Origin of the sequence: Polaromonas vacuolata (assembly GCF_012584515.1) — a bacterium.
GTDB lineage: Bacteria > Pseudomonadota > Gammaproteobacteria > Burkholderiales > Burkholderiaceae_C > Polaromonas > Polaromonas vacuolata.
In genome coordinates, this window is the sequence record NZ_CP051461.1 from 224168 (window position 1) to 450769 (window position 226602).

The following is a 226602-nucleotide window of genomic DNA, read 5'->3' on the forward strand; positions in this document are numbered from 1 at the left end:
AGGCCGCCTGAGTAAAGCTTCGAGTGCTGGCCAACACGGTAAGCAGGTGCAAGTCGCTAAGCAGTGGAGAAATGTGGTCAGTTGACATTTAATTTCGATTAAATCGTTCAGGAATATGAACAATGTAATCAGTAATGATGGGGTTATCAAACTCTTACGCCGCACCTAGACTGGTTCAATAGCAAAACAATCACTCTTTAGGGATACTCATGACACAAGCAGCGATCAGCATCGGCCACTATTTGAACGGCCAAGTCTCCGTTCCTCAGACTGGCCGTAGCCAGCCGGTCTACAACCCCGCCACCGGCGCAGTCACCGGTCATGTCGCGCTGGCTAATGCAGCAGATGTTGGTGTCGCCGTGGCCTCAGCCAAAGCTGCTTTCCCTGCTTGGAGCAATCTGCCACCGCTGCGCCGCGCTCGTGTGATGTTTAAATATCTTGAGCTGCTCAACGCGAATAAAGACAAGTTAGCGCACATGATTACCGCTGAGCACGGCAAGGTATTTACCGACGCGCAAGGCGAGGTCTCCCGCGGTATAGATATCGTTGAGTTCGCCTGTGGTATCCCACAACTGCTTAAAGGTGACTTCACCGATCAAGTCTCCACCGGCATAGACAACTGGACACTGCGCCAGCCCTTGGGTGTGGTCACCGGCATTACGCCGTTCAATTTCCCTGTGATGGTGCCAATGTGGATGTTTCCGGTGGCAATTGCCGCTGGTAATTGCTTTGTACTCAAGCCCAGCCCGATAGATCCAAGTGCCAGTATTTTTATGGCTGAGTTGCTCAAGCAAGCTGGCTTGCCAGATGGTGTTTTCAGCGTAGTGCAGGGCGATAAAGAAGCCGTTGATGCACTTTTGGTCCACCCGGATGTGATGGCGATTTCTTTTGTCGGCTCCACGCCAATTGCCAACTACATCTACGAAACCGGTGCCCATCACGGCAAGCGCGTACAAGCTTTGGGTGGTGCTAAAAATCACATGGTGGTTATGCCCGATGCTGACTTAGAGCAAGCTGTGGATGCGTTAATTGGCGCTGGCTACGGCTCGGCTGGCGAGCGTTGCATGGCGATTTCGGTCGCAGTATTGGTAGGCGATGTGGCGGAAAAGTTAATCCCCATGCTGGCCGCGCGCGCCAAGACTTTGGTCATTAAAGACGGCGAAAACCTCGACGCTGAGATGGGTCCTATCGTTACTTCTATCGCTCACAAGCGCATCACTGGCTATATCGATTTAGGTGTTGAAGAAGGTGCTGAACTGCTGGTGGACGGCCGTACCTTCACCGGTGCTAACGCTGGCAGCGGCTGTGAAAACGGTTACTGGATGGGTGGCACGCTGTTTGACCATGTCACTCCTGATATGCGCATTTACAAAGAAGAAATTTTTGGCCCAGTGCTAGGCTGCGTGCGCGTGAAAGACTTCGCCGAAGCGGTAGACCTGATCAATGCCCATGAGTTTGGTAACGGCGTGAGCTGCTACACCCGCGATGGCCATGTTGCTCGTGAATTTAGCCGCCGCATACAAGTTGGCATGGTTGGCATCAACGTGCCTATACCTGTACCTATGGCTTGGCACGGTTTTGGCGGTTGGAAGAAAAGTCTGTTTGGCGACATGCATGCCTATGGCGAAGAGGGCGTGCGTTTCTACACCAAGCAAAAGTCCATCATGCAGCGTTGGCCTGAAAGCATTGGTAAGGGTGCTGAATTTGTCATGCCGACTGCTAAGTAAACGGTTCGACTTAGCCTTTTATGAGGCAGTAACAAGCCAATAGACTGTGGGGAAACTTCAGTCAGTTGGTTTGGTCACATCAAATCTCAGTTAAGCTGCTCGAACCTATAAGTTCGCGCGGCTGCTTTGCAGTTGGTGCGGACACCTTTTTAAAAACAACCGCACAGAGGAGAGACCCATGCTGATTGGGGTACCTGCCGAAATTAATGATGGTGAAACACGTGTTGCCATCACGCCTGAAACCGCCAAAAAACTCATCGCTTTGGGGCATACCATACGGGTCCAAGTCGGTGCCGGTGTGGCTGCCAGCGTTACCGATGCAGCTTATGTGGCGATTGGTGCAGAAGTGACTGATGCGGCTGGCGCCTATGCTGCCGACATCGTGCTTAAAGTGCGCTGCCCGCTCGAGAGCGAAATTGGCTTAGCCCGCGCTGGTAGCGTAATTGTTGGCATGCTCAATCCCTTTGACGCCGATGGCCTTAAGCGTCTTGCAGCTGCACAATTGACTTCCTTTTCTTTAGAAGCCGCGCCGCGTACCAGCCGCGCGCAAAGCATGGACGTGCTGTCCTCGCAAGCCAATATCGCCGGCTACAAGGCCGTGATCATGGCTTCTGAGAGCTATAAGCGCTTTTTCCCCATGTTGATGACGGCAGCCGGCACAGTTAAAGCCGCCCGGGTTGTGGTTCTGGGCGTTGGCGTTGCTGGTTTGCAAGCCATTGCTACCGCCAAGCGTTTAGGCGCTGTGATTGAAGCCAGTGATGTGCGCCCTAGCGTGAAAGAACAAGTGGAGTCGCTAGGCGGGAAATTTATAGAAGTGGCCTACGAGACCGACGAAGAGCGCGAAGCCGCCGTCGGCGTGGGCGGCTACGCCAAGCCCATGCCAGCGAGCTGGCTGGCACGCCAGAAAATCGAAGTCGCCAAGCGCGTGGCGCAGGCTGATGTGGTGATCACCACCGCTTTGATCCCCGGTCGCCCAGCGCCTGAGTTGGTAAGCGAAGAGATGGTCAAGTCCATGAAACCGGGCAGCGTGATTGTTGACCTAGCCGCACCTCAAGGCGGCAACTGCCCGCTGACCGAACCTGGCAAAGTCGTGGTCAAGCATGGCGTGACGTTGATTGGCCACACCAATGTGGCAGCCCTAGTGGCGGCGGATGCCAGCGCGCTGTATGCCCGCAATCTGTTTGACTTCCTCAAGCTCATCATCACCAAGGAAGGTGAGCTCAAGATCGACATGGAAGACGACATCGTTGCGGCTTGTCTGATGACGCAAGCCGGTAAAGTCACTCGCGCTTAAAGCGCCTGTCCTGCCTGCTAAGCACTCCCCAATAAAAGAAAGAAAGTCATGGAAGTCACACACACCATTACCAACCTCATCATCTTCGTGTTGGCCATATACGTTGGCTACCACGTGGTGTGGACGGTCACGCCGGCCTTGCACACGCCTTTGATGGCTGTTACCAATGCCATTTCCGCCATCGTGATCGTGGGCGCCATGCTGGCCGCTGCGCTGACCGAAACCACCTTGGGCCGCACTATGGGCATATTGGCTGTGGTGTTGGCTGCGGTCAACGTCTTCGGCGGCTTTTTGGTCACGCGCCGAATGCTGGAGATGTTCCGTAAAAAGGAAAAGAAAGCGCCTGCAGCTGATGCTGGCAAGGGAGCGTCCAAATGAGCATGAATATCGTCACGCTGCTGTACTTGGTAGCTTCGGTCTTTTTCATCCAAGCCCTCAAAGGTTTGTCGCACCCCACCACCTCGCTGCGGGGTAATTTATTCGGCATGACCGGCATGTTAATTGCCATCCTCACCACCGCGGCCCTCATCGTCGAGACCGCAGGCGGCAAGGCTTTTGGTATGGTGTACGTGCTCGGTGCGTTGGTTGTGGGCGGCGGCGCTGGCACCATCATGGCCAAACGCGTCGAGATGACCAAGATGCCCGAGTTGGTGGCTTTCATGCACAGCATGATTGGTCTGGCAGCGGTCTTTATCGCAGTAGCTGCGGTAGCTGAGCCCTATGCGTTCGGAATTGTTGCAAAGGGTCTAGAGATTCCCGCTGGTAACCGGCTGGAACTGTTTCTGGGCGCAGCTATTGGTGCTGTCACCTTTAGCGGTTCTGTGATTGCCTTTGGCAAGCTCAGCGGCAAGTACAAATTCAGATTGTTCCAAGGTGCGCCGGTGACTTTCCCTGGCCAGCACAAGATCAATTTGGTTCTTGGCTTATTGCTGTTGGGTCTGGGTTTGACTTTCATGTTGACCGGTAGCTGGACTGCATTTTTTGCGATGTTGGCGCTGGCCTTTGTGATGGGCGTGCTCATCATTATCCCGATTGGCGGCGCTGATATGCCCGTCGTTGTGTCCATGCTGAATAGCTATTCTGGTTGGGCTGCAGCTGGCATTGGTTTCTCGCTTAACAACGCCATGCTCATCATTGCGGGCTCGTTGGTAGGCTCTTCCGGCGCTATCTTGTCCTACATCATGTGCAAGGCCATGAACCGGTCTTTCTTTAACGTGATTCTGGGTGGCTTTGGCGGCGAAGCGGGGCAAGCACCAGCGGCTGGTGATGTGGCCAAGCGCAACGTCAAGTCGGGTTCTGCAGACGACGCCGCCTTCATTTTGAGCAATGCGGAAACCGTCATTATTGTGCCGGGCTATGGTCTGGCTGTGGCGCGGGCTCAGCATTCGGTTAAAGAGTTGGCACAAAAACTCACAGACCGCGGCATTACCGTTAAGTACGCCATCCACCCGGTGGCTGGTCGTATGCCTGGCCATATGAACGTGCTCTTGGCCGAGGCTGAAGTGCCTTATGACCAAGTCTTTGAGATGGAAGACATCAACCCAGAATTCGGTCAGGCCGACGTGGCAATTATTCTGGGCGCTAACGACGTGGTTAACCCAGCCGCGCATGTCAAAGGCAGTGCCATTTACGGTATGCCGATTCTTGAGGCCTTCAAGGCCAAGACTGTGATTGTTAACAAGCGTTCCATGGCAGCTGGTTACGCCGGTCTAGACAATGAATTGTTCTACATGGACAAGACCATGATGGTCTTTGGTGATGCGAAAAAAGTCATCGAGGACATGGGTAAAGCAATCGAGTAGAAGGTTTGAGGCTGCCTGTGCAGCAGCCTCAAGGCTATTTTGGCGTACGGTGATAAGAATTGATTAGACTCTGTCTCACTTACGGAGGAGACAATAATGATTCAAACTACCGCAGAGCGCTCTTGGCTTAATGCATACCCTGAAGGCGTACCTGCTGACATAGACGTCACGCAGTACTCTTCGCTAGTCGGATTGATGGAGGAGAGCTTTTCCCAACACCGGGACAGTGTTGCCTACAGCTTTCTGGGCAAAGACATACATTTCGGTCAAGTCGACCAACTCTCGACAGCCTTTGGCGCTTACCTACAGGGTCTAGGGCTGGCCAAGGGCGAGCGTGTCGCCATCATGCTGCCCAATGTGCCGCAATACCCCATTGCCGTGGCAGCCATCTTGCGTGCTGGCTATGTAGTCGTCAATGTCAACCCGCTGTATACGCCGCGTGAGCTGGAACATCAACTCAAAGACTCAGGCGCTAAAGTCATAGTCATCATTGAAAATTTTGCCCGTACGCTAGAGCAGTGCATTGGCAACACCCCAGTCAAACACATTGTTTTGTGTTCCATGGGTGACCAGCTTGGCCTGCTGAAAGGCGCCCTAGTTAACTACATGGTGCGTAAAGTCAAAAAGCTGGTGCCGGCTTTTCGTTTGCCTGGGGCGGTGCGCTTTAAGGATGCAGTAGCGCGTGGCTCGCGTTCGGCCTTGCGGCGTCCGGCCATCCGCGCCGACGATGTCGCTGTGCTGCAGTACACCGGCGGCACGACCGGCGTGTCCAAGGGTGCGGTGCTGCTGCACAGCAATGTGATTGCCAATGTGCTTCAGTCAGAAGCGTGGAATCAGCCCGCTATGAGTAGCTTGGCGGGCGGTGTGCAGCCGGTCTATGTCTGCGCCTTGCCGCTTTATCATATTTTTGCGTTCACGGTAAACATGATGTTAGGCATGCGCTCTGGCGGTAAGAACATACTCATTCCTAATCCGCGTGACTTAAGCGCAGTACTCAAGGAGCTGTCTAAGCACCAAGTGCACACCTTTCCGGCGGTCAATACCTTGTTTAATGGCTTGGCCAATCATGCGGATTTCAACAGCGTTGATTGGTCACATTTGAAGGTTTCTCTGGGCGGCGGCATGGCGGTGCAAAGCGCTGTGGCCAAGCTTTGGTTGGATAAGACGGGCTGCGCCATTTGCGAGGGTTATGGTCTGTCTGAGACTTCGCCATCGGCCAGTTGCAACCCGACCAATAGCAAAACTTTTACCGGCACGATAGGTGTGCCTTTACCCAGCACTTGGATGAAACTGGTTGATGACGAAGGCCGCGAGGTGGCCCAAGGCGAGGCTGGCGAGATTGCCATCAAGGGCCCGCAAGTCATGGCGGGTTATTGGCAGCGTCCAGATGAGACTGCAAAGGTCATGACGGCCGACGGTTACTTCAAGTCTGGCGATATCGGTGTGCAGGATGTGAATGGTTTCTTCAGAATCGTTGACCGCAAAAAAGACATGATTTTGGTCAGCGGCTTTAATGTCTATCCCAATGAAATCGAAGATGTAGTGGGTAAACTCGCCGGCGTAATGGAGTGCGCCTGCGTCGGTGTGGCCGATGAAAAGACTGGTGAGGCCGTCAAATTAGTGATCGTTAAAAAGAATCCTGAGCTGACCGAGGCAATAGTGCGTGAGTATTGCAAGGCCAATTTGACCGGCTACAAACAACCCCGAGTGATTGAGTTCCGCAACGATTTACCCAAGACACCAGTAGGGAAAATTCTCCGGCGTGAACTGCGAGATAAGAAATAAGAACGTGGTGAGTACCACTGCCATTCTCAGTGCACTGCCCGAAGAGCAGCAAGGCCTGATCGCGCTGTTGCACCAGCCAATCAAAACCTTGTATGCGGGCCGCGAATTCTGGCAAGGCCATCTGCATGGTCAGCCAGTGTTGTTGGCGCTCTCAGGCATAGGCAAGGTTGCTGCGGCTACTACTGCAACTGTGTTGATTGCGCATTTTGGCGTCTCGCGGATTGTTTTTACCGGCGTAGCTGGCGGATTGGGTGAGGGCGTGCAAGTCGGTGATGTGGTGGTCGCCCATGACTTTATGCAGCACGACATGGACGTCTCCCCACTCTTTCCCCGTTACCTAGTGCCCTTGCATGGCAAGACTTGCTTTGCAGCTGACGGGGCGCTAACTGCTGAGCTATTCGCGGCAGCGCAGTCAGCATTGGTCCAGCTCAATGCTAGCTTGTCTACTTGGGCTTTTCCGAGTGCGCGCGTACACCGAGGGCTAGTCGCCAGCGGTGACCGTTTTGTCTCGGGTCGGCAAGAGGCGCAGGATTTGCGTGACCGATTGCAGGCCGCAGGTCACGCCGTGCTGGCCGTCGAAATGGAGGGCGCTGCGATTGCCCAGGTTTGCCACGATTACCAGTTGCCGTTTGCATCGGTGCGGACTATTTCAGACCGTGCTGATGATGCCGCACATCTGGATTTTTCGTATTTTGTGAGTCAGGTGGCCAGTGTTTATGCGCGCACTGTGATTGAAAAACTATTGCTCAATTCCAAGGCAATGCCGCAATCATGAGGCTTTATGTTGCCGCTATTTAAGCCATCCCCTGCGACGGAAATAATACATAGGCACCAATGCGCTGGCCAGCATCAAGCTGATGGCGTAGGGGTAGCCGAAAGTCCATTCCAACTCTGGGAAAAACTTAAAGTTCATGCCGTAAACGCTGGCGATCAAGGTTGGCGGTAATAACGCGACGCTGGCAACCGAGAAAATTTTGATGATCTTGTTTTGGTTGATATTAATAAAACCAACCGTGGCATCCATCAAGAAATTTATCTTGTCGAATAAAAATGCGGTGTGTGAGTCTAGTGAATCAATGTCGCGCAGAATTTGCCTAGCTTCTTCGAATTGTTCGGCGTTAAGCATTTTGCTGCGCATCATAAAACTCACCGCTCGCCGCGTATCCATCATGTTGCGACGTATGCGGCCATTCAAATCTTCGTGGCGTGCAATCGAGCCCAGCACCTCGCTGGCCAGCGCATCACTCAGGTCGCCCGAGAGCACTTGGGCGCTGACTTTTTCGAGCTTGACGTAAACCCCTTCTAGCGTGTCCGCAGAGTATTCCGCGTCTGCGTCGAATAACTTGAGCAGCACCTCCTTGGCATCCTCGATCAGGCCGGGTGCGCGGCGGGCACGCATCCTCAGCAGCCGAAATACCGGTACGTCTTCGTCGTGTATGGAAAACAGCACACCTTTGCTTTTGAGGTCGTCGTTGACTAAGTTGAGGATAAAAGCCACGCGTACCGTACGCGGCTCGTCCGCGTCGGCGATTAAAAAGTCAGAACGAATATGTAGCTCGCCGTTATCTTCTTCATAAAAACGCGCGGATTCCTCGATGTCCTCGTCCATGGCGTCTTCCGGAATCGACAGTCCGTAGTACTGTTTTATCCAACGTTTTTCTTCCGGTGTGGGCGATTCGAGATCAACCCAAATAGGTTGGAATTTGGAGAGTTCCTCTAGAGATTCGATTTCTTCTTGGAAAAGCCTGCCGTTGGCGAGCGTGAAAATATTGAGCATGCTTTTAGTCGCTTGGGTTCAGGTTACCGAGCAGTCAAGGCTGCACGGCAAAAGGGGAATGTCTGCCAATGATTATGGCATTGCGTTATGTCGCAATTAGACTTGGTGAGTCTTGCCGCCCGGACTCAGAAGTGCATAGCGCCGTTGGCTGCCGCGTCGCTGCCAAAGCCAAAAAACGTTAGTAATTCGCTTTTGCGCGCATAGGCGTCACGCTCGCCCAATGCTATTAAGTCCTTGACAAAGCCGGGTTCAAAAAGCAAGTAGCTGGCCAATGCAGCGCCACCCGGGCTGGCTTTGCTGCCTAGTGCACCAAGGCCGGACAGCGCGTTATAAGTAGCCGGGTGTAACTCGCCAACATGCTGCTGCGCCATCGCGTCCAGCGATCGGGAGGGTGAAATCGACATCACCTCAACCGGTTTGTAGGGCAACATGGCGGCTATCTCGCGCGGTAATTGATTGAGCGTTTTACTCATTCGTTGAGCTTGCTCTACATCGGCTTGTAGGGTGTCCTGAAATACGCTGGCCATGGCGTGGCCGGCGATCGCGCCTAGCGTTGGTCGGTTGCCGCTGTTGTCAGCTGCACCAGCCAGACCGGCGCGTTCGGGCTGACCTACACCTATCACCAGTACTCGGGATGCACCCAGATGAATGGCCGGCGAGAGCGGCGAGCTTTGGCGCATGGAGCCATCGCCGAAATACTCGCGGTGTTCATCGACCCAAAGTGGTGTTGACGGAAAGATAAACGGCAGCGCGCTGGATGCCATTAAGTGCTCAATCGTGATGTGCTGAAACTCTGTGCGCCGACCCGGTCTGCTCCAATTGGTGAGCGGCTTACCTAATGCGGTTTGGCAAAAAGTCCAGTGCACGCCGCTGGTGTAGCTCGATGCGGCCACGGCCAATGCATGCAAGGTTTTGTCATGCAAAGCTTGCTCGATATCGGGCAAGGAAATAGCGCGGTGCAGGGTATCGACTAAAGGCGTATTGTTCAGAAAAGCTTGCTGCCTGCGTACATGTTGGGATAAAAATAACGCGGCGGCGATGCGGCTAGAGCGTATCCATCGCGGCACGTCAAGGTGGTAGACCTGATCTGAGCGCAGTTCAGCCCAGAAATTGGCCAGCAGGCCAAAAGCGTTGAGACCCTTGATGGCATGGCTGGCCAGATAGGCCGCATTAAGTGCGCCGGCTGAAGTGCCGACCAGAATTTTGAAAGGAAAGGTTTGCTGGTCTGGCCAGAGGCCGCCAGCCAGAGACAGCATGCTACCTAGTGCGCGCAGCACGCCTGCCTGATAAGCGGTACGTGCACCGCCGCCCATCAGTACCAGCGCATAGGTGTGGTCTTTGTTGTCCGTTACGGATGTGGAGATAGGTATTGCACGTGGCATGTTGTCCTGCTCCAGCCATATATTTTGTGTAAACAAACGAGTTTTAATGTCAGTATGCGCGTGAATTCATGCGTTTTTCAAGGCTTCAAATGTGGCTATTGCGTGACAGAGCACCTATCGGAAACCCTAGTGTGTTCATTCGCGCAACGGTTTTGAGGCAATTAAGTAATCAAAGTGAATTATTCGAGTCGGGGCCTTGCTTTTTTTTTCAAATGTCTGATTGCGCCGAGTAGATTTAGAGCGCATAGTTAATCCAAGCCTGTTGTCCCTACCGCCTCTTTCCGATTTTCGGTAAGTGGTTTTTTCAACCTGGTTCCATAAGTGGATGAGGAGTTTCTCTATGAATTTGACGATTAGTGGTCATCATCTTGAAGTCACGCCAGCGCTGCGTAGCTACGTGACAAGCAAGCTCGATCGAATTACCCGACATTTTGATCAAGTAGTGGATGTCAAAGTGCTTTTGACGGTGGACAACATGAAGGAAAAGGAAAAACGTCAGCGGGCTGAGTGCAACGTGCATGTCAAGGGCGCTGATTTGTTTGCAGAGAGTTCACACGCAGATTTGTACGCAGCAGTCGACGAGTTGACCGATAAGCTCGACCGACAGGTTGTTCGTCACAAGACTAAGACTCAAGACCACCACCACACCACAGCCAAACGTCAGGACGCGTTGAACGATTGATGCATTTAAAAGTGTTGCAGACTATGCATAGCTTGCTATCTTTTTTGAAATTAATAAGTATTCTTATTAGCTGCCGATAAATCCGGCAGTTTTTTTTATGTCATTTTTTTGTTAAGGGTCTCGGTCAAGTGCATAATTCGGCGATTACTAAGCTATGAATCGTCTTTCCCAAATTTTGCCCCCCACTCAGGTTCTGGTCAGCGTAGAAGCGACCAGCAAAAAGCGCGCTTTTGAAGAAGCTGGCTTGCTGTTTGAAAATCAACACGGCCTCAATCGTGCCTTGATTACCGACAGTCTCTTTGCGCGCGAGCGTTTAGGCTCTACTGGTTTAGGCCATGGCGTTGCAATTCCGCATGGTCGTATCAAGGGCCTCAAAGCGCCCATGGCGGCCGTGTTTCAATTGCATGCGCCGATTGGTTTCGATGCGCCAGATGAGCAGGCTGTGGCCTTGCTTATCTTTTTGTTGGTCCCTGAAGCTGCGACCCAAAAACACCTTGAAATCCTTTCTGAAATTGCTGAGTTGCTCAGCGACAGTGCCTTGCGTGAGCAGCTCAAGTCATGCAATGACGCGGTCCAGCTGCATCAGATGATTGCCTCTTGGCGCTCAGCTCAACTGGCTGGCGGTTAGGCGTTCAGTCGTGAAACCAACCGCAATCAGCGCCGACGTCCTGTTTGAAGATCACCGGGCGGCTTTGAAGTGGGAATGGGTCGCCGGACTTGGTGCTTCAGAGCGCCGGTTTGACGAAGTTGCGGTACGCGCCGCCCGCTCTGGTGCGGATTTGGTGGGATACCTCAATTACATTCATCCCTACCGGGTACAAATCTTGGGCGAGCGCGAAGTTGCTTATCTCACCAACGGTGCTAGTGAAGAAGACTGTAAGCGCCGTATTTCCCGCATTATCACGCTAGAACCTCCGGTGCTGGTGGTCGGCGACGGTCAGGTCGCGCCAGACACCTTGCTGTCCATGTGTGAGCGCGCTCAGTTACCGATGTTTGCAACGCCAGAGTCAGCCGCTTTTGTGATCGACGTTTTGCGTGCCTATCTGTCCAAGCATTTTGCTGACCGCACCTCTATGCATGGCGTGTTCATGGATATTTTGGGCATGGGCGTGATGATTACTGGTGAGTCAGGTCTCGGCAAAAGCGAGCTCGGACTTGAATTGATCTCACGCGGCCATGGCATGGTCGCCGACGATGCTGTCGATCTCTACCGCATCAACCAAACCACTATAGAAGGCCGCTGCCCTGACTTGTTGCAAAATTTGCTAGAAGTGCGCGGCATAGGCTTGTTAGATATCAAAGCTATCTTTGGCGAGACCGCGGTGCGCCGCAAGATGCGCCTGAAGATGATTGTCCACTTGGTGCGCAGTGAGACTATGGAGCGCGACTATGAGCGCATTCCCTACGAGCCGCTGACCCAAGACGTGTTGGGTATTCCGGTGCGCAAGGTCGTCATACAAGTTGAGGCCGGACGCAACATTGCGGTGCTGGTCGAGGCCGCCGTGCGCAGTGCTATTTTGCAGCTGCGCGGCATCAATATTTATCAAGAATTTGTCGAGCGGCACCGCAAAGCGATGGAGCAAGGCTAAGCAAAGCCTATCCGTGCGCTTGGCGTGTGGTGTTTCGGCTGGGGCACTCGACTTTGGTGCAGTTGGCGTAAATCGACAGAGAGTGGTCGGCGATGCTAAAGCCTTTGTCTTTGGCGACTGCTGATTGGCGTTTTTCGATTTCCGCATCAAAAAACTCTTCCACCTTGCCGCAGTCTAGGCAGACTAAGTGGTCGTGATGCTGGCCTTCATTGAGCTCATAAATCGCTTTGCCGGATTCGAAGTTGCTGCGATTGAGTAAACCGGCTTGTTCAAACTGCGTCAGCACCCGGTAGACAGTGGCCAAGCCGATGTCTGAGCTGTTTAGCAACAGCACCTTAAACACATCTTCGGCCGTCATATGGCGTTGTTTGCCAGCCTGAAAAATCTCAAGAATTTTCAGGCGCGGTAGCGTTGCTTTTAAGCCGGTATTTTTTAGCTCGTTAATATTGCTCATAGTATTATTTCTCCAGAAAAAGGCAGCGCTAATGCACAGGGGTGAGCGTGGAATTAAATGTCCGCGGCGCTGACGCGGGTTAGCCTCGCCGCTTTACCCTTGGGGCTGTTCCCCCTGCCGCTACAATGATCAATCATATCGCTACACCCCACCCAATGCCCGCAAAAAACAGTTTCAGCATACGTTCAGCGCAAAGCTCAGCGCTCGCCCTCTTTGCCGGTCTGCTGCTCTCGGCTTGCGCCGGCACCAGCACTGGTAGTAGTGCTATCAACCCAGTTAACTGGATCACGCCTTATAAAATCGATGTTATCCAAGGCAATTTCGTCTCAAGTGAGCAAGTTGCACTATTAAAAGCTGGCATGACCCGGCCGCAGGTCAAGGAAGTGCTGGGCACGCCGCTGATCACTAGCATTTTTCACGCCGACCGCTGGGACTATGTGTTTACCTTTAAGCGCCAAGGTGTGCAGTCCCAGTCATACCGCTATAGCGTGTTTTTTAAAGGCGATCGCCTTGAATCATTCAGCGGTGATGACATGCCTAGCGAGAGTGAATTCATCACCCGTCTAGACAACCAGCGCAAGCTAGGTAAGGTGCCGGCCTTGCAAGCCACGCCAGAGCAACTCAAAGCGGCAGAGGCGCAGCGTGGCGCTAAGCCCGCGGTGCAAGCCGCTCCCTTAGCGGCTCCAGCCGGCGCGCAAGCCGCGACTTATCCGCCACTTGAGCGTCCCGCACAATGAGCGATGCGTCACGTATTGCTGTAACCGGCGCCAGCGGCCGCATGGGCCAGATGTTGATAGAGGCCATTCGCCAGAGCGGAGACTGCACGCTCAGTGGCGCGCTCGACCAAGCCTCTAGCCCAGCTATTGGCAGCGATGCAGCCGCTTTTGCGGGTCACGTCAGCGGTGTCCCGATTCACTCGGAGATAGCACGCGGTTTAGCCAATGCACAGGTGTTAATTGATTTCACCCGGCCTGAAGGCACACTCGCGCACTTAGCGGTTTGCCGTCAATTAGGTGTCAACTTGGTGATTGGTACGACTGGTTTTTCCCCCGCTCAAAAAGCCGAAATTGCTGCCGCGGCACAAGACATCGCCATAGTCATGGCGCCGAATATGAGCGTTGGCGTGAATGTCACGCTTAAATTGTTAGAGATGGCCGCCAAAGCGCTGTCTACCGGCTACGACATAGAAATCATTGAAGCTCACCATCGTCACAAGGTCGATGCGCCGTCCGGCACGGCGCTGAAGATGGGTGAAGTTATCGCTGATGCTTTGGGCCGCGACCTCAAGGACTGTGCAGTCTATGCCCGTGAAGGCGTGACCGGCGAGCGCGATCCGTCCAGCATTGGCTTTGCCACCATACGCGGCGGCGACATAGTCGGTGACCATACCGTGCTGTTTGCCGGCATTGGCGAGCGTATAGAAATTAGCCACAAGTCTTCCAGCCGCGCTACTTACGCTCAAGGCAGTTTGCGCGCGGCGCGCTTTCTGCACGGCCGCAAGAGTGGTTTGTTTGACATGTTTGACGTGCTCGGACTCAATCAGGCTTGAGCATGGATATGCTGGCCCTCATGACGCAAGGTGGAACAATCAGTCAGCTGGTTGCGCTGTTGCTGCTGATGATGTCGGTTGCGAGTTGGGTGCTCATACTCTGGAAGTCTTGGTTGCTGTCCCGCGCTGGCAAAGATGTGGCGCGCTGCACGGCGGCTTTCTGGCAGTCCAGCTCTATTGCAGAGGCAAGCCAGACCATCACTGCTTTTGACCGCGAATCTTTAGTGCTTCCTCTGCTCGAAGCGAGCGCGATGACCGGCGGCAGCACATTGGCCGGTGCTGGCGAGAAGTCGGCCCAACTCACCCGCGTTTTACGCAATGCCTTGCATGCTGTTTTACACAAGTTGCAGTTTGGCCAAGTGGTGCTAGCGACGGTGGGTTCCACCGCCCCGTTTGTTGGGCTACTAGGAACTGTTTGGGGTATTTACCATGCGCTGATCGGCATTGCTTCGGCTGGCCAAGTCAGTCTGGACCAAATTTCAGGCCCTGTCGGCGAAGCCTTAATCATGACTGCCGCAGGTCTTGCTGTAGCCATTCCTGCAGTTCTTGCTTACAACATATTTGGTCGTATCGTCGCGCGAATAGAGGCGGAACTGGAAGGCTTTGCGCATGATTTGCGCGAACTACTGACACCCGCCAACCCTCCGCCAGACTTGTCATGAGCTTTGGTCGACTCGGACGCAGCCAAGGTGCGCAGCCCATGAGCGAGATCAATGTCACGCCCTTGGTTGACGTGCTGCTGGTGCTGGTGGTAATTCTCATCATCACGGCACCCTTGCTGGCGAGCTCTATCAAACTCAATCTGCCCAAGACCGATGCGGCTGAGCCAATCGGTCCCGCCGCATCGCTCTCGCTAGTGGTGGACCGCAACGGCCAAGCTTTTCTTAACGACAAGCCGCTAACGCTAACCCAGCTCGGCATCAGCTTAAGCCAAACTGCGGCCCAAGATCCGGATACCGAAGTGCAGCTGCGCGCCGACGCGGCAGTGCCTTATGGCCAGATTGTTACGGTCATGGGTGTGGCGCAAAAAGCCGGTCTTAACCGAATCGGCTTTGTGGCTGACGAGCCCTTGCCGGCTCCAAACGCTGCGCCCGGTAAACCCTAAAACGCGGCCATAGAGACGCTGGTCAGATTTTGTTCTGGCTGCGCCTAAAATCATCTTTAGTTAAATGGCGCCTGCGGCCGCCGGTTGGCTTTCTCTTTTTCCTTTTCCATTGGCTCCTATCCTCATGCAAGACAAATACCAGCACCTAGACATCGAGCGCGATGCCCAAACCGAATGGACAGCCGCCGACGTCTACCGCGTGTCAGAAGACCAGAGCCGCCAAAAATACTACGCCTGCTCCATGCTGCCTTACCCTAGCGGCAAGCTGCACATGGGCCATGTGCGCAACTACACGATTAACGACATGCTGGCGCGGCAACTGCGGATGAAAGGCTTTAACGTCCTCATGCCCATGGGCTGGGACGCTTTTGGTTTGCCAGCAGAAAATGCCGCCATGAAAAACGGTGTACCGCCAGCGCAGTGGACTTTTGACAACATCGCATACATGAAAAAGCAGATGCAAGCCTTGGGCCTTGCTATCGACTGGAGCCGTGAAGTCACCACCTGCTCGCCCGACTACTACAAGTGGAATCAGTGGCTATTTTTAAAAATGCTGGAAAAAGGCATTGCTTATCGCAAGACCCAAGTCGTGAATTGGGACCCAGTGGACATGACCGTGCTGGCTAATGAACAAGTGATAGACGGCAAAGGCTGGCGCACTGGTGCGGTGGTTGAAAAGCGTGAGATTCCGGGCTACTACCTAAAGATCACCGATTACGCTGAAGAATTACTGGGTCAGGTACAAAACGGTTTGCCGGGCTGGCCTGAACGCGTCAAGCTAATGCAAGAAAACTGGATTGGCAAAAGCGAAGGCGTGCGCTTTGCGTTCAACCACAGCATCGCCAACGCCAAAGGCGAATTGATTGATGACGGCCGCTTGTATGTTTTTACCACCCGGGCTGACACCATCATGGGCGTGAGCTTTTGTGCCGTCGCACCCGAGCATGCGTTAGCCGTTCACGCCGCAGCCAGTAATCCTGAGCTTGCCGCTTTTATTGAAGAGTGCAAAGGTGGCGGCACGACCGAGGCCGAGCTAGCCACGCAGGAAAAAAAGGGCCAAGCCACGGGCCTATTTGTGAGTCATCCGCTGACCGGCGCGTTGATTGAAGTTTGGGTTGGTAACTACGTGCTCATGAGCTACGGTGACGGTGCTGTGATGGGCGTGCCCGCACATGATGAGCGTGATTTTGAATTCGCCAAAAAATACAATCTCAGCATCAAACAAGTTTGCACCGTCAAGGATAAAACCTTTGATCTTGACGTTTGGTCCGACTGGTATGGCGACAAACAGCAGGCTGTGTCGATCAATTCTGGCAAGTACAACGGAATGGCTTGCTTGACCGCCATAGACGCGGTGGCACAAGACCTCGCCGGCATAGGCATGGGCGAGAAAAAAACCACCTGGCGACTGCGCGACTGGGGCGTTAGCCGTCAGCGCTACTGGGGCACACCGATTCCCATCATTCACTGCACCGAGCATGGTGCGGTACCCGTGCCCGAAAAAGATTTGCCAGTCATACTGCCGTTAGATTGTGTGCCCGATGGTTCTGGCAATCCGCTCAATAAGCACGAAGGTTTTCACGCCGGTGCCCTGTGCCCAATCTGTGGCAAGCCGGGTCGGCGCGAGACCGACACCATGGATACCTTTGTCGACTCGTCCTGGTATTTCATGCGTTATTGCGACCCAAAAAATACCCAGGCTATGGTCGCCGGCGGCGCTGACTACTGGATGCCAATGGACCAGTACATAGGCGGCATTGAACACGCTATCTTGCACCTGCTGTATGCGCGTTTTTGGACCAAGGTAATGCGCGATATGGGACTGGTCAAAATCGACGAGCCCTTTACCAAGCTGCTGACCCAAGGCATGGTGCTCAATCACATTTACACCCGCAAAGGTGAGAAGGGCGGCGTCGAGTACTTCTGGCCGCACGAGGTAGAAGACAGCCATGACGCTGCGGGTAAAGTCATAGGCGCAAAACTCAAAGAAGCCAAAGGCGACTTGCCCGCTGGCACTGCCATCACCTACGAAGGTGTTGGCACTATGAGTAAATCCAAAAACAACGGCGTTGATCCGCAGGACTTGATTGAGAAATATGGCGCCGACACCGCCCGCCTTTACACCATGTTCACCGCGCCGCCCGAAGCTACGCTGGAGTGGAATGATGCGGGTGTTGAGGGCAGCTACCGCTTTTTGCGTCGGGTCTGGAATTTTGGTCACAAGCTCAGCACGTTGACGACCCTTGATGCGCCGCAAATAGCCCCTGAATTAAATAAAAAAATTCAAGCCTTTCGCTTCGACATTCACACCTTGCTCAAGCAGGTGGACTATGACTACCAGCGCATGCAGTACAACACCGTCGTGTCTGGCTGCATGAAGTTACTCAATGCGCTGGAAGACTTCGAGTCTCAGGCTGGCAACGCGGCCTTGCCCGCATTGCGGGAAGCCTTTGGCATTTTGCTGCGCTGCCTGTATCCGGCTACCCCGCACATCGCTCACTCTCTTTGGTCTGAGCTTGGTTATGTTGCTGAGCATGGCGCTTTGCTCGATGCCGCTTGGCCAGCGGTCGATGCCAGTGCACTGGTCAAAGACGAACTAGAGTTGGTACTGCAAATTAACGGCAAGATGCGCGGCTCGATTACCGTTAGCGCTAGCGCTGACAAGGCCGCGATTGAAGCCGCAGCGCTGGCCAGCGAAGCTTTCATAAAGCAGGCCGTTCCGGCTAAAAAAGTCATCGTAGTACCCGGCCGTTTGGTCAATATCGTCGTCTGATCCATGCTTGATAAATCAACCACAGGACATGTCATGCAGCGTCGTTTTTTTCTACTCACTAGCGCTGCGGCCAGCGCATTAAGCTTGTCCGCTTGCGGTTTTGCGCTGCGCAAAGCACCAGAGTTTTCTTTCTCCACGCTTTACAGCGCCCTTGGTGAAGGCTCTGCGCTCGGGGTTGAGCTCAAGCGTAATTTGGAGTCCAGCGGCAAGGTCAAGGTGATTAGCGATCCGACGCAGATCGCTAAAGCCGATGTGGTGCTCGATGTCATCAAAGAGCAGCGCGAGCGTGTGGTAGTGGGTCTAAACGCGGCCGGTCAGGTGCGAGAGTTTCAATTGCGTATTCGTTTTAAGTTTCGCCTGCGTACGCCGGGCGGGCGGGAGATCATTCCAGAGACCGAGATTTTGCAGCAACGCGACATCAGCTTTAACGAGTCTGCCGTGTTGTCTAAAGAGCCCGAGGAAGCCTTGCTCTACCGCGATATGCAGAGGGATATAGTCCAGCAGTTAATGCGCCGTTTGGCGGTGATCTCGCTCAGGCCTTAGTCGTACGTCTTAGTACTGGGTGTGCGCGTTGGTCGGCAGCATGCGGGTTTTAGACGCTGCTGCGCGTGCGGAAGTGACTTTCCGTTAAATCGCGGTATTCGTATTCAAATTGGGCACCCACACGGCCATAGGTGGCGGATAACTGAATCGCACCCAAGTGTTGGGCCAGCTGGCCAGTGAACTGCGCCATGTCGACGCCGCTGTTTTCCAGCATGCGCTGGACATAGGGCGTGAATGGACGTCGCAGTGCGCCCAGTGTGAGCTGATTTTTCTGACCGTTTTCAACCAGCAGGCTGCGCAACTCACGCAAACCACGTTCACTGCTGGGGATGAGTTTTAAGCTATCGCGCAAGTATTCCCATTGCCGGTGCGCCTGGCTTTCCACGGGTATTGAGATTGTTGCTGGTACGGATGCGGCGGGATGCGGTGGCAGACTGCGTACCGCATCCCGCGTTGGCTCTGCTGGCAAGGCGTAATCGGTCGCTACATTCATGGCCAAAGCAATGCTGCTAAAAGCATTACGCATGCCGGTGTTGTCGCTAATGAGTTTGTATGTATCGCTGAGATTGCTTAACTTGTCCTGCAAAGCACAAACCGATATTTGCTTAAGCTGGCCATTCTCTAGGACTTGTTTTTCAACCCACCATTGACCAGGCTGGTAAGCAATCGCATGACCTTTTTCTGTGGCGGCATAAACCAATGACAAGTTGGAGACCAGCTCGCCGGCTGCGGTGATTAGGGCTGCAGTAAGCGCCACCATGTTGCTGCCTAGGCTTTGGTCGTCGCTGACGGTTGACTGCGCTTGGTTGTTGCTACGCCCACCTAGGCGCTCTAGCGACTCTGCTAGCCAGTAATACTGCAGCGCACCGAGCAACATATAGCCGGCGACATTTAAACCATATTTGCGCGTGTTGAGCTCACTGGCTTGCTGGGCACTGAGTTTGAGCGGCTGGCCGGTGTCGCGGCAGGCTGGCACCGGTCTGGCGATAGCGCCGCTGCTCAGTTGCAAAAGCGTGTCGCGCATCAAATTGCCAACCGGACTGGCGGCTGCTGCTGCCAGTATTTTCAGCGCTGGTGAGGCGCTTGGCACTGCGGTCGGATTGCGCAGCGCCACGGCCAGCAGCGTCAAGCCGGTCAGTGTCATGGGTGCATAACTCAGTGCAAAGCGTTTGCTTCGCTCCAAGGCGTTGGCAGCATGCGGATAAACCAAATCACCCACCGCCGGTCCGAATGCCAAACCTGCGACTACCACCAGACCGGTCGCCGCTGCGCCTGTGAGCAGTGCAGCACTACCGCCCAATGCGAAACCGGCCATGAGTTTGTTGCTAAGCCCAAGTGCGCTAAGCGCGCTGAGATAACGAAAAGAGCCAAACGCCAAGCTGCGCGGCAAACTCACTCGCAGCGCGTTGCCCAGACTTTGGCAGCGGGAGATCGGTTCGGGTTCGGGTTTGGGTTTGGGTTTGGACTCGGGTTGGTGGTTGACTTGGCGAGTCTGCCAGAGCTGCTCATGCTGCTCAGCGTGCGCCTTCAGTTCGGGGCTGGGCATGTGTAGTTGCACGCTGTGCTCGGCTTGGGGTCTGAGCAGTTGGGTCAAGGTTTCTTGCTCTTGCCAGTCCAACGGCTCGCCGTCAAAGTAGCGCCGAATTAGCATTAGTGCTTCTAGTGCTTGTGCTGCCTCAGGTGTGCTGCCGGCGGCCACGGGGCTGGCCGGCTTGCTAGCGTGTGGTGTGTGGATTGCCGCTCGGCTGTAGAACGGCGCAGCCGGTGCAGTTTGACTCAGGTATATAGGATTCATAGTTAGCTCCTGGCGGGCGAGCCATTCATAGCTTAGGGTGCAAGCTGGCTCGTTCAGGTAGCGATTAAAGCGTCTGAATATGAAACGTTTATGACGCTGACTTTCTCCTTAACTGCGGGCTAAAGTGCTTTTGCCAAACAAGCTCTCGACTAAGTCAACGGCCAACTCTGCCGTGCCGTTGCGCAGGTCTAAGGCGGGGTTGAGTTCCATGATGTCAAGCGATCGCATGCAACCAGTGTCGGCAATCATTTCCATGCACAACTGGGCTTCGCGGTAAGTCGGCCCGCCTCTGACGGCCGTGGCCACGCCGGGAGCGATGGCAGCATCGAGAAAATCTACATCAAAACTCACGTGTAAGTGGGTGTCTTGGTCCATTCCCGCTAGCGCCCGCACCATGGTTTTTTGCATGCCCATCTCGTCGATGTAGCGCATATCAAACACTTCCAGTGCGGTTTGGCGCACGAATAGCTTCTCACCTTCATCAACGCTGCGTATGCCTACTAAGCGCATGACGTCTGGTGCTATGGCTGGTGTTGTGCCGCCTATGCGGGTGAGCTCGGTTGGGCCATGGCCGCAAAGCACCGCTACTGGCATGCCGTGCAGGTTGCCACTCGGGGTGAGCTGGTTGGTGTTGAAGTCTGTGTGTGCGTCCAGCCACAGCACGCGCAGTTTTTTGCCGTTTTCCCGGCAGTAGCGCGCCGCTGCACTGACCGAGCCAATACCCAAACAGTGGTCACCACCCAGCAGGATTGGCAGATGACCGGCGCTAAGACTGGTGTGCATAGCTGTGTGTACGCTTTGATTCCAAGCGCTGACCTCAGCCAGATGTCGATAGCCGTTGACTGCCGCTAGCCAGGGGTTGGTTGGGCCAGCCAAATTACCTTGGTCGTTAACCTGTAGACCACGCTTTTGTAACGCTTCACGCAGACCGGCAACGCGCAGCGCTTCCGGCCCCATAGACGCGCCGCGGCTGCCGGCGCCGACATCAGTGGGCGCACCGATTAAATCGATTAACAGTGTGGCTTTTTGCGCAGTCGCTGCCATGTTCGGTATAGCCATTATTTCGCACTTTCAGTTGCTATTGCTGGGCTGATTTGCCTCTGCGTGAATGACTGTGGACTGGTCTTGCTTGGCGCGCTAATGAGGCTAAACAAGTCCTTGGGATCGTCCAGTTCTGGAATCAAATCCAGCTTTATTTTTTCAGCGCTGGCCTGCTGCAAGCGGTACAAATAGCAAAGCGCTGAGTAGTCGTTAAGCGCAAAGCCGACGGAGTCAAAGATGGTGACTTGCCCCTTGTCAGTACGTCCTGGCGCGGCGCCGCTGATTAAATTGGCAAACTCGGTGACCGCAAAGTCTGCCGGCATTTGCTGAATCTCGCCTTCTATGCGCGACTGGGGTTCATATTCAACAAACACGCGCGCGTCGGGTCGGCGCAATATGTCGGGGTGTAGCTCGGTTTTACCGGGACAGTCGCCGCCTACGGCGTTGATGTGCATGCCGGGCTCAATCATCTCAGGCGTGAGCACGACGGACTGGCTTTTATCGGCCGTCAGTGTGGTGACAATGTCGGCGCCTGCTACTGCCTCTAAGGCCGTGCTACAAATACGAACTTGCAAATTTGGCAGCGCTAGCTGTGCCAGGTTGCGCGCTAGTTTGGCGCTGGCCGCAGCGTCAATATCGTAGAGGCGTAGCTCGTCAATACCTAGCATGTGGACAAAACCCAAGGCTTGAAATTCGCTTTGCGCACCGTTGCCTATCAGCGCCATGATGTGGCTCTGGGGCCGGGCCAGCCGTTGAGCGGCTAGGGCCGACATGGCGGCAGTGCGCAAGGCGGTGGTCAAAGTTAGTTCTGAAAGTAGCAGCGGATAGCCGGTTTCCACATCGGCTAATACCCCAAAAGCGGTGACCGTGAGCAGGCCGCGTGCCGTGTTGCCGGGGTGACCATTGACGTATTTGAAAGAATAAAGTCTGCCATCGCTGGCGGGCATGAGTTCAATTACGCCACCGGGCGAGTAAATGGCGTGCCTAGCGCTTTTGTCAAACGCCGGCCAACGCAGGTAGTCGGCGGCGATTTGTGCCGCTAAACCTTTGATAAATGCTGCCGGCCCGCTGCGTCTTAGCATGGCTTGAATTTGTTGCACGCCAATGTAGTCGACCATGATTTTCCCTTTTTGCTTGGTTTGAATCTTTATTTTCTGCCTCAGGCTTGCCAATTAATAGCCAATGAGATGCGCAATTTGTTGCATAAGTTGCGCAATTAGTCAGCACTAGCTGGCGTTTTGCGGCCTAAGATATGCGCATGGATGACACTGACCGCCAACTGCTCTCCCACTTGCGTGAGAATTCCCGTACCTCGGTGGCATCGCTGGCATTGCGGCTCAAAGTCTCGCGCGGCACAGTGCAAAACCGCCTCGCCAAGTTAGAAGCCGATGGCACTATCACTGGTTACACCGTGCGCCTTAAACCGCAGGCCGAAGCGCATAAAATCCGGGCTTTTATGTCGGTGGCTGTGGTGGGTAACCGCACTGATGCCGTACTCTCGGCGCTTCGCGGCGACCCAGCGGTGAGCGGTTTGCACAGCACCAATGGACGCTGGGATATAGTCGCCGAACTGCAGGCTGATAGCCTCGAAGCCTTTGACCGCGTGCTCAGCCGCATCCGCCTGTTAGAGGGCATTGCCAACACCGAGACCAGCTTGCTGCTGTCAACCAGCAAACTCTAGTCCTGCCTTTTTTAGTCTGAAATAAACCATGAATCCAGTCCCGGCCCAACTGCAGGAGCACCTGTCTCGCGGCCTTAAAAGTCTCTACACGCTTTACGGCGACGAGCCGCTCTTGATACAAGAATATGCTGATGCCCTCCGGCTTGCAGCACGCGCCCAAGGCTTTACCGAGCGCACCGTACACGTCGTAGCCGGTGCGCATTTTGATTGGAGCGAAGTGCTCGCCAGCGGCGGTTCTTTGAGCTTGTTTGCGGATAAACAAATCATTGAAATCCGTGTTCCTAGCGGCAAGCCCGGTAAAGACGGTAGTGCTGCGCTGCAGACCATCGCCCAGCGCGCTCAAGGCGACGACACTACGCTCACGCTAATACTTTTGCCTAAACTCGACGCGGCAACCACCAAAGGGGCTTGGTTTGGTGCGCTAGAAAGTGCTGGCGCTTGTGTCCGCTTTGATCCCGTTGACAGGCGTAATCTGCCGCAGTGGTTGAGCCAGCGTTTGCAGCAACAGGGTCAGCGTGTCGAGGCTGGTGAGGCCGGTCAGCGTACGCTGCAATTTTTTGCCGATAGGGTGGAGGGCAATTTGCTCGCCGCGCACCAAGAAATCCAAAAGCTAGTACTGCTTTATCCGCCAGACGCAGGCGGCGATGTACTCACTTTTGACCAGATCGAAAACGCGGTGCTTAACGTGGCGCGCTATGACGTCTTTAAACTCGCCGAAGCAGTCCTAGGCGGCCAAACTATGCGTGTGGCTCGCATGCTAGACGGCCTTCAGGCCGAAGGCGAGTCAGAGGTGCTGGTGCACTGGGCCTTAGCTGAAGACATTCGCAGCATGAAACGCGTGAAAGACGCCATCGCTCAAGGCCGGCCCATGCCCATGGCATTGCGAGAAAACCGTGTTTGGGGTGTAAAAGAAAAACTTTTTGAGCGTGCCCTGCCGTTAATCAGTGACCTGAGTCTGGCTAATTTGCTGCATGCGGCGCACAAGGTCGACGGCATAGTTAAAGGCCTTAAACAGCCCGATTGGCCGGCCGATGGCTGGCAGTCGCTGCACCGGCTAGCTGGGATGGTTTGCGAGCAATGTGCGGCACCTGCACTGTCATCGCGCAGGCGTTAAATCGGGTATTGGGTAAAGCCTGCTGCGATTGCGGCAAAATGGTGAAATGAATTCGCCCATCGCTACTGCGTCAAGCTCGCTTACCCCCACTAGTGGCTTGTTAGAGTCTGCCGCTGTTATCGACGACCTAGCAATCCAGGATTTGTCACAGTTTATGAGCGCCATGGGTGGTCGTTCCAGAGCTGCTGCTACTGTGGCCGCGCGTGCACCCAGCGCCGTCAAAACGCAGGCCTTGCTAAAACTCGCCGAACTGCTGCGCGCCAATCGCCAGCCACTGGCCGAAGCCAATCAGCGCGATTTAGCGCGGGCAGAAACGGCGGGTCTTTCCGGCCCTATGTTGGATCGACTCAAACTCACCGAAAAAATCATTGACACCGTAGCGCTGGGCTGTGAGCAACTCGCTACCATGCACGACGTGATTGGCGAGATCAGTGGCATGAAACAGCAGCTTAGTGGCATACGCGTAGGCCAAATGCGCGTGCCGCTAGGTGTATTTGGCATGATTTACGAAAGTCGGCCAAATGTGACGATTGAGGCGGCGTCGTTAGCGATTAAAAGCGGCAACGCTTGCATTTTGCGCGGTGGCTCAGAAGCCATAGAGTCCAACAAGGCCTTGGCTTTGTTGGTGCGCCAGGCCTTAGTCGCCGTCAACTTGCCCGCCGATGTGGTGCAACTCGTGCCCACCACCGACCGCGCTGCCGTCAGCCTGTTAATCACCATGCCCGAGTTTGTGGATGTGATTATTCCGCGCGGCGGGAAAGGGTTGATAGAGCGCGTCAGCCGCGAGGCCAGAGTGCCGGTGATCAAGCATCTTGATGGCAATTGCCACGTATACGTTGACGCGCCTTGCGACATCGCCATGGCGGTCAAAATTGCCGACAACGCCAAGACACAAAAATACAGTCCTTGCAACGCCGCTGAGAGTTTGCTGGTAGCCGAAGGCGTGGCGGAAGAATTTTTACCGCTTATCGCTGCCGTCTACGCCGCCAAAGGTGTTGAGATGCGCTGCGATGCGGCGGCCGCCAAAATCTTGCGCGCGCAACCGGGGCTGGCCGCTTCTGCCCACATCACACTAGCCAGCGAGCAGGACTGGTTTGAGGAATACCTCGCGCCCATCATCAGCATCAAAATCGTGGCGGATGTGGCGGCGGCAATTGCCCACATCAACCATTACTCCAGCCACCATACCGATGCCATACTCACCCGAGACCATATGCATGCACAGCAATTTTTGCGCGAAGTCGACTCAGCCAGTGTGATGGTCAATGCCAGCACGCGCTTTGCCGATGGCTTTGAGTTTGGTTTGGGCGCAGAAATCGGTATCAGCACAGATAAATTCCACGCCCGTGGCCCAGTCGGCATTGAAGGCCTGACTTCGCTTAAGTACGTGGTGTTAGGCCAAGGTGAGGTGCGCGGCTAATCAACAGAGATATAACCCAGCGACAGTCTCTGGTACGCCTTGCAAGCCAACCGAATTGCCCCAACATCTTAAAAAAAATAGTCGTCCAGCTGCTGGCTTGATAACAAAATTTACAATAACCTCAATCCCCGCATCTGAAAGTGACAGCATGGTTCCGCACCTTATTACCGCATTGAATGTCCCCATTAACGAGCTTGAGCAACGCATTCTTGACTCCATGCCGGCTATCGAGCGCTGGTTTCGGCTCGAATGGATGGAACACACACCACCGTTTTACAGCTCTGTTGATGTTCGCAACGCGGGCTTTAAGCTCGCGCCAGTCGCCACCAATTTATTTCCCGGTGGCTGGAACAACCTGACCCCAGAAATGCTGCCGTTGGCCGTTCAGGCGGCGATGGCAGCGATTGAAAAAATCTGTCCCGAGGCGCGCAACTTGCTGGTGGTGCCAGAGAATCATCCGCGCAACAGCTTTTACCTTTCAAGCTTGCTGCAACTCAAACGAATTTTTCATCAGGCCGGCCTGAATGTGCGGTTTGGCTCGCTCAACCCCGAGATCAAGGAGCCAACTACCTTGAGCTTGCCCACGGGTGAGACCATCACCATAGAGCCACTGATACGCTCAGACCGGCGCTTAGGGCTAAAAGATTTCGATCCCTGCACGATTTTGCTCAACAACGATTTGTCCACCGGTATTCCCGGTATGCTCGAAGACTTGGAAGAGCAGTACTTGCTGCCACCCCGGCATGCGAGTTGGTCGGTACGCCGCAAGTCACGCCACTTCAAAGCTTATGAAGAAGTCTCCAAGCGCTTTGGCAAGCTGTTGGGCATAGACCCATGGCTGATCAATCCCATGTATGCGCAGTGCGATGAAGTCAACTTTGCTGACGGCAGCGGTATGGAGTGCCTCACTAGCAACGTGGAAGCTATGCTGGCCAAGGTCAAGCGCAAGTACAAGGAATACGGCATCAACGAAAAGCCCTTTGTGATCGTCAAGGCTGACAACGGCAGTCACGGCATGGGCATCATGACTGTTCGGGATGTGCGGGATTTGCCCGAACTGATAGAAAAAACGCGTGCCCGCATGGCTGCAAGCGATGACCTTAACAATGTCACCGACGTCATCATCCAAGAAGGCGTGCTCACTAATGAGCGGGTTAACGAGGCAGTGGCTGAGCCAGTTGTCTACATGATGGATCGCTATGTAGTGGGTGGTTTTTACCGTGTCAATGCCGAACGCGGCGTAGACGAAAACCTCAACGCGCCAGGTTCGAGTTTTGTACCGCTAGCTTTTGCCGACAACGGACGTTTGCCGCAAGCCGGCGAAAAGCCGGGCTCTAGCAGTCCGAACCGCTTTTACATGTATGGTGTGATTGGCCGGCTAGCCATGCTGGCGGCGAGTTACGAGCTTGAAGCGACGGATCCGGACGCAGAGGTCTACGACTGAACGGTTGACCTCTTAGCGACGAATAAAGTCAGTTATTCACAAATTAAGTTGTTGAACCACCACAGATAATAGATTTGATGCCCCTCTGCCTTTAAGTTCTGCGGCAAGGGGCAAAATAGCCAGCTCAAAGGTAATCATTTCCGTTTTAGGCGCAAGTGTTAGGTCTTGGCTCATGGTGTGACTTATGCTCTTCTTGACTCGAGCAAAGACGGAAAGTTTTCGTGTCCCTATCAAAATCATCTCTCTCTGCGCTCACTGTTGGCGCCATTGGCATCGTTTACGGCGATATTGGCACCAGCGTTCTTTACGCTGTCAAAGAGGTTTTTCGTCATGGCAACGTCGCCCTGACGCCAGACAACATCAATGGCGTCTTGTCCATTTTCTTTTGGACGCTTACCGTTATCGTCTCTTTGAAATACGTGATGCTGGTGCTGCGCGCTGACAACAACGGCGAAGGCGGTACTGCAGCGTTGCTGGCGCTGGCCTCAAACGCAGTCCGCCACAAACCCGCTTTGCGCCGCCGGCTGCTACTAGTGGGCATGTTTGGTGCGGCTTTGTTTTACGGTGACGGCGTGATTACGCCGGCCATTTCGGTGCTCTCCGCTGTCGAAGGTTTGGAAGTAGTCTCGCCCGGGTTGACGCGGTTTGTTATTCCGCTAACGCTGGGTATCTTGTTCTTATTATTTTGGGTGCAAAAACGTGGCACCAGCGGCATAGGTAAATTTTTCGGCCCTATTACGGTTGTTTGGTTTTTCGCTATCGCCCTGCTGGGCGTGGTGCAAATCGTCAAGAACCCCAGTATCTTGTTGGCGCTCAATCCCTACTACGCGATCAAATTTATGGTTGCCAGTCCCGGCACCACTTTTATTATTCTCGGTGCGATTGTGCTGTGCGTGACCGGTGCTGAGGCTTTATATGCGGACATGGGTCACTTTGGCAAAAAACCAATACGCATTGCTTGGTTTTCCGTCGTCATGCCTGCGCTGACACTGAACTATTTGGGGCAAGGCGCTTTGCTGCTGAGTAATCCTGCGGCCGTCCAGAATCCCTTCTATCTCATGATGCCTGCTTGGGCGCTGCTACCCATGGTGATACTGGCAACCATGGCAACGGTGATTGCTTCACAAGCCTTGATTTCCGGTGCCTTCAGCGCGACCAAGCAAATTATTCAGTTGGGCTATTTACCGCGCTTGCATATGTTGCACACCAGCATCAAAGAAACTGGGCAAATCTATATTCCCTTTATCAATTGGGCTTTGTTTGTCGCCATTGCGTTGGCAGTGGTGTTTTTCAAAACTTCTGATGCTCTTGCTACGGCTTACGGTATTGCGGTCACCGCCAATATGCTGATCACTACCCTCTTGACTTTTTATGTGGTGCGCTACGGCTGGAAATATCCCCTGGTGTTGTGCCTCGCTGCAACGGGTGTTTTCTTTGCCATAGATTTTGCTTTCTTGGCTTCAAACGCGCTCAAGTTTGTCGATGGAGGTTGGTTTCCCATCATGATTGCAGGCTCGGTTTTCACGCTGATGGTGACTTGGAAAGATGGCCGTCAAATCCTTAAAAACAAACTTCGCAATGACTCGATAGATCTCAAGAGCTTTCTGGACTCAGTCTTCGTGACCCCGCCGGTGCGTGTCGATGGCACGGCCGTGTTTATGACGGCAGAGCCCGGCACCGTGCCGAACGCTTTGCTGCATAACCTAAAGCACAACAAGGTGCTGCATGAAAATAATCTGTTTGTGACTGTCGTTAACCACGAAGTGCCCTGGATCGGTCTAGAAAAACGCCTGGCCATCGAGTCGCTGGGTCGGCATTGCTGGCAGGTGACTATTCACTATGGTTTCAAGAACGATCCGGATGTGCCGCGCGCGCTTGAGCAAATGAAGGGTCGAGGCTGTGAGGCTGAGCCCATGAGCACGAGCTACTTTTTGTCGCGTGATACGGTTGTGCCGTCGATAGGCGGCGGCATGTCGCCATGGCGTGAAAAACTCTTTGCGCAAATGCACCGCAATGCTGGATCAGCCGCTGACTTTCTTAACCTGCCGAATAATTCGGTGGTGGAGTTGGGCTCCAAGATCGAAATCTAACTGACCCAGGCCTAGCCTGCAATTAACCCAACTGATTTGGGCTAGAAAGCCAGGCCTTTGTCAGGCCAAAGGGGTTTGGCGACTACCAAAAATAGCAGTGCCCACACGTACCGTGGTGCTGCCTGAATGGATGGCCGCTTCCATATCTCCCGACATACCTAGCGATAAGGTATCCATCGTTTGGGCCAACTGACCGCTGGCGTTGATGCTGTCGAACAACACTTTCACAGCGCCATGCACCGCGCAGGCGGCTGCAAAATCCGCTGCGGGCTCAGGGATAGCCATCAGGCCGCGCAGCCTTAGTCGCGGCAGTTTGGCAATTTCCAGTGCCAATGTCAGGGCGTCAGCTGGTAGCACGCCTGACTTATTGGCACCACCGTCGATATTGACTTGTAGGCACACTTGTAGCGGCGCTAGATCGGCCGGGCGTTGCTCGTTTAAGCGCTGGGCGATTTTGAGCCTGTCTAGCGACTCCATCCAATCAAAATGCTCAGCGACTAGCCGGGTTTTATTGCTTTGTACCGGGCCAATGCAGTGCCACTCAAGCGGTTCGGTCTGGGGTTTGTGGGCTAAATATTGGCGTAAGGCGAGGATTTTCTCCACACCTTCGGCGATATAGTTCTCGCCAAACGCGCGCTGGCCGCTGGCCATGGCGGCAATCACCGCATCTGCGCCAAAAGTTTTGGACACTGCCAGCAGCTTAACGCTGCCAGCCGGTCTACCGGCGGCCAGACAGGCGGTGTCAATCCGCTCTAGGAGTTGTTCAATATTGCGTACTAACATGGTCATAATCAGACTGTAATCTCAAAAGACGTCTGGACAGCGGTCTTGCCGCTATAGCCTTGGCGCCGATTGTGCAACTTTTGCTTTTAAGGACCCCCGGGATGGACATTACCCAACTGCTGGCCTTTAGTGTCAAAAATAAGGCCTCTGACTTGCATTTGTCTGCAGGACTGCCGCCCATGATTCGCGTTAATGGCGATGTGCGGCGCATCAACATAGACCCGCTAGATCACAAAGAGGTCCAAGCCATGGTGTATGACATCATGAACGATAGCCAACGTAAAAATTTCGAAGAGTTTTTAGAGATTGATTTCTCTTTCGAAATCGACGGTTTGGCACGTTTTCGTGTCAATGCGTTCAATCACCAACGCGGTGCTGGCGCCGTTTTTCGCACCATCCCCTCAAAAATTTTGACGCTGGAGCAGCTAGGTGCTCCCAAGATTTTCAGTGAACTCGCACTTAAACCTCGCGGCATGGTGCTGGTGACTGGGCCGACGGGCTCGGGTAAGTCCACCACGCTGGCGGCCATGATCAATTTTCTCAATGAGACCGAGTACGGCCATATTTTGACCGTCGAAGATCCCATAGAGTTTGTGCACGAGTCGAAAAAATGTTTGATTAACCAGCGCGAAGTAGGCTCTCACACCTTGAGCTTTAGCGGGGCTCTCAAATCCGCTTTGCGTGAAGACCCAGACGCTATTTTGGTTGGCGAGATGCGTGATCTTGAGACTATTCGGCTGGCTATGTCGGCCGCTGAAACAGGTCACCTTGTATTTGCTACGTTACACACCTCAAGTGCAGCCAAAACCATAGACCGCATCATTGACGTGTTTCCCGGCGATGAAAAGGAAATGATTCGCTCCATGCTCTCTGAATCCCTGCAAGCGGTGATCTCACAAACCTTGTGCAAGACTAAAGACGGCAGCGGTCGGGTGGCGGCGCATGAAATCATGCTCGGCACTGGCGCCATTCGAAATCTGATTCGCGAGTCCAAAGTGGCGCAGATGTATTCGACGATACAGACTGGCAACAGCGTTGGCATGCAAACCTTAGATCAGAGTTTGAGTGACTTAGTCAAGCGCAACATCATTTCCTCGGCTGAAGCGCGCAGCAAAGCTAAGATGCCTGAGAATTTTCCGGCTTGATCGCGCGGATGCCGACATTCGGTGCAAACCTTGTTCTTATGCGCTGATCTGTATCCGTTACTCCCCCCACAGTCCCAATTTTTCCAGCCAAGTGTGGCTAGGTCATTTTTTGAAGGAGAGCGTTCATGGAACGTGACCAAGCCAGTAAATTTATTCATGACCTCTTAAGGTTAATGATTAGCCGTAACGGTAGTGACTTGTTCATCACCAGTGATTACCCGCCGGCAATTAAGGTCGACGGCCAAATCGTCAAGGTATCGACGCAGCCACTCAATGCCCGCCACACCATGGCTTTAACGAGCGCTGTCATGACTGACAAGCAAGCCAACGAGTTCGAGCGCACCAAGGAATGCAATTTCGCCATCTCGCCAGACGGCGTCGGGCGTTTTCGTGTGAATGCCTTTGTGCAACAGGGGAAGGTCGGCATGGTGCTGCGAGTCATCCCCGCTACCTTACCGACAATTGACGGCCTAGGTGTACCCCAAGTGCTCAAAGACGTTGTGATGGCCAAGCGCGGCCTGACGATTTTGGTCGGTGCGACTGGCTCAGGTAAGTCGACGACGTTGGCGGCTATGGTGGATTGGCGAAACTCGCAGTCCTACGGTCATATCATCACGATTGAAGACCCGATTGAGTTTGTCCATCCGCACAAGAATTGCGTAGTTACACAACGTGAAGTCGGTTTGGACACCGATAGCTGGGAAGCGGCGCTGAAAAATACCTTGCGCCAAGCGCCTGATGTGATTTTGATGGGCGAGATTCGCGACCGCGAAACGATGGAGCATGCGATTGCCTTTGCAGAAACCGGCCACCTGTGTTTGGCCACGCTGCATGCCAATAGCGCTAATCAAGCGCTAGACCGCGTGATTAATTTCTTCCCCGAAGAGCGTCGCAATCAGTTGTTGATGGACATGTCCCTCAATCTCAAGGCAATCGTATCGCAGCGTTTGGTTGCGAAACAGGACACCACTGGTCGCATCGCTGTCGTCGAGGTCTTGCTCAACACGCCTCTGATCTCAAGTCTGATTTTTAAAGGTGAGGTTGGTGAGATCAAGGAGGTCATGAAAAAAAGCCGCAACTTGGGCATGCAGACTTTCGACCAAGCTTTATTCGACATCTTCGAGGCGAATCAAATTAGCTATGAAGACGCGCTGCGCAATGCCGACTCCGTTAACGATTTACGATTGCAGATCAAACTGAACTCACAGCGTGCTAAATCGCTAGACTTATCCGCTGGCACAGAAGATTTCTCCATCGTCTAAACTTTTTTTTTCATTTTTTAAACCGGGGGCATCAAGCCACTTGCGCCCCACAACCCGAGTCAGTACAAAACCATGTCCAGCACCAACGCAAAACCTTATCTCTCATCGACCTCGCGCAAAGTTGCTTTTTTAGGCTTAGGCGTCATGGGTTTCCCAATGGCTGGTCACCTCGCGTTAGCCGGGCATCAGGTCAGCGTTTACAACCGCAACGCCGCCAAAGCGGTGGCTTTTTGCGCTGAGTTTCCAGGCGCTAGCCACGGTTTGACCCCTCGCGCAGCGGCTGCTGGTGCAGATATCGTGTTTTGCTGCGTCGGCAATGACGACGACTTACGCGCCGTCACGCTGGGCGCTGATGGCGCTTTTGCTGGCATGCAAACCGGTGCGATTTTTGTTGACCACACAACTGCTTCAGCCGACGTCGCGCGTGAGCTTTATGCGGCGGCTAAAAACATAGGCCTGCAGTTTGTTGATGCGCCGGTATCCGGCGGCCAAGCAGGCGCGCAGAACGGCGCACTCACGGTAATGTGCGGTGGTGACGCTCTAGCGTTCGATGTAGTCAAGCCTGTCGGTATGGCGTTCTCCAAGGCCTTTGCCTTGATGGGTCAGAGCGGCGCTGGTCAGTTGACCAAGATGGTCAACCAAATCTGTATCGGTGGGCTGGTGCAAGCCTTAAGCGAGGCGATAGCTTTTGGTCAAAAAGCCGGTCTGGATGTGGAGCAGGTGCTTGACGTGATTGGCAAGGGCGCAGCGCAAAGCTGGCAGTTAGACAACCGCGGCAAGACTATGGTGGCCGATAAATTTGATTTCGGCTTTGCGGTTGACTGGATGCGCAAGGACTTAGGCCTAGTGCTGGACGAGGCCAAGCGCAATGGCGCACGCTTACCTGTGACGGCGTTGGTAGATCAGTTTTATGCCGATGTACAAGCCATAGGCGGTCAACGCTGGGATACCTCTAGCTTGATCAAGCGCCTGCGCTAAGCCTTATCGCTTGACGCTTTGGCCGAGGTCAGACTTTATGTCTGACCTAATCGTTAGGGCTTTTTAGGCCCTGCAAGAGGCGCTGGAGGGGTTGGCAATTCACGGGCCAATTCCTTTTCGCTGATGACTTCGAAGATGCGAACCACTTTGAGCACGCCTGGCACGCTACGCACGACATCGGTTGCGCGCTCTGCTTCACGTTGACTCACGCGGCCCATCAAATAGGTCACACCGCGCTCGGTTATGACGCTAATGGTGTTGGCTTGCAAATCCTGTGCATCAATCAGCATGGCCTTGGCGCGTCCCGTGACCAATACGTCAGCGGAGCGTTGCGTGAGTGAAGAATTGCCCATAATCGCCAACTCGTTGATGACTGAGCTGACGTTCACCACGCCTCTGGCGAGTTGCTCAGCCGACAGTTTGTCTGCTGCTGAGCTGACCTCACCCGTCAACAATACTTGGCGGTTATAACTATTGACATTGATGTGATTACGGCTACCGAAGGCTGTGCGCATTTCGTTGCCAGCGCGCAGTTCTATGCCTTGGTCTTCAAGCTGAGTGCCCGAGGTCCGGCGATCTGTGGCAATCAATGCGCTGCTGCCAGCCGCACCTGTTAGTAGCAGCGGTACGCAAGCTGATAGCGCGCCGCCAACCAAACTCACCGCTATAGCGGTCAAGCCTAACCGTTTGATATTCAAAAGAGTTTTCATGTTCCTGTTTCCTGATCGCCAAGTAATTGGGTGTCAACGCCGTCACATATGCAGTGCAGCACCAACAGGTGAACTTCCTGAATGCGCGCGGTGCGGTCATGCGGCACGCAGATATGCACATCGGTCTCGCGCAGCGCTTGGGTGATTTTTCCGCCGCCTTTGCCGGTCAGAGCCACCACGGTCATGTCGCGCTCATGTGCGGCTTCAATCGCGGCAAGCACGTTGGCGGAATTGCCGCTGGTGCTCAGTGCCAGCAACACGTCGCCAGTACTGCCTAAGCCGCGTACTTGCTTAGAAAAAATGACGTTGAAGTCATAGTCATTGGCAATCGCGGTAATGATGGAGCTGTCGGTGGTCAAGGCAATCGCGGCCAACTCGGGTCGTTCGCGCTCGTAGCGGCCTATGAATTCCGCCGCAAAATGCTGCGCATCAGCAGCCGAGCCGCCGTTGCCACAGGCCAGCACTTTGCCGCCGCTGGTCACACTCGCCAGTATGGCTTGCACTGCCGCCGCAATGGGTTTGGATAAGACGTGCGCGGCCTGGTATTTGAGGTCGGCGCTGTCGATGAAGTGCTGTTCGATTCGTTGTTCTAGCATGTACCAATGATAGCGGGACAAATAGACTTAAAAAATGACCTTGTGGTTAACCCTAGGAAGCTTCAAAAGCGCCCTTTATCCACTCAGTGTTGGCCTGTGAAAGTTTGCCGTCCATGAGTAAGACGTCAAACCGACAAGGCGGTGGGCTGGAAAATTGCATCAAAAAATAACGCGCCGCCAAAATAATCCGGCGCTGCTTGTGTGTGCTGATGCTAGCGCCCGCGCCGCCATGCGATTGAGTTGAGCGCTGGCGTACTTCGATAAACACCAGTGTGCTGTCCCGCTCTTGCATCACCAAATCAATCTCGCCGCCGCCGCGTCCCGGGGTTTTGTAATTGCTTTGTATGAGCTTGAGACCCGCTCGATTTAAAAACGCCAGCGCCAAAGCTTCTGCCTGGTCGCCACGCCGCTTGGTGGTAAGCTGACTTGGGTTAATTTTGGTCGGTTCTGCAGCAGATGCTTTGGTGCTTGCTAATGCCGGCAACCCATCCGCGCGGACTCGCTGCGGCCTTGACAACAGTTTCTTGGAATTCCACATTGAACGCCTCCTTCGACCTGGCACTGAGCGCGGCAACCGCCGCTGCCGGCATGCAGCATTATCCGGAAAGTACCCTCTATGTGGTAGCCACACCCATAGGCAATCTAGCGGACATCAGCCTTCGGGCCCTGCATTTGCTGCAACTCGCCAGCGTCATTGCCTGCGAAGATACCCGTCACACCCAGGGTTTACTACGCCAGTACGGGATTGAAAAAACGCTGCTGCCGGTGCATCAACACAACGAGGCCGAAGCGGCAGTCGGCATTGTTGAACGGCTCCAGCGCGGTGAGCGCGTGGCTTACGTCAGCGATGCTGGCACACCGGCTGTGAGTGACCCCGGTGCGCGTTTAGTCGCCGCTGTGCGCGCCGCTGGCTTACGCGTGTTACCCCTGCCGGGTGCGAGCAGTGTGACGACTGCACTCAGCGCGGCTGGCATTGCTCAACACGGTGATTCGGGTTTTATTTTTGCGGGTTTTTTGCCCAGCAAAGCCGGTGAGCGCGATCAAGCCGTGACCGGTTTGCTGGCTGAAGCCAGAGCTGTGGTGATTCTTGAAGCGCCCCACCGCATAGAAGCGCTGGCGCTGGCCATGGCACCTTTAGGTCAGCGCTTAATCACCATAGGCCGTGAGCTAACCAAACAATTTGAAGAAATCGCCACCGTCACAGCCGATGGCTTTGCAGCTTGGCTGGCGGCCGGCGCGCAGCGAACACGTGGCGAATTTGTGCTGGTGCTTCACCCTGCTGCTCAAGCTTTACCGGCAGATGATGGCAGCCGGGTATTGATTCTTTTGTTGGCTCAGCTGCCTTTAAAGACTGCGGTTAAGCTGGCGGCCGACATCACAGGCGCGCCACGCAATGAGCTGTATGAAACCGCCTTGAAACTTAAAAACGAAGGGCTCGTCAGCCCGAGCAACAAAGATTAATTGTCCAATATGGAATCGTTGCGGTGTTCAATGCCTTGGCCTATACGCTGAACCAGGCCTTTGTCGTCAAGATAAACCCAAAAGAGCATGTCGTTGGTCGCATCGCGCCAGCGGTAGTTCATGATGTCGCCGGGCCAGCTATACACGCGGTCTACCCAGGCTGGCGGGCCGAACGCGCGCTCTGCGTCGGCGCGTGTCCATTTACCGATTTCTACCTGCGCAAATCCGGCTGGATTTAATGCTTCGCCTGCGGCGACAACCTTGCCGGCCGCGTCAAGGTCAACCATCACCGCACTCTGGCCGGCGGGCTGCAAGGAATACTGCAACCGGGTTGTGCCCGAGGGCATGACGACGGTAGCGCTAGGTTTTCCGTAGCGCGAGATGACTTCTTCGCGCGACGAACCAAGCTGCACTTGCTGAACCGCGCAGGCCGATAGTAGCAAGGCGGTGCCGGCTAATAAAAAAAGTTTGATGCGCATGACTATTTCCTATGACTGCTTTGTTCAGAGTTTCTTGCTTGCAAACTATTGATACTGAACGTATCAATCATTCGCGATGTTAATCATCATCACTCTTTAGCTTATGCCAAAATTACACTTCCATGAATGACCACAATTTCTCCTCGCCAGTCAAACCAACTGACGTTGATTTCGCCTTTGTCGCCACCGCTGGCGCTAAGCCCAAACCTTTCAAGCCCAACGCTAGCTTTATGTTGCGCCACCCGGCTCATATTTTGGCGCTGGGTTTTGGCTCTGGTCTGAGTCCTATTGCGCCCGGTACAGCCGGCACCTTGTGGGCTTGGCTGGCTTATTTGGCGCTGCAAAACTGGTTTTCATCAGCGCAAATTGGCTGGTTGATTGCCGTTAGCCTGCCGCTCGGTTGGTGGGCTTGCACCGTGACCGCCAAACATATGCAGGTAGCTGATCCAGGCAGCATTGTGTGGGACGAAATCGTCGCCTTCTGGCTGATCTTGTGGCTGGTCATGCCGGTTGGTTTTATCGGCCAACTGGTGGCTTTCGCGCTGTTTCGTTTTTTCGATGCTGCCAAGCCCGGACCAGTCGGCTGGGCCGATCAGAACTTTAAAGGGCTGAATGCTCGCGGCGGCTTTGGCATTATGTTTGACGATTTGGTCGCGGCGTTTTGCGCTTTGCTAGTGATCGCTTTATGGACGTTTTACCGATGACAGACTTATCCCATCAGAGCAGTGCCGCCGATGTTGAAACGCTGGCGCAATGGCTTTTAAAAAATAACTATCGCCTCGCCACTGCCGAGAGCTGCACTGGCGGCCTGATAGCTGCGAGCTGTACTGATTTAGTCGGCTCTAGCGCTTGGTTTGAGCGCGGCTTTGTGACTTACTCCAACGCTGCTAAAACCGCGATGCTAGGCGTAGACGCCGAGCTGATTGCGCATGAAGGCGCGGTCAGTCAGCCAGTCGCTAAAGCCATGGTGCTGGGCGCGCTTGAGCATTCACTGGCCCAAGTTGCCGTCGCCGTGACTGGTGTTGCCGGCCCAGGCGGCGGTAGTGCGCAAAAACCGGTGGGTACGGTCTGGTTTGGTTTTGCAACGCCAGTTCAGCAAATCACAGAAGTCATGCATTTTTCTGGCGATCGCGCTGCTGTGCGACTAGCAACTGTGGCACACGCACTGCGCCGATTAATCCAGTTGCTCAAAGACCAATAGCACTAAACTGTTTTGTAAAAGCTAACCGGTACAACATCTACGAAAGCCCTTATGCCAAATGATATCCAAGTCACCGAAAAAAATGCTGGCAATAGCGATTGGTTCACGGATTTCGAGGAGGCTGATTTTGAGGTCAATGGCACGACAATTCACGCACGTTTTGAGTCCAGAGCCGGTTTAGATGACAAGCGAGAGCCGCTGCTCTTGCTGCATGGTTTTCCGCAGTCGCACGTCATGTGGCACCGGGTTGCCCAGCAGCTAAGGCAGCACTACTGTCTGGTTATGCCGGACCTACGCGGCTATGGTGAATCGGCCAAGCCAGCAGGTCTGTCGGACCACAGCAATTACAGCAAGCGCAACATGGCCGAAGACATGGCTGAGCTGATGGAAGTCTTAGGTTTCGATACGTTCTTTCTCGCCGGCCATGACCGCGGTGCTCGTGTGGCGCACCGACTCGCGCTAGATCATCCGACTCACGTGAAAAAACTCTGCGTCATAGATATCGCGCCCACGCTAGACATGTATGAAGGCGCCAGCATGACCGCGCCGTATATGGAGTTTGCCCGCAGCTACTACCACTGGTTTCACATGCTGCAGCCCTCACCACTGCCCGAGACCATGATGGGCGCAGCCGATCCGGTTACCGCCACGATCTACCTGCATGCCAAGTTGGGCGGCTGGGGCAGCACCGGTCTTAGCTACATAGAGCCGCGCGCGCTGGCTGAATACGAACTGCGTTTTTGCAACCCCCAAGCCTTGCATGCGGCTTGCGAAGACTACCGCGCCAGCGCTGGCATTGACTTAGAACACGACCGGCAGAGCCGTTTGAAAGGCGAGAAAATCACCTGCGACACGCTGCTGCTGTGGGGCGAGCGCGGCGTGGTGAACCGCCTGTTTGATCCCATGGCTTTGTGGCGCGCCCAATGCGCCGGTCAGTTGTCGGGGCAAATGCTGGCTGCTGGACATTTTCTGCCGGAGGAGTTGCCGGGTCAGACGACGGATTTGTTGAGGACGTTTTTCACGCAGGATTAATAAAGGCGCAGCGGATGTTTTGTATTAGGCGTTAGGTGTCTTGCCAGACGCCTAACGCTAACGGCCATCTAACTTAGAAAGCCTGCCTTCAAAGATCAGCGAGCGTTTCTCCACTAGCTTTTGTTGTGCCTGAGGCAGTGCATCTGCATACTTGAAGTATGTAGCTACCCAAGGTTTAGCGCTCATGTCTGTGCGTGAGGCTACCCAAGCTGATGGGGTTTGCTATCGTGTTGACGTGTTTTGCATCGCCGGCTGGGGTCAGTCCGCGTTGGCTTTAACTGATCTTCCGACGGCTCCAATCGTGCGAGACAGACCGCTTACTTGCCGCAGCACTTTTTATATTTTTTCCCGCTACCGCAAGGACAAATATCATTGCGTCCCGGTGTTGCTTCAACGCGTACGGTTTCTACCCGTGCACCCAGTGTTTTCCACAACTCGCGCAGGTCGTATACCGCCCAGATAGCTTCACCAAAGGCGTTGAGCCTGGCAATGCTGACGCTGGGTGGACCGTCTTCGGACATGGGTGAGACTTCGGGTTCTGCTTCGTCGTCTTCGGTCATGGCGACTATCGCTTGTAGTGCGCCATCTAACCATTTGGCGGCGTCTTTGTCGCGGGGTGCGACCCAGTCTTCGGGCCAGTATTCGACCGCAAACATAAAGCCCAGCGCCCAAACTTGGGCAAAAGCTGGTAAGGCTTCGTCTTTGAAGGCGGCGCTTTCTTCTTCCGGCATCTCGGCGATAGCGCCGCGAATATCGGTGACTTCGGGGTGGTAGCAGCGCTCGTCTTCTAGTGTGTCGACTTCTTCATCGAGCGAGCTGCGCACCTCTTCCCAGCGCCGTAACCAGAGTTCCATAAAGCGCGCCTTTTGGGCGGCATCGGCAAAGCTGCTGGCTTCTTCGTCGGGGCTTTGATCGCTAGGCGTGCTGGCCAAGATTTCAGTATCTTCAGCATCTTCAACACCTAACAAGGCCTGTAGGTATTCGCTCGCGGGTATGGTGCGGCGTGAACAAATCACGGCGGCCATAAAGCCTTCACAAAATTCCCACTGTGGTGTCTCGTCATAGCGGCTGCGCATTTCGTCGAGTATGGCGTCTATTGCGTCAAAATCTTCGGCTTCAAGAAATGCGCTGGTTGTCAGTGCGTCGGGTTTGGATGGGTTGGTTGTCATTGCAAATCACGTATGGGGTAGCAAGCCTCGAATGAGGCTCATATGATGGATTAGTGTATCTGCCCATGTGCAATGCGAGCTTGTTAGGCTTGGCATGCCGTTATAGATGAACTTTCTTTTTCTCAGCCCGACACAGAAAGCACTCTTGATGCTCAAGCGACTCACTCACTTACTCCCCGCGCGATACTTCTTTTTTGCCCTTTGCAGCGTCGGCACGCTGCTGGCTTTAGCGGCGGCGTTGGTACAGCATTCCGCCGGGCTATTACTGGTCGGTTTACTTTGTTTGTGCTTGGTAGCGCTTGGTATTTTTGATCTGAGGCAGTCTAGGCATGCGATTTTGCGCAACTACCCGGTGCTTGGCCATCTGCGGTTTTTATTCGAGTTTATACGCCCGGAAATGCGCCAGTACTTCATTGAAAGCGATAGCGAGGCAACGCCTTTTTCACGCGCCCAGCGTTCGTTGGTGTATCAACGCGCCAAAGGTGCGCCCGACAGTCGGCCGTTTGGTACTCACTTAGATGTGGGCTCACAAGGCTATGAATGGGTTAACCATTCCATGCTGCCCACCAAGTTGGCGTCACATGACTTTCGAATCTGGATAGGCGGCACGCCGGGTCAGGCCGCGGAATCTGTTCAGCCTTGCACACAGCCTTATAGCGCCAGCGTGTTTAATATTTCGGCCATGAGTTTCGGTGCTTTATCGGCCAACGCCATCATGGCTTTGAACAAGGGCGCTAAGTTGGGCGGCTTTGCGCACGACACGGGCGAGGGTTCTATCTCGCAGCACCACCGTGTTCACGGCGGCGACTTGATCTGGGAGATAGGCTCAGGCTACTTTGGCTGCCGTCATGATGACGGCAGCTTTAGCGAGGAGCGCTTTACCGTCAACGCGCTAGACCCACAGGTCAAAATGATTGAACTCAAGATGAGTCAGGGCGCTAAGCCCGGTCACGGCGGCGTGTTGCCAGGCTCCAAAGTCACGCCAGAAATTGCGGCTGCGCGCGGCGTACCGGTTGGCGAGGACTGCATTTCGCCGGCCAGCCACAGCGCGTTTTCAACACCTTTAGAGATGATGCATTTCATCGCCCGCTTGCGCCGGTTGTCCGGCGGCAAGCCAACCGGCTTTAAGCTTTGTATTGGCCATCCTTGGGAATGGTTTGCGATTGTCAAAGCCATGCTGGAGACTGGCATCACGCCTGACTTCATCGTCGTTGACGGCGCTGAGGGCGGCACGGGCGCAGCACCGGTTGAGTTCAGTGACCACGTCGGCGCGCCACTACAAGAAGGCTTGCTGCTGGTTCACAACACCTTGCTGGGCGTGAACTTGCGTCACCGCATCTCGATAGGCGCTGCCGGCAAGGTCATCAGCGCTTTTGACATGCTGCGCTTGATGGCACTGGGCGCAGATTGGTGTAATGCCGGGCGCGGCTTCATGATGGCGCTCGGTTGCATACAGGCGCAAACCTGCCACACCGGTAAATGCCCCACCGGTGTGACGACCCAAGATAAGTGGCGCCAGCAGGCGCTGGTTGTGCCGGATAAGGCCGAGCGGGTAGAAAATTTTCATCGCAGCACCTTGCACGCACTGCAAGAGCTGGTGCAAGCCGCAGGGCTGTCGCATCCGCAAGAGATCAACGCTCACCACATCGTGCGCCGGCTGACCGATACCGAGGTGCGGCTACTCAGTCACCTGATCATGCAGGTAGAGCCTGGCGCGCTGCTCGGCTCACTAGAGCGCCAGCTACATGTCTTTCGCCAGTACTGGCCTATGGCTAGCGCCCAGAGTTTTAGAGCCAACAATGTGCAGCTAGCGGCGACCGATTAAGGCCTGCCTAGCCATGCTGGAATAGGCGATCGCACATACTGGCGGGTTAATTTACTCCAGAAGATCTCCCGTATGAAAGCTGTCGCCTACCAAAAGTCCTTGCCAATTAGTCAAGCCGATTCCCTCCAAGACATAACTCTTGCTGATCCGGTTCCCGGTGCGCGCGATTTGTTAGTAGAAGTGCGTGCCGTCTCTGTCAATCCAGTTGACACCAAGATTCGCCAAAGCGCCGCAGCCGAAGCCGGTGAGTGGAAAGTGCTGGGCTGGGATGTCGCCGGTGTGGTGCGCGCAGTCGGCGCTGGCGTGTCGGGCTTTAAGGCCGGTGACCGGGTTTGGTATGCCGGCTCGATTGCTCGCCAAGGCAGCAACAGCGAGTTGCATGTGGTGGACGAGCGCATTGTCGGCAAAATGCCGACGTCGCTAGACTTCGCCCAAGCCGCCGCCTTGCCGCTTACTGCCATCACCGCTTGGGAAATGCTTTTTGATCGTTTAGGAATCGTGCCTGGCAAACAGCCGAGCAACGCGAGCTTGTTAATCGTCGGCGCGGCCGGCGGTGTGGGCTCCATCATGCTGCAACTGGCCCGCCGCCTGACGGCTTTGACGGTGATTGGCACGGCTTCCCGGCCAGAGACCAAAGCTTGGGTAAAGCAACTCGGCGCTCACCATGTGATTGACCACAGCTTGTCCTTCGCAGATGAGCTTAAACGCATAGGCATACCGCAGGTCGAGTATGTGGTCAGCCTGACCCAGACCGAAGCCCACTTCGCCGAACTCGCCGCCGTTATCGCGCCCCAAGGCAAGTTCGGTTTAATTGATGACCCAAAGGCTTTAGACATCACGCTACTTAAAGCCAAGTCGATCTCGCTGCATTGGGAGCTGATGTTTACCCGTTCATTGTTCAGCACCGATGACATGGCCGGCCAAGGCCGTTTACTCAGCGAGTTAGCCGAACTGGTTGACTCCGGACTGATTCAAACCACGCTGGGTGAGAATTTTGGCCGTATCAATGCCAGCAATCTCAAACGTGCGCACGCGCTGCTAGAAAGCGGAAAGTCGCGGGGGAAGATTGTGTTGGAGGGGTTTTGAGTTACTGACAAAAATACGATCTAAAAATTGGCGGGATTGATCGAATTGCGTTGGTAATCGCATTGCCCCGCACTAGGTCAGTCAACCCGAGAAAGCGGCTCCGCCCACGAGAATGTTTGGCCGCTTACTCCTAGACCCTTCTTGGGCTTTGTCCAGCTTAGAAGGTATTAGCTATAGCCGTTTGGATACTCAAAACCTGACTGATTCTGGACAAGCGGATCAAGGCAAAAATGCGTGTGAAATGCTGATGATTTTGAACCACAAGACCAGCATTGAGATGCTGATTGTTAATATTTATAAGACGGGTATTTATCTGCTTATTTTTAGAATCTGCACGCCGTTTTATCCCAGAACTTGATGCGCGAGGACGCTGGTAGCGGACGTTTCTGCCGGTGAGCCGTAGACATTTTGGGCAGCGTGTTTCACCCCTTGGTCATGCCTTGGCTGCTAGAGGACAACTTTCGCCTGCTCCGGACTAAAGCCCGCGCCATCCCAGACCCGTTCGAGCAAGTTTTTTTTCTGATGCTGCAACTGCCTTATCGACAACTCTTTGATAGTGTGAATAAACGCCTCTCTCGCTTAGCGAGCAATATTGCACTGGCCAAACATAATCTTTGTCAGCTGCTCTTGATCGATGTGTTTGTGTGGGCATATGAGCGGTCGTATTAGTGCTACTTAGAGACAAGTCCAGCAAGGACAGAGCCTGATCTCTTGAAAATTCAATACTGATAGGCTTTGATTTAAGCGCTACCAACGGTTGTCAAAGGGAAATGGATTCCTACTGCAACCACCATCGAAAAATTAGCCATTGCATTAGCGTCAGAAAAAGATGCCGACGATTTCTCACGCATATTGACTCAAGTCCTTGATCCGCTTCACGAGGGCCGTGTGGCGCGCTACAGGCTTAAAAGCACTGAGTTCTTGGCGCGGGTACAAACCATCACTCCAAAGCGAAACACAAAACTTAAAACGCGAGAAGTTCAAAGCTTCAAAAAGTGCTGGGACAAAGGTAAAACCACCGCCTAGCGTGATGTACGTCGTTCCTTCGCGAAAGTTCAGTAAGTGGCGAGTAAAAGCGTTAGCTCTGTCATATGTCATGCAAAACGACGGCTTTGCCTAGCTGACTGTATGAAGTGTGGTAACGTCATTTTAAATTTGAATAGATCTTTTTAAGAGCAGAAAGTATGCATTTCTTGTTTTCTTTTACCCAATAATGGTAAGTTATTCGCGCGAAGAAACCGACTTCAAGGCCTGGTGTCTGCTGGCGCAGAACCCGCGTTTAAGCCAGCGCGAGAAGAGTCCGGTGCTCAGTATCAGTTTGGATAAAATCAACTTTTACCTCAAAGTCTTGATCGGTGAAAGTTTGGACAAAGTGCAGCACTTTCGCAAGAACCAAAATAAGCTGACTCACACCTATCTGCTAACTCCGTGGGCATGACTGAGAACGTTAGCCTGACAGTTCGCTTTCTGACATGCAATGAGGCTGATTACAAAAGCCTGAGGCTGGAAGTCCAAGCTTCGACGGCTGCAGTCAGCCTATCCCAAAACAAACAATATTCACTTCATGACTAACGCAAAAATCATCCCGGTTATTCTCTGCGGCGGCTCAGGCACTCGACTGTGGCCACTCTCGCGTAAGAGTTTCCCCAAACAGTTTGTTCCGTTGATTGATAACAAAAGCCTGCTGCAACTCACGCTAGAGCGTGTGGCACAAATCAATGGTGTTGGCTGCAGTTCCGAGGCGATTTGCGTCGCGTCAGAAGAGCACCGTTTTTTGGTTGCTGAAGTCATGCAGGTGGCCAAAGTCAAAGGTCCGATTATTTTGGAACCGATAGCGCGTAATACCGCGCCCGCTATGGCGCTTGCTGCGTTGCAGGCTGCACCCCAAGACTTGTTGCTGTTTTGTCCTGCTGATCACCACATTCCCGACGCGCAAGCTTTTGCCTCGATGGTGCAACAAGGCTGCGCGGCCGCTCGCGCCGGCGCTATCGTTACCTTTGGTGTGGTGCCCAGCTTTCCCAGCACGGCATATGGCTATATTGAGCAAGGCGCGACCAGTAGTGATGGTAGTTTTGGCGTAGCACGTTTTATCGAAAAGCCCAACGCAGATAAAGCCCAAGCGCTGATTTTGCAAGGTAATGTTCTTTGGAATGCGGGTATTTTTCTGGCGCAAGCCAGTACTTTGCTTGAGGCCTTGCAGGCGCACGCAGCTGACATTTTGCAGAGCTGCCAGCAAGCCATGGCACAAGCTAGCAAAGACCATCAGTTTATTCGCCCAGCGGTGACTTCTTTCGCCGCCTGCCGATCAGACAGCATAGATTACGCGGTGCTTGAGCGTCACAAAAACGTAGCTGTCGTGCCTTTCTCGGGTGCCTGGAGTGATGTGGGTAGCTGGAATGCCGTCGCGGACTTGATCCCCGCTGACGAGCACGGCAACCGCGTCGACGGACATGGTCTGACAATTCAAAGCCAGCGGACGTTTATTCACTCTCCGCACCGCGTCGTCGTGACTTTAGGTACACAGGATTTGCTGGTGATAGACACACCAGATGCGCTGCTTGTGGCTAACACTAATTATGCTGAACAGGTTAAAACGGTGGTGGCGCAACTGCACATGAAGGAAAAACCAGAGGCTAGCCTACACCGCAAAGTGGCGCGGCCTTGGGGTTGGTACGACAGCATAGATCGAGGCGATCGCTTTCAGGTCAAGCGCATCACCGTACGCCCAGGCGCCAAGCTCAGCTTGCAAATGCATCACCACCGAGCAGAGCACTGGATTGTGGTCAAAGGCACGGCCTTGGTGACTCGGGGGGAAGAAGAAATTCTATTGGCTGAAAATCAAAGTACTTACATTCCTTTGGGCGTCAAGCATCGCCTAGAAAATCCCGGCAAAACTGATTTAGAGATGATAGAAGTCCAGTCCGGTAGCTACCTAGGCGAAGACGATATCGTGCGTTTTGAAGACACTTACGGCCGCGTTGCCTTGGAGCCAACTAATATTTGATGCCTCACAAATGCAAAGCTTATTATCTGCTTCGTACATCGCGGTTACATAGAGATTGCCAAGTTAGCGCAGACCGTTCAATCGGTGTTGAGAGCCACGATCAGATCGAGCTTGCAACAAACAAGGTCATCGGCACATCGCGTGAGCGCAGCAATTGAGCCAATACGCTAAGTAACAGGCCGAATTTAGTTTGCAAAATGAATCTACGCTTTGTCAACATTCGCAATCAGTCAAGGGCCTAATTTGTTTAGGCAAGCTAGATGTTTCGCAGGGGAGGTGGTGTCAAAGGATTGCTACACGCCTTCATCGCAAAGTGAGCCTTGCTATCTTCTTGTAAGCCTATGCGACTGATCCCATCATGTTAAAGTGCGTTTCGAGCTTGAACAGACTACTTTTACTGAATTCAAGTGACTTTATCCAGCACTTCAACACAATGACGCCAAACGAATTGCACGAAGAAACCCACCTCAAGGTCATGCGCTTGTTAGAGGTCAATCCGCGTTTGAGCCAGCGCGAGGTGAGCCAATCACTGGGCGTTAGTTTGGGTAAAACTAATTTCTGCATTAAAGCCTTGATTGATAAGGGTTTGCTTAAAGTAACTAGCTTTCGCAAAAGTCAAAACAAACTGGCTTATGCCTATTTACTCACGCCAAACGGTATTGCTGAAAAAAGTGAAATTACGCAACGTTTTTTGAAACGCAAAATAGCACAATACGAGTGTCTGCAGGCAGAAATTTTTGCACTGCAGCTAGAAGTTAGAAGCGATAAAGATAGTGAAAAATAATCATGGCTAACGATTCGAAATTAGCGTGTATCGTTTTATTTGAATCAAATCTGCTGTTAGATTCAATTGCGTCTGCATGACGTGCGGTCAATAATAAATATTCAATTAGTGTCTGGTATGACTTCACGCAAAAACTCTCCTCTTTGGACTAAATACGAAATCTTTTTCTATCGCGTCTTTGACGCAGCTTCTGTATTTATTAAAAAGACAAGACCTTATACCTTTGGGCGTTTTTTGAAAAACTGTATTTCAAAGTTATGGACATGTGAGTTAACTAATATCTTGAGTAAATTAATTACTCATTTAGTATGGCTTTGTGCACGCAGCAATATGCAGCATTATCTAGTTCGCAGCATTTATTGGTTGGTCAAACACTGCTTTTTCTCAAATGAAGAATATAAGGCAAAAAAGCTGCTGGTTAATGTGGAAAAATTTGCATGAAACTTCTGCGACATACTATTTTTAACCTGATTGGTCTGGGCGCACCTTTGTTGGTTGCAGTGGTAACCATACCAATGTTGATTCATCAGCTGGGTCCAAGTCGTTTTGGTTTGTTAACCCTTATTTGGGCAGTAGTGAGCTACTTTGGTTTATTTGATTTAGGCCTTGGTCGGGCACTGACCCAGCAATTGGCTGTCGTTTTTTCTAATAAGGAGTACAACAAGATTGGCCCGTTAGTCGGAACGGCGACCGTCTTAATGGCCATCCTAGGCGTAGCAGCTGGCGTCTTGATGGCCGCAACAGCATCATGGGGTGTAGGCCTTATTCAAGATGTGCCGGATCGACATGAGTCCATTAATGCTGTGTATGCAATGGCATTAGCCATGCCTTTTATTGTTCTGACTTCGGGCTTTCGCGGTGTATTGGAGGCACAACATGCTTTTGGCATCATCAACTTGATTCGACTTCCCATGGGTTTGTTTACATTCTTGGGGCCACTGGCTGTCGTGCTTTATGGCGGTGGCCCTAGGCTTGATTACATCGCTTGGGTATTGGTCCTCGGAAGGGTGATTGCCTGTGCTGTACATGCCTATTACGCGTGGCGTGTTTTGCCGCAAGATCGTAGTGCACTTGCTTGGCGAGTAGATTTATTAAAGCCACTTTGCATTTCGGGCGGCTGGTTGACGGTCAGTAACATCATCAGTCCCTTTATGGGTTATGTGGACCGTTTTGTAATTGGTGCAATCATTTCAGCCAGTGCAGTCGCTTACTACACAACGCCACAAGAGCTAGTGACTAAGTTATGGATAGTGCCAGGCGCATTGACGGCAGTACTTTTCCCCGCTTTTGCTGCACAGATGGCGCGGCGTGATTTGGAAACCTGGGTCTTGTTCAAGAAAGCCGTGAACTGGTTATTTTTGTTACTTCTACCAGTGACCGTAGCCCTGACCTTATTTGCCCATGAGATTTTGTCTATATGGATTAATCCTGTATTTGCCGATAGCAGCGCGGTACTGCTTCAAGTTTTTTCAATTGGAATTCTTATTAATTGCTTAGCGCATGTTCCATTTACTTTGATTCAAAGCGCTGGCGCAGCTCGGCTCACTGCATACGCTCATCTTGCTGAATTGCCATTTTTTCTTTTGGCCTTATGGTGGCTGACGTCGATGCACGGCACATTGGGTGCGGCCATTGCATGGTTGCTTCGTATGGTGTTCGATACCATCCTAATGTTCATACTAGCTAGTCCGCTGTTAGGTCGTTCTGCTAAAAGTATATTGAACGTAAAAGTTTTAATTTATTTTTTCTTAGCTATTTTAAGTTTTGCTGGATTCTTTATTGAACCAACATTTGATCGTCTGCTATGGATTTTCTTTGTGATGGGCCTGTCGATACTCGCATTAATAATTTCACTTAGAATAATTCGTAAGTCTAGTATTTTTTAATACGGTTATAAAAAATAAAAAAGCAATGACGAAAAAATTTCCACTGGTTAGTATTGTCACGCCAACTTATAACCAAGCCGAATATCTGGCTGAAACGATAGAAAGTGTCTTGGCGCAAGATTATCCCAACATTGAGTACATCGTACTTGATGACGGATCAACAGATGAAACGTCTGAAATATTAAAAAAATACAGTGGAAATATTCGTTATGAGCGACACGCTAATATGGGCCAAGCACGTACTTTAAATAAAGGATGGGCGATGTCGTCGGGTACTGTTCTTGGTTATTTAAGTTCCGACGATATTTTGTATCCAGGCGCAATTCGAAAACTAGTTGAAATACTTGAACGTGATGAATCGATTGTTTGCAGCTTTCCGGATGCTGATCTCATTGATAGTCAGTCTAGGGTAGTGAAAAAAAATATATGCCAGCCATTTAATTTAGGTGATTTAATCATTCGACAGGAATGCTACATAGGTCCCGGCGCCTTGTTCCGGCGAACCTCTTTCGAAGCCGTAGGTGGTTGGAAAACAGAGTTGAAGTTAGCGCCTGATCGTGAATTTTGGATGAGACTAGCTGCACATGGTCGTTTTGAGATGTGCCGTGACGTCTTAGCTGGATACAGAATGCATAGTAATTCAATTTCTTATAAAGACGTATCCGAGCTTGCTGCGAGCGAGTACTTATGGGTGCTCGATCAATATTTTGCCAATGCTTTAGTTCCAGTTGATATCGCCTCACGTAAGTCTGAGTCCTACGGCTATGCCAAATTAATATTAGCGCGTAATTGTTTTCGTTCAGGCTTCCTAAAACGTGGTTGGGCACTTTATCAAGAAGCATGTAGCCTACATCCCCCTCTACGCAACTTCAATATAAAAATAAAAATTATTCGAAATGTAATCAGTAAGCCAGTACGTATTGCTTTATCAACTTTTCGCTCTTTAATTAAAAGTTGACGATAAATTTATGAAATTAAATACCTTTAAGCTAAAATGGTTAGCACCATTAATTTTTTTTTAGTTTTATCTTTCATTAACTTTAATATTGTATTTCTTCGGCCCTTGGCCTTGGAATGAAGAATCGCCAAGTCTCTTGGCTGGCTATCTTATCGCTGCGCAACTATTTATTGTTATAGGTTATCTCTTGGCATGGCGTCAGGTTAAAAAAATTCAGATAGTTAATAGCAACTTAATTAAGTCTCAAAATATCGCTACAGGCATTATCTTTTTAAAGCGATCCTTGCTGTTGACGATACTTTTTCTTGTCCCCACTTCTTTATCTCGTACGGGTAATTTTTTACCAGATGTTATGGCTGGGCTTAATGAACCAGGTACGGTTTATAACTTTAACTTCGCACGTTTAGAGGAGGGTAATAGCTTTACTATGTTTGAGTATCTGCGTATGTTGGTATCTCCTTTTTTAATTGGTTTTTATCCGCTTGCTGTTGTTTATTGGTCCAAACTATCTGTGAGCGTTAAGTTTTTTTGTTTATTAGCAATACTCTTTAACTTAAGTCTTTATTTGGCTACCGGTACCAATAAGGGCATTGCTGATTTTGTGATTACATTACCGTGGTTGATGTTTCTTGGAGTTTCAGCCGGATCACTCCAACGCAGGATTCCTCTCGGCGCCTTGGTTGCTGGGATGGTGCTCATGTTTTTTGCGCTAATGGTTTTTTTTGGAACGGGTCAAGTTCAGCGAGAAGGCGGTGTCGCTGAAAAGGGAGTCTTTAATACCGGATTTGGTTTGATTACCGCAGATACTTCAAATTTAATCTCGAATCTTCTTTCAAGTGATTTTCAAATTATTTATGAATCTATTACTAGATATATTGGGCAAGGTTACTATGCGCTTTCAATGAGTTTTGGTATTGAGCACAGCAGTACATTAGGTTTTGGACACTCGATCTTTTTAGCAAGAAATGCAGATATGATTTTTGGTACAAACAAATTTACGACCACGTCGATTCCTAGTCTGTTAGAGGATCAAACTGGGTGGGGAATGTTTTCTTTGTGGCATTCTATTTACCCATGGTTTGCATCTGATTTTGGATTCATTGGCACATTATTTGTTTTAGCGATTTTTGCTTATTTATTTGCATTGAGTTGGGGTAAGTCTTTGGTGACGCTGTCTCCACAGTGGGTTATATTAGTCTATCTAATGTTTATATTATTTTACTATATTCCCGCTAATAATCAAATATTTCAATCGGGTGAAACATGTTTTGCAGTTATTCTTTTATTTGCAAGCTTAATTTTTAGTAAGTTATTCCCTTCTATTGTTTTGCAGAGTAATAAATAATAATTATATTAAATTACTTTTTTATGTATATAAAAAGGGTTGTAAATCATAATTAACTAAATATGTATAAATATAAAAATACCGATAATAATATTATATTAAGTGCTTTTGGTATTCACTCAGGCGGAGGACTTATTTTGCTTGAGGCACTTATTAAAGGCCTGAAGGGCTCTTTAAAGGCAGCTTCATTTGATATTCGATTTATTGCTGATGCGTTTTCAATATCAAGCGATGTAGATGTTGATTATGTGCGCAGAAGTTTTGTTGCTCGAATATTGTCGCTGTTTCGTCTGTCTAGTAAGGTGGCTCTTGGCGATACCTTGTTATGTTTTAACAGCTTGCCACCCTTAATAAAGTCAAAGGGGCGCGTTATTGTTTTTGTCCATGCGCCTCATTTTGTTGGCGCTCATCGTGGTATTACATACACCAAGCTCACGGCACTTCGTTTGGAGATCGAACGTGTGTGGTTTAAACTTGGTATTGCTAATTGTGACGAAATTTGGGTACAAACTGAAGTGATGCAAGACGCTATGCGTTCGCAATATCCATATGCCGTCATAAAGGTTGTTCCTCTTGTTGACGAGTCAATTATTCAACGTCTTGCGGTACTTCCTGTGGTCGGTGGGCGGCCTAAGGCAGATGCTTCACAGTTCACATTTTTTTATCCAGCAGATGCAGTTGGTCACAAAAATCATGAAAATCTTTTAAAGGCTTGGTCACTACTCGCACAACAAAATCGTAGGCCGATACTTTGCTTAACTTTGCGTCCTGCAGAACTAAAGCTTTTAGAAGAGCGCACGCAGCTCGATCCAATCCTGAAAATATCGCTGGTGAATCTAGGTTGGGTGTCCAGAAGTGATGTGTTGAAAAAATTGAGTCAATCATCTGCATTGATATTCCCATCTAGAGCTGAAACATTTGGCTTACCAATGCTTGAGGCTCGCTCATTAGGCATCCCTGTCGTAGCATCAGAGCGTGATTTTGTTCGCGATGTTTGCATACCAATTCAAACCTTTGATCCCGATTCGCCGCGTTCCATTGCAATGGCTGTTTTGCGCTTTATGGATGGTGAAGCATCGATTCCAACTCAGTATTACTCGGCTGATCGTTTTGTCAAAAGCATTCTGTCGTGAGGGCTTTGATATTAGAGTCGGTTTTTAATGTGTGGCCTGTAGGGGATGACGGCCGCGTACTGATTTCATACGCCAGAACTATTTATCCCGCTAAAAGACACATCAACAACGGCTCAACTTGTACTACGGTTCAGAGCCTAAATACATGCTAAGTTCCAATCAGTAGATAAGTTATTACAAGCCGCATTTGGGTCCTGTTTTGCACGCTATAAAGCGCTTGCAGCTCTGAATAAAAACTCAGGCATAAGGCAAGATTAAAGTGAGCGTATAGACTATAAAAATATGATCAAAAGTAAAAAATTCAAAGTGTTGGTGCTGGGTGTGTCGGGTATGTTGGGTAACGCGGTATTACGTGTTTTTGCTGAAAATGGTGAGTACTCAGTAGTCGGTTCTGCCCGCTCTGCTGGCGTTTTGCGATTACTGCCTCCAGAGCTGCGCGAGCAGGTTATCTGTGGGATAGATGTTGAGAATGCAGACAGTTTGACGAGACTTTTCACGCTGGCGCGTCCCGATGTGGTGATTAACTGCATTGGTCTGGTCAAGCAGCTTGCTGAGGCCGACGATCCTTTGGCGGCTATTCCCATTAATGCTTTGCTGCCGCATCGCTTGGCTAGGCTTTGCGATGTGGCGGGCGCTCGTCTGATTCACATGAGCACTGACTGCGTGTTTTCTGGCACTCGCGGCATGTATGCGGAGCAGGACTTGCCCGATGCACAAGACCTTTATGGACGGAGCAAATATTTGGGCGAGGTCGATTATCCACACGCGCTTACGCTGCGGACCTCCATCATTGGTCATGAGCTCAATAGTGCGCACGGCTTGATTAGTTGGTTTTTGGCTCAGCAAGGGCCGATTAAAGGATTTACGCGCGCCGTATTCTCAGGTCTGCCGACTATGGAGCTGGCTCGTGTGATGCGCGATTTCGTCATCCCCAATACTGAGTTGCGTGGTTTGCATCACGTATCTGCTGATCCCATCAACAAGTTTGATCTATTGACGTTGGTGGCTCAGGTCTACGGAAAAGCTATCACCATCACTCCGGATGACAAGTTGGTCATTGACCGATCTTTAGACTCTAGCCACTTTCGCAAGATCACGGGCTACCAGCCACCATCGTGGCCGGAACTGGTTCGCCGCATGCACGAATTTGCTTGAATTAACACCCACATAGAAAAAATCAAAAATGTTTAAAGACAAGGTATTGCTCATTACTGGCGGAACGGGTTCATTTGGCAATGCTGTGCTGAATCGATTTTTGCATTCGGATTTTGCCGAAATTCGTATTTTCAGCCGCGATGAAAAAAAACAAGAGGACATGCGTATTGCGCTAAACAGCAGCAAGGTCAAGTTTTACATTGGTGATGTTCGCGATTACGACAGCATTTTGGACGCCACGCGTGGTGTGGACTTTGTGTTTCACGCTGCGGCGCTAAAACAAGTGCCTTCATGTGAGTTTTATCCTATGGAGGCGGTTCGCACGAATGTGCTGGGCGCTGAAAATGTGATGCGTGCCGCGATTGCCAATGAGGTCAAGCGCTGCGTTGTGCTGAGCACCGATAAGGCGGTATACCCCATCAATGCTATGGGCATATCCAAGGCAATGATGGAAAAGTTGATGGTGGCCAAATCGCGTTTGTGTGACCCTGGAAAAACCGTGTTGTCAGCAACCCGTTACGGCAATGTGATGGCGTCGCGCGGATCGGTCATTCCACTGTTTCTTCAGCAATTACAGCAAGGCAAGCCCTTGACCATCACAGACCCGAACATGACACGTTTTTTGATGTCGCTCGAGGATTCGGTGGACTTAGTTTTGTATGCGTTTGAACACGCCCAACCAGGTGACATTTTTGTGCAGAAAGCGCCGGCATCCACAGTGGGTGATTTGGCGCAGGCCATGAAAGAGCTTTTGGCGAGTGCTAGCGTAATGAAAATTATCGGTACGCGACATAGCGAAAAGTTGTATGAGTCACTGCTGTCCCGCGAGGAAATGGCTCGCGCCGATGATCTAGGTGATTACTACCGGATCCCAGCGGATTCGCGCGACTTAAACTATGACAAGTATTTTGTTGAGGGTGAAACACAAATCTCTAAATTCGACGACTACACCTCCCACAATACTCACCGTTTGAGTGTCGAGCAGGTAAAAGTAGTGCTGATGAAGTTGGACATTATTCGCGAGGCTGTCAATGCGTAAACTCAAGGTAATGACAATTGTGGGGACTAGGCCCGAAATTATTCGCCTGTCTCGCGTGATCGAAAAACTCGACCAACATTGCGATCATGTGTTGGTGCATACGGGACAAAACTACAACTACGAACTCAACGAAGTTTTTTTCAGTGACCTAGGAATTCGTAAGCCTGACGTATTTTTAGAAGCTGCCGGTGCCAGTGCTGCTGAAACGATAGGCCAAGTCATTATTGCCGCAGACCGTGCTATGCAAGAGCACGCCCCTGAAGCTTTACTGGTATTGGGTGATACCAATAGTTGCTTAGCCGTCATTCCGGCGAAGCGTCGAAAAATACCTATCTTTCATATGGAAGCTGGTAATCGTGGCTACGATTTTCGGGTACCTGAAGAAATCAATCGCCGCATCGTTGACCATACTGCCGATGTGAATATGCCTTACAGCACGATCGCACGCGATTACTTATTGCGCGAAGGTTTGCCACCAGACTTGGTTATCAAGACCGGCAGTCCGATGTTTGAGGTTCTGACCCACTACCGTCCGAATATTGATGCGTCTGATGTGTTGAGTCGGTTAGCGTTAGACGAGGGTGCTTATTTTGTGGTCAGCGCCCACCGTGAAGAAAACATCGAGTCACCACAGTCTTTTACTAAATTGGTGGCGGTGTTAAATGCTGTGGCGCAAGACTATGGTGTGCCGGTGATTGTCTCGACACATCCGCGCACGCAAAAACGCATTGATGCAACGGGCGCTACATTTCACCCCTTGGTGCGCTTGTTAAAACCACTCGGTTTTCATGATTACGTGAAACTGCAAATGTCCGCACGTGCGGTGCTGTCAGATAGCGGCACTATCAGCGAAGAGTCTTCCATTTTGAACTTTCCAGCGCTCAACCTGCGCGAAGCACATGAGCGGCCAGAGGGCATGGAAGAAGCGGCTGTGATGATGGTGGGTTTAGAGGTAGACCGCATACGCCAAGGTTTGGCAATCTTAGCTACGCAGCCACGCGGGGACCAGCGCAGCTTGCGGCTAGTGGACGACTACAGCATGCCCAACGTGTCGGATAAAGTATTGCGCATCATCCATAGCTATACCGATTATGTGAATCGGGTGGTGTGGAAGAAATACTAAGGAAGAAGGCGCGTGAAAATCCTGATCGTGAGTCAATACTTTTGGCCCGAAAATTTCAAGGTAAACGACTTGACGCAGGAGTTGGTGCAGCGCGGTCACAGCGTGACGGTATTGACCGGTATTCCCAACTACCCTTCCGGAAATGTGTTTGCCGAGTATCAGCTAAATCCCAAGTCCTTTAGTGACTACTGCGGCGCTAAAGTGTTGCGGGCTCCCATGCTGGCAAGAGGCAAGGGGGCGGTGCGATTAAGTTTGAATTATTTCAGCTTTGTATTGGGCGCCTGTCTGGTCGGGACGTGGCGACTGCGGGGTCAGCCATTTGATGTCATCTTTGTGTTTGAACCCTCGCCCATTACCGTTGGCTTGCCTGCGGTCTTGCTTGGGCGACTCAAATCTACGCCGGTTGTTTTTTGGGCGCTAGACCTGTGGCCGGAAACTTTGGTGGCGATTGACGCTGTCCGCTCACCTGTGGTGTTGGGTTGGGTCGCACGTTTGGTGGCGTTTATCTATCAGCGCTGTACCTTGGTGTTGGGTCAATCGCGCGGCTTTCTTGCGAGTATTGCCAAGTATTGTTCAGACACCCAAAAGATCCGGTATTTCCCCAGCTGGGCAGAAGAAATTTTCAATCAAACTGACGCTATGCCGGCTATAGAAGTGCCTGTAAAAGAGGGCGTATTTAACGTGCTTTTCGCTGGAAATATTGGTGATGCTCAGGACTTGCCCGCTGTGCTCGATGCCGCCGAATTGTTAAAAGATAAGGCTTCAGTTCGTTGGCTGATTGTTGGTGATGGGCGAAAGTCTGATTGGGTTCATGCCCAAGTGCAGCGCAGAGGTCTACAAAATAATGTGCTGTTGTTAGGCCGTTTTCCACTTGAGCGTATGCCGTCTTTTTATGCGCATGCTGACGCGCTGCTGGTATCACTGAAAAAAGATCCTGTGTTTAGTTTGACGATACCGAACAAGGTGCAGTCGTATCTGATGGCTGGCGTGCCGCTGATTGGCATGCTTGACGGGGAAGGCTCGAAAGTCATTCAAGAATCCAACGCAGGCCTTGTTTGCGCAGCCGGCGACTCTGTTGGTCTTGCTGCCGCGGTACTTCAAATGCAAGCTATGAATGCAGATCAAAGGCGTCAGCTCGGTGCGAACGGAAGCGCTTTTGCGGAACAAGAATTCGGTCGCAGTTTGCTGATGGACAAGCTAGAAGCTCTTTTGCATGAAGCCACGCTTATGCATAAGAACGCAAAGGTGAATCAATGATTTTGGTGACTGGTGCGACAGGCTTTGTTGGCGGCGCAGTCGTGCAGCGCTTACTGCTTAACGATGACACGCAGTGCATTGCAGTCGCTGTGCGTAGAGCCGACCAGACGTGGCCGGCTAAAGTGCAGACTCATGTGACGGGCGACTTGGAGCCCGCTTACGATTGGTCGACCGCGTTAAGTGCTATTTCGGCAGTCGTTCACTGTGCAGCCCGCGTCCACGTGATGACCGATACAACTGCCGAACCTTTACAAGAATTCCGCCGCGTCAACGTACAAGCCACCCTCAATTTAGCTAGGCAAGCCGCAGCCGCAGGTGTTCGGCGTTTTGTATTCGTCAGTTCCATCAAGGTCAATGGCGAGTCAACGCAGCCAGGGTCAGCATTCACCGCAGACGATGCGCCTGCGCCACTCGACGCTTATGGAATTTCCAAAATGGAAGCTGAGCAAGGTTTGCGCGAGATTGCTTTGCAAACCGGTATGGATGTCGTCATCATCCGCCCGCCTTTGGTTTATGGCCCTGGCGTTAAAGCCAATTTCGCAGCCATGATGCGCTGGCTTAGGCGTGGCGTACCTTTGCCCTTAGGTGATATCCAAAACCAGCGCAGCTTAGTCGCTTTAGATAATCTGGTCGATTTGATCGTGACTTGTATCACTCAGCCTGCGGCTGCTAATCAAACCTTTTTGGTGTCCGACGGCGAAGATGTTTCTACTACCGAGTTGCTACGCCGTATGGGTCAGGCTCTGGGCTGCCCTGCGCGTTTACTTCCTGTGCCTGCGAGTTGGCTGAAAACGGCGGCGGCCGTTGTGGGTAAAGCGGATATGGCCCAGCGTTTATGCGGATCTTTGCAGGTGGATATTTCTAAAACTCGGCAGTTGTTGGGCTGGCAGCCACCGCTGTCTTTAGACGAGGGTTTGAAAAAAGCGGCTATGCGTGTGAATAAATAGGGTTGTCTGAAAATCGATAAGCCCATCATCAGATTTACGGGAAACACTTTATGAGCACTATCTCCTTGACAGTGACTGAATTTTCACGCGGCTCACTGGATTTTTTAAACCAAGTGCAATACCAAGGGCAAACACTAGATATTCGGCGTGGCAAGCGGGTTGTAGCGCGAGTCTTGCCCGCCGCCGCACCAAGCGGCTATCCGTTAGAACGACTGGATGACTTTTTGCTAAAGGGGCCGCAGATTAGCGAAGATGTAGGTGCGTTGCGATCAAACCTGTTGAAGCGAGACTGTTCATAACGCTTGAGCAAGTACTAAATCAAAGCAAGCTTGACTTAAAGCTCAGCCACATTAAGCATAACCCAAGGAATACTGAACATGTCTAATGCTCACACGCTGCGTGCCTCCTGCACCATCGATGCCAGCACATTGATAAATTTCAACGCCCTTTTTCAACCCGGTCTGCGTAGTCGGGTGATGGAACGACTGATGCAACAAGCCATAGCTGAGCGCGAGGCAGGACTAGAGAAAATTGCAGCGGCGTTCATGACTGATCCGACGAATGCTGAGTGCATTGAGCAAGAGATTGCGCTGGCCAGTGAGTGGGAGCACCTCAGCAAGTCAGAGTTTGTGCGTCGCGCTTTGGTGGCTTATGTGAGCCAGCGCAAGACTGGCACACTCAATATGTCGGCACTGGAACAAGCCGGCGATTTGGTGGATTGCTTTAGTGGTGGACCGTCGGATTTATCGTCCAAGCCCCGGCACTTGGAAGATTTTGGCCGTGTATGAGCAGCCGTTTGATTCACGATATAGGCAGGCCGGCCCTTCATTGTCGGGATTGTGCACACCATGAGAGGGCAAAAAACTTAGTTTGCGCAGCATGCTGGTCGGCACGCCTGCGCTCACCACGCATTTGCTGGCCGGCCCTAAACCGCATCTCATGCCGATTGCTAATTTTTTGACTAAGTGCAGCATTGATGCGTGGCCGATCACCGATAAGGTCAAGCTAGACGCCGACTGTCCGCAGCGAATTCACAGGCCGCATAAGCAACGCTCAAAAAGGTTTGCTCTTATTTACGGTGGTAGTTATCATTGGTAATCATCAATTTTTAGGAGAAGGTATATGGACACTGCACGTCTTTTTCAGTCGGGGCGAAGCCAAGCGGTTCGTCTGCCCAAAGAGTACCGCTTTGAAGGCGATAAGGTTGTTGTGCGGCATTTCGGTAACGGTGTCTTGTTGCTTCCAGTCAACGAGCCTTGGGCAATACTCGACGCGGCGTTAAATTCTTTTGAGCCGGGTTTTCAGATCAGTCGCGATCAGCCCGAAGTGCAGGTTCGTCAGGAGATTGCATCTTGATCCGCTATATGCTGGACACCAATATTTGTATTTATGTGATCAATGTCCGGCCGCCAGCAGTCCTCGCTCGCTTCCGGCTGGAAAGTCTGGGCAGTATCGGTGTATCTAGCGTGACGGCGGCAGAGCTGACCTTTGGTGTGGCTAAAAATGGTTCTGCACGTAATCGCACGGCGCTGGAGATGTTTTTGACCGCAGTCGAGGTGCTCCCTTTCGATGCCTCTGCCATTTGGCATTACGGTGACTTGCGAGCCGCGCTGGAGCGACGCGGCCAGCCGATAGGCGCACTTGACACCATGATTGCCGCCCATGCGTTGGCATGCAACGCGATCTTAGTGAGTAATAACACCCGCGAATTTGAGCGGGTGCCAGGATTGCGCTTAGAGAACTGGGCGAGTGGGACGTTAGATTCCGATTGAGTACATAAAATAGTCCTCTAGTTCTCGTTTCTCTCAAGCCCTCAGCTAACCAATAAATAGCGATTGAAGATGGACGGTGATGCTCAAAAACAAAAAAGGAAATATGCGTGAAGCGTTTATTCGATCTTTTACTAGCCTTGGCGGCTGCTGTAGCTTTGGGAGTGCCAGTTTTGCTGGTAGCTCTTGCTGTGCGACTAACTTCTGCTGGGCCGGCGTTGTACTGGTCTGATCGCGTTGGGCGGCAGAATCAGATTTTTAAAATGCCCAAGTTCCGCAGCATGCGCGTGGGCACGCCGGCGGTCGCTACGCATTTGCTGGCTGACCCTAAATCGCATCTCACGCCGATTGGTAGTTTTTTGCGTAAGAGCAGCTTGGATGAGTTGCCGCAACTCTGGAGCATTTTGGCCGGCGACATGAGCTTTGTGGGGCCACGCCCAGCGCTGTTTAATCAGCATGATTTGATCGCGCTACGTACGCAAGTTGGTGTGCATGAGCTGGTCCCAGGTTTGACCGGTTGGGCGCAGATTAATGGCCGGGATGAGCTGCCTATTTCCGATAAGGTCAAGCTAGACGCAGAGTATCTTCAGCGTCAGTCGCTGCTGTTTGATATACGAATTTTGTGGATGACTTTTATAAAGGTACTCAGACGCGATGGTGTGTCGCACTGATTAATTGGGTCCTTGACGGTCATCCGGACCGGACTGGCAAAGCCGAAGTTGAGCAGTTGACTTTTAATGAAAGGTAATCAAAGTCCTTGCGTCTTGCCAAGTTGGCGGTCGCTAGAGAAACGTATTTCTTGGTCAAACGCAAACATGCCAACTGCCAGAATTTGATGCATCCGTCGTTTAGAATACTTTTAACTTAATATGGACTCAATCCATGGAAAAAAATCATAATTCGACTTTGCCTTTTGCGCATGTTGAGCAAAACGAAGTCAGCCTGCTTGACATACTGTTGACCTTGGCAGAAAACGCCAAACTGCTCATCATCGGCTCTTTGCTTGCGGGATTGATCACACTCGGAATTAGTTATACGCTACCGCAAACTTTTGAAAGCGTAGCGGTGATTCAAGCAGACCAGACCACTGCCAGCTTGATGACGACCGCCGCAGTGCTAGACCCGGTGATCGCCCAACTAGGGTTGAGCAAAGACGAGTCAGTTGAATTCGTTCGCAACCTACTTAGGCAAAAAATCAAAACGGCTGTTGGCCGTAACGACAAACTTCTCACACTCACCGTTTCTGCCCTTTCGCCGGAGCAAGCTCAGGCAATCGCACTGGCCCTACTCCAGCAAATCTATCTGCTAAACCGTCCCCAAGGCAGCGTGCGTGCACGACTTGAATCGCAACTAATAGATGCACAAGCGCGCTTCACAGATGCTGGAAACGTCGCTGCTAATCTACGTAAAAAATTAGAGTCATCCTCAGTCACCGCTGTTAGCAGCAACGATCAAGCGCGCGGTTATGCTGAATTACTAAACGTCGCCGCTCTTGCCAAAAACCAAATCAGTGTTTTGCAAGTTCAGCTTGAAGGCGTCAACGAAGCCCAGCTTGTCCAGTCTCCCACGCTGGCAAGTAATGCGACCCAATCTAAAAAAGCTTTAATGGCTGTAAGCGCTGTGTTGGTGGCGAGTTTGTTTTTGTTATTGTTTATATTTATGCGACAAACGCTGCGCCGCATGGTTAAAGATACCGACGCTATCGGGAAATTGGCGCGTATTCGATCGGCGTTGGGTTTGAAATAGTATTTTTCACATCAGCGTATTTGCGACCGTCTTACTTTGCGCTAAGTGGTGTACGGGGGGTAAGTCCGGCATTTGCGACCAAACCTCAATCATCTACCTAAGCGGTTATGCCGGATTTAGGCCATGCCATATTGCCGCTGTTAGCCTTGGATGTGAGAGCTTTAACAAGCAATTGTGTGAGGCGATGAACGCTAAAACATTCTGATTCAATCGCGGGTATCGATTATTTTTGGTTCGATTTGAATTTCATTGGGGTGACTATCCAATCCCTTTTTCTCGGCCGAACTAAGCGATTGCGGTATAAACATTTATGATGAAATACACCCCATTAGCTCCGCCAACCTCTCAGGCCGCAACCCTTGAGTGACGTTTTCTTAACCGCCTCTTATGCCGACCGCGAAAAAGTCAAAACCTTGGGTGCGCGTTGGAATCCGGCTGAAAAACGCTGGTATGTGCCTAGTGGGCGTGACCTTTCACCTTTTGCGGCTTGGCTGCCCTCGGCGCCGTATGCAGTAGCAGCCAGCGCAACTTCAGCGCTAGATTTGGTCACAACCAGCGCACTGACGCTGGATTCAACCCTTGATACAAACACCCTTGCCAACGTCAAAAGCGGCATCTCACTTTCTGCTTTGCTGGGCGGCGTAGCCCAAGCGGTTGCACGCTCTTTTAGTGCCGGTGTTTGGACTTTGGTTGAAGTTGTCGACACGCGATTGCGCAATGGCCATGTGTATGTCGAGATTTCTGAGCGCTCTTCGGCCGGCGCCGTGTTGGCCAAATCTAACGCCGTGATCTGGGCCAACAACGCCACCCGCATACTGCCAGAGTTCGAGCGCGCCACCGGCGCCACACTAGGCCCTGGCATCAAACTCTTGGTGCGCGCTAAGCCGTCGTTCAGTTCGCAATACGGTTTCAGTATCGAAATTGACGCGATTGACCCCGAATACACGCTGGGCGACTTAGAAGCCAAAAAACGCGATATCCGTGCGCAGCTTCAGGCGGATGGTATTTTTGACGCGAATCGGCAATTGCCAGCGCCTTGGGATTACAACGCCGTGTTGGTCATCGCACCGGATGGCGCAGCTGGCTTGGGTGACTTTCAGGCTGAGGCGGAGCGGCTAGAGCAGGCCGGCGTTTGCGCATTTAGCTACGCCACCAGCCGGTTTCAAGGCGAGGGTGCAGCCGCACAAATTACCCGTGTGATGTTGGATGCGCTGACGCAGTTCAAACTGGACCATGGCGCAGCGCCGGACGCGGTCGTCATCATTCGCGGCGGCGGCGCGGTCAACGATTTGGCTTGGTTGAACGACTATCCACTGGCCCGCGCCGTTTGCGAGCTAGGCGTGCCGGTGCTGACCGGCATTGGCCATGAGCGCGACAATACGATTCTTGATGAAGTTGCCCATCAGCGCTTTGACACACCCTCAAAGGTGATCGCCGGCATAGAACAATTTATCACCAAGCGCAGCAGCGAATCGGCTGATTTTTTTGCCCAAATCTCACTCGCCGCGAATCGCTGTGTGATGACCGCACGGCGCGCGGCTGAGCAAGCTGATGCTGCTCTTAGAAGCGGTGCTAGTGAGCAGTTGGCAATTGCTAAGCACGGCTCTGCGGCGTTGATGGCTGAGCTTAAGTTAGCCAGCGTGCGCTCACTACAAGACGGAACTGAAGCGGCTCAATCTTTGGTGGTGGAGATTAAACATGCAGCTAGTCAGCAGTTGCTGCTGGCTAGACATGTTGTGCCCGCCCGCATGGCAGAGGTGACGGCCGAAGGGCGGCAGGCGCTGCGTACTGCCAAAGCCCAGTCGCAGGCGGCTTTGGTCTCACTGACCGATAGGGCGGCGGCGGATGTGAGGGCCACCAGCGAGGACGGCAGGCGCGCCATGGCGGATGTGGGCACACATGCACGCCAAGCGCTAACCCAGTCTGCACAGCGCTCAGAAGCCTTGATGCGCGAAATTACCGGTCAAGGCCCGGATAAAACCTTGTCACGCGGCTTTGCCATCGTCAGAAACCAGGCCGGGGCTAGCGTCACCAGCGCGGCGGCTTTGCCGGCCGGCGCTTTAATTGAAATACAGTTCCGGGATGGGCGGCTCAACGCAGCGACTACCTGGACCAATGGGACCAATGGGACCAAGGAATAAAGATGAAAACAACACCCACCAAAGCCAAGAGCAATGCTGACGCTGACACCAGTGTCGGCACGCAAGCCACGACCGAAACCGGCAGCCAAACCCTCGCTAAGGGCGAAACATTTCGCCAAGCCTACGGCGTGCTGCAAGCGCATGCCGAAACGCTGCGTAATCAAGACGAGCCCAATATCGACAACTTGCTAACCATAGTCACCGAGTCAGTCGCCGCCTTTAAAGTCTGCCAAGCGCGGATTGAAGCGGTGGAGCAGGCACTCGAAAAAGCCCTGGGCGAAGCTGCCGGTTTAGTCAAAGAACCTCGCTCTGCACCCAAGGCCGCGCAGTCCGCGGCGAGCCGGGCTAAGCCGGCAGAGCCGCCGTCGCCATTTGATGACGATGGGCAAGATATTCCGTTCTAGCACCCAAAAGTTTTTCAACATTCCCGCATCGCTTGGCCCAAACGAGCGAGGCAACTCCAACGACTCAAGGGCTAACACAGTCTCTTGGGCAACAGGTATCCGCATTCATGACTGACAACATTTCAACTATTTCCAAGTCGCCGAATCAAGACGAACACACAGACCCTTTTCTCTGGCTAGAAGACGTGCTCGGCGAAAAACCACTGGCTTGGGTGGAAGTCAACAACGCCCAATCCACCACGCTACTCAAAGCCAGACCAGAATTTGAACCCACGCGCGCCGTGGTGTTAGACATACTCAACAGCAAAGACAAAATCCCCTACTTCAGCCGCCATGGCGACTTTGTCTACAACTTATGGACTGACGATGTGCACCCACGCGGACTGTGGCGCCGCACGACTTTGGCCGGTTATCGCCAAGCCAGCCCGGATTGGGAGTTGGTGTTAGACATCGATGCGCTAGGTCAGGCCGAGGGCGAAAGCTGGGTTTGGGGCGACGCGGATTGCCTAGGCCCTGCGTACCAGCGCTGCTTGATTAGCCTCTCGCCGGGCGGCTCAGATGCTGCGGTGGTGCGTGAGTTTGATCTGCAGACCAAACAGTTTGTCGCTGACGGTTTCACGCTGCCACAAGCCAAATCAGATGCCAGCTGGTTAGACCACGACACGCTGCTGGTGGGGACTGATTTTGGGGATGGTAGCCTAACCCGCTCGGGTTACCCGCGCGTCATCAAAGAGTGGAAGCGCGGCACACTGTTGGCCAGTGCTGTGACGGTGTTTGAGGGGCAACTAGACGACGTATCGGCATTCGCCGCCGTCAGCCATGACCGTGGTTATCCCTTGGTGATGTTTGGTCGCTCAATTGATTTTTACAACACCGAGGTTTTCCTTCGCCAAAACGGTCAATTGGTGCGTCTGGATAAACCTGATGACGCCAGCGTTTCGCCGCATCTGCAATGGGCGCTGGTGACGCTGCGCAGCGATTGGACTGTCAACGGGATCAACTATCTCGCCGGCTCTTTGCTGCTGACCGACTTTGCCGCTTATCTGGCCGGGCAGCGCGTTTTTAAAGTGTTGTTTGAGCCGACGGCCACCGCATCACTGGCCGGCTGTGCGTTTACCCGCAGCCATGTGATCGTGAATATTTTGGACCAAGTCACCAGCCGCTTAGTGGTCTGGAGCCAGAGCGGCGACGACTGGCATAGCCGCGCTGTCGATGCGCCTAAAAACGGCGCGCTCAGCATAGGCGGTTTGTTTGACGGCTCTTTAGAGAACGATCCGCTGGGCGACGACTACCTCATCGCCTACAGCGACTTTCTCACCCCCGATTCCTTGATGTTGGGCAGTGCCTTGAACGATGAGCGCGAGCTGCTCAAGCAATTGCCAAGACGCTTTGATCCATCGGTGATGAAGGTCGAGCAATTGTTTGCCATCAGCGCTGACGCTACGCGCGTGCCGTACTTTGTGGTCTCGCCGCGTGACATGGTTTTAGACGGCTGCAACCCGACTTTGCTCAACGGCTACGGCGGTTTTGAAATCAGCCGCACGCCCGGCTACAGCGCCTCTTGGGGGATTAATTGGGTCAGCAAAGGCGGGGTCTACGTGGTGGCGAATATTCGCGGCGGTGGCGAGTTCGGCCCGGCTTGGCACCAAGCAGCCGTCAAGGCCAACAAGCAGCGCAGCTATGACGACTTTATCGCCATCGCCGAAGACCTGATTGCGCGCAAAATTACCAGTCCAGCGCACCTCGGCATCATGGGCGGCAGCAACGGCGGCTTGCTGGTGGGCGCGACTTTCGTGCAGCGCCCAGAGCTGTTCAATGCGGTCGTCTGCCAAGTGCCTTTGCTAGACATGCAGCGCTACCACTTGCTGCTAGCGGGCAACAGTTGGATGGCCGAATATGGCGATCCAGACAAGGCCGATGAATGGGCTTTTATCAGTCGCTACAGCCCGTATCAAAACCTAAAAGCTGAGGTGAAATACCCGCGCGTATTTTTCAACACCAGCACCAAAGACGACAGAGTCCATCCCGCCCACGCCCGCAAAATGGTCGCCCGCATGCAGGCGCTAGGCCATGACGTGCTGTACTTTGAAAATATAGAAGGCGGTCATGGCGGTGCGGCGGATAACGCCCAGCGGGCTAATTTATTGGGGCTGGAGTTTGCTTACCTGTGGATGCAGTTGGCGCGGCGATCAGACAGTTAAGAGATTGTTTCTTAACTCTACGAGCGCATCAGCTGCGCACTAATTTCAGCCACATCCAAAGTCTCAAACACCTGATTGTGCTGATGCGTCAGCGGCCCGCCGCCGGGCTCAACTCGGCCTTGGTCATCGTAGCCTACGGCCTTGAATTTCCAGCATCCGCCAATGAGTTTGAGATTGCCTAGGTGTTCGCCTTGTGCGCTGTCGACGCGGTAAACCTGATCGTTGACGCGGCTTAAACGCAGTGTGGGAGTGGTGGGGTTCATGTTTGGATTGTCTGCGCAAGCGCAGATGCCGCCTTCATCATCTTCACCCGGCCCCGCTCGGATTTGATCCGGGCTTTGCTGCGGTTAGCGCAGTTATAGCCGCGATTGCCGGCAACTTGCACTCGTTGGTCGACCCGCTGAAGTCCAAGCTAGCCTTGATACCCAAGCGTTCCTCTAAAAAAGAATCTAAATACTGGCTATTCATGCAAATATATTTCATTTGAAAAAAGCTAAGTTTGAGGAGTTGCAAAATGAATGCTCAAAAAGTCCTTCAGCCTGACCCCGGCTATGTGCTGGCCAAGGCAACGGTGCGTGCGACTGAACTGCTAGGGCTGTCCGGCGCGGCGCTGGCCCGGATTATTGGGGTCAGCGAGCCCACGGTGTCGCGTCTTTTTAAAGGGGAGAAAGCGCTAGACCCGAGCTCTAAAGAAGGCGAGCTGTCATTGCTATTGGTGCGTGTTTATCGCTCGCTCGATGCCTTGGTGGGCACGGATGATCAAAAGCGCATGGCTTGGATGCGGGCTCACAACATCGCTTTAGGCGGTGTGCCTGTCAAGCTGATTGAGCGGGTTGAGGGTTTGGTGGCGACGTTCGGCTACCTAGATGGAATGCGCGCGCCTTCATGACCGCTAGGCCATGGTCAGGGGCTTGGCTTGACTCGGCAACAAGTCACCAGTCCATGCTGGCTTGGCGCGGCGTTGAGTCCCAGCATGTCGTCTCTACGCTGCGGCTGGTCGACAGCGCGCAGGAACAGATTTTGTTGGAGTTGCTGCTGGAGCAAAGCAAACCGAAGTTGCCGCCCAAACCTCAGATGCCGCCGATCAGAGTGCAAAAGCATTACTTGCTCTACACGCCATTTCGGTATCGGCCGCAACATCCGAGTCGGTTCCGGCCAGCCGGCTCGCTGGGTATTTGGTACGGTGCAGAAAATCTTTATACGGCTTGTGCCGAAGTTGCCTATTGGCGTTCGCGCTTTACGTTGGACAGCACGGCACTCGCAGGCACTGTGCTGCTTACGGAGCACAGTTTTTTTTCAGGCAAGGGTAGACGGCGCAGCGATTGATTTGATGCGTCCACCTTGGCTGAGCGCCCGGGCCGTTTGGACAAATCCCAACGATTACACCGAGACCCAAGCCTTGGCCGCGCTCGTCAAAGCGAAAGGTTTGCAGTGGATTGGCTATGAATCTGTGCGTGCACCGGGTGAGCGCTGCGCGGCGGTGCTTGATCTTGACGCGTTGAATATTCTGACACCAGAAACTCTCCTGCAGACATGGCATTGCAAAGCTTCGCACGAGTCAGTCATGTTGGTAAATGGTTCGGATTGTTTTGTTTGGCGCTTCTTGCGCGCAGGAATCGTTGGTCACGATGCCAGAATAGGCGGTCACAATGAAATGGAGTATGCAGTTGAGGATGACTCAGCGGCAGGGCGCTTTCGGCTTGGCTAGTGAGATAAAGGCGACTTCGCCGCAAACACCCCGTAACGCTATGCCGCTGTCTATATGTACCAATAATTGGTACGATTGGCGTTTTAACAGGAGAACACTCGTGGCTAGAAACACATCCGTATCCCTAGGGACGCATTTCGCCAGCTTCATCGATGCGCAGGTGCAAGGCGGGCGTTATGGCACGGCTAGCGATGTGGTCAGGGCAGGTCTTAGGCTGCTGGAAGAGCACGAATCCAAGGTAAAAACGCTGCAAGATGCGCTGAACGCTGGCCTTCAGTCGGGCGAGCCACGCGCGTTCGATAGCGATGCGTTCTTGAACCGTATGAACGCTAAGCATGGCTAAGCCCTACCGACTGTCTCCGTTAGCCGAGGCTGACCTTGAGGGAATCTGGCTCTACACAGTCAAGCGCTGGTCGATGGAGCAGGCGGACAGCTAGCACCACAACCTTGTAGCGGCCTTCGAGGGACTGGCCGCAGGCATAAAGCAGGGGCGCGTCGTCGATGTTTTACCGGGATTCTTGAAGTACCTGTGCGGCTCACACGTGATCTATTTTTTAGACTACGCTGACCATCTGGACGTGATTCGCGTCCTACATCAACAGCAGGACGCTGAGCGGCACCTTTAGCCTAAGCTCGTGCCGCTATACCGCTAGTGGATCGTTAGTGGACCGCCAGCGTGCATATTTCGATTCATCGTGAGCGCAGATTCCAATCGGATGCCCCTCCACTCTGTGGCGTTTGGCATTACCTGCTGACTGCCTTTTCGGTTGTATTGATGAAGCACATCACCTCGAACCCTGCCTAGAAGCGTTTGCGTAGGCTTTTTTAATCGCTCTGTTTGGCGCTTCTAGCGCGCATTTGAAAACAGGGTCGCGGGCGTCCCTGTTTTCAGGCATATGCATCGGGCTTTAGTCAAAAATCTCACTCAACCATGATTTTTTCTTGCGTTGACCGTATTGACCATAGCCTTGCTGGTTTTGCCGCTGGTGGCTGTAGTCTGAGTCCTCAAAGTCCGGCCGGCGTCCTTGCTGGTAAGGTTGTTGGTGGACCGGTTGCTGCGGCACCGCTTGTACCGGTGCTGCTTGTGGCGCAGGTGCCATTTGTGCGGCGCTGCGTTCTATGAGTTTGTCTAGCTCACCTCGGTCAAGCCAGACGCCGCGGCAACTCGGGCAGTAATCGATTTCTACGCCTTGGCGATCGGCCATGACCAGAGAGACTTCTTTGCATTGTGGGCAGTGCATGATGGATTTCCTTAAAGTTATTCTTTACTGCTGCTAAAGCCAAACAGGCTGAGCAAGCTGGTAAAAAGGTTAAATAGCGAGACAAACAAGCTGACCGTAGCCATCACGTAATTGGTCTCGCCGCCGTTAACGATGCGGCTGGTTTCAAACAAGATCAAGCCGGCAGAAAGCAGGGCTACCATTGCCGAAACGGCCAAGCTAAGCGCTGGGATTTTGAAAAACATACCCGCCAAACTGGCCAAAAGCGCGATCACCATGCCGGCGAACAAAAATCCGCCCATAAAGCTAAAGTCTTTTTTGGTGGCCAGCACATAGCTTGACAAGGCTAAGAAGGTGGCACCAGTCGCACCCAACGCCATGGCGATGGTTTGTGCGCCGCCGGGAAGCGTCAAGTGTGCCGTCAGCATTGGGCCTAGGGTGTAACCCATGAAGCCGGTCAGCGCAAACACCGCCGGTATCGCCGCAGAACTGTCGCGTACTTTGTTGACCAGAAACAGCAGACCGAAATAACCAATTAAGGTGATGATGATGCCGGGGGCTGGCAGTCGTAGTGCGACGGCGGCAGCAGCGATGGCGGCGCTGAACATCAGCGTCATGGACAGCAGCGCGTAGGTGTTGCGCAGCACTTTATGGCCAGCGATGACGGAGCCTATGCCGGGTCTGTCGGCAGTGCGTAATGAGGGATGGTTCATTTTGTTGATCTTTCGATTGCGGGGTGTGGGTCGTTAAAAAATAAATTGAGCCTGCGTGACAGGCTGGTATCTAGTAACCATAGGTCATTTTTCATTTCGAAAAAAGAAGACAATCTATGAATTACCTTATCGTAAATACGAACAATGAGCCAAACCTTCAATTACCGTCACCTTTACTACTTCTGGATAGTCGCTAAAGAAGGCAGCATGTCGCGCGCTGCGGATCGCTTGGACATGGCGGTTCAGACGGTTAGCGCGCAGGTCAGATTACTGGAAAAAGATTTGGGTTGCCAATTGCTAAAACCGGCTGGTCGGGGTCTGGCTTTGACCGATGCAGGGTTGGCTGCGCTGCAGCAGGCCGAGCATATTTTTCAGCTTGGCGAGGCGTTGCCCGAGCAGGTAAGAGCCGCTTCGCAAACCGCTTCAGTGCGACTTGCGGTGGGTATTGCTGACGGTTTGCCCAAGCTAGAAGTGCAACGCCTTTTGCAGCCTGTGCTTGCGGTTAATGGCCTGCGCTTAGTCTGCCACGAGGGCGAAATGGCTGACCTGTTGGCAGACCTTGCCGTGCATAAACTCGACGTGGTGTTAACCGACCATCCCGCGCCATTTAACCGGCGACTTAAGGTGCACAGCCACTCCTTGGGCACATCTGCGATGGGCTGGTATGGCACGCCGCATTGGGCATCGCTGGCAAAAAAAGGTTTTCCCCAATCGCTGCAGGCGTTACCTATTTTGCTGCCCACCATGCACTCAATAGTACGCGGACATATCGACAAATGGCTTGGTCAACATGACTTGCGTCCGCGCGTCGTTGGTGAGTTTGAAGACAGCGCATTGCTAGAGACTTTTGGTGCGACTGGATTGGGTATTTTCCCTGCCGCCGTCGCAGCCCAGCACGACTTAAAAAAACGCAGCCAAGTCCATTTAATAGGTGCTTGCGAAGGTGTCGTAGAGCACTATTACGCCATCAGTACCGAGCGCAAAGTCGAGCATCCGTTGGTGCAGCAATTACTGCGAAAAAAGTAATTGAGCAGAAAAGAAATTTGTGCAGATATAAGCCGTTTCCATTCACTAAAAAATTGTTAAGAAATGTGTTTTGTCTGTGAATGCTGTAGCAGCCGTTTTTCATTTGCCTATTTTTAAACAGTCTCAGATATACTAAAAATTCAATGTCGCGCTAGCCAGAAAAGTTTTTTCTTAAATGTTTTAAGCGCGATTTCCTCTTATTACTTTGCAACATTCACAGGCCCCAAGCGGGCTTGTTTGTTTGCCAGAAACGAAAGTTATGGAATTCCTCACCGACCCGAATATATGGATCGCATTCGCGATGCTGACTGCACTTGAGATCGTGCTGGGCATAGACAATATTATTTTTATTTCTATCTTGGTTGGCCGACTGCCGCAGCACATGCGTGACAAGGCGCGGCGCATAGGCATTGGTTTTGCAATGGTGTCGCGCTTGCTGTTGTTGTTCACATTAAGCTGGGTGATGGGTTTGACGGCTGACCTTTTTACAGTCGCCGGGCAGGGCATTAGTGGGCGCGATTTGGTGCTGCTGTTTGGTGGTTTGTTTTTGCTCTACAAGGCCTCGCACGAAATTTTCTTGGCGGTCGAAGCCCGCGAAGAAGCGCCACCTTTGGTGGGCGATGACGCCACTATCGCCGCAGTCGGCAAGAAAATGTATTGGGGCATCATCGGCCAGATCGCAGTTATCGATATCGTGTTCTCTTTGGATTCGGTGATCACTGCTGTCGGCATGGTCGATCAGATCGCGGTGATGGTCGCTGCCGTGGTGGTCTCTGTTGGTGTGATGCTAATTGCTGCGAAGCCGATTGGCGACTTTGTTGACCGCCATGCATCCGTCAAAATTTTGGCGCTGGCATTCTTGGTCATGATTGGTATGGCACTGATTGCTGAGTCGTTTGACCAAGCGATTCCAAAAGGCTACATCTACGCTGCCATGGCTTTCTCGCTAGTGGTTGAAGCGCTAAACATTCGCTCCCGTGCTAAGCGCTTGGCTTCTACAACGCCAGTAGCTGATAAAGCTTGAGGTTAAAAAAAAGCGTGCAGCGCAATTGCTGCACGCTTTAACAAGCTGAATTTTTCGGTCAGCTTGAATGCGTAAAAGCCACGCTGAGCGCGGCGACTAGGCTTTCGAATTTGCGTTTTAGTCTAATCGCAATGAATGACTCGACAGAGTCATTATTAAAAATTCACAGCGCATAAAAAATAATATGTATAAATATTATTTCTCAACATAAGATTTTTTCTTGACTGCTTAAGCCTCACCAGCCTCTAAGTCTGGAGCATCTTGTAAGGGTTGAATTCTCTGCGCCTCTCTATCCATTTTCGAATCGATGATGCAACCGATTCCCGCGCCTACGAAACCGCCTACTATCGCCCCCACACTAGTCTGAACAATCAAAGTAGGGAGGTGTTCGGGCGAGCTCACAGCGGCAATGACCGTGCCTACAACTGCCGCACCAAGCAAGGTAGACGGGAGGACTGCACTGTGTGGTTCTGCGATTGGATTTTGTATTTGATTTGGCGGCGCGTTTGGCGGATCGATAACCTGACCGGGAACCGGTACATCGCCGACTAAATTAATATCAATTCTTACTTCATGCGGATGAATTTGTTCTTTGCTTTCACTATTGCTGGAAATAGAACTAGAGTAAGAATCGTCAAGCGCATTTAAGCCATGACCGAGAAACGTTCTGCGATGGTCTAAATTAACATCAATGCTCACTGCAGGCGGATGAGTTTGTTCTTTGTTTTCACTATTGTTGAAAAAAGAACTGGGTTGAAAATCTTCAAGCGGAATTGAGCTGTGTTCGTCACCGCTGAGATCGGAATCGGAATCGGATCCGGAAAAAAAGTTGAGTTCTCTAGGCCTGACCAGCGAATTTTCTCGGCTTGAAAGTGACTGTGTTGATGTGACTAATGATGGTGACGGTTGGCTTGCAAATGCTGGCGTCGATGCAGTCGCTGTTGGATTACTAGGACTGTACGCACTCGCAGTAATTTTTGAGTCAGGCTTTAATTGCCCACTTTGTGGTGTGTGAATTCGAGTTGCGTTGGGTATTGGGGAGCCAGTGTTCGGAGTAGTTTGGCGTATCATTTTTTTTCCTTAAAAAAATAAAATTTAATTTTAGTAACGATTAAATAATTTAGCCATTGCTAAGTTGTGACGCGTGCTAATAGCCAACTGGCGGATTCAAGCTTGAAGTGCAACCGTATGCTGATAGGACTCTAACTGTTCCATAAAAACCTGATGCGGCGTTCGATACCCTAAACATTTTCTAGGACGATGATTGAGCCTGTGCATCGCTAAAGCAATGTCATCGTCGGTGATGCAATTAAAGCGCATCCCCTTTGGGAAAAACTGGCGAATCAAACCGTTCATATTCTCGTTTGCCCCACGCTCCCACGAGGCGTATGGATGGGCGAAAAAGAAATCTGCACTCAGCGCAGAAGCTATTCGTTCATGCTGAGAAAATTCCTTGCCGTTATCTGTCGTGAGTGTGTGCACGCAATGAGCGAATGGTTTAAGTAAAGTGATTAACGCGTCCCCTACGGCTTGCGCTGTTTTGAATGGCACGTGGAAAATTATTGAATACCGAGAGACACGCTCGTTAATCGTCACTAGGGCTTGCTTCTGCCCGGCACCAATCACCAGATCAGCCTCCCAGTCGCCAAAGCGCGCACGCTCAAGCACGATGGCGGGTCGCAGTTCTATTGAGACCTGGCGAGAGATGGTGCCGCGCCGTTCACGGCCGCTGCTGCGTTTTTTTCGCGTCTTCTGGCAACGCAGTGTTTTATGCAAGCTGCCGCCCGCGCGTTTGTCAGCGTAGATGTACTGGTAAATGCTCTCATAGCTAACACCGGGTTGGCATCGAGCTTCGAGGTGGCCGCTGATTTGTTCGGGGCTCCAAGCCTCAGCCAACTTTTCCTCCACTACAGCCCATGTCGAGTCAGCAACTCTAGGACTGTTGGCGCAGGCAAGTCTACGTTCTTGGGCTTTGTCATTTGCCTGCTTAGGGCGATAGCCTCGTAGACCGCGGTTACGACGCAACTCACGGCTGATGCTCGATTTATCACGGTCCATCATTTTTGCAATTTCACTTTGATTGAAGTTTGCTTTGACGAGGATTGCAATCTGGTAACGTTCGTCACGGGTGAGGTGTGTGTAAATCATTCTGGGCAACTTTGACTTGGTAGTCGGGAAGCTTGGATGCTCTCACATCTCACCCACCCGTACGGTTAATTTCAAAGTTGCACTTCAGACTTGAATCCGCGGTGCTTGAAACCCTGTCTGCCTATAAGTTAGCACCAAGGTATCGCGGTAGCCGCCTGGCGCTTCGCCATCTGCGGGTTGTATCGGTGTGGTCTCGTGAATCACGCGTGCGTCGTCTAGTAGTAACGCGGTCAGGGGTTGTTGCATCAAAAAGCGCATGCCGTGTGGACCGTTAGCATCAAACACCCGGGTCTCACCGCCTTTGACGCCGCGCCGGTTCACCAGCATGACCACCACGAAATCCACACCATCACGGTGCGCGCCTTCTGGAGTAGGTCTGCCGACACCGTCGGTGGTGTCTATGCGGAACTGGTGCGCCTCAATAAACCACTTCGCGGCGGGCTTGACCCGCGCAAACAGCTGACCCAAATTGCTCAGCAAGGTGGTCCAAGCGTCTGACTGGGCAAGGGTTGACTCCATCGGCTCGAACAAACGCTCATATCCACCGTGCAAAGCGTTGTAGTCGGTGGGCTGCCAATGCGCGCGGTGCGCAACTTGACTCAGTTGCTGGGTTGTCAAGTCTTGGATAAAGCATGAGTGCCGGCGCTGACGGTAGTGGCCACCGTCTCGCAGGTGGGCGTCAGGCGTCAGTCTATCCCAAGCGCTACTGAGTCGGCCCCAGTCTGACGACCATGGCGCATCTAAGGCCAGCGTAGTGATCAGCTCATTGGCTTGCAGCAGGCATAGCCCGTCTTGCAATAAGGCTTGGGCGGCGGGTTTGGGGGCGGTGGCTAAATTGAACATCTGGTTATTTTCCGCCATGCCATGGTTCTGCGGAAATAGGGACTAAAAAGCCTGCTTAGTAGCAGTGGAAAGTGACGATCGATTGGTAATATGGCCTACAGACTGTGGCCATTAAGCTGACCATAATGGACACTTCTGAATCATCATTCACAAGGTTTTAAATGCTCTACAAATTCAAATCAAAAAACGCTGGTGATGTGATCATGTTTGAGGCTAATGGCCGGCACATATTGCAAACTATTGGCAAGGACCCTGCTGCCAAGGGCATTATTGAAGTGTCACAAATGGCTGCTGCCATCGATGCGCTAAAGGCTGCGATCCTAATGGAGGAGTCTGCCGACCCCGAGCATGCCGACACCATCAAACCCGAAGGTCTGGGCCTGCGTCAGCGCGCCGTGCCTTTCATTGACATGCTGCAGCGCAATCTTGCCGCTGGCAGTGACGTTGTCTGGGGTGTCTGAGGTTTAGTTCTATTTAATAGGTGCGGAGATACGGATTAAAACGTATTCCGCCCTGAATTATTAGTCTATCTTGGCGCCCGAAGTCTTCACAACTCCAGCCCATTTTTTTGTCTCTGAATCAATCATCTTGGTGAACTGCGCCGGTGTAGTGCCGCCGGGATTTGCGCCCTGAGCCAGTAGTCTTTCCTTGATCGCCGGCGTAGATAGCGATTTCGCCACTTCTTGCTGAATGCGGTTGACTATTTCCGGCGAGGTTCCGGCAGGCGCGAGTAGGCCAAACCAGCTGCTGGCTTCAAAGCCAGCCAGCGCCGGGCCACCGGCTTCCTCAATCGTTGGCACATCCGGCAGTGCGGGCGAGCGAGTGGAGCTGGTCACAGCCAGTGCCTTGAGCTTGCCCGAACGTATCAGTTGCAGGGAGGACGGCAGGTTGTCAAACATCACATCCATATCACCACCCACTAAGCTGAGCAGCGCTGGGCCTGAGCCTGTGAAGGGGAAGTGAACCATGTGGGTGCCGCTCATGGTTTTAAATAGCTCACCGGCCATGTGTATCGATGTGCCATTGCCACTGGACGCCATATTCAGTTTGCCCGGATTGGCCTTGGCGTATTTGATGAAGTCCGCTACGTTGTGTATGCCGCGCGCAGCGGCTTTCTCGCTGTTAACAATCATGACGTTGGGTACGCCAGCAACCAGCGTGATAGGCGCAAAGTCTTTTTGTGGGTCAAAGCCCATCTTTTTATAAACCCATTTGTTAATTCCATGCGTGCCGACTGTGCCCATCAGCAAGGTGTAGCCGTCGGGCTGAGAGCGTGAAACCATTTCTGCACCAATATTGCCGCCAGCGCCAGCACGGTTTTCAACCACGAATTGCTGGCCAAAAGCTTTGGAGAGTTCTGGTGCAATCGCACGCGCCAGTATGTCAGTGGTGCCGCCGGGAGCGAAGGGCACAACAATTTTGACGGGTTTATTCGGCCAAGCGGCCTGTGCAAAAGCGCTGGGTGCGGCCAAACTGAGAGCCAGAAGGGTCGAGGTGATCAGCGCAGCACGCCGGTTTTTTTTGAAGCCTAGTCCCATTGGTATTACCTTTGATTGAATATTTATACAACTCTATTAGAGCAGTACGCGTACACCATTCATTCAAGGGTAAACCGCATAGGTTAGGTGTTAACCAGTGGCAACAAGTTGCCGAAAGTGCTTAAAAACCTTGGTCGGTCGTCAATGCTTACGAATAGCCGGTATTTAATAGAACAGAATCCCGCCAAAAAAAGCGGGATGTTTGGTAACTATTAAGCCCGTGATTCCAGCACTTTGTTCACCCGCAGCGCCACCAAAGTGCAGACCGCGCCCGAGAATAAGTAAACACCCAAAAAGCCCAGGCCGAAATGCGCCGACATGCCAAGTGCGATTAACGGTGCGAAGGCTGCGCCAATTAGCCACGCCAGATCCGATGTCAGAGCCGCACCGGTGTAGCGGTACTCAGGCTCGAAGTTTGCGGTCACTGCGCCAGCGGCTTGGCCGTAGGACAAGCCCAGCAGTGCAAAGCCAAGCAAAATAAAGATGTCTTCACCCATCACGCTGCCGCGCATTAAAAATGGCGCAACAAAGCTAAACAGTGCAATTGCAATCGCCAACGATCCCAGTGTGTTGCGTCGGCCAAAACGGTCGGCAATCAGGCCAGAGACCACCACACCAAGAACGGCTATGGCGCCGCCTGCTATCTGCACCGTCAACACGTCGTTGACGGATTGGTTGGAGTACAGCGAGATCCAAGACAGTGGAAATACAGTGACCAGATGAAACAGCGCGTAACTAGCCAGTGTTGCAAATGCCCCGATGAATAAATTACTACCGCGCGCTTTGAGCAACTTGCCGACAGGGCTAGGTACCAGCTTATTGTGCTGGAGCAGACGCTCATACTCAGGCGTGACCACCAAGCGCAAGCGGGCAAATAGCGCCACTACGTTAATAGCAAAGGCTACATAAAACGGGAAGCGCCATCCCCAATCGAGGAATTCTTGTTTAGGCAACTCCGAATGCAAGACTAAAAACAGGGCTGCGGCGACCATGAATCCGATGGGAGCGCCCAACTGCGGAATCATTGCCCACCAACCGCGCCGCTCCTTTGGCGCGCTCAGCGCCAACAGCGATGACAGGCCATCCCATGATCCGCCTAGCGCTATGCCTTGGGTAAAACGCAGTATCGACAGCAGCACGATGGCACCGGCGCCCAAAGTGGCGTAGCTTGGCAAAAATGCCATACCAACGGTGGACGTGCCCAACAAAAACAGTGCCGTTGAGAGTTTGACGGCCCGGCCATATCGGCTCTGAATTTTCATGAATAGCAAAGTGCCTATCGGTCTACCAATAAACGCGAAAGAAAAAATCACAAATGACCACAGCGCGCCAGTCAATGGATCCGCAAAAGGAAAGAACACCGAAGGAAACACCAGCACCGAAGCAATGGCGTAGACAAAAAAGTCAAAGTATTCAGACGTGCGGCCAATGATCACGCCGACGGCGATCTCACTAGGCGCTACGGCTCGCTCTACATCTTTGACATGGTTTGCCGCGTCTAAGGAAGCGCGTCTAGGGCGGGAGGGCAATATTTTACTGGACGGCATACGAATTAATCCATGATTTAAGTGATGTTTTGTAAGTTTATAGGTTTTTATCACCCACAACGTAAATCAGAAACACAGCATAGGACAAAACGTCCAATGCCCAAGCCAGGCCAATCGGCGTAAATTACAGGCTTATCAGTGAAAACCATTAGATTGTTTTGCATGTCACCTTTCAAAACCCTTTGCCGACTACTACCGTTAGTAGTCATTGCCTTGTTATCCGGCTGTTCAGCCGTATTGCTCAATCCGTCGGGCGATATCGCCGTGCAGCAACGCAATTTAATTTATTACTCAACCGGATTGATGATGCTCATCGTTCTGCCGGTTCTAGTTTTAATCGTATTGTTTGCTTGGCGCTATCGCAAGTCCAACACAAAAGCCGAATACACGCCTGAATGGCACCATTCGACTCAGCTTGAGTTGGTGATCTGGATTGCGCCTTTGTTAATCATCATTGTGCTGGGCACCTTGACTTGGATTAGCACCCACGCACTCGATCCTTATCGTCCCTTAAGCCGTCTGGACGCTAAGCGCCCTATACCGGCTGACGTTAAGCCCTTGGTGGTTGAAGTGGTTGCGCTGGATTGGAAATGGTTGTTCATTTATCCCGAGCAAGGCATTGCATTGGTTAACGAGATGGCCGCTCCGGTAGATCGTCCGATAACTTTTCACATTACTTCCTCGTCGATCATGAATTCGTTTTTCATTCCAGCTTTGGCCGGACAGATTTACGCGATGCCAGGCATGCAAACTAAATTGCACGTTGTGGCTAACAAGCCGGGTGAGTTTGATGGTTTCTCGGCTAACTACAGCGGCGCAGGTTTCTCCAGCATGCGCTTTAAGTTTCATGGCTTAAGTACTGAAAACTTTGACCAATGGGTAGAAAAAACCAAGGCTAGCGGCAATGCATTGACACGTGCTGATTACCTGAACTTGGTTAAACCTACTCAGCGTGAACCGGTCAAGCGTTACGGAACAGTTGATCCGAGCTTGTACCAAGCGATTCTCAACCGCTGTGTTGAGAGCAACAAGATGTGCATGAACGACATCATGGCCATGGATGCGATGGGCGGTATGGGAAAAGCCGGCACCTACAACTTGGCTTCGAGCACCAGTGATGTTGCATCCATAAGTGACCTTGGCCCGAAATACGTCGCTGCTGCGTGCAGTGTGCGAACTTTGGCTACTGACTTTCCCGTTGTGAACTGATAACTGCGATAAAAAATCATGACTGAAACTTTCGATCTCACGAAGTTTATCTTCGGACGCCTCAGCTGGGACTCACTCCCATTGCACGAGCCCATACTTTTGGCGACCTTTGCCATGGTGGCATTGGGTGGCCTAGCGCTTTTGTCGGCACTGACTTATTACAAGGTTTGGGGCACGCTTTGGACAGACTGGTTCACCAGTATTGACCACAAAAAAATCGGCATCATGTATTGCGTGCTTGGTTTGGTAATGTTGATGCGCGGCTTTTCTGACGCATTGATGATGCGTGCCCAGCAAGCCATGGCCTTTAATGGCTCCGGTGGATTTTTGCCACCGCACCATTACGACCAATTGTTCACCGTGCACGGTGTGATCATGATTTTCTTTGTGGCTATGCCACTGATCACCGGCTTGATGAACTTTGCCGTGCCATTGCAAATTGGCGCACGTGACGTAGCCTTTCCGTTCCTGAATAACTTCAGTTTCTGGATGACTGCCAGCGGCGCGATTTTGGTGATGATTTCCTTGTTCGTCGGTGAGTTCGGTGCCACTGGTTGGTTGGCTTATCCGCCGCTGTCTGGTATTCAAGCCAGTCCGGGCGTCGGGGTTGATTACTACATTTGGGCCTTGCAGTTAGCCGGTGTTGGAACATTGCTCTCTGGCATTAACTTGCTCGCCACTATTGTCAAAATGCGCGCACCCGGCATGACTTGGATGAAGATGCCCATCTTCACCTGGACTGCACTTTGCACAAACATCTTGATCGTTGCGTCTTTCCCGATTTTGACTGCCGTGTTGGCCTTACTGTCACTCGACCGTTATGTAGGCACAGCTTTTTTCACCAACGACCTTGGCGGCAACGTCATGATGTACGTCAACTTGATCTGGATCTGGGGTCACCCAGAGGTCTACATTTTGATCTTGCCAGCGTTCGGTATTTTCTCTGAGATCATTGCCACGTTTAGTAGCAAGCGTCTGTTTGGTTACGCCTCCATGGTTTACGCCACTTTGGTGATCACAATCTTGTCTTACCTGGTGTGGTTGCATCACTTCTTCACCATGGGTTCAGGTGCCAGTGTCAATTCCTTCTTTGGCATCACGACCATGATTATTTCCATCCCGACTGGGGCGAAAATATTTAACTGGTTGTTCACCATGTACCGCGGCCGGATTCGCTTTGATGTGCCAATGTTGTGGTCTATCGGCTTCATGATTACCTTCACCATTGGCGGCATGACCGGCGTGTTGCTGGCTGTCCCACCGGCTGACTTTGTCTTGCACAACAGCTTGTTCTTGATTGCTCACTTCCACAATGTGATTATTGGTGGTGTGTTGTTTGGCTTGATGGCTGGTATTACCTACTGGTTCCCGAAAGCCTTCGGCTACAAACTCAATGAGTTCTGGGGTAAGTGCGCGTTCTGGTTCTGGTTTGTTGGTTTCTACTTTGCCTTCATGCCGCTGTATGTACTGGGCTTGATGGGTGTGACTCGTCGTATGAGCTACTTTGATGATCCATCGCTGCAAATCTGGTTCATCATCGCAGCCTGCGGTGCAGCCTTGATTGCCATTGGTATTGCCTGCACCTTCATTAACTTCGTTGTTAGCTTCCGTAATCGTGAGTCACTGCGTGATGTGACCGGTGACCCATGGGATGGCCGCACACTGGAATGGTCTACTGCTTCACCAGCACCGGGATACAACTTCGCCTTCACCCCTGTGGTGCACGAAATTGATGCCTGGCACGACATGAAGAAAAACAACTATGTACGCCCAGTCGATGGTTTTATCGCCATCCACATGCCTAAAAATACTTGGGCGGGTGTAGTCATCGCAGGCTTTGCAACAGCAATGGGTTTTGCCTTGATCTGGCATATGTGGGCACTGGCTGTAGTGACTTTTGTGGCAGTGATTGCGATCACTATCTTCCACACCTTTAACTACAAACGTGACTACTACATCAGTGCGGAAGAAGTTACGCGCACTGAGAACATTCGTACCAAATTGCTGAACCAACCGGCTTGAGATTGACATGACAACTACTACCTTTCCTGCGACGGGCAACGGCCCTACCAGTGCAGTTGGCAGCGTTAAAGCTGCTGACAGCACCCGGTACTATCAGACTACCGAACACCATCCTGAGAGCAGCACGCTGCTAGGCTTTTGGCTCTATTTGATGAGCGACTGCTTGATTTTTGCCGCACTTTTCGCCGTCTTTGCGGTGGTCGGCAGAAATTACGCTGGCGGCCCTTCTGGCGCCGAGTTGTTTGACTTGCCATTGGTTGCACTCAACACTTCGATGTTGTTGTTGTCTTCCATAACCTACGGCTTTGCCGTCTTGGAAATGCAACGCCGCCGCGTCAAACCGGTGCTGGCTTGGTTGGCTGTCACTGGCTTGCTCGGTTGCGCTTTTATCGGCTTAGAGATGTACGAGTTTGTGCACCTAATCCATGAAGGTGCAGTCCCGCAGCGCAGTGCATTTTTGTCTTCCTTCTTCACGCTAGTTGGCACGCACGGTCTGCACGTTTTGTTCGGCATCATTTGGCTGATCACGTTGATGGTGCAAGTTTCCAAGGGCGGACTCACCAATGAGAACCGTCGCCGCGTCATGTGCTTGTCTATGTTTTGGCACTTTTTGGACGTGATCTGGGTTGGCGTTTTCACCGTTGTCTATTTGTTGGGATCAATGTCATGAGTTCAAACACCGAACACAATTTAGCCCCCGGCGCACACGCTGCGCACGGACACGATGACGACCACGATGACCACGGTGGCGCTAGCCCAAGTACCTTCAAAGGTTATATGACCGGCTTTGTGCTGGCCGTGATCCTGACCGTGATTCCTTTTTGGCTGGTCATGAGCAACGTGTTGCAAAACACGAGCACGACTGGTCTGGTCATTTTGGGTATCGCAGCAGTTCAAATCGTGGTTCACATGATTTATTTCCTGCACATGAACACACGCTCACAAGGCGGTTGGTCGTTGTTGGCGCTAGTCTTCACCATCGTATTGGTGGTGATTATGTTGGCCGGATCGATTTGGGTGATGTATCACTTAAACACCAACATGATGCCGTCCATGAGTGACATGAAAAATATGCCATGACAACCGGCCTACGGCGCGGACTGGTGGGCTTGCTCGCACTGCTGCTGTTTTCTGGTTTCATGGGTTTAGGCGCTTGGCAGGTCAAGCGCCTGTTCTGGAAGCTCGACTTGATAGAGCGCGTTAACCTGCGTGTTAGCGCCCCTGCGGTCATCGCGCCAACCCAGATTGATGGCACTAATGACGAATACCGTCATGTGCGCGTCACTGGTCGATTTCTTACCGGCAAAGATGTGCAGGTCAAAGCGGTGACTGAAATCGGCAGTGGTTTTTGGTTAATCTCTCCCCTTCAACTCGATACCGGTGGCCTAGTTTTAGTTAACCGCGGTTTCGTTCCGCCCAGATGGACTGCACCGCAAGTCTCAACGCCAGAGGCAAGCGTTACAGTCACCGGCTTGCTGCGTTTGAGTGAGATTGGCGGTGGTTTTTTGCGCAGCAACGATCCGGCCAATCAACGCTGGTTTTCACGTGATGTTTCTGCCATCGCACTAAACCAAGGCTTAAGCCAAGTTGCGCCTTACTTCATTGACGCGCAAGTCAGCGAGCCGGTTGATAAAGCCCAACCTGTCGCTGGCTTGACAGTGGTTGCCTTTCACAACAGTCATTTAGTCTACGCTGTGACTTGGTTTGCACTGGCATTAATGGTGTTGGGCGCTGTGTTTGTGCTTGCAAGGCATAATAAAAAAAGTAACTTGTAACACCTCACTGTTCGCTTGAAATGATTGACCAATCCACCTCCGGCGCGGACCGCTCGCCCAGTCGGCTGGACGAAGCGACTGGCCGCAAAAATATGTTGCTACTAATCCAGCTACGCTGGATTGCCGTGATCGGTCAGTTAATCACCATAGAGGTGGCGTTCTACACCTTGGGTGTGATGCTACCGATACAACTGATGTTGGCGTCTTTGGGTTTTCTGTTGGCTTTTAATATCGCCAGCACGCTACGTGTTCGTATTCGCCGCGCCGTTAAAAACCGCGAAGTTTTTGTCTCTTTGCTGGTCGACGTCATGCTTCTGACGCTACAGCTTTACTTGAGCGGCGGCGCCAGCAATCCCTTTGTATTTCTCTATTTGTTGCAAGTCACGTTGGCGGCGGTATTGCTTAAACCCGCTTACACCTGGACTATTCTCGGCACCACTGCAAGTTGCTTTGTTGCCCTGGCACTGTATGCAGAGCCGCTGGGATTACGGCCCGATCATGACCACGGCATGGCCAGTTTTTACATTCAGGGCATGCTCATTTGCTTTGTGCTCAACGCGGTATTGGTGGTGACATTTATCACCCGCATTGGCCACAATCTACGCAAACGCGATGCGCGTTTGGCGGTTCTTCGTGAACGCGCCGCAGAAGAAGATCACATCGTTCGCATGGGTTTGCTCGCCAGTGGTGCGGCGCATGAATTGGGCACACCGCTGGCCACACTGGCTGTGATTTTAGGTGACTGGCGGCGTATGCCGGCCTTCACTCGAGACGCGGAGTTGCTGCAAGAAGTCAGCGAGATGCAGACGCAAGTGCTGCGCTGCAAATCTATTGTCAGCAGCATTTTGTTGTCCGCCGGCGAGGCCAGGGGCGAGTCGTCTGCTGCGACTACCTTAAGCACTTTTTTAAATCAGCTAGTGCTCGATTGGCGAGAAAGCCGACCCCGCGCAGACCTGCACTATGACAACCAGTTTGGTCATGACTTAGCGGTAGTGTCGGACTCTGCAGTCAAACAAATGATCTTCAATATGCTTGACAACGCATTTGAAGCCTCAGGCGCTTGGCTGCAATTGATCGTCATGCGTGAGGCTGAGACTTTGGTGCTCAGTTGCATTGACAACGGACCGGGTTTTGCTGCGACCACCTTGGCCCTTTTAGGCAAACCCTACAACTCTACCAAGGGCCGACCCGGTGGTGGGTTGGGACTTTTCTTAGTCTTTAACGTCGCTCGCACATTGGGCGGTGAAGTGCGAGCCAGCAATCGCCCCGAAGGCGGGGCCCGCGTCACCATACGCTTGCCACTCTCGGCCTTAACGCTTGATGAAGACGATGACAAAAAAGGACTCGCCTGATGGCCAACAGCACTAAGCCGCCTCTTGATACCGAGAATTTGTCGGCTGCACTTTTAGCGGAGACTGCGCTTCAAAAGCTACAAGAACCGCAGGAACTTCAAGAGTCAGAAGATCAGCTCGGTCGTTCGTTGTTAATCGTAGAAGATGACGCGGCATTTGCTCGCACCTTAAGTCGCTCATTTGAGCGTAGGGGCTATGTCGTTCAACATGCGACCAGTCATGAAGAAATGCTGGTTTTGCTCACGCGATTCGATCCCGACTATGCGGTCGTTGACCTTAAGTTAAACGGCGAAGCCTCTGGCCTTGCTTGTGTGCAGACTTTGCATGCACATGACCCCGACATGCTCATCGTTGTATTAACCGGTTTTGCCAGCATAGCCACCGCCGTCGAAGCCATCAAACTCGGCGCCTGTCACTACTTGGCCAAACCGTCTAATACCGACGATATTGAAATGGCGTTTACCCGCGCCAGTGGCGATGTAGAAGTGGTGCTGACGAATCGCCCCACCTCCATCAAAACGCTGGAGTGGGAGCGCATTCATGAGATATTGGCAGAAACCGGTTTTAATATTTCCGAGACCGCTCGCCGTCTCGGCATGCATCGCCGCACCTTGGCGCGCAAATTAGAAAAACAGTTTGTGAAATAAGTCGGCTAACTTATTTTTGACGGGTTAACTTTGAGTTTTTAAGCGGCTGATTCAATACATTCATTCGCGTTTATTTGTAGCTGCGGGCATCTTCAATCACCTTGCCATCATTGGCCAAGCTAGCCGGCGGCAAGAGCTGCACAGTCGCGCGTAGCTTGGTGACATCGCGCACGGCCTCGCTAATGCGCTGTGCCAGCTCTGGACTGATGTGCGTGCTTTCTACGCACAGTTCCATGCTGTCGTTAGCCATCTCTCCAGTCACTACTAGCCTAGCTTTGAGAATTTCTGGAAAACGCTTGGCAACGGCGTTGATCTGGCCTGGATGCACAAACATGCCGCGCACTTTAACCGTTTGGTCAGCGCGGCCCATCCAACCTTTGATTCGGGTGTTGCTACGCCCGCTGGGGCAATTACCCGGCAGTACCGCGGAGAGGTCGCCGGTGCCAAAACGAATCAAGGGGTAGTCTGGGTTTAGCGTCGTGACCACCAGCTCACCAACTTCTCCTGGCGCTACCGTCTCGCCAGTGCCCGGGCGCACGATTTCGACAATCACGCCTTCATCAAGCACCAAGCCTTCACGCGCTGCGGTCTCGTATGCAATCAAGCCCAAGTCGGCTGAGGCGTAGCATTGGTAAGCCTCAATGCCATGCGTTTGTAGCCAGTCGCGCAAGCTGGGCGGGAAGGCTTCGCCTGAGACTAATGCGCGCGTCACGCTGGGTAGCGCCACACCCATAGACAAGGCTTTTTCAAGAATAATTTTTAAGAAACTTGGCGTGCCAATATAGCCTGCGGGTTGCAGTTCAGCCATGGCTTGCACTTGCTGCTCGGTCTGACCAGTGCCGCCCGGAAACACCGTGCAGCCCAAGGCATGGGCACCGGTTTCCATCATGGAGCCGGCGGGTACAAAGTGATAACTAAAACTGTTGTGAATTAACTGGCCTGCTCTAAAGCCCGCTGCGTGCATGGCTCTGGCCATGCGCCAGTAATCGCGCCGAATGCCGCCGGGCTCGTAAATTGCGCCGGGGCTGGCAAATATGTGCGGCATGCTGGCGCCATAGCGCAGTGCGCTAAAGCCGCCCATGGGGTCGTTCGATGTTTGGCCTGATGTGCCGATTTGGCGCGCCGCTTGTTGGCGCTCTAGTAACTCGTGTTTGCGCGTCACCGGCAGTGTTGCCAGTGCCGCACGCGAGTCAATGCTGGCTGCATTCACGCCAGCAAGAATACTGGCAAACGCGACAGTATTTTTTTGTGCCTGTGCAATTTGTAGCGGCAATGCGCGCATCAAGTCGGCTTCGCGCTGGGCTGGGTTACGGGTTTCAAGTTCGTCAAAAAATAGTGTCATGGCTGGCGTTTAATCCGCAATTTTTCAAATGATTTTTTCTAGCGTTATTTGGGTGTGATGCAGGTTTTAAGCCAACCAGCGTTTACGGCGTTTATAGCTTTTTACGTCCTTAAAACTCTTGCGCTCGCCGCCGCCTACGCCGAGGTAAAACTCTTTGACGTCTTCATTGCTGGCTAAGTCTGCCGCTGCGCCGTCCATCACCACACGGCCACTCTCCATGATGTAGCCGTAGTCGGCGTAGCGCAGTGCCATATTGGTGTTTTGCTCAGCCAACAAAAAAGTGACTTTTTCTTTTTGATTCAAGTCTTGCACGATGTTAAAAACCTCCTCAACAATTTGCGGCGCCAAGCCCATCGATGGCTCGTCGAGTAGCACCATGCTGGGGTTGGCCATTAAGGCCCGGCCAATCGCGCACATTTGCTGCTCACCGCCAGAAGTGTAGGCAGCTTGCGAACTGCGGCGAGTTTTTAAGCGCGGAAAGTAGGCATAGACTTTTTCTAAATTAGCCGCAATTTCAGTTTTGCTGCTGCGCGTGTAAGCGCCGGTCATGAGGTTTTCTTCAATCGTTAAATGCGCAAAGCAGTGGCGTCCCTCCATCACTTGAACCACACCACGCCGCACTAACTCTGCCGGTGTGAGGTTTTCAATGCGCTCGCCGCGCAGTTCTATTGAGCCCTTGGTGACTGCGCCACGCTCGCCTTGCAACAGATTAGAAATAGCCCTTAGCGTGGTGGTTTTACCGGCGCCGTTGCCGCCCAAAATAGCCACGATTTTTCCTTCTGGTACTTGCAGCGAGACGCCCTTGAGCACGAGGATTACATGGTTGTAAATCACCTCAATGCCGCTGACGTTGAGAACAATGTTGGAGTCGCTCATGAATATTTCCGTTCGAATCGAGTTTCTTTAGCCGCTGAATAAGCCTAGCAAGCCAAACAAGCCAAACAAGCTTGCCATGCTGGCAAGCTTGTTACTGAGTGCATTAGGACTGGCAGTCCGCTGCTGTGCGACGGGTCATTTTTTTGTCGGCTAGATATTTGTCCGCGCCGGCTTTGACCATGGGTTTGAGAATTTGCTCGTCGGCGGCGATAAAGTCAGACACAAACTCCCACTTACTACCGGTCCAGGTTTGCACCCGTGCGGTGGTCGATCCCATGTGATCGGCGCAGGAAGTCGAGAGCGGTCGCATCACGCCGGCAAAGCCTAGTGCATCGAGCTTTTTCTGATCCAAGGCTAAGTTCTCCAGACCCCAGCGTACTTGCTCAGCCGTCATAACTTTGCCCTTGCCAAAGCGCTCTTGCGCACGGCGTACGGCTTCGGTTCCCAACATTTGAATAATCACACCACGGGTGTAGAGCACACTGCCGACTTCATCCTTGGGACCAGTGCCTTGGCTGGCGCCGTGCACATATTTGAGAATGTCTTGAATGACTTTTGGCTGCTGGCCTGAAGTGTTTAAGTTCAGGGCGTGATAGCCCTTTGCGCCTTCGCCCACATCTTTGACATCCGGCTCAGCACCGGCCCACCACACGCCATACATTTTCTCGCGTGGGTAGCCGGTGGCCTGCGCTTCTTTGAGCGCGGTCGAATTCATCACACCCCAGCCCCACAGCAATACGTAGTCTGGTTTGCTTTGGCGAACTTGCAACCAAGTCGATTTTTGCTCTACACCCGGTGCTGTGACTGGCAACATTTGCAGTTCAAAACCGTGCATCTTGGCGCGCTCTTGCAGCAATGGAATAGGCTCCTTGCCGAACGGTGAATCGTGATAAACCAAGGTGATTTTTTTACCTTTAAGTTTCTCCAGTCCGCCTTCTTTTTTGCCGATGTGCTGTATCAAAATATCCGCCGCTGTCCAGTAGCTGCCCATCAAAGGGAAGTTCCATTTAAAGGCTTGACCATCTTGCGAGATCGATAAACCATAGCCCAACGTGATGAGCGGAATTTTGTCGTTTGGAACTTTCTCGGTCAGTGCAAAGGTGATGCCAGTAGACTGCGGATCAAACAGCGTCACACCAGCACGGCCTTTAAGACGTTCATAGCATTCAACACCACGGTCAGTGGCGTAACCGGTTTCGCATTCTTCAAACGTCAGCTTCACACCGTTAACGCCGCCGTCTCTGGCGTTAATCATCTTGATGTAATCCTGCTTGCCGTTAGCCCATGGTATGCCGTTAGGAGCGTAAGGACCGGTGCGGTAGGACAGTAGCGGAAAGAATTGCTCTTTGGCTTGTGCGTAGGCATTGCTGGTGAGCAAGGGTGACGCAGCGGCTGTAAGAGCTGCCACGGCGAGAATCAAACTACGTATCTTCATCTTTGTCTCCTGAAATAATAAATAACTCAACGCTGAAAAAATCCCCCCGCTCAGTGCGGAAAAGGCCACAAACGCAATTTCTGTTTAGTCACTGACCAGAGCTTGGCCAGGCCGTGCGGCTCGACGATTAAAAACCAAACAATCAAGCCGCCGAAAATCATCAGCTCTGCATGCGAGACGCCGGCGGTGGAAATCTCTAGCCCAAACAAACCCGCCAACTTAGGCAATATTTGACTCAATGCAATCGGCAACAGCGTCACAAAAGCAGCACCTAAAAAGCCGCCCAAAATAGAGCCGAGGCCGCCAATGATGACCATGAACAGCAGACGAAACGAAAAATCAACCGAGAACGCGGCTGGCTCCCAAGCCCCCAAATAGACAAACCCCCAGAGTGCGCCGGCCATACCAATGATGAAAGAGCTGACCGCAAACGCGCTGAGCTTGGCGTACATAGGGCGTATGCCAATCACGGCAGCCGCTACGTCCATATCGCGTATCGCCATCCATTCACGGCCTATAGCGCCGCGCACCAGATTTTTTGCCAGCAGTGCAATCACCACCAAAATAGCTAAACACAACCAGTACTTAGAGACTGCACTTTCAATCGGCAATCCAAACACTTGCAGGTTGTTCACCGAGATAGAACCAGAGGGGGAATTGTTAGTAAACCACTTGATACGCAGAAACATCCAGTCGCTAAAGAACTGCGCGGCCAGCGTCGCCACGGCCAAGTACAAGCCCTTAACGCGCAGACTCGGTAGACCAAAGAAGATGCCAAAAACGGTCGCGCAAAGTCCACCCAAAATAAGCGCTGGCAATAGCGGCATGTTCGGGACACGCACAAAAAAGTTATACGCGCCGTAAGCACCCACGGCCATGAAAGCGCCTGAGCCCAGTGATATCTGACCGCAGTAACCGACCAAGATATTTACCCCTAAGGCGGCCAGTGAAATGATTAAAAACGGAATTAAGATGGCGCGGAAAAAATAGTCACTGGCCAGCATGGGCACGATTGCAAAAGCGATGACTAAAAAGGCGATGACTAATAGGCGGTCTTGCAAAATCGGAAAGATTTGCTGGTCTGACCGATAGCTGGTTTTGAATTGGCCGTTTTCTCTGTAAAGCATTTTTATTTTTCTCCAGGATTAAACACGGTCAATAATTTTTTCGCCAAATAGGCCTTGCGGACGAAAGAGTAAAAAACCCAGCGCCAACACATAGGCAAACCAAATTTCGATACCGCCGCCGACAAAAGGGCCGAGATAGACTTCCGAGAGTTTCTCGCCCACACCAATAATCAGGCCGCCCAAAATCGCGCCCGGCACTGACGTCAAGCCGCCCAAAATCACCACCGGCAAAGCGCGTAATGCCACGGTAGTCAGCGAGAACTGCACGCCCAATTTACTGCCCCAAATCATGCCGGCAACCAGTGCCACCACGCCGGCTACGCACCAGACGATGAACCAAATACGGTTTAACGGAATGCCGATAGACTGCGCGGCTTGGTGGTCGTCAGCGACGGCGCGCAGCGCCCGGCCGGTAGACGTTTTTTGGAAAAATATACTTAAGGTCGCGACTAATGCAGCGGCTATTACAGCGGCGATCAAATCTTCTTGGTTAATCAAAATACCGCCAGCAAAAACTTTTTCAAAAATGAAGACTGGATCTTTTGGCATGCCAATATCTATTTTGTAGATGTTGCTGCCAAACAGTGTTTGACCCAAACCTTCCAAAAAATAAGCGATGCCCAATGTGGCCATTAGCAGTGTTGCGCCTTCTTGGTTGACCAAGTGACGCAGCACCAAGCGCTCAATTAACCAAGCGACTAAAAACATCACTGCGCCGGCCATGATGAAGGCCAAAATATTCGCAAACGCTAGGCCTTGTATACCGGTCCACTGCGGTATCCATTCTGAAAACCGTGCCATGGCTAGCGCGCCAAATAACACCATGGCGCCTTGCGCGAAATTAAACACGCCAGAGGCTTTGTAGATCAGCACAAAGCCGAGTGCGACCAGCGAGTAACGCATGCCGGCCATGAGGCCGCCGAAAAGGGTTTCAAGAAAAAAAGCCATATCAGTGCTCCACGCCCAAATAGGCTTTGATGACGTCGGGATTGTTGCGAACTTCGTCTGGCGTTCCGTCGCCAATTTTTCTGCCGTAGTCCAGCACCACGACGCGGTCAGAGATGTCCATCACCACGCCCATGTCGTGTTCAATTAAAACCACTGTGGTGCCAAACTCATCGTTCACGTCCAGCACAAATCGGCACATGTCTTGTTTTTCTTCCACGTTCATGCCGGCCATGGGCTCGTCTAGTAGTAGCACTTGTGGTTCCATCGCCAGTGCGCGGCCTAGGTCTACACGTTTTTGTAAACCATAGGGGAGCTGACCAACTGGCGTTTTTCTAAAGGCTTGAATCTCAAGAAAATCGATGATTTTTTCAACTGCTTCGCGGTGCCGAATTTCTTCTTTTTCTGCCGGCCCTATGCGCAGCGCTTGCAGCAGCAAATTACTTTTAATTTTGAGATTGCGACCCGACATGATGTTGTCCAGCACGCTCATGCCTTTGAACAACGCTAGGTTTTGAAAAGTACGCGCCACGCCCATCACCGCAACTTGGTGACTGTTCATGTGTTTAAAGGTCTGGCCTCTGAACGCAATCGAGCCCTGCTGCGGCAGATAGACTCCGTTGATGCAGTTAAGCATGGAACTTTTACCCGCACCGTTGGGGCCAATGATGGCGCGTATCTCATGCTCTTTGACGTTGAAAGAAATGTCTGAGAGTGCTTTAACACCGCCAAAACTTAAGGAAATATTTTTCACGTCAAGAATGACGTCGCCAATTTCTTTGCTCATGCTGCTGCTTTCACGGGTGCAAGTATTGCGCTGTCGCCCATTTTGAGTGTGGCGCTGACGCTGCCGCTGCGGCCATCTTCAAACTTGACGACGGTTTCTATAAATTGTTCTTTGCGGCCCGCGTAGAGCGCATCGACCAGTGGCTGATATTTCTCGGCAATAAAGCCGCGCCTGACTTTGTTGGTGCGTGTCAGCTCACCATCGTCGGCATCTAGCTCTTTGTGCAAAATCAAAAAGCGACTGACTTGCGAGCCGGCCAGCAAACTGTCAACACTGAGGTCTGCATTGACTTTTTCAATGCATTCTTGAATCAAGGTGTAGACCTCGGGTTTTTGTGCCAAATCGGTATAACCCGCGTAGGTCAGATTGCGCCGTTCAGCCCAGTTACCGACAGCATCAAAATCGATGTTAATCATGACGCAAACTTTTTCACGCCCGTCCCCATAGGCTACGACTTCTTTGATGAAGGCAAAAAATTTCAGTTTGTTTTCGACATATTTTGGCGCGAACATAGCACCGTTATTGACGCCGCCTTTGATGCGACCTACGTCTTTGACACGGTCAATAATTTTCAAGTGGCCATGGGTGTCAATAAAGCCAGCATCGCTGGTGTGATACCAACCGTCAGCGCTGAGAACTTCTGCGGTTGCTTCTTGATTTTTGTAATACTCTTTAAATAAACCCGGCGACTTCACAAGTATTTCACCGTTTTCTGCCAGCTTAATTTCAACGCCATTGATAGGCACGCCTACCGTGTCAGCACGCGCTTGGTTGTCGGGTTGCAAGCAGACAAATACGGCGGTTTCTGTAGAGCCATAAAGCTGCTTGAGATTAATACCAATCGAGCGGTAAAAGGTAAACAAGTCCGGGCCAATCGCTTCACCCGCGGTATAGGCTACGCGCACTCGAGAAAAACCCAGCGTGTTGCGCAGCGGGCCATAAATCAACACATTGCCAAGGTTGTAGAGCAGCGCATCCAGCATGCCCACCGATTTTTTATCCATCAGCGCAGGGCCGACTTTTTTGGCCACGTCTAAAAAGTAATTGAACATGCCGCGCTTGATACGGCCTGCGTCTTCCATACGAATCATCACTGTGGTGAGCAAGCTCTCAAACACACGTGGGGGGGCAAAATAATAAGTCGGCCCGATTTCTTTCAGGTCAATCATCACGGTCGCAGCGCTTTCTGGGCAGTTCACCACATAGCCGCAAGTGAGCCACTGCGCGTAGCTAAAAATATTCTGGCCAATCCAAGCGGGTGGCAGGTAGGCCAGCACTTCTTCTTGTGCGCTGAGCTTGTCGAAATCAGCACCGGCTTGGGCTCTGTTCACCATGGAGTTGTAGGTGTGCACCACGCCTTTGGGTGTACCTGTCGTGCCAGAGGTGAAAAACATGGCTGCTACATCTTCTGCATGGCCTTGATTGATTTCGCCTGCCAGCCATTGGCTGTTTTGTTGGATAAACGCGCGGCCGGTTTCCATCAGTTGTTCGAGTGAGCCTAGGCCGGATTCTTCGTAGTGGCGCAGGCCGCGTGGGTCATCAAAAACAATCGTCGCTAAGGCCGGGCAGCTGCTGCGAATTTCCAACATTTTGTCGACTTGCTCTTGGTCTTCCACCACCGCAAAACGCACTTCTGCATTGTTGATGGGAAAGATGCATTCAGCGGCAACTGCATCTTGATACAGCGCAACTGGAATTGCGCCCAGCGCCTGCGCTGCCAGCATGGTGGCGTAAAGCCGTGGGCGGTTTGCGCCAATGATGACCATGTGCTCGCCGCGTTTGAGGCCCGCTAAATGCAGACCGCCAGCAATCTGCCCCGTGATTGCGGCCATGTCGGCCCAGCTATGGGTTTGCCATATGCCGTATTCCTTCTCGCGCATGGCGGGCGCTGCGGGGCGCTGCTGGGCATGCTGCATGAGCAGGCGGGGAAAGGTGGTCTGCATTCTTGCTGGGTCTTTCTTTGTTTTACGCATTCAAAGCTGTAGCCGAGGTAACAGGCTTTGTATCTATTTGTGCATCATGTTTAGATGTTATGCAGAAGTTTGACGCTCGCTTGTCGTTCCGACGACAATTCAAGGGTCATTACTCCCCCGGACTTTCCCCTAGTCCGTCCTTTTGCCGCTGTTCAGACTTAAAAGGTTGATATGGCTCCAGATAAATCGATGCACTCACGCAGCCGCGCACCCAATGCGCAGGAGCTGGCCAATATTCACTGGCTGGAGGTTTTGTCGCCGGCCGATCGTGAGCGTGCTATTGCAGCCCTGCTAGTGGTCGATGCCTATGCCGGGGATTATTTGTGCCGCGTGGGCAGGCCAGTGACTTACTGGTTTGGTGTGGTCGAGGGCTTGCTCAAAATGAGTACTGACGACGCGCATGGCAAGACCATGACTTTTCAAGGCTTGCCGCCCGGCGGCTGGTTTGGTGAGGGCACGGTGCTAAAGCGCGAACCCTATCGCTACAACATTCAAGCTTTGCGTAAAACTTTGGTGGCCGGTCTGCCGGTGGATACTTTTCACTGGTTGCTCGATCATTCGATTGGCTTTAACCGCTTCATCATGTCTCAACTCAATGAACGGCTAGGTCAGTTCATTGCGGCGCGCGAGCTTGATCGTATGAACAACCCCGATGCCCGGGTTGCACGCTCATTGGCTAACTTGTCGGACCCGGTGTTGTTTCCCGTGCTCTACCCCGGGCTGGGCGCGATTTTGCGCATCACTCAGCAAGAGTTGGCTTATCTGGTGGGTCTGTCTCGCCAACGCGTGAATACGGCTTTGGTTGCGCTGCAAACGCGCGGTGTTATTCGGATTGAATATGGCGGCTTGCGGGTGCTCGATTTGGCGGCGCTAAAAGCTGGGGTTTGATTTTTCCAGTCCAGCTTTGATGGCAAAAAAAGGCTAATTTATTGCTGGTTTTGCTTGACCTTCTGCTCTTATGATTTGAGCCTCTTGTGTCTCACTGTCGCCACTTAATAAGTCTTTAAACTGCGCTGCTCGACACTGCTCGACACTACTCGACACTGCTTGGGAATGTTTGGCACTGCTGGCACTGCTTGGCAATGTCTGGCAATGTCTGGCTTGAGAGCCCGCTGCAACAATCTTCATTTGTATTGGAAACTTTTGTTCACCGTTTCTTACTCGCGTACTAGCGCATGACTCACGCCGTTTCCCGTCTCCGAGACGCCCGCCTAGCGCGCAGCGAAAAACCCTTTCTAGCCCGCGGCTCACGCGCCCAGCGTTGTCCCGGATGCCGCGTGCCTGTAAGCCACTGCTTGTGTGCGCTGCGACCGCAAGTGACCACCGGTGCGGGTGTCTGCTTAATCATGGGCGATATTGAAGCGCTAAAACCCACCAACACCGGCTGGTTAATCGCCGATGTAGTGGCCGACACATTTGCCTTTGGTTGGGCCCGCACGCAAGTTGATCCCGGTTTGCTGGCCTTGCTGGCCGATCCGCAATGGGCTGCTTGTGTGGTTTTCCCCGCCGAGTATGTGGCTGCCGAACGCCTCATCACTGAGATCAAACCTGTGACCGGAAAACGGCCACTTTTCATACTGCTAGACGGCACCTGGCAAGAGGCGCGCAAGATGTTTAGGAAAAGCCCTTATCTCGACAAGTTGCCGGTGCTGAGTTTGCAGCCCGAGCAGTTATCGCGTTACCGTCTGCGCCGCGCCCAGCGTGAAACCCATTTGTGCACCTCTGAAGTGGCCGCCCTGTGTATGGATTTAGCCGGCGAGTCGCACGCAGCCCGCACGCTAGAGGCCTATCTTGATGTGTTCACTGATCATTATCTGAAGGCGAAGAAATTTGAACCGATGAATCCACTCGACGATGCGCACCGGCGCTTGCGTGAGTTATCTGCTCCGCATGACTGATATTTTTGGTTGGTAGCCGTCATCAATTGGCTTGAGTAGCGCTTAGTGCAGAACTATTGGCTTGGTTTTTTTGGTGCTGCTTGCGCTGTTTGGTAGCGCTTGAAAAGATGCGTCACCTCTTGCAAAACGTTCTTTACGGCGTCGACGATATCGTCGATCTGACCTTGAGTGACATCCATATCATCGCCGTCATATTCCGCACGATTTCTGGTGTTGTCTGAATTCGATAAGGTTTTCTTTGCCGCTGCCGCAGCGGGAAGTAGCGTGTCTAAAAGCTGGTAGAGAATTTGCCTATGCCCTTTTCCTGATGTTGGGCGAAAGCCTTGCATCTTGATGGCCGCCATTAACAAGGCGTGTCCCGCTGAGTTGGCCACAGAAAAACGCGTCTCGGGGGAGTTCTGAACTTTTTGTGCATCTGTTAGCCATGCGTTGGCGGTTTCAATATGCCGCTTTATTTCCGCAGTAGCCGCCGCATGCCTGGCCAGTAGCCTGGTTTTTTCATAGCCTTCCAACTGACTTACCAAACGCATCGTCGTCTCCGATCAAAAATATTTTTTTTGATGCCATTAATTTGGCGACAAAGTGGTTTTCACTTTCCACCTTTTTGCGTAATTCCTCTACAGAGTAAACGATTGGGTTAACTGACCTAGCGACGGACTCTTCTATTGACGCCATCGCTAAATTCACTTCCCGATTCAGGGCGCTACCAACGACGCAAACATCGACATCGCTATCTCCACGCTCATCTCCTCGCGCGAGTGAACCAAAAATGAAAGCAAATTGCACTCCACTGATGCTTGCCAGCGCGTCTTTGACAAGCTCTGCAAGTCCAGCAGTTTTTTTGGCGATCATTCTCAGTTCATCAAAAATAGGACAGTCGGGATTTGCCTTGATGCGCCTGCGATTACCATCTTTTTCGTCAAGAATTAGCCCCGCTTCGGATAGAACTTTGACTTCTTTGCTGATCATCGTGGGCGACGTGCCCGATGCTCTAGCCAGCCCGCGCAGATGCCAACTCACTTCGGGATGGGCGAACAGCGTGGTGATAAGGGTTTTTTTAGTTTTCCCAAATAAGGCGTCAAGCAAGGATTTTCGCGGTGTTGATAAGGGTTCAGTCATGGATAAAATGTATCTTATTGGTGTTTGATTGTAAATAAATACGATACGTTTTTGAATTTGGCAAAGCAAACTGTAGCACCGGCGGAGTTAGGCTTCTACGTATGCCTCGGTGACATAAAAGGACTGTTGCTGCGCTGAGCCATAAAATGGCACGAATCTTCTCGCCTTCGTTACGTCCGAAATGCTCTAAATGCCCGATAAAAAAACTCCCCCCCTAAACACGCCGCTCACTACAGCCGTGCGTATACGCGCCGCAGTGCCTAATCCGGCTGTCCCGGCTGAGACTGTGCGCCTGAACAAACGCATGGCTGAACTCGGTCTGTGTTCGCGCCGCGAGGCGGATGACTGGATTGCGCGTGGTTGGGTTCGCGTCAATGGCGCACCGGCCGTGATGGGCCAGCCGGTCGCATACGACGCGCGAATTCAAATTGACCGCGAGGCTGAGCAGCAGCAGCGCCAGCAAGTGACTATTTTGATCAACAAACCTGTTGGCTACGTCAGCGGTCAGGCCGAGGACGGGCATGAGCCAGCAGTCGCGTTGGTGCAGCCACAAAACCGCTGGAGCGAATGCAATTCGCGTATGCGCTGGGGCTTTGAGCAGCTGCGCGGCTTGGCGCCAGCTGGCCGGTTGGATATCGATTCGATTGGTCTTTTGGTGTTGACTCAAGATGGCCGAGTGGCGCGCCAATTGATTGGTGAAGACTCGGAGATGGAAAAAGAGTATTTGGTGCGCGTGAGTTATGGCGCGGAAAACATCAATGTGGAATCAGTTTTTCCGCCCGATCAACTGGCTTTGCTGTGCCACGGCTTGAGCCTGGATGGCAAGGCTTTGCGTTCGGCACAAGTGTCTTGGCAAAACCCTGAGCAGCTGCGCTTTGTGCTCAGAGAAGGCAAAAAGCGCCAGATTCGCCGCATGTGTGAACAGGTCGGGCTATTTGTGACGGGTCTTAAACGGGTACGTATTGGGCGTGTGAATTTAGGCCATTTACCGGTCGGTCAATGGCGTTATCTGGCGCCGCACGAAGGGTTTTAAAGGCTAGACGTTCAGGGGCTGGTCAAACTCAGGTTAACCGGCCACTGCATGCTGCGCTCACCTTGAGTTTTATCGTGACCGGTCAAGCTTTCTTGCCAACTGAAACGATGTTGTAGCGTCAGCGCATAACGCCCCGGCTTACGTGCACACAGCCGATAGCCTGCTGGCGTACTGTCGAGCCAAGCACCAGTGCTGCCACTCGCGCTAATGATTTGCAGCTGCCAATCCGCAGTATTTCCCCACATCAAACCGAGCTCAGCGCAAAAGCCATTGCGCATGCTAGAGACCAACAGAAGACGCTGCTCGGAGGTTGCATCGTCGCCTACTACTAGTTGCTCGGGGTGATGGTTCTCCAACAGCCGTAACACGCTGGGAATGTGGATAGTAAAAGTCAGTGCTGCACTGGCTGCTTTGTCTTTCGCAGCAAAAGATTCATTGGCTTGCGCAGCTGAAGTGTCGGTCAAGGCCAGCAGCCAGAGTAGGCTGATGCTCAGCGTTTTAGACGCTATGCCGTGGTGGTGAATTAGGAACTTTTGCATACTAGTCCATGCTTTGCGCTGGTTTAATTATTTTGAATTGCTTGATTCACATGTTACTCATCATTTGTATGAGTGCCTGTTTAAGCCTAAATTTAGACAAATAATTTATGAGCAAGCTGAGCAAGCTGAGCAAGCTGAGCAAGCTGAGCAAGCTGAGCAAGCTGAGCAAGCTGAGCAAGCTGAGCAAGCGAAACTTTGCAAGCGATGTAAATGTCGCAAGCGATATAAACGCTGCAAATGCTGCTAACCGCACATGTTGTGCAATTAGTTTTAGAAAATTGACTAAAAAAATAGCTCTAAAAAAGTGCCTAAGCCTTCAAAGTTCAAAGTTCAAAGTTCAAAGTTCAAAGTTCAAAGTTCAAAGTCTGAAGTCTGAAGTCTGAAGTCTGAAGTCTGAAGTCCGAAGTCCGAAGTCCGAAGTCCGAAGTCCGAAGTCCGAAGTCCGAAGCAAAAAGCAAAAAGCAAAAAGCCAAAAGCCAAAAGCCAAAAGTTCAAAGCTAAAAATCAAAAATCAAAAATCAAAAATCAAAAATCAAAAATCAAAAATCAAAAATCAAAAATCAAGAATCAAGAATCAAGAATCAAGAATCAAGAATCAAGAATCAAGAATCAAAACAAAACAAAACAAAACAAAACAAAAACAAAAACAAAAACAAAAATCCAGATCCGGGTGTTTAAATCAACACCAACTTTGAAACGCTCTAACGCTCTAACGCTTAAAAATCAAAGCAGTTAAAAGACTTATTTATCGCGTTGCACCGCGAAATTCTGAATACTGGCTTCGCGCACATGGATGTTGACCTTTATTGCGCTACGCTGTAGCGGACTCCAAGGTAAGGGTAGATTGTCGGAAGAAATCTCCACCAGATGCTGGCCTTCTACTACCGCTTGGAATTCATAACGTCCTTGACTATCTGTACGAGTGACATAACGTCTGTCGAGAATGACGGTGATGTTGGGCACTCCGCCTTCTGATACTTCTCGTCGGTCATTCCCATCGGCATCATAAAATACCACACCACTTAAGCTGCCCGCAGCGCTACCGGGTGCACCACCTAGCGGCGCGTAGGTTTTGCCGGCGTGCTCCTCAAAGCGCAGCAGTAGTTGTAGGCTGCGCATGGCGGGTAGCTGTGTTGGGGCTGGCAAACTGGCCGCGGTGAGTGCTGACAGAACTTGTTGCTGCTGTAGTTGCCTTCCTCGCGACTCGGTATAGCGTAGCGACAGCGACCAGCCGCCAGTGGACTGCCAGCGCAGGCCTAGGTCGGCGTTAAGCGCTTCGCTGCTGTTGCTGCGCCGCTCACCACGCAGTGCTGCGTCCAGCGACCATTGCGAGGTGCTCGGCAACGAGGCTTGCAGACCCCAGATCAGACTTTTGCCGCTGTTCGCGCCACCGCTAAGCGTTTCCCAAGCCAGCGTGGTGTTTAGGCTGGCGGGAGCAGCGGTGGCCCAGCTGTGGTCTACGCCTAAGCGTTTACTAGTCACTTCGCCAGAGCGGGTCAGGTCGGCGCGCAGCTGGGTTTGGCCCCAGTGGTTGCTGCGGTCCCAGTTCAGCGCCAAGGCTTGACCGGTCCCATTTAAGGCACGTAAATTGAGATTGGCTCCGACGCTGCTGCGGCTGTCTATTCGGTAGCGCCCGTTTAGATTGAAAAAGGCACTGCGTCCGTCAGACTCGGCGCTGGTGTGGCTGATGCGATCACTCAGTTCTGTGGAAAAACCGTATTGCCACTGGCGTGTGCTGCTGTCGGCTTGCCAATATATGCCTTGGATATCGTTAGCCAGTGGCATGCTGCCCCAACGCAGATTGGGCTCAAAGCGAAACCCGCCCGCACTGTTTCGCCAGCGCTCGCTGCGCCAGTTGGCGTCTGCCCACAGTCCTAAAGCGCGGTGGTTATTGCCTTTATTGTTGCTGCCACTGCCACTGCCACTACCACTACCACTACCACTACTAATGTCAGTGCTTTGCAGCAAGTTCCCTTGCAGCCGCAGCCCGCCTCTTCGCTCTGCGGGTGCTGGGTTGCCGGGTCTTAACTCTGTGGCCCACGGCGCTTTGCCTTCCCAGGATTGGGCTAGCCAGATGGCGCGCGTGTCCATGTGTGCGCCGTCGCTGTCCGTCAAACGCTGGCCCTCAATGATCTGTAGCGCAGCATGACTACGGCCGCTGGACAGATCCGACGGGAGTTTGATTTGCGCGCCCAGCGTGCTGAGCTGGCCGGAGGAGGTGTTAAAGCTGGTCAGGCCTAGTCCGTTGAACAGGCCGGTCTTTCCCGTTGCGGCTTGAATTTCCAAGTCTGCGCCGCTATACCCCTGACTACTGATTCCGTGGATGGGACTAGACGGGAGTGAGATTCTGCCAGTCCCGCGGGCTAATGATGTTAATCCGGTGTTGATATCGCCAGCGCTGTAATTGGCGCGCCAGCCGCCGCCTAGCGGCATGCCGCGCTGGTCAATTCGCCAGCTGCTGCTGCGGTACTGGTAGGTTTGACTCAGGCTGCTACTTTGCTGACGACTTAGATTGGCGATCAGCGACAGCGCACCGTAGTCTGGGGTGTCGATAAAGCCGCCTAAGCTGAGGGCTTGAAATGTGCGGCGGCTCAGAACTTTTTCTGACAGCAGCGAGTAGTCCGCATGCCAGCTGCGCGACCAGCCTGCGCTGTTGAAATCGTCCTCTTCGGCGTTGAGTTCAGACGCTGATTGCAGGCTTTCTATGAGCTTGTCCACATAGGGCTGTTTTGCCGAAGACGCAGGTGCTGCTGGTGTTGTGGGATTGACGACTGAATTTTCAGCACTCAACGCTGACTGAGCCAGCGCTATGCCTTGTAGGTTGAAGCTTAGCGCTGCAATGGCTAGCCAGCCGGGCTGATCATGCATGAGTCGCGGCATGAGGCCAGCCTAAGGCGCGGGTGCAGAAAAGAGTTGATCTATTGACTGGTTCTTGTTTTGGCCCCACTCTAGCTGTCCGCTGATACGGATCGGAAACTTCACCGCTACTGCCGTATCGTTTTCGGTCTCACGTACTGCACTCAATGGAATAGAGCTAGTTTGGCCGGGCAAAATTGGCTGGTTGCTGGGGCTTAGTTCTAGCGCTGTCTGGCTGGCGTCCACACCTTTTAAAAAGCCTTGCAGTCGGCCATGTGCCAAGCCGCTGTTGTGCACTTCAAGAACAGGTGTCTCGATACCATTGACTTTGCTGACGCGGGCGCCGACCAGACTCAGCGCGGGCTCTGCATTGCCGACGGCCACATAAACGATCACACCCATGCGGGCAGCAAATGGAATCGGCGGGCCATTGCTGAGCGGATTTAACAGCTCTTGTCCTTCCAGCATGATGGCAAAGCGGCACTCGCCGGGAGGTGCAGACTCTGGCACCTGAATTTCAAAACGCATACGGTAAGGCCGGCCGGCAGAAACCTTGAGTTCGCGTCGCTCTAATGCGACCCAGGGCCGGCAGCTTTGTGGTTGCAAATCGTCTTGAAAAAGCACCGATGTATTCGCCTCTAGTGACCAGTCTGCGGTGCGTAACGCGAGGTTTGCGGGGTCGCTGGATGCATTGGTAATTTCTATGATTTGGCGACTGCGCTCGCCGGGTTTTAGCGCCAGCTCAAAGCGTGCTGGCGAGATCGCGAGCGCGAATTCACCGGCTTGCGCAGGCGTGTTCACACTCAAAGCAAGGAATGCGCTGGCGGCAGACAGACTGATGCGGATGACGACGGCGAAAAGACGCCCAAGTAATCGGTTATGCAAGCAATTCATGGGGTTTCTATCTCAAAATAAAACGCTAATGTTTGTGTTGGCTGTAGCTTTCGGCCATCGGCTTTGAGCGTCAGAACAATGCTTTCTTCTAGTTGCTTGCTACGCACTACCGAATTGAAAACTAGGGCGCGGCCGCCAGAGCGCAGCTCGCCCGCAAGTAAACGGCCCTGGGTGGTCCAGCTAGCTTGTATTGGCTCGTGCGTGGATTGTGGAAGCGCTATGAAGAGGCGTACCGGGCGGTTCAACCATGGACTTAAATCGAGTCGGATGGCGACTTGCAAACTGCCTTGCACTGAGTGGTCATGACTGCGATCAGGTACGACCTGACTCCAACGCAAGGGCAGCACGGATTGGCTGACCAGACTGCCGCTGTCGTCAACCTTGACGGCGGTGGCACCAGCACTTTTGAGTAAGCTAAGTACCAATAATGCAAGGCCCAGACTAAAGCTGATGTAAGTTTTTTTTGGCATGCTCAAGGCGCGGTTAGGCTGTAGGTGACTTGGCCGGTATAGGTGCCTGGCGGCAGTATCTGGCTATTGGCGTATCTAAACTGCATACAGCTTTCAAACCAAACGTTGGGCGGCGAGATGCGCAGAACTTGTGACCCACTGGTGCTGAAGGTGCCGTTTGGCACGGTTGGATTATTTGCGACGTCCCCAAGACCACTGGTGAGCCAAGAGATGGTGTTGATAGGAATACGCTCGCCAGCCGGGTTAAAAAGTGCAGTGGGTGCACTAATCGTCAAACTGGCTTGACTACCCGTTGTGTTGGGCGTGCGGTAAAAGCCGCCTATATAAACTTGTGCTGGAATACTGCAATAGTTGGGATAACCGTCAATCGGACTGGTACTGACAAGGCTGTCAGTGGTCATGGCAAGAGGGCCTAGCCCCAAGCGCGCCGCTGGCACAGCCAAACTCACTGTGTTGACAGTGCTGTTTCGGGCGCTGCCGCTATTGATTGCGGTTAAGTTCAATTGACCTACGCCATCGCCTACTTGCAGGTATAGGCCTGATGGGGGCGCGCTGATCTGAATCGTAAAGGCATGGCTGCAAGGACTTGCTAGCGGCCATGCCATTAGCAGCAACAGCTGTAAAAATAGCCGCAACTGTGCCGGCACAATCAAACCCTGGGCGGCATTAAGTGCGAGTCTTAAGCTGGTCTTGGGTGTGAGTGTTTTGTGCATCTGCATCTTCATTTACGTGCGTCTGGCTTGGGTATTCGGTATCGAAGGCCCAGGCGTTAGTCAGTGTTTTGCTGACTGCGCCGGGCGGCTAGCTTAAAGCTGGGTTGCGGTGTATAAAATTTGACCGTTTTTCGCAGTCGTTCCGCCGTAGTTACCGGCTGCGACGGGTGTGGTGTTGAGGTAGCTGTAAGTCCATTTGCCTTCAATCCGCACAACCTTATTGGTGGCGCTGAGCGTGGTCGGCACCGCGCTAGTGCCGCCGCCGACCGCGCTAGTGTTGAATGCTGGATGGCTAATGGCTTGATTGGTATAGCCCGGCGTTGTCGCCGCTAGCGCGTCACTGACAACCCCAATCTCGCTCCAAGGAATGATGTTGCCGCCTACCGCGTTGCTTAATGCGCCGGTGGTATCAGATGTCAGCTTGATGTCGCCCCCATTGCCGTAGACGCGAACCGTGACAGCGCCAGCGCTCAGATCGCCGCCTACGCCGGCTACCGGCGTGCCATCGCCAATCTTGTCGGCAGGAACCGTAAATGTCAGGTTGTCAACCGTGGCGTCTGTCACGGTATTGCTGGAGCTAGTGCCAACGCGTAAAAACAAAACCTGTGGGATGACGATAGAGAAATTTAGCTTTGCTGTGGCGGTACTGTTGGTAGTTGATGCCGAGTTAAATGTCGACTCTGCGTGTACCAGCATGGGTCCAGCAAATGTTGCTGCGATGGCGCTAGCAAGTACGATTTTTTTTAGGGTCTGCATAGTGTTTCCTAGAATATTTGTGTTGAATGGAGGCTTCTTGCAACCGGCGATACTGTAGCTACCCGCCGTTAAAAACGGACTGCCCTTGAATTCCACGATTGCTTACAAAGATGAAGTGCTGCCAAGCCTTTTGATTGCCCTCGTGAGTTGTGGAGAACAAATCTTCACTTCAATTTGCAAGGGCACATTTTTTTACAAATAGATCCAAAAATCAACACTAGTACAGTAGAACTAAAGTTAAAAAAGCTTCCGTTAAACCTATAACTTTTCAAAAAATTCAAGATGAGTACACAAAAACAAACCCTTTCCTTTCAAGCTGAAGTCGCCCAACTGCTCAAGCTAGTCACGCATTCGCTTTATTCCAATCCTGAGATTTTTCTTCGTGAACTGGTCTCTAACGCCTCAGATGCTTGCGACAAGTTGCGCTTTGAGGCGCTCGATGCGCCCGGTCTTTACGAGAGTGATGCCGAATTGCGCGTTCGGGTGAGTTTTGACAAGGCTGCCGCCACGCTAACCATTAGCGACAACGGCATAGGCCTGTCGCAGCAAGAAGCCATAGACAACTTAGGCACCATCGCCAAAAGCGGTACGCGTGATTTCATGGCCAAGCTGTCAGGCGACCAGAAAAACGATGCACAGTTGATCGGCCAGTTTGGTGTCGGTTTTTACTCCGGCTTTATCGTCGCTGACCGCATCGTGGTCGAGAGCCGCCGCGCCGGTCTGCCCACCGACCAAGGTGTGCGCTGGAGTAGCGAAGGCACGGGCGAATTCGAAGTTGCGGATATCGAACGCGATCAGCGCGGCACTAGCATCACGCTGCATCTGAAAGAAGAAGCGCAGGATTACCTCAACGCTTGGAAGCTCAAAAGCGTCATCAACAAATATTCTGACCATATTTCCCTGCCGATAGAAATGTCTAAAGAGGAGTGGAAAGAAGGCGAGAACGATCAGCCCGGCGAGATGGTCGAGACCGGCGAATGGGAAACCGTCAACCAAGCCGCCGCGCTCTGGACAAGGGCCCGCAAAGACATCACCGAAGAGCAGTACAACGAGTTTTACAAACAAATCAGCTATGACAGCGAGCCGCCACTGGCGAGCACCCACAACCGAGTCGAAGGCGCGACGGAATACACCCAGTTGTTATTTATTCCAGCCAAAGCGCCAATGGACATGTTTAACCGCGACAAAGCCGCAGGCGTCAAGCTCTACGTCAAGCGCGTTTTCATCATGGACGATGCCCAAGCCTTGATGCCAACGTATTTGCGCTTCGTCAAAGGCGTGGTGGATTCCTCCGATTTGCCGCTCAATGTCTCGCGTGAATTGCTGCAAGAAAGCCGTGCGGTTAAGGCCATACGCGAGGGTTGCACCAAGCGTGTGTTGTCCATGATTGAAGATATGGCCAACAACCAGAGTGAAAAATTCAGCGACTTTTACGCCGAGTTCGGCGCCGTACTCAAAGAAGGCTTGGGAGAAGACAACGCCAACCGTGAACGCCTAGCCAAGTTGCTGCGCTTTGCCTCAAGCACCAGTGACACGGTGAGTGTGAGCTTTGCCGATTACAAAGCGCGCATGAAAGAAGGTCAGGACGCGATTTACTACATCACTGCCGACACCTTGGCGGGTGCAAAAAATAGCCCGCAGTTAGAAATTTTCCGCAAAAAAGGCATTGAAGTTTTGCTCATGACAGACCGCGTGGACGAGTGGGCACTGAACTTCTTAAACGAGTTCGACGGCACACCGCTGCAATCCGTCGCCAAGGGCGCGGTTGACTTGGGCAAGCTGCAAGACGAAGACGAGAAAAAAGCGGCCGAAGAGGCGCAAATTGAATTTAAACCCACGCTAGATAGACTCAAAGAAGCCTTGAAAGACAAAGCCCAAGACGTGCGCGCCACCACGCGTTTGGTGGATTCGCCGGCTTGCTTGGTTGTGCAAGACGATGGTATGTCGACTCAGTTGGCGCGCATGCTCAAGCAAGCCGGTCAGCCCGTGCCTGAGGTCAAGCCGATTTTGGAAATCAATGCTGAACATGCTTTGGTTAAAAAGCTGGCGCAAAGCAGTAATTTTGACGATTTAGCCCACATTTTGTTTGATCAAGCCTTGCTAGCAGAAGGCGGTTTGCCAGATGACCCTGCAGCCTATGTACGGCGCGTAAACCAGTTGCTTGAAAAGGCGTAAAGCGTGAATCTCACAGACTGTAAAAGGTCTGTGAGCGCTGAGTTTTTCAAATCATTTTTAGATTAGGTGCGAAGCCCTAGACAGCGCTGCACAACGCTAAGGCAAGGCGAAGCAACAGAGGTGAATAATTTGGAAATGAAACAAACAGTCCTTGCGTTAAAGGGCTGTTTTTTTGCTAATTTTCAGCGGCTTACTCTTTCAGTCGCGGCATCTCCAGCGTCACTAATGCGGGCCCGTTTGTCGTTGCTGAGAGAATCACTTGGCGGCCATTAGTAGACTGCAGCATCACGCCGTCTTCAAGCTGGCTGCCAATGCGGTAAGGGCGGGCCGGTTTGCCGTCGACTGCGATTAATGCCGCGCCACCATTGGGTGCGCCGGCCACCACACCTTGCAGTGAAAAGCGGCTGGCCAGACTCACCTGAGGCGTTGCTTGTAATGCTTGCGCTGGATTGGCGCCTAATATGTTCGCCAATGCCAGTGGGTCGAATTTGACTTGAGTAACTTCCGCTTTGAGTGGGGCGACGCTGGTATTTGCGGATAAGCGCAGTCCCCAAAAGCCCAAGCTGCTAGCGGCCAAGGCCCAGACCACAAAAGTTGTCAGCCTAATCGTCCATTTATTTTGTGAAATTATTGTCACCATACGCAGATTATGATGGATGGCTAAAGCCTAAGGATTACGCAGCCAATGACTGATTTTAAAAATTTTGCGCGACGCAAGTTGCAGCCCGGCTTTACGCTCGTAGAGTTAATGGTGGTGCTAGTCATCATTGGTGTGCTGGCCGCGCTAATTGTGCCCAGCGTGCTGGACCGTGCCGAAGATGCGCGCGTAATGGCAGCGCGTACAGATGTGAATAACCTCAATCTAGCGCTCAAGCTCTACAAACTCGATAACCAGCGCATGCCGACCTCAGAGCAGGGTTTGCAGGCCTTACGGGCCAAACCTAACGTTGAACCGATTCCGAATAATTGGAAATCCTATCTTGATAAGTTGCCCAATGATCCTTGGGGGCGGCCTTACATTTACCTCAATCCAGGTATTAATGGTGAAGTCGATGTGATGTCGTTTGGGGCTGATGGTAAGCCGGGTGGTGAGGGTAAAAATGCCGATATAGGCAGTTGGCAGTAGTGTTTGCCCCCACGCTCGCGCACTGCGTGTCGCTTGCTGCCCCCCGAGGGGGCGCGTTCCGCCTTGGGGCGGCCCGGCGGCGGAACGTTGCCCCCATGCTCGCGCACTGCGTGTCGCTTGCTTCCCCACTAGGGGGCGTGTCCTGCCTTGGGGCGGCCCGGCGGCAGGACGTTGCCCCCACGCTCGCGCACTGCGTGTCGCTTGCTGCCCCAATAGGGGGTGTGTTCCGCCTTGGGGCGGCCCGGCGGCGGAACGTTGCCCCCACGTTAGCGAACTGCGTATCGCTGACTGTTCCCACTTTCGCTCGCGGTATGTCTCGGGCTGTTTCACGCGGTTTTACGTTGCTTGAGTTGCTGGTGGTTATTGCCATCATGGCCTTGGCGACGGCTGGCGTTAGCTTGGCGATGCGGGATAGTTCGCAGACTGCGCTTGAGCGTGATGCCCAGCGTCTGGCGGTGTTGTTTGAGTCGGCTAGAGCGCAGTCGCGTGCCAGTGGGGTAGCGGTGGTCTGGCATTCCACTGAGCAGGGATTTCAGTTTGAAGGTTTGCCCGGCAATGCGCTGCCCACGGCTTGGCTGACCAGCGGTACTACTGCGCGCGCTGTCTTGGGCACGGCGGCTGTTGTGGCGCTTGGACCGGAACCGATTATTGGTCCTCAAGCAATAGATGTGGTCAGTGCGGCTTTGCCTGGTGAGGCTGGCGCGGGTCAAGTTTTACGCGTGGCCACGGATGGACTCAGACCCTTTACGGTGCAAGCGGTTGTTCCATGAGGCGGGGTTTTTTGCGTCCTCGCAACTGCGGTTTTACTCTGATCGAAGTTCTTGTCGCGCTGTCGATTGTGGCGATTGCTCTGCTCGCAGGTACGCAGGCCACCACTGCATTGACCAATAATGCCCAGCGCCAAGCTAACGTATTACTGGCCCATTTGTGTGCTGAAAATGAGTTGGTCAAAATTCGGCTCTCGCATCAGATGCCTAGTGTGGGTGATAACGTCGTGGCCTGTGAGCAAGCTGGGCGCAGTTTGACCGTCACGCTGGTGGTAAGGCCGACGCCAAACCCGCAGTTTCGCCGTGTTGAAGCCCAGGTCAGCGACGCCGGCGCAGCCATTTTGCAAATCGCCACCATAGTTACCCGTTACTGACATGCTCAAAACCCGTCGACCTAAGCGCAGCGCCGGCTTCACGCTGATAGAGCTGCTGGTGGCCATCAGCATCATGGCCTTGATGGCGGTGCTCAGTTGGCGCGGCCTGGACGGCATGTCGCGAGCGCAGGCACAAACCAGTCAACGTGCGGATGAGTTGCTGACCCTGCAAATTGGCTTGTCTCAGTGGAAGACTGATCTCGATGCAATGGTTCAGTCGCCCAACTACACCAGCTTGGACTGGGACGGTAGGGCGCTGCGCATCACGCGCCGCACTGCTGCGCTGGCGGATGGCTTGGTGGTTGTCGCTTGGAGTCGGCGCAACGAAAGCGGTGGCCAATGGCTGCGCTGGCAGTCTCCGACGCTGCGCACGCTGGGCGAGTGGAATGAGTCTTGGCTCCAAGCCGCGAGTTGGGCACAAAGCCCGAGCACACAAGAGCGGGCACGCGAAGCGCTAATTGCGCCGCTTGATAATTGGCAAATCTTTTACTACCGCAACGACAGTTGGACCAACCCCTTGTCCAGCGACGGCAATAACGCCAACGCCAACGCCAACGCCAACGCTGGCAGTTCTGGGCAGATCGCCGGCTTCAAGCCGCTAGTGCTTGCCCGCCCCAGCTTGCCTGAAGGTTTGCGTTTGGAGTTGATGTTGCCCACTCGTTTGGCGCTGGGCGGTAAGCTCACCCTCGATTGGGCCAGGCCCACGCTGGGCGGGGATAAGTCATGACGCATCAGCGCGGCGCGGCGCTACTTGCGGCCATGCTGACGGTGACCTTAGTGGCCACTTTTGCCTCGGCTGCGCTGTGGCAGCAGTTTCGCAGCATAGAGGTCGAGTCGTCCGAGCGCGCCCGCGTGCAGTCGGGTTGGATTTTGACCGGCTCGCTAGACTGGGCTCGCTTGATACTGCGTGAGGACGCGCGCGCGGGCGGCGCTGACCACCTTGCTGAGCCTTGGGCTGTGCCGCTTAACGAGGCGCGTTTGTCGAGTTTTTTAGCGGCGGATGCAGGCGCCAGTGATACCGATTTGAAGGCATTTTTATCCGGCCAAATTAGCGATGTGCAGGCGCGTTTAAATGTGGCCAACCTGATAGAGGGCAGCCGTTTGTCGCCGGCCGGCATGGCCAGCTTCACACGCTTGTTTGAGCTACTAGGCCTGGCGCCCGAGCCACTTAGCCTAATGGCGAACCGCTACTTACTCTCGGTACAGACGCCGACTACGGAAAACCGTTCAAGCATGCCGCTCAGGCCTGAGCGGGTCGAACAACTCGCTTGGCTGGGTATGCCGTCGGAAACCTTGGCCAGGCTTGAGCCTTTCATTACCCTGCTTCCGATTCGCACAGCGATCAATCTCAACACCGCCAGTGCAGAAGTGATTTACGCCAGCACGCCAGGGCTGAGCTTGGCCGATGCGCAAAGATTGGTGGTGGCGCGCGCGAGCAGCCACTTTCGCAATTTGACCGAGGCGGACCGAGTACTCAGTGCGCAGGATCAGAGGTTTCAAAACAGTAGCTTTTCAGTGGCCTCGGATTTCTTTGAGGTGCTGGGCCGTCTGCGTGTGGAAAAAACCGTGGTTCAAGAACGCTCGCTGGTGCAGCGGGAAGGCTTGATAGTGAGAACACTTTGGCGAGATCGGATTTCTGCGCCGGATTTCTTGGCGTCCACTCCAGTACAAAGGTAAACCAGCAGCCCGTTTTTACACGCTAGACTCTTTTAACTAATAAGTGAAATTTAAGAAACGCCACATCCAATTCGTTTTTTTCGCCGTATACAAATTTTCTGTATCAATTTTTTTAGTTTTTTGAAGGGCGTCTTCGCCATCAATACCGTACCTACAAGGTATCAACACCGTACATGAGCAAACTCCTTCTTTGTCTGCCCTCGGACGCACACAGCGCCAACACCAGCTACGGCTACGCGTTGACGCACGACGGCAGCGCGCTGTCGGCAAAGGGTAGCGCCGCGCTGACTTTGCTCCCTAGCCTAGAGCGTGGCTCTGAAGTGGTGGCTGTACTGCCTGCATGCCGACTGTCTTGGCATTCGGTGGAGCTGCCCAAGGGCGTGGGTTCAGGCTCAACACGCTTACGCGCGGTATTAGAAAATTTACTCGAAGACCAGTTGCTTGACGAGCCCTCTCGGCTGCATTTAGCGTTGCTAAGCGGCCCTTCCGGTTTCTGGGTCGCAGCCTGTGACCGCGCTTGGCTCAGCAGCCATTTACAGGCGCTGGAGTCTGCCGGCCGCAGTGCTTACCGCCTAGTTGCAGAGTTCGCACCCGAAACCCGAGACCAGCAAATCTACATCACGGGTGAGCTAGACAATGCCGAGCTCATACTCACCGGCCGTGATGTGCAAGGCGTGCTGCGCCTGCCGCTCAGTGCTACGGCCTTATTGTTGCTGCCGCCCACCAACGGTGATCCCGGTAGTCTGGACTATGCACAAGCTGCACCCGTGCTGGCCGAACCCGCGGTTGCGGCGATGGCTGAGCAACTGTTAGACCGCAAAGTCGGCTTGCTGACGCGTGAGTTGCTTTGGCTAGATGCCGCCCGCTCTAACTGGGATTTGGCGCAGTTTGAATTCGCCAACTCTGGCCGCACCCGCAACCTCAGGCGGCTCTCGCTGCTGGGCGTGGACTTGCTTCGCTCCCCCGGCTGGCGTCCCGCGCGCTGGGGCTTTGTGTTGTTGTTGCTGGGCAATGTGATTGGGCTTAATGCTTGGGCTTGGAAAGAGCAGTCGGCGCAAGGTCTGCAGCGCGATGCTATCAATTCCGCGCTGACCCAGACTTTCCCGCAGGTTCAGTTGGTGATAGATGCGCCGCTGCAGATGGAGCGTGAAGTCAACCGTCTGCGACTAGCCACGGGCGCTGTATCCGGACGCGACTTAGAACCCATGCTGGCCGCGCTGGCGACAGTCTTACCAAGCAACAAATCAGCCACCAGCATAGATTTTTCGTCGGGCCAAGCGAGTATTAAAGGCTTGCAGCTCTCAGCCCAAGAGGGCAGCGATTTAGCGCTTAGGCTGCGCAGCCAATCGTATGCAGCTAATCTTGATGGCGAGACCTTAAAAGTCAGCCTAAACACCAGTACTTCTACCCGACCTGAGGTCAAACCATGAAGCAACTCGCTATTTTCAGCGCTGCATTGCAGGCGCACTGGCGCGGTTTGGCCGCGCGCGAGCAGTCCATGCTGATGGCCGTCGCTGCTCTGATTGCGTTGGCGCTGGTTTGGCTAATGTTGTTGGCACCGCCTTTGCGAACACTCTCTCAGGCCGAGTCGCAGCAGCGCAGTCTGAATGCGCAGCTGGAAAAAATGCTTGGCTTGCAGCAGCAGGCTAAGACTTTGCAGGCGCAACCCAAGATTCGCCGCGACGAGGCTTTGCGTGCGCTAGAGACCTCGGTCCAGCAACGCTTAGGCAGCAGCGCTAAGCTCAATGTGGTGGGCGAGCGTGTCACGCTCACGCTCACAGCAGTACCCGCAGCTGCGCTGGCCGAATGGCTGTCTCAAGCACGTATCAACGCCCACGTCGTTCCTAGCGAAGCAGCCCTGCGGCGCAGTGCTGCCAGCACGCCAGTTGCGGTGCCGGCTTGGGACGGTACGCTGGTACTCAGTTTGCCGACGCAGTAAGCACGCATGCGACTACTTGATTTCGTGAGCCAACTAATCCGTAAAGCCTGAGACTGCATGCGACAAACTGCTTCCTCCCTTCGTCAGACTGCGCGCCATCCACAGGCTAGTGCACCAGTGCGCTGGGCGGTGCTGGGCGCGCTGCTCGGCTTGCTGTTTGCATTGGTGTTTTACGCACCAGCACGCTGGCTAGCTAGTGCGTTAAACCAAGCCAGTGCCGGTCAGTTGCAAATCGTCGCTGTGCGCGGCACGGTGTGGACGGGTTCTGGGCGGTTACTGATTTCGGGCGGTGCTGGCAGTCTTGAAAGTGCGTTACTGCCCGGCATCGTGGATTGGTCTTTAAGGCCTGGCTGGGGTGCGCTTAATTTAAAGCTATCGGCTGACTGCTGCACGACTACGCCGTTACGCGCGACTTTAAAGCTAGGCCTGCGCGGCGCGGCGCTGCAACTGGCTGATGGCCGCTCGCAGTGGCCTGCTAACATGCTGGCCGGACTTGGAACACCTTGGAATACGGTTCAAGCAGAGGGCAGTCTTGAGCTGTCGACGCAGAACCTTAAGGTGCAATGGTTTGCCGGTCGGCTGGCTTTTGACGGACGGGTTGAACTTACCGCTTTGGCCATGTCGTCGCGCCTGTCTACCCTCAAGCCCATGGGTAGTTACCGCATGACGCTTGCGGGCGGCAGCACACCATTACTCACTCTCTCTACGCTAGAAGGCAGTTTGCAGCTAAGCGGCTCAGGCAGTTGGGTTGGCTCGCGGCTACGCTTTAATGGTGAGGCCAGTGCCTTGCCGGAACACGAGGCCGCGCTGGCCAATTTGCTCAACATCATTGGACGCCGCAATGGGCCGCGCTCCATCATCACCCTAGGATAAATTCATGACACCAACATCACCCTCAGCGCTGGCCGCCATTACAAGCCCCGCGCAAACCGCCGCTTTTGCGCGCTTTGGGGGAGCGCTGTTGTCGCTGGCGGTTTGTTTATTACTGGCCGGCTATGGTGTTCAAGCGCAGGCGCAAACTTCGGCGTCTGCTGGCAATCCGTCGGATCGCCCAGGCAGCGCTGTGACGCTTAATTTTTCAAATGCCGAAATCGACGCGGTGGCCCGCACGATTGCGGTCATCACTGGGCGCAATGTGGTGGTTGATCCGCGTGTCAAGGGCACTATGACGCTGGTGACTAGCTCGCCGGTCACACCGACTCAGGCTTTGCGACAATTCACAACCCAGTTGCGAATTCAAGGCTTTGCCTTGATCGAGAAAGCCGGGCTTTACTTGGTGCTACCCGAAGCCGAAGCCAAGCTGCAAAGCGCGGCAGTATCTGCGGTATCGGCAACTGCCATGCCGACGGCCAGCGGCCAAATCATGACGCAGATTTTTAGCCTCAACCATGAGACGGCGAATAATTTAGTGCCGGTGTTAAGGCCTTTAATTAGTCCCAACAACACGATTAACGTCAATCCTGGCAATAACTCCTTAATCATCACCGACTATGCCGACAACTTGCAGCGCATAGCCACCATCATTGCTGCGCTCGACGTAGCCAACGCTACGGGTGTAGAAATTTTGCGCCTGCAGCACGCCATTGCTACGGATTTAGCGCCATTGGTGACGCGCTTGATAGAGTCCAGCAGTGCTGCCGGTGGAGCCCAAGGCCAGACTGATGGTGCGTATAAAACTACATTGGTGGCCGAGCCGCGTAGCAATTCTTTGATCTTGCGCGCCGCCAATCCGGCCCGCCTAGCGCTGGTACGAACGCTGGTGGAAAAGCTTGACCAAGCTTCTTTTAGCGGCAATAGCAACGGCCAGTCCTCCGCGACCGGCAACATCTATGTGGTTTACCTGAAGAATGCAGACGCCAGCAAACTTGCGGTCACGCTGCGTGCTGCGCTGGCCGCTAGTAGTGGTTCGGCGTCAGTGGGCAGCAGCAGCGGGGTCACTAGTTTGTCCAGCGCCAGCTCGGGCTCTGGTAGCACCAACAGCGCTAGCACGGGTTCTAACGCCAGTCAAAGCAGCGCTACTGCCAGTGCTTTAAATAGCGCCCAACCCTCAACTGGTGGTCAGATACAGGCTGATCCAGCTACCAACTCCTTAATCATCACTGCGCCTGAGCCGCAATACCGTCAATTGCGCGCCGTTATCGACAAGCTCGATGCGCGTCGCGCCCAAGTTTATGTAGAGAGCCTGATTGCCGAGGTCAGCAGCGATAAGCTCGCCGAGTTCGGCATACAGTTCCAAGGCAGCTTGGGTGGTAGCGGCAATAACTTTTCCTTATTGGGGACTAACTTTGGCGTGGGCGGCAGCAATATTTTGGGCTTGTCTAATGGCACGGCCACACCTTCGACTGGTGGTAATCTTGCGGTCGGTACGCGGCAAGGCGGTGTCACGGTACTCGGCTTTTTAGCGCGTTTTTTGGAGTCTAGTGGTGAAGGCAATGTGCTTTCCACGCCAAACATTCTCACTCTGGATAACGAAGAGGCCCGCATAGTCGTGGGCCGTAACGTGCCGTTTGTGACGGGTCAATTCACCAGCAACAATTCCAACTCTGGCTCAGTCAATCCGTTTCAAACGGTAGAGCGTAAAGATGTGGGTCTAACGCTGCGTGTCAAACCCCAGATCAGCGAGGACGGCACTATCAAACTGCAGGTTTATCAAGAAGTCAGCAGCGTAGAGCCCGCCTCGATTAATTCGGCCACCGGTTTGATCACCAACAAACGCTCGATTGAGTCCAATGTGGTGGTCAACGACGGCGCTATCGTGGTGCTGGGTGGACTGCTGCAAGATGAGTATTCAGGCAACCAAGAAAAAGTCCCGGGCCTGGGCGATGTGCCGTTTTTCGGCAATCTGTTCAAGGGTGAATCACGCAGCCGTAAAAAGACTAATCTGATGGTGTTCTTGCGGCCAGTGGTGGTACGCGACGCGTCTTCCACCGAAGATCTGTCAATGGATCGCTACGATTTGATGCGCGGCAAACAAAAAACTGCCCAGCCGGTAGCCAGTGAAACCGTCCCTATCAACAGCTCGCCGGTGATGCCATTGCTGCGCCCGGCTACCGCACCGCGAAGTCCCGCGCCTTTGATAGATATTAATTCCAGCATCAAGTCAATTGCGCCTGCGTTACCTTACGCTCACTAGAAAAAGTCTCTCCATGCGCTATCTACTGCCATATGCATTTGCTCGCAGCAACTTTTTGCTGCTGGAAGACGATGGCCACAATTTAAATTTGTGGCATGACGCTAGCTTGCGTTTGGACGAGCTCAGTGCGTTGAGCGAGATCATGCGCAAATACGGGCAAGAGCGCATGCCGGTGCTGCGTCGCGCCGACCATGGCACGCTGGCCCAACGCATTAGCGCCGCCTATGCCGAGGGCGAGTCGAGTGCCGCCGCCGTTGTCAGCGAGGTCGAGTCAGCCGCCGACTTGTCCCGCATGATGCAGGATTTGCCGGCCATAGAAGACTTGCTAGAGACCTCAGACGACGCCCCCATTATTCGCATGCTCAACGCTCTGCTAACCCAAGCTGCGCGGGACGGAGCTAGTGACATTCACATCGAGCCCTATGAGCGCCACTCCAGCGTGCGCTTTCGAGTCGACGGCACGCTGCGCGAAGTCGTGCAGCCCAACCGCGCGTTGCATGCGGCCTTGATCTCGCGGCTAAAAATCATGGCCGAACTCGACATCTCAGAAAAGCGTTTGCCGCAAGACGGGCGGATTTCGCTGCGTATAGGCACACGCGCTGTTGACGTGCGCGTGAGCACTTTGCCCAGTGCTCACGGCGAGCGTGCGGTGCTGCGTTTATTAGATAAAAGCGAGAGCAAACTCAGCCTCGAATCGGTCGGAATGCAGGGCGATGTGCTGCGCCGCTTTGATCAATTAATCACCCAACCGCACGGCATCATATTGGTGACCGGCCCGACCGGTTCTGGCAAAACCACCACGCTATACGCCGGCTTGCAGCGGCTGGACTCGGGCGCGGCAAATATTATGACGGTGGAAGATCCGATTGAGTATGAACTCGCCGGCATCGGTCAAACCCAGGTCAATGCGCGCATAGATCTGACTTTTGCTAAAGCGCTTCGAGCAATTTTGCGGCAAGACCCGGACATCATCATGATTGGTGAAATTCGCGATTTTGAGACCGCGCAAATTGCTATTCAAGCCTCACTGACGGGTCACTTGGTACTCGCTACTTTGCACACCAACGACGCTGCCAGCGCCGTCACACGCCTGACTGATATGGGCGTTGAGCCGTTTTTGCTCAGCTCTTCATTGCTTGGCGTGCTGGCCCAGCGTTTGGTGCGCAAGGTCTGTGCTGCGTGCCAAGGCAGCGGCTGCGATACCTGTGCTCAGACTGGCTACCAAGGTCGCACCGGTGTGTTCGAGCTAATGGTTGCCAACGATGGCACGCGCGCTCAGATTCATAACCGTGCATCCGAAGCCGAGATTCGCGAAGCCGCAGTGGCTGGCGGCATGACGCTGATGCGAGAAGACGGTGAGCGCTTGGTCGCCGCCGGCATCACTACGCCCGCAGAGTTGATGCGGGTGACGCGTGATTAGCGCAGAGCTTTTCAGTCACTAATTTTTTCAATATTCACTTAGCCTAGCGAGACACCTGCAACCATGCCCGCCTATTCATTTGAAGCCATGCAGCGCGACGGAAAAGTTCGCCGCGGCGTCATAGAGGCTGACACCGCACGCGCCGCTCGCAGCTTGCTGCGCGCGCAAGCCTTGGTGCCGCTTGAAGTCAATGCGGTAGCCGATGGTGTCGGCGGCGTTGCGAGCGCACCCACTTCTTTACTGCAAACTAATTTGTTTGGTGGTCGGGTTTTCAATGCTGCGCGACTGACGATTTGGACGCGTCAGTTGGCTGGACTGGTGAGTTCTGGTTTGCCGCTAGAGCGTGCCCTCAGTGCGCTGTCGGATGAGGCGGAAGATGAGAAACAGCGCAACCTAGTGGCGTCACTGCGTGCTGAGGTCAACGGCGGTTCGGGCTTTGCGCGCGCGCTGTCCTTACATCCACGTGAGTTTGAAACAATTTATACCGCCGTCATTGGCGCGGGTGAGCAAAGCGGTAATTTGGGCTTGGTTCTGGATCGCTTATCAGATGATTTAGAAGAGCGCCAGACGCTAAAGTCTAAGTTGGTCGCCGCCGCTCTTTACCCTTTTATTGTTACCTTGGTGGCGATCGTCATAGTCATGTTTTTGGTGAGCTATGTCGTGCCTCAAGTTGCCAATGTTTTCGTGGGTACCAAACAGGCGCTACCGTTTTTAACGGTAGCTATGTTGGCCGTAAGTGACTTTGTGCGTAGCTACGGTTGGGCTATGTTGTTGGTTTTGGTGGTACTGGTTTTGGGTTTTCGCTTGGGCTTAAAGGACGATGGTTTTCGTGAAAAATTCGATGCTGGAGTTCTTAACATTCCCATCGTTGGGCGGTTGGCGCGTGACTACAACGCCGCCCGTTTTGCCAGCACATTGGCAATGCTCGCTGGGGCTGGCTTACCGATACTCAAGGCCTTGCAAGCGGCGGCTGAGACGCTGTCAAACCGTGCCATGCGCGCTGATGCATTAGATGCTTTAGTGTTGGTGCGAGAAGGTGCGCCGCTGGCTTCTGCATTGGCGCAGAAAAAACGTTTCCCTGCGTTGGTGAGTATGTTTGCGCGTCTTGGTGAACAGACCGGTCAACTGCCACTGATGCTGCAACGTGCGGCGGTGCAGCTCTCAAATGAAGTACAGCGCCGTGCCATGGCGCTGGCAACTATTCTTGAGCCGCTGCTAATCGTTGCCATGGGCTTGGTGGTGATGTTAATTGTGTTGGCGGTATTGCTGCCGATTATTCAACTTAATCAATGGGTTAAATAGCGCTTAAGCGAGTTGAGTCTCAAACGAAATCGCGAATTTCTTTGGGGCCAAGTTTGTCTAGCGGTGCGCTTCTCGACGGATATTGCGGCAATGTTTTTTGCGGAACTTATTCTGCGTTTGGCTGCATTTTTTGCATTGTTTTTTCTGTCTCGAGAAAATTGTTTTCTGATGCAGTGGACGTTCGTTGAAAATCCTTAACCATCACGTGCTGCTGCGTTAATGCAAGGGCTTCTGTGATGGTCATTTCTTGCGGCAGCTTGTCGCCATTTCTTAACTGCGTAGCGAGTGTGTTTAGCTTGGCGTCTTCATTTTCAACAAGCGATTGCAAATTCCGCATGCTAATTTTGTTGCCGTGCGGCCAGCCGTTGTTATAGATAAATATGCTTTGCGAGAGGATGTCTAGCTGTTTTTTCATTAGGCTTAGATGAAGCAACGCATCTTCTTTAGTACAGGGGCATATCGGTTTGACCGAGCGATGATAATTTTCTAGTCCACTGAGTACAGTTTTGTAAGCGGACGAGACGGTGCGTATGCCGGGAAAATCACTAGCCTCATCATTTTGTTGGCGGTTAATTTTGGCTTCTAGTTCTTGCCGAGTAATAAAGCCTGTGTAGTTTTTGGATTGTGCAACGCGTGACTGTTGTGTACTTTCTTGCTTGACACTTCGCACCGACAAAGGGGGTAAGAATGGAATGGATTTTGTATCCTGATGGGTTAACGCAAAGCCTGGCTCAGGTGAGACTGATCGGTTATTAAATTTTCCGTTGCTTGGGTTTAGAGGTGATGTGTGATCCTCAGAATCTGCGGGCTTTGACGTAGAAACTCGCGTGGGATAGTTGTGAATACTAGGGGGCATATCAACTCCGAAATGCTAGGGTTTTGTCGGCTTGTATTTCTGATCTTTGCTTCAGAACGCCGTTTAGTCCTGACAAGCGACTTACCGGGATAATGTACCAAATGTCACATTTAATGACAATTTATATTGTTGCCATAAAGCTGTTTTACTTATATTTTTTGAAGAGCTAGTTGTCTTTAAAAAACTATGTAATTTTAAATGGCTACTGATTATGAGTAGTTAATTGCGAGCAAGGTGCCGAATAAATTTAAAGAGGAATAAATTTTTTGTCGATCAAATTACATAATTTATCTAACTTTCATTATTGAAATTTGAGAGCGATTATTCATCAACGTCTAATGTCAGGTGTTGTGTTTAATCTGATGCTTATTTGTTAATGTGTACGTTAATTTACTTTGATTGAAGTACACATCAGTTTTAAATAAGCTTTAAGCCAAAAGTATTTTTTTGAGACTTCTATGTCTTGATGTGATGCGGTAGCAATGTCTTTTACGACTTATTGCGCTCACATTATCCGTTTTATTTAAATGCAATATTAAATACAAACGATCAATTTTTCTGTGTAATCTTGTCCGGTATTTTTTTACCAAAAGATATTTTTTAATCAAGAGGCATTAATTTCTAGTACAAAAAATAAAAATCGATTTTTAAAAATTTAAGTGAAGAGTAAAGTATTTCTCTCTGATTCAACGTAGAGATATTCATAGCCAATTCTTAGTTTTAAAAGCGCGATATTAAACTTTTTAATGCGGTAGTTTTTTTGTACGCGGATTCAAGTCTGAAGTGCAACTTTGAAACTAACCGGACGGGTGGGTGAGATGTGAGAGCATCCAAGCTTCCCGACCACCAAGTCAAAGTTGCCCAGAATGATTTACACACACCTCACCCGTGACGAACGTTACCAGATTGCAATCCTCGCCAAAGCAAACTTCAATCAAAGTGAAATTGCAAAAATGATGGACCGTGATAAATCGAGCATCAGCCGTGAGTTGCGTCGTAACCGCGGTCTACGAGGCTATCGCCCTAAGCAGGCAAATGACAAAGCCCAAGAACGTAGACTTGCCTGCGCCAACAGTCCTAGAGTTGCTGACTCGACATGGGCTGTAGTGGAGGAAAAGTTGGCTGAGGCTTGGAGCCCCGAACAAATCAGCGGCCACCTCGAAGCTCGATGCCAACCCGGTGTTAGCTATGAGAGCATTTACCAGTACATCTACGCTGACAAACGCGCGGGCGGCAGCTTGCATAAAACACTGCGTTGCCAGAAGACGCGAAAAAAACGCAGCAGCGGCCGTGAACGGCGCGGCACCATCTCTCGCCAGGTCTCAATAGAACTGCGACCCGCCATCGTGCTTGAGCGTGCGCGCTTTGGCGACTGGGAGGCTGATCTGGTGATTGGTGCCGGGCAGAAGCAAGCCCTAGTGACGATTAACGAGCGTGTCTCTCGGTATTCAATAATTTTCCACGTGCCATTCAAAACAGCGCAAGCCGTAGGGGACGCGTTAATCACTTTACTTAAACCATTCGCTCATTGCGTGCACACACTCACGACAGATAACGGCAAGGAATTTTCTCAGCATGAACGAATAGCTTCTGCGCTGAGTGCAGATTTCTTTTTCGCCCATCCATACGCCTCGTGGGAGCGTGGGGCAAACGAGAATATGAACGGTTTGATTCGCCAGTTTTTCCCAAAGGGGATGCGCTTTAATTGCATCACCGACGATGACATTGCTTTAGCGATGCACAGGCTCAATCATCGTCCTAGAAAATGTTTGGGGTATCGAACACCGCATCAGGTTTTTATGGAAGAGTTAAAGTCCAACTAACACGCTGTTGCACTTCAAGCTTGAATCCGCCGTAGTTAGCACTAAGAGATTTATTTTTAATTCACACTAGATTTAGAGTGCGTCTTGTGTGCGCTTTAGTAAGGTTTTTAAAAGCGGCGGATCAAAACGCCGCTTCACAGTAATCGCGTAAAAGTTTTCATAGAGGTCTGGCACTATGCAGTACTCCTCTAGTTTTCCGCTGCGTATTTCATCTTGAACAACTACCGTGGGTAAAAGCGCGACGCTTTTTGAATCTCGCGCTAGCAGTCTTAAAAGAGCCATGTCGTCGACCTCGGCTTGAACTTGGTAACGCAGGCCTTTTTGCTCGCATATTAGATCAAAGGCTGAGCGAATATCGTTATCGCGGCTGGGTAGTAACCGCGGCACTTGCGTGATATCTTGCGGAAAACTAAAGGCCTTGCCTTTGGGTCTGGGTTGGCCGACCAAACTGACTGGCTGACGGGCAATACGGCGGCAGCGCCACGGGTCGTCCAATGTGGTGAGTACGCGCCGGTTAGACAAAATTAAATCCAAGGCGTGCACACGTAATCGGGCTAGCAACTCCTCAAGACTTCCAGATTGCAGAACAAGTGTTACATCGCTGCGCTCTAGCAATGGTTTGATAAAGTTTTCCTGAAAATTTCGCGATAAGGTGGCGGATGATGCGATACGCAAAATTTGTCGTTCTTGCCGTTGACCGTCTTTAATCACCGCCATCAACTCACTGCCGGTAGAAAAAATAGATTCTGCGTAGGTCAGCGCTAGCCGTCCGGCTTCAGTCAGCTGCAAGCTGCGCCCATGACGGGTGAACAAATCTTGGCCAAGTTGCTCCTCTAATTTTTTGATCTGCGCTGACAGTGCTGACTGCGAAACATGTAGCTGATCAGCTGTACGTGTGAGATTACCTTCTTTGGCCACAGCCCAGAAGTAATGCAAATGATGGTAGTTGAGTCGCGTCATAAATCGTTCTGTTTTTATTGATTAATTATGCTTTTATCTGAATTTTACAGATATACAAAAAAAGGGCAAAGTACCGCTATAAAGTTTTTGGGAGTGCTGTTGTGATTTTTTATTGGATTGATTTAGTCGTCTTGCGTACTGGCTTAATTCTGGCGATTCCGCTGATTTTTTTGACGCTCTGCGGTCTTGTGAATTTTGCTGTGCTGAGTTTGCCTAATTGCTGGCGCGTAGCGCGTATAGGATCTTTTTTCGCGCTGGTTTTTTCTGTGTTGACTATGCTGGCTACGCTGCTTGGCCCAGCGCAGGTTTTGCCATTGCTTGCGCCGCTTACGTTGGCCGGCGTTGATGTGCTTAGCCTAAACCTTCGCGCCGATATGCTTGGCAGCAGTGTGCTGCTGTTAGTTGGTTTTATCGCTTGGGTTATCGTGCAATTTTCTGCCTCTTATCTGGCGGGTGACCGTGGACAACGGCGCTATATCTGCTTTCTCATGGCGGCCTTGACGGCGGTAAGTTTGGTGCTCATTACGAATAATTTATTCGTCTTGGCTTTGGCTTGGCTGGCCACTAGCGTTGCTATGGGACGTTTGTTGTCTTTTTATTCGGCCAGACCGCCGGCTTTGGTCGCCGCACACAAGAAATTTTTGATCAGCCGAAGCGCCGACGCTTTGCTACTGATTTGTTTAGTACTGCTGGCTTGGTGCTTAGGCTCGCTGGAAATTGACCAAGTTTTGCTGCGCGCTGCAGCCTTGCCTGTGCTGCCGGTTGCGCTGCATGTGGCGGTGGTTTTGTTGGTGTTGGCGGTGATTCTAAAATGCGCGCAATTGCCGTTTCACGGCTGGCTAATTCAAGTCATGGAAGCGCCGACGCCGGTTTCTGCCTTGATGCATGCGGGGGTGGTGAATCTGGGCGGTTTTGTGCTTATTCGGCTTGGCATGCTGGTGTCTCAAGTACCTACTGCACAAATCTTGCTGGTAGTAGTGGGCAGCACGACGGCTGTTATTGCTGCGCTAGTGATGATGACGCGCATCAGTATCAAGGTGTCTCTGGCTTGGTCTACCTGCGCGCAAATGGGGTTCATGCTGATGCAATGCGGTCTAGGCGCTTTTGATTTGGCTTTGCTGCATTTGCTAGCCCATTCTTTGTATAAGGCGCATTCCTTCTTGGCTGCGGGCGGGGTGGTTAAGCGTACTCGGATTGCCCAAATGACGGCGCCAGCCGCACCGGTTTCATTACTGCGTTTGCTGTCGGGCGCTGTGGTTGGAGTCGGCATGGTGTTTGTCGCGGGCTGGGTCTGGGGGATTGAGTTTAATGTCCAGCCCGCGCTTTGGGTTTTAGCGCTGGTGCTGAGTCTGGCACTCGCGCCTTTGCTTTTGCATCCCATCGCAGGCAAGGGCGTGATGGCTTGGCCGCTGGTGTTGCTCAGCGCTTTTGTCGTCGCCAATATCTACTTTGCTTTGCACAGTGTGTTCGTGCTGTGGGTAGCCGTGCGCTATGACGCGCCTAGTACTTTTGAGTTGATCTGGGTGATGACCTGCTTTGGCCTGCTGTTTTGTCTGCAAAGCGTGATCGCGGCTTACCCGCAAGGGGCAGTTGCACGGCGTTTATATCCCTGGTTTTATGCGGGACTGTTTCTCGATCATTGGTTTACCCGCGCTGCTTTCAAACTCTGGCCACTGCGCTTGAAATCAATGACTGTAAAAAATTGATCGCACGACTGTGCTTATTTCTTGCGCCGTTATCAAAGGACTTTTCTCATGAAACAAACTATTCCTGCCGCAACAACGCTAGACCCTGCTTTGGCCAGCGCTATTTCCCAAGCGTGCAAACACACGGCGCCAGCTTGGCCGCTAGATCAATTGATAGCGGTCAATCCCTATTGGGGTTTTGTCGATCAGCCGATTGAGCAGGCCGCCGCGCAACTGGCCAGCCTGTGCGGTTCGCGCTTACTAATGCCGCGCGCTTTTTATCAACAGGCGTGGGCCTCGGGGCAGATAACGCGGGACGCGTTGCAGGCGGCGATTGCGTCTAGTAAAACATCTATCAGCGTCGATGAGCTGGTGGCTAATTTGACCGTGCAGGGCAGGCCGGTAGAACACTTGAAGTTGGTGACAGCTTTACTCGATGAGAACCGCGACTCGCCGCAAATAATGAGCTGGCGCGATACGGTGGTGCACCAGATAAGTCAGCATTGCGCTTCTTATTTTGATAAGACGCATGCGGCTTGGTCCCCGGCTCAAGAGACGGGAGTTTATGCCAGTTGGCGAGTCCATGCTGCGGCTGACCTGACACTTGCTCTGCGCATGGGACATCAACGGTTTAACGCGCAAGTACTGGCACTGCCGCAAGACCCGTTGGCGTTGATTGACGCCGCTTCGCGTGCTTTGGGTCTGACTGAAGTTAATCAACAAGCTTATTTTCAGGCCTTGCTGTTAGACATCAACGGCTGGGCCTCGTGGTGTGCTTATCTGCGCTGGCAGGCTAGGCTTGGCCAGCGCGACGACGATCAGATTGTGGAATTACTCGCCATACGTTTGGCTTGGGAAGTTTTACTGCATCAAGATCAAATGCAAGAAGTTGTCAAAGCGACTTGGTCGGCTCAGTGGCGAGAGCTTCAGGCTAACGCAATCGCCATGCGCGAATCGCAGCGCATAGATTGGCTTTTTCAGACCGCTTTAGAGCTGGCATATCAAACAACGCTGTGCGCGGATCTTTTGCGTGCGCCGTTGCCGTTGCGACTCGATAGCGAAAGCCTGCACGCTGCGCCTGCTGTTCAGGCCGTGTTTTGCATAGACGTGCGTTCTGAGGTTTTTCGCCGTGCTTTGGAGTCCGTCAGCCCCAGCGTACAAACCTTAGGCTTTGCTGGATTTTTTGGTCTTTCGATTGATTTTTCACCTTTGGGAACTGTCTTTAAGCGCCCGCAGTTGCCGGGTCTTTTAAGCCCCGTATTCAGTGCCGTGCAAGTATGCGATTCGCCCGCCCTAGGCCAAGTGCTGGTGCAGCGCCGACGCGCAGCCTTGCAGTGGCAGGCGCGTTGGAATGCCTTTCGCGGCAGTGCCAATTCGGCCTTTAGTTTTGTTGAATCCTTTGGTCTGGCCTATGCCGGCAAGCTGCTAAAGGCCAGCCTTGACTCACAAGAGTCTGCGCAGCGAATCGAAGACGCCGGTCTGCCGGCGGCGCAGGCCAACACGCTGCGACCACGTCTGCAAGATGCGCATCCCGAGGACAGTGCTGCGAGCGCAGCAGCGCGCTGTGATTTAGCCTTCGGCATCTTAGGCGCTATGGGTTTGACTGGCGGATTTGCTCGGCTGGTTTTGCTCGCCGGTCACGGCAGTCAAAGTGCCAATAATCCGCATGCCGCTGGCTTGGATTGTGGTGCTTGCGGTGGTCAGACCGGCGAAGTGAACGCCCGCGCGCTAGCGGCCTTGTTAAACGATAGGCAGACGCGTAAAGCTTTGGCCGAGCGCGATTTGCAGATTCCAGACGACACCGTTTTTCTGGCGGGGCTACACAACACCACAACCGATGGATTTGATTTTTTCGACCTCGATTTGCTGCCGCCAAGCCATGCGCCCGACTGCATGGCGCTCAAAACTTGGCTGACCCAAGCCGGCCAACTGGCCCGCGCAGAGCGAGCGCCATCGCTGGGTTTAGAGGCGGTGCGCCATCAGCCGCTAGCGTTAGAGCGCGCCGTCAAAGCGCGCGCTAACGACTGGGGTCAGGTGCGGCCAGAGTGGGGTTTGGCCAATAATGCCGCTTTTATCGTCGCGCCGCGCAGTCGCAGCCAGCATATGGATTTGGCGGGTCGGGCTTTTTTGCATGATTACCAGTGGCAAAAAGATGCTGACTTTAAGGTTCTGGAATTGATCATGACCGCTCCCATGGTGGTCGCGCATTGGATAAATATGCAGTACAACGCCTCCACCGTAGATCCGCAACGCTTTGGCAGCGGCAACAAGCTTTTACACAACGTAGTGGGCGGGCATATCGGCGTTTTTGAAGGCAATGGTGGTGATTTACGCATAGGCCTGCCATGGCAATCCCTGCATGACGGCGAAATCTTGCGCCACACGCCGCAGCGCTTGAGTGTCTTCATTGAGGCTCCGCAGCATGCTATTAATCAAATCATCAACAAGCATGCATTGGTTCGGCAACTCGTTTGCCATGGCTGGCTGTATCTATTTCAAATTGATACGGGGCAATCTGTTATTTGCCGGTACCAAGGCTGCGAGTGGAAATATTTTGCGGCAATTTCTAGTCGTGCTGAGAAAGCGTAATTTTTAAACCTTTTACCGCCCTTAAATCGGCTCAAAACCGCAGCTCTTACGCGTTTTAGCCTGGGCTTTGGCGGTCAGCATTTCAACGAATAATGCAGCAGATTCTGGTTGGGTTGCCGACGCGCTGACTGCGGCGGTGTAGACAGACGCTAACTCGAACGCTTTGGGTAGGTTACCCGCTAGCTCAATGCCGTCTATGAGCAAAATTTCGGTGACTTGGGTGCAGCCAATCAAGCCTGGCTCGCTGCTTTTGGCCATTTCGGTTAACGCTGTTGCACCATTCGCATAGGGGCGTAGGCGGTCGGCGAGTTCGGCTTCTAGGCCAAGTTCCGCCAGCACCTTCATGAAGTGAACACCTGCGGTGGATTTGTGCTGATCGGGCATGTAAATGCCGCTGGCTGCGCGTAATGCAGCGGTCAGCGCCTCTGGTGTCGAGACATCTACTGCTGGCTCACCAGTCTTAACCGCCACGCCTGTCATGACCTTGCCCAGTGGCTTAGCACTGTCAGCCAATACGGTGCCGTTTTGTATCGCTTCTTCAATCATTGTTTCGGTCAATATCAGTACATCACAGGGGCTGTTAGCCAAGCGCTCTTGCATGGCACCTACCGCACCAAAGCTGGCTCTGAGCTGGATGTCATGTTTTTCCTGAAATAGGCCTTCAACCGCCAGTACCAAGCCTTGGGCCGCGCCCGCGCTGAGCATAAAAAGTGGGTTCATGTGTTTGTTCCTTAAGATTGGGTTCAGGCATTCCAAGCCAAAAAAACTAAATGACAAGTCAGGGTCAGCCACTTGTCAGTTGAGTTTGATGTTGGCTGACTTGATGACTTTAGCCCACTTGTTGATGTCAAGTTGTATGTAAGTGTCAAACGCGGCCGGGCTCATGGCCATGGCTACTGCTCCCTGCTTAGCCCAAAGCTGTTTGATCTCTGGCGTATCGACGACTTTGGAGACGGATAGATTGAGTTGGTTGACCACCGCCTGTGGTGTGCCACGCGGCGCCATCAGGCCTAACCAAATAGTCGCTTCGTAGCCGGGAACGCCTGATTCGTTTAGCGTGGGTACATTGGGCATGACCTCGGAGCGCTGCTTTCCAGTTGTGGCCAACGCCTTGACGCGGCCAGACTTGACTTGTTCGGCCATGGTCGTGACTGCATCAAACATCACATCGACCTGCCCACCCATCACGTCGGTTCGCGCGCCGCTACTGCCGCGGTAAGGAATGTGGACCAGTGAAACATTGGCCATGCTTTTGAACAATTCACCCGCCATATGGTAGGGCGTGCCGGGGCCGGACGAGGCGTAATTGAGCTTGCCAGGCTTGGCTTTGGCCAGCGCCAGTAATTCTTTGATATTGGCTGCCGGCACTGCGGGGTTGGCGACCAGCACGAGGTCTGAGTAGTTGATGGGCGTGACCGCAACAAAGTCCCTCATTAATACAAATGGTTTGTTCGGAATCAAAGTTTCGTTGACCGTATGCGCATTGCTCATGAGAAGCAGGGTATAGCCGTCGGCGGCTGATTTGGCGGCGATGTCTGTGCCAATGACTGAGCCAGCACCCGGCTTGTTGTCGACGACAAAGGGTTGACCTAAGGACTCTGATAGCCGCTGGGCAATCACGCGGGCATAGACATCCGCCGGCCCACCTGCGGCAAAGGGAACAATAATTTTGACTGGTCTGGCCGGCCAAGTCTGGGCGTAGGCACGACTCGCGGCTAGACCGGTGAGCAGGCTAAGGGCTAGTAGCGAAAGAGTTGTTCTGCGCAGCATATTTATTTCACCCTATCGAGTTTTTTTGATCCCGCTGACCATGCGCGCAGCGTCTTGTTGAACGTATGTCACGAATTCAGGCCTGTTTTGGTGTGGCGCTGATCTGCCAGCCTTGCGAGCGAGCGAGCGACTGACTGACTGACTGAGGGCGTGCATTACGTCGCTAGTGTGTCGGCGTTTTGCCTTGTGGGTCATGCTAGCGCAGACGCGCGCTTCAAAGCCTATCGAAATCCCTTAGGCGGCTAAGAATAGCAGCGGTATTGCTACGGCTTAGTCATGACGACTGAAGCACTTTTTTGACTGACCATCTGCGCTCACGCAACCAGTGGCGCTGCTTGCATGGCCTCGGTTTGCTCTTCCAACATATCAACTTGTCCCTTCCAGTAGTCGCTTGAACCAAACCAAGGGAAATTGATGGGGAAAATCGGGTCATGCCAGCGCTGCGCCAGCCAAGCGCTGTAGTGCACCATGCGCAGGGTGCGCAGCGGCTCTATCAAGGCCAGTTCGCGCCTATCGAATTCGCCAAATTCGTCGTAGCCGTCAACCAGCGCGCCTAGCTGGCGCAGACACTGGCTTCGGTCGCCGGAGAGCAGCATCCATAAGTCCTGCACCGCCGGGCCGCTGCGCGCATCGTCTAAGTCGACAAAATGCGGGCCAGCGCCCTGCATGCCTTCTGGCGTCCAGAGGATGTTGCCTGGGTGGCAGTCGCCGTGCAGGCGTATTTGCTTGACCTGGCCGACGCTGTCGAACACGCCTTGTGCGGTTTGCATGGCTTCTTCAAAGGCTTTGTGCCAGCGTGACTCCATATCCAAAGGCAGATAGTTGCCCGCGCGCAATATGTCGCGTGAGTTGTAGCCAAAGCTTTGCATGTCTAAGGCTGGGCGCAGTGCAAACGGTTTGGCTCGACCCACCGTGTGCAGGCGCGCCATCAAGCGGCCAATCCACTCGAGCACGCTCAGGTCTTCAAGTTCCGGCCGGCGCCCGCCGCGGCTGGGCGAGACGCTAAAGCTAAAGCCGCCAAAGTGGTTGAGCGTCTGGCCTTCCAAGCGCAGGGGGCCAATCATGGGGATTTCGGCGGCCATGAGTTCGGTCGCAAAGTCGTGTTCTTCAATAATTTGTGCGTCGCTCCAGCGATCTGGTCGGTAGAACTTGACCACGACGACTTCACTGGGTGCATTCGGTGCAGCTTCTAAGTGGACCTGGTAGACCCGGTTTTCATAACTCGACAGCGTCATCAGCCGACCATCGCCTATCAAACCCACGCTGGCTAAGGCGTCGAGCACCTTATCCGGGGTGAGATGCTCGTAAGCGTGTGGCGGTGTAGCAGACTCGGGCAACATTTTGTTCATGTCTGATTGTCAGCGCAGATTGAGATCGGTTTGAGTAGGTCTGTACGCCGAAGCGACGAAAAAAAAGCGCCGCGAGTCATAGACCAGCGGCGCTAAGGCTTGGCTGCCGCGTGTAGCGGCAGCACCTTGATCAATTACTTCAGCGTGATGACGACGTCGATATTGCCGCGCGTGGCGTTGGAGTAAGGGCAAACCTTGTGGGCTGCGTCGATCAGGGCTTGAGCGGCGACTGGCTCCATGCCTGGCAGGGTGATGTCAAGGCGAACAGACACGCCGTAACCGGCAGGAATGGTGCCAAGGTCAACGCTGGCGTCAACAGCTAGATCGGCTGGTACGGTAATTTTTTGCATGCCGGCAACCGCTTTGATGGCGCCTATGAAGCAAGCCGAGTAGCCAGCAGCAAACAGTTGCTCTGGGTTGGTACCGGTGCCAGCGCCGCCGGGTGAGCTGAGGTTGACTTCCAAACGGCCGTCATCAGACTTGGAGTGTCCATCGCGGCCACCAGTGGTGTGCGCTTTTGCGGTGTATAAAACTTTGTCGAGTGCTGTGGTCATGGTGAGTTCCTTAGGTTAAAAATGTCTCGTCTAGGAGACGTTGGATAAAACTTTTGCGGCGTATGACAGGTATAAATTTTTTAATCGATGGATTTATCACGTCAGTAAATTTTGACGTAAACCCTGTACTTGGTAGGTCAAGGCCATCAGCTCAGGAACCGTGCATTGACTGGCGCTGAGAATGCAGGGCGGAATTTTTGCGGTTCGACTTTTGAGTTTGATGCCAGCCGGTGTCAGACTGATGTTGACGCGGCGCTCATCTTCTACAGCGCGTACTCGGGCGATGTAGCCCGAGGTTTCTAGTCGCTTGAGCAATGGCGTCAGCGTGCCAGAGTCCAAACTGAGTCGCTCGCCCAGTTCAGACACGCCCAGCTTGTCTTGCTCCCAAAGCGCCAGCATGACTAGGTATTGCGGATAGGTCAGGCCAAGCTCGGCCAATAGCGGCTTATAGACCTTGGTCATGGCTAATGAAGCAGAGTAAAGCGCAAAGCACAACTGGTTGTCCAAACGCATCTCGGCGTCTTTGTTGTTGTCAGAAGGTTTGGCTATTTTGCTTGGCATTCCATTATTATTTCACACAACTAGATTGTGTGCAATTGATTAAAGTGAAAACATTTGTGATGCTGTTCAAGGCGCGGTCACCGCCACGCCTTAAAATTGAGATTCATGAAAAATCCCAAGTTCTCCAGGGCTGCACAGTCCTCAAACGCTCAAGGCTCAAGCCGCAAGTCAAATATGCCTAAGCCAGCGCAACAAATTGACGAGCTGCGGCCGGGCCAGTCGATAGAGCTGCTCAAAGAGCTGCACATCCTCACGCGTGAAGGCAAGCTCAACCAAGACACCCGGCGCAAACTCAAGCAGGTCTACCACCTGTATCAATTTATAGAGCCGCTGCTAGAGCAAGTCTCACAGCAGTCCAAGCCGGCCACGCTAGCCGACCATGGTGCGGGCAAGTCTTATCTTGGTTTTATCCTCTACGATTTGTTCTACAAGGTGGCCCACCCCGATAGCCAGAGCGGCCATATCTTCGGCATTGAAACCCGCGCCGAGTTGGTTGAAAAGTCGCGCGCACTGGCGGCCCGTTTGGGTTTTGAGCGCATGTCTTTTTTAAATCTATCGGTGCAAGACGCCACGTTGTCGGCCGATTTACCCGCCCACATAGATATAGTTACCGCCTTGCATGCCTGCGACACCGCGACCGACGACGCAATAGCTTTTGGCCTCGCCAAGCAAGCGCGCCACATGGTGTTAGTGCCTTGCTGTCAAGCCGAAGTAGCCGGTGTGCTCAAAAAAACTCGGGCCTTGAGCTTGAGCAAATCACCGCTGGCCGAACTCTGGCGCCACCCTTTGCACACCCGCGAATTCGGCAGCCAAATCACCAACGTGCTGCGCTGCCTGCAACTCGAAGCCAATGGCTACCAAGTCACTGTGACGGAACTAGTAGGCTGGGAACACTCGATGAAAAACGAGTTGATTTTGGCCAGCCGACCCGTCGTGCCGAACTTGACCGCGACCCGCGCCGCCCAGCAACGCTTGGACGCTGTTTTGCAAGCGCTAGGCTTGGGCGAATTAACCGCGCGCTTTGCCGTGATGACAACTTGAGTTTTACCTCAAAGCAAGTTGGTTGTATCTCTGCGGCGCCTATGACTTGAACCTGCGATGAATATGGTCGGAGGCAAACCAATTGAGAATAAAAGCTAAAAAAACCAACCACCAAGAGACGACAAAAAAGCCTTTCAGCGCAGGCTGTAAAGTCGAGCATGCGCCAGCTATGAGCGTTGAGCCGCCGACAAAACTTATTCACTACTGATTTTTTTGATTGACACACCATGACCGTACTCGGCACCCCTCTCTCTCCAAAAGCCACAAAAGTTATGCTGCTAGGCTCTGGCGAACTCGGCAAAGAAGTCTTGATTGCACTGCAACGTCTAGGCGTTGAAACCATAGCCGTAGACCGCTACGAGAATGCACCCGGTCAGCAACTCGCCCACCACGCACGCACCATCACCATGAGCGATCCGGCCCAGCTCAAGGCCTTGATTGAAAAAGAAAAACCCGATCTGGTCGTGCCTGAAATTGAAGCCATCGCCACCGCCATGTTGGAAGAACTAGAAGCAGCAGGCACGGTGCGCGTCATCCCCACAGCCCGAGCCGCGCGCCTGACCATGGACCGCGAAGGCATTCGCCGCTTGGCCGCAGAAACTTTGGGTCTGCCAACCAGCCCTTATGTTTTTTGCGATTCACTGCAAGAGTTGCAAGCTGCGATTGACAGCAGCATTGGCTACCCCTGCGTGGTTAAACCCGTGATGAGCTCATCCGGTAAAGGCCAGAGCAAGATCTCGGGCGCAGAAGATGTCAAAGCCGCCTGGGATCACGCCATGGCTGGTGGCCGCGTCAGCCACGGCCGGGTCATTGTTGAAGGCTTTATAGACTTTGATTACGAAATCACCTTGCTCACCGTGCGCGCACTCGACGCCGACGGCCAAGCGCAAACCCACTTCTGCGAACCCATAGGCCACGTACAAGTCAGCGGTGACTATGTTGAAAGCTGGCAGCCCCATCCCATGCCAAACGCTGCATTACAAAGAAGCCGCGAGATCGCCAAAGCAGTAACCGACAACCTAGGCGGTCAAGGTCTGTTTGGGGTAGAGCTGTTTGTCAAAGGCGATGCAGTCTGGTTCAGCGAAGTTAGCCCGCGCCCGCACGATACCGGCATGGTGACTATGTGCACGCAGTGGCAAAACGAATTTGAACTGCATGCGCGCGCCATTCTCGGTTTGCCGGTCAATACAGCACTCAAAAGCCCGGGTGCCAGCGCTGTGATTTACGGCGGCGTCGACGGCCACGGTATAGTTTTCGACGGCGTAGACAAAGCCTTGCGCGTGCCCAACACCGACATCCGTTTATTCGGCAAACCCGAGAGTTTTATCAAACGCCGTATGGGCGTAGCACTGGCTTTTGATGCCGATGTGGAAGTGGCACGAACTAACGCTAAAAAATGCGCGGCCATGGTTAAGCCGCGCTTGGCTTAATGGAGTAGTTAGGGTTGGGTGCTTCGAGGTGCGAGTCATACTTGCACACTCACTACTCACTACTCACTACTCACTACTCACTACTCACTACTGACATGTGCATGCGCGAGTAGTAAGTGCGCTGCGTCTTTGCGGCTGACCTATTTTGTACGGCAAAAGAAGCAGTGCATTTTTGTCAATTTCACAGCAGGTCTTACACCTTAAATTTAGACCTTACTTAGTTGGTTTTATTTTTTGTTTTGACTTTCATAGTCGTTATATAAAAGCAGTTTTTTATATAAGTAAAGACAACAACGCCAAAACAAAAATTAACAGATATTTGTTTTTTCACAAGACGGGAAAATACTGGTTAGCGTATTTGAAATTCAGAAGATAAACACCGTGTACACCCAGTTTAGGTAGCTCTGGGTAGTAAGCCGAGATGCAATTTCATTTTGCAATCTATGTACTTATGCGGTCATATTTTCGTCACAGGATTTCTATGCAGCCTTCTCGTCCTGGTCTGCCGTGTTCACACACGCCAGCATTGGTTTTTCTGCACCCTCATACGCTAGATAACCAGAATTCGCAGCCAACAGCTGTAACCGTAGCCGTAACCGTAAGTACAACGCCGTCTTTAGTTTCAACAAAAATTAGGGCGCATGTATTGGTGCCGCAAGCATTAACCAAGAGACAGGTTAAAAGGGTTGAACTCGACAGCACAGGACGCATCAGTAGTAGTGCTCAATTTTATCCCACACAAACATATCCTCTTAAATCAGAAAAAAATGTGCTTTGGATTAGCTCTAATTCATCTGATATGGGCGACTCCAAAGCGGTGTGTGAAATAGCGGTATGCGATACAAGCAATGCCTCAATGGCTAAAGCCATTGAGGCATTGCAAAAACGTATAGATCACGATACCGAAACAACTTCTGTTTTATTAGTTGATAGCTATAAGAGCGACCTTCCTCTGCTTTACGCGGCTGCAGTACGAGCATCAAGCAGTGCCAGTGCTTTGCACATGTTGTCTCTTTTTTTTGAAAATATTATTACGGCTGATTTGCCCGCTGCGGTAGTGACTGAAAAAGCAAATACTATTGTCGATATTTTTTTTATAGTCCTTGCTGGCCAGAATAAAAAAATGATCAGCTCCGTGTTGAGTTACTTAAATTTATTTTTAAAAACTCCTTTATGGAATTCAGTGACTCACTTGACCGTCAATGAATTTATTTTGGAACGCTTACTCAAAATTACGCCAATCTTGGCGGCACAACTGTCTGATCCAGAATGCTATCCATCAGCAATAGAGTTGTTAACCTTTGTCGCTAGCACCAGTAATGCCCATGCAGGCCAAGTGTTAAGCGTAGTTTCTTGCGACCCTGCTGCCCGCTTAGCATTGTCTGAAGCCCTGTTAATGCCTGATGCATTTGCCTATCCAAACGCATCAGGTGTAGCACCCATAAAACTATTGAGTGCAATTGCCAACCAACGCGGCGACTTTGGCGAGCTTGTTTCTAGCCTTTCAAATATAAAAGAAAAAATAGTTTTTGCCCGGGAATATAGCTGCTCAAGTACTCATTATTTCAGGCTAACAGATCAATTTTTTACCAATATTCTTGATGCCATAAAGTTAATTACAAAGACTGATTTAACTTTATCAATTGCCTTGCTAACAGCGGTTGTGGGTAATAAATCGTCAGTACAAGCGTGTAGATATCTTGCGGCCTTAGAGGCTAAAAAATTAACTGATGAATTTGATAAATATTTTGAAATTCTCTTGTCAGCGGCGATTAGTTTGTCCAGTGATAGTGGCACTTTTATATTCGCATCTTCGGCTTTAACAGTTGAAGTTAAACGTATGTTCCTGGGTAATTTATACCAACGACCAAACCTCTTATTGATGGACACTGAAGATAAGCAGTACCGTGACGTGCATGCCTCCAACATGCTGGAGACATTTAAAGATGAAGCTCGGCAAATGATTCTTCAAGCCAGCCCAGGTGCGCCTGAAATTGAACTGCAACGTTTAACTGAGTTACTGGAAATCAGCCGTAACACGACACCATTGTTTGTGGCGGCGCGTGGTTTTTTAGAAAACAAGATAAAGGCCGTAATTCCTGAATTTTTTCTAGCGCCAATAGCAGATAAAACAGATGAAACGGATGAAACAGACAAGGCCGGTGTTATGGCCTATGCAACTTTACGCCAGGAATATTTTGTTTTGTACGATACGTTTTTGCGTAACCCAGAGGCGGAAATTACACCTGCGTTTATACAGGAAGAGCTTTTACGCATGGCCACATTCCCGCCAGATATGAAAGATGTTCTCAAGTTCTTATTTAGTACCTACGCTAGCCAAGCCATATTCAAAAACACATCGATATTGTTGGATTCCAAAAAATAGTTTTCAATTTTAATTTTTTGCAGACAGGTTTTTATGCAAACTTCTACTTCTGGTCAGTCGCCCTCTTATTCGCCGATCAATTCGCCGATCAATACGCCTAGTGATGCGCCAGCTTATGTTCAATCGCAATCGCAATCGCCAATACGCGATACTAAAAACAGTCATGCGCAAGTGTCAGTAGTTCCAGCGTCGTCACTTGTCAGTTCGCTAGCTGCATCACCACAAACCGCTGGCTTAGTGGCCTTAACCGACAGACATGTCAGGCAAGTCTTGCCAGCCGCATGTGCTACTGATCAAGGCTCTAGCCGCACCAGCCAACCTAGTGCAGCGTCTGCTCTGCAATCGGTAGAACAAAGTGCAGCCATAATGCTGGACGCCAAAGCTGCGGATAGTTTGGTGAGGGCAGACTTTGTTAATCAAATTAAGTCGCTCCAATTCCGCATGATTAACGACGATGCGTTAAGCCTAAATCAATTCGTTGCCCGCTACGAGCAAGACCTTGCCTTTTTGCATACGGCAGTCATACAGCCAGAGACGAGTAAAAGTGCGGTGTATCTATTGGCTATTTATTTGGGGCGAATTATCAATATGCCGCTGCCCAACCAAAAGACTGCGGACCAAGCAAGCGCCATTATTCGTAGTTATTTTGCGCTCATAGAAAGCCACAATACGCAGCTGATTGAACCGGCATTAATGTACGTAACTCACTTTGTGAGAACCCAGTCGTGGAGTTCATCTGCAGCCCAAGAAATCAGCGCTTTTATTTTGCAAGAGTTGCGCGGTATGACTAAAACCTTGGTCGCTCAGTTGTCAGTGCCAGAACTCTACACACCAGTAGTTGAGCTATTAATTGATATGGCTCACACCAGCTCTGAACATGCAAGAGACGTGATGGCGGCGATAGCTGCAGCACCCGCTGCCGCCTTGGCGCTGACGGCTGCACTGCTTAGAACAGAAGATTTTGTCTATCCTCAGCCAACTGGCGCGACGCCCATTTTTTTACTTCGCACATTAATTAATCAATTAGATAATTTTTCTGAAGTGCTTCAGGTCATTCCAAGCACAAGCGGGAAAGTAGCTTTTGTACGTGGATACAGTTTGTCTAGCAGCAGTGTGTTTCGGCAAACGACGCAGCGATTCAGTAAGATTCTTGACGTGATAAAAGCTACGCCTGCGCTAGACACGCCTACCTTAATCGCCTTGCTACTGGCTGTAGTCGGCAGTCATTCTGCGCCACAAGCGCAGCACTATCTAGTGGCGATGAATGCTAAATCAGCCTTAGATGGAAAAGCTGGTGTGGGTGGAACTGCAGCTGTGGATAGTCGTGTAAGAGAACTCTTGCCTGCCGCCATCAGCCTAGCCAGTGGAAATAGTGCATTTTTACTCGCTTCAAAAAATTTAAGCGTAGAAATTAAACTTAATTTTCTTGAGAATTTTTACTCGCAGACTGTATTCGTGGTGAGCCACAGTCGCGATTTGCAATACCGTCAACTGCATGCGTCAAACATGCCAGAAGTTTTTAAAAATACCGCTCGCCAAATGCTATTAGATGCCAGTTCTTCTGCGCCTGGTGTTGAGTTGTCACGCTTAATCGCAATGGTGATAAATGGTCGTGATACCGCTTCTATTTTTGTGGCTGCACGCGGATTTTTAGAAGATCAGATAAAGCAGTCTCTACCTAATTTTTTCACGGAACCCATTGCAGTCGATACCAAAAAAGATGGTTTGCTGGCCTACACCGCTTGGCGTGAGGAATACTTTGTTCTCTACCACTCATTTCTTGAAAATCCACATGCAGAAATCTCAGGTGATTTTATTCATTCAGAAATTGCACGCACTCTCGCGTTGCCAGTCGATATGCAAGACGTACTTAAGACTATGCTCAATACATATTTGAGAACGATTACTTTTAAAGTAAGCAGCGCAGTCATTGCCTAGCAAAAAGTGTATGAATTTTTTATTTGGCAAGACGGGAAACTACTCGGGATTTGCCTGCATATTTAGGATGTAAATATTGACTTGACGGTGGTAGTTAACCTGCCAATACCGCAAGACTTCACACAGGATTTATATGCAACCCTTTAATTCTGGCCAATCACCTGCGCATACACCAGCGAGTACTTCTTCAAGTGCTCCCGCGTTAGACGTTAAAAATTCTAGAGTGTCTGCTGCAACGCCAGCGTCGTCACTTACTGCGAGTGTGACGACATTGCAAAATATAGCTGCACCAGCATTGACCAGCAGGCAAGTTAGCCTTGTTGAAATTGATGACGGCTCCAGCTCCAGTGTGCTTAATGCAGGGGATTCAAAGCTCTTAAGCAGTGGCAGTAGTTCAAGTTTGTTGGACACTATGAAATTAATCCAACAGCGTATGGAGCATGATTGTCATACCGGCTTAGCCGTAGATGATTTTGTTGAACGCTACAAAGTAGAGCTGCCGCTTTTGCAAGCGGCGGTCAATAATCCAGACACTTGTCATCATGCTATTTATTTACTGAATCTTTTTTTGTATAGCCGTGCCAGTGCTTCAAACGTAAGTCCTGAAGTGGCAGAAAAAACTGACTCTATTATTAATAGCTTGTTCTCATGCATTAACAACACAAGTGAGTCAACGGCCAAACTGGTACTGGCTTGTTTGAAAAATTTTACTAATTTAAGTCCTGAAATTTCTGCGATTAGTCCTGAAGTCGGTGCCGCTATTTTGGGACGATTGCGTCATAGTGCCGCTACTTTAGCGACGCAGTCATCAGTACCTAGCCTTTACGCTCCGGCTATGGATTTACTCACAGACATGGCCAATACCAGTCCTGCGCATGCCCGAGATGTGATGGCGGCTATTTCTGCTGACCCTCATGCCAAATTAGCGATTGCCAATGCTTTGATTAATCCTGATTATTTTTGTTATCCGAATTCGTCAGCTGGTGCGCCAATGAATTTACTTCGTGCAGTCATAAGGCAACTGGATAACTTTGAGGACGTCCTTAATGTTATTCCAAGTCTTAAAGCCAAAGTAGCTTTCGTGCATGACTATAGCTGTGCGAGCAATCACTTTTTTGAGCCTACACCTAGGCTTATCGCAACGATTTTTGATTCTGTAAAACGACTGTCAAAGACGGATTTCCCTTTGTCAGTCGCCTTAGCACTCGCCGCTGTGAGCCAAAATAATAAGCTGCAAATACAGGAATATTTGACTGCCGTAAGTGCTAAAACAGATTTAAGCCAACTAGATAAAAGTGTTTTAAACATCTTCTCTGCTGCCATAAGTTTGGCTGACGGAAGCAGCGCTTGGTTGCTGTCGACAGCGCGGTTTACGCCTGAGCAAAAATTGATTTTTCTCGCTAACTTTTACCAGTGTTCAGAACTCATTTCAATGGACACCGAGGACAGGCAGTACCGCGATCTGCATGCTTCAAACATGTCAGAAGCCTTTAAAAATGCGGCAAGGCAAATGATTGTGCACGCCAGCCCAGATACGCCGGACGAGGAGCTGGAGCGCCTAACACAGGTGTTAAAAAACGGCCGGGATACAGCGCCAATTTTTGTCGCCGCACGCGGTTTTCTCGAGGACAAAATCAAGGCTGGCATTCCTGAATTTTTCACAACCCAGATTGCAGATGACGCCAATGAAACCGCCATACTGGACCATACCGTTTTAAGGCAGGACTACTTTGTTTTATACAACACCTTTTTGAGCAATCCGCGTGCTGCTGTTTCGGCTGACTTTATACGCACAGAATTGGCCCGGATTGAAACCCTAGCGCCGGATATGAAAGATGTGCTCAAGACCATGCTGAACTCTTATGTCAGTTTGCCAGCCGCTAAACCATCCTCTTTGGGTGAGTCTAAATTTTGATTTAATCCATGGCGCTGGCCAACGCTAAACTTTAAGCGCGTGTGACTTTCAGACCGGCAGTTCCAGCAGCGCGAAGCGTGATGCATTGGGCAACTGGTAATGCCACCATTCGTTGGGGTGGTGAATAAAACCGGCCTCTTGCATCACGGTCATTAAATACATGCGGTTGATAAGCACTGGTGCGGCCAAGTCGGGGTAGAAATGGTGTGAGGCTTTTGTCATGGTGTCGACTGCTGTGCCCATATCCAAATCTTGGCCATCTAGGCTTTGCAGCGTTATGTCTAGCGCCACACCGCGGGTGTGGTTTGAACCTATTTTGGGGTCGGCCACATAACGCGGATCTGGCACACAGTCCCACAGCGCTTGCTGCGCTTGTTGTGAGCGAAAGGCATCAAACACTTTGATCCGAAAGCCAAAATTTTTGGCCGCAGAAATCGCGTGTTTAAAAAGCACTTCAGCATCTGGGTGCAAATAGCATTTTGCATGCGGGTAAATCACTTTGCCGGTGAAGTTGTCCGCACGCGCATAGATCATGTCTATCTGTATGCCGTGGGTTTCTTCGGTTAGTTCTACTAGTGCGTCGCGACTCAACATCAACTGTCTCTTTGTACTTATTGAAAGGCGACTTCTGCAAAACTGCGCAGCTTGCGGCTGTGTAATTGGTCAGTGCCTTGGCTGCGTAGCAACTCCATGGCGCGTATGCCAATGCGCAAATGTTGATCGACGCGCTCGCGGTAAAAATGATTTGCCATGCCGGGCAATTTAATTTCACCATGCAGCGGTTTATCACTCACGCACAGCAGCGTGCCGTAGGGTACGCGAAAGCGAAAACCATTCGCCGCAATGGTGGCGCTCTCCATGTCAAGCGCAACCGCTCGGCTTTGGCTAAAGCGTCGCTGTGGTTTATTCGCTGGCAGCAATTCCCAGTTGCGATTGTCGGTCGATGCCACGGTTCCGGTGCGCATGATGCGCTTGAGTTCTGTACCGCTAAGCCCGGTCACATTTTCCACCGCTTGCTCTAACGCTTTTTGAATTTCTGCCAGTGCCGGAATTGGCACCCACAGCGGCAATTCTTCATCCAGTACATGGTCTTCGCGTACATAGCCGTGGGCCAATACATAGTCGCCCAGTTGCTGACTGTTGCGCAGGCCGGCGCAATGGCCCAGCATGATCCAGGCATGCGGCCTGAGCACTGCAATATGGTCGGTGATATTTTTTGCATTGGCAGGCCCCACGCCAATGTTGACCATGGTGATGCCGCTGCGGTCAGCACGCACCAAGTGATAGGCCGGCATCTGCGGCAAACGCGGCGGCGCTAGGCCCAGCGCATCACTGTCAGGCGGTGTTAAGCCGGTGCGGCGCGTGACCACATTGCCGGGTTCAATAAAGGCGATGTATTCGCTATTCGGGTCAGCCATTGCGGCATGGCCTAGGCGTACGAACTCGTCGATGTAGAACTGGTAGTTGGTAAACAGCACAAAGTTTTGATACCACTCCGGCGAGGTGCCAGTGTAGTGGCGCAGCCGTTGCAGCGAGTAATCCACTCTTGCTGCGGTAAACAGCGACAGCGGCATGGGCTCACCCGGGCGCGGCTCAAACGTGCCGTTGGCAATCCCGTCGTCCATAGAAGCCAAGTCGGGCAGGTCGAACATATCGCGCATCAACATGCGGCGCTGCGCGTCCATATTGCCTTCAATGTGGTCGTGCTCGGCGAATGAAAAATGCACTGGTATCGGCTGCGTGCTGGTGCCCACTTCCAGTTCTACATTATGGTTTTGTAGCAGCAAGGTGAGCTGCTCAAGGTAGTAGCTGGCATATAAATCAGGTCGGGTCAGCGTGGTTTCAAAGTGACCTGGTCCGGCGACAAAGCCGTAGCTTAGTAGCGAAATGTTCAGCTCTTCTCGCGTGGCGCGCGCCACTGTGTTGGTGTGCAAACGCACAAAAGGATAGCAAGCGCGCACATGGCCGGGCAGAGTTTCGCCGTCGACAAAGCGCTGCATGGCTTGGCGCAGATGGCTAATTTGCTGGTCGTAAATCAGGCTGATTTGGGCCAACGCAGAGGCAGCATCTAGGTAGCGCATTGGGGCGGTAAAACTGGGCAGGTAAGACATGTGGTCGCGCTTTTTTTAAGGTTTGTTCTTTTAAGCGTTAGGCTTTTAAAGTTTGCACTGGCTCGCGCATGGTCACAAGCTCTTCTGCCATGGTTGGGTGTATTCCAATGGTGCTGTCAAAGATGGCTTTGGTCGCGCCGGCCTTCATCGCCACGGCAAAGCCTTGAACGATTTCACCTGCGTCTGCGCCCACAATGTGTAGGCCCACCACACGGTCGGTGGCGTCTTCCACTAACAGCTTCATCAGCGTGCGTTCTGAGCTACCGCTTAGCGTGTGCTTGAGCGCTTTAAAGTCGCTGCGGTAAACCGTGACTGCGCCAAATTTTTCGCGCGCCTCAGTCTCGGTATAGCCGACGGTGCCGATATTAGGATGGGTAAACACCGCCGTCGGAATAAAGTCGTAACTAATGCTACGCGCCGCTTTGCCTGCGGTCGGGCCGAACAAATGATCGACCAGCACCATGGCTTCGCCGGTCGCCACCGGTGTCAGCTGAATCCGGGATGTCACATCACCCAAAGCGTAAATCGACGGTACTGATGTTTGGTACTGATCGTTAACGATCACCGCACCGTTGGCCTTGGTGGCTACGCCAACTTCTTCTAGACCCAAGCCTTTGGTGTTGGCGACACGACCAGTGGCGTACAGCACGGCATCGACTTCAAAGAACGCGTCGCTGCCTTTGACAGAAACTTGCAGACAGTCGCCAACCTTGGCGATGGACGCCACTTCATGCTGGAGTTGCAGCTTGACGCCGGCTTTTTGCATTTCCAGCGCGATGAAGTCGCGCACATCTTCGTCAAAGCCTTTGAGCACTTTCTCGCCCCGGTGCAGCAAGGTGACGTCTGAACCCAAACCGTTAAAAATAGACGCAAACTCGCAGGCGATGTAGCCGCCGCCAACTACCAAAAGGCGTTTGGGAAAGGGCTTGAGGTCAAACATGTGGTCAGAAGTCAGCACCAGCTCACGACCCGTCACCGCCGGCACTTGGGCGGTGCCGCCAGTGCCTATCAAAATGTTTTTAGCGCTATAGCTTTTGCCGTCGACTTCAACCGTATGCGGCCCTGTCAGCTTGGCCCAGCCGCGGATGATGGTCACGCCGGCTTTGTCCAGCATGCCGACATAAATGCCGTTAAGCCTAGAAATTTCACGGGCGCGGTTGGTTTTGAGTAAATCCCAATCCAGCACCGGCGCTTGGCCGACCCAACCAAAGCCGTGAGACTCTTCAAAGGCCTCGGCAAAAGAAGCGGCATAGCTGTAAAGCTTTTTGGGGATGCAGCCGACGTTCACACAAGTACCACCCATATCGGCCACTTCGGCCAAGCCCACGCGTGCGCCGCGTTGGGCTGACATGCGCGCTGCGCGTACGCCGCCGCTGCCGCCGCCAATAACGAAAAGGTCAAAGTCAAATGTCTGCATCAAATTATCCTGTCGGTTGTGTCAAGGCTGCATGCCTTGCTATTGAGACGCAGAGTACCACCCGTAGCCTCAAGCTTGAGGGCTACCCTTGGTATTCGCGCCCGTCACTTGGGGCTATGCCTGCTTCGCATGAGTGACTTCTAGGAATCTGGTCATAGCGGATCAGCCCCATCACCGATAATGCCCGCATGACTACGAACTCCAATGATTTCAGCGCCTTGTCGCTGCCAGCCCATGTACTGGCCAACCTCACCCAACTGGGCTACTTGCAGATGACCGCGATCCAAGCCGCCAGCCTGCCGGTGGCGTTACTGGGTAAGGATTTAATCGCCCAAGCCAAAACCGGCAGCGGCAAAACGGCCGCCTTTGCTTTAGCGCTACTCGCCAACCTCAATGCCCGTCGCTTTGCGGTGCAAGCCATGGTGTTGTGCCCAACCCGCGAGCTGGCCGACCAAGTCGCCACTGAGATTCGCCGTCTGGCGCGGGCTGAAGAAAACATCAAAGTCGTCACGCTCTGCGGCGGTGTCGCCTTGCGCGGTCAAGTCGCCAGTCTTGAGCATGGCGCGCACATCGTGGTGGGCACACCCGGCCGCATCATGGACCATTTGGGTCGTGGCAATCTAAACCTAGAAGCCATGAATACCTTGGTCTTAGACGAAGCCGACCGCATGCTAGACATGGGCTTTTTTGAAGACATTTGTGTGGTCGCCAAGCAGTGCCCCAAAGAGCGGCAAACCCTGCTGTTTTCGGCCACCTACCCAGAAGGCATTGCCAAGATTAGCCAGCAGTTTATGAAGTCGCCGCAAACCATCACGGTGCAGGCGCAACACGAAAAAAGCAAGATTCGCCAGCGCTGGTACGAAGTCGCCGACAGCGACCATGACGAAGCCCGACTTGAGTCAGTGGCCAAACTGCTAAACCATTTCCGTCCCGCCAGCACCTTGGCTTTTTGCAACACCAAATCGCAATGCCGCGCCTTGGTGAGCTACTTGAAAGACCACGGCTTTAGCGCCTTGGCCTTGTTCGGTGAACTTGAGCAGCGCGAGCGCGATCAAGTCTTGGTGCAGTTTTCTAACCGCAGCTGCTCAGTGCTAGTGGCCACCGATGTGGCGGCGCGCGGCTTGGACATTGCCCAGTTAGAGATGGTCATTAACGTTGACGTCACGCCGGACGCCGAAGTGCATATTCACCGCATAGGCCGCACCGGCCGCGCCGACCAAGAAGGCTGGGCCATGAGCTTGGCCAGCATGGACGAGATGGGCAGTGTTGGCAAAATTGAGCAACTGCAAAAAGCCGAGTCCGAGTGGCACAAACTCAGCGAACTGACACCCGCCAGCCAAGAGCCGCTGTTGCCGCCCATGGTGACTTTGCAAATCGTCGGCGGCCGCAAAGAAAAAATCCGCGCCGGCGATGTGCTGGGCGCACTGACTGGCGACGCCGGTTTTACCCGCGAGCAAGTCGGCAAAATCAATGTCAATGAATTTTCAACCTACGTCGCCGTCGACCGCGCGATTGCTAGTGAGGCGCAGCAAAAACTGTCTTTTGGCAAGGTCAAAGGCAAAAGCGTCAAAGTGCGCTTTATGGATGAGGCGTAAGGCCAGCGCATGACTGAAGCGCTCAACACGCCCAACAACAACTCGGCGGCTGATGCCTCGGCCATTGATGCTTCGGCGCTTGATGCTGAGGTGAATGCCGAAGTAAATACCGCCGTTATTCCGCTCACCTCGGGTGAGAAGAACGAGGGCTTGGCCGTGGTGATAGGCGCAGGCGGCGGCTTGGGTGCGGCCATGCTGGCGCAACTCAAAGCCGACGGCATTTATGCCGACGTGCTGGGCATTAGCCGCGACGCCGCCAACGGTTTGGCGATGGACTATCTCGATGAAGCCAGTATCGCCAGCGCCGCCAGCACAATCGCTGCGCACTGCGCCGCACACGGCCAAAGCCTGCGTTTGCTAATTGTGGCGACCGGGTTTTTGCACGGACCACAAGGCCAGCCCGAGCGCAGCTGGACGCAACTCGATGCCGCCTATTTGCAGCACGTGTTCGCCATCAACACGCTAGGGCCAGCATTAGTGATGAAGCATTTCTTCCCACTGCTGCCCAAACAAGGCCGGTGCGTGGCGGGCTTTTTCTCGGCCAAGGTAGGCAGTATTGGCGACAACTCGCTGGGCGGCTGGTACGGCTATCGCGCCTCTAAGGCCGCCCTCAATCAGTTGGTTAAAACCGCGTCAATTGAGCTCACACGGCGCAATCGACAAAGCGTCTGCGTGTCGCTACACCCCGGCACCGTCGCCACCGCACTGAGCCAACCCTTCGCAAAAACCGGCTTAACCGTTCGCCCCGCACCACTGGCGGCTACGGCTCTACTGCAGGTTTTGGCTGGGGTGACGACGGCGGATAGCGGGTGTTTGTTGGATTACTTGGGGGGGAGATTGGGGTTTTGAGGCGCGCTGCTCGACTTTGGTTTTGATTTGCGGAGCCTAGGTTTTGTTCTGCCTTTGTTTTTCTCAGCGGTGTTGAGTCGCCGAGCGCTTTTAAGGAGACTTTGGGCCTAGTTGCTTGATTGTTTCTGGCTGGTGATGAAGCAGCAAATCCGCCTTTAAGTGGGGTATGAAACTTAACCAAGTTATCAGATTTATCTTCGCTGACGCCTTGATCATTGTCAGAATCACCTTCGGTAGTAAAGTCTGTGAACCTAGTCAGATTAATGGACAGCAGAGTCCTCTAAAGATTGGTAATACAGATTTTCAAAGTTAAGTGGGCTTAGCCAGCCAACGGTTGAATGCCTGCGAATGCGATTGTAATAAGCCTCTATGTATTCAAAGACTGCCTGCTTAGCTAGCTCTCGGGTTGCAAAGTATTCACCGTGAATAGCTTGCTTTTTCAGTGTGGCGAAGAACGATTCTGCTACGGCGTTATCCCAACAATTTCCGCGCCTACTCATGCTTTGAATAAGTAAACTTTCCCTGAGCATTTTGCGGTACGCGTTCGACACGTATTGCGATCCCTGATCGGTGTGAACCATCACGCCAGTAGGTTTTCCTCTGGTGAGAATGGCCGCTTGCAATGCATCGCACACTAACTTGCTATCAATTCGCCCGCTCATCTGCCAGCCTACAACAGCGCGACTGTACAAGTCGATCACCGTGGCCAAATACAGCCAACCCTGCGCAGTGCGTATATAAGTAATGTCTCCAACCCAAACCTGATTAGGTGCGCACACTTCGAACTGGCGCTCCAGCAAGTTAGGCGAGGCTAATTTGCCGTGATTAGAGTCAGTGGTGCGTTTAAATTTCTGACTTCCTTTAGCGCGTAATCCCAAATAATGCATATGCCTACCGACGGTGCGCGCGCAAGCGTTTAAGCCGCTACCAACGAGCTCGGCGTGGATGCTGGGTGCGCCCACTCTTGCTTTATGCGCTGTGTGGCAGGCACGAATGGCATCGTGCAGATCAGTTGCTCGCTGTGGGCGGGCAAGCCATGCGTAGTAGCCCGAGCGGCTAACCGACAAAGCCGCGCACAGAGCGGCCATGCGGTAGGCGTCCAAGTGAGATTTCATAAACGTGTACTTGGCAGACTTGGATTTTTCACGAAGTACACGTGCGCTTTTTTTAGTATGTCGTTGACCTCTCGTAAGTGCGCGTTCTCACGCTCAAGCGTACGAAGTCGTTGTTGATCTATCGATAAGGCCGCGCTGGCGGTAACGCCGATGCTAGTGCGGTGTACACGCATCCACTTGTCTAACGTGGAGTAGCCAACGCCAAGCAGCTTGGCTGTGTTCGCAACGGACTGCCCTGGGTGATTTAAAACGTGTTCGACTGCTTGCTGCCTGAACTGTTCACTGTGATGTTTGCTCATGAATTTCCTTTTCAAGGTTTGATTTAAACCTTTAGAGGAACTCTTTGTCTACTTTTTTGACTAGGTCCAGTTTGCAATGCAGTTGATACCGTGCCGGCTCGCTCCGACAAAAGTAGTGGCCAGTGCATGCAGCGCGCCGGCTACGACGCCAGAGCCGTAGTCGGCGATGACGTTACTCATGCACGCCACCGCAGCTTCTTCTTCAGGTGTGTCAACGGGATTGCCAGCAGCATTCGCTGTTCTTTTGATAAGTGTGCTGACCGCGCCGAAGATGACGGTTTGTACTGCCGGCCTGTAGACCCAACTGGCGCCTGTGATTACAGCGCCGCCCAAGGCGTCAAATACTGCGGACTTGATAGGGTATCCCATCGGCCGTGTGGTTGCGGGTGCGGGTGCGGTTGTGGCTGTGGCTGTGGCTGTGGCTGCGGCTGCGGCGGAGCGGGATGAAGGACTTGAACCTATTGGATTTGTCATGACACTGTCCTTCAATCTAAGCTGAAAACTCAGCCATATTTTGCTCAAGAATCTCTGCGCTTTGGGCCAATGTGTCGCGCATCAGCTGCGTGGCGCTGACCAGCGACAGCAGCATTTCGGCCACGGCTTCGCCGCCGTTGGCGGTCTGGTCAAGCGCCAACCGAAAACCGTAGACGATCTGGCCACCGTCTGGCAGCCGTGCAAAAAAACCGCATAAGCCGGCTGGGTTGTTGGCGTTGTTTTCAAGTAGCTGGCGCAAGACGGGTATTTCTTGTTCGGGCGTCAGGTTTTCTGCCGTACCAATGTCTACAAAAATAGTCAGGCCGGCGGGGTCGTACTCGCCGTAGTGCTGAAACCAGAAGTTAAATTCTTTGATTTGCAAACTGTCACCTCGCAGCAGCGCTTGCGCGTCAAGCTTGGTGATCTCGGCAAACTCGGTGACGGCGGCGGTAAAGGCGCGTGGAACGCCGTAGGCATCAACGCCAAAGGGGTTTATAGGGCTGTCTAAAGCGGACATTGGACTCTTTCAAAATGTCTCACTTTTATACATTTAGTATCTTTTTTATGTGTCTAGGGATTTCCCTGAAAGTTTAAAAAATGTGTTGTACAAGATCTAAGCAGCTCACTGCAATGGCTAAAAACCGTGGGTTTTATTGATCTGCGGGTGGTTTTTTAAGGGCGTAAGGGCGGTCTTACATGTGTCTTATATGTCGACTTAGTTCAACCTGTGCATGGCCTTGGCATGTGCTTTACGGGTCAAATTCAGTACGCCAAGCGCCCACGATGGGGTTGAAAAAATAGCTTGCTCAATGTTTGCAAGGCGTGCAGTGCGTATTTGCCGCCTAACGTAGTGCGTATTTGATGGGTTTAAAGCCGGACTGTATGCGCCGCTTTAGTTGGCCTAGCCGAGTTATTTGTACACGCTTGGGGTTTGCTTGACCCAAGGTTGTGCTTCACAAAGCGGGTTGACCGCTTTGTGTTTTTAGCTGATTAAACGTCGAGATTGGCGGCTAATTTTGCCGCTTTGCGGCGCTCACGGAAGGCATGTAATTCGCCCACCACGCCTTTGCGAAAGGCTAGCACGCACAGCACAAAGATCACGCCAATGATGACGTTGACCCAAGAGCCGACCTTGTCAGCCAATAAGTTTTGCAGCGCAATGACGATGCCAGAACCCAAGACCGGGCCGAAAAACGTGCCCACGCCGCCTAGCAGCGTCATCAAGATGACCTCGCCAGACAAAGACCAGTGCACATCAGTCAAGGTTGCAAAACCCATCACCAAGGTTTTGAGTGAACCAGCCAAGCCGGCCAACATGGCGGACAGCACAAAGGCCAGCAGCTTGTAGCGGTCAACCTGGTAGCCTAGCGAAATGGCACGCGGCTCATTTTCGCGAATCATCTTTAGCACCTGACCGAAAGGTGAGTGGACTATTCGTGCAATCGCCATCAGGCAGGCGGCAAATATTGCCAGTACGACGTAGTACAAGGTGAGGTTTGACTTGAGGGAAATCAAACCAAAAAGCAGGCCACGCGGAACGCCTTGCAGGCCGTCTTCACCGCCGGTAAAGGGCGCTTGCAGGCAAATAAAGTAAACCATTTGCGCCATCGCCAAGGTGATCATGGCGAAGTAAATGCCTTGCCGGCGAATCGCAACTAGGCCAACGAGCAAACCAATAAAGCCAGCTGCAACAGTGCCGGCCAAAATGGCCAGCTCTGGCGACCAGCCTTGGGACTTGATAAACCAGCCGGTGATATAGGCGGCCGAGCCAAAAAAGGCTGCATGTCCAAAGGACAGCAAACCGGTAAAGCCAAGCAGCAAATTAAACGCGCAGGCAAACAGTGCAAAGCACAGTAGCTTCATCAAAAAAACCGAATACAGGCCTAGAAAAGGCGCTGCTATTGCCAGTATCAGTATCACTACGTAAGTTAGCTTGGTGATACGCGAGGCGCTGCTTTTGAGCTTGCTTTGGAGAGAGGGCGCAGTGGGCACGGTGGAACTCGATGAGGGGGTCTGGGAGGTTGTGGCGGAGGGGGTGTTCTGGCTCATCTTTAGTTTTCCTTGCCAAACAGGCCGGCTGGTTTAACCATGAGCACTAGCACCATGACGATAAACACCACAATATTCGATGCTTCGGGGTAGAACACGCGGGTCATGCCTTCGATCAGGCCTAGCGCCAGACCCGTCAGCACTGAGCCCAAAATAGAGCCCATGCCGCCAATCACCACCACCGCAAACACGACGATGATGAGGTTGGAACCCATTAACGGGTTGACCTGAATAATCGGCGCAGCCAGCACACCGGCCAAGCCTGCTAGCGCAGCGCCAGCGCCATAGGTGAGCATGACCATCACAGGCACGTTTATGCCAAAGGCCTGAACCAGTGGCGCGTTCTCGGTGCCGGCGCGCAGATAGGCGCCGAGCCGGGTGCGCTCAATCAGGTACCACGTGCCAAAGCAAACCACCAATGACACAAACACTACCCAAGCGCGGTAGTTAGGCAGGTACATAAAGCCGAGGTTGGTGCCGCCTGAGAGCAGTTCTGGCACGCGGTAGCTTTGTCCTGAGACGCCGTAGAGTTCGCGAAAAATGCCTTCGGCAATCAAGGCCAAGCCAAAGGTGAGCAGCAAACCGTAGAGCGGATCGAGTTTGTATAAGTGGCGCAGAAACAAGCGCTCAATGATGACGCCGATAAGGCCAACTGCCAGCGGCGCAAGTATCAGTGCCGCCCAGTAGTTAATGCCAAATGAATCCATCAAGATCCATGCGGCAAAAGCGCCCAGCATGTAGAGTGCGCCGTGCGCAAAGTTAACAATGCCAAGCAGGCCGAAGATCACAGCCAAGCCCAGGCTGAGCATGGCGTAGAACGCGCCATTGACCAAGCCCAGCAAAAGCTGGCCTAAAAAAGCTTGCACGGGGATGCCGAAAATTTCCATGGGAGCCTAGCTAAACGCCGTTCAAAATACTTGTGAAAACCGGCCAGCAGACGCAGATTTTTTAGAAGATCTGCGCCGGCTGAACCGGTGAAAAAATCAATGCCGGGAAGTGGTTTTGGGTTGCGCTGCCAACAAAGCATTCGCGTTTGCAATGCTTTGTCGCGATCCGCCGTAGTGCCTCGACCGCTTCCCTTTTATGGCTTAACTATTACTTTTTGAGTAAGCTGCACTTGGACTCTGCGAGCGTGGCGAAGGCCTGCTCGCCAGGTACTGTTGCAATCTTTTTGTAGTAATCCCACGGCGTGGTCGACTCTTTTTGTGTTTTGACTTCAAAGAGGTACATGTCGTGAATCATGCGACCGTCGGCGCGGATCTGACCCTTGTTATAAAAGTCATCAATCTTCATGCTTTTAAGCGCCTTCATGACCTTTTCGCCATTGACTGTGCCGGCAATTTCCACTGCTTTGAGGTAGTTGGTGGTGGCTGAGTAGTCAGCAGCTTGCAGGCTTGAAGGCATGCGCTTGTATTTATCAAAAAAGCGCTTGGAGAATTTGCGCGACGCATCGTCTTGATTCCAGTACCAGCTGTCGGCCAGTTGCAGGCCTGCGGTATTGGCCAAGCCAAGGCTGTGCACGTCATTGATGAAAACCAGCAGGCCAGCGACTTTCATGGTTTTGGTCACGCCAAATTCTTTGGCTGCCTTCATGGCGTTGGTGAAATCACCGCCGGCGTTAGCCAAGGCCAAAATTTGCGCTTTAGACGACTGCGCTTGCAACATAAAGGATGAGAAGTCCGAGGCATTGAGTGGGTGACGAACCGCGCCCAAAACAGTACCGCCATTGGCTTTGACAACGGCTGATGCATCGCCTTCTAACGAGTAGCCAAACGCATAGTCAGCGGTCAGAAAAAACCAGCTTTTGTTGCCGGCTTTGACCAGCGCCGAGCCAGCCACTTTAGCCAGCGATACGGTGTCGTAGGCGTAGTGAACTGAATACGGTGTGCAGTCTTCATTCGACAGGCGGGCTGAGCCAGCGCCGATGGCGATGAAAGGGCGCTTTTTCTCGGCCGTGATCTTGGACATGGCAATCGCCGTGCCGGAGCTAGTGCCGCCAATCAGCATGGCTAGGTTGTCTTTGTCAATCCATTCACGTGCTTTGGACGAAGCCACGTCGGCCTTGTTCTGGTGATCGGCGCTCAGCACTTCGATAGGACGGCCTAGCACCTTGCCGCCGAAGTCCTTGGCCGCCCAGCTGAGCATTTCCGCACCAGCAGGGCCGTCGATGTCGGCGTACAGGCCAGACATGTCGGTGATGATGCCGATACGCACTGGACCGGTGTCGGTTTGCGCGCTGGCTGCGGTGACCAGGCCTACGGCCATAGCAGCGACTAGTGTTTTAATTTTCATGGGTTGGCTCAAGTTAGGGTTTGGACGACGGGGAAATAAAAAAGGCAGTTCTATGCTTGGCTCTATACGCCTAAATACTCTTGCAGCATGCCCATGTTTTGGGCCAGTTGAGACTGTTCAAACTGTTTGACTATGGTGCCGTGCTCCATCACGTAGAAGCGGTCAGCTAGCGGTGCAGCAAAGCGGAAATTCTGCTCGACCAGCACTATGGTGTAGCCCTTGGCTTTGAGCGTGAGAATCATCTCCGCCAGCTTTTGCACAATCACCGGTGCCAAACCTTCAGAGATCTCGTCTAACAGCAGCAGCCGCGCGCCGGTGCGCAAGATGCGGGCCACGGCCAGCATTTGTTGCTCACCACCTGAGAGCCGCGTGCCAGGGCTGCTGGCGCGCTCTTTAAGGTTGGGGAACATGTCATAGATCTCGTCCAAGCTCATGCCGCCGGGCGCTATGGTGGGCGGCAGCATCAGGTTTTCTTCGGCGGTGAGACTGGCAAAAATGCCGCGTTCTTCGGGGCAATAACCCACGCCTAGCCGCGCTATTTTGTGCGGTGCTAGCGCAATTGATTCTGTGCCAGCGATTTGAATCGAACCTTTGCGTGAGCCGGTCAGGCCAACGATGGCCCGCATGGTGGTGGTGCGGCCTGCGCCGTTGCGCCCTAGCAGGGTGACAACTTCGCCCTCGTTCACGGTCAGGTTAACGCCGTGGAGTATGTGCGACTCGCCATACCAGGCTTGCAGGTTCTCGATTTTTAACAGCGCTTTGCTCATACGGTCGACTCTTTGGTGGGCTGCTCGCCTGGCAAGGCCGTGTCTGTCGTGCCCATATAGGCTTCTATGACCAGCGGATTGGCAGACACTTCTGCATAAGGGCCGTCGGCAATGATGGCGCCGCGCTGCAATACGGTAATACGGTCGGCAATGGAGGAGACTACATTCATGTTGTGCTCGACCATCAAGATGGTGCGGCCTTGCGAGACTTTTTTGATCAACTGCGTGACCCGGTCCACGTCTTCATGGCCCATGCCTTGCGTCGGCTCGTCAAGCAGCATCAACTCTGGCTCAAGCGCCAAGGTAGTGGCGAGTTCTAGCGCACGTTTGCGGCCATAGGGTAGGTTGACAGTCATCTCATCGGCAAAGCTACCCAAGTCGACTTCGTCAAGCAATTGTCTGGCCCGCTCATGCAGGTGATGCAGCGAGGATTCTGGTTTCCAAAAGGCAAATGAAGTGCCGAGATTGCGCTGCAATGCGGCGCGCACATTCTCTAGCACCGTCATATGCGGGAATACCGCCGAAATCTGGAACGAGCGCACTATGCCGCGTCTGGCGGTTTGTGCTGGTTTTTCTGTCGTGATGTTGGCTTCATTAAACAAAATGGTGCCGCGTGTGGGCGGCAAAAATTTGGTTAACAAGTTAAAGAATGTTGTTTTGCCTGCGCCGTTCGGGCCAATCAGTGCGTGGATATGGCCGCGGCGAACCTTGAGGTCGACATTGTTCACGGCGATAAAGCCCTTGAACTCTTTGCTCAGGCCGCGGGTTTCAAGAATGAACTCAGCTGACAAATGACTCTCCGGCGGGTTTGTTGGGAATATGTGCAACGTTAGGGGTAGACCTTGGCCAATTGGCAGGCTAGGCAAGCGGTACCCGTATGCTGATTAGTTACAAATGGTAGCCATCAAAATGGCTTCTGCTACCGGGTAAGACCCTTAGGTAGTTTTGCGTGGTTGTTGCTTAAATGGTTTCTTTGTCGCGTTTAGCGACGAGTCTTTCTAGTGGATTTTTACCGACGGTTGCTGTCCTGTGTTGGCACTGCTTGTCTGCGTGGTTAGAAATTTTCTTGTTTCTAGCATCCTCGTTTGGGTTTTTGTCCAAAAGTGGTTTCTCAGTGTGCGACCATCTGGGATGCAAAAATTCTGGCCCTCACATAGTTTTACACAGCTCTATCCCGGGCTAGAGCGCAACGCTCGCGGCTGGCTCATGCCCGGGCTGGATTACTGGCGTTATTTTTTAGCCATGCCTGAGCTGGCGCCGGTAGAGCAGTCTTGCCCGTCCGAGCTGGCGCTGCATGCGGCTTTGCTGGAACAGCCCTTGCGCGCAGTCAAGCCCGAGCGGCTACTCAAGGTGCAAGACCCAGATGCGCGCGGCAGCTACAAAACTTTCTTGCGCTTTCGCGACCAGTTGTTGGCCGCCGGCACGCTAGAGGCTTGGTATTTAGGCCTTTTTCCGCGCAGTGGCAGCGTGCGCATAGATATCGCGCCGCTGTTTATTGATTTAGTGTTGGCCGCCATCACGCGTAATGTGCTGGATGACTCGCAAGATGCTTTTGAGCTGCGGGCCGCGGAAATGCTGTTTCGCTCGCAACGCATCAGCACCCAAGACAGCCAAGTGCTGAGCGGCGATGCTTTAACGCTGGACATGCTTAGCGAGACCGGCGGCGTGGGCGACATTGGCCGCTTTCTGGCCGAGGCTGGCGCGCCCATGGCTAGTGTGCAAATGCAAGTGCTAAGTGACGATAACGCCGCCGAGTATTGGGCCTCTAGCCAAGGTCAACGGTTTTTGCTTGACCTCAAACATGAGATCAACAACGACTTGAGTCACGGTCTGGTGTTGACATTAACCCGCGCCCGCTCGGGTCTGAAGTCGCTGGCGCAAGTGCTGCAAAAGTGGTTGCTGCATATGTTGGGCATCACCGTGAGTATTCGGCCGCTGCAAAAAATTGATGATGCTAGCTGGCGCTGGCATGTGGGTTTGGATGTGCAGTCCACGGCTTTGCTCAATGACCTTTATGAGGGACAGGAAATAGAGCCGGCTAGGTTGCAGCGCTTAATCAGCTTATTTAAGCTCGACTTTGCCGATCCGCGCGAGATGCGCGCCGATGTTGCTGGCAAGCCGGTCTACCTTGGCCTGATGATGGATGGGCAAGGCTTGCTCAGGCTAAAGCCGCAAAATTTGTTGATTAATTTGCCTTTGTTGTCGGTCCAGTAATACGCTTTTGAACCAGCGTAAGGACAGCACTTTATGCCTCATCGCTGGGTCTGCCGAGAGTTGCCTCAGTTGTGGCATAAAATCCGAGGTTGAGCCATATTTAACCGGAGTCCTCCATGCCCAAAAAAATCAGAGTCGAAGCCGACATCTGCGCCCCAAAACCTGTTCCCCCAAAGGGCTTTACTACTGCTACCGGTCACGGTCAGAAGGTCAGTCTCGAGCGCGGTAGTTCTACCCGCAGCAAAAAAAATCCGGGTAAGCGTCCGAAAAAAGGCGGCTAAATCCGACTGACCAAAAGGCTGCCCGACGGGGCTGGCCTTGCGGCATAAAAAAAGCGCCTTTTTGGCGCTTTTTTTATGCCGTTTTTTTTTGAGGCCACCGTTAATTAGTTTGCACTAGGCAATCGCATCAACTACTCTGGCCGCACATTTAATCAGATGGTTTATTCAGCCTAGCAATAGACTGCTAATTGCAAAGTATATATAATGTAGATACATCTTGATGGGTAAATAATGGAATCTGTTATTCGAAAGTGGGGCAACTCTCTAGCCTTGCGGTTACCCGCATCTGCGCTCAAGCAAGCGGATTTGAGTCTGGATCAAAAAGTCAACATAGTGGTCTCGCGAAGCCGCATCATCATTGAGGCGTCTGGCAAAGTTGAATATGACTTGGGCCAGTTGCTTGACGCTATGACGGCTGAAAACGCGCATGCTGAGGCGGACTTTGGCAAACCGGTTGGTAAAGAGTTGCTCTGATGGCTACTCGCTCTTATGTGCCTGATGCCGGCGACATTGTGTTGCTAGAGTTTGACCCCCAAGCTGGACACGAGCAGGCCGGACATAGACCGGCTTTGGTAGTCAGCCCAGCTAGCTACAACGCAAAAACGGGTTTGATGGTTTGCTGCCCTATGAGCACCAGGATTAAAGGCCATCCCTTTGAAGTGCTGGTTGAGCTTGACGCGGTCACGAGTGCTGTGCTTTCTGACCAAGTTAAATCACTCGATTGGAAAGTTCGGCAAGCTAAGAAAAAAGCCACTGTGCCTGCGGCCGTGATGCTGCATGTGCGGGCAAAAATCAAGGCTTTGCTGGCGATTGCGTGATTCATGTGTGATCAGTGCGCGTGCTGGCAATTTAGCCCATGCGCGCTCAGATCACACAGCTTAGATTACATATTGCGCCGGTACTGCCCGCCAACCTCAAACAAGGCATTGGTGATTTGCCCGAGTGAGCATATCCGCACTGCATCCATCAACACCTCAAACACATTGAGGTTTTCAATCACCGCCTGTTGCAGGCGTTTCAGCATGGCTGGTGACGCGTCGGCATGGCGTTTGTGAAAGTCTTCTAATCGAGCGAGTTGGCTGACTTTTTCTTCCTCGGTTGAGCGGGCTAATTCAAGCTTGTCTTGCACCACTTCGCCGTGTGGATTGCGGAAAGTATTCACGCCAATAATCGGCAATTCGCCCGTATGTTTCAGCATTTCGTAGTGCATGGATTCGTCTTGAATTCGGCCGCGTTGGTAGCCGGTTTCCATGGCACCTAATACGCCGCCGCGCTCGGCGATTTTTTCGAACTCTAGCAGAACGGCTTCTTCTAATAGTTCGGTCAACTCTTCGATGATGAACGCGCCTTGCGACGGATTTTCGTTTTTCGCCAAGCCCCATTCGCGGTTGATGATGAGCTGAATCGCCATGGCGCGGCGCACCGACTCTTCGGTTGGCGTGGTGATTGCTTCATCAAAGGCGTTGGTATGCAGGCTGTTGCAGTTGTCGTAAATCGCTATCAAAGCTTGCAGCGTTGTGCGGATGTCGTTGAACTGAATTTCTTGTGCATGCAGACTGCGGCCGCTGGTTTGTATGTGGTACTTTAGTTTTTGGCTGCGCTCGTTGGCACCGTATTTTTCTTTCATCGCCACCGCCCAGATACGGCGCGCCACTCGGCCCATCACGGTGTATTCGGGATCCATGCCGTTGCTAAAAAAGAAACTCAAGTTGGGTGCGAAGTCATCGATGTGCATGCCGCGCGCTAAATAAGCCTCTACAAAAGTAAAACCGTTGGACAGCGTGAAGGCCAGTTGCGAGATCGGGTTGGCACCGGCTTCGGCAATGTGATAGCCGCTGATAGACACGCTGTAGAAGTTTCTGACTTTGTGCTGGACAAAATACTGCGCAATATCGCCCATGACTTTAAGGCTGAACTCGGTCGAGAAGATGCAGGTGTTCTGACCTTGATCTTCTTTCAAAATGTCGGCTTGCACCGTGCCGCGCACATTTTCCTGCACCCACTCGCGGATTTTTAAAGCCTCGGTTGGTGTTGGTTCGCGCGCATTATCAAGTTTGAATTTTTCTAAGTTTTGATCAATCGCGGTGTTCATGAACATGGCCAGAATACTCGGCGCCGGGCCGTTGATGGTCATGGACACAGAGGTCGTCGGGCTGCACAAATCAAAGCCGCCATAAAGCACTTTCATATCGTCTAAGGTGGCAATCGACACACCCGAATTGCCAACCTTGCCATATATGTCAGGCCGCAAGTGCGGATCGTTGCCGTATAGCGTGACCGAGTCAAAGGCGGTCGACAAGCGCTTGGCCGGCATGCCTTCGCTGAGTAGCTTAAAGCGCTTGTTGGTTCTAAACGCATCGCCCTCGCCGGCGAACATGCGGGTTGGATCTTCCCCTTCGCGTTTAAAGGCAAAGGTGCCGGCGGTGTAGGGGTAGCTGCCCGGCACGTTGTCTAACATTAGCCATTTAAGAATCTCGCCATGATCTTCGTATTGCGGCAACGCTACTTTGCGAATCGGTGTGCCTGACAGCGACATCGTGATGAGTTTGGTGCGGATTTCTTTGTCACGAATCTTCACCACATACTCTTCACCGGCATAGGCTTTTTGCATTTCGGGCCACTGCGACAGCAGCGCTCTGGCATCGACATCCATGCGCGCCTTGCGGTGGCCAGCCAAGTCAAGCACGGCTTCGGCTGCTGGTGCGCGACCCGGCTTGTCAATTTTTAACATGGCTGCTGCGGCTTGCAATTGCTGCACTTCGCGGGCTAGTTTGGATTGGGCTTTGGCGCGGGTTTTGTAAGCCCGCACGGTGTCGCTGATTTCGGCCAAGTAGCGGGTGCGTGCGGCTGGCACTACCGGCGTTTGGTTGGTGCTGTGGCGCACGTTTACTTGGGGCAGGGCGCTGTCATTGATCGGCATGCCGAGTTCAGCTAGGCGAATTTTGAGGGCTTGGTAAAGCGCGGTCACGCCGTCATCGTTAAAGCGCGCGGCCATGGTGCCAAAGACGGGCATTTTCTCTATTGGTGTGCCCCAGGCTTCGCGGTTGCGCTGCACTTGCTTGGCGACATCGCGTAGCGCGTCGAGCGAGCCTTTGCGGTCGAACTTATTAATCGCCACGAATTCGGCAAAGTCCAGCATGTCGATTTTTTCTAACTGACTGGCGGCGCCAAACTCTGGCGTCATCACATACATGGGGACGTCCACATGCGGCACGATGGCAGCATCGCCCTGACCAATGCCAGAGGTCTCGACGATGATTAAATCGAAACCCGCACATTTACAAGCGGCGATGACGTCCGGTAGGGCTTGGCTGATTTCTGAGCCGAAGTCACGCGTGGCCAGTGAGCGCATGAAAACTCTGGCATTGCTGTCGTCATTCGCATCAGCGCTGGTGGCGACTGACCAAGGGTTGATCGCATTCATGCGAATCCGGTCGCCGAGCAGTGCACCGCCGCTTTTGCGCCGGCTCGGGTCAATGCTGATGATGGCGATGCGTAGGCGGTCGCTCTGGTCTAAGCGCAGGCGGCGAATTAATTCGTCGGTGAGCGAAGACTTGCCGGCGCCGCCGGTGCCGGTGATGCCGAGCACGGGAATTTTTTGCGCAGCGGCTAGGCGTCTAACGTCTTCAAGCAAGGCTGAATCGGCTTGGTTGTTTTCTAGCGCGGTGATGAGTTGCGCGAGGCTACGCCAGGCTTCTTGGCTGTGACCTTGCAGTGCTTTTGCGTGTTTGGGTGCGAAGCCGGTGAGGTCTAGATCGCAACGCATCACCATCTCGCCAATCATGCCGGCTAAGCCCATTTTTTGGCCGTCTTCTGGGCTGTAAATACGTGTCACGCCATAGGCGTGGAGTTCACGTATCTCGGGCGGCACGATAACGCCGCCGCCGCCGCCAAACACCTGTATGTGGGCGCCGCCGCGGCTTTTGAGTAAGTCCACCATGTACTTGAAGTATTCGACATGGCCACCTTGATAAGAGCTGATGGCAATGCCCTGCACATCTTCTTGTAAAGCGGCAGTCACCACCTCGTCAACGCTTCGGTTGTGGCCTAGGTGAATGACTTCTGCACCCATGCCTTGCAAGATGCGCCGCATGATGTTGATCGCTGCATCGTGCCCGTCAAACAAAGAGGCCGCAGTGACAAAGCGAACTTTGTGCTTGGGACGGTAATTGGCGAGGGCTTTGAAGTCGGCGGACAGATCGGTCATGGCTTTCCTTGGCTTTGGCAATGGCATTTACTGCGGGTGGTTCTGGCTGCCGAATACTTTCCCGGTTAAGCCACCAGATTGAATGATATTACGTTTGTGTTGACGTTTACGTAAACGTCAATTTAAACCTGTCTAGAAGATATTTCTGAGCGTATTGGGTTTCACAATCAGAGGTTCAAAATTCTGACGCCTCGCTGACTAATTTGGATTTCTAGCCTTGTTTCCTAGGGTTAACCCGTGGAAAAATTAACTTGTTTAACGCTAATATTTGCGTGAAATTTTTTTGTGACTTTGGCATTAAAAAATTCAAAACTAATTCAAGCTATTTCCTTACAAGAAGCTGAGATTAAATGAAAACACTGATCAGATATTTGTAATATTGAGATAAATTCCTTGTTCGCTTACGCACGCCGGCAACCGGAGAGCGCATACGATATTAGCGAGTGGGTCGTTAGCTTCAAGTTAGCGTCAGCACTGCATCTACTTATCAATTCTGGAGACAACATGACATTTAGTTTCGCAAAACTCGCCGCCAAGACGGCCGTCGCTACCGCTGTATTGGGTTTCGCTGGCTTGAGCATGGCCGCTGATGACATCAAAATCGGTGTGACTGGCCCGTTCACCGGCGGCTCTTCCTCCATGGGTGTGAGCATGCGCGATGGCGTCAAACTCGCTATCGAAGAGATCAACAAATCCGGCGGCGTTCTGGGCCGTAAGTTAGTCGCTGTTGAGCGTGATGACGAAGCCAAAAACGAGCGCGGCGTTCAAATCGCCCAAGAGCTGATCAGCAAGGAAAAAGTTGTCGCCACTGTTGGCTACATCAACACCGGCGTGGCACTGGCTTCGCAGCGCTTCTTCCAAGAAGCCAAAATCCCGGTCATGAATAACGTTGCCACCGGCACCATCATCACCCAGCAGTTCAAAGACCAGCCAGAAAACTACATCTTTCGCAATGCAGCGAACGACAGCATTCAGGCGCCCATGATTGTTGAAGAAGCCGTGACTCGTCGCGGCTTCAAAAAGGTCGCCATTTTGGCCGACTCGACCAACTACGGCCAACTCGGTCGCGCTGACCTTGAGAAAGCGCTAGAAGCCAAGGGTATCAAACCCGTGGCTATCGAGAAGTTCAACATCAAGGATGTGGACATGACAGCTCAGTTGCTCAAAGCCAAACAAGCCGGCGCTGAAGCTGTGCTGACTTACGGCATTGGCCCAGAGTTGGCTCAAATCGCCAACGGCATGACCAAGCTGGGCTGGAAAGTTCCAATGGTCGGCAGCTGGACTTTGTCCATGGCCAACTACATCGACAATGCTGGCCCAGGCGGCGAGGGTGCGCGTATGCCGCAAACCTTTATCCAGATTTCTGATTCGCCAAAGCGTAAAGCCTTCATCGACTCTTACCTCAAGACTTTCTCACCAAAAGACGGCCGCATTGATTCGCCAGTGTCCGCAGCTCAAGGCTATGACTCTGTCTATTTGCTGGCAGCGGCTATCAAGCAAGCGAAAAGTGTTGAGGGTCCAAAAATCCGCGAAGCACTGGAAAACCTCGGTACCAAAGTTGAAGGCGTTGTGACGACGTATGACAAGCCTTTCTCTAAGGCCAACCACGAAGCTATCGCTGCAAACATTCCGGTGTTGGGTGAAGTCAAAGACGGCAAAGTGATTTACGCCTACGCCGCCGACATGAAAAAGAGCACCTCGGCTGCTGCACCAGCACCTGCTAAAAAGTAATTAGTTAAGTTAAGCGATATTCCAGGCAAGCGACTTTTAGTCGTTTGCCTGATTTTTTTTCCCGGGGCGAGCGCCAACCATTGCGGAATTGTATTTATGGAAATTCTTCTACAACTTGTCTACAGCGGCATCGCACTTGGCATGATCTACGCGGTCATTGCTTTTGGCTACCAACTGACATTTCAGACTTCAGACACTCTTAACTTCGGCCAGGGCGATGCCCTTATGCTCGGCGCCATGGTTGGCCTGACATTGGTCAACATGGGTGTTAACTACTGGCTAATGCTGCCTATCGTCATCGTCTTTGGCTTGTTCCAAGGCGGCTTTGTTGAACGCATAGGCGTTCGGCCAGCTATCAAGATTAAAAGCGAATTCGGCTGGATTATGTCCACCATCGCACTGGGTATCATTTTTAAGAATGTGGCAGAAAATATTTGGGGCCGTGATGATTTACGTTTCCCTTCACCGCTGCCAGAGGCTCCGCTCAAGCTGTTTGGTGCCAACGTGCTGCCAATGGAAATACTCGTCGTAGTCGGCGCCTTGCTGATGATGTTGGCAGTTGAGTTTTTCAACCGCAAGACGATTTACGGCAAAGCCGTTGTGGCCACTTTTAATGACCGCGATGCCGCCAAGCTAATGGGCATTAACACCGGTTTGGTGATTACCTTTTCCTACGCGCTGTCTTCTGCGACAGCCGCTTTTGCCGGTGCCTTGATTGCACCGCTAACCCTGACCGGCGCGACCATGGGTTCTGTACTGGGCCTGAAAGCCTTTGCGGTGGCCATTATTGGTGGTTTGACCAGCGGTATGGGCATTATCGTGGGCGGCATTATTTTGGGCGTGGCTGAAACCACAACCGGTTTTTACCTTTCGACTGGCTACAAAGACGTGCCCGGTTTGGTATTGCTGCTACTAGTGCTGGCCTTTAAGCCTGCAGGCCTGTTCGGAAAATCCGCGATCAAGAAAGTTTGATGATGAACCGCAAGACTCTTTTTGCAGCGATAGTGGGGCTGGCACTGCTGGCTGCCGTGCCGCTGATGACCCACAACGCTTATTACGTTCACATGGTGGGTACCATCATGATTTACGCTATTTTGATCTACGGGCTAGATATCGTGGTGGGTTACACCGGCCAGGTGTCACTTGGCCATGCTGGCTTGTTTGGTGTGGGTTCTTACACCGCTGGCGTTATGTTTCTTAAGTTTGGTGCACCGCTGTGGCTGATTATTCCGTCCAGCATTATTGTTACAGCAGGCTTTGGCGCGCTGCTAGCGCTGCCGGCGCTACGTGTGACTGGCCCTTATCTGGCCATGGTGACCTTGGCTTTTGGCACGATTATTCAGATCTTGATTAACGAGATGACTTTCCTCACCGAAGGTCCCATGGGCATCACGATTAAGAAGCCTATGCTGTTTGGTCATCAGCTCGATGAAAAAAGTTTTTATTGGCTGGTTTTTTCGCTCTTAGTTATCTCTCTCATCGTCGTACACCGGATTCTCAAGTCACAGCTAGGACGGGCTTTCGAGGCCTTGCGTGGCAGTCCTGTAGCGTCTGACTGCATGGGCGTTTCTGTCTACCGCTACAAGGTTTACGCGTTTGTGATCAGCGCCGGTTTTGCCGGTTTGGCAGGTTGCTTGTATGCCTATTCTGAGCAATACATCTCGCCCAATACCTATAACTTTGAGTTGACCGTGCTGTTCTTGCTCGCCGTCATCATGGGTGGCCGTAAGACTCGCTCTGGCGCCTTGCTGGGCGCTGCCATCATCGTGATATTGCCTAAGTTGCTCGATGACCTCGAACTCTTTCGCATCGTCGCTTCGACGCTGGCAGTATTGATGACAGTAGGCGCGATAGTTGGTATTTTCAAGAAAATCACTACTGTCAAAAGCATGGCTGTACCGGTCATTGGCACTATCGCATTGGCTGGTTTTGCGTTTTGGCTCAATTCCATTACCGATTGGCGTTTGAGTATTTTTGGTCTGATGATTTTGTTTGTCGTCTATTACCTGCAAGAAGGCATAGTCGGTTTTGCGCGCGGCCTGTTTGTGCGTAAATCGGTGGGTGCTGTGCGCACCTTGTCGGCCGGTCAGACTGGCGGCAAAGACGCCATCATGATGGCTGCGAAATCGGCCAATGGCGCTGCTAACGGCGACGACATACTGATCGCTAAAGGTGTGTTGATGCAGTTCGGTGGCCTCAAAGCCATTAACGAAGTTGACCTGCGCATCAAACGCGGCACGATTCACGGTTTGATCGGTCCTAACGGTTCGGGCAAAAGCACCATGATGAATGTGCTCACCGGCATTTACGTCCCAACTGCCGGTAGCATAGAGTTTGATGGTCGCTCGGTGGTTGGCCGTACGTCTTCGGATATTGCTTTGTCCGGTATTGCGCGTACTTTCCAGAACGTGCAGTTGTTTGGCGAAATGACGGCGCTGCAAAATATTCAGGTCGGTTTACACCACACTTTTGACAGCAACATAGTGGATGTCTCGCTGTCGACGCCGCGTTATAAGCGCGAAGAAAACGCGGCTGTCGAGCGCGGTTTGGGTCTGCTTAATTTTGTGGGCTTGGGTGAGTTGGCTGACGAAGAAGCACGCAACCTGCCGTATGGCAAACAGCGCCTGCTAGAGATCGCCCGCGCTTTAGCATTGGATCCACAGCTGTTGTTGCTCGACGAGCCAGCTGCCGGCCTGACCGCACCTGATATCAAGGAATTGGTGGTCATCATCCGCAAGATTCGCGACCACGGCATCACGGTGATTTTGATCGAACACCACATGGACGTTGTCATGAGCATTTGCGACGCCGTCTCGGTACTGGACTTTGGCCAGAAAATTGCCGAAGGCAAGCCCGCCGATGTGCAGGCTGATGAAAAAGTCATCGAGGCTTACCTCGGCGGCACTGCTGCATAAAAAACCTGGAAGCAATCGAATATGTTGAGCATAAAAAACCTGGAAGCCGGCTACGGCAAGGTGCAGGTTCTGCACGGTATTTCCATCGAAGTGCCTAAGGGCAAAGTCGTGACATTGATAGGTTCAAACGGTGCGGGTAAGACCACCACCATGCGGGCGATTTCCGGCATGATCAAACCCAATGCGGGTGAGATCAGCCTGCATGGCAAGCGTATTGATGGTTTGGAGTCCTACACCATTGCCAAGCAAGGCTTGGCTCATTCACCCGAAGGTCGGCGCGTTTTCGCCACCATGACGGTGACTGATAACCTGATTTTGGGCGCTTTCCCGCGTCTGACTGGCAGTCGTCCCAAGGGCGATGTGGACGGTGACTTGCAGCGCGCTATGGAGCTTTTTCCGCGCTTAAAAGAACGCCGCAACCAGCTGGCCGGCACTCTATCCGGTGGCGAGCAGCAAATGTTGGCCATGGCCCGTGCGGTCATGCTAAACCCAGAGATCGTGCTGCTTGATGAGCCGTCTATGGGTCTGGCACCGATTTTGGTAGAAGAAGTTTTTCGCATCATTGGTGACCTCAAGGCCCGCGGCGTGACCATGCTTTTGGTCGAGCAGTTCGCTGCTGCTGCGCTCAAAGTAGCCGATTACGGCTACGTGATGGAAAACGGCCGTATTTCTGTGCACGGCGAGGCAGCCAGCTTGCGCGATGATCCGGCGGTTAAGGCCGCCTATCTTGGCGGTGGCGGCGGTCACTGATAGCCAGCACCCGCTGTAGTCCACCGCCAATTCAAAGCCAATTCAAAGCCCTTAACGCGGATTAACCGATAGCCGGATTAACGCCAGAATGCTTTACGCCTAAACCACCTTAATGCCCTCAAGGGCTGGGTCGGCTGGCGGAAAGCGTAAATCGAGTTTTTCAAGCGCATCGCAAATGAGTGTGCCGACCATCAAGTTGCGCTGCGTTTTAGAGTCCGCTGGCACCACAGTCCACGGTGCCCAAGGTGTGCTGGTGGCGTTCAGTAAATCCGCATAAGCCTTTTGATACGGCATAAATTGTTTACGTGCCGTCAGGTCGTCCATGCTGAATTTCCAGTTTTTACTGCTGTCATCAATACGCTCTTGCAGCCGCTCGCGCTGCTCCTGAAAACTAATGTGCAGCATGAACTTGAGGATGACAGTTCCGGTCTGGCTAAGCATGCGTTCAAAGTCATTGATATGGGCATAGCGCTGCGCCGTTTGCTCGGCGTTAATGCTGCCGTTTACAACGGGCACTAGCACTTCCTCATAGTGGCTGCGGTTAAACAGCATCATTTCGCCGGCCCCAGGCACTTGTTGGTGAATGCGCCAGAGATAGTCGTGGGCACGCTCGTTTTCGGTGGGTGCTTTCCAGCCCACCGTATGCACGCCTAAAGGGCTGACGCGATTGAATAAATCGCGCAGCGTGCCGTCTTTGCCCGAGGTGTCAGTGCCTTGCAAAATCACCAAAAGCTTGTAGCGCTTGTCGGCATAGAACAAGTTTTGCAACACATCAATTCGGTCTGCCAGCGCCTGCACATTGAGTTTGTCCTGTTGCTTGTCGCCGCTTGAAAACGGTTTAGCGCCGGGGTCAAAGTCAGCCATAGTGCAGGCTTTTAAGTCGGACGATTTGCCATCGTTAAGCGGCGGTTGCCATTGCCAAATTTGTTTTGCCAGCAGTTTTTCTTGCGCCCTGAGGGCTTTTTCTTCGGCCTGAGCAAGCTCTTTTTCTGCGGCTTTGAGACTCGACTTTCGGTCCTCTTTCGCCGCTAACTTTTTATCGGATTTTTTTTCAAATTTATTGTCAGATTTGTCGTTGGACATAAATCGCTTTCGCTTCGGTTTTAAGTAGACAAAAATTATTTTGCCTCAAGCTAAAAATCGACGTGTCAGCCACATGCCCGTGAGCAGGGCAGAAAAAAAGAGCAGTACGTCCTGACTACCCGTTAGTAGCGACGCAAACACCGGGCCCGGGCAGTAACCAGCTAGTCCCCAGCCTATGCCAAACAGCATGGCGCCGAGTAATAGTCTGCGGTCTAAATCACGACGCGTGGGCAGCGTAAAGTGCGCGGCAAACCAAGGCTTTTTGCCAGACCTCGGTGTGATGGAAAAAGCCAGCAAACTGACCAGTAATGCACTACCCATAACAAAGGCCAACGCCGGATTCCAAGGGCCATAACGCACGGGATCAAACAAACTGCCAAAGTTTAAAAATCCCTGTACCACCGCTGGCTGCGTCATGCCCGAGATCACCAGTCCGGCCGCAAACAGTACGCCAGATGCGAAGGCCGCAGCCCAAGTTTTAAGTGCTTGGTTTTTCATACGCCGCTCCAGAGTTTGCTTAACCACAGCGTCAGCACAGCACTGCCCATAAACATCAACGTTGCGGCCAGTGAGCGCGCTGATCGCCGGCCCAGACCGCAGACACCGTGGCCGCTGGTGCAGCCCGAGCCCAAAACGGTGCCGACACCAACCAGCAGTCCAGCAGCAATTAAGAGGCCGGTTGGGCGCAGACTTGTCGTTGGTACTTGCCAGACCGCAGCTGTCACCGCACCGCCTAACACCAGGCCAATGATAAAAGCTACGCGCCAGCCAGTGTCGCCCTTTAGTGGAAGCAGCACGCCGGCGGCAATGCCGCTAATACCGGCGATGCGGCCTAAGCTGGCGAGCAGCAACCAACTCGCCAGACCAATCATCAAGCCGCCCACAGCAGCTTGTAAAAACGGATGCATCAGTGTTTGCATATCGGGGTTTTCGCAAGGGTTAAAAAAATAAAAGTATACTCCAGGGGGTATGCAGAAGTAGACTGAGATTTAATTTAATATGAGGATCGACATGTCCCAACTGGTAGACCCGGAGAAGAAAAAAGCCTTGCGCGCCAGACTCGCGCGGATTGAAGGTCAGCTGCGCGGCGTGCAGCGTTTGCTCGATGAAGATGCCGACTGCGAGCAAATCGCCCAGCAGTTAGCGGCGGCGCGTAAGGCGCTGGACAAATCGTTTTTCAATATGGTTGGCTGCATGATTGAACAAGGTGGCCAGAGCGGCGCGCATGTTGCTGCCATGCTGTCTAAGTTCGCCTGAGTTTTTTTTATTTTTTTTCTTTAACGCAGCGATTTTTACGTATCCCTCTGAACAGGAAAAAGGAGTTTTTTTATGCAACCGATTCAACTGTTTGAACCCGCTTCCAGCACTTACACCTATTTATTGTTTGACGAAGTTAGCCGCGAAGCGCTCATCATTGATCCTGTCGATGCCATGCTTGAGCGTGACTTGGCGGTACTGCGCCAATACGGCTTGACGCTGCGCTGGACGATTGAGACTCATGCCCACGCTGACCACATTACCAGCGCCGGACAGCTTGCCGAGTTAACCGCTGCACGCACTGCCGTGCCGGCTAATTGCGGCATTCACGGCGCTGCCGTGCAGCTCAATGATGGCGCTGTGTTGAACTTTGGCAACGAGACTTTGCTGGCTAGGCACACGCCTGGTCACACCGCTGGCAGCATGTCTTTTGTGTGGCGCGGCAATGTATTCACCGGTGACACTTTGCTCATTAATGGCTGTGGCCGGACTGATTTTCAGTCTGGCAGTGCTTTGGCTTTGTATCAGTCTTTGACCCACGTTCTATTCGCCTTGCCGGATGAAACACTGGTCTGGCCGGGCCACGATTACAACGGTAAAACGCATTCCAGCATCGCTGCCGAAAAAGCGGGTAACGCACGCATTGCCGGCAAAACGCAGGCTGAGTTCGTCGCCATCATGGACGGTTTGCAACTGCCCGCACCTAAGCGGCTGAATGAAGCTGTGCCGGCCAACTTGCGCTCTGGTTTGCGCCACGATGCGCAAGACGTCAGCGCCACACAGAGTCGACCGGCAGACGGCTATGCCGGCGACATCTCGCCGCAACTGGCATTTGATTGGGTTCAGGCTGGCGAGGCAGTCTTAATTGACATACGCACGGATGCCGAACGTGAATGGGTAGGCTTTGTGCCCGGCGCTGTGTCGCTGGCTTGGAAAAAGTGGCCGGGCATGGTGCTTAACAGCGAATTTGAAGCGGGCATAAAAGCCGCTGTACCTGCGGGTAAAAAAGCCGTGCTGTTGTGCCGCAGCGGCGTGCGCTCGATTGCCGCTGCCAAGTGTGCCAATGGACTGGGAATTGAGGCCTACAACATACTCCAAGGCTTTGAAGGCGACCCCGACGAAAACGCGCACCGTGGACGCACGGGCGGCTGGCGCATGCTGGGCTTGCCATGGCGTCAGGGTTGATGCGCAGAGTCTTAATTGGGGTTGAGCCGGGGCTAAAGCAGCGAGCGCATAGGTCTAGCGCCGCTGGCTTTTCAAAGCGTTGATAATCGTGCATCTTTTTAAAACCGTCAGTCGGGGTTTTGCTCACTTTGGCCGTTATGCCGAGTGACTAAATTTTAATTCCCGGACCAAACTAGCCCTGAGCTAATGCCTTCCTTTTCATGACCATTAAGCAATGACATTCCTGGCTATAGATGTGGGTAATACCCGTTTGAAATGGGCTCTTTACTCGGCGCCACAGCCGGGCGCTCAAATGCTCGCGCACGGTGCGGTGTTTATTGAAAATCTGGATCAACTGGCTGAGCACGATTGGCGTGATTTAGCGGCGCCTGAACACATACTAGGCTGCACCGTGGCGAGTGATGCGATCAAGCGTCAGGTGGTCGAGCAAATCGAGCAGATGGCGAACTGGGATGTAGCTCCGCGCTGGGTTGTGTCTAGCTCGCAAGAAGCCGGTCTGAGCAACGGCTATGACCATCCGAGCCGACTAGGCGCTGATCGTTGGGTCGCCATGATAGGCGCGCACCACCGTTTGCTGGCGCACGGCATTCGCAAGCCCTGCGTGATCGTCATGGTGGGTACGGCCGTGACGGTGGAGGCGCTAGACGCGTCAGGCAAATTTCTAGGCGGCATTATTCTGCCCGGCCACGGCATCATGCTGCGCGCACTAGAGACCGGAACGGCCGGTTTGCACGTGCCCACTGGCGATGTCTGCGACTTTCCCACCAACACCAGCGACGCTTTAACCAGCGGCGGCACTTTTGCAATTGCTGGTGCGGTCCAGCGCATGGTCGATAACGTTACCCGCTACTGTGGTGAGCGGCCTGAGTGCATCATGACTGGCGGGGCGGGCTGGAAGATGGCCCCTAGCATGTCGGTGCCCGTCGAGTTGGTCGAGAGCCTGATTTTTGACGGTATGCTGGTGATTGCTGCACAGCGTATTGGTGCAAGTTTTTCAACTCAGGAGTAGCCATGTCAGAACTTAAAGCCGCCTTTGATCAAGCCTTGATTGATTCAAAAGACCTCAGCGAGCGCCCAGATAACGCGACGCTACTCAAGCTTTATGCGTTCTACAAACAAGGCAGCCAAGGCGATAACGACGACGCCAAACCGAGTTTTTCAGATATGGTGGCGCGCGCCAAGTGGGATGCTTGGACTCGGCTTAAAGGCACGTCGCAAGAAGCTGCTATGCAGCAATACATAGACCAGATTTCTGAGCTGAGCTGATCCCGTATCGCCAGCGGTATTTACGCTTGCGTTTGGCGCTAATCCTTATTTTTCAATACTTATCGCTAGTGCTTGCTGCTAAGGTTTAGCGCTCAGTAAGTGGTCTTTGGACAAAGACCACTTGGGTTTAGTTGTTGGCGCGCAGTGCAGTTTTTTTAGAGCTTGGCAGTGGCCGCATGCGTGCCGTTTTCCGCTTGCATTTTGGCAATCAGCGTGTCGAGATTTTTGCTGATCTCGTCTTCAATTTTTTCCTTGAAAGCGCCAAACAAAAAGCCTAGTTTGGCGCTGAGTTCAAACAGGTCGGGCGTGATGTTGAGTGTGCCGGTGATGCCGGCGCGGTTAAAAGTCACTTCGTCACTGTCCTGACCAGTGGTGTAGACGCAGCTAAGGCCGAACTTTTGTTCAGCCTGTGTCGTCCATTTGTTGGCCGCTTGACGCGCCTGCGCCAAGCTCATGCCGTGTTCGCGTTGAATATTGATATCTGGCATTGCTACTTTCTTAGTTTTGACCAGCAACAAAGGCAACTTGTGGGTTGTTTGTGCTGGTCTGGTTGTGATTGTTCAGGCTATGGTTAGCGAGAGGGGTAGATTTTTCTGCGCTGCTGCCCAGCGCGATACGGCGCTGGTCTCGACTAAGTTCGGAGAGTTTACGCACGGCTGCGAAAAAGCGCTGCCAGTCGCCGCCTTCGCGGGCGAACAAGGCTTCAAAACCCGGTACCAACTCATCATAGGCGGCTTGCGCACCTAAGCTGGCATTGTTGGCACGTGCCATCCAGCCGTCGTAGCCGGTATAGCCGCCCCAAGATTCTTTGAGCACTGCGTAGCGCTGGCTTAGTTGCAACATTGCTTGGGCTTTTTCTTTAGCCATGCGATCGCTAGTCGCTGTCGATGGATTTTTTATCGCATCTTCATCTCGCTGATAAATCTGTTTTAACTCAGCCCTGGTTTGACTTGCCAATGCCTTGATTGCCTGACGCCGGCTGTCATACAGCGCGTACTGATCGCGCGCCGCTTGATCGGCGTGCGTTGCTAACCAGCGCTGGCTGCCCAGCCGCTCGACGGCCGTGGCAAAGGATTCGTTAAACATAGTGTCGCCGCTAACGTAGAGCACTTGGTGCGAGAGTTCATGAAAGATTAGCCGCGCCAACTCGCCTTCTGGCTGTTTGATAAAAGTGCTCAGCAGCGGGTCGCCACCGGCCCAGTTCATCCAGCCCAGGGTCGAGTAAGCCGGCACGCCATAAACGCTGACTTCAAGGCCTTGGTCGCGTAGCCTGTCGCCTTCTGCTTGCGCCTGTGCTTGATCAAAATAGCCGCGGTAACCGACGCAGCCGGCAACCGGAAAACACCAGGTGTTCAGCGTCAGCGAGTAAGCCGGTGCAGCCACCACATTCCAGACCACTGCACTGCGCTGCAAATCGGCATAGCGGGTGTAGCTGGGGTTGTCGGGCAGATGCAGTTCGGTCACCGAAAACCTGCGTAAACGCTGACTCAGCGCCAGCTTATCTTTCAAGGCGGGCAGTGTTTGCGTGTCAGCCAGCCAGTCATCAACCGGCTTTGCCGCCCGCATCATTTGCACATGACCGCTGACTGATTGCCAGTAGTAGCCCATGCTGGTGCAGCCGCTCAAAGCATACAAAAGTGCAGCGACTAGCGGCCACTTTATGGCGCGCTGCCAGTTTGTTGTCACACTTGTGATGGGTTTCATGGGTTAGTAGCAGGAGCTTGGATTGGCCACAAGCTCACTTCCACCAAGCAATCGTAGAACACCGGGCCACGGCCTAAATCGGTCAAATTTTGACTCGTGAGTTGATTGACGTTCGTGCCATTCAAACCCATTTTCCGCCACCAAATACCCAAGCCCACCACCACGCCAGGTCTGGCTCTGTCTGAGACTTCGGCCTTGACTCTGTATTCGCCGCGCGCATTAAACACCGTCACAACTGCCCCAGTTTCAATGCCGCGTGCGCTCGCGTCTTGTGCTGAAATTTCCAGCACCGGCTCGCCCTCCATATTGCGCAGACTGGTGACATTGACAAAACTTGAATTTAAAAAATTACGCGCTGGCGGTGAAATCATGGCTAGCGGATAGGCGCTTGATGAGCCCGCTGTTTCGTAGTTTGGTAGGTGGTCGGGCAAGCCGTCTAAACCCATGGCTTGCAGTCTAGCGCTGAAGAATTCGCACTTAGAAGACGGGGTTGGAAAGCCGCCCTGTGCAAACGGCGCATCGGGCAGCGCAATCGTCGCAAAGCCTTTTTCAAGCAAAGTATTGAAGTTCACTTTGTCGCCAAACGCGGCGCGGCAAAGTGTCTCGTCATCGTCAGAAAAGCAGGCCTCGTCAAAACCCATGTGAGCGGCTAATTCGCGAAAGATTTGGGTGTTCGGTTTAGCCAGACCCAGCGGCTCTATGGCTGGGCGATTGAGCAGCGCGTCAGTGTGTCCGTAAGCGCTGTGTATGTCCCAGTGCTCGATCTGCGTAGTCGCTGGTAATACGTAGTCAGCATAGTCGGCGGTATCGGTTTGAAATTGCTCCAGCACGACGCAAAAAACATCCTCACGCGAAAAGCCCTGGACCACCATGCCGGACTGCGGGGCTACGGCAACCGGGTTGCAGTTGTAGACAATTAACGCTTCGATTCGCGGCCCAAACTCGGCCGATGTCGGCTGCATCAAATCATTGCCAATGGTGGACATATTGAGTGTGCGGGGCTGGCGACCGGCGAGTAAGTCCGGTCTTTGCAGCGCCGCACGGTCAACTGGAAAAACGCCGGAGTTGCTCAGTAAAACGCCACCAGCGCGGTGCTTCCAAGCGCCAATCAAAGCGGGTAAGCAAGCCACGGCACGCGCGGCATTGCCGCCGCCGCGTACCCGTTGCATGCCGTAGTTCAGACGAATCGCAGACGGCTGGCCGTTGACAAAACACTGACCGTAATCGTGGGCTAGATTTTTGATTTGTTCTGCCTTGATTCCGCAAATCGCGGCGGCTCGCTCTGGCGTCCAAGTCAGTGCGCGTTCGCGTAGTTCTGGCCAGCCTATGCAGTGTTGGGCGATGTAATCGTGGTCTAGCCAGTCATGGATGATTAGCTCGTGCATCAAGGCCAGCGCCAACGCCGCATCTGTGCCGGGTAGCAGGGCGATGTGTTCGTGGCATTTTTCTGCCGTTTCGGTTTTACGTGGATCAATACAAATTAGTTTTGCACCCGCGCGTTTGGCCTGCTGCACATAGCGCCAGAAATGTAAGTTGCTGCCAATCGAATTGCTGCCCCAAATAATGATGAGTTTGGATTCGGCAAAAAACTCCACCCGCATGCCGACTTTGCCGCCCAGCGTTTGGGTAAAACCTTCACCGCCAGCGGTAGAGCAAATAGTGCGGTCAAGCAGGGATGCGCCCAAGCGATTAAAAAATCTCCCGGCCATGGCTTCGGCCTGAATCAATCCCATGGTGCCGGCATAGCTGTAGGGCAATATCGCTTCTGGGTTGCGCGCGGCAATGGTTTTAAGGCGTGCCGCAATGTCTGTAAGCGCAGCTTCCCAACTCACAGTTTCAAATTTTCCACTGCCTTTGGGGCCTATGCGTTTGAGTGGCTGCAGCAAACGTTCCGGGTGGTAGCTGCGTTCGGTGTAGCGCGCAACTTTGGCGCATAAAACACCGCCCGTGTGAGGGTGGTCCGGATTGCCTTGAACCCGCAGCGCGACCTTACCTGCGGCAGTGGTTTGCACCGTGGTCACAAAGGAGCAGGTATCTGGACAGTCATGCGGGCAAGCACCCAGAGTTTGGTGGGTCTGGTCGCTGGCGATGCTAATGGTGGGGCTCATTTTTTTGCGGTCTGGTTGCGTCGAACCGCCGCGCGGATGGCGCAAATAAGCGGTTTTGAAGAGACTTTTTAAGCTTTGATGTTAGCCGCGATGTGCTGGCATTGTGTTGACTTGAGACGTAGCAGCGCAAGTCTGATGGGCTTTACGCTTGGTTACGTTTGTGTACTCATAAAACTAGTGTGTTTGTTAGTAAATCATATTTTTTTTGTTACCTTGATGGCGTTCGTTTTCTACGCATCCTAGGAAAATAAACCAATGAAAATCACTCGAAGGAATTTTGCCGTGGCTGGCGGCACGATTCTTTTAGCTGGATTGAATCCAGCAAACGCTCAGCCAGACAGCAAAATCATTTTGGGTCAGTCGGCTGCATTCACTGGGCCGGCGGCAGAGCTCGGTCTTGAATTTCACCGTGGCGCAAAAATGTGTTTTGACCAGGCTAACGCTCAGGGCGGCGTTGCCGGGAGAAAAGTTGAAATTCGCCACCTCGATGATGGTTACGAGCCCGAGCGCTGTGCGGCCAACACGCGTCAACTCATTGACGAAAATGTGTTTGCCTTGTTCGGTTATGTCGGCACGCCCACAAGCTTGGCCGCCTTGCCAATAGCGACGCAAGCCCGAGTCCCGTTTATCGCACCATTTACCGGTGCCATGGCTTTGCGTGTTCCGTTTAACCGCTACGCCTTTCATCTGCGCGCTTCTTACAACGACGAGACGGCGCAAATAGTCAAGCAGTTAACCAGCCTAGGTCTTAAAAGAATTGCGGTGTTCTACCAAAATGACTCTTACGGCATGGCCGGTTTGAACGGCGTGAAACTGGCCTTGTCCGAGCGTGGGCTGACACCGGTGGCCGCCGCTACGGTCGAGCGAAATTCAATTGATGTGGCTAAAGCCGTCAAAGTCGTGCTGGCAGCGGGTCCGGATGCGGTGGTGCAAATCGGCGCTTACAAGGCCTGCGCAGCGTTTATACGCGCGGCGCGCCATGGCGGTTTTGGCGGCGGCTTTTACAACGTGTCTTTTGTCGGCACCCAGGCGCTGGCTGAAGAGTTGGGTAAAGATGGTTTGGGTGTGATGGTCTCGCAAGTCATGCCATCACCTTACAACCCGGTGCGGCCCATTACCCGTGAGTTTTTAGCCGCCGTCAAACTGGCGGGTAACAGTATTAATCCCAACTACTCCAGCATGGAGGGTTATCTTGCCGCCCGGGTATTTCTTGAAGGACTCAAGCACGCAGCGGCGGGCGGAAAACTCAGTCGCGAAAGTCTGATCAGTGGCTTAGAAGCGATTGATCATCAGCTATTGGGTGGGTTTGTGGTCTCGTTCTCGCCGACAAACCATGTGGCGTCGCAGTTCGTGGAACTGTCTATGTTGACCGGTGATTCGCGTTGGGTGAGAACTTGAGTAAGCCTGTCTGCGCGAGTTGGATGCGGGATGACTGGCGCTTAACCGTGCAGTCTTGATTAAGCGCGGTTTAGGTCATTAATTTATGTCGCTGAGAGTTCTGACTTAACCCACGGCCAACGGTTTGCCGCCGCCAGAGGAAGCTTTGTGCGTACCATCCGCGCCATACAAAGACTGTCCGCGCGCCTGCAGAAAACCTATGGCTTCACGCGTGAAATCAAGCTGCGTATGAATCATCACGCCATTGCGGTAGTTGCTTTGATGCGCTTGCGCTGCGATAGCCAAAAGGTCTTGCCAAGCTTTTTGCAGCGCTGCGTTTCCAGCCGCCGCAGATTGCGCGCCTTGGCTGTTGGCTGCAAAACCTAGCTTGAGTTGCAGCCCATTGCGCTCGGCACTGGTGCTGGCGATAAGGCCGGCTTGAACTAATTTTTGCGCGGCCAAGTCTTGCAACCCCAAGTATTGTCCCTGTGTCATTTGTTCAGCTTCGGCTTCGAGCAAGTCGATGAACTGCTTGATCTGCGCATGTTCGCGGCGCAGCAAGGTCAGTAGGTTGTCGCTCATTGCGGTTTGCTGCTGAGCAGCTCGCGCACACTGGCCAACAGGCCATCTGCGATTTTTGCGGGATTCACTTCGTAACGTCCAGCGCTGATGTCTTCGCGAATTTTGGCCACTCGCGCGGTGTTGAAGTCGCTATTCGTGGATGGCAACTGCGGCGTCGCAGAAGTCAGTTGCACTGAGCTAGCGCTTGGCGCTGCGGCCTGCTTGATCGCGAGCGCATCTCGGTTGGACGCCGGTGCGCTGGCCTCGGATACGGGCTTTAAAAGGTTAATCTTAGGATCTATTTTCATGTGGTGTACTTCAATTGACCTTAGGGACTCGCTGAAAGACTGCCAATATTTACAGCTTTGCCAAAGTATTGCTGAGGACTCTTAGTGCTTATAACGGCAGCTTGGTGAAAAACTTGAGTGCAGCGCATTAAATTTATTCCACGGCTAGTTTGGCCGCTCGACAACACCATCGCTCCTGACGACGCCGCGCAGTACTTGGCCGCCTTCAATCTTGACTTGAACGGTCGCGCCAAGGGCGGCATCCGTCATGGCTTTGCCGTCAACGCTCACCGTAAAGCCTTGGCCGCGCGTGAGTAGTTTAATGTTTTGACCGCGCACGATCAGCGGCAGTGTGCGCAGTAATTCCTTGCGCAGCGGCGAGCCCAAGGCAATGGAGTAGTTGGCGATGGCGTCTTTAAGCAGCGTTCGGTCTAACACCACACTGTCCGGCAGTTTGGTTAAATCACCTTCGCGTAATTCGCTGTCCGCGTCTGTCAGTGCTTGGCCAGCGCTAATCGGCCGTGCCGCCGCGTAGTAGTTGCCAGTGACAGATACATAGGCCTGTATGTAGCGCGTCCAGGGCGGCTCACCTTGGCAGCGCAAACCTACCGATAGCCGTCCCCATAAGCGTGCACCAGAAGGCAAAAAGGCTTCCAGCGCGCTGCACTCAGGCGGTGAGCCTGAGATCGGCGTGTCAACCCTCAAGCTAGTTTTGCCCGGCATGCCAAGCAATTGAGGGGCTAAAAACGCATCGATGACGGCCCGCGCATGACCGGCTAGCGGTGCTGGTTTGGTGCCGGCGTTAGCGCTGCTCGCGCCGGCTAAGGCCAGTAGGCTGGCGCTTAAAACCAGCGCTGCGGTCCAAGTATTCATGCTCTTCATTCACCTGCCTTTATTCAAAACTATCTGCTTGACGTGTCACGCAGACAGCTAAACCGGTAAATTTTAAACAGCACACCCGTGATGCAATGCCGGAACTAAGGCGCTATAGGCTTGCTGTTTGGCGAATTGAAAAATGCGCTGTCTTGAGGCTTGTGTGGCGGTTTGATGGGCCGCTTTGATCCGCTTAAAAAAAGGTCAAGCAAGCGCTTAACAAGGCCAGAACAAGGCCTTGAAACCCCATCTGTTCCGCTGATTGCTGGCGCGCCCCCTGCCTACACTTAATGCTCAAGGGACTTTCCTTGAGGGCCCAACTTTTTAAACAGGTGGAAATGACATGGTAGACAAGCTCGACGCGGCGCTTCGCTTTAACTCGGAAGCGCTCAATCTTCGGGCTAGACGTCAGGAAATCATCGCCACCAATATTGCCCATGCCGACACGCCGAACTACAAAGCTCGTGACATTGATTTCAAAGCAACCCTAGCGCAGGCCGTCGCGAACGGCCGCCAGTCATCCGTAGCGATGGCCACGACTTCTAACCGCCATATTGCCGGTCAAGCGACGACGCAGGGTGTGAGCGAAGCGGATCTTATGTACCGCACACCTTCCCAGTCCAGCATAGACGGCAACACGGTTGAGATGGACGCCGAGCGCGTGAACTTCGCCGACAACGCCATGCATTACGAGGCCAACTTAAGCATACTCGGCGCGAAGATTAAGTCCTTGCTAGCGGCCGCTCAATAAACCAGCGAACAGGGAATCAAAACTATGCCGATTAACAACAGCTCAATGGGAATTTTCAATATCGCCGGTTCGGCCTTGACCGCCCAATCCCAGCGCATGAACGTGACTGCCAGCAATATGGCCAACGCTAACAGCGTGGCCGGGCCGGACGGCACGCCTTACCGCGCACGCCAAGTGGTTTTTGAAATGGCCAGCGCTCCTGGTCAACCGATAGGCGGTGTGAGAGTTGCCAGGGTGATAGAGGATCAATCGCCTATGCATTTGGTGCATGACCCTAAGAATCCGTTGGCCAACGCCGAGGGTTACGTCAGCACGTCTAACGTCAATGTGGTCGAGGAGATGGTCAACATGATCTCAGCTTCGCGTTCTTACCAAGCCAATGTTGAAGTGCTCAACACTGCCAAAACCATGATGCTCAAAACGCTCACGTTGGGCCAGTAAGCCTATCAACTCGCGCGCTCTTGACTCTCCTAAATACAAAAATTCTGAGGTAAATTTCCATGGCTACCAGCGCAATCAGCTCGACCGACACCAATGCTGCACTAGGCGTTTCGAGCACCACCGGCAAGGCTGGCAGCGACACAGAGCAGCGATTTTTAAAGCTGCTGGTGACACAGCTCAACAATCAAGATCCGCTTAACCCGCTGGATAACGCGCAGCTGACCTCGCAGCTCGCACAACTGAGTACGGTCAGCGGCATTGAAAAACTTAACGCTGCGTTCGCATCCTTGATCGCCCAGAGCGGCTCTGGCCAAGTGCTGCAGTCGGCGGCCATGATTGGTCGCCAAGTGCTCGCGCCAGGCAGCTCACTGAATATGGCGACTGGCGAAAGCACAGCGTTCGCTGTCAGCCTGCCGAGTTCGGCCGATAGCGTCAAAGTCTCGATCACGGATTCGACTGGTACCAGCATTCGCAGCATTGACTTGGGGGCTTTGCCGCCGGGTGTGAAAACCGTTTCATGGGATGGTCTGACTGACAACGGCACGCAAGCCGCCGCTGGCGCTTACAGCTTTAACGTTGCCGCCAGCGCTGCCGGCGCGCAGATAGTCGCCAGCCCGCTGACTTATGCCAGTGTGCTCAGTGTCTCGCAGGGCGGCAGCGGCGTGACAGTCCATCTCAGCGACAGCCGTTTGTCTAGCTTGAGCGAGATAAAACAGATTTTTTAAACAGCGTCCGCAAACTGCGGCGGGGCAGGGCAGAACAGAGTGGGGCATTTGAGCCTGCGCGTAGCCCGGATATTTTTATTTTGAATTTTCAAAGGATGCATCATGGGTTTCGCACAAGGCGTTAGTGGCTTGACCGCCGCAGCTAGTAATCTCGACGTGATTGGTAACAATATTTCCAACTCTGGAACGATTGGTTTTAAGTCTGGCACCGCGCAGTTCTCAGATGTTTATGCAGGCTCTGCCATAGGCTTGGGTACCGAAGTGTCAACCATTTCGCAGAATTTCAATGCCGGCTCAATTCAGACCAGTTCCAAACCGTTGGACATGGCGATTGTGGGTGGTGACGGATTTTTTCGAACCACCAGCGCGAGTGGTGAGATTTCCTTTACCCGTAATGGTCAGTTCAACGCTGACAAAGAAGGTTTTATCGTGAATGCTGGCGGCAGTCGGCTGACTGGTTTTGCGGTCGATGCCACCGGTGGAATTTCTGGTGGTGCGCCCAAGGCCTTGGTTATACCGACTGCCGCCATAGCGCCAAACCCGACCAGCACAGTCACAGCCCAGTTCAATATCGATTCGCGCTCAGTGACGCCGACGGTCACGGCGTTCGACGCGAATAATTCCAACTCTTATAACTACGCCAATTCACTCACGGTGTTTGATTCACTGGGCAACTCACACGAGCTATCGACCTTTTTTGCGAAAGATGCAAACGTTGAGAATGGCTGGAATGTTTACGTTACTGCTGACGGCTATCCGTTAAATTCTGCCGGTGAAATCAATAGCACGCCGCCGCCGCCGTCGCCGCCGCCAGCAACAGCTAACAGTGAGGTTTCAGCCACGCTGGTATTCAATACCAACGGTACGTTGAAAAGCGTGACGCCCACTGGCGGCGCCGTCTCCCCAACCAGTACCTTCAACATCACCGGCCTTGACTTTGGAAACGGTGCAGCCGCATTAACTACCGACATCACCATCGCCGGCACCACTCAGTTCGGCACCACCAACGATGTCAAAGCACTCACGCAAAACGGCTTTACATCCGGTCAGTTAACGTCTTTCGCCATTGGTGTTGATGGCAAGATTCAAGGCAAATATTCCAACGAGCAAACCAAGTTGTTGGGTCAAGTTGTGGTGTCATCGTTTGCTAATCCCAATGGATTGATCTCCAAAGGTGGTAACTCTTGGTCTCAGTCGCCGTCTTCCGGCCAGCCTTTGACGGTGGTGCCCGGCGCTGGCACCAAGTCGGGCTCTATCAGCTCGGGCTCGTTAGAAGGCTCTAACGTTGACTTGACCTCAGAGCTGGTTAATTTGGTGATCGCGCAGCGCACTTACCAAGCCAATGCGCAAACCGTCAAGACGCAAGATCAGGTGCTGCAAACCTTGATCAATATTCGTTAAAGACTTTTAAAACTTTACGCAGGAGAATCCATGGACCGCATGATTTACACAGCCATGAGTGGCGCCAAGCAGGCCATGGAGCAACAAGCCTCAGTCGCCAATAACATGGCCAACGTCTCGACTGCCGGCTTCAAAGCGCAGATCAATAACTTTCGTGCCGTGCCTGTAGTGGGCGATCAGCCCGTCACCCGCGCCATGGTGGTCGCTACCACGCCTGGTGCTGACTTCTCGCCCGGCGTGATGACACAGACCGGTCGCCCGCTTGATGTTGCCGTCAAAGGTGACGGCTGGCTTGCGGTGCAGCTGCCGGGCGGCGCTGAAGCCTATACCCGGGTAGGAAATCTTCAAGTCGGCGCTGAAGGCCAGTTGATGACGCTGGACTCATATCCAGTGCTAGGCAATGCGGGCCCGGTGGTGGTGCCGCCCGGCTCTAAGCTAGTGGTTGCCGGCGATGGCTTGATTACGGCGTTCGACCCCAACGGTGGTGCGGTCGGTGGTGCAGAAGTCGGTCGCCTCAAACTGGTCAATCCAGCGCGCGCCGATTTGCTGCGCGGTGAAGATGGTTTGTTTCGCACCAAGCCCGATGCCGCGCCAGCGCAGGTCGATCCTGCGGTCCGGCTGAGCGTCGGCACCTTAGAAGGCAGCAATGTCAATTCGGTAGAAGTCATGGTTCAGATGATTACCAACGCCAGGCTTTATGAGATGCAGATGAAAACCATACAAACCGCAGAAACGAACGACCAACAAGCCAATCGGCTGCTCTCGACTAGCTAAGCGGCATTGGCTGTGGAATGCGTTTTCTTCACGCATCAGCTGGTCTCTAGCCGTCTCTCTATTCCTGTCCCTACCCCAATTTCAGATACTCAAGGCCCACACTATGATGCGCTCGCTCTCCATTGCCAAAACCGGCTTAGACGCTCAGCAAACCCAGCTCGACGTGGTCGCCAACAACCTCGCCAACGTTGGCACTACCGGCTTCAAACGCAGCCGCGCCGTGTTTGAAGACTTGCTCTACCAAAACCTGCGCCAAAGCGGCGGTCAGACCTCGGACCAAACCCGCATGCCGTCCGGTCTGCAAGTCGGCACGGGTGTCAGGGTAGTGGCTACCGAACGCATCCACTCGCAGGGCAACCCGGTCAAGACCGATAACCCCAAGGATGTGGCGATTAACGGCCTGGGCTTTTTCCAAGTCTTGATGCCGGACGGCACGTCGTCTTATACCCGCGACGGCTCCTTCCAGACCGATCAGGCCGGTCAGTTGGTGACCGCCAGCGGCTACCCAGTGCAGCCGGCCATCACGATTCCGCAAAACGCCACCAGCTTGACGGTGGGGCGTGATGGCACGGTGTCTGTGACCCAGGCCGGCAACACGGCCAGTGTGCAGGTTGGGCAGATACAGCTGAACACTTTTTTGAATCCTGCCGGCTTGCAAAGCAACGGTGAAAATCTCTACACAGAGACAGACTCGTCAGGTGCTGCGACGCAAACTGCGCCCGGCCAGAACGGCGCTGGCGTTCTTAACCAAGGTTATGTCGAGGCGTCTAACGTCAATGTGGTTGAGGAACTTGTGAACATGATTCAAACCCAGCGCGCCTATGAGATCAACAGCAAAGCGGTGCAGACCTCGGACCAGATGCTGGCCCGATTGGCGCAGCTGTAATGGCCTTTGTGAGTGTGTTCAATTCATTGGCCGCATCGACGGGCGTGCGTTATTTAGGTCTTTTCTTGGCGCTGCTCATGACGGGCTGCGCCCAAATACCGCGTCAACCTTTGGTGGCTCAACCAATGACGGCTCGCCAGACGGTGCAGACAGCCCCGGATGCGCCTATCAACGGCGCTATCTACAGCCACGGCTATGGCACGCAAGCGCTGTTCGAAGACCGGCGGCCGCGCCGCATCGGCGACATCCTCACGGTGCTGGTGAGTGAGAGCGTTAACGCGACTAAAAATTCAGGCAGCAACGCCAGCCGCACCACCAGTGCGGCATCTAACTTAGGCGTCGTGCCAGGCGTGATGCGTGGCTTGTTAGGTGACTTAAGCCTAGACGCTAGCGGCAAAAATTCCCTCAGCGCTAAAGGCGGCGCTAATGCTGCCAACACCTTTAACGGAGTGATCACTGTCACGGTGGTGGAAGTGCTGCTCAACGGTAATTTGTCAGTCAGCGGTGAAAAGCAAATGCTGATTAACCAAGGCACTGAATTCATACGCTTTTCCGGTGTCGTCAATCCGCGCACTGTGGGTTCAAACAATACCGTGCCATCGACCCTGGTGGCCGATGCCCGCATCGAGTACAGCTCTAAAGGCTATATCGACGAAGTTCAAAACATGGGCTGGTTGCAGCGCTTTTTCCTCAATGTCGCACCGTTTTGAGTATGTTTAAAAATAGTTTTCTTCGCCCATGCCTTGGCCGTCCACTGCAGTTGGTGATTTCTTCTGCCGCGCTAGCTTTGCTTTTGGCTGCGCTACCGGCGCAGGCCGAGCGCATCAAGCAGTTGGGTAGTTTTCAGGGGGTGCGCGACAACCCTTTAATTGGCTACGGTTTGGTTGTGGGCTTGGACGGCAGCGGGGATCAGACCCAGCAAACCCCTTTCACCATACAGTCGCTGACGAATATGCTCAGCCAGCTCGGCGTGACTTTACCGCCCGGCACCAATATGCAGCTTAAAAACGTGGCCTCGGTGATGGTCACGGCGACTTTGCCGCCGTTTGCGCGGCCCGGCCAGACCATAGACATTACGGTGTCCTCACTGGGCAATGCCAAGAGTTTGCGTGGCGGCACGTTGTTGATGACGCCGCTCAAAGGTGCGGACGGCCAAGTCTATGCGCTGGCTCAAGGCAATATGGTGATTGGCGGGGCGGGTGCTTCTGCAGGTGGTAGTTCGGTCAAGATTAACCAACTCAGTGCAGGCCGGATTCCGGCTGGCGCGATCGTCGAGCGTGCCGTGCTCTCGCCTATCGCGGCGAATGGAACGCTGCTCTTAGAGCTCAATCAATCTGACTTTGGCACGGCGCAAAAAACCGTCACTGCAATCAATGATTTTTATGGTGCTGGCACAGCCAGTGCGTTAGATGGCCGTGTGATCTCCATCAATGCGCCGGAAAACGCGCAGGAAAAAGTCGCATTTTTAGCGGGCATTGAAAGCATAGACGTCACACCTTCTAAAGCCGTGGCCAAGGTGGTGATTAACGCCCGTACTGGCTCGGTGGTGATGAACCAAGCGGTACGCGTAGAAGACTGCGCCGTGGCCCACGGCAACTTGACCGTAGTCATCAAGACTCAACCGGTGATTAGCCAGCCAAATGCCTTAGCCGGCGGTCAAACCGTGGTGGCGCCGGTCACGCAGATAGAGATCAGCCAAGAAGGCAGCGCGCTGCAAGTGGTGCGCGGCGGCGCTTCGCTGGCCGATGTTGTCAAGGGACTCAATGCCTTGGGCGCAAATCCACAGGATTTAGTCTCTATTTTGCAGGCCATGAAAGCCATAGGCGCACTGCGCGCTGAACTAGAAATCATCTAACCACAGCAAAGACCAGTCATGAGCAGCTCCGGCTTTCCTAAACCCATCAACCCAACCAACGCCGCAGCCGGCGCGCTGGATCAAGCACTGTCGTTTGACGTGCAAGGCGTTGATGCGCTGCGCCGCACGGTGAGAAATTCGCCCCAAGAAGGCATGAAGCAGGCCTCCAAGCAGTTCGAGGTGATGTTTATGCAAATGGTGCTCAAAAGCATGCGCGACGCTACGCCGTCTGACGGCATGCTCAGCAGCCAGCAGAGTAAAACCTATACCGCCATGCTGGACCAGCAAATGGCGCAAAACCTTTCGGGCCGCGGTCTTGGCTTGGCCGAGGCGATGTTTACCCAACTCAATCGCACCGTCGGTGCCGGCGGCACGGCGGTCAGCCAGCCGCCGCCAGATGTGGCGCTACCCATGCCCTTGTTCAACAGCAGTAGCGGGCCCGCTTTGCTGTTGCCACAGGCCAAAGGACTGCAGATTCATGCGTCGTCTGGCAGTCTTTTCCCGCTTCCACTGACGGTGCCAGTTCCGTTGTCGTCGCCGTCAGCGCAATCGCCGCCAGCCAACCAGCCAGTTGTTAATGCAGTCGATTTGTCCTTCTATCAGACCGGCGCAGACCCGGCCAGCAAGCCGCGCAGCTCGCCGACTGGCACAGTAGACCAGTTTGTTGCGCGTATGTTGCCGGCCGCTCAACGTGCCAGTCAGGCCACCGGCGTGCCGCCGCAACTCATCATGGCCCAAGCTGCGTTGGAGTCCGGTTGGGGCAAACGCGAGCCACGTGCTGACGACGGTAGCCAAAGCTTTAACCTGTTTGGTATCAAGGCCGATAAAAGTTGGAAAGGCGCGGTGGTTGAAACCAGCACCACCGAATACGTAGGCGGTGTGGCGCAAAAAACCCGAGCCAGCTTTCGCGCTTACGCCTCTTATGAAGAAGGCTTTGCTGACTACGCCAAATTTCTCACCAGCAACCCGCGCTACGCCAATGTGTTGGCGACCAGAGATGCGGAGCAAGCTGCGCACGGCCTGCAACGCGCCGGTTATGCGACCGATCCGGCCTATGGCGGCAAGTTGGTGCGCATCATGCAGCAAATGAGTTGATCTAGCGCCATCTTGTCATAGCGCCAATAGCGGCGTAGTCGATTGACTGTGCGCATTAAGTGCGCTTGACTGCTGGTCTCGGTCAGCGTTAAAGCCGCCTATTAACGGTTTGGTTTAAAAATATTTAAGTAATTGAACTTATGTGCCGTAAAGCATGGACAGACAGTTGCAAAAAGTTTGCTTGGCGCTTGGCCGGGTTGATTTTTCAAGCGCAAAGTTTTTGTCCATGCCCGTAGGCCTTTATCGGTTTGCGAGTGTTTTTTCTACCCACGTGAAGAAATACCAATGAATGCATCACCAGAACCAAAAACTGACGTCTTAATGACGCCAAGCCAAGCCCTCAGACAAGCGACTCACCAGTCCCACACGTTTGGAGCTAAGGCATGAGTCATTTGAAAATCTCTACCCGTTTGATGCTGCTGATTTTGAGTTTGTCGGCACTGCTAGTGCTTATCGGCGGCGTAGGTCTTTACGGCATCCACCAGTCGAATGAATCCTTGCGCACGGTTTATGAAGATCGCACCGTCGCACTCGGCCAATTGGCCGAGATAGATTCTTTGCTGTTGAGCAACCAGCTGGTGTTGGGCGAGAGTTTGGTGGAACTGGCAGACGCCAGCAAAAATGCGGACCGAATCGGCGCGAATGTTTTGCGCGTGAATAATTTATTGGATGACTTGCAGCGTAAAACTCTCACAGCGCAAGAAAGTTTGCTGACCAAAAAATTCACACTCGACTACATTCGCTATCGTCAAGAGGGCTCATCCCTTGCCGTCGCGGCGCTGCGTGGGAGTAATTTTGAGCGCGCCCGGCAACTGGTGACACAAACCATGCCGCCACTGTTTATGCCTGTGCGCGAGGGCGTCGTGGCGTTATCCAAACTGCAAATGTCAGTGGCTAAATCTGAGTATGAGTCGGCGCAAACGCAATTTAAAAATCTGCGCGCAGCCGCTACTTTGGCTGTTGTTGCCGGTGTGCTGTTTGCGTTACTGTGTGGTCTGGCCTTGATACGCGGTATCTCGCGCGCCTTGAAAGCTGCGCTTGAAGCGACTAAGGCCGTGACTGACGGTGACCTGAGCCGACCTATACGCTTGCATGGCAATGACGAAATTTCTGCGTTGCTGGTCTCGCTTACTGCCATGCAAAGTGGTCTGTCAGGCATAGTCGGTCAGGTGCGTCAAGGCACTGACAATATTGCGACCGCATCCGCTGAAATCGCCGCTGGTAATCAAGATTTGTCCTCGCGTACCGAGCAGCAAGCCAGCTCGTTAGAAGAAACTGCAGCGTCTATGGAAGAGCTCACTTCTACCGTCAAGCAAAATGCAGAAAATGCGCAGCAAGCCAATCAGCTCGCAGCGGCTGCATCCAGCGCTGCGGTGCGTGGCGGCACGGTGGTCGCACAAGTAGTTGGCACTATGAGCGCCATCAATACTTCTTCCCGCAAGATTGTTGACATCATCGGCGTGATTGATGGCATCGCATTTCAGACCAACATACTGGCGCTTAACGCAGCGGTAGAAGCGGCAAGAGCGGGCGAACAAGGCCGCGGTTTTGCCGTGGTTGCTGCCGAAGTGCGCTCTCTCGCGCAGCGCTCTGCAGCCGCGGCTAAGGAGATTAAAACCTTGATTGGTGCATCAGTCGAAAGCGTTGAAGAAGGTGGACGCCAAGTCGCTGAAGCCGGCTTAACGATGAATGAAATTGTCGACAGCGCCAAGCGCGTGACCGACATCATGGCTGAGATTTCTGCTGCCAGCCAAGAGCAAACCGAGGGCATAGGGCAAGTTAATCAAGCCATCTCGCAGATGGACCAAGTCACGCAGCAAAACGCCGCTCTGGTCGAGCAGGCGGCGGCTGCTGCGGCCTCGCTGCAAAGCGAAGCCGAAGCGCTGTCACAGCTTGTGTCTGTATTCAAAATCAACGATCAGCCAGCCGATAAAAACGCTGGCTATAAACATCAGTCGGCGTCTGCTGCCCGCAGCTCCACAGTGCCCGCAGCACCGACGCAGCCACCGGCGGCCAGAGATGGAATTGCAGCGCCATTAAAAAAGCAGCTCGCCACTTCACCTGTTACGGCGAATAACGATTGGGAAACTTTTTAAGCTACGCCCAACATTAGCGACAGGCCGCGCCAAGGCTTTGCGGCAAAGCGCCTGTAGCGACGAAAAACTATCAAATCAAAAAAAAGTAAAAAGTAAAAAGTAAAAAGTAAAAAGTAAAAAGTAAAAAGTAAAAAGTAAAAAGTAAAAAGTAAAAAGTTTTATAAAACCGATTTTCAAACAATAACTACATAACCTCGAATCAGAAAATAATAAAAAATGAATATCCAAAACTTAAAAATTGGCCCGCGACTTATGCTGGGTTTTGGCGCAGTGATTGCGCTACTTGTCATCATTGCTGCACTCGCCTACGTTCAGTTAAATGAACTGACTGAAGACATCACACTGACCAATAGCGATCGTTTTCCTAAAACGGTAATGGCACATAACGCGAAGGATGAGCTCAATGACGTGACGTTCAAAATGCGCAATTTAGTCTTGCTGCGTGACAGTGATGAAATTAGCAAGATGTATACGCATATTGATGAAGCCAGTCGCAACATCGACATCGCGCTGGATGGGCTGGATAAAACAGTGACCTCGGTTAAAGGCAAAGCGCTAATGCAAGAGGTGCACGCTGCGCGGACACTTTTTCTCACCAGTAAGGCGGAGTTTGTGGCACTGCTTAAAGAAGGCAGAAGAGATGAAGCCATCACTATGCTGCTGGGTAGTACAAAAGCGATTCAAGATAAGTACATTGCGGCGTTGGATCAACTTATTGATTTACAAAACCAGTTGATGACAGACTCTGGTGCGTCATCCTTAAAACAAGCCACGCAGACACGGATGTTGATCCTGCTGATTACCGCCCTGTCTATTGCCTTCAGTTCGCTGATCACTTTAGTGATTGCGCGCAGCATAACCCGGCCTCTGGTTCAAGCTGTCGCAGTGGCGCAGCGCGTCGCCGACGGTGACCTGACCTCTGACATCGCTAGCGCCGCCAAAGACGAGATCGGCCAGCTTATGCGGGCGTTAAAAGACATGAACGACAAGCTCGCCGCCCTAGTGGGCGAAGTGCGCAGCGGCACCGACACGATTGCCACAGCGTCAGGTCAAATCGCTGCGGGTAACCAAGACTTGTCATCGCGTACTGAGCAGCAAGCGAGCTCGCTGGAAGAAACCGCCGCGTCTATGGAAGAGCTCACCAGCACCGTCAAGCAAAACGCAGAAAACGCCAGACAGGCTAATCAGCTCGCCACCTCAGCGTCTAGTGTGGCGGTGCGTGGCGGTGACGTAGTCTCACAAGTCGTCGGCACCATGGGTGCGATTAATGTTTCCTCGCGCAAGATTGTCGACATCATTGGCGTGATTGACGGCATCGCATTTCAGACCAATATTTTGGCGCTGAATGCGGCGGTGGAAGCGGCAAGAGCGGGTGAGCAAGGCCGTGGTTTTGCGGTGGTTGCGGCCGAAGTGAGATCCTTGGCGCAGCGCTCGGCAGCCGCGGCCAAAGAAATTAAAATACTGATTGGCGACTCGGTCGATAAAGTCGAAGAAGGCAGTAAACAAGTCGCTGAGGCCGGCAACACCATGAATGAAATCGTTCAAAGCGTGCAACGCGTGACCGACATCATGGCCGAAATTTCTGCGGCTAGCCAAGAGCAAAACACCGGCATCGCGCAGATCAATCAGACCATCTCTCAGATGGATCAAGTCACGCAGCAAAACGCGGCTTTGGTTGAGCAAGCCGCAGCGGCTGCCGCATCGCTGCAAGAGCAGGCCGACAGCCTGTTGCAAGTAGTGAGCGTATTTAAAATTAATGCCGCCTCAGTGCAGCATTACGCGCCGCCACGCTACACCCATTCAGCACCTAAAAAACCAGCGCCACCCGTACAGCCGCCGCCTTCTAGAGCCGGTATTGCTGCGCCCAAAAGTCGGCTGGCTAAACCTGCTGTCGCAGCAGACGGTGATTGGGAAACCTTTTAAGTTTTTCTCGTCGATAAACCAATGATTCAAAGAGGATAAAAAATGAGCAACGAAAACACGCACGACCAACCGCATGAATTTCTCGCCTTCACGCTAGGCCAAGAAGAGTACGGCATAGACATACAAAAGGTGCAGGAGCTGCGTGGCTACGACACCGTCACCCGCATCGCTAACGCGCCAGAACACATTAAAGGCGTGGTCAATTTGCGCGGCATCATAGTGCCGATTATTGACATGCGGATTAAATTTAATTTGGGTGAGCCAACCTACGATCAGTTCACCGTGGTCATTATTCTCAATCTCGCGACCCGCGTGATGGGCATAGTTGTCGACAGCGTCTCAGACGTCATCAGCCTCACGCCAGAGCAAGTCAAACCGGCCCCAGAAATGGGCGCTGCGCTGGATATTCAATACCTGATAGGTCTGGGCACAATCGATGAACGAATGTTGATTTTGGTTGATATAGACCGGCTGATGACGAGTGCTGAGATGGGCTTGGTCGATAAGTTGGCGGCTTGACGAAAAATCTAAACCGTTTGGATCGCTATGGTTGGTCTGTGGTTTAGGTTGTAGTTTAAGTTTTTCGGCGCTGGTAAATGCTGGACGACGCAACTGCATTGCGGCTTAAAAGCGTGCATTGCTTAGCCGTGCGAAAAGTAGTGCTACGTACAGTTCGTAATGACTGCAATAGTCATTGACGCCTAAAAAAACCTTTGCCAGATCCCTTTTTCGGTTTTCGATTTGGTTTGAAAACTGTGATTTATATCTCTACTCGTAGACCAAACCTTCTGCCGGTAAGCAGTGCTGTGGGGGATGCCGCGCGCACTTCGCATAGGTTTGAAAACCAATTTCAAAATACGAGACTTTTTTTATCTGACCAAAACGGTCGGTAGCGACTTATTTTTTTAACCCAAGGATTGTTTGATGAATTTTTTGATGAAGCTGCGCATAGGACAGCGACTTGCGCTGGGCTTTGCACTGGTGTTGTTGCTCTCGGCAACGGCGACTAGTTTTGCTCTGCTTGACTTGCGCGCCAGCACCCGAACCATGCACCGAATGATGCAAGTGCCGCTGGCTAAAGAGCGACTCGTCGCCGACTGGTATTTGCTGTTGTATTCGGCAGTGGTGCGGACTTCTTTGATTGCCAAAAGTAACGACGCTTCTTTGTCCACTAGCTTCGCACCAGAGATCTCCGCCAGTGTGGTTCAAAGTACCGAGTACATCAAAAAGATTGAGGTGCTGCTGAGCTCTGAGCAGGAAAAAGCGTTATACCAAGCCATAGTCGATGTGCGCAAAAAATACCAAGCCGCCAAAGTGGCGGTGATGGCCGCTAGGTTGAGTGGTAATTCTGTAGAAGCCGATCGCTTGTACGCCGAGTCATTTGCACCGACCGCCAAGGACTATGAATCTCGCGTTTTAACGCTGCTGTCATTAGAGCGAGAAACCATTGATAGGCTGGAGAACGCGATTGACACCTCTAACGAGCGCAGCTTTAAGTTGGTCGCAGCGCTTAGCCTACTGGCATTGTTGCTCGCTTGCGCGACTGCCCTCGCTCTCACGCGCAGCATTACCCGGCCTTTAAAGAAAGCGCTGTCGGTTGCCCAATCCGTCGCGTCTGGCGATTTAAGTAGCCGTTTTTCTGCGCACAGCAATGACGAAATTGGTCAGCTAATGCAAGCCCTTCAAACCATGAATGACAGTCTGTCTCGACTGGTTGGCGATGTGCGGCTGAGCACCGATACGATTCGTACCGCGTCTGGTGAGATTGCCGCTGGAAATCAAGACTTGTCTTCGCGCACCGAACAGCAAGCCAGCGCCTTAGAAGAAACCGCCGCCAGCATGGAGCAGCTGACCACCACCGTTAAACAAAACGCTGATAACGCTAGGCAGGCCAATAGCTTTGCGGCGACCAATTCCAGCGTCGCCCAGCGCGGCGGTGCTGTGGTCTCGCAAGTGGTTGTGACCATGAGCTCTATCAGCGCGTCATCTCGAAAAATTGTCGACATCATTGGCGTGATAGACAGCATTGCTTTTCAGACCAACATACTTGCACTGAACGCCGCAGTCGAAGCGGCGCGTGCCGGTGAGCAGGGCCGCGGCTTTGCGGTGGTCGCGGGTGAGGTCAGAAGCTTGGCGCAGCGCTCGGCTACAGCGGCCAAAGAAATCAAGGTCTTGATCGATGCATCAGTTGCCAGTGTGGAAGAGGGCAGCCGACAGGCGCTAGAGGCGGGTAAAACCATGGACGAGATTGTCTCTAGTTCAGGCCAAGTCAGCGGCATCATGACCGGCATAGTCAGCGCCAGCCAAGAGCAAAGCAGCGGCATTGAGCAGGTTAACCAAGCGATTACGCAAATGGATCTGGTGACCCAGCAAAACGCGGCCTTGGTTGAGCAAGCTGCTGCCGCCTCGGCTTCGCTGCAAGAGCAAGCCAGCGGTCTATTGCAATTGGTAGACCAATTCAAATTAGCCGATCGCTCGTCTAGCAGCGCTTGATCTAAGCGGTGTTTTCGCCTCAGTTCAAGCAGAGCGGGTGCCGCACTTTGGGCTAAAGTTTCTACACAATTTGCCGTTAATGAATAAGTAGTTTGAAGGCACAGAATTTTCAGGTGCTACGGCGATATTTTTTAGCTTAGGAGTCAGAGGTTTTATGTCGAACAGCTTGTTTTATACCGGCTTGAGTGGTCTCAATTCCGCCCAGTCTGCGCTGGTGACCACCGCTCACAACACGGCTAATGTCAACACGCCTGGTTATAGCCGCCAAGCGGTTCAAGTCGCGTCCAGCTTAGCGGTTGATAGCGGTGCCGGCTTCATCGGTACTGGCGTGCGCGTGACGGGTGTTAGCCGTAGCTACGACCAATTTCTCAATAACCAGCTCAACCAAGCGCAGTCACTGAATCAGTCGCTGACGACTTACGCGACCCAGATTGGTCAGATCGACAATCTGTTGGCGAATCAAAGCGCTGGTTTATCACCGCAAATTCAAAACCTGTTCACCAGCGTTCAGGCCGTGGCCAACACACCGGCAGACCCGGCCGCGCGCCAGCAGTTAGTCAGTGGCGCGCAGGCCGTGACTAACCAGTTTCGCGCCACCGATCGGTTCTTGACTGACATCGAATCGAATATCAATGCCCAGGTCGTAGGCAGCGTCGAACAGATCAATACCTTCGCGCAACAAATTGCCAGCCTAAACCAGCAAGTCAGCAAATTTAGTGGCTCTGGACAAGCACCTAACGATTTGCTCGACCAGCGCGACCAGCTAGTGAGCGAGTTGGGCAAACTAGTGTCGACGAAATTGGTGGTGCAAGACGGTGGTCAATACAACGTCTTTATCGGCAACGGCCAGTCCTTGGTGTTGGGCAGTAATGCGACAACGCTGGCGGCAGTGAAGTCCTCAGCCGATCCAAGTCGCACCGCTGTCGGCGTGGTTACTGTCGCTGGTACGGTTAACGAATTGCAAGACAGTACGATCACGGGCGGCTCGCTTGGCGGGCTGTTGCAGTTTCGCAATGAAGCGCTGGCGAGTTCGCAAAATGCACTCGGTCGAATTGCTATTGCGTTGTCGGACAGCTTTAATTCACAGCAAAATTTAGGCCTTGATTTGAACGGTAAATTGGGTAAAGATTTTTTTACCCAAGCCACGCCAGCGGTGATCGCTAACGGCCGCAACACGGGTAACTTAAGTGTGACGGCCAGCTTTTCTGACACCAGTAAATTGAGCACCAGTGACTATCGCTTAGATGTAGGTGCGTCGACTGGCACGGGTCCCACCTATACCTTGACGCAACTGACAGACAACAAAGTCATCTCCACGACGCCCGGTACCTCCGCTGCAGGCAAACCAACTTTGACCTTTGACGGCGTTACGCTGGAGATACCTAGCGGCACGGGCAACAGCGGGGATTCGTTTTTAATCCAACCCACACGCACTGGTGCGCGCGACTTCGCCGTACTCATTAGCGACCCGGCAAAAATCGCCGCCGCTACGCCAGTCGTGACGGACAACAGTGTGGGTAATCAGGGCAGCGGTTTAATCAGTGCGGTTAAGGTGGATGCCAAATACATTTTGGCTGCACCGAATTTTACAAAAGTCACTTTGAGTTTTAGCAGCACGAGCGCTCAACTCACCGGTTTTCCAGCCGATGCTGCGGTCACTGTCACACCCGCTGATGGCACGGCCGCGACCACTTATGCGGCCGGTGCAGCTGTCGATTACAAGGCTGGCGCCAGCATATCTTTTAACGGTATTAACTTCACCATCGCCGGCACACCCGCGAATGGCGACACTTTCACGATTGCTAAAAATACCGGTGGCGTGTCCGACGGCAGCAACGCCTTGCTGTTAGGCGCGCTGCAAAATAAAAACACCATAGCGGGTTCAACCGCGAGCTTTAGCGGTGCCTACGGTCAGTTGGTTAGTGTGGTCGGTAACAAGGCGCGCCAAGTCGAAATTGCAAACGCTGCGCAGACTAGCTTGACGGCTCAGGTGCGCTCGTCACAGCAGTCAGTCGCCGGTGTGAATCAAGACGAAGAAACCGCCAACCTGTTGATGTTTCAGCAAATGTATCAGGCCAATGCCAAGGTCATACAGACCGCAGCTACTATTTTTGACGCCATATTGGCAATCCGTTAAGCGCCGTTTAGGAGACAGTTATGCGCGTGAGTACCTCATCTTTTTACGAACAAAGCCGAGCCACAATTGGCGTGCAGCAAGGCAACTTGCTCAAGGTGCAAACACAACTGGGTACTGGCAGCAAAATTCTTGCGCCATCAGATGACCCACTGGGTGCTACCCGCGCGTTGGCCGTGTCGCAGGCGATTGCTTTAAACACCCAATACGCCACCAGTCGCGGCCAAGCGACGCAGACACTGACGCTAGAAGAGACCACGCTGCAAAGTGTGACCTCGGTGCTCGACAACGTGCGACAGTCTATCGTGCAGGCCGGCAACGGCACTTTGAGTGATGCTGATCGCGCCTCGATTGCCACTGTGCTGCAAAGCAATTTAGCCCAATTACAAGGCTTGGCGAATGCGGATGACGGCAACGGGCAGTTTTTGTTCGCGGGCTTTAAAAGTGGCAGTCCGCCCTTTGTCTCTCAAGCCGATGGCAGTGTCACCTATGCCGGCGACCAAGGTCAGCGCTTGTTGCAAGTTGATGTGTCGCGTCAACTCTCCAGCACGGATGACGGGCGCAGCATATTTCAGTCAGTTCAAGGCGGTGCGGGTTATGTCAGCGCCTCGCCAGACACGAATAAGGGTAGCGTCGTTTTTTCTCAGCTCTCTGTCACGGATCGCGGAGATAAAAATTTTGGTAAAGATTTCGCTATCAATTTTTCTTCATCACCGGCTTCTTACACTGTCAGCACAATTGCCACGCCTTCGGAAGTTGTGACGACTGCAACGCCGTTTGTTCCTGGCCAAACGATTAATTTTGGCGGCGTAAACATCAAGCTCACTGGCACGCCAGCTGACGGTGACAGCTTAAACGTCAAGCAAGCGCAAAACGCTGGTGCGGATATTTTCTCGTCTATCCGTGACGTGATCACGGCATTGAATAAACCAACCGAAGGCTTGGGTGCACCCGCTCAAGCGAATTTGCTCAATGCACTGAGTACGGCGAATCGCAAAGTCGTCAATGCTGCTGACACGGTGTCCACCGTGCGCGCATCTGTCGGCTCTAGGCTGCAAGAACTCGATGCACTAAGTGTCTCGGGCGACAGCCGTACGCTGGCCAACAAAAGCTATCTCTCGAGCATTCAAGACTTGGATTACGCCACTGCGATTTCTGAGTTCTACCAGCGCCAGACAGCGCTGCAAGCGAGTCAGCAAACGTTTGTGAAAATCCAAAACATTTCGCTGTTTAACTACCTATAACTTTTTTTTTCGGCGCAGGTCTAAGGCGAACTAAAGCGTTTAAGGCTGGCGCTTTATGTTCAGCGCTCAGAGCACTTGACTTTGACTTTGACTTTGACTTTGACTTTGAGGCTTGGGCTTTAAGCATCAAGACCTAAGTCCTCTGAGCACATTCATGATGGATTCAAAACCCAAGCCAAACTGCGGCAGTAAAAACGGGCCTAAAAGTGGCATTAATATTTGCAGCATGATCATGCCCACCAACAGCGTGATCGGAAAACCCACAGAGAAAATACTGAACTGCGGTGAGACGCGGTTGAGTATGCCCATGGCTAGGTTAATCACCAGCAGCGTAGCGACCAGTGGCAAGGCCAACATCAAGCCGCCAGCGAAAATTTTGCTGGCCGACACCACCAGTAAATACCAGCCCGCAGAAGCCAGCGGCGCATCCGCAATCGGCAGCAGCGTAAAGCTTTCAGCGAGCAGCCTGATCAAGGTGAGGTGACTGTTACTGGCGAGAAAAATCATCATCGCCAAAGCGTTCAGTAGGCGCGACACCACCATGGTGTTGCCGCCGCTGGTCGCGTCAAAAAACGAGGCAAATGACAAACCCATTTGCAGTCCGGCATACTCGCCTGCTGCTTGCACCATGGCAAACACAATCCGCATTGAAAACCCCATGGCTGCGCCTATCAGGACTTGCTGCACCAGTATCCAAAAGCCCCCCGGGGAGAAAAGCGGGACAGCTGGCATGGGTCCTAGCGTGGGCGCTATGACTATGCTGAGTAGCAATCCCATGCTAACTTTGACACTGCGCGGCACGACGGTTTCACCAAAGATGGGCGCTGTGCTGATGAGTGAAAGCATGCGCACAAAAGGCCAGAGAAAAGCCACCAGCCAGGCGTCGAGTTGGCCGGCGCTGATGGAGAAAACCGGCGCCATCAGCTCACAAGTTTGGGGATGGACTCAAACAGATTACGCATGTAGTCAAGTGCTACTCCCATCATCCATGGGCCGGCAATCACCAGCGTGGCAAACACCGCCAAAAGCTTAGGAATAAAAGACAGCGTGGCTTCGTTGATCTGGGTCGCCGCTTGGAACAAACCCACGATCAAGCCGGTGATCAGCGCCACCAGCAGCAGTGGTGCGCCCAATAGCAGCGAGAGTTTCATGGCTTCATAGCCCATGGACATGACTGATTCAGGTGTCATTTCAATTTTTGCTTTAGGTATAAAAACTCTGTGCCAGTGCGCCCACCAGTAATTGCCAGCCATCGGCCAGCACAAACAACATGAGTTTAAAAGGCAGTGAAATCGTTGCCGGCGGCACCATCATCATGCCCATGGCCATCAGCACAGTGGCGACCACCAAGTCGATGATGAGAAAGGGTATGAAAATCGTAAAACCAATTTGGAAGGCGGTTTTGAGTTCGCTAATCACATATGCCGGCAGCAATATGCGTAGCGTGACTTGCTCTGGACTCTCGAGTTGCGGCATTTTGGCCAGCCGTATAAACAAGGCCAAATCGGCTTCTCGAGTTTGCTTGAGCATGAAGCTTTTAAACGGTGCGATGCCGCGCTCTAACGCAACTTCAGCGCTGATTTTATTTTCTGAAAATGGCTGATAAGCATCCGCATGCACTTTGTCCAAAACCGGTGACATAACAAAAAACGTCAGAAACAGCGACAACCCCACCAACACCTGATTCGGCGGCGAAGACTGTGTGCCCATGGCCGTGCGCAGCAAGCCCAGCACGATCAAAATTCGTGTGAAGCTGGTCATAGACAGCAGCATCGCGGGCAAAAAAGACAGCGATGTCAGCAGTATCAACGTCTGCAAGCTGAGTGACCAAGTCTGACCACCCGGGCCCTGACTGCTGGTGATGCCGGGTAAACCTTGAGCCAGTGCCGGTAAGCTCGTGCCAACTAGCAATGCCAGACCGATGAGGCATTGCGTCCAGTGTCTTAATCGCATTATTTGCCCTTGCCAGGCGGGCGTTGACGGTTGAGTGTTTCCATCAGCTTTTGTGCAAAAGCTTCGCTCAGTTTCATGCCCGATTTGTTGCTTGTTGGCGCGCCGCTTTTGCCAGCCTCGTCTATCTCGTCATCTAATTCAGTAGGTTCTGCATCCATGCTGTGCAACAAATTCACTTGGGTAGGCGTCACGCCCAACACCAGCCAAGTCACGCCGACTTCAATCACCACGACTTTTTCGCGCTGACCCAAACTGACGCTAGAGATAAGTTTGAGCAGCGTACCGCTACCCGGCTGGCGCAGACCAAAACGTTTGGCGGCCCAGCCACAAAAGAAAATCAGACCGATCACAAAAGCCAAGCCAAGCAGCGCCTGCAGTATGCCCGCACCGCCCACGCCGCGGGTTGATTCGGTCGCAGCGCTAGGCACAGCCGTCGGAATGATGGCCGCGGCTTTTAAGCTGAGGCTTAGCAGTCCAGCCACCAACGTGGCAGTGCGTAACCGCAGTGAGCGCAGCAAATGACAGCCGTGCTTGAATGGGTCCAGCGCCATGACCGGCAGTGAGCCCGAGATCACTTACTCACCTTTTGGATGCGCTCAGACGGCGTGATGATGTCGGTCAGGCGGATGCCGAATTTATCGTTCACCACGACCACTTCGCCCTGCGCGATCAGGTAGCCGTTAATGAAAACATCCATCGGCTGGCCCGCTAAACCATCAAGCTCAACGACTGAGCCTTGCGAGAGTTGCAGCAAGCTTTTAATGGTGATGCGGGTGCGGCCCAACTCTGCCGTGAGTTGCACTGGAATGTCCATCACCCGGTCTATGTCGTTTTTACTAATCGCTGGGTCGCTGCTGCTAAAGAGTGGCTGAAAGACTCGCTCTCCGGCCGGCAGTGCGGTGCTCTCTGGCGTTGCGGCTGGCGTTGGCTCAGCTGTGGCTTGGCTTTGCTCGGCCATGGCGCTGCCCCAGTCGTCGATGGCTTCTTGTGCGGTTTGTGCCGCTTCTGGGGTCTCACTCATACTCGCCTCTGGATAAATCGGTGTCGCTGTGGCTAATCATTTTTTTAACTCTCAATGCGTAGTGTTTATTAGAGGTACCGTAGCTGCATTCCATCACCGGCACACCGTTGACCCGAGCCAAAATGGACTGTGGAATAGTGATGGGTAGCACATCCCCGACTTGCAGCTTGAGTAGCTGGCCAATGCTGGACTCTAGGGTCAAAAAATCTGCCCTGAGCTCTACATCTGCGCTTTGCACTTGTTGCTGCAGTTGTTTGACCCAACGCTTGTCAATCGCGACTTCGTCTTGTAGCGGATTGCTCAGCAAGTCGCGCACCGGCTCAATCATGGAGTAGGGAATACAGACCGTGAGCGCGCCGCCAATCGGGCCGAACTCAATTTGAAAAGTGGTGCTGATCACGACCTCGTTGGGAGACACGATATTGGCCAGTTTGGCATGCATCTCAGAGCGTATGTATTCAAACTCCAGCGGGTAAACCGGTTGCCAGGCGCTGCCGTAGCTCTCTAGCGTGACGTTGAGCAAACGCTTGATGATGCGCTGCTCGGTCGGCGTGAAGTCACGCCCTTCGATGCGCACGTGGTAACGCCCGTCGCTGCCGAATAAATTATCGACCACCAAAAATACCAGTTTCGGGTCAAACACAAACAGCGCAGTGCCGCTGAGCGGCAGCATATGCATCAGGTTGATGTTGGCCGGCACTGGCAAGTGACGGATGAATTCACCGTATTTTTGGATCTGAATTGAGCCTACAGAGATGTCTGGGCTGCGCCGCATAAAAGTCAGCAGCGACGAGCGCAGCTGCCGCGCAAAGCGCTCGTTAATCACCTCTAGCGTCAACATACGGCCGCGCACTATGCGCTCGTCCGTGCCTAGGTTGTAGGCCGGTAATTCATTGCTGCTGATGGCTTCTGGCTTTTTACTTGGCGCCGCGTCGGTATCCCCGGTGACGCCTTTGAGTAGGGCGTCAACTTCGTCTTGGGATAGCTGCTGGTCATAGGCCATGTTGGGTGTCCTGTGCCTTGGCTTATTGCAGCATGAAGGTGGTGAACATCACGCTGGTGATTTTCGGTGGTGGCAAATTACTGCCATACAGCTGGCTTAACGTGGCGAGAATTTGTGCTGCGAGTAAATCCCTGTCTTCCGTCGACTCGAGCGCAAGACCGTCGCGATTCGATAGCAGTGCCAGCACCCGGCTGCGCACTTCTGGCAAATACTGGACCAGTTGGGTTTGTGCCGTGGTGTCGCCTAATTTGAGTGTTATGCCAGCGTGTACAAAGCGAGCTTTGCCGCCAGGTTGTAAATTGGCCGTGAAGGGCTCTAGCGCATAGAAAATCGGATCTACAGGCTTAACTGTTTTGACCGCTTGCTGGCTCTGGGTTTTCCAGTAAAAGAAGCCGCTACCGACCATGGCCAGTACTAAAAAGCTGCCGAGTATTAAAAATAATATTTTTTTACTTTTTTTCTGCGGGACTTCAGTTTCAATTTCGATTTCTTTGCTGGTGGCCATGATTTCTTCTGAAGGATTGGATTCGGGTGGAGTGGGCTATTGTGGTTTCTAACCGATAAAAACGCATAGCCAGATCAAATGGGGGAAAGCGCTTCACCTCTGTGCTTTGCGTGTTGATGGTTTAAACGCTGACTATTTTATGCATAGGTATCAAGACTAGCGCCGCGCAGGGTTCGCGTTACCGGAGCGTTGTTGGACAGGTCTGTTGTGGCCTCCTCACGCAAGCTGCTGGCGTAGCTTTTGTAGCCGGCTTGGGATTGTTGGTTTTGCGAGTAACTCGCTTGCTGCTGGGCATTGCCCGAGTTGACCGAGGTGTCGCCTAGACTAATCCCGCTGTTGGCTAAGCTAGCGCGTAATTCTGGAAGTGCAGCTTCTATCGCGCTGCGAACGCTCTGGTGGGCCGACACAAACACCGCCTGCATTTGTTGATCGCTCATGCTCAGCGAAACCTTGAGTGGGCCAAGTCCGGGTGGGTTTAATTCCAACGCCACTGACTGCTTGCCGAGCTGGCTCAGACTGACGAGTTGCTGGCCCAGCGCTTTGCCCCATTGCTCGCTACCGACTGCCGGTGCCAAGCTTCGTGCGCCCGCAGTGGAACTAGTGGCTTGGTTTTCAGCGTTCAAGACTGTACCTCCCGTGCCCGTCACTGCGCTTTGCACAACGCTGTTTTGAGCCGCGCTCAGCGTGCTGTTAAAGCCGCTGTTTTGGGCGCCAGTGGCGTCGCGTGAACCGGCGTTGACCAGTGCGTCATCATTTTTCCCGCTACTGTCAGACGACAAGCTCTGGCCGGATTGCCCGGCTTGCGAGGTGACTGGCGCGCTCGCCTGTTGGGCGCGCAACTCCCTGGCATCAGACAGCGTTTGTGCCGCGCCAGAGGTCACGGTTTTAGCGTTTGTCTGCGCCGCGTTGGTACTGACTGGCGCTAGCGCTGGATTGGCCGCGATGCTGCTGAGACGGTTTTGCAAGTCTTGCTCAGTATTGGCTTGCGCCGCTGCACTACTTGTCGCTTGTGTGGCTGCGGCGGTTGATACGGTTGATGCGGTTGCGACTTTGGCGTCTGCCGCCGCCGCCGGTAAATCTAGCGCAGACGTTGCGAGCTCGCCGCTGCCTGTTGGCGCGGCGACTGGCGTGCGCGCTGTCTGGCTGCTGAGTTCTGCTGCTGCATCTTTCGCGCTACTCAGACTTGGTTTTGTGTCTGCATCAGCAGCTGCTTTCGCCGCATCACTGTTGGCCTCGGCCTTGAGCGCTGAGCCGTTAGCGCTGCTCGTTGGCAGCAAGACTTTATCCGTCAGGTTGGTGCTTGATGTCGTGGTTGTTGTGCCTAGTGGCAAGGCTAAAGCAGCTGCGTTTTTACCGGCCGCAGTGTCTGCACTTTGCACTGTGTTGGTCTGCTCAGTTGCCGAGAGTTTGGTCAGCGCTACCAGCGTGGGTAAGCTCTGCGCCGCTTGCAATGCGGGCACGGCTTGGCCGTCTGGGATGCTGTCTTCTGCAGCTGTTTTACTGTCTTTAGACGCTGACTTTTTAAGTTTGTCTGCGCTGCTGGCGGCGGCGTCCACTACTGCATTGGTGTCGGCTGGCTCGCTGGTCTGAGTTGGTGCGGCAGGCGCTTCGTTTTGGGCCGCTTGCTGGCGGCGTTGCTCGACTTGGCGTTGCGCTTGAATGGCGGTATTGGCTGCCGTGTTGGCTCTGTTGTTCGATGCGGCATTCGCTGCCGCATTCGCCGCTGCTGCGGCATTAGTTGCAGCGCTAGACCCAGCATTGGCTGCTGATGGTTGCGTTGGCTTTGATTGCTGTGCCAGTGTTTGGGCAAAGCTGGGCGAATTGTCATTCGCCTGCAGGTTGCTGCGACTAGCGCCCAGATCAAGAACGTTGGCGCTGCCTTGGGGCTGAAGATTGATGTTCATTGCGGTTAGGTTTGTACAAGGGTTGCGAAAATTTAGGTTTAGGTCTAGGTTTAGGTCTAGGTCTAGGTCTAGGTTTTAGGCTAGAGGGTCGATATCGCTGCTGCGCGTAAAAAATTGGCGCGAACTGCGCTCATCGCTGTCGCGCTGCTCTTTTTTCCCCGCTTGCAGCAAAGCCTCTTGGCGCACTCTGTCGGCCAGCGTGCCGTAAGAGTTCAGGCTGCGCTTACATTCTTGCCATTCCGCTCGGCCTTTGGCGAGGCTTTGGTCGGCTTGCAGCGCCAGCAGTCGTTGCTGTTCTATTGCGCTGTCTAGCGTTTTGATGAATTGTTGGTAGTTGCGCAGTTGACCAGAGGCCAAGCCGGCCTGCATTTTTACTTGCAACTGGTCAACGTATTCCTGCCGGTATTGCAGCAGCATGTCGATCTTGGCGTTAGCGCTGATTTGATCGCTTTGTAGCTGACCTAGGCGTCGCGTCGCGTCGTCGGTTTTGGTTTGAGCCAGCTCTATCAGGGTAGCCAGTGGTAAGGTGTTTTGCATAATGTTTTTACTTAGTCTTTAGTGATTGCGGCGCGCTTGCGCTTTGGGCATGGACTGAAAGATGTCCGCCAGTTGCGCGATGGATTGCTCGTAGCCTACGCTCTCGTGCATGGTTTGCTGCAAAAAAGATTCAATCCGTGGATACAGCGCAATCGCCTGATCGAGCTGCGCATCATGGCCGGGCGCGTAAGCCCCGACGCTGATCAAATCGCGGTTGCGTTGGTAGCGCGACAGCATTTGCTTAAAGCTTCTGACCGATTCAAATTGCGCTGGCTCTATGAGTGCTGTCATGACCCGGCTAATTGATGCTTCTATGTCTATCGCTGGGTAATGACCGGCCTCGGCCAAGTTGCGCGAAAGCACGATGTGGCCGTCAAGAATCGCCCGCGCCGCATCGGCTATCGGGTCTTGTTGGTCATCGCCCTCGGCTAGCACGGTGTAAAAACCGGTGATGGAACCACCCTTGCCATTCGCGTCACGCGCACCGTTGCCGGCGCGCTCAACCAGTGCCGGCAGCTTGGCAAATACCGACGGTGGATAGCCCTTGGTTGCCGGTGGCTCGCCAACCGCAAGCGCGATTTCACGTTGCGCCATGGCGTAACGGGTGAGTGAATCCATGATGAGCAAAACGTTTTTGCCCTCGTCACGAAAGTGTTCCGCCAAGCACGTAGCGTAGGCCGCGCCTTGCAGCCTGAGCAGCGGCGAAGTGTCGGCCGGCGCGGCAACCAGCACGGCGCGTTTCATGCCTTCTGTGCCCAGCGTGTTTTCAATAAAGTCTTTCACCTCGCGGCCGCGCTCGCCGATCAGGCCGACCACAATCACGTCGGCGCTGGTGTAGCGCGCCATCATGCCCAGCAGCACACTTTTGCCCACGCCAGAGCCGGCAAACAAACCCATGCGCTGACCCCTGCCGACAGTGAGCAAGGCGTTAATCGCGCGCACACCGACGTCGAGCACACTGTCAATCGGTGCCCGGCTGAGGGGATTAATCGGCGCCGCAGACAGCGGCACTTGCTGGGAAAAGTCCAGCGGCCCCAAGCCGTCGAGTGGCCGACCGGCAGCATCCACCACCCGGCCCAACATGCCAATGCCGACCGGTAGGCGCTTGGTGCGCGGGCCTAATCCCGATGCACCTGCCGCACCAGCCGGTGGGTCAACCGCATAAACCCGGGCGCCGGGCAGCAGGCCATCGACCTCGCTTTGCGGCATTAAAAATAAGCGCTCGCCAGAAAACCCCACTACTTCAGCTTCCGCCGTTTTTTGCGGATAGCCGGGCGGCAATTCGATTAAGCAATCACTGCCGACTGGCAAGCGCAGGCCGACGGCTTCTAGCACCAAGCCGACAGCGCGGGTTAGCCGGCCGTAGCTGCGCACCGGTACGCTACCGGCAATCGATTGGCGGGCTTGCACCAGTGTGCTGCGCCAGCTTTCTAGCGTCTGATTTTCATCAGTCGGAGAATCTTCAGTCATGGCCAGCCATGGTTTCTGAGGGCATCGCGCAGGGCAGGGCTGCGGCTACGCGGGACCAGCGGGTCGGCATGCTGGCATCGTGCTCGCCGCTGGTGGAGGTGACGCGGCAGCCGCCACGCTGGATGTGCATGTCGGTGCGAATGCGCCAACCGGCGTGTTGAATTTCTTCTTTTAAATGTTCGTGTACCAGCGCCGCATCGTCGGGGTGTAGCAGCAGTTGCGGTGTGCCATTCAGTGCAGGTTCGGCTTGCAGCAAAGAAGTCACGGCCGACAAAATCAGCTTAGGTTCCAGGTTTAACGCTTGGCCTACGACTTGGTGCGCAATGTCTAGTGCCAAGGCCAGCAAGTCATCGGCCACTTCGCGCTCGGCCAAGCGCAAAGCCGTGGGCAATGATTGCATTAATTCGAGTAACTGCGTGGCTTGCTGTGTGGCGAGTTCTGCGGCATCGGTTTGGGCCTTGGCTTGGCCTTGGGCATAACCTGCGGCATAGCCTTCGGCGTGACCGATTTTTTCACCCTTGGCATGGCCGTCAAGCTGGGCTTGCTGACGCAGTTTTGCCAGTTCGATGTCGTTCAAGATGGGCGGCGCGGGTTTAGTCGGCACGACTCGCTTAGGCGCTGCGGCAGGCTTGACGTCGTTGATGGAATTCATTTCCCAGCGCTGCCAAGCCGTCATTTTTGGCTTTGCCTCGGCTGCGGCGTCGAGACTTTTAGGCGCGCGCTGCGCGCTGCCGGGAAACAGCGCCGCATACTCGTCGTCATCGATTTGGGCCGGTGCAGAAGGCACGTCAAACTCAGGTTTAGACGAAGGAATCATCGCCTTTGCCTCCCATCACAATCTCGCCAGCATCGGCGAGTCGGCGCACGACCACCAAAATGCTTTTTTGCTCAGCCTCAACCTGTGAGACCCGAACCGGGCCGCGCATTTCAATGTCTTCGCGCAGCGACTCGGCGGCGCGTGCAGACATGTTTTTGAGAAACTTTTCGCGCAGTTCCATAGGCGCACCTTTGAGCGCGACGATGAGAGACTCGGACTCGATTTCCTTGAGCAAGGTCTGCACGCCACGGTCTTCGAGGTCGAGCAAGTTCTCGAACAAAAACATCTCGTCGACCATTTTTTGCGCCAATATCTCGTCGTGCGCGCGTATGTGTTTGACCACGCTTTCTTCCAAAGCACTGCTCATCATGTTGACGATTTCCGCCGCCGCACGCACACCGCCAAGACGGCTGCGTTTGGTGCCGTCGGTGCTGAGTAAATTGCTCAGTACTTCTGTCAACTCCTTAAGCGCTGCGGGCTGCACGCCGCCAAAAGTAGCGACCCGCAAAATCGCATCATGGCGGGCGCGTTCTGGTAGTTTTTCCAGTACCTCGGCGGCCTTGTCGCGTTCCATGTGAACGATGAGCGTAGCAATAATTTGCGGATGCTCGTCTTTGATGATCTCGACCACCTCGGTGGCTTCGAGTTGATTAAGCCGGTCTATGCCGTTGGCGGACTGATCTTGTTGAAAGATGTTGTCTATCAAGTCATTGGCGCGGTTATTACCCAAGGCTTTGTTGAGTACCGTACGCAGGTAGTTGCCAGCGTCTACGTGGACGGCCGAGAACTGTTCGGTCTCTTGACGAAACGCTTCGAGCACGCCGCTGGCTTCGCCGCGCTTGACCTGCGACAGCGAGGCCATGGCTTCGCTGAGGGCTTGTATTTCTGGTTGCGACAGGCGTTGTAGTACTGCGCCCGCGCCCTCTTCACCCAGCGCCATCAGCAAAATAGCACTTCTGCGTATGCCTTCTTCACTCATTTTTTTCCATCCATCCTTTAATCAGCATGGCCACCATCATGGGTTCCTTGACGGCGATGTCTTGTGCGTACTTGGTGTTTTCCATCTCACGGGCCTCATCACGTTTCCTCGCCTCTGCCGCGAGTTGCTCGGGTGTCAATGGCGCTGCTTGAGCGGTCAGTGCATTGGCTTTGGCTTCAGCGGCGGCTTTCGCCGCGCCTTTTTTCGTGGTCTTGGCAGGCGCTGGTGTAATGCCAAGGTGTAGGCGCAGCAACGGGCGCAGCGCGGCAAACCATAGGTATAGGCCAAGCAGGCCAATCAGCAAGTATTTGCCCGCGTCCATGGCCATGGCCACGTTGACCGGCTGACGCCATATCGGCAGCACGATTTCGGGTTCGGTTTTAGTCACCAAAAATTGACTGTTGACCACATTCAGCGAGTCACCGCGCTCGGCGTTATAGCCCATGGCTTCTTTCACCAAGTTGTTGATTTGCTCAAGCTCAATGTCTGACAGTGCGGCGGTCTTGCCGGCATTGCCAATACCGCGGTAATTCACCACCACCGCCACCGACAAGCGCTTGATGCCGCCGCCGCTTTGCGTGCTGTGGCGTATGGAGCGGTCGACTTCGTAGTTAATCGTCGTGTCTTTACGCACGCTGCCGCTCAAATCCGTAGGGTTTTTGAGTTGCCCAGCGGCAGCCGCACTGGCCGCTGACAGCGGCGGCGCTGCGACTATCGGTGCCACCGGCGTTGCGCCGGGTTGATTCGTCAGCGCACCCGGTACGCCGCCTATGCCGCCGCCCGCGCCTTGTTGGGTCGATTCAGTTGACTGCTGGCTGCGAATTGCCGAGGTGCCCGCGTCTTGGTTAGGCCGGTATTTTTCATCCGTGTTTTCAACCACTGCAAAGTCAATGCTGGCCGTGACTTGGGCATGCACATTGCCCGCACCGACTATGGGCGCGAGTATGGCTTCAATGCGCTGCATATAGCCTTGCTCGATTTGCTGGGCGTATTTGAGTTGGCTGACATCTAAGCCGCGCGTCCCAGAATTAGCCGCAGACAACAAATTGCCCGCTTGGTCGACCACGGTAATGCTTTTCGCTGAAAGCTCTGGCACGCTGCTAGAAATCAAATGCACGATGGCGTTGATCTGGCCCTCGTCAATGCTTCTGCCGCGCTGCAGCGTGAGAATGACCGAGGCACTGGGCGACTTTTGATCGCGCACAAACAGCGACGGCTTGGGCAAAGCCAAATGCACACGTGCTGACTCCACCGCAGAAATGGAGTTGATAGAGCGCGCCAATTCGCCTTCAAGCGCACGCTGGTAGTTCACCTGCTCGGCAAACTGGCTGGTGCCAAACTTTTGGTTATCCATTAATTCAAAGCCCACGCTGCCGCCCTTGGGCAGGCCTTGCGCGGCCAGCTTGAGTCTGGCCTCGGGAATCTTGTCCGCCGCCACCATTAAGGCGCCGCCACCGTTGGCAAACTTATAGGGAATATTCATCTGCTGCAGCGACGCGATGATCTCGCCGCCATCACGATTGGATAAATTGCTGTAAAGCACACCGTAGTCAGGCGCACGCGTCCATAGCGTGAGTGCGGCAATCGCCGCAATCGCCGCAGACGCAGCCAGCATCAAAGGCAGGCGCGGGTTGGCTCGCAGTTGGTCGATTAAAGACGCCGGCTTGTTCGCGCCCAAGCCCTGCTCGCTGTCACCCGTCATGCGCAGCCGCTCTCTAAGCGACGGCAAAGGCGTAAAACGCTGCGCCTGCACACGGCGGGTGGGGTAATAAAAAAGCGCGACGGGTCAACTAAATGCATACAACTTTGGTGTGGGGGAGTGCCAAGAGAAAAAATTCTGGCTTGGGTTCTGGACGAACCTCTGAATAAAGACCATTGTGAATTTGGCACAGGCATATCGATTGCTCGAGTAACCCGTGTTTTTGCCGTCTTTTGCAGCGATGCCTGAAGGCCTTCGGCTGATACGCTTGCTGCATTCAATCGCAATTTCTCGTCTGTATATGCTTTGTGTGTGCTTAGTTCGTGAGTGAAAAAAGGGTTTAGTGCAAGCACTTTCTTGCTGAGCGCCTAAACATTTGTAGCCGTCAATCAAACGCTCAGATATTTAGGTCTACGCCCGCATTGTTTTGGCCCACAGCATGCCCGTAGCGGGTGAGAAAACTGTCCGTAAACCGGTGTAAAAACACCCCAGGAATCTTATGACCATCGCCTCCATCGCCTCAGTGCTTGCGCAAATGCGCGAGATCTCCTCGTCTGCAACTCTTGGTTCGGGCGGCGCAAGCAGCAATGCCGAAGCAGTCAGCGGCGGCGGCTTTGCTGGCGAGTTGAGAAAATCTTTAGAGCGTATCAACGACCTCCAGCAAAGCGCCGGTGCACAGGCCGAGGCGTTTGAGATGGGCACACCCGGCGTGGCGCTCAATGATGTGATGGTGGATATGCAAAAAGCCAATATCGGCTTTCAAACTGGTATTCAGGTGCGCAACAAAATGGTTCAAGCCTATCAAGAAATCATGAATATGCAGGCTTGATTTGGTCTGAGTGGATTAGCGTTTTATAAGTTTTCAAAGGTCATCGCGTGAAAATTCAGGCGCAAGACTTAGCCAGCACGGACTGAATGACGGTTTATTTTTCGTCAACCCTAAAGTTTTTCGCCGGGTCTGCCGATAACTAAAACAACGGTGGCTTACTGCGAGTCTTGGCAAGCAAGGCCAGCGTGTCGGTAACACCGAAGTCCACAACCTTTGTAATCAGGAGCTCCCCATGTCAAGCATTATTAATACCAATTCGTTGTCACTGCTCACGCAGAACAACTTGAGCAAGTCGCAAGGCTCACTCAACACCGCCATTCAGCGTTTGTCTTCGGGCTTGCGCATCAACAGCGCCAAAGACGACGCAGCTGGCCAGGCCATTGCTAACCGTTTTACTTCCAACATCAAGGGTTTGACACAAGCTTCGCGTAATGCGAACGACGGCATCTCGTTAGCACAAACCACTGAAGGCGCGTTGAGCGAGATCAACACCAACTTGCAGCGTATCCGTGAGTTGGCAGTGCAGTCCAGCAATGGCACCAACTCCGCTGCTGATAGAACCTCAATTCAGGCTGAGATTACCCAGCGCTTAGATGAAATCGACCGTACATCTTTACAAACTGACTTTAATGGCACAAAAGTGCTTACAGCTGATAAAAGCTTGGCTATCCAAGTCGGTGCTAATGACGGTCAGGTTATCAATATTGAATTGCAAGAAATAAACAAAGTCACTTTAGGTTTAAATGGTTTTAACGTTTCGGGTTTGTCGGATCCACTCACTTCAATTACGAGTTCTAGCGCAGGTGTAAAAACTACAGCTACAGTTTCATTTGACGTAGCTAACGGCCCTGGTGGTGCTTTAACGTTGCAAGGTTACGGAGCATTTGATCAGGCTGCGGGTACGTTTGCTAATTACGCAATTGGGGACAGTGAAGGTAATAAATACAAACTTGATGCTGGCGCTGTAGATGCAGCAACTGGCGTGGTGACACAAAATTTCACTGACGCCGCTGGTTTGGCAGCTGCTAAAGCTGCTTTCGAAACTGATGCATCAACCGGATTAGCCGGTACAGCTAATCCACTGGAAAAAATTGATGCGGCCTTGGCAAAAGTCGACTCCCTGCGCGGCTCCCTCGGTGCGGTGCAAAACCGTTTTGACTCTGTGATTTCCAATCTCGGCACCACACTGACTAACTTGGCTTCTTCACGCTCACGTATTGAAGATGCGGATTACGCGGTTGAAGCTTCTAACTTGACACGTGCCAACATCTTGCAACAGGCCGGTACTTCGGTGTTGGCTCAGGCCAACCAGTCGACACAGGGCGTGTTGTCTTTGCTGCGTTAATTTTAAAGTCGGTCGGGCTGGCGCTGCGCCACTCGGCTGCTTTCAAATAGTAAAAACAGTGTCGGGTATAGCGCTTTGGGCTTTATCCGACCTATCTGAAGCAGACTTTAAGCACTCTTTCTTAGGCCTATGCCTAGGTGCGAGTGCTTAGTGCCCGTAGAAGAAATGCTGCGTGTTACCAAGACGCTGGATAAATTGCAAGGATTGCTGCTTAACCCAGCTTTCTAGTTCAACTGAAGGGATAAGGAGTGACGATGGCGTTTTCAAGTTTAGGCGTGGGCTCAGGCCTTGATTTAAGTGGTTTACTCGCGCAGTTAACCACCTCTGAAAGGCAGCCCCTGCTGGCGCTTGACGCCAGAGGCGCGGCTATTACCACCAAGCTTTCGGCTTATGGTCAGTTGCAAAGTGGTGTGTCTTCGCTACAAACAGCGTCGGCTAGGCTGGCTGATTTAAGCCTGTTCCAAGGCGTGAAAGCGGACTCTAGCTTTAATACCGTACTCACCGCCAGCGCAAAAACCACGGCTCCCGCAGGAAAATACGCCATCAATGTCAGCCAGTTGGCGCAAGCACAAACCTTGGCTACTGCGGGGCAGACCAGCTCTACTACAGCGATTGGCAGCGGCACTGTGACCATAGACTTTGGTACTTTCACACCGGCAGCAACCAACCCCGCCAGCTCAGCTTCGTTTGAGAAGAATGCGGCGCGCACTTCAGCCACGATTGTGGTGGGGGCTGAAAGCAATACCTTGGAAGGCATTCGCGATGCGATTAATGCCCAAAAAGATTCAGGCGTCACGGCCAGCATAGTCAATGATGGCAGCGGTACGCCGTTTCGTTTGCTGCTTGCCTCAACCGATACCGGTGCGGCTTCTAGTCTGAAGATTTCTGTGGACGGAGATGCTGCGCTCAGCAATTTACTGTCATATGACCCGACCGGCTCGTCGACTTTGACCGAGACCGCAGCGGCTAAAAATGCCCAGCTGACGGTTAATGGCTTGTCCATCTCTAGCGCTACCAACACGGTAGACGAGTCCTTGCAAGGCGTGACGCTAAACTTGATTAAAACCGGCGACAGCACGGTCACTGTTGCGTCTGACACGGGCAGCGCCAAGTCTGCTGTGAGCGCTTTTGTGGCGGCTTACAACAATTTGCTTGGCGTGGGTAAATCGCTAACGAGCTATGACGCCGATACCAAAAAGGGATCGGCCTTGTCGGGTGACTCGACACTGCGCAATTTGCAAGTGCAGCTGCGCACGGCATTGACCTCTGCGCAAAGCGGTGCGGCTGGCGACTTAACGGTGCTGTCTGATGTTGGTGTGTCGTTTCAGAAGGACGGTACTTTGACGGTAGATTCTGCCAAGCTCGATACCGCTATTGGCAGCAATCTCGCCGGCGTGGCCAAGTTGTTTGCCGGTACGGCGACGGATACTGCCGGTTTCGGCAAGCAGATCTCTAAGTTTGCCTTGGATTTCACCTCCCCCGGTGGCACTTTGACGGCCGCCTTTGATGGACTAACCGGCTCTTTAAAACGCTTAGACAAACAATATCAAGACTCGAGCACGCGCATAGATGCGACCCTAGCGCGTTATAAAGCGCAGTTCACACAGCTTGACGTCACGATTTCCCGTTTGAATGCGACCGGCAGCTACTTGACGGCGCAGTTTGCCGCCATCAACGCTAGCGCTGGCAAATAAGGTGTCTTTTATGTATAGCTCCTCTAATACTTACAGTGCTGGCGCTGGTGCTTACGGTAAAGTCGCTTCGGAAACCGGCGCCATGAGCGCCTCGCCGCACAAGCTAATCAGCATGCTTTTCGATGGCGCAAAAACCGCCATTGTTATGGCCCGTCACCACATGGCAGAGGGCCAAATTCAGGCCAAGGGCAATGCGATTTCTAAGGCCATCAATATTGTTGATAGCGGGCTGAAAGCCAGCTTGGATGCAAAGGCTGGAGGCCCTGCGGGTGCGGCTTTGGTGGCGGATTTAAGTGCGCTGTATGACTACATTTGCCAACGCTTGATGTATGCCAATTTGCGCAACGACCCGGCCTTGTTAGATGAGGCCGAGCGATTGCTCGCCAACCTGAGTTCGGCTTGGCAAGAGATAGACCCACAAAAAACCAGCGCGCTAAGCCAGAGCGATCAAGTGCCAACCACAACCCGTTTTTCAGTAGGAGCTTGAGATGAGTTCACACAGCGAAGTGATGCATTGCTACGAAACCATACGCCGCGTGGCTGAGCAAATGCTGGCCTCAGCCAGTAGCGCTCAGTGGGGCGAGTTGCCGGCGCAAGAAGCGCAGTACAGCGACTGCGTGGCGCGCCTGCAATTGATTGAACCGCACAACTCACTAGACCAAGAGCAGACGGCGCGCAAATACTATTTGCTCACCCGCATCAATGCCATGCACGTTCAAATCCATGACATGGTGATGCCGCAGTTGGCGGTGTTGAGCGCTGCGCTTAAAAGTATGGAACAGCAGCAAAGCTTGCAAAAGGCTTATGGACAAAGCGAAGAAGCCTGGCTGTGATTTTTGGCCTGAGCGCTTTGCTACTTTGGCTAGCCTAAAGTGGGCATGGAGCTTACTAAGCTAAGCGGGCAGTCTGGTCTTGCCGCGCCTGTCGCGGCCACAGCTTTGCCCACTTCGGACATGGACAAAGACATTCGCGGGCCGTCGCGCGAGGCCTTGCTGCGTCAGCTGCCGCCTAAACTGCTGCAAGACTTGGGTGATGGCAAAGCGCCAAAAGATGGCAAACCGGCGCTGGCCGATTTAGATTTAAGCTCGCCTGATGTCAAGCTCAGTGCCACGGCGCGTAGCTTGAGCGCCTTGCTGGCAATCAATTTTGATGCTGATGCGGGCCCGAGTGGCCTTAAGAGCGGTCCAACTAATGGCGCTAATAACGGCATAAATAACGGCATAAATAACGCAGCTAGCAGCGGTGTTGATGAGGCTGGTAACAGCAGTGTTAACCGGGGCTCTAACAACAGCATAAATAGCGGCATGAATAGCGGCGCTGTCATCAAAGGCGGTCAAGCTTTGCTGCCATCCGCTGCCGCAATAGGTACAAGGCCTACGGCTGCCGCTCTTGCCAGTGTGATCAGTCAATCCGGCCTGTTTTATGAATCGCATTTGCTTGACCTGATGACGGGCAAGATGACTCGCGCTGCGTTGGCGCTAGAGCCGCAGGCCAAATTGGGCGTGCAAGCCTCAGTGGCGGCGACGGCTTTAACTGGTCTGATCGTCAGCGCAGACGCGGCTGATGCTGCGCCAAGGGTTGCGGCGACTTCCTTGCCTACTACCGCCATTAATTCACCTACGCCGGCTAGCGCTGCACCCGCCGCAGTTCTTGTGCCGGTTGGACTGCCACTGGTTTATGGTCCGGCGGCGCAGTTGTTAGGCGGCAAGCTCAGCATGCCAAATACTCCCGCGGCCAACCTTAATTTGACTAATGCTGACGTTGGCGCAAGTGCTGGCGATGGAGTTGGTGCGGATATGCCGCTTGATGATGCGTTGCCAGATCGGCTGCAGCGTGCGGATGTAGGCGCAGTTTCTAGTGCTGCTGTTGCGGTTCATCCCGAGGCCTTGGCGCTGGTACGCCAGCAGCTTGAGTTGCTGGCCGTGCCGCAGTTTCGCTGGTCGGGCGAGGCTTGGCCGGGCTCGCCCATGGAGTGGGAAGTTCGCCAAGAAGAGCCTGCGCCGCGCGAGCCTGGTGATGAAAGCCTTGAGCCACCAAGCCCTAACTGGACTACCCATTTGGTGCTGACTTTGCCGTCCTTAAAAGTCGTCGACGTTCACCTTAGCCTATCGGGCGCGCAGCTGCAGTTACGGCTGGCTGCTAGCGCGGAAAACACCTTGAACTTGATGGGTAGACGCGGCCATGAACTGGCCGAGCGGTTTTCAGCTTTGGGTTTGGCACTTTCTGCGCTGCAGATTTCAGCGCTTGAGGCGCAAAGCCAGCAGGACAATCCCCATGCCGGATAAAGACAATCCGTTTTCAGCCGCCGATAGGCCGCGCTTGAGTGCGGTTGCCCTGAGCTATAAAGACCCAGATCAGCCGCCTGTCGTGATCGCCAAAGGCTACGGGGATGTGGCTGAGGCAATTATTCGCTCAGCAAAAGAGAGTGGTGTTTACGTTCACAACTCACCAGAATTGGTCAAATTGTTAGTAAATGTTAATTTAGATGCAAAAATACCGCCCAGTCTTTATCTAGTTGTGGCTGAAATGTTGAATTGGCTTCAAGAACTTGAAAACGAAGCCATTACATGAGTGCTTATTAGTCAAAATTTCTTTAAATCGACATAAAATTAAATTATTATCAATTTTGTCGATTAATTTAACTAAATATTAAATATCTTTATAAATTCGATACAAGTAATTATTTTATTATATTTGTAATAAATAGTTTCTGTCAATTTGTATAGTGAAAAATCAATTGGTTTGTCTTAAAAAAATATCAGTGTGCCCGGAGGCTTCCTATGACTGCAACGAATACCAACGAAATTGGTGATTTAAACCTTACCTATCTGCTGCTTGCGCAGCGGCTGGTTCGCGAAGATGTTGCCGTGGCCATGTTTCGCCTAGGCATTAGCCGCGAACTCGCCGACTTGTTGGGCGGTTTGTCGCTGCAGCAAATTGTCAAGCTTTCGGCTTCGAGCTTGGTGCTGTGCCGTTTCCGTTTTGATGACCATCCGATTCTCAGCGCGCTGACGCAGGACGGCAAAAATGTTCAACTGCAGCAAGCGCACACGGCAATTTTGTTGGCGGGTCAACAAGTGGCATTGACGCATTGAGCTGTCTAGATTGTTTAACTTTTAAAACAACGCTGGAGTTTTTGCGCGATGGTCGGTAAAAGTGTCATCCGCGAAGCGCGTGAAATTCACCTTGCAATTGACTTGATCAAACTCGGTGCTCGCCTGCAGTTTCTGGAAGCTGAAACTGGCCTTAGCCGCGACCGTTTAATCAAGCTGTACAAAGAAATCCGTGGCGTGTCACCCCCAAAGGGTTTGTTGCCTTTTTCTACGGATTGGTTTATGACGTGGATGTCCAACATCCATTCGTCAATGTTCTACAACATCTACCGTTTCATGATTACCCACGGTGGTTGCACGCGGATTTCAGCGATTGTCAAAAGCTACCGGCTCTATCTTGAGCAGGTAGAGCATCAGGGCAATGAGCCAATCCTCGACTTCACCCGCGCTTGGACATTGGTCCGGTTTTTCGACAGCGACATGTTGCAGTTAAGTACTTGTACGCGCTGCACCGGCTTTTTTGTGGCCCATGCCCACGAGCCACAAAACAACTATGTCTGTGTGTTGTGCCGTCCGCCGTCGCGCGCCGGTAAGACCCGCAAGTTGAACCTAGAGTCGCCACCACTGCCTAAGCGTGCAACCGGTTTGAGCTTGGTGAGCAACATAGAGAAATCAGTCCAGTCAGCTGACGCGTCATCGCAGTGGCTGGCCGACGTGATGAACAAAGCCCGGCTATAAGTCCGGCTCCCCCTTTGCCTTTTGTTGTCGGAGAATGTTTTGCTGGTACTTCTTGGTTACTTCATCGTCTTGGCGTCGGTCTTTGGTGGTTACGCTCTTATGGGTGGGCATTTTGGTGTGTTGTTCCAGCCGATTGAGGTTTTGATCATTGGCGGTGCTGCCGCCGGCGCATTTATTGCCGCCAACGATGCCAAGACTATTCGTGCCACGTTTAAACAAATTCCTAAGCTTTTAAAGGCCTCCAAAAAGCATGACAAGGCTTTGTATATGGAGTTGATGGCCTTGCTGTATGTGATGCTGTCCAAGGGTCGTAAGGAAGGCATGATGGCCTTGGAGTCGGATGTGGACGATCCGCAAAACAGCCCACTTTTCGCGCCTTATCAAGTGATTCTTAAAGACGCTGCTGTACTCGAATTCCTGACCGATTACCTGCGCCTAATCGTCAGCGGCAATACCGATGCGCACGAGATTGGCGAGCTCATGGAGCATGAGCTGGAAACTTATAAGCACGAAGCCGAAGCGCCTGCCCACAGCTTGGCCCGCGTCGGTGACGGCTTGCCGGCATTAGGCATTGTGGCGGCGGTGCTAGGCGTGGTGCATGCGCTGGCATCGGCGGATTTACCGCCCTCGGTTCTCGGTGCGCTGATCGCGCATGCGATGGTTGGCACTTTTCTGGGTATTTTGCTGGCCTATGGATTCGTCTCACCGCTGGCCACACTGGTCGAGCACAAGGTTGCCGAGTCTCTCAAGGTCTACCAGTGCATACGCGTGACGCTGCTGGCGAGTTTGAACGGTTATGCCCCGCAGCTTGCGGTGGAGTTTGGCCGCAAGATTTTGTTTTCAACAGAACGGCCGTCTTTTCTTGAACTCGATGGTCATGTGCGTGACGTCAAAAACCGTTAAGCGGCGCGGCGCAACTCACCATGTCTGACGGCTCGCATAAAAAAATCATCATCATCAAGCGCCCGGTGATCGCTGCGGCGCATCACGGCGGCGCATGGAAGATTGCGTTTGCCGACTTTATGACGGCTATGTTTGCGTTTTTCTTGGTGATGTGGCTGCTTAGCACCTCTACGCCTGCGCAGCTCAAAGGGGTGGCCGATCAGTTCAAAATGCCGCTCAAAGTGGCGGTTAATGGCGGCTTGAAGTCTAGCAATTCCTCTAGCGTGATCCCCGGCGGTGGCGACGACCCTACGTCTGCCGAGGGTGAACTGATTAAGACTACTAGCGAGGCGCAAGAAATTTCGGACAAAAAAAGTTTGGACGAACTAAAAGAAAAGCTTGATCAAATGATTGCGAACGATCCGCTGTTAAAAGAATTGCGCCCGCAACTGCTGATAGAAATCACGCCTGAAGGCCTGCGGATACAAATTATTGACAGCAAAAATCGTCCTATGTTTGAACGCTCGAGTGCGGTGGTAGCGCCCTATATGCGCACCTTGCTACGCGAGCTTGGCCCGGTGCTCAACACCCATCCGAACAAAGTCACTTTGTCCGGTCATACCGACGCGACCTCTTATTTTCAAGGCAATAAGTCGTATAGCAATTGGGAGCTGTCTGCTGATCGTGCCAATGCTTCGCGGCGCGAACTGGTGGCAGGCGGCATGGAAGATAAAAAAATCTTGCGTGTCATGGGTCTGGCTTCGAGCATGAATTTTGTTAAAGATGATCCTTTGGCGGACGAGAACCGACGCATCAGCATTATTGTGCTCAACAACAAAACGCAGTTGGCGATTGAAACAGCGAATGCCTCTGGCCATTCGTCAATCACAGAGTCAGAGATAAAGACAAACCGTGTTCCGGCTAAAAAATCAGCCGGTGCGAACGGTGATTTTGGCGCTTCAAGCACCCTAGTTCCCGCTGCAGTTCCAGCTATTTCAGTGAATTAAAAAATCAGCACTATGACAAAAAAAACCATACTCGTCGTTGATGATTCTGCGGTTATGCGGCAGATCAATTGCGCCGTTCTAGAGTCCGGCGGCTACCGCGTGCTGCTAGCCGCCGATGGCGCTAGCGCACTGGCTCATGCGCGTAGCAGTGAGCTGGACTTGGTATTAACAGACTGGAATATGGACCCTATGGATGGCTGCGAACTCACGCGTCAGGTCAGGGGTTTGCCCGACTGCCAGACTATTCCCATCATTGTGCTCAGCACAATTAGCAACGACAGCAGTAAATCTGAGGCCCGTCAAGCTGGCGCCAACGGCTGGTTGTGTAAGCCAGTTGAGCCGGAGACCTTGCTTTCAGTGGTCAGCAGCTTGACCGAGTCTGACGACTGATGCTGGTTTGATGCGCGCGGCGACGCCTCTGATAGCCTAAGCAAGACCAACACATTGCAGGAAACCAAATAATGGATATCACTCAGTTTTATCAGACCTTTTTTGAAGAAGCCGATGAGTTGCTCGCGCAAATGGAGCAGTTGTTGGTGGATCTGGATATTGATGCACCTGAAAAAGAACATCTCAACGCCATTTTTCGCGCGGCCCACTCTATCAAGGGCGGCGCTGCGACCTTTGGCTTTACGGCCCTGACCAATACAACCCATCTGTTGGAGAACTTGCTAGACCGTGCGCGGCTTGGTGAACTCCGGCTAACCCTGCCAATGATGGATGTTTTCCTGGAGACCAAAGACGTGCTGCAACAACAATTGTGCGCTTACCGCGCTGGAACTGAACCCGATCCTAAGATGGTTGCTCACATCTGTGCTGTGCTGCAACAACTGGCAATGGAGAACTTGGGCGGCTCAGCCGCCGCTGCAATTGCACTGCCGATGGATGCGCCCCTAACCGAGCTGTTGTTCGAGTTGCCCGCCGAGCCAGTGGCTAAGTCAACAGTGGTGCCAGTTTCCACACCGGTTATTTTTACACCGGCTGCGCCCGAGCCAGAAGCCGGTCGGCTAAAAGTGCGCTTTACCAAAGTGACGGAAAACGACAGCCGTTTGTTGGGCGAAGAATTAGCCAATCTGGGCCAAGTCATGGCGCAAACCCAAACCGCAGACAGTTTGACAGTTTGGCTTAAAACTACCTGCGATGAGATGGATATTGTGGCGGTGTGCTGCTTCATTATTGAAGCTGACCAGATTGAAATCAGCGTCGACAGTCCAGTCGCTGCAAAAACTGAGCCGCTAACCCAGGTTGCGCCTCAAGTGCGGGTCGTATCCGCTGCGACTGCTGCGACTGCTGCGCCTATTTCTGCTCTTGTAGTCGCACCTGTCCAAGCTGCTATTGCGGTCGTTGCTCCCGTTCCCGCTGCTTCAGCCATTGCCGCAGCCGCATTCAACGATGCTGCTGCGCATAACACTGCTGGTAAAGAGTCCAGCTCGATACGTGTTGATGTGGAAAAAGTCGACCAAATTATCAATCTCGTGGGCGAGTTGGTGATTACCCAATCCATGCTGACGCAAACCGCGTCAACGCTAGACCCGGTGCTGTATGAGCGTTTGCTCAGCGGCATGGGTCACTTAGAGCGTAATGCACGCGACTTGCAAGAGTCCGTGATGTCGATTCGCATGATGCCTATGGACTATGTGTTTAGCCGCTTTCCGCGTCTGATACGTGACCTGTCTGCCAAGTTGGGCAAGCAAGTTCAGCTGCTCACCGTGGGCAAGGAAACCGAGCTGGATAAAAGCCTGATCGAGCGCATTATTGACCCCATCACTCACCTGGTGCGCAACAGTTTGGACCACGGCATAGAAACGCCAGAGCAGCGCCGGCTCAGTGGAAAAAACGAAACCGGTCGCTTGACTTTGTCCGCTCAACACCAGGGCGGCAGCATAGTGATTGAAGTCAAAGATGACGGCGGCGGTTTGTCGCGCGAAAGGATTTTGGCCAAGGCGCAGTCGCAAGGCATGGCTATTAGTGAGAGCGCTAGCGACGAAGAAGTCTGGCAGTTGATTTTTGCGCCTGGTTTTTCGACCGCTGAGGCCGTGACGGATATTTCGGGGCGCGGCGTGGGCATGGATGTGGTCAAACGCAATATCCACGAGATGGGCGGCCAAGTCCGGATTGCCTCCAGCCAAGGCACAGGCACAACGATCAGCATAGTGCTGCCGCTGACGTTGGCAATTCTTAATGGCATGTCGGTCAAGGTCGGCGAGGAAGTCTACATACTGCCGTTGAACTACGTGATCGAGTCGCTTCAACCGCTGCGCAAAGACATTCATTCCATCACCAGTGATGAGCATGTGCTGCATGTACGCGGTGAGTATCTGGCCTTGATTGAAATGCACAAACTGTTTGATGTAGCCGGCGCCGAGCATGAGCACACCCGCGGCATCGCCGTCATCGTGCATGCAGAAGGCGCGCGCTTTGCTTTGTTGGTTGACCAATTGGTCGGCCAGCATCAAGTGGTGGTTAAAAACCTGGAGACCAACTACCGCAAGGTAGCGGGTATTTCTGCGGCGACCATTTTGGGTGACGGCAATGTGGCCTTGATCATCGATGTTGCGTCAGTACAAAAAACCCATCGTGACCAAGCTAGTCTGCGGTCAGCTAAGCAGCCGCTTAGGGTGGATAAAGTTGAGCCGCAGTTTGCGCTTTCTGTCTAAAAGCATTTCTGATCAGCCTCTTGGGTTGGGCTGATCGCGCGGCATTTACTTTTTTGCGCTCATCAGACCTGAGCTAGTTTTAATTAAATCTTTGCTTGTGAAAAATGCAAATGCTATCAAAAAAATAGCACAAAAGTCTGTGTGAAAGACAATTGCAAGGTGTTTTATTTTTGTGACTAGGCTTAAAAACAAACGCAACTCAGTAGCGTTTGTGGTTCAATGCACAACATGAACAAAAACACACTTGCGTTTACATTTCTTAATCCCCAACGCGCCAGTATTGGCCTGCGCCCCACGATATTAGCCATGTTGTTATCGCTAGCCAGCCTGTCCGTGGCGGCACAGGCTGGCAATGCACAAACGGCTGACGGCGTTCAAACGCCTGAAAAGCCAGCGGTCGAAACCGGTGGCCTCAAAATTGAAGCGAATTTGAACGCCGTCTACCAAGGTATTAATGGCACGGCCAGCTCCGATGCACAAGCCCAGCGCCGGCTCAATTACCGAGGGGATGTTTTTCTAACTCTGCCGGCGGGTGAGTTTGGCAGCGCCAGCGGCACTGCTTTGGCTCAATTTCGCGTGGGTGTGGGTAGTGGCGTGACGCTGCGGCCAACTTATAGCGCTACACCGAACAGCACGGGCTTTACTCAGGACACGGGTGCTAATTCCTATTACGCAACTTTGGCGCAGGCCTACTACCAATTGGTTTTTCCCCTAGGCGCTGGCGACAAAGCGGCGCAAAGCCGGCTTGAGGTGACGGCCGGTAAGCTCGATTTATTTGCTTTCTTTGACCAAAATGCGGTCTCGGGTGACGAGGGACGGGCGTTTTTGAATAATGCTTTTGTGCACAATCCGCTACTCGATTCGGGTGCTGATATTGGCGCTGATAAATACGGTTTCGCGCCTGCTGCGCGACTTGCGCTGCTGGGTCAGGCGGGGCGCTTTGACTATGGCTTTTCTCTGGGCGTGTTTGCGTCCGGGCCGGCCGCAGATTTTTCGGCCAGTCCTAGCCAGCCGCTGGTGATTGGACAGTTTGAGTTGTCGCCTCAGGCTGAGGGCGCAGCCGATGCTGGCGCACGCGCCCACTACCGTGTTTACGCTTGGACTAACGGTCAGACGCGAGACTTTGATCAAACGCGTGCACGGCATAGCGGCTGGGGTGTGTCGCTAGACCAAAAGGTCGGGCAAGACTGGAATTTGTCTAGCCGCTACGGCCAGCGCACCAGCGGCAGCGGCCGTTTTGACAAAGCTTTGACGCTGGCGGTTGAGTACGCCGGCAGTAACTGGGGCCGCAGCACTGATGCCCTTGGCTTGGCCGCCGGCTTACTCAAAACCGGTAGCCGCTACCAAGTCGCCAGCCAAGACGGAAGTTTGCAAGGCTATGCGAGCGGCGGTAACGAGCGTTTGATGGAAATTTATTACCGCTATCAAGTCAATGAAAAGCTGTCTTTGAGTCCCGACTTTCAGCTTATTTCCCGCCCCGGCGGCGACGGTAATGCAAGCCGCGTAAGGGTGGCTGGTTTGCGTGCCAATTTAGGCTTTTAAGCTGGCTTTGAAGCAGTTAAAAACCCGGCTTTTAAACCGGGTTTTTTAGTCTGTTTAGCCTACCAGTCGACCAAACTCAGCCCTACGCTGAGCACATTGCGCCGGCGGTTGTAGTCCAGCAAGCTGTCGCCGTAGCCGCTGAAAAACTGTAGGTGGTAGCGCAGCTGTGTGTAGCTAGGCGAGCCCATTGGCGCGACTAACCAGTCGATGCGGGTTGAACCTCTGGATTGGCTGTTTAACGAACTGCGCACCGTCAGCCCTAAGCTGTCGGTTTTATTCATCTGCCAGTTGGCGGCAAGTTCGGCCCGGCCAATGAAGTCTTGAATGTCTGGGTTGTCGTCCGTGGCGGCGTTCTCGTTGATGCGTTGCCAGAGCCGGCCTTGCACACTCAGGCTAGAAATCGGCCCCAAGCTTTTTTCCGCCGCGCCCATTAGGTAAACACGGTTCCAGCTGCGCGACAGCGGTGTCGACTGGCCATTCGATTGGTGTACCAGTCCAAGGCCAGAGAGTCGGTAATTCCAGCCACCCGGTAGCGCGATTTGGTGTGGGTAGATGTAGACCATCTCTGGCTCATGATCGGTGCTGCGAAACGGCCGGGACAAACCGGCGTTAAACAATTGCCAGTAACTTTTTTGGCTGTAGCCAAACCATAGCGAGTCTTGGTCATCTGCATCTTCGGTACCGTTTTTCAGCAGGCCTTTGGCCAGCTTGGTGCGCACTGAAAGCTCAATTTTGGTCTCTTGCCGGCTAAAGTCGCGCGGATTGGGCGTGGCAAAGCCAGTGCTCGGCGAGCTGGGTTGCCGATTCACATTGCTAGAGGTCACTAAAGACAGCGATATCGGCCGATAGCCACGCAGCGCGAAGGTGTCGCAGTCGCTGCCGCGTTGCAGCTCCCAAAAGCGCGAGAGTTGTGAGTAGTTGTCGTTGCGGCAGCCGGTCGGTTTGCCGTCAGGTGCTTCAGTGTTGAGCGCTGGCAATAGCAACACTTGGGCGGTTTTTTGGCCGGTCTCTGGGTTGGCGGGTGCGATGGCCAAAGCCGGCGGCGCAGATCGACCCGGGGTTTGCGTCTCGGCCCAGTCTTTAAAGCATTGCAGTTGTTGGGTCGCATTAGCGCTAAGGGCTTGGCAAGATTGCCAGCCCAAAGTCGAAGAGCGGGCCGCGCCTGGGGCTGGTGCAGAAGCTGGGATTTGGGCTTGGGCTAAACCCGCTACCAGGCTAGTGCCTAGCAGCGCAAAGCTTAGCCTCATCAGCAGCTTTGTTGGTGCGAAAGGAAGAACGCAGTTCATGAGTAAATGACCGTTAGGGTTGCTGCAAGCCTTGAGTGAGGCGCTGCATTTGCTTAGGGCAAGCGAGTCAGTGTAAACGGTACATCATGTGCATCTGGTGCAGCGCTGCTGCTGGTGTCTTTCCACATTCCTTTGAATTGCTGGCCGCATGAGCCCGGCACCATCTCGCCATTCCAGGTGCCGGTAATGCTGACTTTGTCAGACGATTCGTCCAGCAGCAACAGACCTTCTTCAAGGTCGCCGGCGAGTAGCGCCAACTCCGAATGGCCGGCAATCGCCGGGCTGTCTTTGGCTAAGCCTAGCTTGCGGCTGAGTGTGCCGGCCAAGCTTTCTGAAAACTGGGCGTGGCGCTCAAGATGCATTAGAGCTTGCGTGGGAAGGCCGGCGGGTGGCTTGGTAAAGACGACGCGCCAGTCGCCAAACAAGCGCTCGGCCAGCATGGTTTTGACCGGCTCGCAAATCACGGTTTGATCCTTTGTTGCGGCTGCTGTGGCTGCGGCGGTCTGGGCTATTGCGTTGGTTTGTACTGCGTAGCAAGCCAATACCAGTGCTGTCGATTGAAGGCTGCGTACTAGCCAATTTGGGATGTTGTGCATGGGTTTTATTTGGCTTTGTCGTTGTACTGGGCTTCGGCCAAGCTTTGGGCTTTGACACCGTCGGCGGCGCGCTGGGCAAATTCTGCACGCAAGGCTTTTATCTTCTCTAAGGGGCTTTGCTTGATGGTGTTTTGGTCTAACGCCATCTCGGCGATAAAGCGGCTCGGTGTGCCGGCAATCGTGTCGCGGCCTTTTTTGCGCCGGCGCAGCCAGTTCACCGCCAGTGTGCGCTGGGCGCGGGTGATGCCCACGTACATTAGGCGGCGCTCTTCTTGCAGGCGCAGCTCTATGCTGTCGGTGTTAATGCCGTCGTCGTCGTCGAGCTTAAACGGCAGCAGTCCTTCGTTGACACCGGCCAACACCACATGCGGCCATTCCAGACCTTTGGCGGCGTGCAGAGTCGATAGCGTGACGACATCTTGATCGCCTTCGCGCTCGCTAATCGTAGAGAGTAGGGCAATGGTTTGCACCACTTCAAGCATGGTTTTGCGCTCTTTTTCTACCGTAGCGCCAGAAGCGTCTTCAATCTCGCCGCCGCAGCGTTTAGACATCCAGTCGCAAAACTCCAGCACATTGTTCCAGCGTGCGGCGGCGACTTTTTCGCTGTCTTCGCCGTCGTAAAGGTGTTTCTCGTAATCGATTTCTTTTAGCCAATCGAGTAAATAGACTTTAGCCGCCGCCGCGCCTATGGTGTGTTGGGCGCGGTATTGCAAGTCGTTCAGGTAGCGGCCAAATTCATGCAGCGAGCCGACCGCTTTGGCGGGCAACACCGAGCCCAGTGAGTTGCTAAACAGCGACTCAAATAAGCTGAGCTTGAACTGGCTGGCAAAAGTGCCCAGCGTGCCTAGCGTGGTGTGGCCTATGCCGCGCTTAGGCGTGGTGACGGCGCGCAGAAAAGCCGGGTCGTCGTTGTTGTTGACCATTAAGCGCATCCAGCCGCATAAATCTTTGATCTCGGCGCGGTCGAAAAAGCTTTGGCCGCCAGAGACTTTGTAGGGGATTTGCGCCCGCCGCAGGGCTTTTTCAAACGGCTTGGCCATGTGGTTGGCGCGGTAGAGAATACAAAAATCCTTCCAGTCCTTGAACTGCGCACCGGCCGAGGTCAGTAGCTCACCCGCGCGCAGGCTTTGGATACGGGCGACAGTTCTATCAGCTTCATGCTCTTCGCTGTCGCAGTCTATGACGCGTACCGGCTCGCCCTCGCCGAGTTCGCTGAACAAGGTTTTGGGAAACAGCTTGGGGTTCGGCCCAATCACGTTGTTGGCGGCACGCAAGATGGCGCTGGTAGAGCGGTAGTTTTGCTCCAACTTAACGAGTTTGAGCGTGGGGAAATCCTGCGGCAGTCGCTTGAGGTTGTCTAAGGTAGCACCGCGCCAGCCGTAAATTGACTGATCGTCGTCGCCCACTGCGGTGAAGCGGCCGCGCTCGCCGACCATGAGCTTGAGCATCTCGTACTGCGTAGCGTTGGTGTCTTGGTATTCATCGACCAGCACGTGGTGCAGGGTTTGCTGCCATTTCAGCCGAACATCCTCGTGCTCTTGCAGCAGCTTGAGAGGCAGGCTAATCAAGTCATCAAAGTCAACCGCTTGGTAGGCGCTTAGACGTTCTTCATAGCGCGCCATGACTTGCGCGATGAGCAGATCTTCGTCACCGCTGGCCTGGGCTTGGGCTTGGGCGGCATTGAGACCTTTGTTTTTCCAGCCGCTAATAATCCACTGCCATTGACGCGCTGTGGCCATGTCGGTGCTACCGCCAGCTTCTTTGATGATGCCGGTCACGTCGTCGCTGTCGAGTATCGAGAACTGCTGTTTTAAGCCTAGCGCTTGGCCGTCTTGGCGCAGCATGCGCACACCAAGTGCATGAAAAGTGCAGATCAGCACGCCCTTGGCTTGGCGGCCAATCAAGGCTTTGGCGCGCTCGCGCATTTCGGCGGCGGCTTTATTCGTGAAGGTGATGGCGGCGACTTGGTCCGGCTTTAGCCCGGTTTGTATCAGTCGGCCAATTTTGTGCGTGATGACGCGGGTTTTACCCGAGCCCGCACCGGCCAATACCAAGCATGGGCCTTGGAGATAGTTGACAGCTTCTTGCTGGGCGATGTTTAGGCCGTGCGACATGTGGGCAAATCGATCAAAGGGAGTCAGTTGGAGAGGGCAGAAGGGGCGGGCAAAAGAAGTTGCCGGCAGCGGATTGTGCAAAGGCCAGCCGGAATCATAACGGCCTAGTGTTGTGCTCCGCAGCTTTAACCCGCGCAGGGCTTGCTACTATCAAGGCCTTGCAAGTTGACCGGTTCCCGGCGCCTTTTTTGCGTTTTTACTGTCAGGCGAATCGTGCTGTCTATTTTTCTGGTGACTTTCCCCTTTTTTGCTTTGATGCTGTGCGGCTATGTGGCCACGCGGCGGGCTATGTTGCCGCTTAGCGCCATCCCCGGTTTGAACAGCTTTGTGCTGTATTTCGCGCTGCCCTGCATGCTTTACCGTTTTGGCGCCAGTACGCCGATTAGTTTGCTGCTCGATGCGAGTTTGGTGGCGGTCTATGCGCTAGGGGCGCTGATTATGGTGGCGCTCAGTGTGCTGCTCACGCGTAGGCGTAGAGCGGACGGTAGCCGGCTGGACTGGAGCGATGCTGGCTTTGGCGCGCTGGTAGCGGCTTTCCCCAACACTGGCTACATGGGCGTGCCGCTACTCGTAGCCTTGCTAGGCGCTGCGGCTGCTGGCCCGGCGATAGTCACCATCGTGATCGATTTAGTGCTGACGTCGTCTTTGTGCATTGCACTGTCGCGCTTGGACAGTGCCCAAGCACATGGCGCGGCTATCGCTGGCCGACGCGCGCTCAAGGGCGTGCTGATGAATCCACTGCCTTGGGCGATCGGCCTGGGCGCGCTGTCCTCGGCTACTGACTTAGTGCTGCCAAAACCGATTTTGCAAACGCTAGGTTTGCTGGCGGATGCGTCCTCGCCGGTGGCGCTGTTCACGATTGGCGCGGTGCTGGCACGGTCGCGTTTAAGCAGCACCCAGCGCACGCCGCTGGCTAATTATTTGCCGCTGGTACTGCTCAAGTTATTGCTCCACCCGCTGTTAATCGGCCTGCTGGGGCTGGCCGCCATCGCCTTGGGCATGCCCTTGGCGCCGTTTACTTTGACGGTAATGGTGCTGGTGGCTGCGTTACCCAGTGCCAGTAATGTAGCGATTTTGGCCGAGAGTTTTGGCGCTGATAACGGACGCATTGCGGCGATTATTTTGCTCTCGACGGTGTTGGCGTTTTTTAGCTTTTCGGCGGCGGTGGCTTGGTTGCATCCGGGCGGCTAATGGCTTGGCCAAGCCTTTTGTTTTATTTCAAATGGGCTTGGCGCGATTAAATCGCGATCGGATCCACATCAATCGCCCAGCGTGTCAGGCTTTTGAATTCGGCTTGCCGCCTGGTCTCAAACAGCAGTGGCTGCCAAGCGGCCAGAAAGCGTTGCAGTGCGACGCGGGAGTCGCTTTCCAGCAGCATTTGCGCACGCTCTTGATTTGCAACGCGCTGTATCGTCAGGGGCACGGCTGGGTAGGCGGTGACTTGGGCGTGACCGGGTAGCTGCTGGTCTATAGCGGCTTTGATGGCGGCGGTTAAAAAACCTTGGGCGATTTCTTGCGTTTTGGCGTCTGCGCGCAACAGAGCTGAGTAGGCAAACGGCGGCATGCTGGCGGCTTGGCGTTCTTCTAGCAACTGCTCGGCAAAGGCTGGGTAGTCGTGATTTTTTAGTGCGCCAAAGAGAGGATGCGTTGGATAAAAGGTCTGCACCCACATCTGGCTGGCAGCGCTGTGTTTGGCGTCCCGACCGGCCCGGCCGGCGGCCTGCATTAAGAGGCTAAACAAACGTTCTGAGGCGCGAAAGTCGCTAGAGAATAATGAGCTGTCTGGGTTGATCGCGGCGACCAAGGTGATGTGGCGAAAGTCGTGGCCCTTGGCAATCATTTGCGTGCCCACCAGTACGTCAACTTGACCGGCATGCACGCCGGCGAGTTGGGCTTCTAACGCGCCTTTTAGCCGGGTTGTATCGGCGTCTATGCGTGCAATCCGTACTGGCCCGCCGTCAGGCCTGGTGACACCGGCGAGTAGTTCGGCCAGATGCTCTTCTAGTCGCTCAGTGCCGCGCCCGACGGGTGCGATGTCTAGATTGCCGCAGGCCGGGCAGGCGTGGGGTACGCGCTCGGCAAAGCCGCAGTGGTGGCAGCGCAGGCTGCGGTCTATTTTGTGAAACACGCGGTAGGCGCTGCAATGCGGGCATTCGCTTTTCCAGCCGCAGTCGTGGCAGGCCAGTACCGGGGCGTAGCCGCGTCGGTTGAGAAAAATCAAGGATTGCTCGCCACGCGCGATGCGTTGGACTATGGCTTCCAGCAGGGGTGGTGCTATCACGCAGCGCTTGGGCTGGTGGTTCATGTCTACGCCGCGCACCGTTGGCAGTCCAGCATTGGCTTTGGTTTGGTCGCTAGGGGCTGCCGTTGCTGTACTGCCAATCCGCTCAGCCATATCAAGCCGCTGGTAGCGGCCGACTTTGCAGGCTTGCCAGCTCTCTAGCGAAGGCGTGGCCGACCCCAGCAACACGCGGCAGGCGGTTTGATCTGACCCGGCGTACTCGGCTTCTAGCCTAGCCCGATAAATCGCCAGATCGCGGGCTGAGTAACGTGCGCCTTCTTGTTGCTTGTAACTGGGGTCATGCTCTTCATCAACCACGATGAGACGCAGCCGCGGCATAGAAGCCAGCACGGCCATGCGCGTACCCAAAATCAGCCGGGCTTGACCGGAGTGCGCGGCTAGCCAGTTTTTCAGGCGCTGGGCAGGGGTCAGGCCGCTGTGTAGTGCCACCACTCGTTCCCGGCCCAGATGGGCAAAGCGTGCTTCAAAGCGTGATTGCAACTGCGGCGTGAGATTGATCTCGGGCACCATCACCAGCACTTGTGCGTCAGGGTCTAGTGCCAGCACGCGGGCTGCGGCGCGCAGATAGACCTCGGTCTTGCCGCTGCCGGTCGCGCCAAACAGTAGCGCTGGGCGGGTGTCGGCCTGAAAGTCGGCGAGTACGCTAGCTTGTTGGGGGCTTAGTTCTGGCAAGTCGGCGCTGCTGTCTGTGCTGCTGGTGTCTGCCGTTTTGCGCTTGAGTCGGCGCGCCAGTTGCAGCGTGCTGAGCTCGCGTAGTTGCGGTGGTAAAGCCGCCAGAGCGACTTCGCCGGGCGAGCGCTGGTAGTAGGCAGCGGTAAAACTCGTCAACTTGCGCCAGCTGGTGTTCAAAGGGCTTAGGCCTTCGAGTACAGCACTGATTTGGCGCGCCTTGTCTTCTGGCAAGCCGCCACTGTCAGGTAAGTTTTCCCATGCCACGGCCAGCACTTCGCGCTTACCCAGTGGTACGCGCAACAGCGTTCCCGGCGCTATTTCGGTGTCACTTTTGTAGGTTAAAGGACCGGCAAGCGCGCTATGTGCGGGCGTAGCCAGTACAACGTTTAGCCAGAAGGTCATGAATGCTAGTAAAGATTAGGAGTTATTTTTTCTAATTAACATGCAAAAAGCGCGCTAAGTGCTTGATTTCTAAGTGCTTTACAGAGATATCAATTTTCTGTGGATAACTTTGTTGATAGATTGCCTTGGTGGGCTCGAAAGCCACGCCAATAAAGGCTTTCAACACATTACCCACACATCAAGAAATTTTAAAGAAGCTATATAAATCAATGACTTAGCATCGCTATGGCTTTGATAGCGGTGTCTAAGTGTGTTAGGGGTATTTAGAGAAGATGACACAATTTTTTGTGCATAAGTTTTTCTGTTGGGCTTATTTTTATGCTAGAAGGCGAGTAAAAAGCCTTGTCATCGGCTTTTATATGACAAAAGCGTGATGCACTTAAGCCTGTTGGCTGCGCATGTTTCGCGAGTGAGTATGCACTGCGTTAACCAGCGCGCTGACATGCTCCGGCGGCGTGTGCTGATTAATGCCGTGGCCAAGGTTGAAAATGTGCGTGGGGCCGGTTTTAGTGTTGTCTGTGTGCGGACGGCCAAAGCTGTCCAGTACTTTTTTCGCTTCAGCTTCGATTTGTGCCGGGTTGGCAAACAACACGTTGGGGTCGAGATTGCCTTGCAAAACCTTGGCCTTAGGGCCGTTTTCACCGACCTGAGCTCTGGCTTTTGCCAAATTGACCGTCCAGTCTAGTCCCAACACTTCGCAGTCGAGCTGACCCATGGCGTCTAACCACAGTCCGCCGCCTTTGGTGAACACCAAACGTGGAATGATGACACCGTCATGCTCGCGCTTGAGTTGAGACAGCACGCGGCGGGTATAGGCCAAGCTGAATTCTTCAAACGCTGCATCGGCCAGCACGCCGCCCCAGCTGTCAAAAATCATCACTGCTTGAGCGCCCGCTTCGATCTGGGCGTTGAGGTAGAGCGCTACTGAGTCGGCATTGATGGCCAACATTTTGTGCAGCAGGTCGGGGCGTTGATAGAGCATGGTTTTGACCAAGCGGTAGTCGCTAGAGCCAGCGCCTTCCACCATGTAGCAAGCCAG

Annotated in this window: 221 protein-coding genes (2 of these 221 only partly in view); 136 read left to right on the plus strand and 85 right to left on the minus strand. The window is 53.1% G+C overall.

Annotated elements, in window-relative coordinates; genetic code table 11:
- On the minus strand, positions 1-88 hold the start of the coding sequence (locus HC248_RS01135; RefSeq protein ID WP_168920887.1) for a LysR family transcriptional regulator. The gene continues 866 nt to the left of window position 1, outside the view; only the first 88 of its 954 coding nucleotides appear in the window; the start codon lies at positions 86-88; its stop codon lies beyond the left edge, outside the window.
- Positions 89-209: 121 nt separating this feature from the next.
- On the opposite strand from HC248_RS01135, the gene HC248_RS01140 reads away from it, so the two are divergent.
- The 6 genes from HC248_RS01140 (at position 210) to HC248_RS01165 (ending at position 7383) form a co-directional block, all read left to right on the plus strand.
- The gene (locus tag HC248_RS01140; RefSeq protein WP_168920888.1) at positions 210-1727 is read left to right on the plus strand and encodes a CoA-acylating methylmalonate-semialdehyde dehydrogenase; all 1518 of its coding nucleotides are present in this window, start codon (positions 210-212) and stop codon (positions 1725-1727) included.
- Positions 1728-1905: 178 nt separating this feature from the next.
- Positions 1906-3021 (plus strand): Re/Si-specific NAD(P)(+) transhydrogenase subunit alpha, encoded by a 1116-nt coding sequence (locus HC248_RS01145; RefSeq protein ID WP_168920889.1) that lies wholly within the window; start codon positions 1906-1908, stop codon positions 3019-3021.
- A gap of 48 nt (positions 3022-3069) precedes the next feature.
- Positions 3070-3399, plus strand: coding sequence for an NAD(P) transhydrogenase subunit alpha part 2 (locus HC248_RS01150; RefSeq protein ID WP_168920890.1), 330 nt, complete (start codon positions 3070-3072; stop codon positions 3397-3399).
- Positions 3396-4823 carry an NAD(P)(+) transhydrogenase (Re/Si-specific) subunit beta gene (locus tag HC248_RS01155; protein WP_168920891.1) on the plus strand — a complete coding sequence of 476 codons (1428 nt, stop codon included), beginning with the start codon at positions 3396-3398 and terminating at the stop codon, positions 4821-4823. The genes HC248_RS01150 and HC248_RS01155 overlap by 4 nt, the downstream gene beginning before the upstream one ends.
- A gap of 96 nt (positions 4824-4919) precedes the next feature.
- On the plus strand, positions 4920-6608 hold the full coding sequence (locus HC248_RS01160) for a long-chain-fatty-acid--CoA ligase (protein WP_168920892.1): 1689 nt from the start codon (positions 4920-4922) through the stop codon (positions 6606-6608).
- 7 nt (positions 6609-6615) lie between these two features.
- The gene (locus HC248_RS01165) at positions 6616-7383 is read left to right on the plus strand and encodes a 5'-methylthioadenosine/adenosylhomocysteine nucleosidase (protein ID WP_168920893.1); all 768 of its coding nucleotides are present in this window, start codon (positions 6616-6618) and stop codon (positions 7381-7383) included.
- 15 nt (positions 7384-7398) lie between these two features.
- Here HC248_RS01165 and corA read toward each other — a convergent pair whose 3' ends face one another.
- Together corA and HC248_RS01175 are read right to left on the minus strand one after the other, a co-directional pair.
- Positions 7399-8385: a magnesium/cobalt transporter CorA gene (corA, locus tag HC248_RS01170; RefSeq protein ID WP_168920894.1), complete on the minus strand. Its 987-nt coding sequence runs from the start codon at positions 8383-8385 to the stop codon at positions 7399-7401.
- 125 nt (positions 8386-8510) lie between these two features.
- On the minus strand, positions 8511-9767 hold the full coding sequence (locus HC248_RS01175) for a patatin-like phospholipase family protein (RefSeq protein ID WP_168920895.1): 1257 nt from the start codon (positions 9765-9767) through the stop codon (positions 8511-8513).
- 340 nt (positions 9768-10107) lie between these two features.
- On the opposite strand from HC248_RS01175, the gene hpf reads away from it, so the two are divergent.
- The 3 genes from hpf (at position 10108) to hprK (ending at position 12038) form a co-directional block, all read left to right on the plus strand.
- Entirely contained in the window at positions 10108-10449 is a 342-nt protein-coding gene (hpf, locus tag HC248_RS01180) for a ribosome hibernation-promoting factor, HPF/YfiA family (protein ID WP_168920896.1), read from the plus strand.
- A 154-nt stretch (positions 10450-10603) separates the two neighbouring features.
- On the plus strand, positions 10604-11077 hold the full coding sequence (locus tag HC248_RS01185; RefSeq protein ID WP_168920897.1) for a PTS sugar transporter subunit IIA: 474 nt from the start codon (positions 10604-10606) through the stop codon (positions 11075-11077).
- Between the two features lie 10 nt (positions 11078-11087).
- The gene (gene hprK, locus HC248_RS01190; RefSeq protein ID WP_168920898.1) at positions 11088-12038 is read left to right on the plus strand and encodes an HPr(Ser) kinase/phosphatase; all 951 of its coding nucleotides are present in this window, start codon (positions 11088-11090) and stop codon (positions 12036-12038) included.
- 7 nt (positions 12039-12045) lie between these two features.
- Here hprK and fur read toward each other — a convergent pair whose 3' ends face one another.
- On the minus strand, positions 12046-12492 hold the full coding sequence (gene fur / locus HC248_RS01195; protein WP_168920899.1) for a ferric iron uptake transcriptional regulator: 447 nt from the start codon (positions 12490-12492) through the stop codon (positions 12046-12048).
- Positions 12493-12647: 155 nt separating this feature from the next.
- Here fur and HC248_RS01200 point away from each other — a divergent pair, with 155 nt between their 5' ends.
- The 6 genes from HC248_RS01200 to HC248_RS01225 all read left to right on the plus strand — a co-directional run bounded on the left by HC248_RS01200 (position 12648) and on the right by HC248_RS01225 (position 18462).
- Positions 12648-13229 (plus strand): outer membrane protein assembly factor BamE, encoded by a 582-nt coding sequence (locus tag HC248_RS01200; protein WP_238342685.1) that lies wholly within the window; start codon positions 12648-12650, stop codon positions 13227-13229.
- Positions 13226-14041: a 4-hydroxy-tetrahydrodipicolinate reductase gene (gene dapB / locus HC248_RS01205; protein ID WP_168920901.1), complete on the plus strand. Its 816-nt coding sequence runs from the start codon at positions 13226-13228 to the stop codon at positions 14039-14041. The genes HC248_RS01200 and dapB overlap by 4 nt, the downstream gene beginning before the upstream one ends.
- A gap of 2 nt (positions 14042-14043) precedes the next feature.
- Complete coding sequence (locus tag HC248_RS01210) at positions 14044-14703, plus strand: MotA/TolQ/ExbB proton channel family protein (RefSeq protein WP_168920902.1); 660 nt, start codon at positions 14044-14046, stop codon at positions 14701-14703.
- Positions 14700-15146 carry an ExbD/TolR family protein gene (locus tag HC248_RS01215; RefSeq protein ID WP_168920903.1) on the plus strand — a complete coding sequence of 149 codons (447 nt, stop codon included), beginning with the start codon at positions 14700-14702 and terminating at the stop codon, positions 15144-15146. Before HC248_RS01210 ends, HC248_RS01215 begins: the two co-directional genes overlap by 4 nt.
- Before the next feature lie 124 nt (positions 15147-15270).
- Entirely contained in the window at positions 15271-17919 is a 2649-nt protein-coding gene (gene leuS, locus HC248_RS01220; protein WP_168920904.1) for a leucine--tRNA ligase, read from the plus strand.
- Between the two features lie 33 nt (positions 17920-17952).
- Positions 17953-18462, plus strand: coding sequence for an LPS-assembly lipoprotein LptE (locus HC248_RS01225; RefSeq protein ID WP_168920905.1), 510 nt, complete (start codon positions 17953-17955; stop codon positions 18460-18462).
- Between the two features lie 49 nt (positions 18463-18511).
- On the opposite strand, the gene HC248_RS01230 is transcribed toward HC248_RS01225, so the two are convergent.
- The 3 genes from HC248_RS01230 to HC248_RS01240 all read right to left on the minus strand — a co-directional run bounded on the left by HC248_RS01230 (position 18512) and on the right by HC248_RS01240 (position 22416).
- Positions 18512-20257: a hypothetical protein gene (locus HC248_RS01230; protein ID WP_168920906.1), complete on the minus strand. Its 1746-nt coding sequence runs from the start codon at positions 20255-20257 to the stop codon at positions 18512-18514.
- Positions 20258-20365: 108 nt separating this feature from the next.
- The gene (gene rocF, locus HC248_RS01235; RefSeq protein WP_238342686.1) at positions 20366-21316 is read right to left on the minus strand and encodes an arginase; all 951 of its coding nucleotides are present in this window, start codon (positions 21314-21316) and stop codon (positions 20366-20368) included.
- A complete protein-coding gene (locus HC248_RS01240; protein ID WP_168920907.1) occupies positions 21316-22416 on the minus strand; it encodes an ornithine cyclodeaminase in 1101 nt (366 codons plus the stop codon). Before HC248_RS01240 ends, rocF begins: the two co-directional genes overlap by 1 nt.
- A 140-nt stretch (positions 22417-22556) precedes the next feature.
- Between HC248_RS01240 and HC248_RS01245 the strand changes: the two genes are divergently transcribed.
- From HC248_RS01245 to gshA, 4 genes are all read left to right on the plus strand, one after another.
- A complete protein-coding gene (locus HC248_RS01245; RefSeq protein WP_168920908.1) occupies positions 22557-22979 on the plus strand; it encodes an Lrp/AsnC family transcriptional regulator in 423 nt (140 codons plus the stop codon).
- Between the two features lie 28 nt (positions 22980-23007).
- Positions 23008-24093 carry a DNA polymerase III subunit delta gene (gene holA, locus HC248_RS01250; RefSeq protein WP_168920909.1) on the plus strand — a complete coding sequence of 362 codons (1086 nt, stop codon included), beginning with the start codon at positions 23008-23010 and terminating at the stop codon, positions 24091-24093.
- Positions 24094-24247: 154 nt separating this feature from the next.
- Entirely contained in the window at positions 24248-25513 is a 1266-nt protein-coding gene (locus tag HC248_RS01255; RefSeq protein WP_238342771.1) for a glutamate-5-semialdehyde dehydrogenase, read from the plus strand.
- Positions 25514-25661: 148 nt separating this feature from the next.
- A complete protein-coding gene (gene gshA, locus HC248_RS01260) occupies positions 25662-26957 on the plus strand; it encodes a glutamate--cysteine ligase (protein ID WP_168920911.1) in 1296 nt (431 codons plus the stop codon).
- 36 nt (positions 26958-26993) lie between these two features.
- Here the strand turns inward: gshA and HC248_RS01265 are convergent, their stop codons facing one another.
- Positions 26994-27131 carry a hypothetical protein gene (locus tag HC248_RS01265; RefSeq protein WP_168920912.1) on the minus strand — a complete coding sequence of 46 codons (138 nt, stop codon included), beginning with the start codon at positions 27129-27131 and terminating at the stop codon, positions 26994-26996.
- Between the two features lie 47 nt (positions 27132-27178).
- Here HC248_RS01265 and HC248_RS01270 point away from each other — a divergent pair, with 47 nt between their 5' ends.
- Positions 27179-29047, plus strand: a complete 1869-nt coding sequence (locus HC248_RS01270; RefSeq protein WP_168920913.1) for a potassium transporter Kup — start codon at positions 27179-27181, stop codon at positions 29045-29047.
- Between the two features lie 60 nt (positions 29048-29107).
- On the opposite strand, the gene HC248_RS01275 is transcribed toward HC248_RS01270, so the two are convergent.
- A complete protein-coding gene (locus HC248_RS01275) occupies positions 29108-29836 on the minus strand; it encodes a YggS family pyridoxal phosphate-dependent enzyme (protein WP_168920914.1) in 729 nt (242 codons plus the stop codon).
- A 95-nt stretch (positions 29837-29931) separates the two neighbouring features.
- Between HC248_RS01275 and HC248_RS01280 the strand changes: the two genes are divergently transcribed.
- From HC248_RS01280 to HC248_RS01290, 3 genes are all read left to right on the plus strand, one after another.
- Positions 29932-30975: a type IV pilus twitching motility protein PilT gene (locus HC248_RS01280; RefSeq protein ID WP_168920915.1), complete on the plus strand. Its 1044-nt coding sequence runs from the start codon at positions 29932-29934 to the stop codon at positions 30973-30975.
- 125 nt (positions 30976-31100) lie between these two features.
- Entirely contained in the window at positions 31101-32237 is a 1137-nt protein-coding gene (locus tag HC248_RS01285; RefSeq protein WP_168920916.1) for a PilT/PilU family type 4a pilus ATPase, read from the plus strand.
- Positions 32238-32309: 72 nt separating this feature from the next.
- Positions 32310-33215, plus strand: a complete 906-nt coding sequence (locus HC248_RS01290; RefSeq protein ID WP_168920917.1) for an NAD(P)-dependent oxidoreductase — start codon at positions 32310-32312, stop codon at positions 33213-33215.
- A gap of 53 nt (positions 33216-33268) precedes the next feature.
- On the opposite strand, the gene HC248_RS01295 is transcribed toward HC248_RS01290, so the two are convergent.
- The 3 genes from HC248_RS01295 to HC248_RS01305 are packed head-to-tail and all read right to left on the minus strand — an operon-like array spanning position 33269 to position 35059.
- Entirely contained in the window at positions 33269-33925 is a 657-nt protein-coding gene (locus HC248_RS01295) for a BON domain-containing protein (protein ID WP_168920918.1), read from the minus strand.
- Positions 33922-34521 (minus strand): phosphoheptose isomerase, encoded by a 600-nt coding sequence (locus HC248_RS01300; RefSeq protein WP_168920919.1) that lies wholly within the window; start codon positions 34519-34521, stop codon positions 33922-33924. The genes HC248_RS01295 and HC248_RS01300 overlap by 4 nt, the downstream gene beginning before the upstream one ends.
- Before the next feature lie 52 nt (positions 34522-34573).
- The gene (locus tag HC248_RS01305; RefSeq protein WP_168920920.1) at positions 34574-35059 is read right to left on the minus strand and encodes a YraN family protein; all 486 of its coding nucleotides are present in this window, start codon (positions 35057-35059) and stop codon (positions 34574-34576) included.
- Positions 35060-35109: 50 nt separating this feature from the next.
- Here HC248_RS01305 and rsmI point away from each other — a divergent pair, with 50 nt between their 5' ends.
- Positions 35110-35982 (plus strand): 16S rRNA (cytidine(1402)-2'-O)-methyltransferase, encoded by an 873-nt coding sequence (rsmI, locus tag HC248_RS01310; protein WP_168923606.1) that lies wholly within the window; start codon positions 35110-35112, stop codon positions 35980-35982.
- On the opposite strand, the gene HC248_RS01315 is transcribed toward rsmI, so the two are convergent.
- Positions 35979-36461, minus strand: coding sequence for a hypothetical protein (locus HC248_RS01315; protein WP_168920921.1), 483 nt, complete (start codon positions 36459-36461; stop codon positions 35979-35981). The two genes, rsmI and HC248_RS01315, sit on opposite strands and share 4 nt — an antisense overlap.
- Before the next feature lie 230 nt (positions 36462-36691).
- Here HC248_RS01315 and HC248_RS01320 point away from each other — a divergent pair, with 230 nt between their 5' ends.
- Genes HC248_RS01320 through HC248_RS01330 form a run of 3 tightly spaced genes read left to right on the plus strand, consistent with a single transcriptional unit; the run spans position 36692 to position 38694 of the window.
- Positions 36692-37165 carry a phosphatidylglycerophosphatase A family protein gene (locus HC248_RS01320; protein ID WP_238342772.1) on the plus strand — a complete coding sequence of 158 codons (474 nt, stop codon included), beginning with the start codon at positions 36692-36694 and terminating at the stop codon, positions 37163-37165.
- A complete protein-coding gene (locus tag HC248_RS01325; RefSeq protein ID WP_238342687.1) occupies positions 37162-37662 on the plus strand; it encodes a CinA family protein in 501 nt (166 codons plus the stop codon). Before HC248_RS01320 ends, HC248_RS01325 begins: the two co-directional genes overlap by 4 nt.
- A gap of 51 nt (positions 37663-37713) precedes the next feature.
- A complete protein-coding gene (locus HC248_RS01330) occupies positions 37714-38694 on the plus strand; it encodes an alpha/beta fold hydrolase (RefSeq protein WP_168920924.1) in 981 nt (326 codons plus the stop codon).
- 317 nt (positions 38695-39011) lie between these two features.
- Here the strand turns inward: HC248_RS01330 and HC248_RS01335 are convergent, their stop codons facing one another.
- Entirely contained in the window at positions 39012-39863 is an 852-nt protein-coding gene (locus HC248_RS01335; protein WP_168920925.1) for a UPF0149 family protein, read from the minus strand.
- A 148-nt stretch (positions 39864-40011) separates the two neighbouring features.
- Here HC248_RS01335 and HC248_RS01340 point away from each other — a divergent pair, with 148 nt between their 5' ends.
- The 3 genes from HC248_RS01340 (at position 40012) to HC248_RS01350 (ending at position 43443) form a co-directional block, all read left to right on the plus strand.
- Positions 40012-41688, plus strand: coding sequence for an FMN-binding glutamate synthase family protein (locus tag HC248_RS01340; RefSeq protein ID WP_168920926.1), 1677 nt, complete (start codon positions 40012-40014; stop codon positions 41686-41688).
- Between the two features lie 72 nt (positions 41689-41760).
- Entirely contained in the window at positions 41761-42774 is a 1014-nt protein-coding gene (locus HC248_RS01345; protein WP_168920927.1) for a zinc-binding alcohol dehydrogenase family protein, read from the plus strand.
- A 417-nt stretch (positions 42775-43191) separates the two neighbouring features.
- Positions 43192-43443, plus strand: a complete 252-nt coding sequence (locus tag HC248_RS01350) for a hypothetical protein (RefSeq protein WP_168920928.1) — start codon at positions 43192-43194, stop codon at positions 43441-43443.
- Between the two features lie 174 nt (positions 43444-43617).
- On the opposite strand, the gene HC248_RS01355 is transcribed toward HC248_RS01350, so the two are convergent.
- Positions 43618-43872 (minus strand): hypothetical protein, encoded by a 255-nt coding sequence (locus HC248_RS01355; protein WP_168920929.1) that lies wholly within the window; start codon positions 43870-43872, stop codon positions 43618-43620.
- A 466-nt stretch (positions 43873-44338) separates the two neighbouring features.
- On the opposite strand from HC248_RS01355, the gene HC248_RS01360 reads away from it, so the two are divergent.
- The 22 genes from HC248_RS01360 (at position 44339) to HC248_RS01465 (ending at position 65666) form a co-directional block, all read left to right on the plus strand.
- Positions 44339-45778 (plus strand): mannose-1-phosphate guanylyltransferase/mannose-6-phosphate isomerase, encoded by a 1440-nt coding sequence (locus HC248_RS01360; protein WP_168920930.1) that lies wholly within the window; start codon positions 44339-44341, stop codon positions 45776-45778.
- 433 nt (positions 45779-46211) lie between these two features.
- Positions 46212-46562, plus strand: a complete 351-nt coding sequence (locus HC248_RS01365; protein ID WP_168920931.1) for a MarR family EPS-associated transcriptional regulator — start codon at positions 46212-46214, stop codon at positions 46560-46562.
- A gap of 117 nt (positions 46563-46679) precedes the next feature.
- Positions 46680-47003 carry a hypothetical protein gene (locus HC248_RS01370; protein WP_168920932.1) on the plus strand — a complete coding sequence of 108 codons (324 nt, stop codon included), beginning with the start codon at positions 46680-46682 and terminating at the stop codon, positions 47001-47003.
- Positions 47000-48448, plus strand: coding sequence for a flippase (locus HC248_RS01375; protein ID WP_168920933.1), 1449 nt, complete (start codon positions 47000-47002; stop codon positions 48446-48448). The genes HC248_RS01370 and HC248_RS01375 overlap by 4 nt, the downstream gene beginning before the upstream one ends.
- Positions 48449-48473: 25 nt before the next feature.
- The gene (locus HC248_RS01380; protein WP_168920934.1) at positions 48474-49406 is read left to right on the plus strand and encodes a glycosyltransferase; all 933 of its coding nucleotides are present in this window, start codon (positions 48474-48476) and stop codon (positions 49404-49406) included.
- A 136-nt stretch (positions 49407-49542) separates the two neighbouring features.
- A complete protein-coding gene (locus HC248_RS01385; protein ID WP_168920935.1) occupies positions 49543-50751 on the plus strand; it encodes a hypothetical protein in 1209 nt (402 codons plus the stop codon).
- A gap of 62 nt (positions 50752-50813) precedes the next feature.
- Positions 50814-51884: a glycosyltransferase gene (locus HC248_RS01390; protein WP_168920936.1), complete on the plus strand. Its 1071-nt coding sequence runs from the start codon at positions 50814-50816 to the stop codon at positions 51882-51884.
- A 282-nt stretch (positions 51885-52166) separates the two neighbouring features.
- Entirely contained in the window at positions 52167-53039 is an 873-nt protein-coding gene (locus HC248_RS01395) for a dTDP-4-dehydrorhamnose reductase family protein (protein ID WP_168920937.1), read from the plus strand.
- A 28-nt stretch (positions 53040-53067) separates the two neighbouring features.
- Complete coding sequence (locus HC248_RS01400) at positions 53068-54078, plus strand: polysaccharide biosynthesis protein (protein WP_168920938.1); 1011 nt, start codon at positions 53068-53070, stop codon at positions 54076-54078.
- A complete protein-coding gene (locus HC248_RS01405) occupies positions 54071-55201 on the plus strand; it encodes a UDP-N-acetyl glucosamine 2-epimerase (protein WP_168920939.1) in 1131 nt (376 codons plus the stop codon). The genes HC248_RS01400 and HC248_RS01405 overlap by 8 nt, the downstream gene beginning before the upstream one ends.
- 12 nt (positions 55202-55213) lie before the next feature.
- Positions 55214-56458 (plus strand): glycosyltransferase family 4 protein, encoded by a 1245-nt coding sequence (locus HC248_RS01410; protein WP_168920940.1) that lies wholly within the window; start codon positions 55214-55216, stop codon positions 56456-56458.
- Positions 56455-57405, plus strand: a complete 951-nt coding sequence (locus HC248_RS01415) for a UDP-glucose 4-epimerase family protein (RefSeq protein ID WP_168920941.1) — start codon at positions 56455-56457, stop codon at positions 57403-57405. Before HC248_RS01410 ends, HC248_RS01415 begins: the two co-directional genes overlap by 4 nt.
- 50 nt (positions 57406-57455) lie before the next feature.
- Positions 57456-57704, plus strand: a complete 249-nt coding sequence (locus HC248_RS01420; RefSeq protein WP_168920942.1) for a hypothetical protein — start codon at positions 57456-57458, stop codon at positions 57702-57704.
- A gap of 78 nt (positions 57705-57782) precedes the next feature.
- Complete coding sequence (locus HC248_RS01425; RefSeq protein ID WP_168920943.1) at positions 57783-58193, plus strand: hypothetical protein; 411 nt, start codon at positions 57783-57785, stop codon at positions 58191-58193.
- Between the two features lie 82 nt (positions 58194-58275).
- On the plus strand, positions 58276-58503 hold the full coding sequence (locus HC248_RS01430) for a hypothetical protein (protein ID WP_168920944.1): 228 nt from the start codon (positions 58276-58278) through the stop codon (positions 58501-58503).
- Positions 58504-58527: 24 nt separating this feature from the next.
- Positions 58528-58761, plus strand: a complete 234-nt coding sequence (locus HC248_RS01435) for an antitoxin (RefSeq protein ID WP_168920945.1) — start codon at positions 58528-58530, stop codon at positions 58759-58761.
- On the plus strand, positions 58758-59177 hold the full coding sequence (gene vapC / locus HC248_RS01440; protein ID WP_238342688.1) for a type II toxin-antitoxin system tRNA(fMet)-specific endonuclease VapC: 420 nt from the start codon (positions 58758-58760) through the stop codon (positions 59175-59177). The genes HC248_RS01435 and vapC overlap by 4 nt, the downstream gene beginning before the upstream one ends.
- Before the next feature lie 107 nt (positions 59178-59284).
- Positions 59285-59845 (plus strand): sugar transferase, encoded by a 561-nt coding sequence (locus HC248_RS01445; RefSeq protein ID WP_168920946.1) that lies wholly within the window; start codon positions 59285-59287, stop codon positions 59843-59845.
- A gap of 211 nt (positions 59846-60056) precedes the next feature.
- Positions 60057-60920: a Wzz/FepE/Etk N-terminal domain-containing protein gene (locus HC248_RS01450; RefSeq protein WP_168920947.1), complete on the plus strand. Its 864-nt coding sequence runs from the start codon at positions 60057-60059 to the stop codon at positions 60918-60920.
- Positions 60921-61279: 359 nt separating this feature from the next.
- Positions 61280-63061, plus strand: coding sequence for an exodeoxyribonuclease VII large subunit (gene xseA / locus HC248_RS01455; protein ID WP_168920948.1), 1782 nt, complete (start codon positions 61280-61282; stop codon positions 63059-63061).
- 2 nt (positions 63062-63063) lie between these two features.
- On the plus strand, positions 63064-63465 hold the full coding sequence (xseB, locus tag HC248_RS01460) for an exodeoxyribonuclease VII small subunit (RefSeq protein ID WP_238342689.1): 402 nt from the start codon (positions 63064-63066) through the stop codon (positions 63463-63465).
- Between the two features lie 107 nt (positions 63466-63572).
- Positions 63573-65666: a prolyl oligopeptidase family serine peptidase gene (locus tag HC248_RS01465; protein WP_168920949.1), complete on the plus strand. Its 2094-nt coding sequence runs from the start codon at positions 63573-63575 to the stop codon at positions 65664-65666.
- A gap of 17 nt (positions 65667-65683) precedes the next feature.
- On the opposite strand, the gene HC248_RS01470 is transcribed toward HC248_RS01465, so the two are convergent.
- Positions 65684-65929, minus strand: a complete 246-nt coding sequence (locus HC248_RS01470; RefSeq protein WP_168920950.1) for a hypothetical protein — start codon at positions 65927-65929, stop codon at positions 65684-65686.
- A 251-nt stretch (positions 65930-66180) separates the two neighbouring features.
- On the opposite strand from HC248_RS01470, the gene HC248_RS01475 reads away from it, so the two are divergent.
- The 5 genes from HC248_RS01475 (at position 66181) to HC248_RS17555 (ending at position 67811) form a co-directional block, all read left to right on the plus strand.
- Entirely contained in the window at positions 66181-66555 is a 375-nt protein-coding gene (locus HC248_RS01475) for an antitoxin Xre-like helix-turn-helix domain-containing protein (RefSeq protein ID WP_168920951.1), read from the plus strand.
- Positions 66552-66992, plus strand: a complete 441-nt coding sequence (locus tag HC248_RS17870; protein WP_337778957.1) for an RES family NAD+ phosphorylase — start codon at positions 66552-66554, stop codon at positions 66990-66992. The genes HC248_RS01475 and HC248_RS17870 overlap by 4 nt, the downstream gene beginning before the upstream one ends.
- 4 nt (positions 66993-66996) lie before the next feature.
- Positions 66997-67374, plus strand: a complete 378-nt coding sequence (locus HC248_RS17875; RefSeq protein WP_337778958.1) for an RES domain-containing protein — start codon at positions 66997-66999, stop codon at positions 67372-67374.
- A 100-nt stretch (positions 67375-67474) separates the two neighbouring features.
- The gene (locus tag HC248_RS01485; RefSeq protein WP_168920952.1) at positions 67475-67717 is read left to right on the plus strand and encodes a type II toxin-antitoxin system ParD family antitoxin; all 243 of its coding nucleotides are present in this window, start codon (positions 67475-67477) and stop codon (positions 67715-67717) included.
- The gene (locus HC248_RS17555) at positions 67710-67811 is read left to right on the plus strand and encodes a type II toxin-antitoxin system RelE/ParE family toxin (RefSeq protein WP_238342690.1); all 102 of its coding nucleotides are present in this window, start codon (positions 67710-67712) and stop codon (positions 67809-67811) included. The genes HC248_RS01485 and HC248_RS17555 overlap by 8 nt, the downstream gene beginning before the upstream one ends.
- A 471-nt stretch (positions 67812-68282) precedes the next feature.
- Here the strand turns inward: HC248_RS17555 and HC248_RS01495 are convergent, their stop codons facing one another.
- Positions 68283-68615 (minus strand): TFIIB-type zinc ribbon-containing protein, encoded by a 333-nt coding sequence (locus HC248_RS01495; protein ID WP_168920953.1) that lies wholly within the window; start codon positions 68613-68615, stop codon positions 68283-68285.
- Between the two features lie 17 nt (positions 68616-68632).
- Positions 68633-69307: a Bax inhibitor-1/YccA family protein gene (locus HC248_RS01500; protein WP_168920954.1), complete on the minus strand. Its 675-nt coding sequence runs from the start codon at positions 69305-69307 to the stop codon at positions 68633-68635.
- 144 nt (positions 69308-69451) lie between these two features.
- Here HC248_RS01500 and HC248_RS01505 point away from each other — a divergent pair, with 144 nt between their 5' ends.
- The gene (locus tag HC248_RS01505) at positions 69452-70333 is read left to right on the plus strand and encodes a LysR family transcriptional regulator (protein WP_168920955.1); all 882 of its coding nucleotides are present in this window, start codon (positions 69452-69454) and stop codon (positions 70331-70333) included.
- Between the two features lie 259 nt (positions 70334-70592).
- On the plus strand, positions 70593-71357 hold the full coding sequence (locus HC248_RS01510; protein ID WP_168920956.1) for a TerC family protein: 765 nt from the start codon (positions 70593-70595) through the stop codon (positions 71355-71357).
- Between the two features lie 228 nt (positions 71358-71585).
- On the opposite strand, the gene HC248_RS01515 is transcribed toward HC248_RS01510, so the two are convergent.
- The 3 genes from HC248_RS01515 to HC248_RS01525 form a co-directional block, all read right to left on the minus strand.
- On the minus strand, positions 71586-72428 hold the full coding sequence (locus HC248_RS01515; RefSeq protein ID WP_168920957.1) for a glycine zipper 2TM domain-containing protein: 843 nt from the start codon (positions 72426-72428) through the stop codon (positions 71586-71588).
- A 96-nt stretch (positions 72429-72524) separates the two neighbouring features.
- Positions 72525-73505, minus strand: coding sequence for an IS30 family transposase (locus HC248_RS01520; protein ID WP_168920958.1), 981 nt, complete (start codon positions 73503-73505; stop codon positions 72525-72527).
- An 84-nt stretch (positions 73506-73589) separates the two neighbouring features.
- On the minus strand, positions 73590-74348 hold the full coding sequence (locus HC248_RS01525) for a 2OG-Fe dioxygenase family protein (protein ID WP_168923609.1): 759 nt from the start codon (positions 74346-74348) through the stop codon (positions 73590-73592).
- Positions 74349-74509: 161 nt separating this feature from the next.
- Here HC248_RS01525 and HC248_RS01530 point away from each other — a divergent pair, with 161 nt between their 5' ends.
- On the plus strand, positions 74510-74809 hold the full coding sequence (locus HC248_RS01530) for a DUF1840 domain-containing protein (protein WP_168920959.1): 300 nt from the start codon (positions 74510-74512) through the stop codon (positions 74807-74809).
- A 60-nt stretch (positions 74810-74869) separates the two neighbouring features.
- Here HC248_RS01530 and HC248_RS01535 read toward each other — a convergent pair whose 3' ends face one another.
- Both HC248_RS01535 and HC248_RS01540 read right to left on the minus strand, forming a co-directional pair.
- Positions 74870-75886: a Bug family tripartite tricarboxylate transporter substrate binding protein gene (locus tag HC248_RS01535; protein WP_168920960.1), complete on the minus strand. Its 1017-nt coding sequence runs from the start codon at positions 75884-75886 to the stop codon at positions 74870-74872.
- 212 nt (positions 75887-76098) lie between these two features.
- A complete protein-coding gene (locus HC248_RS01540) occupies positions 76099-77433 on the minus strand; it encodes an MFS transporter (protein ID WP_168920961.1) in 1335 nt (444 codons plus the stop codon).
- A 162-nt stretch (positions 77434-77595) separates the two neighbouring features.
- Here HC248_RS01540 and cyoA point away from each other — a divergent pair, with 162 nt between their 5' ends.
- The 7 genes from cyoA to HC248_RS01575 are packed head-to-tail and all read left to right on the plus strand — an operon-like array spanning position 77596 to position 84438.
- The gene (gene cyoA / locus HC248_RS01545) at positions 77596-78642 is read left to right on the plus strand and encodes a ubiquinol oxidase subunit II (protein WP_168920962.1); all 1047 of its coding nucleotides are present in this window, start codon (positions 77596-77598) and stop codon (positions 78640-78642) included.
- An 18-nt stretch (positions 78643-78660) separates the two neighbouring features.
- Positions 78661-80664, plus strand: coding sequence for a cytochrome o ubiquinol oxidase subunit I (gene cyoB / locus HC248_RS01550; protein WP_168920963.1), 2004 nt, complete (start codon positions 78661-78663; stop codon positions 80662-80664).
- A gap of 7 nt (positions 80665-80671) precedes the next feature.
- Positions 80672-81334 (plus strand): cytochrome o ubiquinol oxidase subunit III, encoded by a 663-nt coding sequence (cyoC, locus tag HC248_RS01555; RefSeq protein WP_168920964.1) that lies wholly within the window; start codon positions 80672-80674, stop codon positions 81332-81334.
- On the plus strand, positions 81331-81744 hold the full coding sequence (gene cyoD, locus HC248_RS01560) for a cytochrome o ubiquinol oxidase subunit IV (RefSeq protein WP_168920965.1): 414 nt from the start codon (positions 81331-81333) through the stop codon (positions 81742-81744). Before cyoC ends, cyoD begins: the two co-directional genes overlap by 4 nt.
- On the plus strand, positions 81741-82439 hold the full coding sequence (locus tag HC248_RS01565; protein WP_238342691.1) for an SURF1 family protein: 699 nt from the start codon (positions 81741-81743) through the stop codon (positions 82437-82439). Before cyoD ends, HC248_RS01565 begins: the two co-directional genes overlap by 4 nt.
- A gap of 20 nt (positions 82440-82459) precedes the next feature.
- Entirely contained in the window at positions 82460-83791 is a 1332-nt protein-coding gene (locus HC248_RS01570; RefSeq protein WP_168920966.1) for an ATP-binding protein, read from the plus strand.
- Complete coding sequence (locus tag HC248_RS01575; RefSeq protein ID WP_168920967.1) at positions 83791-84438, plus strand: response regulator transcription factor; 648 nt, start codon at positions 83791-83793, stop codon at positions 84436-84438. The genes HC248_RS01570 and HC248_RS01575 overlap by 1 nt, the downstream gene beginning before the upstream one ends.
- Positions 84439-84508: 70 nt before the next feature.
- Here HC248_RS01575 and HC248_RS01580 read toward each other — a convergent pair whose 3' ends face one another.
- From HC248_RS01580 to HC248_RS01610, 7 genes are all read right to left on the minus strand, one after another.
- A complete protein-coding gene (locus HC248_RS01580; protein WP_168920968.1) occupies positions 84509-85780 on the minus strand; it encodes a phenylacetate--CoA ligase family protein in 1272 nt (423 codons plus the stop codon).
- Between the two features lie 66 nt (positions 85781-85846).
- Positions 85847-86656: an ABC transporter ATP-binding protein gene (locus tag HC248_RS01585; RefSeq protein WP_168920969.1), complete on the minus strand. Its 810-nt coding sequence runs from the start codon at positions 86654-86656 to the stop codon at positions 85847-85849.
- 103 nt (positions 86657-86759) lie between these two features.
- On the minus strand, positions 86760-88091 hold the full coding sequence (locus tag HC248_RS01590; protein ID WP_168920970.1) for an ABC transporter substrate-binding protein: 1332 nt from the start codon (positions 88089-88091) through the stop codon (positions 86760-86762).
- A gap of 50 nt (positions 88092-88141) precedes the next feature.
- Positions 88142-89218 carry a branched-chain amino acid ABC transporter permease gene (locus tag HC248_RS01595; protein ID WP_168920971.1) on the minus strand — a complete coding sequence of 359 codons (1077 nt, stop codon included), beginning with the start codon at positions 89216-89218 and terminating at the stop codon, positions 88142-88144.
- Positions 89219-89236: 18 nt separating this feature from the next.
- Positions 89237-90166, minus strand: coding sequence for a branched-chain amino acid ABC transporter permease (locus tag HC248_RS01600; protein ID WP_168920972.1), 930 nt, complete (start codon positions 90164-90166; stop codon positions 89237-89239).
- A gap of 1 nt (position 90167) precedes the next feature.
- Complete coding sequence (locus HC248_RS01605; RefSeq protein ID WP_168920973.1) at positions 90168-90950, minus strand: ABC transporter ATP-binding protein; 783 nt, start codon at positions 90948-90950, stop codon at positions 90168-90170.
- Positions 90947-92893, minus strand: a complete 1947-nt coding sequence (locus HC248_RS01610; protein WP_168920974.1) for an AMP-dependent synthetase/ligase — start codon at positions 92891-92893, stop codon at positions 90947-90949. The genes HC248_RS01605 and HC248_RS01610 overlap by 4 nt, the downstream gene beginning before the upstream one ends.
- A gap of 201 nt (positions 92894-93094) precedes the next feature.
- Here HC248_RS01610 and HC248_RS01615 point away from each other — a divergent pair, with 201 nt between their 5' ends.
- Together HC248_RS01615 and HC248_RS01620 are read left to right on the plus strand one after the other, a co-directional pair.
- Positions 93095-93811 (plus strand): Crp/Fnr family transcriptional regulator, encoded by a 717-nt coding sequence (locus tag HC248_RS01615; protein ID WP_168920975.1) that lies wholly within the window; start codon positions 93095-93097, stop codon positions 93809-93811.
- 287 nt (positions 93812-94098) lie between these two features.
- On the plus strand, positions 94099-94821 hold the full coding sequence (locus tag HC248_RS01620; protein ID WP_168920976.1) for a tRNA-uridine aminocarboxypropyltransferase: 723 nt from the start codon (positions 94099-94101) through the stop codon (positions 94819-94821).
- A 53-nt stretch (positions 94822-94874) separates the two neighbouring features.
- On the opposite strand, the gene HC248_RS01625 is transcribed toward HC248_RS01620, so the two are convergent.
- On the minus strand, positions 94875-95351 hold the full coding sequence (locus HC248_RS01625; RefSeq protein ID WP_168920977.1) for a hypothetical protein: 477 nt from the start codon (positions 95349-95351) through the stop codon (positions 94875-94877).
- Entirely contained in the window at positions 95320-95940 is a 621-nt protein-coding gene (locus tag HC248_RS01630) for a nucleotidyltransferase domain-containing protein (RefSeq protein WP_168920978.1), read from the minus strand. Before HC248_RS01630 ends, HC248_RS01625 begins: the two co-directional genes overlap by 32 nt.
- A gap of 190 nt (positions 95941-96130) precedes the next feature.
- Between HC248_RS01630 and HC248_RS01635 the strand changes: the two genes are divergently transcribed.
- Positions 96131-96973 (plus strand): pseudouridine synthase, encoded by an 843-nt coding sequence (locus HC248_RS01635; RefSeq protein WP_168920979.1) that lies wholly within the window; start codon positions 96131-96133, stop codon positions 96971-96973.
- A gap of 11 nt (positions 96974-96984) precedes the next feature.
- Here the strand turns inward: HC248_RS01635 and HC248_RS01640 are convergent, their stop codons facing one another.
- Positions 96985-97512 (minus strand): hypothetical protein, encoded by a 528-nt coding sequence (locus tag HC248_RS01640; protein WP_168920980.1) that lies wholly within the window; start codon positions 97510-97512, stop codon positions 96985-96987.
- Positions 97513-97619: 107 nt separating this feature from the next.
- On the opposite strand from HC248_RS01640, the gene HC248_RS01645 reads away from it, so the two are divergent.
- Positions 97620-97895, plus strand: coding sequence for a hypothetical protein (locus HC248_RS01645; protein ID WP_168920981.1), 276 nt, complete (start codon positions 97620-97622; stop codon positions 97893-97895).
- A gap of 358 nt (positions 97896-98253) precedes the next feature.
- Here HC248_RS01645 and HC248_RS01650 read toward each other — a convergent pair whose 3' ends face one another.
- The 5 genes from HC248_RS01650 to HC248_RS01670 all read right to left on the minus strand — a co-directional run bounded on the left by HC248_RS01650 (position 98254) and on the right by HC248_RS01670 (position 103201).
- Positions 98254-100392, minus strand: coding sequence for a hypothetical protein (locus tag HC248_RS01650; protein WP_168920982.1), 2139 nt, complete (start codon positions 100390-100392; stop codon positions 98254-98256).
- 9 nt (positions 100393-100401) lie between these two features.
- Entirely contained in the window at positions 100402-101262 is an 861-nt protein-coding gene (locus HC248_RS01655) for a UBA domain-containing protein (RefSeq protein ID WP_168920983.1), read from the minus strand.
- Positions 101259-101732, minus strand: coding sequence for a hypothetical protein (locus tag HC248_RS01660; RefSeq protein WP_168920984.1), 474 nt, complete (start codon positions 101730-101732; stop codon positions 101259-101261). Before HC248_RS01660 ends, HC248_RS01655 begins: the two co-directional genes overlap by 4 nt.
- A 2-nt stretch (positions 101733-101734) precedes the next feature.
- A complete protein-coding gene (locus HC248_RS01665) occupies positions 101735-102445 on the minus strand; it encodes a hypothetical protein (protein ID WP_168920985.1) in 711 nt (236 codons plus the stop codon).
- 93 nt (positions 102446-102538) lie between these two features.
- Positions 102539-103201, minus strand: a complete 663-nt coding sequence (locus HC248_RS01670) for a hypothetical protein (protein WP_168920986.1) — start codon at positions 103199-103201, stop codon at positions 102539-102541.
- A 282-nt stretch (positions 103202-103483) separates the two neighbouring features.
- Between HC248_RS01670 and htpG the strand changes: the two genes are divergently transcribed.
- Positions 103484-105376 (plus strand): molecular chaperone HtpG, encoded by a 1893-nt coding sequence (gene htpG / locus HC248_RS01675; RefSeq protein ID WP_168920987.1) that lies wholly within the window; start codon positions 103484-103486, stop codon positions 105374-105376.
- A 190-nt stretch (positions 105377-105566) separates the two neighbouring features.
- On the opposite strand, the gene HC248_RS01680 is transcribed toward htpG, so the two are convergent.
- Positions 105567-106016, minus strand: coding sequence for a type II secretion system protein N (locus HC248_RS01680; RefSeq protein ID WP_168920988.1), 450 nt, complete (start codon positions 106014-106016; stop codon positions 105567-105569).
- A gap of 45 nt (positions 106017-106061) precedes the next feature.
- Here HC248_RS01680 and gspG point away from each other — a divergent pair, with 45 nt between their 5' ends.
- The 11 genes from gspG (at position 106062) to gspF (ending at position 117114) form a co-directional block, all read left to right on the plus strand.
- Complete coding sequence (gene gspG / locus HC248_RS01685; protein ID WP_168920989.1) at positions 106062-106502, plus strand: type II secretion system major pseudopilin GspG; 441 nt, start codon at positions 106062-106064, stop codon at positions 106500-106502.
- Positions 106503-106813: 311 nt separating this feature from the next.
- Positions 106814-107272: a prepilin-type N-terminal cleavage/methylation domain-containing protein gene (locus HC248_RS01690; protein WP_168920990.1), complete on the plus strand. Its 459-nt coding sequence runs from the start codon at positions 106814-106816 to the stop codon at positions 107270-107272.
- Complete coding sequence (gene gspI, locus HC248_RS01695) at positions 107269-107643, plus strand: type II secretion system minor pseudopilin GspI (protein ID WP_168920991.1); 375 nt, start codon at positions 107269-107271, stop codon at positions 107641-107643. The genes HC248_RS01690 and gspI overlap by 4 nt, the downstream gene beginning before the upstream one ends.
- A 1-nt stretch (position 107644) precedes the next feature.
- Entirely contained in the window at positions 107645-108370 is a 726-nt protein-coding gene (locus HC248_RS01700) for a PulJ/GspJ family protein (RefSeq protein WP_168920992.1), read from the plus strand.
- Complete coding sequence (gspK, locus tag HC248_RS01705; protein ID WP_168920993.1) at positions 108367-109320, plus strand: type II secretion system minor pseudopilin GspK; 954 nt, start codon at positions 108367-108369, stop codon at positions 109318-109320. The genes HC248_RS01700 and gspK overlap by 4 nt, the downstream gene beginning before the upstream one ends.
- A gap of 173 nt (positions 109321-109493) precedes the next feature.
- Positions 109494-110750: a type II secretion system protein GspL gene (gspL, locus tag HC248_RS01710; RefSeq protein WP_168920994.1), complete on the plus strand. Its 1257-nt coding sequence runs from the start codon at positions 109494-109496 to the stop codon at positions 110748-110750.
- The gene (gene gspM, locus HC248_RS01715; protein WP_168920995.1) at positions 110747-111259 is read left to right on the plus strand and encodes a type II secretion system protein GspM; all 513 of its coding nucleotides are present in this window, start codon (positions 110747-110749) and stop codon (positions 111257-111259) included. Before gspL ends, gspM begins: the two co-directional genes overlap by 4 nt.
- Positions 111260-111316: 57 nt before the next feature.
- Positions 111317-112132 carry a type II secretion system protein N gene (gene gspN / locus HC248_RS01720; protein WP_168920996.1) on the plus strand — a complete coding sequence of 272 codons (816 nt, stop codon included), beginning with the start codon at positions 111317-111319 and terminating at the stop codon, positions 112130-112132.
- 4 nt (positions 112133-112136) lie between these two features.
- The gene (gene gspD, locus HC248_RS01725; RefSeq protein ID WP_168920997.1) at positions 112137-114392 is read left to right on the plus strand and encodes a type II secretion system secretin GspD; all 2256 of its coding nucleotides are present in this window, start codon (positions 112137-112139) and stop codon (positions 114390-114392) included.
- Positions 114393-114405: 13 nt separating this feature from the next.
- On the plus strand, positions 114406-115812 hold the full coding sequence (locus tag HC248_RS01730) for a GspE/PulE family protein (protein ID WP_168920998.1): 1407 nt from the start codon (positions 114406-114408) through the stop codon (positions 115810-115812).
- 63 nt (positions 115813-115875) lie between these two features.
- The gene (gene gspF / locus HC248_RS01735; RefSeq protein ID WP_168920999.1) at positions 115876-117114 is read left to right on the plus strand and encodes a type II secretion system inner membrane protein GspF; all 1239 of its coding nucleotides are present in this window, start codon (positions 115876-115878) and stop codon (positions 117112-117114) included.
- Positions 117115-117220: 106 nt separating this feature from the next.
- Here the strand turns inward: gspF and HC248_RS01740 are convergent, their stop codons facing one another.
- Positions 117221-117970, minus strand: coding sequence for a hypothetical protein (locus HC248_RS01740; RefSeq protein WP_168921000.1), 750 nt, complete (start codon positions 117968-117970; stop codon positions 117221-117223).
- Positions 117971-118836: 866 nt separating this feature from the next.
- On the opposite strand from HC248_RS01740, the gene HC248_RS01745 reads away from it, so the two are divergent.
- Positions 118837-119793, plus strand: a complete 957-nt coding sequence (locus HC248_RS01745; protein ID WP_168921001.1) for an IS30 family transposase — start codon at positions 118837-118839, stop codon at positions 119791-119793.
- Positions 119794-119865: 72 nt separating this feature from the next.
- On the opposite strand, the gene HC248_RS01750 is transcribed toward HC248_RS01745, so the two are convergent.
- Positions 119866-120753: a LysR family transcriptional regulator gene (locus HC248_RS01750; protein ID WP_168921002.1), complete on the minus strand. Its 888-nt coding sequence runs from the start codon at positions 120751-120753 to the stop codon at positions 119866-119868.
- A 101-nt stretch (positions 120754-120854) separates the two neighbouring features.
- On the opposite strand from HC248_RS01750, the gene HC248_RS01755 reads away from it, so the two are divergent.
- Both HC248_RS01755 and HC248_RS01760 read left to right on the plus strand, forming a co-directional pair.
- Complete coding sequence (locus HC248_RS01755; RefSeq protein WP_168921003.1) at positions 120855-122459, plus strand: NADH-quinone oxidoreductase subunit L; 1605 nt, start codon at positions 120855-120857, stop codon at positions 122457-122459.
- Between the two features lie 48 nt (positions 122460-122507).
- Positions 122508-125027 carry a YbcC family protein gene (locus tag HC248_RS01760; RefSeq protein ID WP_168921004.1) on the plus strand — a complete coding sequence of 840 codons (2520 nt, stop codon included), beginning with the start codon at positions 122508-122510 and terminating at the stop codon, positions 125025-125027.
- A gap of 21 nt (positions 125028-125048) precedes the next feature.
- On the opposite strand, the gene HC248_RS01765 is transcribed toward HC248_RS01760, so the two are convergent.
- The 5 genes from HC248_RS01765 to HC248_RS01785 all read right to left on the minus strand — a co-directional run bounded on the left by HC248_RS01765 (position 125049) and on the right by HC248_RS01785 (position 129261).
- Entirely contained in the window at positions 125049-125747 is a 699-nt protein-coding gene (locus HC248_RS01765; protein ID WP_168921005.1) for a molybdate ABC transporter substrate-binding protein, read from the minus strand.
- A 75-nt stretch (positions 125748-125822) separates the two neighbouring features.
- Positions 125823-126797, minus strand: coding sequence for a tripartite tricarboxylate transporter substrate binding protein (locus HC248_RS01770; protein ID WP_168921006.1), 975 nt, complete (start codon positions 126795-126797; stop codon positions 125823-125825).
- 314 nt (positions 126798-127111) lie between these two features.
- A complete protein-coding gene (locus tag HC248_RS01775) occupies positions 127112-128137 on the minus strand; it encodes a serine/threonine protein kinase (RefSeq protein WP_168923611.1) in 1026 nt (341 codons plus the stop codon).
- A 143-nt stretch (positions 128138-128280) separates the two neighbouring features.
- A complete protein-coding gene (locus tag HC248_RS01780; RefSeq protein WP_168921007.1) occupies positions 128281-128700 on the minus strand; it encodes an organic hydroperoxide resistance protein in 420 nt (139 codons plus the stop codon).
- 96 nt (positions 128701-128796) lie between these two features.
- Positions 128797-129261 (minus strand): MarR family winged helix-turn-helix transcriptional regulator, encoded by a 465-nt coding sequence (locus HC248_RS01785; protein ID WP_168921008.1) that lies wholly within the window; start codon positions 129259-129261, stop codon positions 128797-128799.
- 105 nt (positions 129262-129366) lie between these two features.
- On the opposite strand from HC248_RS01785, the gene HC248_RS01790 reads away from it, so the two are divergent.
- From HC248_RS01790 to HC248_RS01810, 5 genes are all read left to right on the plus strand, one after another.
- Complete coding sequence (locus HC248_RS01790; protein ID WP_168921009.1) at positions 129367-130302, plus strand: class I SAM-dependent methyltransferase; 936 nt, start codon at positions 129367-129369, stop codon at positions 130300-130302.
- 227 nt (positions 130303-130529) lie between these two features.
- On the plus strand, positions 130530-131732 hold the full coding sequence (gene purT, locus HC248_RS01795; protein WP_168921010.1) for a formate-dependent phosphoribosylglycinamide formyltransferase: 1203 nt from the start codon (positions 130530-130532) through the stop codon (positions 131730-131732).
- Positions 131733-132213: 481 nt separating this feature from the next.
- Positions 132214-134118 carry a hypothetical protein gene (locus tag HC248_RS01800; RefSeq protein WP_168921011.1) on the plus strand — a complete coding sequence of 635 codons (1905 nt, stop codon included), beginning with the start codon at positions 132214-132216 and terminating at the stop codon, positions 134116-134118.
- Positions 134119-134151: 33 nt separating this feature from the next.
- Entirely contained in the window at positions 134152-136056 is a 1905-nt protein-coding gene (locus HC248_RS01805) for a hypothetical protein (RefSeq protein WP_168921012.1), read from the plus strand.
- Positions 136057-136468: 412 nt separating this feature from the next.
- Entirely contained in the window at positions 136469-137971 is a 1503-nt protein-coding gene (locus HC248_RS01810) for a hypothetical protein (RefSeq protein WP_168921013.1), read from the plus strand.
- A gap of 48 nt (positions 137972-138019) precedes the next feature.
- Here HC248_RS01810 and ddpX read toward each other — a convergent pair whose 3' ends face one another.
- From ddpX to gorA, 3 genes are read right to left on the minus strand one after another with little or no spacing between them, the layout of a single operon-like run.
- A complete protein-coding gene (ddpX, locus tag HC248_RS01815) occupies positions 138020-138565 on the minus strand; it encodes a D-alanyl-D-alanine dipeptidase (RefSeq protein WP_238342692.1) in 546 nt (181 codons plus the stop codon).
- Between the two features lie 17 nt (positions 138566-138582).
- The gene (locus HC248_RS01820; protein ID WP_168921014.1) at positions 138583-140082 is read right to left on the minus strand and encodes an AMP nucleosidase; all 1500 of its coding nucleotides are present in this window, start codon (positions 140080-140082) and stop codon (positions 138583-138585) included.
- Positions 140083-140119: 37 nt separating this feature from the next.
- Positions 140120-141499: a glutathione-disulfide reductase gene (gorA, locus tag HC248_RS01825; protein ID WP_168921015.1), complete on the minus strand. Its 1380-nt coding sequence runs from the start codon at positions 141497-141499 to the stop codon at positions 140120-140122.
- 188 nt (positions 141500-141687) lie between these two features.
- On the opposite strand from gorA, the gene dbpA reads away from it, so the two are divergent.
- Together dbpA and HC248_RS01835 are read left to right on the plus strand one after the other, a co-directional pair.
- Positions 141688-143094, plus strand: a complete 1407-nt coding sequence (gene dbpA / locus HC248_RS01830; RefSeq protein WP_168921016.1) for an ATP-dependent RNA helicase DbpA — start codon at positions 141688-141690, stop codon at positions 143092-143094.
- A gap of 9 nt (positions 143095-143103) precedes the next feature.
- Positions 143104-143943: an SDR family NAD(P)-dependent oxidoreductase gene (locus HC248_RS01835; RefSeq protein WP_168921017.1), complete on the plus strand. Its 840-nt coding sequence runs from the start codon at positions 143104-143106 to the stop codon at positions 143941-143943.
- A gap of 260 nt (positions 143944-144203) precedes the next feature.
- Here the strand turns inward: HC248_RS01835 and HC248_RS01840 are convergent.
- The 8 genes from HC248_RS01840 to HC248_RS01875 form a co-directional block, all read right to left on the minus strand.
- Positions 144204-145357 (minus strand): IS3 family transposase gene (locus tag HC248_RS01840; protein ID WP_168921018.1). Its coding sequence is split into 2 segments (ribosomal slippage): positions 144204-145114 and positions 145114-145357, totalling 1155 coding nucleotides; the frame shifts between segments, so codons are not numbered across the junction.
- 60 nt (positions 145358-145417) lie between these two features.
- Complete coding sequence (locus HC248_RS01845) at positions 145418-145831, minus strand: hypothetical protein (protein ID WP_168921019.1); 414 nt, start codon at positions 145829-145831, stop codon at positions 145418-145420.
- Between the two features lie 16 nt (positions 145832-145847).
- Positions 145848-146348 (minus strand): type III secretion system chaperone family protein, encoded by a 501-nt coding sequence (locus tag HC248_RS01850; RefSeq protein ID WP_168921020.1) that lies wholly within the window; start codon positions 146346-146348, stop codon positions 145848-145850.
- A 473-nt stretch (positions 146349-146821) separates the two neighbouring features.
- On the minus strand, positions 146822-147880 hold the full coding sequence (locus HC248_RS01855; RefSeq protein ID WP_168921021.1) for a branched-chain amino acid ABC transporter permease: 1059 nt from the start codon (positions 147878-147880) through the stop codon (positions 146822-146824).
- Positions 147881-147882: 2 nt separating this feature from the next.
- The gene (locus HC248_RS01860; protein WP_168921022.1) at positions 147883-148767 is read right to left on the minus strand and encodes a branched-chain amino acid ABC transporter permease; all 885 of its coding nucleotides are present in this window, start codon (positions 148765-148767) and stop codon (positions 147883-147885) included.
- A 208-nt stretch (positions 148768-148975) separates the two neighbouring features.
- A complete protein-coding gene (locus HC248_RS01865; protein WP_168921023.1) occupies positions 148976-150172 on the minus strand; it encodes an ABC transporter substrate-binding protein in 1197 nt (398 codons plus the stop codon).
- Positions 150173-150234: 62 nt separating this feature from the next.
- Positions 150235-150939: an ABC transporter ATP-binding protein gene (locus HC248_RS01870; protein ID WP_168921024.1), complete on the minus strand. Its 705-nt coding sequence runs from the start codon at positions 150937-150939 to the stop codon at positions 150235-150237.
- On the minus strand, positions 150936-151730 hold the full coding sequence (locus HC248_RS01875; RefSeq protein WP_168921025.1) for an ABC transporter ATP-binding protein: 795 nt from the start codon (positions 151728-151730) through the stop codon (positions 150936-150938). The genes HC248_RS01870 and HC248_RS01875 overlap by 4 nt, the downstream gene beginning before the upstream one ends.
- Positions 151731-152070: 340 nt before the next feature.
- Between HC248_RS01875 and HC248_RS01880 the strand changes: the two genes are divergently transcribed.
- The 4 genes from HC248_RS01880 (at position 152071) to mazF (ending at position 154252) form a co-directional block, all read left to right on the plus strand.
- Positions 152071-153153, plus strand: a complete 1083-nt coding sequence (locus tag HC248_RS01880) for a DUF6352 family protein (protein WP_168921026.1) — start codon at positions 152071-152073, stop codon at positions 153151-153153.
- A 116-nt stretch (positions 153154-153269) separates the two neighbouring features.
- Positions 153270-153434, plus strand: a complete 165-nt coding sequence (locus HC248_RS01885; protein WP_168921027.1) for a hypothetical protein — start codon at positions 153270-153272, stop codon at positions 153432-153434.
- A 231-nt stretch (positions 153435-153665) separates the two neighbouring features.
- Positions 153666-153908, plus strand: a complete 243-nt coding sequence (locus tag HC248_RS01890) for an AbrB/MazE/SpoVT family DNA-binding domain-containing protein (protein WP_168921028.1) — start codon at positions 153666-153668, stop codon at positions 153906-153908.
- A complete protein-coding gene (gene mazF, locus HC248_RS01895; RefSeq protein ID WP_168921029.1) occupies positions 153908-154252 on the plus strand; it encodes an endoribonuclease MazF in 345 nt (114 codons plus the stop codon). Before HC248_RS01890 ends, mazF begins: the two co-directional genes overlap by 1 nt.
- Before the next feature lie 65 nt (positions 154253-154317).
- Here mazF and icmF read toward each other — a convergent pair whose 3' ends face one another.
- On the minus strand, positions 154318-157641 hold the full coding sequence (gene icmF / locus HC248_RS01900; protein WP_168921030.1) for a fused isobutyryl-CoA mutase/GTPase IcmF: 3324 nt from the start codon (positions 157639-157641) through the stop codon (positions 154318-154320).
- A gap of 579 nt (positions 157642-158220) precedes the next feature.
- On the opposite strand from icmF, the gene HC248_RS01905 reads away from it, so the two are divergent.
- From HC248_RS01905 to HC248_RS01920, 4 genes are all read left to right on the plus strand, one after another.
- Positions 158221-159372, plus strand: a complete 1152-nt coding sequence (locus HC248_RS01905) for an ABC transporter substrate-binding protein (protein ID WP_238342774.1) — start codon at positions 158221-158223, stop codon at positions 159370-159372.
- 96 nt (positions 159373-159468) lie between these two features.
- Positions 159469-160344, plus strand: coding sequence for a branched-chain amino acid ABC transporter permease (locus tag HC248_RS01910; protein ID WP_168921032.1), 876 nt, complete (start codon positions 159469-159471; stop codon positions 160342-160344).
- A 2-nt stretch (positions 160345-160346) separates the two neighbouring features.
- A complete protein-coding gene (locus tag HC248_RS01915) occupies positions 160347-162287 on the plus strand; it encodes a branched-chain amino acid ABC transporter ATP-binding protein/permease (protein WP_168923613.1) in 1941 nt (646 codons plus the stop codon).
- A 21-nt stretch (positions 162288-162308) separates the two neighbouring features.
- Positions 162309-163037 carry an ABC transporter ATP-binding protein gene (locus HC248_RS01920; RefSeq protein WP_168921033.1) on the plus strand — a complete coding sequence of 243 codons (729 nt, stop codon included), beginning with the start codon at positions 162309-162311 and terminating at the stop codon, positions 163035-163037.
- Between the two features lie 99 nt (positions 163038-163136).
- Here HC248_RS01920 and HC248_RS01925 read toward each other — a convergent pair whose 3' ends face one another.
- Genes HC248_RS01925 through HC248_RS01935 form a run of 3 tightly spaced genes read right to left on the minus strand, consistent with a single transcriptional unit; the run spans position 163137 to position 165040 of the window.
- Positions 163137-164120, minus strand: a complete 984-nt coding sequence (locus HC248_RS01925) for a PPK2 family polyphosphate kinase (protein WP_168921034.1) — start codon at positions 164118-164120, stop codon at positions 163137-163139.
- 45 nt (positions 164121-164165) lie between these two features.
- Positions 164166-164618, minus strand: coding sequence for a DUF6691 family protein (locus tag HC248_RS01930; protein ID WP_168921035.1), 453 nt, complete (start codon positions 164616-164618; stop codon positions 164166-164168).
- Entirely contained in the window at positions 164615-165040 is a 426-nt protein-coding gene (locus HC248_RS01935) for a YeeE/YedE family protein (protein WP_202882400.1), read from the minus strand. Before HC248_RS01935 ends, HC248_RS01930 begins: the two co-directional genes overlap by 4 nt.
- 91 nt (positions 165041-165131) lie before the next feature.
- Here HC248_RS01935 and HC248_RS01940 point away from each other — a divergent pair, with 91 nt between their 5' ends.
- The 4 genes from HC248_RS01940 (at position 165132) to HC248_RS01955 (ending at position 167828) form a co-directional block, all read left to right on the plus strand.
- On the plus strand, positions 165132-165377 hold the full coding sequence (locus tag HC248_RS01940) for a metal-sensitive transcriptional regulator (RefSeq protein ID WP_168921036.1): 246 nt from the start codon (positions 165132-165134) through the stop codon (positions 165375-165377).
- Between the two features lie 72 nt (positions 165378-165449).
- On the plus strand, positions 165450-166562 hold the full coding sequence (locus HC248_RS17880) for an MBL fold metallo-hydrolase (RefSeq protein WP_168921037.1): 1113 nt from the start codon (positions 165450-165452) through the stop codon (positions 166560-166562).
- Between the two features lie 214 nt (positions 166563-166776).
- Entirely contained in the window at positions 166777-167571 is a 795-nt protein-coding gene (locus HC248_RS01950; protein WP_168921038.1) for a type III pantothenate kinase, read from the plus strand.
- A 2-nt stretch (positions 167572-167573) separates the two neighbouring features.
- Positions 167574-167828 (plus strand): acyl-CoA-binding protein, encoded by a 255-nt coding sequence (locus HC248_RS01955; protein WP_168921039.1) that lies wholly within the window; start codon positions 167574-167576, stop codon positions 167826-167828.
- 155 nt (positions 167829-167983) lie between these two features.
- Here the strand turns inward: HC248_RS01955 and HC248_RS01960 are convergent, their stop codons facing one another.
- From HC248_RS01960 to HC248_RS01970, 3 genes are read right to left on the minus strand one after another with little or no spacing between them, the layout of a single operon-like run.
- Positions 167984-168316: a polyhydroxyalkanoic acid system family protein gene (locus tag HC248_RS01960; RefSeq protein WP_168921040.1), complete on the minus strand. Its 333-nt coding sequence runs from the start codon at positions 168314-168316 to the stop codon at positions 167984-167986.
- Between the two features lie 10 nt (positions 168317-168326).
- Entirely contained in the window at positions 168327-169532 is a 1206-nt protein-coding gene (locus HC248_RS01965) for an aminopeptidase (protein WP_168921041.1), read from the minus strand.
- On the minus strand, positions 169529-171640 hold the full coding sequence (locus HC248_RS01970) for a molybdopterin-containing oxidoreductase family protein (RefSeq protein WP_168921042.1): 2112 nt from the start codon (positions 171638-171640) through the stop codon (positions 169529-169531). Before HC248_RS01970 ends, HC248_RS01965 begins: the two co-directional genes overlap by 4 nt.
- Positions 171641-171895: 255 nt before the next feature.
- Between HC248_RS01970 and HC248_RS01975 the strand changes: the two genes are divergently transcribed.
- Positions 171896-173038: an ABC transporter substrate-binding protein gene (locus HC248_RS01975; RefSeq protein ID WP_168921043.1), complete on the plus strand. Its 1143-nt coding sequence runs from the start codon at positions 171896-171898 to the stop codon at positions 173036-173038.
- Between the two features lie 105 nt (positions 173039-173143).
- Here the strand turns inward: HC248_RS01975 and HC248_RS01980 are convergent, their stop codons facing one another.
- From HC248_RS01980 to flgA, 3 genes are all read right to left on the minus strand, one after another.
- Positions 173144-173599, minus strand: coding sequence for a flagella synthesis protein FlgN (locus HC248_RS01980; RefSeq protein ID WP_168921044.1), 456 nt, complete (start codon positions 173597-173599; stop codon positions 173144-173146).
- Positions 173596-173886 (minus strand): flagellar biosynthesis anti-sigma factor FlgM, encoded by a 291-nt coding sequence (gene flgM, locus HC248_RS01985; protein ID WP_168921045.1) that lies wholly within the window; start codon positions 173884-173886, stop codon positions 173596-173598. Before flgM ends, HC248_RS01980 begins: the two co-directional genes overlap by 4 nt.
- 144 nt (positions 173887-174030) lie before the next feature.
- A complete protein-coding gene (gene flgA / locus HC248_RS01990) occupies positions 174031-174738 on the minus strand; it encodes a flagellar basal body P-ring formation chaperone FlgA (protein WP_168921046.1) in 708 nt (235 codons plus the stop codon).
- A gap of 343 nt (positions 174739-175081) precedes the next feature.
- Here flgA and flgB point away from each other — a divergent pair, with 343 nt between their 5' ends.
- The 15 genes from flgB to flgL all read left to right on the plus strand — a co-directional run bounded on the left by flgB (position 175082) and on the right by flgL (position 192556).
- On the plus strand, positions 175082-175489 hold the full coding sequence (gene flgB, locus HC248_RS01995) for a flagellar basal body rod protein FlgB (RefSeq protein WP_168921047.1): 408 nt from the start codon (positions 175082-175084) through the stop codon (positions 175487-175489).
- A 24-nt stretch (positions 175490-175513) separates the two neighbouring features.
- The gene (gene flgC, locus HC248_RS02000; RefSeq protein WP_168921048.1) at positions 175514-175930 is read left to right on the plus strand and encodes a flagellar basal body rod protein FlgC; all 417 of its coding nucleotides are present in this window, start codon (positions 175514-175516) and stop codon (positions 175928-175930) included.
- A 59-nt stretch (positions 175931-175989) separates the two neighbouring features.
- A complete protein-coding gene (locus tag HC248_RS02005; protein ID WP_168921049.1) occupies positions 175990-176655 on the plus strand; it encodes a flagellar hook assembly protein FlgD in 666 nt (221 codons plus the stop codon).
- Positions 176656-176757: 102 nt separating this feature from the next.
- Entirely contained in the window at positions 176758-178056 is a 1299-nt protein-coding gene (flgE, locus tag HC248_RS02010; protein ID WP_168921050.1) for a flagellar hook protein FlgE, read from the plus strand.
- 30 nt (positions 178057-178086) lie between these two features.
- Complete coding sequence (gene flgF / locus HC248_RS02015) at positions 178087-178830, plus strand: flagellar basal-body rod protein FlgF (protein WP_168921051.1); 744 nt, start codon at positions 178087-178089, stop codon at positions 178828-178830.
- Positions 178831-178933: 103 nt separating this feature from the next.
- Positions 178934-179716 (plus strand): flagellar basal-body rod protein FlgG, encoded by a 783-nt coding sequence (flgG, locus tag HC248_RS02020; protein ID WP_168921052.1) that lies wholly within the window; start codon positions 178934-178936, stop codon positions 179714-179716.
- Complete coding sequence (locus tag HC248_RS02025) at positions 179716-180426, plus strand: flagellar basal body L-ring protein FlgH (RefSeq protein ID WP_168921053.1); 711 nt, start codon at positions 179716-179718, stop codon at positions 180424-180426. Before flgG ends, HC248_RS02025 begins: the two co-directional genes overlap by 1 nt.
- Before the next feature lie 2 nt (positions 180427-180428).
- Positions 180429-181571 (plus strand): flagellar basal body P-ring protein FlgI, encoded by a 1143-nt coding sequence (locus HC248_RS02030; RefSeq protein ID WP_272953645.1) that lies wholly within the window; start codon positions 180429-180431, stop codon positions 181569-181571.
- An 18-nt stretch (positions 181572-181589) separates the two neighbouring features.
- Positions 181590-182666, plus strand: a complete 1077-nt coding sequence (flgJ, locus tag HC248_RS02035) for a flagellar assembly peptidoglycan hydrolase FlgJ (protein WP_202882401.1) — start codon at positions 181590-181592, stop codon at positions 182664-182666.
- A 383-nt stretch (positions 182667-183049) separates the two neighbouring features.
- Positions 183050-184762: a methyl-accepting chemotaxis protein gene (locus HC248_RS17775; protein WP_168921054.1), complete on the plus strand. Its 1713-nt coding sequence runs from the start codon at positions 183050-183052 to the stop codon at positions 184760-184762.
- A gap of 216 nt (positions 184763-184978) precedes the next feature.
- The gene (locus tag HC248_RS02045; RefSeq protein ID WP_168921055.1) at positions 184979-186685 is read left to right on the plus strand and encodes a methyl-accepting chemotaxis protein; all 1707 of its coding nucleotides are present in this window, start codon (positions 184979-184981) and stop codon (positions 186683-186685) included.
- A gap of 42 nt (positions 186686-186727) precedes the next feature.
- The gene (locus tag HC248_RS02050; RefSeq protein ID WP_168921056.1) at positions 186728-187204 is read left to right on the plus strand and encodes a chemotaxis protein CheW; all 477 of its coding nucleotides are present in this window, start codon (positions 186728-186730) and stop codon (positions 187202-187204) included.
- A 405-nt stretch (positions 187205-187609) separates the two neighbouring features.
- On the plus strand, positions 187610-189178 hold the full coding sequence (locus HC248_RS02055; RefSeq protein ID WP_168921057.1) for a methyl-accepting chemotaxis protein: 1569 nt from the start codon (positions 187610-187612) through the stop codon (positions 189176-189178).
- 154 nt (positions 189179-189332) lie between these two features.
- Positions 189333-191315: a flagellar hook-associated protein FlgK gene (gene flgK / locus HC248_RS02060; protein WP_168921058.1), complete on the plus strand. Its 1983-nt coding sequence runs from the start codon at positions 189333-189335 to the stop codon at positions 191313-191315.
- A 20-nt stretch (positions 191316-191335) separates the two neighbouring features.
- The gene (gene flgL / locus HC248_RS02065; RefSeq protein WP_168921059.1) at positions 191336-192556 is read left to right on the plus strand and encodes a flagellar hook-associated protein FlgL; all 1221 of its coding nucleotides are present in this window, start codon (positions 191336-191338) and stop codon (positions 192554-192556) included.
- Between the two features lie 126 nt (positions 192557-192682).
- On the opposite strand, the gene fliR is transcribed toward flgL, so the two are convergent.
- The 13 genes from fliR to fliF form a co-directional block, all read right to left on the minus strand.
- Complete coding sequence (gene fliR / locus HC248_RS02070) at positions 192683-193477, minus strand: flagellar biosynthetic protein FliR (RefSeq protein WP_168921060.1); 795 nt, start codon at positions 193475-193477, stop codon at positions 192683-192685.
- Positions 193477-193746, minus strand: coding sequence for a flagellar biosynthesis protein FliQ (gene fliQ / locus HC248_RS02075; protein WP_168921061.1), 270 nt, complete (start codon positions 193744-193746; stop codon positions 193477-193479). The genes fliR and fliQ overlap by 1 nt, the downstream gene beginning before the upstream one ends.
- A gap of 13 nt (positions 193747-193759) precedes the next feature.
- On the minus strand, positions 193760-194509 hold the full coding sequence (gene fliP, locus HC248_RS02080) for a flagellar type III secretion system pore protein FliP (RefSeq protein WP_168921062.1): 750 nt from the start codon (positions 194507-194509) through the stop codon (positions 193760-193762).
- The gene (gene fliO, locus HC248_RS02085; protein ID WP_238342693.1) at positions 194509-195084 is read right to left on the minus strand and encodes a flagellar biosynthetic protein FliO; all 576 of its coding nucleotides are present in this window, start codon (positions 195082-195084) and stop codon (positions 194509-194511) included. Before fliO ends, fliP begins: the two co-directional genes overlap by 1 nt.
- Positions 195081-195530, minus strand: coding sequence for a flagellar motor switch protein FliN (fliN, locus tag HC248_RS02090; protein ID WP_168921063.1), 450 nt, complete (start codon positions 195528-195530; stop codon positions 195081-195083). Before fliN ends, fliO begins: the two co-directional genes overlap by 4 nt.
- Positions 195523-196533, minus strand: coding sequence for a flagellar motor switch protein FliM (fliM, locus tag HC248_RS02095; protein WP_168921064.1), 1011 nt, complete (start codon positions 196531-196533; stop codon positions 195523-195525). Before fliM ends, fliN begins: the two co-directional genes overlap by 8 nt.
- A 22-nt stretch (positions 196534-196555) precedes the next feature.
- Positions 196556-197038, minus strand: coding sequence for a flagellar basal body-associated FliL family protein (locus tag HC248_RS02100; protein ID WP_168921065.1), 483 nt, complete (start codon positions 197036-197038; stop codon positions 196556-196558).
- A gap of 137 nt (positions 197039-197175) precedes the next feature.
- Positions 197176-198942: a flagellar hook-length control protein FliK gene (locus HC248_RS02105; RefSeq protein WP_168921066.1), complete on the minus strand. Its 1767-nt coding sequence runs from the start codon at positions 198940-198942 to the stop codon at positions 197176-197178.
- Between the two features lie 75 nt (positions 198943-199017).
- Positions 199018-199479, minus strand: a complete 462-nt coding sequence (gene fliJ / locus HC248_RS02110) for a flagellar export protein FliJ (protein WP_168921067.1) — start codon at positions 199477-199479, stop codon at positions 199018-199020.
- Between the two features lie 18 nt (positions 199480-199497).
- Entirely contained in the window at positions 199498-200949 is a 1452-nt protein-coding gene (gene fliI / locus HC248_RS02115) for a flagellar protein export ATPase FliI (protein ID WP_168921068.1), read from the minus strand.
- Positions 200942-201766, minus strand: coding sequence for a flagellar assembly protein FliH (gene fliH, locus HC248_RS02120; protein ID WP_168921069.1), 825 nt, complete (start codon positions 201764-201766; stop codon positions 200942-200944). The genes fliI and fliH overlap by 8 nt, the downstream gene beginning before the upstream one ends.
- Positions 201750-202745, minus strand: a complete 996-nt coding sequence (gene fliG / locus HC248_RS02125; protein WP_168921070.1) for a flagellar motor switch protein FliG — start codon at positions 202743-202745, stop codon at positions 201750-201752. Before fliG ends, fliH begins: the two co-directional genes overlap by 17 nt.
- Entirely contained in the window at positions 202738-204447 is a 1710-nt protein-coding gene (fliF, locus tag HC248_RS02130; RefSeq protein ID WP_168921071.1) for a flagellar basal-body MS-ring/collar protein FliF, read from the minus strand. Before fliF ends, fliG begins: the two co-directional genes overlap by 8 nt.
- A gap of 496 nt (positions 204448-204943) precedes the next feature.
- On the opposite strand from fliF, the gene fliE reads away from it, so the two are divergent.
- The 14 genes from fliE to HC248_RS02200 all read left to right on the plus strand — a co-directional run bounded on the left by fliE (position 204944) and on the right by HC248_RS02200 (position 218191).
- Entirely contained in the window at positions 204944-205273 is a 330-nt protein-coding gene (gene fliE, locus HC248_RS02135; protein ID WP_168921072.1) for a flagellar hook-basal body complex protein FliE, read from the plus strand.
- A gap of 232 nt (positions 205274-205505) precedes the next feature.
- Positions 205506-206618, plus strand: a complete 1113-nt coding sequence (locus HC248_RS02140) for a FliC/FljB family flagellin (RefSeq protein WP_168921073.1) — start codon at positions 205506-205508, stop codon at positions 206616-206618.
- Positions 206619-206872: 254 nt separating this feature from the next.
- Entirely contained in the window at positions 206873-208312 is a 1440-nt protein-coding gene (fliD, locus tag HC248_RS02145) for a flagellar filament capping protein FliD (protein ID WP_168921074.1), read from the plus strand.
- A 10-nt stretch (positions 208313-208322) separates the two neighbouring features.
- Complete coding sequence (gene fliS / locus HC248_RS02150) at positions 208323-208799, plus strand: flagellar export chaperone FliS (protein WP_168921075.1); 477 nt, start codon at positions 208323-208325, stop codon at positions 208797-208799.
- A 1-nt stretch (position 208800) separates the two neighbouring features.
- Complete coding sequence (locus HC248_RS02155; protein WP_168921076.1) at positions 208801-209145, plus strand: flagellar protein FliT; 345 nt, start codon at positions 208801-208803, stop codon at positions 209143-209145.
- 45 nt (positions 209146-209190) lie between these two features.
- Positions 209191-210597: a flagellar hook-length control protein FliK gene (gene fliK, locus HC248_RS02160; RefSeq protein ID WP_168921077.1), complete on the plus strand. Its 1407-nt coding sequence runs from the start codon at positions 209191-209193 to the stop codon at positions 210595-210597.
- Entirely contained in the window at positions 210587-210883 is a 297-nt protein-coding gene (locus tag HC248_RS02165; RefSeq protein ID WP_168921078.1) for an EscU/YscU/HrcU family type III secretion system export apparatus switch protein, read from the plus strand. The genes fliK and HC248_RS02165 overlap by 11 nt, the downstream gene beginning before the upstream one ends.
- Before the next feature lie 209 nt (positions 210884-211092).
- Positions 211093-211407: a flagellar transcriptional regulator FlhD gene (gene flhD, locus HC248_RS02170; RefSeq protein WP_168921079.1), complete on the plus strand. Its 315-nt coding sequence runs from the start codon at positions 211093-211095 to the stop codon at positions 211405-211407.
- A gap of 48 nt (positions 211408-211455) precedes the next feature.
- Positions 211456-212103: a flagellar transcriptional regulator FlhC gene (flhC, locus tag HC248_RS02175; RefSeq protein ID WP_168921080.1), complete on the plus strand. Its 648-nt coding sequence runs from the start codon at positions 211456-211458 to the stop codon at positions 212101-212103.
- Positions 212104-212142: 39 nt separating this feature from the next.
- Positions 212143-213006, plus strand: coding sequence for a flagellar motor stator protein MotA (gene motA, locus HC248_RS02180; protein WP_168921081.1), 864 nt, complete (start codon positions 212143-212145; stop codon positions 213004-213006).
- A 20-nt stretch (positions 213007-213026) separates the two neighbouring features.
- Positions 213027-213992, plus strand: coding sequence for a flagellar motor protein MotB (motB, locus tag HC248_RS02185; protein WP_168921082.1), 966 nt, complete (start codon positions 213027-213029; stop codon positions 213990-213992).
- Between the two features lie 12 nt (positions 213993-214004).
- Positions 214005-214382 carry a response regulator gene (locus HC248_RS02190; RefSeq protein WP_168921083.1) on the plus strand — a complete coding sequence of 126 codons (378 nt, stop codon included), beginning with the start codon at positions 214005-214007 and terminating at the stop codon, positions 214380-214382.
- Positions 214383-214453: 71 nt separating this feature from the next.
- Positions 214454-216649, plus strand: a complete 2196-nt coding sequence (gene cheA / locus HC248_RS02195; RefSeq protein WP_168921084.1) for a chemotaxis protein CheA — start codon at positions 214454-214456, stop codon at positions 216647-216649.
- 228 nt (positions 216650-216877) lie between these two features.
- Entirely contained in the window at positions 216878-218191 is a 1314-nt protein-coding gene (locus HC248_RS02200; RefSeq protein ID WP_168921085.1) for a carbohydrate porin, read from the plus strand.
- A 59-nt stretch (positions 218192-218250) separates the two neighbouring features.
- Here HC248_RS02200 and HC248_RS02205 read toward each other — a convergent pair whose 3' ends face one another.
- The 3 genes from HC248_RS02205 to HC248_RS02215 all read right to left on the minus strand — a co-directional run bounded on the left by HC248_RS02205 (position 218251) and on the right by HC248_RS02215 (position 222187).
- Positions 218251-219438, minus strand: a complete 1188-nt coding sequence (locus tag HC248_RS02205) for a phospholipase A (protein WP_168921086.1) — start codon at positions 219436-219438, stop codon at positions 218251-218253.
- A gap of 92 nt (positions 219439-219530) precedes the next feature.
- A complete protein-coding gene (locus HC248_RS02210) occupies positions 219531-220073 on the minus strand; it encodes a hypothetical protein (protein ID WP_168921087.1) in 543 nt (180 codons plus the stop codon).
- Positions 220074-220078: 5 nt separating this feature from the next.
- On the minus strand, positions 220079-222187 hold the full coding sequence (locus tag HC248_RS02215) for an ATP-dependent helicase (protein WP_168921088.1): 2109 nt from the start codon (positions 222185-222187) through the stop codon (positions 220079-220081).
- A gap of 213 nt (positions 222188-222400) precedes the next feature.
- On the opposite strand from HC248_RS02215, the gene HC248_RS02220 reads away from it, so the two are divergent.
- Complete coding sequence (locus HC248_RS02220) at positions 222401-223378, plus strand: AEC family transporter (protein ID WP_168921089.1); 978 nt, start codon at positions 222401-222403, stop codon at positions 223376-223378.
- Positions 223379-223424: 46 nt separating this feature from the next.
- Here the strand turns inward: HC248_RS02220 and priA are convergent, their stop codons facing one another.
- Both priA and hemE read right to left on the minus strand, forming a co-directional pair.
- Positions 223425-225563: a replication restart helicase PriA gene (priA, locus tag HC248_RS02225; protein WP_202882402.1), complete on the minus strand. Its 2139-nt coding sequence runs from the start codon at positions 225561-225563 to the stop codon at positions 223425-223427.
- Between the two features lie 379 nt (positions 225564-225942).
- Positions 225943-226602: the 3' portion of a uroporphyrinogen decarboxylase gene (gene hemE / locus HC248_RS02230; RefSeq protein WP_168921090.1), read on the minus strand. 450 nt of this gene lie beyond the right edge of the window; only the last 660 of its 1110 coding nucleotides appear in the window; the start codon falls outside the window, past its right edge; it ends in the stop codon at positions 225943-225945.

What these genes read in the sequence shown, in the direction of transcription:
- HC248_RS17775 (WP_168921054.1), top strand. Translation starts at nt 183,050, where the DNA reads ATGAGTCATTTGAAAATCTCTACCCGTTTGATGCTGCTGATTTTGAGT.
- HC248_RS01965 (WP_168921041.1), bottom strand. Translation starts at nt 169,532, where the DNA reads ATGAAACCCATCACAAGTGTGACAACAAACTGGCAGCGCGCCATAAAG.
- HC248_RS01690 (WP_168920990.1), top strand. Translation starts at nt 106,814, where the DNA reads ATGTCTCGGGCTGTTTCACGCGGTTTTACGTTGCTTGAGTTGCTGGTG.
- fliD (WP_168921074.1), top strand. Translation starts at nt 206,873, where the DNA reads ATGGCGTTTTCAAGTTTAGGCGTGGGCTCAGGCCTTGATTTAAGTGGT.
- HC248_RS01140 (WP_168920888.1), top strand. Translation starts at nt 210, where the DNA reads ATGACACAAGCAGCGATCAGCATCGGCCACTATTTGAACGGCCAAGTC.
- cyoA (WP_168920962.1), top strand. Translation starts at nt 77,596, where the DNA reads ATGTCACCTTTCAAAACCCTTTGCCGACTACTACCGTTAGTAGTCATT.
- flgK (WP_168921058.1), top strand. Translation starts at nt 189,333, where the DNA reads ATGTCGAACAGCTTGTTTTATACCGGCTTGAGTGGTCTCAATTCCGCC.
- fliN (WP_168921063.1), bottom strand. Translation starts at nt 195,530, where the DNA reads ATGAGTGAGACCCCAGAAGCGGCACAAACCGCACAAGAAGCCATCGAC.
- HC248_RS01580 (WP_168920968.1), bottom strand. Translation starts at nt 85,780, where the DNA reads ATGACACTATTTTTTGACGAACTTGAAACCCGTAACCCAGCCCAGCGC.
- HC248_RS01370 (WP_168920932.1), top strand. Translation starts at nt 46,680, where the DNA reads ATGACTTCACGCAAAAACTCTCCTCTTTGGACTAAATACGAAATCTTT.
- flgM (WP_168921045.1), bottom strand. Translation starts at nt 173,886, where the DNA reads ATGAAAATAGATCCTAAGATTAACCTTTTAAAGCCCGTATCCGAGGCC.
- fliJ (WP_168921067.1), bottom strand. Translation starts at nt 199,479, where the DNA reads ATGCAAAACACCTTACCACTGGCTACCCTGATAGAGCTGGCTCAAACC.
- HC248_RS01665 (WP_168920985.1), bottom strand. Translation starts at nt 102,445, where the DNA reads ATGCACAAAACACTCACACCCAAGACCAGCTTAAGACTCGCACTTAAT.
- HC248_RS01585 (WP_168920969.1), bottom strand. Translation starts at nt 86,656, where the DNA reads ATGAGCGACTCCAACATTGTTCTCAACGTCAGCGGCATTGAGGTGATT.
- HC248_RS02030 (WP_272953645.1), top strand. Translation starts at nt 180,429, where the DNA reads ATGTTTAAAAATAGTTTTCTTCGCCCATGCCTTGGCCGTCCACTGCAG.
- gspM (WP_168920995.1), top strand. Translation starts at nt 110,747, where the DNA reads ATGAAGCAACTCGCTATTTTCAGCGCTGCATTGCAGGCGCACTGGCGC.
- gspI (WP_168920991.1), top strand. Translation starts at nt 107,269, where the DNA reads ATGAGGCGGGGTTTTTTGCGTCCTCGCAACTGCGGTTTTACTCTGATC.
- HC248_RS01630 (WP_168920978.1), bottom strand. Translation starts at nt 95,940, where the DNA reads ATGACTGAACCCTTATCAACACCGCGAAAATCCTTGCTTGACGCCTTA.
- HC248_RS01145 (WP_168920889.1), top strand. Translation starts at nt 1,906, where the DNA reads ATGCTGATTGGGGTACCTGCCGAAATTAATGATGGTGAAACACGTGTT.
- HC248_RS01640 (WP_168920980.1), bottom strand. Translation starts at nt 97,512, where the DNA reads ATGCAAAAGTTCCTAATTCACCACCACGGCATAGCGTCTAAAACGCTG.
- fliM (WP_168921064.1), bottom strand. Translation starts at nt 196,533, where the DNA reads ATGGCCTATGACCAGCAGCTATCCCAAGACGAAGTTGACGCCCTACTC.
- flhD (WP_168921079.1), top strand. Translation starts at nt 211,093, where the DNA reads ATGACTGCAACGAATACCAACGAAATTGGTGATTTAAACCTTACCTAT.
- fliE (WP_168921072.1), top strand. Translation starts at nt 204,944, where the DNA reads ATGACCATCGCCTCCATCGCCTCAGTGCTTGCGCAAATGCGCGAGATC.
- HC248_RS02050 (WP_168921056.1), top strand. Translation starts at nt 186,728, where the DNA reads ATGAGCAACGAAAACACGCACGACCAACCGCATGAATTTCTCGCCTTC.
- HC248_RS02005 (WP_168921049.1), top strand. Translation starts at nt 175,990, where the DNA reads ATGGCTACCAGCGCAATCAGCTCGACCGACACCAATGCTGCACTAGGC.
- leuS (WP_168920904.1), top strand. Translation starts at nt 15,271, where the DNA reads ATGCAAGACAAATACCAGCACCTAGACATCGAGCGCGATGCCCAAACC.
- HC248_RS01210 (WP_168920902.1), top strand. Translation starts at nt 14,044, where the DNA reads ATGGATATGCTGGCCCTCATGACGCAAGGTGGAACAATCAGTCAGCTG.
- HC248_RS01660 (WP_168920984.1), bottom strand. Translation starts at nt 101,732, where the DNA reads ATGCCAAAAAAAACTTACATCAGCTTTAGTCTGGGCCTTGCATTATTG.
- HC248_RS01340 (WP_168920926.1), top strand. Translation starts at nt 40,012, where the DNA reads ATGCTCAAGCGACTCACTCACTTACTCCCCGCGCGATACTTCTTTTTT.
- flhC (WP_168921080.1), top strand. Translation starts at nt 211,456, where the DNA reads ATGGTCGGTAAAAGTGTCATCCGCGAAGCGCGTGAAATTCACCTTGCA.
- HC248_RS02105 (WP_168921066.1), bottom strand. Translation starts at nt 198,942, where the DNA reads ATGAACATCAATCTTCAGCCCCAAGGCAGCGCCAACGTTCTTGATCTG.
- HC248_RS01245 (WP_168920908.1), top strand. Translation starts at nt 22,557, where the DNA reads ATGGATGACACTGACCGCCAACTGCTCTCCCACTTGCGTGAGAATTCC.
- HC248_RS01780 (WP_168921007.1), bottom strand. Translation starts at nt 128,700, where the DNA reads ATGACCACAGCACTCGACAAAGTTTTATACACCGCAAAAGCGCACACC.
- HC248_RS01570 (WP_168920966.1), top strand. Translation starts at nt 82,460, where the DNA reads ATGATTGACCAATCCACCTCCGGCGCGGACCGCTCGCCCAGTCGGCTG.
- flgF (WP_168921051.1), top strand. Translation starts at nt 178,087, where the DNA reads ATGGACCGCATGATTTACACAGCCATGAGTGGCGCCAAGCAGGCCATG.
- HC248_RS01615 (WP_168920975.1), top strand. Translation starts at nt 93,095, where the DNA reads ATGGCTCCAGATAAATCGATGCACTCACGCAGCCGCGCACCCAATGCG.
- priA (WP_202882402.1), bottom strand. Translation starts at nt 225,563, where the DNA reads ATGACCTTCTGGCTAAACGTTGTACTGGCTACGCCCGCACATAGCGCG.
- HC248_RS01595 (WP_168920971.1), bottom strand. Translation starts at nt 89,218, where the DNA reads ATGCTTTACAGAGAAAACGGCCAATTCAAAACCAGCTATCGGTCAGAC.
- HC248_RS01575 (WP_168920967.1), top strand. Translation starts at nt 83,791, where the DNA reads ATGGCCAACAGCACTAAGCCGCCTCTTGATACCGAGAATTTGTCGGCT.
- dbpA (WP_168921016.1), top strand. Translation starts at nt 141,688, where the DNA reads ATGACTACGAACTCCAATGATTTCAGCGCCTTGTCGCTGCCAGCCCAT.
- HC248_RS01925 (WP_168921034.1), bottom strand. Translation starts at nt 164,120, where the DNA reads ATGTCCAACGACAAATCTGACAATAAATTTGAAAAAAAATCCGATAAA.
- HC248_RS01290 (WP_168920917.1), top strand. Translation starts at nt 32,310, where the DNA reads ATGTCCAGCACCAACGCAAAACCTTATCTCTCATCGACCTCGCGCAAA.
- HC248_RS02210 (WP_168921087.1), bottom strand. Translation starts at nt 220,073, where the DNA reads ATGCACAACATCCCAAATTGGCTAGTACGCAGCCTTCAATCGACAGCA.
- fliI (WP_168921068.1), bottom strand. Translation starts at nt 200,949, where the DNA reads ATGACTGAAGATTCTCCGACTGATGAAAATCAGACGCTAGAAAGCTGG.
- HC248_RS01520 (WP_168920958.1), bottom strand. Translation starts at nt 73,505, where the DNA reads ATGATTTACACACACCTCACCCGTGACGAACGTTACCAGATTGCAATC.
- HC248_RS01365 (WP_168920931.1), top strand. Translation starts at nt 46,212, where the DNA reads ATGACGCCAAACGAATTGCACGAAGAAACCCACCTCAAGGTCATGCGC.
- HC248_RS01955 (WP_168921039.1), top strand. Translation starts at nt 167,574, where the DNA reads ATGTCAGAACTTAAAGCCGCCTTTGATCAAGCCTTGATTGATTCAAAA.
- HC248_RS01730 (WP_168920998.1), top strand. Translation starts at nt 114,406, where the DNA reads ATGCGCTATCTACTGCCATATGCATTTGCTCGCAGCAACTTTTTGCTG.
- HC248_RS01605 (WP_168920973.1), bottom strand. Translation starts at nt 90,950, where the DNA reads ATGAGCAAAGAAATTGGCGACGTCATTCTTGACGTGAAAAATATTTCC.
- HC248_RS01980 (WP_168921044.1), bottom strand. Translation starts at nt 173,599, where the DNA reads ATGAGCGACAACCTACTGACCTTGCTGCGCCGCGAACATGCGCAGATC.
- HC248_RS01920 (WP_168921033.1), top strand. Translation starts at nt 162,309, where the DNA reads ATGTTGAGCATAAAAAACCTGGAAGCCGGCTACGGCAAGGTGCAGGTT.
- HC248_RS01450 (WP_168920947.1), top strand. Translation starts at nt 60,057, where the DNA reads ATGGAAAAAAATCATAATTCGACTTTGCCTTTTGCGCATGTTGAGCAA.
- HC248_RS01380 (WP_168920934.1), top strand. Translation starts at nt 48,474, where the DNA reads ATGACGAAAAAATTTCCACTGGTTAGTATTGTCACGCCAACTTATAAC.
- HC248_RS01500 (WP_168920954.1), bottom strand. Translation starts at nt 69,307, where the DNA reads ATGAACCATCCCTCATTACGCACTGCCGACAGACCCGGCATAGGCTCC.
- HC248_RS02055 (WP_168921057.1), top strand. Translation starts at nt 187,610, where the DNA reads ATGAATTTTTTGATGAAGCTGCGCATAGGACAGCGACTTGCGCTGGGC.
- HC248_RS01855 (WP_168921021.1), bottom strand. Translation starts at nt 147,880, where the DNA reads ATGAGCCAGAACACCCCCTCCGCCACAACCTCCCAGACCCCCTCATCG.
- cyoB (WP_168920963.1), top strand. Translation starts at nt 78,661, where the DNA reads ATGACTGAAACTTTCGATCTCACGAAGTTTATCTTCGGACGCCTCAGC.
- HC248_RS01655 (WP_168920983.1), bottom strand. Translation starts at nt 101,262, where the DNA reads ATGAATTGCTTGCATAACCGATTACTTGGGCGTCTTTTCGCCGTCGTC.
- gspL (WP_168920994.1), top strand. Translation starts at nt 109,494, where the DNA reads ATGAGCAAACTCCTTCTTTGTCTGCCCTCGGACGCACACAGCGCCAAC.
- fliP (WP_168921062.1), bottom strand. Translation starts at nt 194,509, where the DNA reads ATGCGATTAAGACACTGGACGCAATGCCTCATCGGTCTGGCATTGCTA.
- HC248_RS02045 (WP_168921055.1), top strand. Translation starts at nt 184,979, where the DNA reads ATGAATATCCAAAACTTAAAAATTGGCCCGCGACTTATGCTGGGTTTT.
- HC248_RS01970 (WP_168921042.1), bottom strand. Translation starts at nt 171,640, where the DNA reads ATGAGCCCCACCATTAGCATCGCCAGCGACCAGACCCACCAAACTCTG.
- HC248_RS01405 (WP_168920939.1), top strand. Translation starts at nt 54,071, where the DNA reads ATGCGTAAACTCAAGGTAATGACAATTGTGGGGACTAGGCCCGAAATT.
- cyoD (WP_168920965.1), top strand. Translation starts at nt 81,331, where the DNA reads ATGAGTTCAAACACCGAACACAATTTAGCCCCCGGCGCACACGCTGCG.
- HC248_RS01470 (WP_168920950.1), bottom strand. Translation starts at nt 65,929, where the DNA reads ATGAACCCCACCACTCCCACACTGCGTTTAAGCCGCGTCAACGATCAG.
- HC248_RS01510 (WP_168920956.1), top strand. Translation starts at nt 70,593, where the DNA reads ATGGAATTCCTCACCGACCCGAATATATGGATCGCATTCGCGATGCTG.
- HC248_RS01820 (WP_168921014.1), bottom strand. Translation starts at nt 140,082, where the DNA reads ATGTCTTACCTGCCCAGTTTTACCGCCCCAATGCGCTACCTAGATGCT.
- HC248_RS01765 (WP_168921005.1), bottom strand. Translation starts at nt 125,747, where the DNA reads ATGAACCCACTTTTTATGCTCAGCGCGGGCGCGGCCCAAGGCTTGGTA.
- HC248_RS02205 (WP_168921086.1), bottom strand. Translation starts at nt 219,438, where the DNA reads ATGAGGCTAAGCTTTGCGCTGCTAGGCACTAGCCTGGTAGCGGGTTTA.
- HC248_RS01805 (WP_168921012.1), top strand. Translation starts at nt 134,152, where the DNA reads ATGCAAACTTCTACTTCTGGTCAGTCGCCCTCTTATTCGCCGATCAAT.
- HC248_RS01905 (WP_238342774.1), top strand. Translation starts at nt 158,221, where the DNA reads ATGGCCGCTGATGACATCAAAATCGGTGTGACTGGCCCGTTCACCGGC.
- HC248_RS01850 (WP_168921020.1), bottom strand. Translation starts at nt 146,348, where the DNA reads ATGTCCGCTTTAGACAGCCCTATAAACCCCTTTGGCGTTGATGCCTAC.
- mazF (WP_168921029.1), top strand. Translation starts at nt 153,908, where the DNA reads ATGGCTACTCGCTCTTATGTGCCTGATGCCGGCGACATTGTGTTGCTA.
- HC248_RS01680 (WP_168920988.1), bottom strand. Translation starts at nt 106,016, where the DNA reads ATGGTGACAATAATTTCACAAAATAAATGGACGATTAGGCTGACAACT.
- HC248_RS01255 (WP_238342771.1), top strand. Translation starts at nt 24,248, where the DNA reads ATGAGCGCCATGGGTGGTCGTTCCAGAGCTGCTGCTACTGTGGCCGCG.
- motB (WP_168921082.1), top strand. Translation starts at nt 213,027, where the DNA reads ATGTCTGACGGCTCGCATAAAAAAATCATCATCATCAAGCGCCCGGTG.
- HC248_RS01295 (WP_168920918.1), bottom strand. Translation starts at nt 33,925, where the DNA reads ATGAAAACTCTTTTGAATATCAAACGGTTAGGCTTGACCGCTATAGCG.
- HC248_RS02025 (WP_168921053.1), top strand. Translation starts at nt 179,716, where the DNA reads ATGGCCTTTGTGAGTGTGTTCAATTCATTGGCCGCATCGACGGGCGTG.
- flgJ (WP_202882401.1), top strand. Translation starts at nt 181,590, where the DNA reads ATGAGCAGCTCCGGCTTTCCTAAACCCATCAACCCAACCAACGCCGCA.
- cheA (WP_168921084.1), top strand. Translation starts at nt 214,454, where the DNA reads ATGGATATCACTCAGTTTTATCAGACCTTTTTTGAAGAAGCCGATGAG.
- HC248_RS02100 (WP_168921065.1), bottom strand. Translation starts at nt 197,038, where the DNA reads ATGGCCACCAGCAAAGAAATCGAAATTGAAACTGAAGTCCCGCAGAAA.
- cyoC (WP_168920964.1), top strand. Translation starts at nt 80,672, where the DNA reads ATGACAACTACTACCTTTCCTGCGACGGGCAACGGCCCTACCAGTGCA.
- HC248_RS01330 (WP_168920924.1), top strand. Translation starts at nt 37,714, where the DNA reads ATGCCAAATGATATCCAAGTCACCGAAAAAAATGCTGGCAATAGCGAT.
- HC248_RS01670 (WP_168920986.1), bottom strand. Translation starts at nt 103,201, where the DNA reads ATGCAGACCCTAAAAAAAATCGTACTTGCTAGCGCCATCGCAGCAACA.
- flgC (WP_168921048.1), top strand. Translation starts at nt 175,514, where the DNA reads ATGCCGATTAACAACAGCTCAATGGGAATTTTCAATATCGCCGGTTCG.
- HC248_RS01530 (WP_168920959.1), top strand. Translation starts at nt 74,510, where the DNA reads ATGCTCTACAAATTCAAATCAAAAAACGCTGGTGATGTGATCATGTTT.
- HC248_RS01185 (WP_168920897.1), top strand. Translation starts at nt 10,604, where the DNA reads ATGAATCGTCTTTCCCAAATTTTGCCCCCCACTCAGGTTCTGGTCAGC.
- HC248_RS17870 (WP_337778957.1), top strand. Translation starts at nt 66,552, where the DNA reads ATGACCGCTAGGCCATGGTCAGGGGCTTGGCTTGACTCGGCAACAAGT.
- HC248_RS01400 (WP_168920938.1), top strand. Translation starts at nt 53,068, where the DNA reads ATGTTTAAAGACAAGGTATTGCTCATTACTGGCGGAACGGGTTCATTT.
- HC248_RS01790 (WP_168921009.1), top strand. Translation starts at nt 129,367, where the DNA reads ATGAAAAATCCCAAGTTCTCCAGGGCTGCACAGTCCTCAAACGCTCAA.
- HC248_RS17555 (WP_238342690.1), top strand. Translation starts at nt 67,710, where the DNA reads ATGGCTAAGCCCTACCGACTGTCTCCGTTAGCCGAGGCTGACCTTGAG.
- fliR (WP_168921060.1), bottom strand. Translation starts at nt 193,477, where the DNA reads ATGGCGCCGGTTTTCTCCATCAGCGCCGGCCAACTCGACGCCTGGCTG.
- HC248_RS01890 (WP_168921028.1), top strand. Translation starts at nt 153,666, where the DNA reads ATGGAATCTGTTATTCGAAAGTGGGGCAACTCTCTAGCCTTGCGGTTA.
- HC248_RS02165 (WP_168921078.1), top strand. Translation starts at nt 210,587, where the DNA reads ATGCCGGATAAAGACAATCCGTTTTCAGCCGCCGATAGGCCGCGCTTG.
- fliH (WP_168921069.1), bottom strand. Translation starts at nt 201,766, where the DNA reads ATGATTCCTTCGTCTAAACCTGAGTTTGACGTGCCTTCTGCACCGGCC.
- HC248_RS01360 (WP_168920930.1), top strand. Translation starts at nt 44,339, where the DNA reads ATGACTAACGCAAAAATCATCCCGGTTATTCTCTGCGGCGGCTCAGGC.
- HC248_RS01745 (WP_168921001.1), top strand. Translation starts at nt 118,837, where the DNA reads ATGATTTACACACACCTCACCCGTGACGAACGTTACCAGATTGCAATC.
- HC248_RS01275 (WP_168920914.1), bottom strand. Translation starts at nt 29,836, where the DNA reads ATGACCATGTTAGTACGCAATATTGAACAACTCCTAGAGCGGATTGAC.
- HC248_RS01880 (WP_168921026.1), top strand. Translation starts at nt 152,071, where the DNA reads ATGCAAAAATTCTGGCCCTCACATAGTTTTACACAGCTCTATCCCGGG.
- HC248_RS01865 (WP_168921023.1), bottom strand. Translation starts at nt 150,172, where the DNA reads ATGAAAATTAAAACACTAGTCGCTGCTATGGCCGTAGGCCTGGTCACC.
- HC248_RS01415 (WP_168920941.1), top strand. Translation starts at nt 56,455, where the DNA reads ATGATTTTGGTGACTGGTGCGACAGGCTTTGTTGGCGGCGCAGTCGTG.
- flgB (WP_168921047.1), top strand. Translation starts at nt 175,082, where the DNA reads ATGGTAGACAAGCTCGACGCGGCGCTTCGCTTTAACTCGGAAGCGCTC.
- gshA (WP_168920911.1), top strand. Translation starts at nt 25,662, where the DNA reads ATGGTTCCGCACCTTATTACCGCATTGAATGTCCCCATTAACGAGCTT.
- htpG (WP_168920987.1), top strand. Translation starts at nt 103,484, where the DNA reads ATGAGTACACAAAAACAAACCCTTTCCTTTCAAGCTGAAGTCGCCCAA.
- HC248_RS01150 (WP_168920890.1), top strand. Translation starts at nt 3,070, where the DNA reads ATGGAAGTCACACACACCATTACCAACCTCATCATCTTCGTGTTGGCC.
- HC248_RS01425 (WP_168920943.1), top strand. Translation starts at nt 57,783, where the DNA reads ATGTCTAATGCTCACACGCTGCGTGCCTCCTGCACCATCGATGCCAGC.
- HC248_RS01590 (WP_168920970.1), bottom strand. Translation starts at nt 88,091, where the DNA reads ATGAAGATACGTAGTTTGATTCTCGCCGTGGCAGCTCTTACAGCCGCT.
- HC248_RS01435 (WP_168920945.1), top strand. Translation starts at nt 58,528, where the DNA reads ATGGACACTGCACGTCTTTTTCAGTCGGGGCGAAGCCAAGCGGTTCGT.
- rocF (WP_238342686.1), bottom strand. Translation starts at nt 21,316, where the DNA reads ATGGCTATACCGAACATGGCAGCGACTGCGCAAAAAGCCACACTGTTA.
- HC248_RS01280 (WP_168920915.1), top strand. Translation starts at nt 29,932, where the DNA reads ATGGACATTACCCAACTGCTGGCCTTTAGTGTCAAAAATAAGGCCTCT.
- flgE (WP_168921050.1), top strand. Translation starts at nt 176,758, where the DNA reads ATGGGTTTCGCACAAGGCGTTAGTGGCTTGACCGCCGCAGCTAGTAAT.
- HC248_RS01505 (WP_168920955.1), top strand. Translation starts at nt 69,452, where the DNA reads ATGAGCCAAACCTTCAATTACCGTCACCTTTACTACTTCTGGATAGTC.
- ddpX (WP_238342692.1), bottom strand. Translation starts at nt 138,565, where the DNA reads ATGTTGAGTCGCGACGCACTAGTAGAACTAACCGAAGAAACCCACGGC.
- HC248_RS01300 (WP_168920919.1), bottom strand. Translation starts at nt 34,521, where the DNA reads ATGCTAGAACAACGAATCGAACAGCACTTCATCGACAGCGCCGACCTC.
- HC248_RS01225 (WP_168920905.1), top strand. Translation starts at nt 17,953, where the DNA reads ATGCAGCGTCGTTTTTTTCTACTCACTAGCGCTGCGGCCAGCGCATTA.
- purT (WP_168921010.1), top strand. Translation starts at nt 130,530, where the DNA reads ATGACCGTACTCGGCACCCCTCTCTCTCCAAAAGCCACAAAAGTTATG.
- HC248_RS01800 (WP_168921011.1), top strand. Translation starts at nt 132,214, where the DNA reads ATGCAGCCTTCTCGTCCTGGTCTGCCGTGTTCACACACGCCAGCATTG.
- HC248_RS01740 (WP_168921000.1), bottom strand. Translation starts at nt 117,970, where the DNA reads ATGCCCCCTAGTATTCACAACTATCCCACGCGAGTTTCTACGTCAAAG.
- fliK (WP_168921077.1), top strand. Translation starts at nt 209,191, where the DNA reads ATGGAGCTTACTAAGCTAAGCGGGCAGTCTGGTCTTGCCGCGCCTGTC.
- fliS (WP_168921075.1), top strand. Translation starts at nt 208,323, where the DNA reads ATGTATAGCTCCTCTAATACTTACAGTGCTGGCGCTGGTGCTTACGGT.
- HC248_RS01420 (WP_168920942.1), top strand. Translation starts at nt 57,456, where the DNA reads ATGAGCACTATCTCCTTGACAGTGACTGAATTTTCACGCGGCTCACTG.
- HC248_RS01635 (WP_168920979.1), top strand. Translation starts at nt 96,131, where the DNA reads ATGCCCGATAAAAAAACTCCCCCCCTAAACACGCCGCTCACTACAGCC.
- HC248_RS01265 (WP_168920912.1), bottom strand. Translation starts at nt 27,131, where the DNA reads ATGAGCCAAGACCTAACACTTGCGCCTAAAACGGAAATGATTACCTTT.
- HC248_RS01240 (WP_168920907.1), bottom strand. Translation starts at nt 22,416, where the DNA reads ATGGTCGACTACATTGGCGTGCAACAAATTCAAGCCATGCTAAGACGC.
- HC248_RS01390 (WP_168920936.1), top strand. Translation starts at nt 50,814, where the DNA reads ATGTATAAATATAAAAATACCGATAATAATATTATATTAAGTGCTTTT.
- HC248_RS01285 (WP_168920916.1), top strand. Translation starts at nt 31,101, where the DNA reads ATGGAACGTGACCAAGCCAGTAAATTTATTCATGACCTCTTAAGGTTA.
- flgL (WP_168921059.1), top strand. Translation starts at nt 191,336, where the DNA reads ATGCGCGTGAGTACCTCATCTTTTTACGAACAAAGCCGAGCCACAATT.
- flgA (WP_168921046.1), bottom strand. Translation starts at nt 174,738, where the DNA reads ATGAATACTTGGACCGCAGCGCTGGTTTTAAGCGCCAGCCTACTGGCC.
- HC248_RS01785 (WP_168921008.1), bottom strand. Translation starts at nt 129,261, where the DNA reads ATGCCAAGCAAAATAGCCAAACCTTCTGACAACAACAAAGACGCCGAG.
- HC248_RS01335 (WP_168920925.1), bottom strand. Translation starts at nt 39,863, where the DNA reads ATGACAACCAACCCATCCAAACCCGACGCACTGACAACCAGCGCATTT.
- fliQ (WP_168921061.1), bottom strand. Translation starts at nt 193,746, where the DNA reads ATGACACCTGAATCAGTCATGTCCATGGGCTATGAAGCCATGAAACTC.
- HC248_RS01845 (WP_168921019.1), bottom strand. Translation starts at nt 145,831, where the DNA reads ATGACAAATCCAATAGGTTCAAGTCCTTCATCCCGCTCCGCCGCAGCC.
- HC248_RS01540 (WP_168920961.1), bottom strand. Translation starts at nt 77,433, where the DNA reads ATGCCGTCCAGTAAAATATTGCCCTCCCGCCCTAGACGCGCTTCCTTA.
- HC248_RS01200 (WP_238342685.1), top strand. Translation starts at nt 12,648, where the DNA reads ATGCCCGCAAAAAACAGTTTCAGCATACGTTCAGCGCAAAGCTCAGCG.
- HC248_RS01230 (WP_168920906.1), bottom strand. Translation starts at nt 20,257, where the DNA reads ATGAATCCTATATACCTGAGTCAAACTGCACCGGCTGCGCCGTTCTAC.
- HC248_RS01535 (WP_168920960.1), bottom strand. Translation starts at nt 75,886, where the DNA reads ATGGGACTAGGCTTCAAAAAAAACCGGCGTGCTGCGCTGATCACCTCG.
- icmF (WP_168921030.1), bottom strand. Translation starts at nt 157,641, where the DNA reads ATGACCGATCTGTCCGCCGACTTCAAAGCCCTCGCCAATTACCGTCCC.
- fur (WP_168920899.1), bottom strand. Translation starts at nt 12,492, where the DNA reads ATGAGCAATATTAACGAGCTAAAAAATACCGGCTTAAAAGCAACGCTA.
- HC248_RS01345 (WP_168920927.1), top strand. Translation starts at nt 41,761, where the DNA reads ATGAAAGCTGTCGCCTACCAAAAGTCCTTGCCAATTAGTCAAGCCGAT.
- HC248_RS01860 (WP_168921022.1), bottom strand. Translation starts at nt 148,767, where the DNA reads ATGGAAATTTTCGGCATCCCCGTGCAAGCTTTTTTAGGCCAGCTTTTG.
- HC248_RS01645 (WP_168920981.1), top strand. Translation starts at nt 97,620, where the DNA reads ATGAGCAAGCTGAGCAAGCTGAGCAAGCTGAGCAAGCTGAGCAAGCTG.
- HC248_RS01750 (WP_168921002.1), bottom strand. Translation starts at nt 120,753, where the DNA reads ATGACGCGACTCAACTACCATCATTTGCATTACTTCTGGGCTGTGGCC.
- gspF (WP_168920999.1), top strand. Translation starts at nt 115,876, where the DNA reads ATGCCCGCCTATTCATTTGAAGCCATGCAGCGCGACGGAAAAGTTCGC.
- HC248_RS01930 (WP_168921035.1), bottom strand. Translation starts at nt 164,618, where the DNA reads ATGAAAAACCAAGCACTTAAAACTTGGGCTGCGGCCTTCGCATCTGGC.
- gspN (WP_168920996.1), top strand. Translation starts at nt 111,317, where the DNA reads ATGCGACAAACTGCTTCCTCCCTTCGTCAGACTGCGCGCCATCCACAG.
- HC248_RS01775 (WP_168923611.1), bottom strand. Translation starts at nt 128,137, where the DNA reads ATGTTGCCCGAGTCTGCTACACCGCCACACGCTTACGAGCATCTCACC.
- HC248_RS01565 (WP_238342691.1), top strand. Translation starts at nt 81,741, where the DNA reads ATGACAACCGGCCTACGGCGCGGACTGGTGGGCTTGCTCGCACTGCTG.
- fliF (WP_168921071.1), bottom strand. Translation starts at nt 204,447, where the DNA reads ATGACGGGTGACAGCGAGCAGGGCTTGGGCGCGAACAAGCCGGCGTCT.
- dapB (WP_168920901.1), top strand. Translation starts at nt 13,226, where the DNA reads ATGAGCGATGCGTCACGTATTGCTGTAACCGGCGCCAGCGGCCGCATG.
- HC248_RS01465 (WP_168920949.1), top strand. Translation starts at nt 63,573, where the DNA reads ATGACTGACAACATTTCAACTATTTCCAAGTCGCCGAATCAAGACGAA.
- holA (WP_168920909.1), top strand. Translation starts at nt 23,008, where the DNA reads ATGAATCCAGTCCCGGCCCAACTGCAGGAGCACCTGTCTCGCGGCCTT.
- HC248_RS02200 (WP_168921085.1), top strand. Translation starts at nt 216,878, where the DNA reads ATGAACAAAAACACACTTGCGTTTACATTTCTTAATCCCCAACGCGCC.
- HC248_RS01305 (WP_168920920.1), bottom strand. Translation starts at nt 35,059, where the DNA reads ATGTGGAATTCCAAGAAACTGTTGTCAAGGCCGCAGCGAGTCCGCGCG.
- HC248_RS01625 (WP_168920977.1), bottom strand. Translation starts at nt 95,351, where the DNA reads ATGCGTTTGGTAAGTCAGTTGGAAGGCTATGAAAAAACCAGGCTACTG.
- HC248_RS17880 (WP_168921037.1), top strand. Translation starts at nt 165,450, where the DNA reads ATGCAACCGATTCAACTGTTTGAACCCGCTTCCAGCACTTACACCTAT.
- gspK (WP_168920993.1), top strand. Translation starts at nt 108,367, where the DNA reads ATGACGCATCAGCGCGGCGCGGCGCTACTTGCGGCCATGCTGACGGTG.
- HC248_RS01620 (WP_168920976.1), top strand. Translation starts at nt 94,099, where the DNA reads ATGACTCACGCCGTTTCCCGTCTCCGAGACGCCCGCCTAGCGCGCAGC.
- HC248_RS02215 (WP_168921088.1), bottom strand. Translation starts at nt 222,187, where the DNA reads ATGTCGCACGGCCTAAACATCGCCCAGCAAGAAGCTGTCAACTATCTC.
- HC248_RS01475 (WP_168920951.1), top strand. Translation starts at nt 66,181, where the DNA reads ATGAATGCTCAAAAAGTCCTTCAGCCTGACCCCGGCTATGTGCTGGCC.
- flgG (WP_168921052.1), top strand. Translation starts at nt 178,934, where the DNA reads ATGATGCGCTCGCTCTCCATTGCCAAAACCGGCTTAGACGCTCAGCAA.
- HC248_RS01320 (WP_238342772.1), top strand. Translation starts at nt 36,692, where the DNA reads ATGTTGCGCCACCCGGCTCATATTTTGGCGCTGGGTTTTGGCTCTGGT.
- rsmI (WP_168923606.1), top strand. Translation starts at nt 35,110, where the DNA reads ATGCAGCATTATCCGGAAAGTACCCTCTATGTGGTAGCCACACCCATA.
- fliG (WP_168921070.1), bottom strand. Translation starts at nt 202,745, where the DNA reads ATGAGTGAAGAAGGCATACGCAGAAGTGCTATTTTGCTGATGGCGCTG.
- gspD (WP_168920997.1), top strand. Translation starts at nt 112,137, where the DNA reads ATGACACCAACATCACCCTCAGCGCTGGCCGCCATTACAAGCCCCGCG.
- HC248_RS01975 (WP_168921043.1), top strand. Translation starts at nt 171,896, where the DNA reads ATGAAAATCACTCGAAGGAATTTTGCCGTGGCTGGCGGCACGATTCTT.
- HC248_RS01935 (WP_202882400.1), bottom strand. Translation starts at nt 165,040, where the DNA reads ATGCAAACACTGATGCATCCGTTTTTACAAGCTGCTGTGGGCGGCTTG.
- HC248_RS01910 (WP_168921032.1), top strand. Translation starts at nt 159,469, where the DNA reads ATGGAAATTCTTCTACAACTTGTCTACAGCGGCATCGCACTTGGCATG.
- HC248_RS01810 (WP_168921013.1), top strand. Translation starts at nt 136,469, where the DNA reads ATGAAATTAATCCAACAGCGTATGGAGCATGATTGTCATACCGGCTTA.
- HC248_RS01160 (WP_168920892.1), top strand. Translation starts at nt 4,920, where the DNA reads ATGATTCAAACTACCGCAGAGCGCTCTTGGCTTAATGCATACCCTGAA.
- HC248_RS01325 (WP_238342687.1), top strand. Translation starts at nt 37,162, where the DNA reads ATGACAGACTTATCCCATCAGAGCAGTGCCGCCGATGTTGAAACGCTG.
- HC248_RS01870 (WP_168921024.1), bottom strand. Translation starts at nt 150,939, where the DNA reads ATGAGCAAAGCGCTGTTAAAAATCGAGAACCTGCAAGCCTGGTATGGC.
- HC248_RS01915 (WP_168923613.1), top strand. Translation starts at nt 160,347, where the DNA reads ATGAACCGCAAGACTCTTTTTGCAGCGATAGTGGGGCTGGCACTGCTG.
- HC248_RS01355 (WP_168920929.1), bottom strand. Translation starts at nt 43,872, where the DNA reads ATGACATATGACAGAGCTAACGCTTTTACTCGCCACTTACTGAACTTT.
- HC248_RS01155 (WP_168920891.1), top strand. Translation starts at nt 3,396, where the DNA reads ATGAGCATGAATATCGTCACGCTGCTGTACTTGGTAGCTTCGGTCTTT.
- HC248_RS01495 (WP_168920953.1), bottom strand. Translation starts at nt 68,615, where the DNA reads ATGCACTGCCCACAATGCAAAGAAGTCTCTCTGGTCATGGCCGATCGC.
- HC248_RS01835 (WP_168921017.1), top strand. Translation starts at nt 143,104, where the DNA reads ATGACTGAAGCGCTCAACACGCCCAACAACAACTCGGCGGCTGATGCC.
- HC248_RS01375 (WP_168920933.1), top strand. Translation starts at nt 47,000, where the DNA reads ATGAAACTTCTGCGACATACTATTTTTAACCTGATTGGTCTGGGCGCA.
- HC248_RS01515 (WP_168920957.1), bottom strand. Translation starts at nt 72,428, where the DNA reads ATGATACGCCAAACTACTCCGAACACTGGCTCCCCAATACCCAACGCA.
- xseB (WP_238342689.1), top strand. Translation starts at nt 63,064, where the DNA reads ATGAAAACAACACCCACCAAAGCCAAGAGCAATGCTGACGCTGACACC.
- HC248_RS01885 (WP_168921027.1), top strand. Translation starts at nt 153,270, where the DNA reads ATGCCCAAAAAAATCAGAGTCGAAGCCGACATCTGCGCCCCAAAACCT.
- HC248_RS01395 (WP_168920937.1), top strand. Translation starts at nt 52,167, where the DNA reads ATGATCAAAAGTAAAAAATTCAAAGTGTTGGTGCTGGGTGTGTCGGGT.
- HC248_RS01215 (WP_168920903.1), top strand. Translation starts at nt 14,700, where the DNA reads ATGAGCTTTGGTCGACTCGGACGCAGCCAAGGTGCGCAGCCCATGAGC.
- hpf (WP_168920896.1), top strand. Translation starts at nt 10,108, where the DNA reads ATGAATTTGACGATTAGTGGTCATCATCTTGAAGTCACGCCAGCGCTG.
- HC248_RS01760 (WP_168921004.1), top strand. Translation starts at nt 122,508, where the DNA reads ATGAAACAAACTATTCCTGCCGCAACAACGCTAGACCCTGCTTTGGCC.
- HC248_RS01315 (WP_168920921.1), bottom strand. Translation starts at nt 36,461, where the DNA reads ATGCGCATCAAACTTTTTTTATTAGCCGGCACCGCCTTGCTACTATCG.
- HC248_RS02155 (WP_168921076.1), top strand. Translation starts at nt 208,801, where the DNA reads ATGAGTTCACACAGCGAAGTGATGCATTGCTACGAAACCATACGCCGC.
- HC248_RS01525 (WP_168923609.1), bottom strand. Translation starts at nt 74,348, where the DNA reads ATGTTCAATTTAGCCACCGCCCCCAAACCCGCCGCCCAAGCCTTATTG.
- HC248_RS01175 (WP_168920895.1), bottom strand. Translation starts at nt 9,767, where the DNA reads ATGCCACGTGCAATACCTATCTCCACATCCGTAACGGACAACAAAGAC.
- HC248_RS01950 (WP_168921038.1), top strand. Translation starts at nt 166,777, where the DNA reads ATGACATTCCTGGCTATAGATGTGGGTAATACCCGTTTGAAATGGGCT.
- HC248_RS01610 (WP_168920974.1), bottom strand. Translation starts at nt 92,893, where the DNA reads ATGCAGACCACCTTTCCCCGCCTGCTCATGCAGCATGCCCAGCAGCGC.
- HC248_RS17875 (WP_337778958.1), top strand. Translation starts at nt 66,997, where the DNA reads ATGCGTCCACCTTGGCTGAGCGCCCGGGCCGTTTGGACAAATCCCAAC.
- HC248_RS01940 (WP_168921036.1), top strand. Translation starts at nt 165,132, where the DNA reads ATGTCCCAACTGGTAGACCCGGAGAAGAAAAAAGCCTTGCGCGCCAGA.
- HC248_RS02140 (WP_168921073.1), top strand. Translation starts at nt 205,506, where the DNA reads ATGTCAAGCATTATTAATACCAATTCGTTGTCACTGCTCACGCAGAAC.
- gspG (WP_168920989.1), top strand. Translation starts at nt 106,062, where the DNA reads ATGACTGATTTTAAAAATTTTGCGCGACGCAAGTTGCAGCCCGGCTTT.
- HC248_RS01700 (WP_168920992.1), top strand. Translation starts at nt 107,645, where the DNA reads ATGCTCAAAACCCGTCGACCTAAGCGCAGCGCCGGCTTCACGCTGATA.
- HC248_RS01770 (WP_168921006.1), bottom strand. Translation starts at nt 126,797, where the DNA reads ATGCTGCGCAGAACAACTCTTTCGCTACTAGCCCTTAGCCTGCTCACC.
- corA (WP_168920894.1), bottom strand. Translation starts at nt 8,385, where the DNA reads ATGCTCAATATTTTCACGCTCGCCAACGGCAGGCTTTTCCAAGAAGAA.
- HC248_RS02190 (WP_168921083.1), top strand. Translation starts at nt 214,005, where the DNA reads ATGACAAAAAAAACCATACTCGTCGTTGATGATTCTGCGGTTATGCGG.
- HC248_RS01960 (WP_168921040.1), bottom strand. Translation starts at nt 168,316, where the DNA reads ATGCCAGATATCAATATTCAACGCGAACACGGCATGAGCTTGGCGCAG.
- HC248_RS01600 (WP_168920972.1), bottom strand. Translation starts at nt 90,166, where the DNA reads ATGGCTTTTTTTCTTGAAACCCTTTTCGGCGGCCTCATGGCCGGCATG.
- HC248_RS01650 (WP_168920982.1), bottom strand. Translation starts at nt 100,392, where the DNA reads ATGCCGCGACTCATGCATGATCAGCCCGGCTGGCTAGCCATTGCAGCG.
- gorA (WP_168921015.1), bottom strand. Translation starts at nt 141,499, where the DNA reads ATGCAGACATTTGACTTTGACCTTTTCGTTATTGGCGGCGGCAGCGGC.